Annotated in this window: 191 protein-coding genes, 6 pseudogenes and 1 CRISPR repeat array (1 of these 198 cut by a window edge); of the genes and pseudogenes, 89 read left to right on the top strand and 108 right to left on the bottom strand. The window is 72.6% G+C overall.

The genetic code is table 11. From position 1 onward, the window contains the following. Nucleotides 1-1,039, top strand: partial view of an aminopeptidase P family protein gene (locus ACIQGQ_RS17655; protein WP_402396500.1) — the 3' portion only. 440 nt of this gene lie to the left of the window's left edge; 1,039 of the gene's 1,479 nt are visible here — the last part of the coding sequence; the start codon falls outside the window, past its left edge; it ends in the stop codon at nt 1,037-1,039. Nucleotides 1,040-1,108: 69 nt separating this feature from the next. Here the strand turns inward: ACIQGQ_RS17655 and ACIQGQ_RS17650 are convergent, their stop codons facing one another. The 10 genes from ACIQGQ_RS17650 to ACIQGQ_RS17605 all read right to left on the bottom strand — a co-directional run bounded on the left by ACIQGQ_RS17650 (nt 1,109) and on the right by ACIQGQ_RS17605 (nt 14,970). Continuing rightward, nucleotides 1,109-1,816: a GntR family transcriptional regulator gene (locus tag ACIQGQ_RS17650; RefSeq protein WP_402396497.1), complete on the bottom strand. Its 708-nt coding sequence runs from the start codon at nt 1,814-1,816 to the stop codon at nt 1,109-1,111. 121 nt (nt 1,817-1,937) lie between these two features. Next, a complete protein-coding gene (locus tag ACIQGQ_RS17645) occupies nt 1,938-2,879 on the bottom strand; it encodes an ornithine cyclodeaminase family protein (RefSeq protein WP_402396494.1) in 942 nt (313 codons plus the stop codon). Then, nucleotides 2,876-3,877, bottom strand: a complete 1,002-nt coding sequence (locus tag ACIQGQ_RS17640; RefSeq protein ID WP_402396491.1) for a proline racemase family protein — start codon at nt 3,875-3,877, stop codon at nt 2,876-2,878. The genes ACIQGQ_RS17645 and ACIQGQ_RS17640 overlap by 4 nt, the downstream gene beginning before the upstream one ends. A 120-nt stretch (nt 3,878-3,997) precedes the next feature. Beyond that, entirely contained in the window at nt 3,998-4,906 is a 909-nt protein-coding gene (locus ACIQGQ_RS17635; protein ID WP_402396488.1) for a dihydrodipicolinate synthase family protein, read from the bottom strand. Nucleotides 4,907-4,981: 75 nt separating this feature from the next. Next, a complete protein-coding gene (locus tag ACIQGQ_RS17630) occupies nt 4,982-6,466 on the bottom strand; it encodes an NAD(P)/FAD-dependent oxidoreductase (RefSeq protein ID WP_402396485.1) in 1,485 nt (494 codons plus the stop codon). Next, nucleotides 6,447-6,707, bottom strand: coding sequence for a (2Fe-2S)-binding protein (locus ACIQGQ_RS17625; RefSeq protein ID WP_402396912.1), 261 nt, complete (start codon nt 6,705-6,707; stop codon nt 6,447-6,449). The genes ACIQGQ_RS17630 and ACIQGQ_RS17625 overlap by 20 nt, the downstream gene beginning before the upstream one ends. Before the next feature lie 147 nt (nt 6,708-6,854). Beyond that, the gene (locus ACIQGQ_RS17620) at nt 6,855-8,021 is read right to left on the bottom strand and encodes an NAD(P)/FAD-dependent oxidoreductase (RefSeq protein ID WP_402396483.1); all 1,167 of its coding nucleotides are present in this window, start codon (nt 8,019-8,021) and stop codon (nt 6,855-6,857) included. A 111-nt stretch (nt 8,022-8,132) separates the two neighbouring features. Continuing rightward, nucleotides 8,133-9,875 (bottom strand): pyruvate dehydrogenase, encoded by a 1,743-nt coding sequence (locus ACIQGQ_RS17615; RefSeq protein WP_402396480.1) that lies wholly within the window; start codon nt 9,873-9,875, stop codon nt 8,133-8,135. Nucleotides 9,876-9,941: 66 nt separating this feature from the next. Then, nucleotides 9,942-11,057, bottom strand: coding sequence for a protein phosphatase 2C domain-containing protein (locus ACIQGQ_RS17610; protein ID WP_402396478.1), 1,116 nt, complete (start codon nt 11,055-11,057; stop codon nt 9,942-9,944). Between the two features lie 127 nt (nt 11,058-11,184). Continuing rightward, nucleotides 11,185-14,970, bottom strand: coding sequence for a S8 family peptidase (locus ACIQGQ_RS17605; RefSeq protein ID WP_402396475.1), 3,786 nt, complete (start codon nt 14,968-14,970; stop codon nt 11,185-11,187). A gap of 209 nt (nt 14,971-15,179) precedes the next feature. On the opposite strand from ACIQGQ_RS17605, the gene ACIQGQ_RS17600 reads away from it, so the two are divergent. Continuing rightward, nucleotides 15,180-16,172 carry a helix-turn-helix domain-containing protein gene (locus tag ACIQGQ_RS17600; protein WP_402396472.1) on the top strand — a complete coding sequence of 331 codons (993 nt, stop codon included), beginning with the start codon at nt 15,180-15,182 and terminating at the stop codon, nt 16,170-16,172. A gap of 36 nt (nt 16,173-16,208) precedes the next feature. Continuing rightward, the gene (locus tag ACIQGQ_RS17595) at nt 16,209-16,691 is read left to right on the top strand and encodes a DUF456 domain-containing protein (protein WP_402396469.1); all 483 of its coding nucleotides are present in this window, start codon (nt 16,209-16,211) and stop codon (nt 16,689-16,691) included. On the opposite strand, the gene ACIQGQ_RS17590 is transcribed toward ACIQGQ_RS17595, so the two are convergent. Then, nucleotides 16,616-18,064 (bottom strand): DNA-3-methyladenine glycosylase 2 family protein, encoded by a 1,449-nt coding sequence (locus ACIQGQ_RS17590; RefSeq protein WP_402396467.1) that lies wholly within the window; start codon nt 18,062-18,064, stop codon nt 16,616-16,618. The two genes, ACIQGQ_RS17595 and ACIQGQ_RS17590, sit on opposite strands and share 76 nt — an antisense overlap. A 91-nt stretch (nt 18,065-18,155) precedes the next feature. Next, nucleotides 18,156-19,331 (bottom strand): ribosome small subunit-dependent GTPase A, encoded by a 1,176-nt coding sequence (gene rsgA, locus ACIQGQ_RS17585; RefSeq protein ID WP_402396464.1) that lies wholly within the window; start codon nt 19,329-19,331, stop codon nt 18,156-18,158. Nucleotides 19,332-19,695: 364 nt separating this feature from the next. Between rsgA and ACIQGQ_RS17580 the strand changes: the two genes are divergently transcribed. Then, nucleotides 19,696-20,196, top strand: coding sequence for a DUF5949 family protein (locus tag ACIQGQ_RS17580; protein WP_402396461.1), 501 nt, complete (start codon nt 19,696-19,698; stop codon nt 20,194-20,196). A 160-nt stretch (nt 20,197-20,356) separates the two neighbouring features. On the opposite strand, the gene ACIQGQ_RS17575 is transcribed toward ACIQGQ_RS17580, so the two are convergent. The 6 genes from ACIQGQ_RS17575 to ACIQGQ_RS17550 form a co-directional block, all read right to left on the bottom strand. Then, complete coding sequence (locus tag ACIQGQ_RS17575; RefSeq protein ID WP_402396458.1) at nt 20,357-20,767, bottom strand: rodlin; 411 nt, start codon at nt 20,765-20,767, stop codon at nt 20,357-20,359. Between the two features lie 119 nt (nt 20,768-20,886). Continuing rightward, nucleotides 20,887-21,081, bottom strand: coding sequence for a hypothetical protein (locus ACIQGQ_RS17570; RefSeq protein WP_402396456.1), 195 nt, complete (start codon nt 21,079-21,081; stop codon nt 20,887-20,889). Nucleotides 21,082-21,347: 266 nt separating this feature from the next. Then, nucleotides 21,348-21,758 (bottom strand): rodlin, encoded by a 411-nt coding sequence (locus ACIQGQ_RS17565; protein ID WP_366298986.1) that lies wholly within the window; start codon nt 21,756-21,758, stop codon nt 21,348-21,350. Between the two features lie 192 nt (nt 21,759-21,950). Further along, on the bottom strand, nt 21,951-22,241 hold the full coding sequence (locus ACIQGQ_RS17560) for a hypothetical protein (protein ID WP_352272950.1): 291 nt from the start codon (nt 22,239-22,241) through the stop codon (nt 21,951-21,953). 261 nt (nt 22,242-22,502) lie between these two features. Further along, a complete protein-coding gene (locus tag ACIQGQ_RS17555; protein WP_402396453.1) occupies nt 22,503-22,736 on the bottom strand; it encodes a chaplin in 234 nt (77 codons plus the stop codon). 298 nt (nt 22,737-23,034) lie between these two features. Further along, nucleotides 23,035-23,436 carry a rodlin gene (locus tag ACIQGQ_RS17550; protein ID WP_366298988.1) on the bottom strand — a complete coding sequence of 134 codons (402 nt, stop codon included), beginning with the start codon at nt 23,434-23,436 and terminating at the stop codon, nt 23,035-23,037. A gap of 421 nt (nt 23,437-23,857) precedes the next feature. Between ACIQGQ_RS17550 and ACIQGQ_RS17545 the strand changes: the two genes are divergently transcribed. Beyond that, a complete protein-coding gene (locus ACIQGQ_RS17545; protein WP_402396450.1) occupies nt 23,858-24,709 on the top strand; it encodes a chaplin in 852 nt (283 codons plus the stop codon). 123 nt (nt 24,710-24,832) lie between these two features. On the opposite strand, the gene ACIQGQ_RS17540 is transcribed toward ACIQGQ_RS17545, so the two are convergent. The 5 genes from ACIQGQ_RS17540 to ACIQGQ_RS17520 form a co-directional block, all read right to left on the bottom strand. Then, nucleotides 24,833-25,768: a dihydrodipicolinate synthase family protein gene (locus tag ACIQGQ_RS17540; RefSeq protein ID WP_402396447.1), complete on the bottom strand. Its 936-nt coding sequence runs from the start codon at nt 25,766-25,768 to the stop codon at nt 24,833-24,835. Beyond that, nucleotides 25,765-26,751, bottom strand: a complete 987-nt coding sequence (locus ACIQGQ_RS17535) for an ABC transporter ATP-binding protein (protein WP_402396444.1) — start codon at nt 26,749-26,751, stop codon at nt 25,765-25,767. The genes ACIQGQ_RS17540 and ACIQGQ_RS17535 overlap by 4 nt, the downstream gene beginning before the upstream one ends. Then, nucleotides 26,748-28,712 carry a dipeptide/oligopeptide/nickel ABC transporter permease/ATP-binding protein gene (locus tag ACIQGQ_RS17530; RefSeq protein ID WP_402396441.1) on the bottom strand — a complete coding sequence of 655 codons (1,965 nt, stop codon included), beginning with the start codon at nt 28,710-28,712 and terminating at the stop codon, nt 26,748-26,750. The genes ACIQGQ_RS17535 and ACIQGQ_RS17530 overlap by 4 nt, the downstream gene beginning before the upstream one ends. 1 nt (nt 28,713) lies before the next feature. Further along, a complete protein-coding gene (locus ACIQGQ_RS17525; protein WP_366298993.1) occupies nt 28,714-29,664 on the bottom strand; it encodes an ABC transporter permease in 951 nt (316 codons plus the stop codon). A gap of 274 nt (nt 29,665-29,938) precedes the next feature. After that, nucleotides 29,939-31,534 (bottom strand): ABC transporter substrate-binding protein, encoded by a 1,596-nt coding sequence (locus ACIQGQ_RS17520; protein WP_402396437.1) that lies wholly within the window; start codon nt 31,532-31,534, stop codon nt 29,939-29,941. Nucleotides 31,535-31,721: 187 nt separating this feature from the next. Here ACIQGQ_RS17520 and ACIQGQ_RS17515 point away from each other — a divergent pair, with 187 nt between their 5' ends. From ACIQGQ_RS17515 to ACIQGQ_RS17495, 5 genes are all read left to right on the top strand, one after another. Then, entirely contained in the window at nt 31,722-32,441 is a 720-nt protein-coding gene (locus ACIQGQ_RS17515) for an FCD domain-containing protein (protein ID WP_352272959.1), read from the top strand. Between the two features lie 207 nt (nt 32,442-32,648). Beyond that, nucleotides 32,649-33,656, top strand: coding sequence for an acetylxylan esterase (locus ACIQGQ_RS17510; RefSeq protein ID WP_402396434.1), 1,008 nt, complete (start codon nt 32,649-32,651; stop codon nt 33,654-33,656). Nucleotides 33,657-33,671: 15 nt separating this feature from the next. After that, the gene (locus tag ACIQGQ_RS17505; RefSeq protein ID WP_402396432.1) at nt 33,672-34,970 is read left to right on the top strand and encodes a GDSL-type esterase/lipase family protein; all 1,299 of its coding nucleotides are present in this window, start codon (nt 33,672-33,674) and stop codon (nt 34,968-34,970) included. Nucleotides 34,971-35,058: 88 nt separating this feature from the next. Next, nucleotides 35,059-36,501 carry an exo-alpha-sialidase gene (locus tag ACIQGQ_RS17500; RefSeq protein WP_402396429.1) on the top strand — a complete coding sequence of 481 codons (1,443 nt, stop codon included), beginning with the start codon at nt 35,059-35,061 and terminating at the stop codon, nt 36,499-36,501. 84 nt (nt 36,502-36,585) lie between these two features. Further along, nucleotides 36,586-37,758: an FAD-dependent monooxygenase gene (locus ACIQGQ_RS17495; RefSeq protein WP_402396426.1), complete on the top strand. Its 1,173-nt coding sequence runs from the start codon at nt 36,586-36,588 to the stop codon at nt 37,756-37,758. 100 nt (nt 37,759-37,858) lie between these two features. Here ACIQGQ_RS17495 and ACIQGQ_RS17490 read toward each other — a convergent pair whose 3' ends face one another. Beyond that, the gene (locus ACIQGQ_RS17490; protein WP_402396424.1) at nt 37,859-38,530 is read right to left on the bottom strand and encodes an ABC transporter ATP-binding protein; all 672 of its coding nucleotides are present in this window, start codon (nt 38,528-38,530) and stop codon (nt 37,859-37,861) included. Continuing rightward, entirely contained in the window at nt 38,527-39,651 is a 1,125-nt protein-coding gene (locus ACIQGQ_RS17485) for an ABC transporter permease (RefSeq protein ID WP_402396421.1), read from the bottom strand. Before ACIQGQ_RS17485 ends, ACIQGQ_RS17490 begins: the two co-directional genes overlap by 4 nt. A 115-nt stretch (nt 39,652-39,766) precedes the next feature. Here ACIQGQ_RS17485 and ACIQGQ_RS17480 point away from each other — a divergent pair, with 115 nt between their 5' ends. From ACIQGQ_RS17480 to ACIQGQ_RS17460, 5 genes are all read left to right on the top strand, one after another. After that, complete coding sequence (locus tag ACIQGQ_RS17480) at nt 39,767-40,357, top strand: TetR/AcrR family transcriptional regulator (RefSeq protein WP_402396418.1); 591 nt, start codon at nt 39,767-39,769, stop codon at nt 40,355-40,357. Between the two features lie 348 nt (nt 40,358-40,705). Then, on the top strand, nt 40,706-41,245 hold the full coding sequence (locus tag ACIQGQ_RS17475) for an ArsR/SmtB family transcription factor (RefSeq protein ID WP_402396416.1): 540 nt from the start codon (nt 40,706-40,708) through the stop codon (nt 41,243-41,245). Next, complete coding sequence (locus tag ACIQGQ_RS17470) at nt 41,242-42,510, top strand: MFS transporter (protein WP_402396414.1); 1,269 nt, start codon at nt 41,242-41,244, stop codon at nt 42,508-42,510. Before ACIQGQ_RS17475 ends, ACIQGQ_RS17470 begins: the two co-directional genes overlap by 4 nt. 298 nt (nt 42,511-42,808) lie before the next feature. Continuing rightward, on the top strand, nt 42,809-43,771 hold the full coding sequence (locus ACIQGQ_RS17465; protein ID WP_402396411.1) for an ROK family protein: 963 nt from the start codon (nt 42,809-42,811) through the stop codon (nt 43,769-43,771). A gap of 59 nt (nt 43,772-43,830) precedes the next feature. Beyond that, nucleotides 43,831-44,511, top strand: coding sequence for an N-acetylmannosamine-6-phosphate 2-epimerase (locus ACIQGQ_RS17460; RefSeq protein ID WP_402396909.1), 681 nt, complete (start codon nt 43,831-43,833; stop codon nt 44,509-44,511). Between the two features lie 35 nt (nt 44,512-44,546). Here the strand turns inward: ACIQGQ_RS17460 and ACIQGQ_RS17455 are convergent, their stop codons facing one another. Beyond that, entirely contained in the window at nt 44,547-45,776 is a 1,230-nt protein-coding gene (locus tag ACIQGQ_RS17455; RefSeq protein ID WP_402396408.1) for an acetyl-CoA C-acetyltransferase, read from the bottom strand. 244 nt (nt 45,777-46,020) lie between these two features. On the opposite strand from ACIQGQ_RS17455, the gene ACIQGQ_RS17450 reads away from it, so the two are divergent. Both ACIQGQ_RS17450 and ACIQGQ_RS17445 read left to right on the top strand, forming a co-directional pair. Then, on the top strand, nt 46,021-47,559 hold the full coding sequence (locus ACIQGQ_RS17450; RefSeq protein WP_402396406.1) for a 3-hydroxyacyl-CoA dehydrogenase: 1,539 nt from the start codon (nt 46,021-46,023) through the stop codon (nt 47,557-47,559). A 61-nt stretch (nt 47,560-47,620) separates the two neighbouring features. After that, nucleotides 47,621-48,013: a VOC family protein gene (locus tag ACIQGQ_RS17445; protein ID WP_402396403.1), complete on the top strand. Its 393-nt coding sequence runs from the start codon at nt 47,621-47,623 to the stop codon at nt 48,011-48,013. Nucleotides 48,014-48,078: 65 nt separating this feature from the next. Here ACIQGQ_RS17445 and ACIQGQ_RS17440 read toward each other — a convergent pair whose 3' ends face one another. Together ACIQGQ_RS17440 and ACIQGQ_RS17435 are read right to left on the bottom strand one after the other, a co-directional pair. Next, entirely contained in the window at nt 48,079-48,777 is a 699-nt protein-coding gene (locus ACIQGQ_RS17440) for a DUF6597 domain-containing transcriptional factor (RefSeq protein WP_402396401.1), read from the bottom strand. Between the two features lie 15 nt (nt 48,778-48,792). Next, complete coding sequence (locus tag ACIQGQ_RS17435; RefSeq protein WP_402396398.1) at nt 48,793-50,046, bottom strand: YihY/virulence factor BrkB family protein; 1,254 nt, start codon at nt 50,044-50,046, stop codon at nt 48,793-48,795. Nucleotides 50,047-50,064: 18 nt separating this feature from the next. Here ACIQGQ_RS17435 and ACIQGQ_RS17430 point away from each other — a divergent pair, with 18 nt between their 5' ends. From ACIQGQ_RS17430 to ACIQGQ_RS17365, 14 genes are all read left to right on the top strand, one after another. Further along, the gene (locus ACIQGQ_RS17430; RefSeq protein WP_402396395.1) at nt 50,065-51,693 is read left to right on the top strand and encodes an acyl-CoA dehydrogenase family protein; all 1,629 of its coding nucleotides are present in this window, start codon (nt 50,065-50,067) and stop codon (nt 51,691-51,693) included. Between the two features lie 271 nt (nt 51,694-51,964). Then, on the top strand, nt 51,965-53,221 hold the full coding sequence (locus ACIQGQ_RS17425; protein WP_402396906.1) for a GAF domain-containing protein: 1,257 nt from the start codon (nt 51,965-51,967) through the stop codon (nt 53,219-53,221). A 65-nt stretch (nt 53,222-53,286) separates the two neighbouring features. Next, a complete protein-coding gene (locus tag ACIQGQ_RS17420; protein WP_402396393.1) occupies nt 53,287-53,898 on the top strand; it encodes a GNAT family N-acetyltransferase in 612 nt (203 codons plus the stop codon). Nucleotides 53,899-54,135: 237 nt separating this feature from the next. Then, nucleotides 54,136-54,219, top strand: a complete 84-nt coding sequence (locus ACIQGQ_RS17415) for a putative leader peptide (RefSeq protein WP_317864749.1) — start codon at nt 54,136-54,138, stop codon at nt 54,217-54,219. Between the two features lie 116 nt (nt 54,220-54,335). Beyond that, the gene (locus tag ACIQGQ_RS17410; protein ID WP_402396391.1) at nt 54,336-56,033 is read left to right on the top strand and encodes a nitrite/sulfite reductase; all 1,698 of its coding nucleotides are present in this window, start codon (nt 54,336-54,338) and stop codon (nt 56,031-56,033) included. Beyond that, complete coding sequence (locus ACIQGQ_RS17405; protein ID WP_402396388.1) at nt 56,030-56,209, top strand: hypothetical protein; 180 nt, start codon at nt 56,030-56,032, stop codon at nt 56,207-56,209. The genes ACIQGQ_RS17410 and ACIQGQ_RS17405 overlap by 4 nt, the downstream gene beginning before the upstream one ends. Next, on the top strand, nt 56,206-56,907 hold the full coding sequence (locus tag ACIQGQ_RS17400; protein ID WP_402396385.1) for a phosphoadenylyl-sulfate reductase: 702 nt from the start codon (nt 56,206-56,208) through the stop codon (nt 56,905-56,907). Before ACIQGQ_RS17405 ends, ACIQGQ_RS17400 begins: the two co-directional genes overlap by 4 nt. Nucleotides 56,908-56,930: 23 nt before the next feature. Beyond that, nucleotides 56,931-57,476: an adenylyl-sulfate kinase gene (gene cysC / locus ACIQGQ_RS17395; RefSeq protein ID WP_402396383.1), complete on the top strand. Its 546-nt coding sequence runs from the start codon at nt 56,931-56,933 to the stop codon at nt 57,474-57,476. Next, on the top strand, nt 57,473-58,408 hold the full coding sequence (cysD, locus tag ACIQGQ_RS17390; protein WP_402396380.1) for a sulfate adenylyltransferase subunit CysD: 936 nt from the start codon (nt 57,473-57,475) through the stop codon (nt 58,406-58,408). Before cysC ends, cysD begins: the two co-directional genes overlap by 4 nt. Continuing rightward, nucleotides 58,409-59,746: a sulfate adenylyltransferase subunit 1 gene (locus tag ACIQGQ_RS17385; RefSeq protein ID WP_402396377.1), complete on the top strand. Its 1,338-nt coding sequence runs from the start codon at nt 58,409-58,411 to the stop codon at nt 59,744-59,746. Between the two features lie 252 nt (nt 59,747-59,998). Next, on the top strand, nt 59,999-61,111 hold the full coding sequence (locus ACIQGQ_RS17380) for an aliphatic sulfonate ABC transporter substrate-binding protein (RefSeq protein WP_402396375.1): 1,113 nt from the start codon (nt 59,999-60,001) through the stop codon (nt 61,109-61,111). A 41-nt stretch (nt 61,112-61,152) separates the two neighbouring features. Beyond that, nucleotides 61,153-61,944 carry an ABC transporter ATP-binding protein gene (locus ACIQGQ_RS17375; protein WP_402396372.1) on the top strand — a complete coding sequence of 264 codons (792 nt, stop codon included), beginning with the start codon at nt 61,153-61,155 and terminating at the stop codon, nt 61,942-61,944. Then, the gene (locus tag ACIQGQ_RS17370) at nt 61,931-62,821 is read left to right on the top strand and encodes an ABC transporter permease (RefSeq protein ID WP_402396369.1); all 891 of its coding nucleotides are present in this window, start codon (nt 61,931-61,933) and stop codon (nt 62,819-62,821) included. The genes ACIQGQ_RS17375 and ACIQGQ_RS17370 overlap by 14 nt, the downstream gene beginning before the upstream one ends. An 11-nt stretch (nt 62,822-62,832) precedes the next feature. Beyond that, a complete protein-coding gene (locus ACIQGQ_RS17365; protein ID WP_402396367.1) occupies nt 62,833-63,630 on the top strand; it encodes a sirohydrochlorin chelatase in 798 nt (265 codons plus the stop codon). 15 nt (nt 63,631-63,645) lie between these two features. On the opposite strand, the gene ACIQGQ_RS17360 is transcribed toward ACIQGQ_RS17365, so the two are convergent. After that, nucleotides 63,646-64,263 (bottom strand): DsbA family protein, encoded by a 618-nt coding sequence (locus tag ACIQGQ_RS17360; protein ID WP_402396364.1) that lies wholly within the window; start codon nt 64,261-64,263, stop codon nt 63,646-63,648. Between the two features lie 120 nt (nt 64,264-64,383). Here ACIQGQ_RS17360 and ACIQGQ_RS17355 point away from each other — a divergent pair, with 120 nt between their 5' ends. From ACIQGQ_RS17355 to ACIQGQ_RS17340, 4 genes are all read left to right on the top strand, one after another. Then, entirely contained in the window at nt 64,384-65,595 is a 1,212-nt protein-coding gene (locus ACIQGQ_RS17355; RefSeq protein WP_402396362.1) for a hypothetical protein, read from the top strand. A 177-nt stretch (nt 65,596-65,772) separates the two neighbouring features. Continuing rightward, nucleotides 65,773-66,531: a hypothetical protein gene (locus ACIQGQ_RS17350; RefSeq protein ID WP_402396360.1), complete on the top strand. Its 759-nt coding sequence runs from the start codon at nt 65,773-65,775 to the stop codon at nt 66,529-66,531. Further along, the gene (locus tag ACIQGQ_RS17345; protein ID WP_402396357.1) at nt 66,528-66,917 is read left to right on the top strand and encodes a GntR family transcriptional regulator; all 390 of its coding nucleotides are present in this window, start codon (nt 66,528-66,530) and stop codon (nt 66,915-66,917) included. Before ACIQGQ_RS17350 ends, ACIQGQ_RS17345 begins: the two co-directional genes overlap by 4 nt. Before the next feature lie 389 nt (nt 66,918-67,306). Further along, entirely contained in the window at nt 67,307-68,707 is a 1,401-nt protein-coding gene (locus tag ACIQGQ_RS17340; RefSeq protein WP_402396354.1) for an SMI1/KNR4 family protein, read from the top strand. A gap of 152 nt (nt 68,708-68,859) precedes the next feature. Here ACIQGQ_RS17340 and ACIQGQ_RS17335 read toward each other — a convergent pair whose 3' ends face one another. Next, the gene (locus ACIQGQ_RS17335) at nt 68,860-69,213 is read right to left on the bottom strand and encodes a hypothetical protein (RefSeq protein WP_402396351.1); all 354 of its coding nucleotides are present in this window, start codon (nt 69,211-69,213) and stop codon (nt 68,860-68,862) included. Nucleotides 69,214-69,552: 339 nt separating this feature from the next. On the opposite strand from ACIQGQ_RS17335, the gene ACIQGQ_RS17330 reads away from it, so the two are divergent. From ACIQGQ_RS17330 to ACIQGQ_RS17320, 3 genes and pseudogenes are all read left to right on the top strand, one after another. Further along, nucleotides 69,553-70,317, top strand: coding sequence for a transposase (locus ACIQGQ_RS17330; RefSeq protein ID WP_402396903.1), 765 nt, complete (start codon nt 69,553-69,555; stop codon nt 70,315-70,317). A gap of 57 nt (nt 70,318-70,374) precedes the next feature. Further along, complete coding sequence (locus ACIQGQ_RS17325) at nt 70,375-70,806, top strand: hypothetical protein (protein ID WP_402396348.1); 432 nt, start codon at nt 70,375-70,377, stop codon at nt 70,804-70,806. A 96-nt stretch (nt 70,807-70,902) separates the two neighbouring features. Continuing rightward, nucleotides 70,903-71,051 (top strand): annotated as a pseudogene (locus ACIQGQ_RS17320) (IS5/IS1182 family transposase); the annotation flags it as partial. A gap of 598 nt (nt 71,052-71,649) precedes the next feature. On the opposite strand, the pseudogene ACIQGQ_RS17315 reads toward ACIQGQ_RS17320, so the two are convergent. The 3 genes and pseudogenes from ACIQGQ_RS17315 to ACIQGQ_RS17305 form a co-directional block, all read right to left on the bottom strand. After that, nucleotides 71,650-72,462: pseudogene (locus ACIQGQ_RS17315) on the bottom strand (SDR family oxidoreductase); the annotation flags it as partial. 187 nt (nt 72,463-72,649) lie between these two features. Next, a complete protein-coding gene (locus ACIQGQ_RS17310) occupies nt 72,650-73,219 on the bottom strand; it encodes a TetR/AcrR family transcriptional regulator (protein WP_402396346.1) in 570 nt (189 codons plus the stop codon). Then, the gene (locus ACIQGQ_RS17305; RefSeq protein WP_402396343.1) at nt 73,216-73,605 is read right to left on the bottom strand and encodes a hypothetical protein; all 390 of its coding nucleotides are present in this window, start codon (nt 73,603-73,605) and stop codon (nt 73,216-73,218) included. Before ACIQGQ_RS17305 ends, ACIQGQ_RS17310 begins: the two co-directional genes overlap by 4 nt. A gap of 217 nt (nt 73,606-73,822) precedes the next feature. On the opposite strand from ACIQGQ_RS17305, the gene ACIQGQ_RS17300 reads away from it, so the two are divergent. Further along, complete coding sequence (locus ACIQGQ_RS17300) at nt 73,823-74,761, top strand: intradiol ring-cleavage dioxygenase (RefSeq protein WP_402396340.1); 939 nt, start codon at nt 73,823-73,825, stop codon at nt 74,759-74,761. A 102-nt stretch (nt 74,762-74,863) separates the two neighbouring features. Next, entirely contained in the window at nt 74,864-75,724 is an 861-nt protein-coding gene (locus ACIQGQ_RS17295; protein ID WP_402396338.1) for a triphosphoribosyl-dephospho-CoA synthase, read from the top strand. 18 nt (nt 75,725-75,742) lie between these two features. Here the strand turns inward: ACIQGQ_RS17295 and ACIQGQ_RS17290 are convergent, their stop codons facing one another. From ACIQGQ_RS17290 to ACIQGQ_RS17280, 3 genes are all read right to left on the bottom strand, one after another. Further along, on the bottom strand, nt 75,743-76,321 hold the full coding sequence (locus ACIQGQ_RS17290) for a TIGR03086 family metal-binding protein (RefSeq protein ID WP_402396335.1): 579 nt from the start codon (nt 76,319-76,321) through the stop codon (nt 75,743-75,745). A 70-nt stretch (nt 76,322-76,391) separates the two neighbouring features. Next, nucleotides 76,392-76,610 (bottom strand): hypothetical protein, encoded by a 219-nt coding sequence (locus tag ACIQGQ_RS17285; protein WP_352272997.1) that lies wholly within the window; start codon nt 76,608-76,610, stop codon nt 76,392-76,394. Between the two features lie 112 nt (nt 76,611-76,722). Next, nucleotides 76,723-77,904 carry a helix-turn-helix domain-containing protein gene (locus ACIQGQ_RS17280; protein ID WP_402396900.1) on the bottom strand — a complete coding sequence of 394 codons (1,182 nt, stop codon included), beginning with the start codon at nt 77,902-77,904 and terminating at the stop codon, nt 76,723-76,725. A 136-nt stretch (nt 77,905-78,040) separates the two neighbouring features. Between ACIQGQ_RS17280 and ACIQGQ_RS17275 the strand changes: the two genes are divergently transcribed. From ACIQGQ_RS17275 to ACIQGQ_RS17265, 3 genes are all read left to right on the top strand, one after another. Beyond that, nucleotides 78,041-78,574, top strand: coding sequence for a flavoprotein (locus ACIQGQ_RS17275; RefSeq protein WP_402396332.1), 534 nt, complete (start codon nt 78,041-78,043; stop codon nt 78,572-78,574). A 64-nt stretch (nt 78,575-78,638) separates the two neighbouring features. Next, the gene (locus tag ACIQGQ_RS17270) at nt 78,639-79,508 is read left to right on the top strand and encodes an aldo/keto reductase (RefSeq protein WP_402396329.1); all 870 of its coding nucleotides are present in this window, start codon (nt 78,639-78,641) and stop codon (nt 79,506-79,508) included. 100 nt (nt 79,509-79,608) lie between these two features. Next, nucleotides 79,609-80,400 (top strand): ABC transporter ATP-binding protein, encoded by a 792-nt coding sequence (locus ACIQGQ_RS17265; protein ID WP_402396897.1) that lies wholly within the window; start codon nt 79,609-79,611, stop codon nt 80,398-80,400. A 5-nt stretch (nt 80,401-80,405) separates the two neighbouring features. Here ACIQGQ_RS17265 and ACIQGQ_RS17260 read toward each other — a convergent pair whose 3' ends face one another. The 3 genes from ACIQGQ_RS17260 to ACIQGQ_RS17250 are packed head-to-tail and all read right to left on the bottom strand — an operon-like array spanning nt 80,406 to nt 82,669. Beyond that, nucleotides 80,406-80,807, bottom strand: coding sequence for a DUF4440 domain-containing protein (locus tag ACIQGQ_RS17260; RefSeq protein WP_402396327.1), 402 nt, complete (start codon nt 80,805-80,807; stop codon nt 80,406-80,408). Beyond that, entirely contained in the window at nt 80,804-81,379 is a 576-nt protein-coding gene (locus ACIQGQ_RS17255) for a DUF1697 domain-containing protein (protein WP_402396324.1), read from the bottom strand. The genes ACIQGQ_RS17260 and ACIQGQ_RS17255 overlap by 4 nt, the downstream gene beginning before the upstream one ends. A gap of 9 nt (nt 81,380-81,388) precedes the next feature. Continuing rightward, nucleotides 81,389-82,669 carry an MFS transporter gene (locus ACIQGQ_RS17250; protein WP_402396322.1) on the bottom strand — a complete coding sequence of 427 codons (1,281 nt, stop codon included), beginning with the start codon at nt 82,667-82,669 and terminating at the stop codon, nt 81,389-81,391. Nucleotides 82,670-82,934: 265 nt separating this feature from the next. On the opposite strand from ACIQGQ_RS17250, the gene ACIQGQ_RS17245 reads away from it, so the two are divergent. Further along, on the top strand, nt 82,935-83,753 hold the full coding sequence (locus tag ACIQGQ_RS17245; protein ID WP_402396319.1) for a hypothetical protein: 819 nt from the start codon (nt 82,935-82,937) through the stop codon (nt 83,751-83,753). A gap of 13 nt (nt 83,754-83,766) precedes the next feature. Here the strand turns inward: ACIQGQ_RS17245 and ACIQGQ_RS17240 are convergent, their stop codons facing one another. The 5 genes from ACIQGQ_RS17240 to ACIQGQ_RS17220 form a co-directional block, all read right to left on the bottom strand. Then, the gene (locus ACIQGQ_RS17240; protein WP_402396316.1) at nt 83,767-84,900 is read right to left on the bottom strand and encodes a DUF4185 domain-containing protein; all 1,134 of its coding nucleotides are present in this window, start codon (nt 84,898-84,900) and stop codon (nt 83,767-83,769) included. Nucleotides 84,901-85,233: 333 nt separating this feature from the next. Further along, nucleotides 85,234-86,436 (bottom strand): S8 family serine peptidase, encoded by a 1,203-nt coding sequence (locus ACIQGQ_RS17235; RefSeq protein ID WP_402396314.1) that lies wholly within the window; start codon nt 86,434-86,436, stop codon nt 85,234-85,236. A 382-nt stretch (nt 86,437-86,818) separates the two neighbouring features. After that, complete coding sequence (locus tag ACIQGQ_RS17230; protein ID WP_402396312.1) at nt 86,819-88,117, bottom strand: ABC transporter substrate-binding protein; 1,299 nt, start codon at nt 88,115-88,117, stop codon at nt 86,819-86,821. Beyond that, a complete protein-coding gene (locus ACIQGQ_RS17225) occupies nt 88,117-88,956 on the bottom strand; it encodes a carbohydrate ABC transporter permease (RefSeq protein WP_402396309.1) in 840 nt (279 codons plus the stop codon). Before ACIQGQ_RS17225 ends, ACIQGQ_RS17230 begins: the two co-directional genes overlap by 1 nt. Then, nucleotides 88,953-89,900 carry a carbohydrate ABC transporter permease gene (locus ACIQGQ_RS17220; RefSeq protein ID WP_402396306.1) on the bottom strand — a complete coding sequence of 316 codons (948 nt, stop codon included), beginning with the start codon at nt 89,898-89,900 and terminating at the stop codon, nt 88,953-88,955. Before ACIQGQ_RS17220 ends, ACIQGQ_RS17225 begins: the two co-directional genes overlap by 4 nt. Nucleotides 89,901-90,025: 125 nt before the next feature. Between ACIQGQ_RS17220 and ACIQGQ_RS17215 the strand changes: the two genes are divergently transcribed. Beyond that, nucleotides 90,026-90,892: a phosphotransferase enzyme family protein gene (locus ACIQGQ_RS17215; protein WP_402396303.1), complete on the top strand. Its 867-nt coding sequence runs from the start codon at nt 90,026-90,028 to the stop codon at nt 90,890-90,892. 25 nt (nt 90,893-90,917) lie between these two features. Here the strand turns inward: ACIQGQ_RS17215 and ACIQGQ_RS17210 are convergent, their stop codons facing one another. Continuing rightward, on the bottom strand, nt 90,918-91,649 hold the full coding sequence (locus tag ACIQGQ_RS17210) for a 3'-5' exonuclease (protein WP_402396301.1): 732 nt from the start codon (nt 91,647-91,649) through the stop codon (nt 90,918-90,920). Nucleotides 91,650-91,771: 122 nt separating this feature from the next. Next, nucleotides 91,772-93,004: an SAV2148 family HEPN domain-containing protein gene (locus tag ACIQGQ_RS17205; RefSeq protein ID WP_402396299.1), complete on the bottom strand. Its 1,233-nt coding sequence runs from the start codon at nt 93,002-93,004 to the stop codon at nt 91,772-91,774. A gap of 330 nt (nt 93,005-93,334) precedes the next feature. Here ACIQGQ_RS17205 and glgX point away from each other — a divergent pair, with 330 nt between their 5' ends. Continuing rightward, nucleotides 93,335-95,485, top strand: a complete 2,151-nt coding sequence (gene glgX / locus ACIQGQ_RS17200) for a glycogen debranching protein GlgX (RefSeq protein WP_402396296.1) — start codon at nt 93,335-93,337, stop codon at nt 95,483-95,485. Between the two features lie 78 nt (nt 95,486-95,563). Continuing rightward, nucleotides 95,564-97,981, top strand: coding sequence for a malto-oligosyltrehalose synthase (gene treY / locus ACIQGQ_RS17195; RefSeq protein WP_402396293.1), 2,418 nt, complete (start codon nt 95,564-95,566; stop codon nt 97,979-97,981). On the opposite strand, the gene ACIQGQ_RS17190 is transcribed toward treY, so the two are convergent. Both ACIQGQ_RS17190 and ACIQGQ_RS17185 read right to left on the bottom strand, forming a co-directional pair. Then, a complete protein-coding gene (locus tag ACIQGQ_RS17190) occupies nt 97,968-98,954 on the bottom strand; it encodes a cytochrome P450 (RefSeq protein WP_402396290.1) in 987 nt (328 codons plus the stop codon). The genes treY and ACIQGQ_RS17190 overlap by 14 nt on opposite strands. A gap of 217 nt (nt 98,955-99,171) precedes the next feature. Beyond that, the gene (locus ACIQGQ_RS17185; RefSeq protein WP_366289210.1) at nt 99,172-99,741 is read right to left on the bottom strand and encodes a DUF1707 and FHA domain-containing protein; all 570 of its coding nucleotides are present in this window, start codon (nt 99,739-99,741) and stop codon (nt 99,172-99,174) included. Nucleotides 99,742-99,938: 197 nt separating this feature from the next. On the opposite strand from ACIQGQ_RS17185, the gene ACIQGQ_RS17180 reads away from it, so the two are divergent. Further along, nucleotides 99,939-100,892, top strand: coding sequence for a GNAT family N-acetyltransferase (locus tag ACIQGQ_RS17180; protein WP_402396287.1), 954 nt, complete (start codon nt 99,939-99,941; stop codon nt 100,890-100,892). Between the two features lie 103 nt (nt 100,893-100,995). Here ACIQGQ_RS17180 and ACIQGQ_RS17175 read toward each other — a convergent pair whose 3' ends face one another. Together ACIQGQ_RS17175 and ACIQGQ_RS17170 are read right to left on the bottom strand one after the other, a co-directional pair. Then, complete coding sequence (locus tag ACIQGQ_RS17175; RefSeq protein ID WP_402396284.1) at nt 100,996-101,964, bottom strand: alpha-L-fucosidase; 969 nt, start codon at nt 101,962-101,964, stop codon at nt 100,996-100,998. Between the two features lie 2 nt (nt 101,965-101,966). Continuing rightward, the gene (locus tag ACIQGQ_RS17170; protein WP_402396281.1) at nt 101,967-102,098 is read right to left on the bottom strand and encodes a hypothetical protein; all 132 of its coding nucleotides are present in this window, start codon (nt 102,096-102,098) and stop codon (nt 101,967-101,969) included. Between the two features lie 186 nt (nt 102,099-102,284). Between ACIQGQ_RS17170 and treZ the strand changes: the two genes are divergently transcribed. After that, nucleotides 102,285-104,051: a malto-oligosyltrehalose trehalohydrolase gene (treZ, locus tag ACIQGQ_RS17165; RefSeq protein ID WP_402396279.1), complete on the top strand. Its 1,767-nt coding sequence runs from the start codon at nt 102,285-102,287 to the stop codon at nt 104,049-104,051. A 17-nt stretch (nt 104,052-104,068) separates the two neighbouring features. Here treZ and ACIQGQ_RS17160 read toward each other — a convergent pair whose 3' ends face one another. The 3 genes from ACIQGQ_RS17160 to ACIQGQ_RS17150 all read right to left on the bottom strand — a co-directional run bounded on the left by ACIQGQ_RS17160 (nt 104,069) and on the right by ACIQGQ_RS17150 (nt 107,227). After that, nucleotides 104,069-105,196: a M24 family metallopeptidase gene (locus ACIQGQ_RS17160; protein ID WP_402396277.1), complete on the bottom strand. Its 1,128-nt coding sequence runs from the start codon at nt 105,194-105,196 to the stop codon at nt 104,069-104,071. A 97-nt stretch (nt 105,197-105,293) separates the two neighbouring features. Continuing rightward, on the bottom strand, nt 105,294-105,950 hold the full coding sequence (locus ACIQGQ_RS17155; protein WP_402396274.1) for a LuxR C-terminal-related transcriptional regulator: 657 nt from the start codon (nt 105,948-105,950) through the stop codon (nt 105,294-105,296). Then, complete coding sequence (locus ACIQGQ_RS17150; protein WP_402396271.1) at nt 105,938-107,227, bottom strand: sensor domain-containing protein; 1,290 nt, start codon at nt 107,225-107,227, stop codon at nt 105,938-105,940. Before ACIQGQ_RS17150 ends, ACIQGQ_RS17155 begins: the two co-directional genes overlap by 13 nt. A gap of 191 nt (nt 107,228-107,418) precedes the next feature. Between ACIQGQ_RS17150 and ACIQGQ_RS17145 the strand changes: the two genes are divergently transcribed. From ACIQGQ_RS17145 to ACIQGQ_RS17135, 3 genes are all read left to right on the top strand, one after another. Continuing rightward, nucleotides 107,419-108,105, top strand: a complete 687-nt coding sequence (locus ACIQGQ_RS17145; protein WP_402396894.1) for an ABC transporter ATP-binding protein — start codon at nt 107,419-107,421, stop codon at nt 108,103-108,105. Further along, a complete protein-coding gene (locus ACIQGQ_RS17140) occupies nt 108,102-110,681 on the top strand; it encodes an ABC transporter permease (protein ID WP_402396268.1) in 2,580 nt (859 codons plus the stop codon). Before ACIQGQ_RS17145 ends, ACIQGQ_RS17140 begins: the two co-directional genes overlap by 4 nt. A 140-nt stretch (nt 110,682-110,821) precedes the next feature. After that, nucleotides 110,822-112,063 (top strand): Na/Pi symporter, encoded by a 1,242-nt coding sequence (locus ACIQGQ_RS17135; RefSeq protein WP_402396265.1) that lies wholly within the window; start codon nt 110,822-110,824, stop codon nt 112,061-112,063. Between the two features lie 33 nt (nt 112,064-112,096). Here the strand turns inward: ACIQGQ_RS17135 and ACIQGQ_RS17130 are convergent, their stop codons facing one another. From ACIQGQ_RS17130 to ACIQGQ_RS17090, 9 genes are all read right to left on the bottom strand, one after another. Next, entirely contained in the window at nt 112,097-113,029 is a 933-nt protein-coding gene (locus tag ACIQGQ_RS17130; protein ID WP_402396262.1) for a LysR family transcriptional regulator, read from the bottom strand. A 48-nt stretch (nt 113,030-113,077) separates the two neighbouring features. Further along, nucleotides 113,078-114,271 carry a glycine C-acetyltransferase gene (locus ACIQGQ_RS17125; RefSeq protein ID WP_402396260.1) on the bottom strand — a complete coding sequence of 398 codons (1,194 nt, stop codon included), beginning with the start codon at nt 114,269-114,271 and terminating at the stop codon, nt 113,078-113,080. Nucleotides 114,272-114,309: 38 nt separating this feature from the next. Then, nucleotides 114,310-115,338: an L-threonine 3-dehydrogenase gene (gene tdh, locus ACIQGQ_RS17120; RefSeq protein ID WP_402396258.1), complete on the bottom strand. Its 1,029-nt coding sequence runs from the start codon at nt 115,336-115,338 to the stop codon at nt 114,310-114,312. 287 nt (nt 115,339-115,625) lie between these two features. Then, nucleotides 115,626-117,758 (bottom strand): bifunctional serine/threonine-protein kinase/ABC transporter substrate-binding protein, encoded by a 2,133-nt coding sequence (locus tag ACIQGQ_RS17115; RefSeq protein WP_402396256.1) that lies wholly within the window; start codon nt 117,756-117,758, stop codon nt 115,626-115,628. Nucleotides 117,759-117,764: 6 nt separating this feature from the next. Beyond that, a complete protein-coding gene (locus tag ACIQGQ_RS17110) occupies nt 117,765-119,900 on the bottom strand; it encodes a bifunctional serine/threonine-protein kinase/ABC transporter substrate-binding protein (RefSeq protein WP_402396254.1) in 2,136 nt (711 codons plus the stop codon). Nucleotides 119,901-119,905: 5 nt separating this feature from the next. Further along, nucleotides 119,906-120,745 carry a hypothetical protein gene (locus ACIQGQ_RS17105; protein ID WP_402396251.1) on the bottom strand — a complete coding sequence of 280 codons (840 nt, stop codon included), beginning with the start codon at nt 120,743-120,745 and terminating at the stop codon, nt 119,906-119,908. 97 nt (nt 120,746-120,842) lie between these two features. Further along, nucleotides 120,843-121,481, bottom strand: coding sequence for a GNAT family N-acetyltransferase (locus ACIQGQ_RS17100; protein WP_402396248.1), 639 nt, complete (start codon nt 121,479-121,481; stop codon nt 120,843-120,845). Nucleotides 121,482-121,632: 151 nt separating this feature from the next. Continuing rightward, a complete protein-coding gene (locus ACIQGQ_RS17095; protein ID WP_402396246.1) occupies nt 121,633-122,526 on the bottom strand; it encodes a peptidase S1 in 894 nt (297 codons plus the stop codon). A gap of 193 nt (nt 122,527-122,719) precedes the next feature. Next, entirely contained in the window at nt 122,720-123,784 is a 1,065-nt protein-coding gene (locus ACIQGQ_RS17090) for a hypothetical protein (protein ID WP_402396244.1), read from the bottom strand. A 200-nt stretch (nt 123,785-123,984) separates the two neighbouring features. Between ACIQGQ_RS17090 and ACIQGQ_RS17085 the strand changes: the two genes are divergently transcribed. From ACIQGQ_RS17085 to ACIQGQ_RS17075, 3 genes are read left to right on the top strand one after another with little or no spacing between them, the layout of a single operon-like run. Beyond that, nucleotides 123,985-124,362 (top strand): ArsR/SmtB family transcription factor, encoded by a 378-nt coding sequence (locus ACIQGQ_RS17085; protein ID WP_402396242.1) that lies wholly within the window; start codon nt 123,985-123,987, stop codon nt 124,360-124,362. Next, nucleotides 124,359-124,889, top strand: coding sequence for an SRPBCC family protein (locus tag ACIQGQ_RS17080; protein ID WP_402396239.1), 531 nt, complete (start codon nt 124,359-124,361; stop codon nt 124,887-124,889). The genes ACIQGQ_RS17085 and ACIQGQ_RS17080 overlap by 4 nt, the downstream gene beginning before the upstream one ends. After that, nucleotides 124,886-125,239, top strand: a complete 354-nt coding sequence (locus tag ACIQGQ_RS17075; protein WP_402396238.1) for a VOC family protein — start codon at nt 124,886-124,888, stop codon at nt 125,237-125,239. Before ACIQGQ_RS17080 ends, ACIQGQ_RS17075 begins: the two co-directional genes overlap by 4 nt. 59 nt (nt 125,240-125,298) lie before the next feature. On the opposite strand, the gene ACIQGQ_RS17070 is transcribed toward ACIQGQ_RS17075, so the two are convergent. Both ACIQGQ_RS17070 and ACIQGQ_RS17065 read right to left on the bottom strand, forming a co-directional pair. Continuing rightward, complete coding sequence (locus ACIQGQ_RS17070; RefSeq protein WP_402396235.1) at nt 125,299-125,958, bottom strand: zinc ribbon domain-containing protein; 660 nt, start codon at nt 125,956-125,958, stop codon at nt 125,299-125,301. Nucleotides 125,959-126,144: 186 nt separating this feature from the next. Next, complete coding sequence (locus ACIQGQ_RS17065) at nt 126,145-126,654, bottom strand: winged helix-turn-helix transcriptional regulator (RefSeq protein ID WP_402396232.1); 510 nt, start codon at nt 126,652-126,654, stop codon at nt 126,145-126,147. 87 nt (nt 126,655-126,741) lie between these two features. On the opposite strand from ACIQGQ_RS17065, the gene ACIQGQ_RS17060 reads away from it, so the two are divergent. Then, nucleotides 126,742-127,920, top strand: a complete 1,179-nt coding sequence (locus ACIQGQ_RS17060) for an MFS transporter (RefSeq protein WP_402396229.1) — start codon at nt 126,742-126,744, stop codon at nt 127,918-127,920. A gap of 29 nt (nt 127,921-127,949) precedes the next feature. On the opposite strand, the gene ACIQGQ_RS17055 is transcribed toward ACIQGQ_RS17060, so the two are convergent. Then, complete coding sequence (locus ACIQGQ_RS17055) at nt 127,950-128,576, bottom strand: DJ-1/PfpI family protein (RefSeq protein ID WP_402396226.1); 627 nt, start codon at nt 128,574-128,576, stop codon at nt 127,950-127,952. 134 nt (nt 128,577-128,710) lie between these two features. Between ACIQGQ_RS17055 and ACIQGQ_RS17050 the strand changes: the two genes are divergently transcribed. Further along, a complete protein-coding gene (locus ACIQGQ_RS17050) occupies nt 128,711-130,057 on the top strand; it encodes a PLP-dependent aminotransferase family protein (protein WP_402396224.1) in 1,347 nt (448 codons plus the stop codon). A gap of 27 nt (nt 130,058-130,084) precedes the next feature. Here the strand turns inward: ACIQGQ_RS17050 and ACIQGQ_RS17045 are convergent, their stop codons facing one another. After that, nucleotides 130,085-130,546, bottom strand: coding sequence for an ATP-binding protein (locus tag ACIQGQ_RS17045; RefSeq protein ID WP_402396221.1), 462 nt, complete (start codon nt 130,544-130,546; stop codon nt 130,085-130,087). Between the two features lie 205 nt (nt 130,547-130,751). Here ACIQGQ_RS17045 and ACIQGQ_RS17040 point away from each other — a divergent pair, with 205 nt between their 5' ends. The 4 genes from ACIQGQ_RS17040 to ACIQGQ_RS17025 all read left to right on the top strand — a co-directional run bounded on the left by ACIQGQ_RS17040 (nt 130,752) and on the right by ACIQGQ_RS17025 (nt 136,264). Then, complete coding sequence (locus tag ACIQGQ_RS17040) at nt 130,752-131,597, top strand: Scr1 family TA system antitoxin-like transcriptional regulator (RefSeq protein WP_402396891.1); 846 nt, start codon at nt 130,752-130,754, stop codon at nt 131,595-131,597. Further along, the gene (locus ACIQGQ_RS17035) at nt 131,594-131,854 is read left to right on the top strand and encodes a DUF397 domain-containing protein (RefSeq protein ID WP_402396218.1); all 261 of its coding nucleotides are present in this window, start codon (nt 131,594-131,596) and stop codon (nt 131,852-131,854) included. The genes ACIQGQ_RS17040 and ACIQGQ_RS17035 overlap by 4 nt, the downstream gene beginning before the upstream one ends. Nucleotides 131,855-132,064: 210 nt before the next feature. Then, nucleotides 132,065-134,536, top strand: coding sequence for a GTPase-associated protein 1-related protein (locus tag ACIQGQ_RS17030; protein ID WP_402396215.1), 2,472 nt, complete (start codon nt 132,065-132,067; stop codon nt 134,534-134,536). Nucleotides 134,537-134,827: 291 nt separating this feature from the next. Continuing rightward, nucleotides 134,828-136,264, top strand: a complete 1,437-nt coding sequence (locus ACIQGQ_RS17025; protein WP_402396212.1) for a hypothetical protein — start codon at nt 134,828-134,830, stop codon at nt 136,262-136,264. A gap of 374 nt (nt 136,265-136,638) precedes the next feature. Next, nucleotides 136,639-138,133: direct repeats of the CRISPR family, unit length 29 nt; unit sequence GGGACCACCCCCGCATGCGCGGGGACCAC. A gap of 184 nt (nt 138,134-138,317) precedes the next feature. Here the strand turns inward: ACIQGQ_RS17025 and msrB are convergent. The 4 genes from msrB to ACIQGQ_RS17005 all read right to left on the bottom strand — a co-directional run bounded on the left by msrB (nt 138,318) and on the right by ACIQGQ_RS17005 (nt 141,610). Next, complete coding sequence (gene msrB / locus ACIQGQ_RS17020; RefSeq protein ID WP_402396210.1) at nt 138,318-138,722, bottom strand: peptide-methionine (R)-S-oxide reductase MsrB; 405 nt, start codon at nt 138,720-138,722, stop codon at nt 138,318-138,320. A 9-nt stretch (nt 138,723-138,731) separates the two neighbouring features. Continuing rightward, on the bottom strand, nt 138,732-140,126 hold the full coding sequence (murC, locus tag ACIQGQ_RS17015) for a UDP-N-acetylmuramate--L-alanine ligase (protein WP_402396207.1): 1,395 nt from the start codon (nt 140,124-140,126) through the stop codon (nt 138,732-138,734). Nucleotides 140,127-140,196: 70 nt separating this feature from the next. Beyond that, entirely contained in the window at nt 140,197-140,649 is a 453-nt protein-coding gene (locus ACIQGQ_RS17010; protein ID WP_352273263.1) for an indole-3-glycerol phosphate synthase, read from the bottom strand. 148 nt (nt 140,650-140,797) lie between these two features. Further along, entirely contained in the window at nt 140,798-141,610 is an 813-nt protein-coding gene (locus tag ACIQGQ_RS17005; protein WP_402396204.1) for a pyrimidine reductase family protein, read from the bottom strand. Nucleotides 141,611-141,815: 205 nt separating this feature from the next. Between ACIQGQ_RS17005 and zapE the strand changes: the two genes are divergently transcribed. The 4 genes from zapE (at nt 141,816) to ACIQGQ_RS16985 (ending at nt 146,066) form a co-directional block, all read left to right on the top strand. Next, a complete protein-coding gene (zapE, locus tag ACIQGQ_RS17000; RefSeq protein WP_402396202.1) occupies nt 141,816-142,907 on the top strand; it encodes a cell division protein ZapE in 1,092 nt (363 codons plus the stop codon). Nucleotides 142,908-142,989: 82 nt separating this feature from the next. Then, nucleotides 142,990-143,415, top strand: coding sequence for an OsmC family protein (locus ACIQGQ_RS16995; protein WP_402396200.1), 426 nt, complete (start codon nt 142,990-142,992; stop codon nt 143,413-143,415). 240 nt (nt 143,416-143,655) lie between these two features. Next, nucleotides 143,656-145,059: an alkaline phosphatase PhoX gene (locus ACIQGQ_RS16990; RefSeq protein ID WP_402396198.1), complete on the top strand. Its 1,404-nt coding sequence runs from the start codon at nt 143,656-143,658 to the stop codon at nt 145,057-145,059. 152 nt (nt 145,060-145,211) lie between these two features. Further along, entirely contained in the window at nt 145,212-146,066 is an 855-nt protein-coding gene (locus ACIQGQ_RS16985) for a polysaccharide deacetylase family protein (RefSeq protein ID WP_402396195.1), read from the top strand. 76 nt (nt 146,067-146,142) lie between these two features. On the opposite strand, the gene ACIQGQ_RS16980 is transcribed toward ACIQGQ_RS16985, so the two are convergent. Then, nucleotides 146,143-146,766: a TetR family transcriptional regulator gene (locus ACIQGQ_RS16980; RefSeq protein WP_402396193.1), complete on the bottom strand. Its 624-nt coding sequence runs from the start codon at nt 146,764-146,766 to the stop codon at nt 146,143-146,145. Nucleotides 146,767-146,893: 127 nt separating this feature from the next. Between ACIQGQ_RS16980 and ACIQGQ_RS16975 the strand changes: the two genes are divergently transcribed. Next, nucleotides 146,894-147,727 carry an SDR family NAD(P)-dependent oxidoreductase gene (locus ACIQGQ_RS16975; RefSeq protein ID WP_402396190.1) on the top strand — a complete coding sequence of 278 codons (834 nt, stop codon included), beginning with the start codon at nt 146,894-146,896 and terminating at the stop codon, nt 147,725-147,727. A 16-nt stretch (nt 147,728-147,743) separates the two neighbouring features. On the opposite strand, the gene ACIQGQ_RS16970 is transcribed toward ACIQGQ_RS16975, so the two are convergent. Genes ACIQGQ_RS16970 through ACIQGQ_RS16960 form a run of 3 tightly spaced genes read right to left on the bottom strand, consistent with a single transcriptional unit; the run spans nt 147,744 to nt 149,994 of the window. Next, nucleotides 147,744-148,406, bottom strand: coding sequence for an ABC transporter (locus ACIQGQ_RS16970; RefSeq protein ID WP_402396187.1), 663 nt, complete (start codon nt 148,404-148,406; stop codon nt 147,744-147,746). Then, nucleotides 148,403-149,320 carry an ATP-binding cassette domain-containing protein gene (locus ACIQGQ_RS16965; RefSeq protein ID WP_402396888.1) on the bottom strand — a complete coding sequence of 306 codons (918 nt, stop codon included), beginning with the start codon at nt 149,318-149,320 and terminating at the stop codon, nt 148,403-148,405. The genes ACIQGQ_RS16970 and ACIQGQ_RS16965 overlap by 4 nt, the downstream gene beginning before the upstream one ends. Next, nucleotides 149,317-149,994 carry an AIM24 family protein gene (locus tag ACIQGQ_RS16960; RefSeq protein WP_402396184.1) on the bottom strand — a complete coding sequence of 226 codons (678 nt, stop codon included), beginning with the start codon at nt 149,992-149,994 and terminating at the stop codon, nt 149,317-149,319. The genes ACIQGQ_RS16965 and ACIQGQ_RS16960 overlap by 4 nt, the downstream gene beginning before the upstream one ends. 72 nt (nt 149,995-150,066) lie before the next feature. Here ACIQGQ_RS16960 and ACIQGQ_RS16955 point away from each other — a divergent pair, with 72 nt between their 5' ends. The 6 genes from ACIQGQ_RS16955 to ACIQGQ_RS16930 all read left to right on the top strand — a co-directional run bounded on the left by ACIQGQ_RS16955 (nt 150,067) and on the right by ACIQGQ_RS16930 (nt 159,370). Further along, the gene (locus ACIQGQ_RS16955; protein WP_402396182.1) at nt 150,067-150,783 is read left to right on the top strand and encodes a peptidyl-tRNA hydrolase; all 717 of its coding nucleotides are present in this window, start codon (nt 150,067-150,069) and stop codon (nt 150,781-150,783) included. A 351-nt stretch (nt 150,784-151,134) separates the two neighbouring features. After that, nucleotides 151,135-151,878: a hypothetical protein gene (locus tag ACIQGQ_RS16950; RefSeq protein WP_402396180.1), complete on the top strand. Its 744-nt coding sequence runs from the start codon at nt 151,135-151,137 to the stop codon at nt 151,876-151,878. A 271-nt stretch (nt 151,879-152,149) separates the two neighbouring features. Then, complete coding sequence (locus ACIQGQ_RS16945) at nt 152,150-155,995, top strand: S8 family serine peptidase (RefSeq protein WP_402396178.1); 3,846 nt, start codon at nt 152,150-152,152, stop codon at nt 155,993-155,995. A 192-nt stretch (nt 155,996-156,187) separates the two neighbouring features. Then, on the top strand, nt 156,188-157,501 hold the full coding sequence (locus ACIQGQ_RS16940; protein WP_402396176.1) for a DUF692 domain-containing protein: 1,314 nt from the start codon (nt 156,188-156,190) through the stop codon (nt 157,499-157,501). 5 nt (nt 157,502-157,506) lie between these two features. Then, nucleotides 157,507-158,505, top strand: a complete 999-nt coding sequence (locus ACIQGQ_RS16935; RefSeq protein ID WP_402396173.1) for a TIGR04222 domain-containing membrane protein — start codon at nt 157,507-157,509, stop codon at nt 158,503-158,505. A gap of 76 nt (nt 158,506-158,581) precedes the next feature. Beyond that, complete coding sequence (locus ACIQGQ_RS16930; protein ID WP_402396171.1) at nt 158,582-159,370, top strand: TIGR04222 domain-containing membrane protein; 789 nt, start codon at nt 158,582-158,584, stop codon at nt 159,368-159,370. 147 nt (nt 159,371-159,517) lie between these two features. On the opposite strand, the gene hemQ is transcribed toward ACIQGQ_RS16930, so the two are convergent. Further along, complete coding sequence (gene hemQ / locus ACIQGQ_RS16925) at nt 159,518-160,231, bottom strand: hydrogen peroxide-dependent heme synthase (RefSeq protein WP_402396168.1); 714 nt, start codon at nt 160,229-160,231, stop codon at nt 159,518-159,520. Between the two features lie 4 nt (nt 160,232-160,235). Next, nucleotides 160,236-161,723 carry a protoporphyrinogen oxidase gene (hemG, locus tag ACIQGQ_RS16920; protein ID WP_402396165.1) on the bottom strand — a complete coding sequence of 496 codons (1,488 nt, stop codon included), beginning with the start codon at nt 161,721-161,723 and terminating at the stop codon, nt 160,236-160,238. 102 nt (nt 161,724-161,825) lie between these two features. Here hemG and ACIQGQ_RS16915 point away from each other — a divergent pair, with 102 nt between their 5' ends. Continuing rightward, nucleotides 161,826-163,211, top strand: a complete 1,386-nt coding sequence (locus ACIQGQ_RS16915; protein ID WP_402396162.1) for an FAD-dependent oxidoreductase — start codon at nt 161,826-161,828, stop codon at nt 163,209-163,211. A gap of 27 nt (nt 163,212-163,238) precedes the next feature. Here the strand turns inward: ACIQGQ_RS16915 and hemE are convergent, their stop codons facing one another. Further along, nucleotides 163,239-164,312, bottom strand: a complete 1,074-nt coding sequence (gene hemE / locus ACIQGQ_RS16910) for a uroporphyrinogen decarboxylase (RefSeq protein ID WP_402396160.1) — start codon at nt 164,310-164,312, stop codon at nt 163,239-163,241. A gap of 91 nt (nt 164,313-164,403) precedes the next feature. Between hemE and ACIQGQ_RS16905 the strand changes: the two genes are divergently transcribed. The 5 genes from ACIQGQ_RS16905 (at nt 164,404) to ACIQGQ_RS16885 (ending at nt 170,986) form a co-directional block, all read left to right on the top strand. Next, nucleotides 164,404-165,063, top strand: coding sequence for a DUF3000 domain-containing protein (locus ACIQGQ_RS16905; protein WP_366289365.1), 660 nt, complete (start codon nt 164,404-164,406; stop codon nt 165,061-165,063). A gap of 270 nt (nt 165,064-165,333) precedes the next feature. Beyond that, nucleotides 165,334-165,996: a response regulator transcription factor gene (locus ACIQGQ_RS16900; RefSeq protein ID WP_352273071.1), complete on the top strand. Its 663-nt coding sequence runs from the start codon at nt 165,334-165,336 to the stop codon at nt 165,994-165,996. Between the two features lie 113 nt (nt 165,997-166,109). Next, the gene (locus ACIQGQ_RS16895; RefSeq protein ID WP_402396157.1) at nt 166,110-167,384 is read left to right on the top strand and encodes an HRDC domain-containing protein; all 1,275 of its coding nucleotides are present in this window, start codon (nt 166,110-166,112) and stop codon (nt 167,382-167,384) included. 255 nt (nt 167,385-167,639) lie between these two features. After that, nucleotides 167,640-168,860, top strand: coding sequence for an acetyl-CoA C-acyltransferase (locus ACIQGQ_RS16890; RefSeq protein ID WP_366289371.1), 1,221 nt, complete (start codon nt 167,640-167,642; stop codon nt 168,858-168,860). Continuing rightward, nucleotides 168,857-170,986, top strand: a complete 2,130-nt coding sequence (locus ACIQGQ_RS16885; RefSeq protein WP_402396154.1) for a 3-hydroxyacyl-CoA dehydrogenase NAD-binding domain-containing protein — start codon at nt 168,857-168,859, stop codon at nt 170,984-170,986. Before ACIQGQ_RS16890 ends, ACIQGQ_RS16885 begins: the two co-directional genes overlap by 4 nt. Before the next feature lie 75 nt (nt 170,987-171,061). On the opposite strand, the gene ACIQGQ_RS16880 is transcribed toward ACIQGQ_RS16885, so the two are convergent. The 6 genes from ACIQGQ_RS16880 to ACIQGQ_RS16855 all read right to left on the bottom strand — a co-directional run bounded on the left by ACIQGQ_RS16880 (nt 171,062) and on the right by ACIQGQ_RS16855 (nt 181,704). Then, a complete protein-coding gene (locus ACIQGQ_RS16880; protein ID WP_402396151.1) occupies nt 171,062-172,450 on the bottom strand; it encodes a GDSL-type esterase/lipase family protein in 1,389 nt (462 codons plus the stop codon). 44 nt (nt 172,451-172,494) lie between these two features. Continuing rightward, a complete protein-coding gene (locus ACIQGQ_RS16875; RefSeq protein ID WP_402396149.1) occupies nt 172,495-174,498 on the bottom strand; it encodes a PIG-L family deacetylase in 2,004 nt (667 codons plus the stop codon). 58 nt (nt 174,499-174,556) lie between these two features. Continuing rightward, a complete protein-coding gene (locus ACIQGQ_RS16870; RefSeq protein ID WP_402396146.1) occupies nt 174,557-177,430 on the bottom strand; it encodes a stealth conserved region 3 domain-containing protein in 2,874 nt (957 codons plus the stop codon). A 9-nt stretch (nt 177,431-177,439) separates the two neighbouring features. Continuing rightward, complete coding sequence (locus ACIQGQ_RS16865) at nt 177,440-178,378, bottom strand: hypothetical protein (protein WP_402396143.1); 939 nt, start codon at nt 178,376-178,378, stop codon at nt 177,440-177,442. After that, entirely contained in the window at nt 178,375-180,231 is a 1,857-nt protein-coding gene (locus ACIQGQ_RS16860) for a stealth family protein (protein WP_402396141.1), read from the bottom strand. Before ACIQGQ_RS16860 ends, ACIQGQ_RS16865 begins: the two co-directional genes overlap by 4 nt. Nucleotides 180,232-180,594: 363 nt before the next feature. Next, nucleotides 180,595-181,704, bottom strand: coding sequence for a hypothetical protein (locus ACIQGQ_RS16855; protein WP_402396138.1), 1,110 nt, complete (start codon nt 181,702-181,704; stop codon nt 180,595-180,597). Between the two features lie 422 nt (nt 181,705-182,126). On the opposite strand from ACIQGQ_RS16855, the gene ACIQGQ_RS16850 reads away from it, so the two are divergent. Next, nucleotides 182,127-183,206, top strand: a complete 1,080-nt coding sequence (locus ACIQGQ_RS16850) for an LCP family protein (RefSeq protein WP_402396135.1) — start codon at nt 182,127-182,129, stop codon at nt 183,204-183,206. A 73-nt stretch (nt 183,207-183,279) separates the two neighbouring features. Here ACIQGQ_RS16850 and galE read toward each other — a convergent pair whose 3' ends face one another. From galE to ngcE, 10 genes are all read right to left on the bottom strand, one after another. Next, a complete protein-coding gene (gene galE, locus ACIQGQ_RS16845; protein ID WP_402396132.1) occupies nt 183,280-184,266 on the bottom strand; it encodes a UDP-glucose 4-epimerase GalE in 987 nt (328 codons plus the stop codon). A gap of 61 nt (nt 184,267-184,327) precedes the next feature. Beyond that, entirely contained in the window at nt 184,328-185,839 is a 1,512-nt protein-coding gene (locus ACIQGQ_RS16840) for an amino acid permease (RefSeq protein ID WP_402396129.1), read from the bottom strand. Nucleotides 185,840-186,015: 176 nt separating this feature from the next. Further along, complete coding sequence (gene dxs, locus ACIQGQ_RS16835) at nt 186,016-187,944, bottom strand: 1-deoxy-D-xylulose-5-phosphate synthase (RefSeq protein ID WP_402396126.1); 1,929 nt, start codon at nt 187,942-187,944, stop codon at nt 186,016-186,018. 181 nt (nt 187,945-188,125) lie between these two features. Further along, complete coding sequence (locus ACIQGQ_RS16830; RefSeq protein WP_402396123.1) at nt 188,126-189,502, bottom strand: sugar ABC transporter permease; 1,377 nt, start codon at nt 189,500-189,502, stop codon at nt 188,126-188,128. After that, nucleotides 189,499-190,293 (bottom strand): ATP-binding cassette domain-containing protein, encoded by a 795-nt coding sequence (locus tag ACIQGQ_RS16825; protein WP_402396120.1) that lies wholly within the window; start codon nt 190,291-190,293, stop codon nt 189,499-189,501. The genes ACIQGQ_RS16830 and ACIQGQ_RS16825 overlap by 4 nt, the downstream gene beginning before the upstream one ends. 190 nt (nt 190,294-190,483) lie before the next feature. Next, nucleotides 190,484-191,578, bottom strand: a complete 1,095-nt coding sequence (locus tag ACIQGQ_RS16820) for a sugar ABC transporter substrate-binding protein (RefSeq protein ID WP_402396117.1) — start codon at nt 191,576-191,578, stop codon at nt 190,484-190,486. 122 nt (nt 191,579-191,700) lie between these two features. Next, a complete protein-coding gene (locus ACIQGQ_RS16815; protein ID WP_402396115.1) occupies nt 191,701-192,900 on the bottom strand; it encodes an ROK family protein in 1,200 nt (399 codons plus the stop codon). Between the two features lie 184 nt (nt 192,901-193,084). Continuing rightward, a complete protein-coding gene (locus ACIQGQ_RS16810) occupies nt 193,085-194,002 on the bottom strand; it encodes a carbohydrate ABC transporter permease (protein WP_402396113.1) in 918 nt (305 codons plus the stop codon). A gap of 100 nt (nt 194,003-194,102) precedes the next feature. After that, nucleotides 194,103-195,026 carry a carbohydrate ABC transporter permease gene (locus ACIQGQ_RS16805; protein WP_402396110.1) on the bottom strand — a complete coding sequence of 308 codons (924 nt, stop codon included), beginning with the start codon at nt 195,024-195,026 and terminating at the stop codon, nt 194,103-194,105. A 50-nt stretch (nt 195,027-195,076) separates the two neighbouring features. Next, on the bottom strand, nt 195,077-196,525 hold the full coding sequence (ngcE, locus tag ACIQGQ_RS16800) for an N-acetylglucosamine/diacetylchitobiose ABC transporter substrate-binding protein (RefSeq protein ID WP_402396107.1): 1,449 nt from the start codon (nt 196,523-196,525) through the stop codon (nt 195,077-195,079). 505 nt (nt 196,526-197,030) lie between these two features. Between ngcE and ACIQGQ_RS16795 the strand changes: the two genes are divergently transcribed. After that, the gene (locus ACIQGQ_RS16795; protein ID WP_402396105.1) at nt 197,031-200,876 is read left to right on the top strand and encodes a GH92 family glycosyl hydrolase; all 3,846 of its coding nucleotides are present in this window, start codon (nt 197,031-197,033) and stop codon (nt 200,874-200,876) included. A 57-nt stretch (nt 200,877-200,933) separates the two neighbouring features. On the opposite strand, the gene ACIQGQ_RS16790 is transcribed toward ACIQGQ_RS16795, so the two are convergent. Together ACIQGQ_RS16790 and ACIQGQ_RS16785 are read right to left on the bottom strand one after the other, a co-directional pair. Then, the gene (locus tag ACIQGQ_RS16790) at nt 200,934-201,557 is read right to left on the bottom strand and encodes a histidine phosphatase family protein (RefSeq protein ID WP_402396885.1); all 624 of its coding nucleotides are present in this window, start codon (nt 201,555-201,557) and stop codon (nt 200,934-200,936) included. 245 nt (nt 201,558-201,802) lie between these two features. Further along, complete coding sequence (locus tag ACIQGQ_RS16785) at nt 201,803-202,660, bottom strand: helix-turn-helix domain-containing protein (protein WP_402396103.1); 858 nt, start codon at nt 202,658-202,660, stop codon at nt 201,803-201,805. A 117-nt stretch (nt 202,661-202,777) separates the two neighbouring features. On the opposite strand from ACIQGQ_RS16785, the gene ACIQGQ_RS16780 reads away from it, so the two are divergent. Beyond that, a complete protein-coding gene (locus tag ACIQGQ_RS16780; protein ID WP_402396100.1) occupies nt 202,778-203,842 on the top strand; it encodes an aldo/keto reductase in 1,065 nt (354 codons plus the stop codon). Nucleotides 203,843-204,004: 162 nt separating this feature from the next. Continuing rightward, complete coding sequence (locus ACIQGQ_RS16775) at nt 204,005-204,283, top strand: hypothetical protein (RefSeq protein WP_402396098.1); 279 nt, start codon at nt 204,005-204,007, stop codon at nt 204,281-204,283. Here the strand turns inward: ACIQGQ_RS16775 and ACIQGQ_RS16770 are convergent. The 5 genes and pseudogenes from ACIQGQ_RS16770 to ACIQGQ_RS16750 form a co-directional block, all read right to left on the bottom strand. Then, nucleotides 204,266-205,480, bottom strand: a complete 1,215-nt coding sequence (locus ACIQGQ_RS16770; RefSeq protein ID WP_402396095.1) for a glycosyltransferase — start codon at nt 205,478-205,480, stop codon at nt 204,266-204,268. The genes ACIQGQ_RS16775 and ACIQGQ_RS16770 overlap by 18 nt on opposite strands. A gap of 468 nt (nt 205,481-205,948) precedes the next feature. Continuing rightward, a complete protein-coding gene (locus ACIQGQ_RS16765; RefSeq protein ID WP_402396093.1) occupies nt 205,949-206,602 on the bottom strand; it encodes a class I SAM-dependent methyltransferase in 654 nt (217 codons plus the stop codon). Nucleotides 206,603-206,637: 35 nt separating this feature from the next. Further along, a complete protein-coding gene (locus ACIQGQ_RS16760; protein ID WP_402396091.1) occupies nt 206,638-207,576 on the bottom strand; it encodes a MerR family transcriptional regulator in 939 nt (312 codons plus the stop codon). Between the two features lie 645 nt (nt 207,577-208,221). Further along, nucleotides 208,222-208,638, bottom strand: a pseudogene (gene panD / locus ACIQGQ_RS16755) (aspartate 1-decarboxylase); the annotation flags it as partial. Nucleotides 208,639-208,682: 44 nt separating this feature from the next. Beyond that, a complete protein-coding gene (locus ACIQGQ_RS16750; RefSeq protein ID WP_402396088.1) occupies nt 208,683-209,936 on the bottom strand; it encodes an MFS transporter in 1,254 nt (417 codons plus the stop codon). Nucleotides 209,937-210,037: 101 nt separating this feature from the next. Here ACIQGQ_RS16750 and ACIQGQ_RS16745 point away from each other — a divergent pair, with 101 nt between their 5' ends. Next, nucleotides 210,038-211,030, top strand: coding sequence for a LysR family transcriptional regulator (locus tag ACIQGQ_RS16745; RefSeq protein WP_402396085.1), 993 nt, complete (start codon nt 210,038-210,040; stop codon nt 211,028-211,030). Here ACIQGQ_RS16745 and ACIQGQ_RS16740 read toward each other — a convergent pair. The 3 genes and pseudogenes from ACIQGQ_RS16740 to ACIQGQ_RS16730 form a co-directional block, all read right to left on the bottom strand. After that, nucleotides 210,969-211,360, bottom strand: a pseudogene (locus tag ACIQGQ_RS16740) (transposase); the annotation flags it as partial. The gene ACIQGQ_RS16745 and the pseudogene ACIQGQ_RS16740 sit on opposite strands and share 62 nt — an antisense overlap. A gap of 57 nt (nt 211,361-211,417) precedes the next feature. Further along, nucleotides 211,418-211,549, bottom strand: a pseudogene (locus tag ACIQGQ_RS16735) (hypothetical protein); the annotation flags it as partial. 190 nt (nt 211,550-211,739) lie between these two features. Further along, a complete protein-coding gene (locus tag ACIQGQ_RS16730) occupies nt 211,740-212,288 on the bottom strand; it encodes an RICIN domain-containing protein (RefSeq protein ID WP_402396083.1) in 549 nt (182 codons plus the stop codon). Between the two features lie 753 nt (nt 212,289-213,041). Between ACIQGQ_RS16730 and ACIQGQ_RS16725 the strand changes: the two genes are divergently transcribed. Next, nucleotides 213,042-213,383, top strand: coding sequence for a hypothetical protein (locus ACIQGQ_RS16725; RefSeq protein WP_402396882.1), 342 nt, complete (start codon nt 213,042-213,044; stop codon nt 213,381-213,383). Nucleotides 213,384-214,214: 831 nt separating this feature from the next. Here the strand turns inward: ACIQGQ_RS16725 and acnA are convergent. Continuing rightward, a complete protein-coding gene (gene acnA, locus ACIQGQ_RS16720) occupies nt 214,215-216,929 on the bottom strand; it encodes an aconitate hydratase AcnA (protein WP_402396080.1) in 2,715 nt (904 codons plus the stop codon). Between the two features lie 338 nt (nt 216,930-217,267). After that, nucleotides 217,268-218,023 (bottom strand): TetR/AcrR family transcriptional regulator, encoded by a 756-nt coding sequence (locus ACIQGQ_RS16715; RefSeq protein WP_402396077.1) that lies wholly within the window; start codon nt 218,021-218,023, stop codon nt 217,268-217,270. Between the two features lie 134 nt (nt 218,024-218,157). On the opposite strand from ACIQGQ_RS16715, the gene ACIQGQ_RS16710 reads away from it, so the two are divergent. Next, nucleotides 218,158-219,243, top strand: coding sequence for an alpha/beta fold hydrolase (locus ACIQGQ_RS16710; protein WP_402396075.1), 1,086 nt, complete (start codon nt 218,158-218,160; stop codon nt 219,241-219,243). 300 nt (nt 219,244-219,543) lie between these two features. Here the strand turns inward: ACIQGQ_RS16710 and ACIQGQ_RS16705 are convergent, their stop codons facing one another. Continuing rightward, a complete protein-coding gene (locus tag ACIQGQ_RS16705; RefSeq protein ID WP_402396938.1) occupies nt 219,544-220,149 on the bottom strand; it encodes a hypothetical protein in 606 nt (201 codons plus the stop codon). A gap of 255 nt (nt 220,150-220,404) precedes the next feature. After that, nucleotides 220,405-220,902: pseudogene (locus ACIQGQ_RS16700) on the bottom strand (DUF6801 domain-containing protein); the annotation flags it as partial. 716 nt (nt 220,903-221,618) lie between these two features. Here ACIQGQ_RS16700 and ACIQGQ_RS16695 point away from each other — a divergent pair. The 4 genes from ACIQGQ_RS16695 (at nt 221,619) to ACIQGQ_RS16680 (ending at nt 227,092) form a co-directional block, all read left to right on the top strand. After that, entirely contained in the window at nt 221,619-221,936 is a 318-nt protein-coding gene (locus ACIQGQ_RS16695; protein WP_402396072.1) for a trypco2 family protein, read from the top strand. After that, nucleotides 221,923-224,607, top strand: a complete 2,685-nt coding sequence (locus ACIQGQ_RS16690; protein ID WP_402396069.1) for an NACHT domain-containing protein — start codon at nt 221,923-221,925, stop codon at nt 224,605-224,607. Before ACIQGQ_RS16695 ends, ACIQGQ_RS16690 begins: the two co-directional genes overlap by 14 nt. Nucleotides 224,608-224,700: 93 nt before the next feature. Further along, nucleotides 224,701-225,324, top strand: a complete 624-nt coding sequence (locus ACIQGQ_RS16685) for an RraA family protein (RefSeq protein ID WP_402396067.1) — start codon at nt 224,701-224,703, stop codon at nt 225,322-225,324. A gap of 238 nt (nt 225,325-225,562) precedes the next feature. After that, nucleotides 225,563-227,092: a helix-turn-helix domain-containing protein gene (locus tag ACIQGQ_RS16680; protein WP_402396065.1), complete on the top strand. Its 1,530-nt coding sequence runs from the start codon at nt 225,563-225,565 to the stop codon at nt 227,090-227,092. Nucleotides 227,093-227,197: 105 nt separating this feature from the next. On the opposite strand, the gene ACIQGQ_RS16675 is transcribed toward ACIQGQ_RS16680, so the two are convergent. Continuing rightward, the gene (locus ACIQGQ_RS16675; protein WP_402396062.1) at nt 227,198-227,485 is read right to left on the bottom strand and encodes a hypothetical protein; all 288 of its coding nucleotides are present in this window, start codon (nt 227,483-227,485) and stop codon (nt 227,198-227,200) included. Nucleotides 227,486-227,596 lie beyond the last annotated feature (111 nt).

Raw genomic sequence — 227,596 nt, 5'->3', positions numbered from 1 at the left:
TCTGGCGGAGGCCGCCGAACTGACCGGGCTGCGCTGCGAGCCGCTGGAGGACTGGGAGAAGCTCTTCGCCGGGCCGCAGCCGCCGGTGCGGGCGCTGGGCGGGGTGGACCCGTCCGTCGACGAACTCCTGCGCTCCCGGCGCCCGTTCCCGCTCGGGCGCTCGGCACCGGCCGGGCTCGAAGCCGTGCTCAGCGAGCTCCGGCTCGTCAAGGACCCCTGGGAGACAGCGCAGTTGCAGCTGGCCGTGGACGCGACGACGGCGGGCTTCGAGGACGTCGTACGCAGCCTGCCGCGGGCGTTGCGCCATCCGCGCGGGGAGCGCTGGATCGAGGGCGTCTTCGATCTGCGGGCCCGGCTGGAGGGGAACGGGCCCGGGTACTCCACGATCGCCGCGGCCGGGGCGCACGCCTGCGTCCTGCACTGGATCCGCAACGACGGCCCGCTGGAGGACGGCCACCTGCTGTTGCTGGACGCCGGGGTGGAGACCGATTCGCTCTACACCGCCGACATCACCCGCACCCTGCCGCTCTCCGGCCGCTTCTCCCCCGTCCAGCGCGGTGTGTACGAGCTGGTGCTCGCCGCCCAGGAGGCGGGCATCGCGGCGCTACGGCCGGGGGCCCGCTTCCGGGACTTCCACCGGGCGGCCATGCGGGTCATCGCCGAAGGGCTGCACGAGTGGGGTGTGCTGCGGATGTCCGCGGACGAGGCGCTCGCCCCGGAGAACGGCTTCCACCGCCGGTACACGCTGTGCAGCAGCGGCCACATGCTCGGGATGGACCTGCACGACTGCGCCCAGGCACGGGCCGGCGCCTATCTCGACGGCCGACTGGAGCCGGGCCAGGTGCTGACCGTGGAGCCGGGACTCTACCTCCAGCCCGACGACGGGACGCTGCCGCCGGAACTGCGCGGCATCGGGGTGCGGATCGAGGACGATCTCGTGATCACCGAGGACGGGGCCCGGCTGATGTCGTCCGCGCTGCCGCGGACCGCCGACGGGGTCGAGGAGTGGATGGGCGCGCTGCTGGAGAGCCGGGCCTGAGACATCCGCCGCGCTTCCCGGCCCCGTCCCCGCGGGGTGGAGCCGGGAGGGCGGCGCCGGGCGGGGAGGTCAGGCCTTGGCGACCCGGGGGCTGTCGCCCTCCGCCCCGTCGGGGCTCTCCTCGGCCCAGAGGTTCCTGACGTGTGACATGTGGCCCAGCATGCACCGCTCGGCGCCCGCCGCGTCACCGGCGATCAGCAGGTCCAGCAACTGGGCGTGCTCCTCGGCCGACTGGACCAGCAGCCCGGACTCGTCGAGCCGGTTCAGCCCGAAGAGGCGGGAGCGCTTGCGCAGATTGCCGACCTCCTCCACCAGGCGGCGGTTGCCGACCAGGCCGAGCAGTTCGAGGTGGAAGCGGCGGTCGGCCTCCAGGTAGCCGAGTATGTCGTGCTCGGCGGCGGCCTCGACGATCGCCCGCGCGAGCGGCCGCAGCGCCTCCAGCTCCGCGGTCTTCCCCATCCGGGCGATCCGGCCGACGGTGGGGACCTCGATCATGACCCGGAGCTCGGTGAAGTCGTCCAGGTCCTGCTCGGTCAGCTCCGTCACGCGGAAGCCCTTGTTGCGCACGGCCTCCACCAGGCCCTCGCGGGCCAGGTCGAGCATGGCCTCGCGGACCGGGGTGGCGGAGACCCCGAAGTCGGCGGCGAGGGCGGGGGCGGAGTAGATCACGCCGGGACGGAGCTCCCCCGAGATGAGGGCCGCCCTGAGGGCGTTCGCCACCTGGTCGCGCAAGTGCTCCTGCGCGGAGATCGCGTTGAGCGTCGTCAGGCGGGCCATGTCTGCATCCTCCAGCACCGTGCGGAGCCTCAGGATACAATGTCACGTTTCCATGGACGCCCGGTGTCCCCGGTCGGTGCCCACCCGTCCACTGCGGCCGCCCTTCCCGCCGATGCCCCTGCTACGAGGCGGAGTTGCGGTGCACCGCCTCCGCGACGGCCAGGTCCTCCCACCCCATTCCGACGCTCTTGAAGAACCGGGGCCCCGCGGAAGCGGCCGGAACGCCGCCCGGAACCCGGCCGGTGACCAGGTCGGACAGCCCGGCGACGATGTCCTCGGCGGCGAACACCCCCTCCGCCATGGGGATCAGCAGATCGCCCGCGCCCGCCAGCACCGCCGTGCGGGCCTCGACGAAGACGGCGGACCGGGCCACCAGCGCGCTGTCGACCTCGCGGGCGTCCGGGGTGTGCGAGCCGACCGCGACGACCGTCGCCCCGTCCGGCACCAGGGCGCCGTCGAACAGCGGAGTGGCGGAGGCGGTGCAGCAGAGCACCAGATCGGCGGTGGCGACGTCGGAGCCGTCCGCCCGGCCCGTACCGGCGTCCGTGCCGGGCCGGCGGGCGTACGCGGCGAGCTCCTCGGCCCGCCCCGGGGTCCGGCCGGTCACGGTGACCCGCTCCACGCGGCGCTCCGCCAGTACCGCGTCGAGGTGCCCGTACGCCTGCGGTCCCGTGCCGAAGAGCACCAGGTGGCGGACGACGGGCCCGGTGAGGTGGCGGATCGCCAGCGCGGAGACGGCCGGTGTCCGCAGGGTGGTGAGCGCGGCCCCGTCCAGCAGGGCGAGCGGCAGCAGGGTGGCACCGTCGAGCAGGAGGTAGCTCCCGGTGATCCGGGGCAGGCCGCGCGCCGGGTTGTCCGGGGCGACCCCGGCGATCTTCACCCCGGTGACCCGCCGGGTGGTGGCGGGCATGATCAGCAGCTCTCCGCCGGGCACCGGGAGGTGGTGCCGGGGCGGAACCGTCTCCGGGTCCAGCCCCCCGCCCAGCGCCGCCTCCAGCGCGTCGGCCGCCGCTCTCGGTCCCAGGGCCGCGATGTCGTCGGCGCCGAGCAGGGGAAGGTTCACAGCAGAAATCCTTCGGGGAAGGGGTCGGACGGGTTCAGGAAGAATTGTGCGGTACCGGTGATCCAGGCGCGCCCGGTGACGGTGGGCACGACGGCCGGGAGCCCGCCCACGGTGGTCTCCTCGACGAGCCGCCCGGTGAACGAGGTGCCGATGAACGACTCGTTGACGAAGTCCGCGCCCAGGGGGAGTTCGCCGCGCGCGTGCAGTTGCGCCATCCGGGCCGAGGTGCCCGTGCCGCAGGGCGAGCGGTCGAACCAGCCGGGGTGGATGGCCATCGCGTGCCGGGAGTGGCGGGCGTCGGAGCCGGGTGCCAGGAACTGGACGTGCTTGAGGCCGTGGATGTCCGGGGCCTCCGGGTGGACGGGCCGGTCGGTGGCGTTGACCACGTCCATCAGGGCGAGTCCGGCGGCCAGGATGTCGTCCTTGCGCGCCCGGTCGAAGGGCAGCCCGAGGTCGGACAGCTCGACCATCGCGTAGAAGTTCCCGCCGTAGGCGAGGTCGTAGCGCACCGTCCCGTACCCGGGCACCTCGGCCGTCCGGTCCAGCGCGACGCTGAAGGCCGGGACGTTGGTGAGCGTCACCGCGGTGGCCTCGCCGTCCTTCACCCGTACGTCGACGGAGACGAGCCCGGCCGGGGTGTCCAGCCGTACGGTGGTGACGGGTTCGGTGACCTCCACCATGCCGGTCTCCACCAGCACGGTCGCCACCCCGATGGTGCCGTGACCGCACATCGGCAGGAAGCCGGAGACCTCGATGTAGAGGACGCCGAAGTCCGCGTCCGGCCGGGTGGGCGGCTGGAGGATGGCGCCGCTCATCGCGGCGTGGCCGCGCGGTTCGTACATGAGCAGGGTGCGCACGGCGTCGCGGTGCTGCTGGAAGTGGGTGCGCCGCTCGGCCATGGTGGCGCCGGGGATGGTGCCGATGCCACCGGTGATGACCCGGGTCGGCATGCCCTCGGTGTGTGAGTCGACGGCGTGGAAGATGTGACGGGTCTGCAAGGCTCCCCCTGGTTCGTCACGGCGGACACGAAGAAGAACACGAGATCACGGGAACACGGGATCGTGGGAGGACGGCGGTCCGGGCAGGCCGGTGCTGGGCCGGCCCGGACCGCACGCGGCTCAGCGCGCGCCGCCGGCCAGGACCTTCTCCGTCGCGGCGCGCACGGCGGCCAGGTCCTCCGCGGGCAGCGGGAAGCGCGGGGGCCGGGTGCGGCCGCCGTGCCGGCCGACGACGTCCATGGACGCCTTGATGGCCTGGACGAACTCCGGCTTGGAGTCCCAGCGCAGCAGCGGGTGCAGCTCCCGGTAGAGCGGCAGGGCGGTGGCGAGGTCACCGGCGACCGCGGCCCGGTACAGGTCGACGCAGGAGGACGGCAGCATGTTCGGGCAGCCCGCGATCCAGCCGACGGCACCGCCCAGCGCCAGCTCCAGCAGCACGTCGTCGGCGCCGATCAGCAGATCGAGGCCGGGCGCCGCCTCGGCGATCTCGTACGCCCTGCGGACGTCGCCGCTGAACTCCTTGACCGCCACGACGCTGCCGTCCTGGTGGAGCCGGGCGAGCAGCTGGGGGCTCAGGTCGACCTTGGTGTCGAAGGGGTTGTTGTACGCGACGACGGGGATGCCGACCTCGGCCACCTCGGCGTAGTGGGCGCGCACCGCCTCGTCGTCGCAGCGGTACCCGTTGGGCGGCAGCAGCAGGACGGAACCGGCGCCCGCCTCGGCGGCCCGTTCCGCCCAGCGCCGCGATTCGGCGCTGCCGTACGCGGAGACGCCCGGCATGACGCGGTTCCCGTCACCGGCGGCCTCGACCGCGACCCGGACCACCTGTTCGCGTTCGTCGTCGGTCAGGGTCTGGTACTCCCCGAGCGAGCCGTTGGGGACCACGCCGTCGCAGCCCTCCTCGATGAGCCAGCGCACATGGGCGGCGAAGGCGTCGTAGTCGATGGTGCGGTCCTCGCGCAGGGTGATCGGGGTGGCGACCATGACCCCGTGCCAGGGACGGGTGCGCTGATCGGTGTTCGTCTGCATCGTGACTCCTTGAGAGGTGTGACATGGCACAGTGCGGTGACATCAGGGACAGCGGTGGGAACGGACGTGGTGGGGCTATCCGGGGTCGGCCAGGCCGGCGAGCGTACCGAGCTTGACCGGGCAGGCCAGCGGGCGGCGGTCGGGGCCGCCGGGCGCGGTCCCGGAGCCGTGCGCGGCGGCCAGGGCGCGGACGGCGAATCCGCAGGTACGCCCCTGGCACCAGCCCATTCCGGCCCGGGTGAGCAGCTTGGCGGTACGGGTGTCACCGGCGCCCAGCTCCGTGCAGGCGGTGCGGATCCGGCCCGCGGTGACCTCCTCGCAGCGGCAGACCTCCGTGTCGTCGGCCAGCCACTCGCTCCAGCCGTCCCCCGGCCGGTGCGCGGCCCCCATCAGGGCGGCGAACTCCCGCATCCGGCGCCGGGCGCGCCCCAGGGCGACCGCCCGGCGGGCGTCCTTCGCGCGCACTCCGCCCCGCGTCTCGCGGACGACCGCGAGGGCCGCCAGCTCTCCTTCGCAGAGGGCCAGTTCGACGCCGCCGATGCCGCCCGACTCGCCGGCGGCCCAGATCCCGGTGACGGTGGTCGCGAGGAAGCGGTCGACGGTGACCGCGTGGCTGCCGTCGGGGCCGGTACGGGTGCCGCACCCGGCCGCCAGGGCCAGGTCCAGCTGCGGCACGAGTCCGTGGCCGACGGCGAGCGCGTCGCAGGCGATCCGGCGCCCGGTCCCGGCCACGGGGCGCCACCGGTGGTCCACCCGGCTGACGGTCACCGCCTCGACGCGCTCGTCCCCGTGCACCTCGGTGACGGCCCGGCGGGTCAGCATCCGCACCCCGGAGCGGGCCAGTTCGGCCCCGTACCGGGCCCCCTCCACCGCCTTGCCGGGGTTGCCGGCCAGCACCCGGGGCGCGCGGGCGTACGCCCCGTACCCGGCGGCCTCGACCAGGGCCGGGACGCTCGCCCCGGCCCGCGTCAGCGAGGCGGCGACGGCCTGGAGGAGCGGGCCGCTCCCGGCGACCACGATCCGGCGCCCCGGGAGCACCAGCCCGGACTTGAGCATCGCCTGGGCCCCGGCCGCGCTCACCACTCCGGGGAGGGTCCAGCCGGGGAACGGGAGCTGGCGCTCGTACGCGCCGGTCGCCAGGACGACGCGGCGGGCCCGGACGGCGGTGCGGGTCTCCCGGTCGTCGCCGGTGACCGCGTGCAGGATCCAGCCCTCGTCCCCGGCCCGTTCGACCGTCCACACCTGGTGGCGGGCGAGGTGGCGGACCGCGCCGGTGGAGCGGTGTGCGGCAAGCCGGGCGGAGAGGTCGGCGAAGGCGTTCCAGTGGTGGTGGAGCGCTTCGGGGCGGGCGGCGCCGAGTCCGGGGGCCGGGCTGCGGTAGTACTGCCCGCCGGGGGCGTCGGCCGCGTCCAGCAGGACCACGTCGACCCCCCGGTCGGCGGCGGTGACGGCCGCGGCCAGACCGGCCGGCCCCGCGCCCACCACGGCGAGCCCGGCGAACCCGGTGCGGTCGGCGCGGTCGGTGCCCCGGGGGCGGGGCTCATCCGTCGAGTGCGGCATGTCCGTCGCCCTCCTGGGTGGTGATGGTGTCGCCCGGACGTGCGGGCAGCAGGCAGGCCCGCTGGTTGGGGCGGCCGTTGACGGTGGCCAGGCATTCGTAGCAGGCGCCGATGCCGCAGAAGGCGCCTCTCGGGCGGCCCTCGACCCGGGTGGTGCGCCAGCTCAGGATGCCCGCCGACCAGAGTGCGGCGGCGACGGTCTGGCCCGGCAGCCCCACGACCGGGCGGCCGTCGAAGGTCATCCGGAACTCCGGTTCCGGTGCGGCGCCGACGAGTTCGGCGGGGGTTCGTGCTCGGCTGCGTCTCACTGGTGCCTCTCCTCGGTCCTCACTGGGGCTGTTCCCGGGGCTGTTCCCCGGCGGGGCGCCGGGTGGCGTACGCCCGTACCGTCATACGGCGCGGCGCTCGGGGTCGAACCGTTCGGGGGCGAACGGGGCGAGGCCGAGGGTGGGCCGCGCCCCCCGGACCGCCTCGGCGATCAGCAGCCCGGTCGCCGGGGCCAGCCCGATCCCCGCCCCCTCGTGCCCGCAGGCGTGGAAGAGCCCCGGCACCCGGGGGTCCGGCCCGATCGCCGGGAGGTGGTCGGGCAGGTACGGGCGGAAGCCGTGGTACGCGCGGATCACCCGCACGTCGGCGAGGGCGGGGAAGAGCGCGGTGGCGGCCGCCGCCAGCCGGGCGGCCACCGGCACGGAGAACGTCCGGTCGAAGCCGACCCGTTCGCGGCTCGCCCCGATGAGCACCGGTCCGGAGGGGGTCCCCTCCACCACGGGCGAGGTCTGGAGCGCGGCGGACCCGCTCGACACGTCGGCGACGTACTCCGCCGCGTACACCTTGTGCCGGATCAGCCGGGGCAGCGGTTCGGTGACGAGCACGAAGCCCCGGCGCGGCAGGACCGGGAGCTCCACCCCGGCCAGCGCGGCGAGTTCGCCGCCCCAGGTGCCCGCCGCGTTGACCACGGCGGGGGCCCGCAGCACCCCCCGTACGGTGCGGACCCCGCACACCGCGCCGGCCCGGTCGCGGAGGATCCCGACGACCTCCTCCCCGGGGCGCACGAGCGCACCGGAGCGGGCCGCCGACCGCAGCAGCTCCGCGGCCGCCAGGGCCGGCTGGACCTGGGCGTCCTGCGGGTAGTGGCAGCCGCCGGCCAGTCCGGGCGCGAGGTGGGGCTCGACGTCCCGGAGCCGGCCGGCGGAGACGGGGTGCGCCTCGACGCCCGCCGCGCGCTGGCCCTCGGCGGTGGCGGACAGGGCGGCCAGGGAGTCCTCGGACGCCGCGACGACCACGCCCCCCTTGGCCTCGTACTCGATGCCCGGGGGCAGCTCCTCGGCCAGCTCCTGCCACAACCTGGCGGAGAGCAGGGCGAGTTCGAGCTCCGGTCCGGGCACTTTGTCGGAGACCAGGAGGTTTCCCTCACCGGCTCCGGTGGTTCCGCCCGCCACCGGACCCCGGTCGACGACGGCTACGGAGAGTCCGGACCGGGAGGCGTAGTGGGCACAGGCCGCACCGACCACTCCGGCCCCGATGATGACGGCATCCAGGGGGCGTCTCGTGAGCACGTCAGTAATATGTCACATTGCTCAAGGGTCGCCAAGGGTGTCCGCGGGGGCAGTTGATCAGTCACCGCCCCCCGGGCGGACCGTCCGAACGGGCGGACCCCGCCCGCGCGTTCAGGGGCGGGGCATGTTGCGCAGGTTGGAGCGGGCCATCTGGACCATCCGGCCCACTCCCCCGTCCAGCACGATCTTGCTGGCGGAGAGCGCGAAGCCGGTCAGCATGTCGGCGCTGATCTTCGGCGGGATGGAGAGGGCGTTGGGGTCGGTGACGACGTCGACGAGGGCCGGGCCCCGGTGCTTGAACGCGTCCTTGAGGGCGCCTTCGAGCTGCTTCGGCTTCTCCACCCGCACCCCGTACGCCCCGCAGGCGCGGGCGACCGCGGCGAAGTCCGGGTTGTCGTTGGTCGTGCCGAACGACGGCAGGCCCGCGACCAGCATCTCCAGCTCGACCATGCCGAGGGAGGAGTTGTTGAAGACGACGACCTTCACCGGCAGATCGTGCTGGACCAGCGTCAGGAAGTCCCCCATCAGCATGGTGAATCCGCCGTCGCCCGACATCGAGACCACCTGCCGGTTCCGGTCGGTGAACTGGGCGCCGATCGCCTGCGGGAGCGCGTTGGCCATCGAGCCGTGGCTGAACGACCCGATGACCCGGCGCCTGCCGTTGGGCGAGAGGTAGCGGGCGGCCCACACATTGCACATGCCGGTGTCGACGGTGAACACGGCATCCTCGTCGGCCAGTTCGTCCAGAACCGCGGCGACGTACTCCGGGTGGATCGGAACGTGCTTGTCGACCTTGCGGGTGTACGCCTTGACCACGCCCTCCAGGGCGTCGGCGTGCTTCTTCAGCATCCGGTCGAGGAACCTGCGGTCGGTCCTGGTCCTCACCCGCGGGGTCAGACAGCGCAGCGTCTCCCGGACGTCGCCCCAGACCGCCAGGTCCAGCTGGGACCGGCGGCCCAGGTGCTCGGGGCGCACATCGACCTGGACGATCTTCACATCGGTCGGGAGGAAGGCGTTGTACGGGAAGTCGGTGCCGAGCAGGATCAGCAGATCGCACTCGTGGGTCGCCTCGTAGGCGGCGCCGTAGCCCAGCAGTCCGCTCATCCCGACGTCGTACGGGTTGTCGTACTGGATCCACTCCTTGCCGCGCAGCGCGTGCCCGACCGGTGCCTTCACCCGTTCGGCGAAGGCCATCACCTCCGCGTGGGCCCCGGCCGTGCCGCTGCCGCAGAACAGGGTCACCCGCTTCGCCGCGTCGACCATCCGGGCGAGCGCGTCGATCTCCGCGTCACCGGGCCGGACCGTCGGCCGCGAGGTGACCAGCGCGTGCTCGACCGACCGCTCCGGGGCGGGCTGGGCCGCGATGTCGCCCGGCATCGTGACGACGCTGACGCCGCCCTGGCCGACCGCGTGCTGGATGGCGGTCTGGAGCAGCCGCGGCATCTGCTGCGGATTGGAGATCATCTCGTTGTAGTGGCTGCACTCCTGGAAGAGCAGCTCCGGATGGGTCTCCTGGAAGTAGCCGAGTCCGATCTCGCTCGACGGGATGTGCGAGGCCAGGGCGAGCACCGGGGCCATGGATCGGTGGGCGTCGTAGAGGCCGTTGATGAGGTGGAGGTTGCCGGGGCCGCACGATCCGGCGCAGGCCGCCAGCGACCCGGTGATCTGCGCCTCGGCACCGGCGGCGAACGCGGCGGTCTCCTCGTGCCGGACCTGGATCCAGTCGATGGACCGGTTGCGCCGGATGGCGTCGACGACCGGGTTGAGGCTGTCGCCGACGACCCCGTACATCCGCTTCACGCCCGCCCGGGCGAGGATGTCGACGAACTGCTCCGACACGTTCTGCTTGGCCATGGGTGCGTGCCCTTTCCCCACTGCGGCTTCGGGACTTCCGCTCCCATCAACCCATGGCGCGCGCGGTTACGCCTCCCAGACGCCCGCCCCCGTACGGTCGTCGGAGTACCCCTGCACCCGGAGCCCGGTGTCGGTGAGGAAGGCCGCGAGGCCGGGCGGGGCCGGGGCGTCCCAGCGGGCGGCGAGCTCCTTCGCCAGGGCGGGTTCGCCGCGCAGCGGTGCGGCCAGCCCGGGGCTGCAGAGCAGCAGGACGTCGCCCGACCGGGCCACCGAGCCCCGGAACCGGAACGGCTCGGCGAACGGCTCCGCGCCGGGCGGCGCGTCCCCGGACGGCGGGGTCCGCGGGTCGAGGTCCTGCCAGACACCGTCGCGCAGCCGGAGGAGTCCGCCCGCACCGACACCGAAGAAGACCCGGGTGCGGCAGTCGGGGTCGGCCGGCAGCAGCAGGCAGCGCAGGCTCGCGGTGTACCGCTCCGGTTCCTCCCCCAGCTCGGCGGCGCGGGCGCGCAGCCGTCCGTAGGTGCGGTCGGTGAGGCGGTTCAGCCCGGACTTGAGGTCCTGGCGGCGGCCGGCCCGTATGTCGTCGGAGAGCCGGGCGTGGCTGCGGGCGACGGCCGTGCCGATCCAGCGGCAGGCGTCGGCCGCCGCCCGGTGCGCCGCCTTGGTGGACCGGGCCCCGGTGGCGACGGCGACCAGGACGAGCGCCTCCTCGTCGTCGCCGAAGCGGGCGGTGAGCAGCGCGTCCCGGCGGGGCTCGCCCCGGGACCGGGCGGCGTCCCCGCGCACGGAGGCGGCCCGCAGGGTGTACGTGCCGTAGCGGGCGCCGTCGAGAGCGGTGTCGGGGACGAGCCCGTCCAGCTCCTCCGGGCCGGTGGCGGGCAGCGCGGTGGGCTCGGGGTCGTAGCGGGACGGCCGGTCGCCCAACTGGCCGATCCCCCGGTGGGGCGGGGGTTCGGCGCGGGACGGTGCCACGGGTTCCGGCGGCCGGGGCGGCTCCGGTGGTGTCGCGGCGTCCCGGTCGGGCGGGACGGGCCCGTCCGGGCCCACCGCGCCGGACGCCGAGTCGAAGCGGTCGTCGAGGGTGTCGGCCGTGTCGCCCGGGCCGGTGTCCCGGGCCTTCTCGTCGTACAGCCTGCGCCACCACGCGTCCTCGGCGGCGGGGCTCTCCCCCTGCTGGCTCATGCCCTTATTGTCGGCCGCCGGGGCACCGGGAAAACGGCGCATCCGCAAAGACGGCCGGGAACAGGGGTCCGCCGGACGTCCCCACCCCCCACGGGAAGGACGCCCGGCGGACCCGGTCGGGGCGACGTCAGCGCACGGCGTACGCGTCGGTCACGGTCTGGACGACGGAGTTGCCGTTGGCGTCCGTCAGTTCGGTCCGCAGGGTGACCGGCTTGCCCGCCGCGCCCGCGTGGTCCACGGTCGCGGTCCACCGGCCGTCACGCTGCGCGGTGGTGGCCGCGGTCCAGGTCTCCCCGCCGTCGTAGGAGTACGAGACCTTGGCGGCGGTCAGCTTTCCGGGGGTGTAGCCCGCGTGGCCGGTGACGCTCAGACCGATCGTCCGACCGTCCTCGGCCGGCAGGGTCTTGAGCCCGTCGGTGTCCAGGTCGTAGCCCGGGAAGAGCAGCGGGATGCCCTGCGAGTAGGCGTTCTCGTCGCGCTTCGAGCGGAACTTCCAGGTGGTCTCGGTGCTGGTGGACCGCTTCCACACGGCCGCCGGCTGGCCGGTCCTCATGGTCCGCAGGGTCAGCTCGTACGGAGCGTCCCCGGCCGGGACGGTGAAGACCCCGGACGGCCAGCCGGTCTCGTCGATCAGCTTGCCGTCGCTGGTCAGGCGCATGGAGCCCAGGTCACCGAAGGAGCCCTGGAGACCGGCGTGCTCGCTGTCGCTCCAGAATCCCGGGGCTACGCCGATCAGGTTGTCCTGGCGCTCGGCGGCGAGCGCGAGCCCGCCGGCGGCGTCGCGCGGGGCGGCCGGGACGGGGATGCCCCGGTACCAGTTCTCCGCGCGGGTGGAGCCCGCCTTGTAGGTGCGCGGCTGGTCGGTCATCATCTCGCCCCAGGGGAAGCTGGAGGAGAGGTACCGGACCCAGGCGGTGTCGCCCGCCGAGTAGTACTCGGTGCGCTTGCTCGGGGCGGCGACGACGTCGTTCGCCGGGGAGAACGACGCGCCGTACGGCCGGTTGACGATCATCATGTCGATGTAGTCGGCGGCGACGCCCATCGCCTCGTAGTCCGCGGTGACCTTGCCGAGCTTGGCGTCGCGGACCGTGTAGGTGCGGTCCGAGGTGATCGGCCCGGTCTCGGGGAACGCGAGGTTGTAGACGTACGGGCTGACCGCGGTGGCCTTCCAGCGCAGCGTGACCGGGCCCTTGGCCAGGGCGGCCTTCAGCGCGGCGGCCTCGTCCGACTGGATGCCGAGCGCGGGCACGCCCGGCTGGCCGTAGCCGACGGACGGCTTCCAGGGGCCCGGCGCGGAGCGGTGGGCGATGACGGCCTTGGCGCCGGCCGCCTTCGCGTCGCGGCTCTGGGTGTAGACGTAGTCGTCGTCGCCCACGTCGATCAGGGCGATCTTCCCGGCGACGCCCGCGGCCTTCAGCTCGTCGGGGGTGCCGCTCCCGGCGTCGACGAGACCGGCCTCGCCCGTGCCGTCGAGGTTGACGGAGCCGGTGCTCGCCGTCGTCGGGTGCAGTTCGGCGCCGCCGGCGACCGAGAGCTTCTCGATCTGCGGGGCGTAGGCGCGCCAGAAGCTGGAGAACTCGAAGTCGCCGTCGGTCGCCCGGCCCTCCACGTCCGCCAGGTAGTTCTTGACGTCGGAGCCCGCGGAGAGGGAGCCCGCGTGCAGCCAGGCGCCGTCCCAGGTGCGGCCGAAGGCGAGCGTGGTGGAGTGGTTCTCGGTGGCGCGGTCGGCGGTCCTCACCTGGACGCGGTGGGCCTTGCGGGCGTCCAGGACGAGGGTGGTGTCCTTGGTCAGCTTGAGCTGCGGCCGGGCCAGGTAGGCGACCGATTCGTCGAGACGGCCGGTGGGGTCCGCCGGGTCCGGGGAGATGACGAAGCTGGACACGAAGTACGCGCCGGGGCGCAGCTGGTAGACCTGGTCGGCGGCGCCGTCGTTGAAGCGGCGCTCGCCGGTGGAGGTGTCGGTGCCGATGACGTCCAGCGAGGAGGAGCCGTCGGCGGGCTTGCCGGTGCGGTCGACGAGCTTGACCCGCAGGGTGACGGTCTCGGCGCCCACGTACAGCGAGAACGGGGTGGAGACCTTGGCGCCGCCGGGGCCGGTGGCGAGGACCCGTCCCGTGACGTCGCCGTACTGGGCGGCCGTCAGCTTCGCGGTCGGGTCGATGGCCAGCGGGACCTTGACGGTGGCTCCGGCCGGGACGGTGACGCTGTTGGCGCCGAGCCTGGCGACGGCGGAGCGGACGGTGGAGCCGTCGTTGCCGGTGACGCCCTGGACCTTCAGCGACAGCTTGACCGGCTTGCTGCCGGAGTTGGTGTACGGGACGTCGACGGTGGTGCGGTCGCTGCGGTCCTGCGGCCACGCGTAGGTGCCGCCCTGGAGGGCGGGGGCACCTACGACCGTGGTGTCGATGGCGGCCTTGACGTCGAGGCGTCCGGCACCGGTCTCGCGGACGTCGCCGGGGATGTCGCTCTTCGCCGACGAGACGAGCGCCGCCTTGATCTGCTGGGCGGTCCAGTCGGGGTGACGCTGCTTCACGATGGCGGCGGCGCCCGCGACATGCGGGGTGGCCATCGACGTGCCGGACATCGTCCGGTACGCGTAGACGCCCCGGCCTCCGGCGGAGGCGGCCGAGATGGCGACGCCGGGGGCGGCGATCTCGGGCTTGAGGGTGTGCGAGCCGATGACGGGGCCGCGGCTGGAGAACTGGGCGGTGGTGTCGTCGCGGTCGACGGCGCCGACGGTGAGCACGCCGGGGGCGCAGCCCGGCGAGGAGACGGTGTTCAGCGTCGGGCCGGAGTTGCCGGCCGCGATCACGAACAGGGTGTCCTCGCTCTTCGCCAGCTTCTCGGCGGCGAGGCTCATCGGGTCGGTGCAGTCGGTCGGTTCCGGGGAGCCGAGGCTCATCGAGACGACGTCGGCCTTCTGGTCGACGGCCCACTGCATGCCGGCGATGATCCAGGACTCGGCTCCGGAGCCGCTGTCGTTGAGGACCTTCCCGGCGAGCAGGTCGGCGCCGGGGGCGACGCCCTTCTTCTTGCCACCGCTGGCCGCGCCGGAGCCGCCGACGGTGGAGATGGTGTGGGTGCCGTGGCCCTGCCGGTCGTCGGTGCTGTCGGAGTCGGTGAAGTTCTCCGAGACGGTGACCCGGCCCTTGAGGTCGGGGTGTTCGGCGTCGACGCCGGTGTCGAGGACGGCGACCTTGGTGCCCTTGCCGTCGAATCCGGCGGCCCAGGCGAGGTCGGCGCCGACCTGCTTGGTCGACTTGTCGAGACTGGCCCGGACCTTGCGGTCGAGCCAGAGCTTCTTCAGCCCCGAGGAGGCGAGGCCGCGGGCGGCGGTGCCCGTTCCGGCCCCGGTGACGTCCGACCAGAAGTCGGCGGCCTTCGCCTTGTCGGCCTTGAGGGCGACCCCGTCGATGACGTCCAGGACCGGACCGCGCTCGGCACCGCGCGGGGTGGCGGCCAATGCGGTACGGGCCTTGCCCTTGCCGTACACCGCGATCAGCGGCAGCGCCTTGGTGTGCGCGTCGTCGTAGCCCTGCCGGACGAGGCCGGTGACGTTGAAGAGTTCCTCGTCGACCGTGCCGGCGGCCAGCGCGGCGGTGGCCGACTCGGGGTAGACGTACAGGTCCTTGCCCGACTGCCGGGTCTGGAGCAGGGGTACGGTCCCGTCCTCGCGCGGCAGCGCGGTGACCGAGGAGGCCCCCGAACCGTCCGTGCGCACCAGGACCTTGTCGCCGGTGACCAGGGTCACGGTGACCGGTTCGGCCTTCTCCGCCCGTGCGGCGGAGCTGCCGGTCAGTGGTCTCTTGCCTGTCGCACCGTCCCGCGGCGCTGCCGCTGACGGTGCGATCGCGGTGACGGCCAGGACCGCGGCGGTGGCCGCTCCCAGTGCCGTGCGCGATATCGGACGCATCGCTCTCCCCAAGTGATTAAGGAACCAACCGGCTCAAACCGCCGCCTAACGACGGTTGTTGGTACTGCGGTGGCGCCACATTGGCAGAGCGACGGACGTTAAAGGGATGATGTACACGGCGGGTTTACGCCGTGGCCGCTTTCCGCCACGACCGGGCGCCCGGCCACGGTGACAAGGTGCGGAACAAGCGCGTCCGGAAGGGTCTGGGGATGCTGGGAGCCATAGGTCTCGACGAGATACAGGAGTCGGCGTACCGCGCGCTCGTCGCGGTGGGCGCCGCCGAGGTCTCCGATCTCGCGCACCGGCTGGTGCTTCCCGAGCCGGACACCGAGCGCGCCCTGCGCAGGCTGGAGCAGCACGGACTGGCCGCCCAGTCCTCCGCGCGCCCCGGCCGCTGGGTCGCCGCGCCACCCGGAGTGGCGCTCGGGGCCCTGCTGACCCAGCAGCGCCACGAGCTGGAGCAGGCCGAGCTTGCGGCGGCACTCCTCGCCGAGGAGTACCGGGCGGAGGCCTCGGAGCCCGCCGTCCACGACCTCGTCGAGGTGGTCACGGGCGGGAGCGCCGTCTCGCACCGCTTCCACCAGTTGCAGCTGGGCGCGACGAGCGAGGTGTGCGCCCTGGTCACCGGGAAGCCGATCGCGGTCAGCGGCATGGAGAACGAGGCCGAGGAGCAGGCCGCCACCCGCGGGGTCTCCTACCGGGTGGTGGTCGAGCGGGAGCTGCTCTCGCTGCCGTACGGGATCCTGGAGCTGTCTGCGGCACTGAGCCGGAACGAGCAGTGCCGGGTGATCGACCGGGTGCCGACCAAGCTGGTCGTCGCCGACCGCGCCCTGGCCATGGTGCCGCTGACCGGGCGCGGCGCCGAGCCCGCCGCCCTGGTGGTCCACTCCTCCGGGCTGCTGGAGTCGCTGATGGGGCTCTTCGAGGCGGTGTGGCGCGAGGCGATGCCGCTCAGGATGAGCGAGAGCGGCGCCCTGGCGGAGGAGGACACCGGCCCGGACGCCACCGATCTGGAGATCCTCTCGCTGCTGCTGGCCGGGCTGACCGACGCGAGCGTGGCCAAGCAGCTGGAGCTGGGACTGCGGACGGTGCAGCGCCGGGTGAAGGGCCTGATGGAGCTGACGGGCGTCTCGACCCGGCTCCAGCTCGGCTGGCACGCGTACGAACGGGGCTGGGTGGCCCGTACCCCCAGGGAACGCTGACGGGCGGGACCGGCCGGACTCCGGCAGTCTGGGCAGATGGGTGTGTGGCAACTCGTCGCCGTCGGCCTGGTCATGCTCCTGGGCCTGCTCGGCGTGCTGGTTCCGGGGGTGCCGGGACAGGCGATCGTCTGGGCCGCCGTGCTGTGGTGGGCGCTGACCGACACGTCGCCGCTCGCCTGGGGCGTGCTCATCGGCGCGACGGCGGTGCTGCTGCTGGACCAGGCGCTGAAGCCGCTGCTGCCGCCGCGCCGCCCGCGTGAGACGGGGGCGCCGCGCAGGACGCCGATGCTGGGCGGCATCGCGGCGATCCTGGGCTTCTTCGTGGTGCCGGTGGTGGGCGCGGTCATCGGCTACGTGGGGGCCATCTACGGTGCGGAGCGGCTGCGGCTGGGCAGCCGGGGCGCGGGCTGGGCGTCGGTGCGCTCGGTGATGCGGGCCACCGGCTACTCGGTGCTGGTCGAGCTCTTCGCGTGCCTGCTGGTGGCGGGCGGCTGGCTGGGCGCGGTGATCTGGGGCTGAGCGTCGCGGCCGGCGGCCCGGTGCAGCAGCTCCAGGTGGCGTGCCCCGTACGAGCGCCAGGGCCGCCACCGCTCCGCCCCGGGCCGCCGCTCCGGGTCGACGTCCGGGTCGCCGAGCGCCCGCATCCGGACGAGCGCCGCCTTCGCCGGGCCGAACCCGGGCAGCCGCAGCAGCGCCCGTTCGGCCTCCTCCCGGTCGGCCCCTGCGTCGAGCCGCGCCTCCCCGTCGGCGAGGGCGGCGGCCAGCGCCCGCAGCTCCGGCGCCTCGGGGGCACCGGCCAGCACGCCCGGCTCGGGGAACACATGCGTCAGCCCGCCGCAGGGCACGTCCAGGACCTTCCCGTACGCCTCCACCAGCCGCCCGGCGGCCGCCTCGCCCACCAGCGTCCGTACCGCGAACTCCTCCGGGTCCGCGGTGCCCGGCGAGCGCAGTCCGGGGCGGGCGGCCACCCCCGGGGCGAGCAGCGGATCGGCCGCCAGCCGCTCGTCGACGGCGTACGGGTCGGCGTCCAGGTCGAAGAGGCGCCGCAGCCGCTGGACGGCGGTCGTCAGGTCCCGCAGGTCCGTGAGGTGGATCCGGGCGTCCAGCCAGGGCCCGGCGGACCGCTCGTCGACGGCCACGATGCCCGAGCCGTACGGCAGCCGCAGGGTGCGCCGGTAGGTGCGGGCGCCCGGCTCCCCGGCCATCTCCTCGACCCGGGCCACCACCGCGCCGGCCAGCAGGTCGAAGACCTCCCGGGCCGCGTACGGCCCCCGGTGGGCGAGCCGCAGCGGGACCCCGGTGGTCCGCGCCTCCCGGACCGCCGCGCCCAGCCCCGTGGCGGCCTCGGCCCGCAGCGCGCTCGGGGTGCGGGCGTAGATCTGCCGGACCGTGTCGTTGAACTGGCGCACGCTGGCGAAGCCGGACGCGAAGGCGATCTCGGTCACCGGCAGCCCGGTCGTCTGGAGCAGGACCCGGGCGGTGTGGGCCCGCTGGGCGCGGGCGAGCGCCACCGGGCCCGCCCCCAGCTCCGCGTTGAGCTGCCGCTGCACCTGCCGCGCGCTGTAGCCGAGCCGCCGGGCCAGACCGGGCACACCCTCCCGGTCGACCACACCGTCGCCGATCATCCGCACCGCCCGGCCCACCACGTCGGCCCGGACGTTCCAGTCGGCCGAGCCGGGCACGGCGTCCGGGCGGCAGCGGCGGCAGGCCCGGAAGCCGTGCCCCTGCGCGGCGGCCGCGGTCGGGAAGAAGCGGACGTTCTTCCGCTTGGGCGTCACGGCGGGGCAGCTCGGCCGGCAGTAGATGCCGGTCGTCTCGACGGCGAAGAAGAACGCGCCGTCGAACCGCGCGTCGCGGCTGCTCACCGCCTCGTACCTGGTCCGTTCGTCCATCACCCGATCCAGTGTGCGGCACCTCGCGGCACCGCACCGGCGGGATTCGGACACGGACCCCGGCCGCCCCCGGGACCGCCCGGCGGGCGGGCTACCGCATCCGGCCGCGCTTCGCGTCCATGGCGGCCCGGCCCTCGGCCCCCTGGCGCTTCCAGTTGCGCAGCATCTCCGAGCGCAGCCGTGCGTCGGTCTTGGCCGCGATGCGCCGGTTCTCCCGCATCAGCTTGCGGAAGCTGTCGAGGCGCCGCTCGTGCAGCGAACCGTCCTCGATCGCGGCGAGCACCGCGCAGCCGGGCTCGGTCTCATGGGCGCAGTCGTGGAACCGGCACTCCCCGGCCAGTTCCTCGATCTCGGAGAAGACCTGGCCGACCCCCGCCTCCGCGTCCCAGAGCCCGACCCCGCGCAGCCCGGGGGTGTCGATGAGCACCCCGCCGGAGGGCAGGAGGAGCAGGTTGCGGGTGGTGGTGGTGTGCCGCCCCTTGCCGTCGACGTCGCGCGCGGCCCGCACGTCCATCACGTCCTGGCCGAGCAACGTGTTGGCCAGCGTCGACTTGCCCGCCCCGGAGGCGCCGAGCAGCACGCTCGTACCGCCCGAGACGATGGCGGAGAAGACGTCGATGCCCTCCCCGGTGGCGGAGCTGACGGCCAGCACCTGCACACCGGGGGCGACGCCCTCGATGTCCTGGACGAGGTACGACAGCGTCGCCGCGTCCGGCACCAGGTCGGACTTGGTCAGCACCACGATCGGCTCGGCGGCGCCGTCCCCGGCCGAGCCGTCGTCCCGCAGCAGCGCGTCACCGCTGGAGCTGGACATAGCGAGCGCCAGGAACCGCTCCACCCGCCCGAGGTCGAAGTCGACGGCGAGCGAGAGGCAGATGACGATGTGGTCCACATTGGTGGCGAGCACCTGGCCCTCGGAGCGCTGCGAGGACGTCGAGCGGACGAAGGCGGTGCGCCGCGGCAGCAGCGTCCGTACGAACTGCGGGTCACCGTCGGGGTCGACGGCGACCCAGTCGCCCGTGCAGACGATCCGCATCGGGTCGCGCGGGACGACGAAGGCCGTGTCGGCGCGGAGCGTGCCGTGCGGGGTGACGACATCGCACTGGCCGCGGTCCACCCGCACCACCCGGCCGGGCAGCAGCCCCTGTTCGGCGTGCGGGGCGAAGGCGTCCGCCCATGCGTCGTCCCAGCCGTAGGGAGCCAGCGGGTGGGCGGCGGACGGGTCCTGCGAGGAGAGAAGAGAAGAAGAAGAGAACGGGAAAGACAAGGGAGACCCTTCGAAGGGTGGCCCCGGCAACGCGCACACGGGCGCGCAGAGTTACGGAGTAGGTCAGCCGGCGACCACAGGGGTGGGCATGATGCTCTTCGGATTGCGGGCAGCACCCGTCACAGCGACAGTCATCACGATCCTCACCTCCTGGTTCACGCACGGGACCGACGGCGGCGGTCGATCCCCGCCGTCCGGAACGTGGGAAACCATAGCCCGCGCCCCTCCACGGGCTCAACCCATTTATCGCGCGGCCCGAAACGGAGCCGATCGACGCCGTGTTCGCCGGGGATATCCGCCTATCTCCCTCGATCAGGTGATAGACGTACGCATCAGCCTGTTCATGGCGGTTAGGGTGCCGGACATGACCACACCCCAGACCTCCACCGGCACCTTCACCCCGGCCCAGTTGGGCACGATCACCCTGATCGGGTGGAGCGGCGAACACCCCGCCGACGGCGCCGATGTCGCCTTCCTGCTCGTCTACTCGCTGGGCGACGGATCGGAGGGCCCGGCCGGTACGGAGGCCGCCGTCCGTGTGTCGCTGGAGCGCGCCGGACTGCCGGTGGGCGCCTCCCCGGTGCACGCCGCGGAGCAGCCGGGCCTTCCGGTGAAGCTGCTCGTCCAGGCCGGACAGGCGGTCCTGACGCTCCCTCACTTCACCGCGCAGTACCCCGCACCGCCGGAGTGGCTGGCCGCGGCCGACGCCCGGGGCGAGGTGAACGTCATGTTCGCCACCCGCCCGTGGCCGCAGGGCGCGCCGGGCCGGCCGGTGAGCGAGGAGCAGTTGCGGTCCTTCGCGGCCGACCCCGAGGTCATCACGACCGCCGCGCACTGCGTGCTCCCGATCCGCACCCTGGGCTGACCCGCCCGGGTACGAGGATGCCCACCGCACCACGGGGTGCGGTGGGCATCCTCGTACCCGGAATCCCTGGGTCGACGGCCCCGGATCCGGCTGTTCCCGCCGTGTGCGACGGTGCGGGCGGCCGCGGGGAGAACCCCGGACCGCCCGCACCTGCGGCACGTCAGTTGTTGGCGACGCCGTTGCCCGAGAGCACCGGGATGTCGTCCACGAGGTGCGACAGCGGCTCGTCGCCCTTGGCCTGGGTGGAGTTCTCGGCGCACTGCTGGTTCTGCGGCGAGGACAGGACGTTGATGTCCTGGACCGCGACCGGCACCAGCAGGCCGACGAGCGAGCCGGCGTTCGCCTTCACCGGCAGGCCGACGCAGAGCTTGTTCAGGCTGCCCTGGACGAGCTGGGCCTGCGGGCTGCCGTCGCCGTGGGTCGCGGCGTTGCCGAACGCGTCGACGGCACCGTTGCCGCTGACCGACGTGGTGCCACCGTCGTTGCCGATCGCCATGGCCGCGGGGGCCGCGACGGCGGACAGGCCGACCAGGGACACGGCCACCGCTGCGCCGGTCATCATCTTCTTCATCACGCTTCACCTTTCGGAGCGTCCCGTTGTGGAACGTACTGATCAACCCGCTACGGAGGAGTCGGTTCCGCAGCACCACCCAAAAGTGTTCGATCCGGCATGAGTTCGATCACCGGTTCTCAGTCGTCGACCGCCTCGCCGGAGGCCCGGGCCGCGGGAATCCGGGCGCGGGGTCTGCCCGGGTCCGCCGGGGTCACCGGATCCGGACCGCCGTGGGCCGCCCGCCATTCGGCGAGCAGCCGGTCGTAGATGGGTGTGCCGTCCTGCGCGTGCCCCTGTCGGCCGCGGGGGTGCTGACTGTCGTTCTGGTCCATGACCGGGCCCTACCCGGTGCGGCGGCCGGTGTCCGCCCGTACTACGGCAACCGGCCCAGTCCGCCCGCCCGTTCGTGGGCCTTCGCACCCCGGACACACCGATGGGGCCGGCGCGCCCGCACGGCCGGGAGCGGCCGTACGGGGATGCGCCGACCCCAGGGTGGGTCGGGTACTGCGGTACTGCGAACGGACAGGCGGGAAGCTGCCCGGACACACTCCCGGCCGGATCAGGACGTGACCGGCGAGGAGCGCGGGGCGGTACGGCCTTAGTTGTTGGCGACGCCGTTGCCGGAGAGGACCGGGATGTCGTCCAGGATGTGCGACAGCGGCTCGTCGCCCTTGGCCTGGGTGGAGTTCTCGGTGCACTGCTGGTTCTGCGGCGAGGACAGGACGTTGAGGTCCTGGACCGAGACCGGGATCAGGCCGAGCACCGAGCCGATGTTGGCCTTGGCCGGCAGCGCGATGCAGGGCTTGTTGAGCGAGCCCTGGATGAGCGCGATCTGCGGGCTCATGTTGCCGTAGGTGGCGGAGTTGCCGTACGACTGCACGGCCTCGTTGCCGCTGAGCGAGGTGGTACCACCGTCGTTGCCGACGGCCATGGCCTGCGGGGCGATCGCGGCGGAGACGCCGACGAGCGAGGCAGCGACGGCTGCCGAGGCCATAATCTTCTTGATCATGAAATAGCCCTTCTGGAATTTCTCTGTTGCCCGCCTGTCCGGAGCGACCTGATCAACTCCCGGCAACGGGGATGGTTGTGCCGATTCACTCGAACGGTGCCGCCCCCTCCGGCCGTACGCCGGATTCGGGGCACCCGAGGAAAACGAGGGGCCGGAGACCGGCGGGAATGCGGGGTTGCGGCCTTCGGGCGCTCAGCCGCCGATCGGCAGGCCGCCGAGGAGCGGGGCCGCGCTCTTGGCCGCACCGGTGGCCTGCTCGGCCAGCTTGGTGACGGTGCCGTTCTTCTTCACCGCGTCCGCGGTCCGGCCGACCGTGTCGACGACCGGGTTCACGGCCTGCGGGGCGCTCTCCACCACCTGGTTGATGCCCCCGTTGAGGCTGAGGTTGGGGGCCGTGGTGTTGGTGACGGCGAGGGCGGGAGCAGCCGTGCCGAGAGCAACCACGGAACCGGCAACGAACGCAGCAGTCTTCGCGTACTTCATTTCTCGGGTTCCTTTCTGCAGCGGCTTCTGTTTCGGTCGCGCACCGCGCCGCACGGGCCTTCCGTGGCCGTGCCTTCCGCCGCTTTCGCCCTGGGTAACGAGGCGGTCGCGGCCCGGCAACTGGACGCGGCCGGGATTTCCGCGGGTCCATCCGTTCGAAGGGCCACGGCGGGGAGAGGGAAAGGGAAAGGCCCCGTACCGCGCCGGAACGCGGTACGGGGCCTTACTCGGCCGAGGACGTTCGACCGGTGCGACCAGAGGTCAGACGTTGGCGCAGGTGTTGCCGAAGGCGGGGTTCAGCACACCGATCACGTCGATGGAGTTCCCGCACAGGTTGATCGGAAGGTGGATCGGCACCTGGATGACGTTGCCCGAGACGACGCCCGGGGAGGCGGCGGCGCCGCCCTCGGCACCGGCGTCGGCGAACGCCGGCGCGGCGGCACCCATCGCCATCAGGGTTCCGGCGGCGATGGCGGCAACCTTGGTGTACTTCACTGTGTTCCCTTTCTTCGACGGAGTCCGGAACGGCCACGTCTTTCGTGCCGCACGAGCGCGGTACTCATCACTCGTAACTCCGCCGCTGTCATTCGTAACGATTTAGGACCGTAGGCGAAACTCGTAGAGCTGAAGATCCTCAAAAGATCGCCCGGATGACGCAATAGCGCTCGCCCGATGGGGCCGAAAAGGATTTCCGGCCGGAGCGCCATATCCGCCAGCAACAGCAACAGGCCCGGACCGCGCGGCGGAGGAACCGGCGGTTCGGGCCTGTCGTTACGGCTGGATCAGGTGCGGATCAGCTGTTGCCGGCACCGTTGCCGGAGAGCACCGGGATTCCGTCCAGGATGTGCGACAGGGGCTCGTCGCCCTTGGCCTGGGTGGAGTTCTCGGTGCACTGCTGGTTCTGCGGCGAGGACAGAACGTTGACGTCCTGGACCGCGATCGGGATCAGACCGATGAGCGAACCGGCGTTGACCTTGGCGGGCAGGCCGATGCAGGGCTTGTTCAGGCTGCCCTGGACGAGGCTGAACTGCGGGCTGCCGTCGCCCTGGGTCTCCTGGTTGCCGAAGACCTGCGAGGCTCCGTTGCCGGTGACCGAAGTCGTACCGCCGTCGTCGCCGATGGCCATGGCCTGCGTCGCGCCCAGACCGAGGATGGAGGCGGCAACGGCACCCGTCGCCAGAACCTTCTTGATCACGTTTAACCCTTCTCGTACTGGATGCCCCGTACCGGGGCTCCCTGCACAACTCGGGACCAGGAGTTTGGTTCTTTCGATTCACCCGAATGTCAGCGTCGCGCGCACAACAGTACGAAAAGCACTCCAGCCGCTCATCGCTACTCCATTCGAGTGGTCACAGAATTTCCACGGCTTTGCGAGTTTCCTGAACAAATTCTCCTCGTTATCTATGTACACAGCGTGTAGCTCGGGCGCGCGGTCGGCAGAGAACAGGACTCGTCACATGAAGAACATGTCCTCACGGTCTCCGCGTTTCCCGAAACCGCTGCTTTCCGAGTAGCACACGGCACCGCCGAGCGTCCCCTCGGCGGCATCCAGACCGGTCTGATGAACGAACTGCGAGCTCCGGCTCGCAACGGAATGTCCTAGGAAAGGGCAATCGATGCGCAAAGCCTTGAGTAAGAGCGTGCTCGTCGCGGCAGCAGCGTCAGGGCTGCTGGCCATGACCGGCGGGTACGCGTTCGCGGACGCCTCCGCCGACGGTGCGGCCGTCGGTTCGCCCGGCGTCGGCTCGGGCAACACCGTGCAGGTGCCGGTGCACGTGCCGGTGAACGTGTGCGGCAACACGGTCGACGTGGTCGGCCTGCTGAACCCCGCGTTCGGCAACGAGTGCGCGAACGTGGGCGGTCAGGGCGGCGGCGGGGGCCAGGGCGCGAGCGCGGAGGGTGCCGCGGTCGGCTCCCCCGGCGTGCTCTCCGGCAACGTGGTGCAGGTCCCGGTGGACGTGCCGGTCAACGCCTGCGGCAACAGCGTGGACGTGATCGGCGCGCTGAACCCGGCGGGTGGGAACCACTGCGCCAACGTGTCCGGTGGGGGCGAGCTCCCGCCGCCGGTGCCGGTGGTCCACCCGCCGCACCACCCGCCGGTCCACCCGCCGGTCCACCCCCCGCACCACCCGCCGGTCGAGCCTCCGCACCACCCCACCCCGCCGAAGCCGCACAAGCCCGACTGCCCGCCGGAGCACCACAAGCCGCCGGTCCACCACGAGCCGCCGGCCCCGGCGCACCACAAGCCGCCGAAGCCGCACAAGCCCGACTGCCCGCCGGAGCACCATGAGCCCCCGGCCCCCGCGCACCACGAGCCGCCGGCCCCGCCCGCTCCGACCCCGCCCACGCCGCCGGTGCTGGCGCACACCGGTGCCAACGGCAACCTGGGCATCGCCGGTGGCGCCGCCGCCGCCATGGTCCTCGGCGGAGGGCTGATGGTCCGCCGCGCCCGTACCGCGAAGGACTGACCGAACGGGTCGGCCGATGGCCGACCGGCATGACGGACGGCGGTCCGTCGCCGCAGCCGGGGCTGCGGCGACGGACCGCCGTTCCGCTGTGCGGACCCGTTCCGCTGTGCGGACCCGTTCCGCTCAGCTGCGGGAGAGCCCCGCACGGTCCAGGCAGGCCGCGATCTCGGCGGTCTCGGCCGCGTCCAGATCGCGCATCGGCGCGCTCATCCGGTTCGTGGCGATGATCCCGCGCAGCATCAGCGCGGTCTTGAAGGCGCCGAGCCCGGCGGCGGTGGCGGACGCCGTGCCGGGGCGGGCGGCGCGGATGATGTCGAAGAGCGCGACCAGCCGGTCCTGTTCGGCCCGGGCCGCCGCCCAGTCGCCGCGTACCGCCGCCTCGTGGAGGCGTACGTAACCGTGCGGGTCGACGTTGCCGAGTCCGGGGACGGAGCCGTCCGCGCCCCCCAGCATCATCGCGTCGACGACCAGTTCGTGCCCGGTGAGCACGGAGAACTCCGGGAGCCCGCGCGCGGCGATGGCCAGGCGGCGGAACGAGCCGTCGTCACCGCTGGAGTCCTTCACCCCGGCGATCACGCCCTCCTCGGCGAGCGGCAGCAGCAGTTCGGGGGTGAGCTTGCTGTGGACGCAGACCGGGACGTCGTAGGCCAGGACCGGCAGGTCGAGGGCGGCGGCGACGGTGCGGAAGTGGCGGTCGATCTCGGTGTCGTCGGTCCGGGTGTAGAAGGGGGCGGTGACGACGACGGCGTCGGCGCCGAGACCGCGGGCGGCGCGGGCCCGTTCGATGGCGCGGTCGGTGGTGGTCTCGATGGCGCCGACGAGCACCGGCACCTGGCCGGCGGCGGCGGACGTGATGATCCTGATGACCTCGTCCTGCCTGGCGGGCGTGAGGTAGGCGGTCTCGCCCGAGCTGCCGAGGGCGAAGAGGCCGCTGACGCCGCCGTCGAGGAGGTGGGCCACGACCCGCTCCAGGGAGGGGCGGTCGATCTCCCCGTCCGCGGTGAGCGGGGTGACGACGGGCGGGATCACGCCGGTGTAGCGGGGGGTGCGGGCGGTCATGCGGTGCTCCTTGCGGATGGTGCGGAGGGGGCGGGCTGGGGGTGGACGCAGTGCCAGCGGTGGTCGGCCGGGCCGGTGGCCGGGGCCGGGAACTCCGTGGCGCAGGCGTCGTCGGCCTTCCAGCAGCGGGTGCGGAACGGGCAGCCGGTGGGCGGGTTGGTGGCCGAGGGCACCGGGCCGGTGAGCACGATGCGTTCGGTGGTCTCCAGCAGGCTCGGGGTGGCCGAGAGCAGCGCCTCGGTGTACGGGTGCCGGGGCGCGCCGGCCACCTCGGCGGCCGGGCCCTCCTCGACGATCCGGCCGAGGTAGAGGACGGCGAGGCGGTCGGCGAGGTAGCGCACCGTCTGGATGTCGTGCGAGATGAACACCATGCCGAGGCCGAGGCGTTCGCGCAGGTCGACCAGGAGGTTGAGGACCTGGGCGCGGACGGAGACGTCGAGGGCGGAGGTGGGTTCGTCGGCGACGATCAGCTCCGGTTCCAGGGCCAGGGCGCGGGCGATGGCGACGCGCTGGCGCTGGCCGCCGGAGAGCTGCCCCGGCAGGGCGGCGAGGGTGTGGCCGGGCAGCCCGACCAGGTCGAGGAGTTCCTCGACGCGGGTCTCGCGTTCCCGGACGGTGCCGCGCCGGTGCACGTCGAGCGGGTCACGGAGGATCTGACGCACCGTGAGCCTCGGGTTGAGCGCGGTGGACGGGTCCTGGAAGACGACGCCGACGGCGGAGCCGAAGTCCTGGCGGCGCCTGGCCGCGGGCATCTCCCAGAGGTCGTCGCCGTGGAAGGAGACCCGGCCCTCGGTGGGCTTCTGGAGCCCGGTCAGCACCCGGGCCAGGGTGGATTTCCCGCAGCCGGACTCGCCGACCAGGCCGACGATCTCGCCGCGCTCGACCTCCAGGGTGGCGTCGGTGAGGGCGTGCACGGCGTCCCGGCGGAAGAGTCCGCCGCTGCGTGCCTTGTGGCGTACGTGGACGCCGTCGAGCCGGATCACCGGTGGCTCCCTTCGAGTCGTGCGGCCCGCGCGGGGTGGTGGCAGGCGAAGCCGTGGTCCTGCGCGCCGGTGTGCGCGGTGAGCTCGGGCGGGGTGGTGCGGCAGCGTTCGGTGGCGGCCGCGCAGCGCGAGGCGAAGCGGCAGCCGGTGCCGAAGCCCTGGGGCGCGGGGACGATGCCCCGGATCTGGTGGAGCCGGTCGGCGCCGGCCTCCAGGGAGACGACCGAGCCGAGCAGTCCGCGGGTGTAGTGGTGGGTGGGGCCGGTGAGGACGGAGCGGGTAGCGCCGATCTCGGCGAGCCGGCCCGCGTACATCACCGCGACCCGGTGCGAGAGGTCGCCGACGAGGGCGAGGTCGTGCGAGACCAGGACCATCGCGAAGCCGAGTTCGTCGCGGAGCTTCACCAGGAGTTCGACGACCTGGGCCTGGACGGTGACGTCGAGGGCGGTGGTGGGTTCGTCGGCGATGAGCAGGCGCGGGTCGCGGGAGAGCGCCATGGCGATGAGGACGCGCTGGCGCTGGCCTCCGGAGAGCTCGTGCGGGTAGCTGCGCAGGGTGCGTTCGGGGGCGAGGCCGACGAGTTCGAGGAGTTCGGCGGGGGTCTTCGTACCGCCGCGCGAGGTGAGCTGTTTGAGCTGGGTGCCGACGAGCACGGAGGGGTTGAGGGAGGAGAGCGCGTCCTGGTAGACCATCGCGATCTCCGGGCCCATCAGGGCGCGGCGCTCCTTGGGCCGCAGGTCCAGCAGGTTGCGGCCGCGGTAGAGGATCTCGCCGCCGACCTCGGCGTTGCGGGCGAGCAGGCCCATGACGGCGAGGCTGGTGATGGACTTGCCGCAGCCGGACTCGCCGACCAGGCCGAGGGTCTCGCCCTCGTGGACGGTGAAGTTCAGCGAGTCGACGACGGGGACGGGGCCGTAGCGGTCGGGGAAGCGGATCGACAGGTCGCGTACGACGAGCAGTTCGGCGGCGTCGTCCGGTACGGGGGCGACGGCCGGTGGGGTGGCCTCGATCCGGTCGGCGAGCCGGGCGAGGGCGGCGTCGACGTCCACGGTGGCGGCGGCCTCGACCGGGTCGGGGGCGGGGTCGCCCGCGGGGGCGGGCGCCTTGGTCCTCCCGGGCGCGGCGGAGGCGTCGGTGAGGCCCTCGGAGAGGACGTTGAGGGCGAGGACGGTGACCAGCAGGGCGAGGCCGGGGAAGAAGGTGGCCCACCAGCCGCCGGCGAGGAGGATCTGCCGGCCGTAGGCGAGGACGCTGCCCCAGCTGGGGTCGGGGTCCTGCACGCCCGCGCCGATGAAGGAGAGGCTGGCCTCGAAGATGATCGCTTCGGCGACCATGACGGTGGCGAACACCATGACCGGGGCCATGCAGTTGACGGCGACGTGGCGGAGCACGATGTGGCCGCGCCGGGCGCCGATGACCTTCTCGGCGGCGACGTAGTCCTCGCCGTACTGGGAGAGCACGTTGGCGCGGACCACGCGGGCCAGTGACGGGGTGTAGACGAAGGCGATGGTGGCGATGATCACCGGGACGCTGGTGCCGAAGACGGCGACGAGCACGGCGGCCAGGGCGATCGGCGGGAACGACATCACGATGTCGAGGGTGCGCATCACGGTCTCGTCGCCGAGCCTGCGCGAGGTGGCGGCGAGCGAGCCGAGCAGCGAGCCGGCGACCAGGGCGAGCGCGGTGGCGCCGAGGCCGATGACCAGCGAGTAGCGCGAGCCGTGCACGACCCGGGCGAAGACGTCGCGGCCGGCCCGGTCGGTGCCGAACCAGTGCTCGGCGCCCGGGGCCTGGACGGGGGTGCCGGTGGTGAGCGGGTCCTGGGTGACCAGCGGGGCGAACACGGCGCCGAGGACGACGACGATCAGGACGCCGAGGGCGATGCGGGAGGTGACCGGGAGGGCGCGGAACGCGATGCCGGGTCGGGAGAGCTTGGTGGCCAGACGGCCGGTGGCGAACATGTCACACCGTCCTGATGCGCGGGTTGACCAGCAGGTAGAGCAGGTCGACGATGACGTTGACCACCAGGAAGGCGATGGCGATGGTCAGTACGGTGCCCTGGACCAGGGCGACGTCGCCGCCGGTGACACCTTCGAGGATGAGTTTGCCCATGCCGGGCAGGTCGAAGATCGCTTCGATGACGACCGCGCCGCTGAGCATGTAGCCGACCTTGATGCCGAGCACGGTCAGCGGGGTGACGAGCGCGTTGCGCAGTACCGAGCGGATCACCAGCAGCGGCGGGAGTCCGTTGCCGCGGGCCGTGCGTACGTAGTCGCGGTCGAGTTCGGCGACCATCGAGGTGCGGACGAGCCGGGCGAGCGAGGCGGAGACCGGGAGCGCGAGCGAGATCGCGGGGAGGGTCATGGTGGTGAGCCAGCCGCTGAAGGAGTCGGCGGGGTTGGTGTAGCCGCCGGTCGGGAAGATCCGGCTGTTGAGCGCGAACTGCTGGATGAGCAGGACGCCGAGCCAGAAGGACGGGACGGCGACGCCGGCCATGGAGAGGACCCGGAACAGCTGGTCGGGCCAGCGGTCCCGGTACATGGCGCCGATCACGCCGAGGACCACGGCGAGCACGACCGCGAGGAGCAGGCCGAGCAGGGTGAGCTGGAGGGTGAGCGGGAAGGCGGCGGTGATCCGGTCGATCACGGGCTGGCTGGGCGGGACGGTCGTCCCGAGGTCGAGGTGGACGAGCTGGCCGAGGAAGTGGAAGTACCGGACCGGCAGCGGGTCGTTGAGGCCGTTGGCCTCGGCGAAGGCCGCTCGGGCCTCGGGGGTGGCGCTCTCCCCGAGCGCGTTGAAGGCCGGGTCGGCCGGCGAGAACTGGAGCACCACGAAGACGAGCAGCGCGATGCCGAGGATCATCACCGGCATCATCGCGACGCGGCGCAGCGCGAGCCGGAGAAAAGCAACCATCGTCGGGTTCCTTGCGGGTTGGGCGGGGGCTGGCGGCCCGGGGCACCTGGGGGTGTCCGATGCGTGAGCGCGGGAGAAGGAGCGGGGTCCGGTGCGTGCGACCGCAGGACGGAGGATCGTCCCCGTACCGGGCGTACGGGGACGGCTCCGACGACGCCGCGGGCAGCGGGGTGTCCCCTGCCCGGGCGAAGCCGAGAGCGTGGGATGTGCCGGACCCCGCGACGCCGCGGGCATGTGCCGGACGCCCCCGAGGGGGGCGGTGTCCCGGGGCGGGTCAGGCGCGGGCGACGTCCAGGAAGGAGAGGCCGGTGGTGGGCAGCGGCTTGAAGCCGGGCAGCGCCTTCTCGTTCCAGGCGGTGGGCAGCTTGCGGTGGAGGACCGGGTAGAGCGCGGCCTCGTCGGCGACCAGGTCGGTCACCTCGCCCCACAGCCGCTTGCGCTCGGTCTCGTCGGCGGCGCGGGCGGCCTTGTCGAGGGTCTGCCTGACCTTCTTGTACGCGGCGGAGCCGCCCCAGCCGTAGCGCTTCTCGGGCCAGAAGCCGTAGTAGAACCAGCGCAGCAGGAGGTCCGCGTCGTTGCCGAAGACGGACGGGTCGCCGGGGGCGGCGAGGACCTCGAAGTCCCCCTTGTCGATCTTGGCGTACTGGGCCGGGGACTGGGCGATGTCGAGGGTGACCTTGACGCCCGCCGCCTCCCAGCTCTCCTTCAGCAGCGGGGCGATGTCCTTGACCCAGCCGGTGTCGGTGGTGAGGACGGTGAAGGAGAGGTTCTTGACGCCCGCGTCGGCGAGCAGCTGCTTCGCCTTCGCCACGTCGTGGGTGTAGACGGTGGCGGCCTTGTGGTAGTCGGGGTGGGTGGCGGGGACGTAGCCGGTGGCGGCGGCCGCGTTGCCCACCATCGCGGTGGAGATGATCTTCTCGGTGTCCAGGGCGTAGTGCAGCGCCTGGCGCACCCGCTTGTCCGCGAAGCGCTTGTCCGCGGTGTTGAACATCAGGAAGAGCATGCCGAAGGACTGCACGGACTCGGTCTTCGCGGTGCCGCCGAGGCGCTTGACGTCGATGTACGGGACGTCCTCGATGGCCTGGACGCGGCCCGATTCCATGGCGCTGACGCGGGCCGACTGGTCCGACATGAGCCGCCAGACCATCTTCTTGGCCTTGGCGGGGTGCGGCCCGTTGTACTTGTCGTACGCCTCGAAGACGATCTTGTCCTCGCGGGTCGCCTCGACGAACCGGTACGGCCCGGAGCCGACCGGCTTGGCGTCGAACGCCTTGGGGTCGGGCTCGACGATCTTCTTCGGGACGATCCGGACGACGGCGATCCGGGACGGGAAGAGCGCGAAGGGGTACTTCAGCTTGAACTCGACGGTGCCCGCGTCGACGGCCTTCACCGTGTCGACGAAGGGCACGAACTGGGCCATCAGGGAGGCGTTCTTCGGGTCCAGGACGCGTTCGAAGCTGAAGACCACGTCCTCGGCGGTGACCGGCGATCCGTCGTGGAAGGTCGCCCCCTCGCGGAGGGTGGCCCGGTAGGTGGTGGCGTTGATCTTCTTCGGCGCCTCGGTGGCGAGCGCGGGGCGGGCCACGAGTGTTGCCGGATCGAGATCTACCAAGCCCTCGAATATGTGCATATTGGCGGCGTAGGGAGTCGCGCCCGAGGTGATCATCGGGTCGAATCCGGTCGACAGGGGGTACGAGAGACCGGCCTCGATCAGCTCGCCGGCACCACCCCCGCCCGTCGCGCCGTCAGCGGTCGAGGACGGTCCGCCACAGGCGGAGAGAGTGGCCGCGATGGCGGCTGCCGCGCCGACGGCGCCGGTGAATCGCAGGAAGGTGCGGCGCTCGACACCGGCTGTTATCAGCTCGGGCACGGGTCCTCCAGGGACATCGAAGGCGGAACGGAAGGAAAGGCGGAAAACGACTGATCAACGCATCGTGGCACCCGGGATCACGGGGACCGACGAGCCCTGAGCATCAGACGTCAGATGTCTGATGCCTTGATAACGTGGGAACGTAGCTGGGCAATCGAGAGGGGTCAAGAGGGTGGGGAGTTCACATATGTCCGGTGCGAAGCCCGGCCGACAGCTGCTCAGGCAGGAGGTCGTCGAGGGCATCAAGCGCTACATCCTTGAGGAACGGCTCCGCCCCGGGGACCCGCTGCCCGCCGAGCCGGCCCTCTGCGAGGCACTGGGCGCGAGCCGCTCCAGCGTCCGCGAGGCGGTGAAGATCCTCGCCGCGCTGGACATCGTGGAGGTGCGCCACGGGCACGGCACGTACGTCGGACGGCTGAGCCTCTCGGCCCTGGTGGAGAGCCTGACCTTCCGCGGGCTGCTCTCCCCCGACGACGACTTCCAGGTGATGGCCGACCTGGTCGACGTGCGCGAGCTCTTCGAACGCGGGATGGCCGACCGGATCGTCTCGCTGCTCAGCACGGAGCAGCTGGACCGGCTGGACGGCCTGGTCTCCACGATGCGCGAGACCGGCGTCCAGGACGGGCACGGCTTCGTCGAGGCCGACCGGGCCTTCCACGCACTCCTGGTCGCGCCGCTCGGCAACGAACTGATCGGCCAGCTCTCGATGGCCTTCTGGGACGTGTACTCGATCGTCGCGCCGCATCTCGACGGGTTCACGCACGCCGACGAGATGGAGACCATCGCGGCCCACCAGAACATCGTGGACGCCGCGCGGGCCGGGGACATCACCGGCTTCCTGAAGGCGCTGGGCGAGCACTACGCCCCGGTCAGGCGCCGGATCTCCGAGGCGCGCGCCCGGAACTGACCGGGGCGCCGAAGAGGAACCGGCCCCGCCCGACGGGGAACCGTACGGGCGGGGAACGGTACGGGCGGGGCTCTTGACGGTCACCGCGAACGCTGCCTAGGGTCCGTGTGCCACCAGGACATCTGACGTCTTCTGTCTCGTCTCCCGACGTTCACGCGTCCTGTGTCCCGGCGTTCACCCCCCGGTCCATCCCAGAAGGACACCCCCATGCCGTTGACGGACCTCTCGCTCGCGGAATGCCTCGACCACCGGCCCGAACTGCCCGTTCCGGACGACTTCGACGCCTTCTGGTCGGGCACCCTGGGCGAGGCGTCCGCCGCCGCCGGGGCGGCTCCCCCGCCCGTGTTCACGCCCGTCGACACGGGGCTCAGCCAGATCCGTACGTACGACGTGACCCTGCCCGGATTCGCCGGGCGGCCGGTGCGCGGCTGGCTGCACCTTCCGGCCGGGGCGACCGGGCGGCTCGGCTGCGTCGTCGAGTTCCTCGGGTACGGTCGGGGACGGGGGCTGGCGCACGAGAGCCTGGTCTGGGCCTCCGCCGGGTACGCGCACCTGATCATGGACACCCGCGGCCAGGGCTGGTCGGCCGCGGGCGGCTCCACCGCCGACACGGACGCGGGCGCCGCCGGCACCGTGCCCGGCTTCCTCACCCGGGGCGTGGAGAGCCCGGAGACGTACTACTACCGGCGGGTGTTCACGGACGCGGTGCGCTGCGTCGAGACGGTGCGGGCGCATCCCTCGGTCGACCCGGACCGGATCGTGGTGACCGGGGTCAGCCAGGGCGGCGGGATCGCCCTGGCCGTGGCGGGGCTGGTGCCGGGGCTGGCCGGGGTGATGCCGGACGTGCCGTTCCTCTGCGACATCCGGCGCGGCGCGGAGATCACCGGCCGCCCGCCGTACACCGAGATCGCCGAGTACCTGCGGCTCCACCGCGACCGCGCCGAAACGGTCTTCACCACCCTGTCGTACTTCGACGCCGCGCTGCACGCCACCCGCGCCACCGCTCCCGCACTGTTCTCCATCGCGATGATGGACGACATCTGCCCGCCCTCCACCTGCTTCGCCGCGTACCACAACTACGCGGGCGCCAAGGACGTACGCGTCTACGCGTTCAACGGGCACGAGGGCGGGGCCGCGTACCAGCAGCGGGAGCAACTGGCCTGGGTGCGTGCCCTGTTCGCCGCCCCGAAGCCGGGGCGGGCCGACCACTCCTGACCGGAAGGACCTTCCGTGCGCAGACGATCCATGCTTCTCGCCGCCGGATCCGCCGCCCTGGGCACCCGCCTCGGCGGCCGGGCCGTCGCCGCCGGGGCGGGTGGGGACCCGCTCCTGGACCACACCGTCCCCGTGGACCTGGACGGCACCCGGTACGTCGACCTGTCGGACCGGGTCGGGGCCATCGCCCCGCTCACCACCGGCACCGTCGTCGTCACCTTCCGCACCACCAGCCACAACACGGCGATGACCCTGCTCAGCGCCTCCGATCCGGCCGAGCCGTCCTCCAACATCACACTGAACCTGAGCGGCGGCGCCCTGCAGTTCTCGGTGCGCGAGAAGGGTGCGGTGCTCGTCAATGTCATGACCAGGACACGCTACGACGACGGTCTGCGGCACACCGTCGCCGTGACCTCCGGCCCCTTCGGCACCCGGCTCCACGCCGGCGGGCGCACGGTCCTCGAAACGGCGCGGAACCCCTTCTTCGGTTCCGTCCCCGCTCTGCGCGCGCTCACCCTCGGCGGCAATCTCGACAGCGACCACCCCGGCGGCGAGTGGTTCTGCACCGGCACCGTCGAGCGGGCCGCGATCTGGGGCAGGGTGCTCGGCGAGGCCGAACTGCTTGCCCAGTGCCCCCGCCCGGACCTCGCCGACCTGGGCCGGATCAGCACCATCCTGAACAGCGACACGCCCGCCACCTGGGTCGTCACCGGCGACAGCATCACCCACGGCGCCCTGCACACCAACGGCTGGCGCAGCTACCCGGAGCACTGGACGGAGCGGGTCCGCTGGGAGCTCGGCAAACCGAAGAACCGAGACTTCGTCATCGACTCCGGGGTGAGCGGGGCGACCAGCGCGGACCTGGTCGGCGCCTTCACCGAGCTGGTCGCCGCCTTCGCCCCGAAGGTGGTGTCGGTCATGATCGGTACGAACGACATCGCGACCTCCGGCCTCGGCCCCGAGGTCTACCGGTCCCATCTGGTCTCGCTGGTCCGCTCGGTCCGCGCGCTGCCCGGAGCGCCGGTACCGGTGCTCCAGTCGCCGAACCCGGTCGATCCGGCCAAGTGGCCCGGCCGGGTGGGGCTTTCGCGGTACGCGCAGGTGATGGGAGAGGTCGCGGCCGACCTGGGCGTCGTGTTCGTCGACCACTACAACGACTGGCTGAACGGCGGCTCCGGTCCGGTGCCGCTCACCCTGCTCAACGACGGGCTCCATCCCAACGAGCGGGGCCACCACCGCATCGCCGTAAAAATGATCAAGGAGCTGCGGGTCTTCGAGGCCGACAGCCGGGTCTGCTCACTGCGCGTCCCGTGACGCCCCCTCGGCCCCGGCCCGCAGCCGTGCCACCACGCCTTCCCCCTTCCCAGAAGCACCATCCCCCTTCCGAGAAGAGAGACCGTCCATGCAGCGAAAAGTCTCCGTCGCCCTGCTCAGCGCCGCCGCGCTCCTGGCCGTCACGGCCACCGGCACCTCGTACGCCGCCTCCCCCGCCCCCGGTGAACTGACCTCCCAGGACCTGACGGTCGACGGCGTGGGCTCGCCGCACTACCGCATCCCGGCCCTCACCACCTCGGTGAAGGGCACCGTGATCGCGGCCTACGACGCCCGCCCCACCCTCGGCGACCTGCCGGGCAACATCTCGATCGTGATCCGCCGCAGCATCGACAACGGGGTGACCTGGCAGCCCCAGCAGGTGGTCCGCCGGGATGCCGCGCCCAAGGGCTACGGCGACCCCAGCCTGCTGGTGGACCGCACCACCGGCCGGATCTTCCTGTTCTACGCGGCCTCGGTGAACCAGGGCTTCTTCGGTTCGGCCACCGGTAACGACGAGTCCGACCCGAACGTCCTCCAGGCCGACTACAGCTACTCCGACGACGACGGCGCGACCTGGAGCCACCGCCGGATCACCCGGCAGATCAAGGACCCCGCCTGGGCGGGCATGTTCGCGGCCTCCGGCGAGGGCATCCAGCTGCGGCACGGCGCGTACAAGGGGCGGCTGATCCAGCAGTACGCCGTACGCATCGACGGCGCCAACTACGCGGCGAGCGCCTACAGCGACGACCACGGCGAGACGTGGCGGATGGGCACCCCGGTCGGCCCCGGCGGCGACGAGAACAAGACGGTCGAGCTGTCCGACGGCCGGGTCATGCTCAACAACCGGTCCAAGCCGTACCGGACCGTGGCGTACTCCTCCGACGGCGGGGTCACCTACACCCCGTTCGTCCAGGACACCCACCTCACCGACCCGGCCAACAACGCCTCGGTGATGCGGTACAACCCCGACGCCGCACCGTCCGACCCGCAGTCCTCGTGGCTGCTGTTCAGCAACACCGAGGACGCCTCCGCACGGCGCAACCTCACGGTGAAGATGTCCTGCGACAACGGCCGGACCTGGCCGATCCGCAAGGTTGTCGACCCGGGCTCCGCCGCCTACTCGACGCTGACCCGGCTGTCCGGCGGACGGCTCGGGCTGCTCTACGAGCGGGCCGACTACACGCACATCACCTACTCCTCCTTCGATCTGAAGTGGCTCGGCGGCACCTGCGCCGACATCACGATCACCCCGCCCGCCGCCCTGAAGGCCGGCACCACCGCCGAGGTGACGGTCCGCGTGGTCAACCGGATGGACGTACGCCGCGCGGCCGGCACCGTCGACCTGACCGTTCCGGCGGGCTGGACGGCCCAGCAGCGCGCCATTCCGGCGCTCGCCCCCGGCCAGGGGGCCAACATCAAGGTCCCGGTCACCGTGGCGGCCGGGGCCTCGGGAAGCACCGCGCTCACCGCGACGTACCGGACGATGGGGCTCCAGGCCTCCGGCGGCGGCACGGTGACCGTCACCCCGTGACCCCGCTCCGGTCCCCCGTCCGCCCCGGCGGTGCGACGATGAGCCGGACGGAGCCTCGAAGACCTCGGGACGGACGGTGGACCGGTGACGGTGACGGGTTTACGCATCGGAGTGGTCGGCGGCAGCATCGCCGGCTGCGCCATGGCGATCGCGGCGGTGCGGGCCGGGGCGGAGGTCACCGTCCACGAACGCAGCGACGGCGCCCTCCAGGAGCGGGGATTCGGCATCGTCATGCCGCCCCCGCTCCACCGTGAGCTGGTGGCCGACGGCTATCTGGGCGCGGACATGGAGACGGTGCCGGTCGAATCCCGGGTCTGGCTCACCCGGGCCCCGGGCGGGCGGTCGGCGCGCGAGCTGGCACGCCAGACGGCGCCGGTGGCCGCGTGCAACTGGGGCCTGCTGTGGCGGGCGTTGCACGCGCGGGTCCGGGCGGGGGTGTACCGGCGGGGGCTGCCGGTGGAGTCGGTGGCGCGGGCGGCCTCGGGGCGCGGGCTGATCCGCACCCGGGACGGGGAGCGGGAGTACGACATCGTGGTGGGGGCGGACGGGTTCCGCTCCGTCACCCGTGAGCGGATGGCGCCGGACGTCCGGCCGGTGCCCGCCGGCTATCTGGCCTGGCGGGGCACGGTCCCGATGGATGTGCTCGGCGACCTCACGGGTCCGCTGGAGCTGCTGCGGAACGCGTGGGTGACGCTGGGGTTCCCCGGCGGGCACGCCGTCTTCTACGCGATCCCGGGCCCGGTCCCGGGGTCGCGGCTGCTGGCGCACGTCGTCTACGGAACCGCCCCGCGGGGGGCCGATCCGGGGGCGTACGTGGGTGAGCTGGCCGGGGAGCACTTCCCGGCGGAGTGGGCCGAGGTCGTGATGCGGGCCGCGCCCGGCGCCCGGACCCACCACCCGGTCGCCGACCTCATGGCCCCCCGGGTCGCCGAGCCGCCGTTCCTGCTGGCGGGCGACGCGGCGGGGGTGACCCGGCCGCACACCGCCAGCGGTGCGGTCAAGGCCCTGCAGGACGCGCTCTGCCTGGAACGGGCCCTGCGGGACGCCTCCTCGGTGGCCGGTGCGCTGGGCCGGTACGCCGACGAGCGCACCGCCGAGGGGGCCCGGCTGGTGGAGCTGGGGCGGCGGCTGGGGCGCGATCTGGTGGAGCACACCCCCGACTGGGCGGCGATGGGGCCGGCCGAGGTGGAGGCGTGGAGCCGGGCCGCGCTCGGCGGCGACCGGAGCTATCTCTACGGCGACGTGCACCGGCCCTGACGGACCGGCCGGTGCGACGCGGCCCTCGGGCGTGTCCGGCGGATCATGGCCGGAGCGCGGCACCTGCCCGCCCCTGAGCCACCGGACACGCCCAGGGCGCTCAGACCCTCGCGGCGGTCAGCGCGGCCATGTCCACGACCCGGTCGGCGGCCTCCGCCACGGCCGGGTCGTGGGTGGCCACGACCGTGACGCAGTCGTCCTGGTGGGTCCGTTCGGCCAGCAGTCCGGCCAGATCGCCGGCCTGGGAGCGGTCCACGGCCGCCGTCGGTTCGTCGATCAGCAGCAGCTTCGGCGAGAGGAAGAGCGCGCGGGCCAGGGCGACGCGCTGGCGCTCGCCGCCGGAGAGCTGTTCGGGGCGGTGGCGCAGCCGGTGGCCCAGCCCGACCCGGGTGAGGGCCTCCTCGGCGCGGGAGCGCTGGGCGCGCGGGCGGCCACCGCCGATGTACACGGCGGCGAGGAGCTGGTCGGTGGCGGTCAGCCCGGAGAGCAGGTTGCCGCTCTGGAACATGTAGCCGATCCGTTCCCGGCGCGCCGCGGCCCGGTGGGCGTCGGAGAGCGCGGCGAGGTCGTCGCCGTCCAGCAGGACCTGCCCGGCGGTGGGCCGCAGCAGGGCGCCCGCGACGGCGAGCAGGGTGGACTTGCCGGAGCCGGAGGGCCCGACGAGCGCCGTCATCCGGCCCGCCTCGAAGGTGACGTCGAGGCCGTCGAGGACGGTGGTGCGGGCGTCGGCGCGGCCGAAGGCGACGGTGACGCCGGACAGTTCGAGGCTCATCGGTTGGCTCCCAGCATGGTCAGCGGGTCGGCGTGGGTGACCCGGCGCAGGGTCAGTGCGGTGCCCGCGAGGCCGACGGCCGCGACGGTGCACATGGTGGCGACGAGGGTGCCGGCGGGCAGGCTGAAGGGCACCTGCTCGCCGACCAGCAGCCCGACGGCTCCGGCGAGCACCGCGCCCGCCACGGTGCCGAGGACGACGACCAGCGCGGCCTGGATCACCGTGTGGGCCAGCAGCCGTCGCCGGGAGGCGCCCATGGCGCGCAGCAGGGCGAGCTCGGGCTGGCGCTGGACCGTCCACACCGCGAAGAAGGCGCCGACGACGAGCGGGGCGATCAGGTAGAGGAAGACCTGGATCGAGGTCATGGTGACGCGCTCGCCGGTGTAGCCGGGAGCCGCCTCGTACGCCTTCTCCTTGGTGAGGGTGGTGGTGGAGTGGCGCTTGTCGAGGGTGGTGACCGTGGTGTCGGTGGGTGCGGTGCGCAGGGCGAGGGCGCTGAACTGGTCAGGGATCGCGGCGGCCGCGGCGGCGGGGGCGCCGGGGGTGCTGAAGCGGATGCGCTGCCAGGTCTTCAGCGGTACGTAGGCGACGGGCACATGGCCGTAGCTGGAGCGTTCGGTGAGTCCGACGACGCGCAGTTCGATGCCGAGCCGGTCGATGACCAGGGTGTCGCCGACGCGTACGCCCTCGTCGGCGAGTTTGGCGGACATCACGATGCTGTCCTGCGGCGCGTCCGCGAGGCCGTGCCCCTCGGTGACGGAGGGGGCGAGGAAGGAGCCGGGCTCGACGCCGAACGCGGCGAGGTCGACCTCGGCGCCCCGGTCCGTGGTGCCCCGGGTGATGGAGACGCCCAGCGGGGCCGTCCCGGTGCCCGCGTCCGCGCGCCAGGCGGCGGCGGTCTTCTCGTCGAGGAGGCTGCGGGCGAACTGGTCGGAGCGGGCGTCCGAGGAGAAGACCAGCTGCGCGGCCGGGAGGCGGCGCAGGGCGGAGATGGTGTCGTCGCCGAGGCCGGTGGTGAAGCCGGAGACGATCCCGACGAGTGCGGCGACGAGCACCACGACGGATCCCATGAGCAGAAAGCGCCCCCGGGCGGCGCGCAGCTCCAGCAGTGCGAGGAACACGGCGGTTCCCTTCGGTGGATCGATGTTAGGGACAGTGCGTCGCCAAGATAGATGATGGGGACGCGGCGTCCCCAAGTGGGGGTCGGAAGTGGGTCGGGGCTTCTAGACTGTGCCGATGCCCAGGATCCAGGCCGCCACGGTCGCCGAGCACCACGCCCAGCAGCGGCTGGCCCTGGTGCGGGCCGCGCGCGAGCTGCTGGAGGGCGGGGACGCGGCGGCCGTGACCTTCACCGCGGTCGCCCGGGCCACCGGCCTCGCCCGCAACAGCGTGTACAAGTACTTCCCCGGCCGGCCCGAGCTGCTCGCCGCCGTCGTCGAGGACGCGATGCCGCGCTGGACGGACGCCATCCGGGAGGGCATGTCGGCGGCCACCACCCCCGAGCAGAAGATCGCCGCGTACGTGTCGTGCCAGCTGGACCTGGTGCGCCGGGGCGAGCACCGGATCGCGGCGGCGCTGGCCGGGGTCCGGGACGCGACGGTGGTACGGGAGAGCGCGGCCCACGCCCACCGGGAGCTGCTGACCCCGCTGACCGAGGCCCTGACCGTGCTGGGCGAGCCGGACCCGAGGCGCACCGCACTGCTTCTCCAGGGCATCGTCAACGCCGCCACCACGGCGATCGAGGGCGGCGACGACCCCGAGGCGGTGACGGACCGCGCGGTCCGGATGGCCGTCACCTCGATCACCGGCTCCGCGCCGACCCCGTAGCGCGCACCGCCCCCGGGCCCGAGCGGACACGGCACGGAGAACGCCGGTGCCTCCGGTCCCGCCCGGGCGCGCCCGCCTCTCGGACACTCCGGACCGACGGCAACGGCACCGGCACGCCGTTCGCGCAGGCCGGGCGTACGACCGCGGGGACACCGGGGAGCTCGGCGGTCGGGGCGGGGGGAGCGACCGCGCCGGGCGGGAGGTCGCGGACGGTCTTCCCTGCGGAGAGGACAGGGCACCCCGATACCCGTGGATCGAGATGAAGTCGGCCCCGCACCAATGGAGTTGAGCGACCTCGCCGCGCGAAACCCCTTGCGCAATGGTCAAGAGTCGTTGACCATTACTCGCATGCCTACGGACGAACTTCCCGAGACGTTTCACGTCACCACGGACGAGCAGTTGCGCGCCGTCTCCAACCTCACGCGCCACCGGATCATGGCCGTGCTCCGCTTCGAGCCGGCGACGATCACCCAGATCGCCGAGCGGGTGGGCCTCGCGAAAGGGAGCTCCAGCTATCACGTCCGCCTGCTGGAGCGGGCCGGCCTGGTGAAGGTGGTGCGGACGCGCAAGGTGCGGGGCGTCACCGAGCGGTACTACGCGATGGCCGCGCGGTCGATCGTGCTGCCGGATCCCGGCGAGGGAGGCCCGGACGTGCTGATGCGGCACGCGGTGGCGGACCTGGAGGCGTCACCGGCGGACGGGGAGCGGCACGTTCGGCTGGCGCATCTCCGGCTCACCGACGAGCAGTTCGCACAGCTGGGGGCACGCCTGGAGGCCCTGGCCGACGAGTACCGGGAGCTGTCCGATCCATCACTGCCGGACACGTCACTCGTCTTCGCGCTGTTCCACCCGGCACCGCGTACGCAGACCGAGGGGAGCACCGAATGAACACGGACACGAGGAAGTTACCGACCGGCTTCGGACGGCTGTGGACCGCCCAGACGGTCTCCTCGCTCGGCGACGGGGTGACCCACGCCGCGCTGCCGCTGATCGCGTTGACGCTGACGCGGGACCCGATGGCGCTCGCCGTCGTCACGGCCGCGGGCACGCTGCCGTGGCTGCTCTTCGGGGTGCTCGGCGGTGCGCTGGTGGACCGCTGGGACCGACGGCGCACGATGTGGGTCGCGGACGCGGCGCGGGCGGCACTGCTCGCGATACCGGCATCGGCGGCGGCGCTCGACGTGCTGAGCATCCCACTGCTCGCGGCCGTCGCCTTCCTGCTCGGCCTCGGCGGACTCTTCTTCGACACGGCCGCCACGGCCTTCCTGCCGGATCTGCTCCGCCGCGACCCCGTACTCCTGGAGCGCGCCAACTCCCGCCTGCGCGGAGCCCAGACCGCCATGTCCGGCTTCGTGGGACCGCCCGCGGGCAGCACACTGCTCACGCTCGGGCGGGCGGTTCCACTGGTCGCCGACGCGGTGTCGTTCCTGGTCTCCGCGTTGCTCGTCCGTACGCTGCCCGCCATGCCCCGCCCTTCACCGGAGGCCCGTGAACCGCTGCTTCGGCAGGCACGGGCCGGGGCCTCGTACGTCTTCCAGGACCGGCTGCTGCTCGGGCTCGCACTCCGCCCGGCGGTCGGCAACATCGCCTTCCTCGCGGTGGAGACCGTACTCGCGCTCTTCGCGCACGACCGCCTCGGCATCGACACCTACGGCTTCGGCCTGCTCCTCACGGCGGAGGCCACCGGCGGTCTGCTCGGTGCGGCCATCGCCTCCGGGCTCGGCCGACGTCTCGGCACCGGCACCGCGCTGACCTGCACGGCCGCGGTCGAAGGGCTTGCCGTCCTGGGCCTGGCCTCCGCCCCGAACCCGTACGTGGCCGGGCTCGCGCTCGCGGTCTGCGGGGCCGGCATGGGCGCCACGATGGTGCTCGGGCCGTCCCTCCGGCAGGCGATCGTCCCGGCCCGCCTCATGGGCCGGGTCGCCTCCACCTCCCGCATGCTGGCCATGTGCGCCGCCCCCGTCGGGGCCTTCGCCGGCGGCTGGCTCGCCACCGCCTACGACGTCCGCACCCCGCTCTACGCCGCCGCCGGCCTCCTCCTGGCGATGACGGCCGTCACGGCGACCATGACCAGCAACCGCCGGGTCGAAGCGGCGCTGCGGGCCGCCACCCCGGACCACCCCGCCCGGGAGACCGCGCCCGACGCGCCGTGACATCCACCGCGGAGGCGCACCGACGAGTCGGAGCCGGGTCCGCGAGGCCCGGCGAGCGGCCGGGGCACCGGCCCCCTTGACCGGACTCGGGCACACCCGTCTAAGGTGTGCGAGACATAAGACATCTTACGTCTCATGTCTCGATCCGCTCAGTCGGCCCGGGCCACGGATCGGCGCACCGACCGGGCTGGAGCCTCACGATGTCCCTGACCGCACCGCCGCCCGGTGTCGTCCCGCCGGTCGGCACCCCGCCCGGCCGACGCGGTGCCGGGTCCGCCGTCTGCCCGCCGCCGGTCCGATGAGCGGACACTCCGCGCGGGGCACGGCCCCGGTGACCGGGCTCGACCTCGGCGGTACGAAGATCGCCGCCGCGCTCGTCGGGCCGGACGGCACGGTCCTGGCCCGGCACACCCGCCCCACCCCGGCCCGGGACGGCGCGCCCGCCGTGCTGGACGCGCTCGCCGGGGCGGCGGCGGCCGTCGACCCGGAGCGCCGGGCCACGGCGATCGGCGTCGCGGCTGCCGGGGTGGTCGACCCCCGTACCGGCCTGGTCACCAGCGCCACCGACTCCATCGGCGGCTGGGCCGGGACCGCTCTGGGCGCGGGCCTCGCCGACCGCACCGGGACCCCGGTGGCCTGCGACAACGACGTACGGGCCACAGCGGGTCCGGAGTTGGCGGCGCTGACCGCCGAGCCCGGGTACGCGCACGGCTCGCTGCTCTTCCTCGCGGTCGGCACCGGCGTCGGCGGCGCGGTCGCCGTCGACGGGCGGATGCTGCACGGGGCGGCCGGGCTGGCCGGTCATCTCGGCCATCTCCCCAGCCCCGAGGCGGCCGGGCTGCCCTGCACCTGCGGGGCCACCGGCCATCTGGAGGTCATCGCCTCCGGTCCCGGCATCGCCGCCCACTACGAGCGGCTGACCGGCGCGCCGGTGGACCGGCTGGAGACCGTCGCCGCCCGCGCCGGGCGGGGCGAGGCGGCCGCCGTCCGCGCCATCACCACAGGCGCCACCGCCACCGGCCGGCTGCTCGGCGGCCTCGCCAACGCGCTGGGGCCGGACCGGGTCGTCGTCGGCGGCGGCGTCCCCCGGATCGGCCCGCTCTACGGGGACGCGCTGGCCGCCGCGTTCACCGCGGAGCTGATGGGGCCGCTGCGCGGTCTGCTGCCCCGGGCGCCCCTCCTCGGCGCCGACGCGGCGGTGCTCGGCGCCGCCGCCCTCACCACCACCCTGCCCCTCCACCACCCGGGAGCCCCGCGATGACCGCCCAGGAACCGACCACGACCGTTCAGGAACCGACCATGACCACCCGGGAACCGACCCTGTCCGCCGGGGAGTTGGCCGACGCCCTCCGGGGCAGGCTGATCGTCTCCTGCCAGGCCCCGCCCGGCGACCCGATGCGGGACACCGCCACCCTGGTCCGGCTCGCCCGGTCGGCCGTCGCCGGGGGCGGCGCCGCGATCCGCGCCAACGAGCCGGAGGTGGTCGCCGCGATCACCGAGGCCGTCGACCTTCCGGTGATCGGGCTGTGGAAGGACGGCGACGTCGGCGTCTACATCACCCCGAGCGTCCGGCACGCCCTGGCCGTCGCCGGGGCCGGGGCGCGGATCGTCGCCGCCGACGCCACCGACCGGCCCCGCCCGGACGGCTCCACCTTCGCCGAGCTGGTCGCGGCGGTGCACGGGGCGGGCGCGCTGGTGATGGCCGACGTCGCCACGCTCGACGAGGGAATCGCGGCCGCCGAGCAGGGCGCCGACTACGTCTCCACCACGCTCTCCGGTTACGTGTCCGGCAGCCCCCGGCAGTCCGGCCCCGACCTCGACCTGGTCTCCGCGCTGGCCGCCGCAATCACCGTCCCGGTGGTGGCCGAGGGCCGGATCAACACCCCCGGGGAGGCCGCCGAGGCCCTGGCGCGCGGTGCCCACAGCGTGGTCGTCGGGACCGCCATCACCGCCCCCACCGCCCTGACCGCCCGCTTCGTCGCCGGGATCGCCCGGACCTGAGCCCACCGGTGCCGGCCGGGGCCCGGCCGCGGCTCTCAGCCGGCGATCCGCTCGAAGACCGCGGCGAGGCCCTGGCCGCCGCCGATGCACATGGTCTCCAGGCCGTACCGGGCCTCGCGGCGGTGCAGTTCGCGGGTGAGCGTGGCGAGGATCCGGGCACCGGTCGCGCCCACCGGGTGGCCGAGGGAGATCCCGGAGCCGTTGACGTTGATCCGCTGCTCGTGGTCCTTCTCGCCGAGGCCCAGCTCCCGGGTGCAGGCCAGGACCTGGGCGGCGAACGCCTCGTTCAGCTCGATCAGGTCGAGGTCGGCCAGGGTGAGCCCGGCCCGCTCCAGGGCGGTGCGGGTCGCCGGAACGGGGCCGAGCCCCATCGTCGCCGCGGGCACCCCGGCGCGGGCGAAGGAGACCAGCCGGACCAGCGGGGTCAGGCCGAGCCGCTCGGCGGTGGCCGCGCTGGTCACCAGGCAGGCGGCGGCCGCGTCGTTCTGCCCGCTGGCGTTGCCCGCGGTGACGGTCGCCTCCGGGTCGGTCCTCGCCATCACCGGGCGGAGCCCGGCCAGCTGCTCCGCGGTGGTGTCGGGGCGCGGATGCTCGTCGGTGGTGACGACCGTCCCGCCCTTGCGGCTCCGTACGGTGACCGGGACGATCTCCGCGTCGTACCGCCCCTCGGCGGCGGCGCGGGCGGCCCGCTGCTGGGAGCGCAGGGCGAGGGCGTCCTGCTCGGCCCGGCCGACGGCGTACGCCCGCCGCAGGTTCTCGGCGGTCTCGATCATGCCGCCGGGGACGGGGTGGTGGAGGCCGCCCGCGGTGACCCGGCCCCGGGCCAGCGCGTCGTGGAGCTGGAGGCCGGGGCCCTTGATGCCCCAGCGGCCGTCGTGGGTGTAGTACGGGGCGGCGCTCATCACGTCGACGCCGCCCGCGACGACGACCTCGCTGAAACCGGCCCGGATCTGCATCGCCGCGTCCAGGACCGCCTGGAGGCCGGAGCCGCAGCGGCGGTCGACCTGCGATCCGGTGACCGTCTCGGGCAGCCCGGCGTCCAGCGCGGCGACCCGGCCGATGGCGGGCGCCTCGGCGGACGGGTAGGAGTGCCCGAGGATCACCTCGTCGACGGCGTCGGGCGCGATCCCGGTGCGGGCCACCACCTCGGCGACGACCCGCGCGGCGAGGCCGGCCGGGGTCTGCCCGGCGAAGACCCCGCCGAACCGGCCGATGGGCGTACGCAGGGGTTCGCAGATGACGACGTCGGGCTGGCGGTCGGGCACGGTGTGGCCTTTCGGGACGGACGGGCGGATGCCGCCGGGCCCCGGGGCGCGGTCCGGAGGCCCCGTCCGCCCGGCGGACGGACGGCACCGCTTCCGGAGCACGCCCCTGCGCCCGGCGGCCGGACGGGCCCATGGATCCGGGCGGTGACCGAACTCCGGCCGCCGCCCGCAGACATGGGCCCGCTTCCCGTCTATCTTCGCTGAGACCGATCACATGTGACACCCCGAGAGGACCGCAACCGCCATGCGTATCAGGATCGTCGGCGCCGGGGCCATGGGCCGCGGCATCGCCCAGTGGGCGGCGACCGCCGGACACACCGTCGAGCTGGGCGACGTGCGCGCCGAGGCCGTGACGGCCGCCGTGGACTTCGTACGGTCCATGCTGGAGCGGGCCGTGGCGAAGGGCCGGATGTCGGGCGCGGACCGGGACGCCGCCCTGGGGCGGCTGGTTCCGCTCGGCGATCCGTGGGCCGCCGGGCCGGAGGTCGAGCTGGTCGTGGAGGCCGTGCGGGAGGACCTCGCCACCAAGGCCGAGGTCTTCGGCCGGCTGGAGCGGGCGCTCCCGGAGGCGGCCGTCTTCGCGACCAACACCTCCTCCCTGTCGGTCACCACGATCGCCTCGGCGCTGAAGGACCCGACGCGCCTGGCCGGGCTGCACTTCTTCAACCCGGTGCCGCTGATGAGGATCGTCGAGATCGTGCCCGGCGCGGCCACCCGCCCGGAGATCCCGCCCGTCCTGACCGCGTTCGTCGAGGGGTGCGGCCACCGCGCGGTCACCGTCGCCGACACACCCGGCTTCCTGGTCAACCACGCCGGGCGCGGGCTGGTGACCGAGGCCCTGGCGCTGCTGGAGGAGACCGTCGGCGAACCGGCGGACATCGACCGGATCGCCCGTGACGTGCTGGGGCTGCGGATGGGCCCCTTCGAGCTGATGGACCTCACCGGGCTGGACGTGACGGCCGCGGTGATCGACTCGATCTGGCAGGGCTTCCGCCACGCGGACCGGCTCCGCCCCTCCTACCTCACCCCGAACCGGGTGACGGCCGGTCTGCACGGCCGCAAGACCGGGCGCGGCTGGTACGCGTACGGCTCCGGGGCCCCCGCCCCCGCGCCGGAACCGCCCGTCACCGGCGACCCGGACCGCCCGGTGTTCGTGCACGCCCCCGAGGGCCAGGACCGGGACGCGGCGGCACTGCGGGCGGCGCTGGCCGCTTCGGGCGCCGCGGTGGAGTCCGGTGACGGACCGTCGGAGGCGGCCGTGGTGCTGGTCCCGGTGTGGGGGACGTCGGTGGCCTCGGCGGTGGCCGCCGACGGACTGCCCGCCGGACGCGCCTTCGGGGTCGACCCGCTGCCCGCGGCCGGGCGGCGCCGGGTGCTGGCGGTGACCCCGGCGGCGGATCCGGCCGCCGCGCGCGACGCCCGCGCGGTCCTGGCCCGGGCGGCGGCGGACGAGGAGCCCTGGGCGGTGTCGGTGGTGCGGGACACGGCGGGGTCGGTGGCACAGCGGCTGCTCGCCTCGGTGGTGTCGGTCGCGGCCGGGATCGCGGAGCGCTCCATCGCCGCCCCGGGCGACATCGATCTGGCGGTCACGGCGGGGCTCGGCTACCCGTACGGCCCGCTGGCCTGGGGCGAGCGGATCGGCGCGGACCGGATGCTGGCGCTGCACCGGGCGCTGCACCGGACGACGGGCGACCCGCGCCACCGCCCGAGCCGCTGGGTCACCGAGCGCGCCCAGCTCGGTCTCGCCCTGACGGACCCGGGCACCTCCCCCGCCGACTGCTGACCGGGCCGGACGTCCGTTTCGTACAAGACCCGGTGCCGGGGCCGGGCCTACGGTCGGGGGCATGACTCCACGCATGGACGCGATCGGCATCGTCACGGCGGATCTCGCCGCATCGCTCGCCTTCTACCGCCGGCTCGGCCTCGACATCCCCGCCGGAGCGGAATCCGCACCCCACGTCGAAGTGGCCCTCCCGGGCGGGCAGCGGCTGCTCTGGGACACCGAGGACGTGATCCGCTCGTTCGACCCCGGCTGGGCCCCGCCGGCCGGTTGCGACCGCCTCTCGCTGGCCTTCCGGTGCGACGGCCCGGCGGAGGTGGACGCGGTGTACGAGGAGCTGACCGGCGCCGGGTACCGGGGGCATCTGGCGCCGTGGGACGCGGTGTGGGGGCAGCGGTACGCGACGGTCCTCGACCCGGACGGCTGCGCGGTCTCGCTCTTCGCCGCCAACGGCTGAGAGCCTGTCGGGTCGCCTTCGGCCGGAAGGTGGCCACCCGGCATGTCAGCCCGGGTCCGGGGCGCTCAGCGGCCGAGGTGGGCGGTGAGGGTGGTCCCGGTCAGGGCCCGCATCTCCCGGGCGAGATGCGCCTGGTCGGTGCAGCCGGACCGGACCGCCGCCTCGGCGTACGGCACCCCCGACCGGGCCAGGGCCAGCGCCCGCCGCAGCCGCAGCACCCGGGCCAGCGTCTTGGGCCCGTAGCCGAAGGCGGCGAGCGAGCGGCGGTGCAGTTGGCGGGCGCCGATCCCGGCCCGCCGCGCGGTCTCGGCGACGGTCAGCCCCGCGCCGAGCCGCTCCGCGACGTACCGCATCAGCGGATCCGGGGCCGATGCGCGGGCGGCGGCCCCCAGCGCCAGGGCCTCCAGCGCGGCGGCCGCGTCCGGGGCCCCGGCGACCCGGTCGGCGAGCAGGCGTACCCGGTCCGGGGCCCACAGGTCGGCCAGCTCGACCCGGCGGTCGCGCAGTTCGTGCGCCGGTACGCCGAGGAGCGCGGGGGCGGTGCCGGGGGCGAATCGGAGCCCGGCGCACCGCCCGGTGGCCGGGACGGACGGGGTCATGGCCCGGGTGTCGGGGCCCGCGACGAGCAGCCGTCCGCCGATCCAGAGCAGATCCATGCAGCCGTCGGGCAGCACCGGACCGACCGGTCCCCCGGACAGGTCCAGCGTCCACGCGGTCGCGCCCTCGAACCGTGACGCCCGCTCCCGATACCGCTCCTCGCCCATGGTTCTGCCGGGGCGTCAGCCGCCGAGGGCGCCGCCGCGCCCGTCCCGCTCCGGGCCGCCGTCCTTCTCCGGGGCCGTGTCGCCGTCCTCGCCCGGCTCCTTGTCCGGCCCCTTCTCGCGGTGCGGGTGGATCCGGGACTTCACGTCGTCCGGCGGGAGGAACTTCGACCAGCGCTCGGGGAACTCGGACGGCATGTACGGGCTGTCGGCCAGCCCGTCGTCCTCGTCGTCGCCCTCGTCGTCCCAGTCGTATTCCGGCCTGCTCCCCTTCGGGCTCTCCGCCTGCGACCGGGCGACGAACTCGGCCGCCTGGGCGGCCCGCAGCCGGTCGTTCGCCTCACGGGCGGCGGCCGTCGCCATCGAGGGCCACACCCGGTCGATGGCCGCGTTGACCGCCGCGCCGACCAGCACGGCGAAGGCGGAGATGCCGATCCAGAGAAGCACGGCGATCGGGGCCGCCAGCGAGCCGTAGATCGTCGGCCCCTCGACCGTGCTGGTGAGGTAGATGCGCAGCAGGAAGCTGCCGAGCGCCCACATCGCGAGCGCGACCAGCGCCCCGGGCACGTCCTCGATCCACGGCGACCTCACCGGTACCGACACGTGGTAGAGCGTCGTCAGGAACACGATCGACAGCAGGATCACCAGCGGCCAGTACAGGACGCTCATGAGCTCGGTGCCCCACGGGACGAACTCGACGACCCGGTCCGGGCCGACGACGAGCAGCGGCAGCACCACGGACCCGAGCAGCAGCGCGACGACGTACAGGAGGAAGGAGAGCAGCCGGGTCTTGACGATGCCTCGCTGGCCGTCGAGTCCGTACATCACGGTGATCGTGTCGATGAAGACGTTGACCGCGCGGGAGCCCGACCAGAGCGCGATCGCGAAGCCGATCGAGATGACGTCGGGGCGGGCGCCGGTGGAGACGTCCGCGAGGAGCGGTTTGGCGAAGTCGTTGACGCCGCGCTCGCTGAGCACGGTCCCCGCGGCGTCGAGGATGTTGCGCTCGATGGAGGCGACGGTGGTGGTGTTGGTCCACTCGTCGACGTATCCGAGCAGACCGATCAGGGCGAGGAGCAGGGGCGGCAGGGACAGCAGGGTGAAGAACGCGGCCTCGGCGGCGAGCCCGAGAATCCGGTACTCCATGCACGAATTGACGGTGTCCTTGAGCAACTGCCAGGCCATCTGCCGCTTGGACACATTGCGGTAGAGGACTCTGGCCCGGTGGAGCCGGCCCCGTCGCCTCTCGGGTGTTTCATCTGCTGCCTGCACGTCTCTTACCGTATCGGCATGGCAGCCACCACCCACACCGTGTCCAACCAGCCCCCGCCGCTGACCGGCTACGACGTCTACAGCTCCGACCGGGCCCTCACCGAGGCCGTGGAGCGCCACCTCGCGCCCGGTCTGCTGGCCGGGGTCCGGGGCGAGCTCGGTGAGCTGGGCCGGGCGGCGGGCTCCGCCCAGGTGCAGGAGTGGGGGGCGCGCGCGAACGCGCTTCCGCCGGTGCTGCACACCCATGACCGGTACGGGCACCGCATCGACGAGGTCGGGTTCGACCCGGCCTGGCACCGGCTGCTCGGGCACGCGGTCGGCGCGGGCCTGACCGGCGCCTGGGGCAGGCCCGGCGGCCATGTGCGGCGCGCGGCCGGGTTCCTGGTGTGGACGCAGGCCGAGGCGGGGCACGGCTGCCCGCTGTCGATGACGCACGCGGCGGTGCCCGCGCTGCGCGCCGATCCCGCGCTGGCCGCCGTCTGGGAGCCGCTGCTCGCCTCGACGGTGTACGAACGGGAGCTGCGGCCCGTCGCCACGAAGGCCGGGGCGCTCCTCGGGATGGGGCTGACGGAGAAGCAGGGCGGCACGGACGTACGGGCGAACACGACGCGCGCCGAGCCGCTGGCGGCCGGGGGCGAGTACCTGCTCACCGGCCACAAGTGGTTCTGCTCGGCGCCGATGTCCGACGGCTTCCTGGTGCTGGCGCAGGCGCCCGGCGGGCCGACCTGCTTCCTGCTGCCCCGGGTGCTGCCGGACGGGACCCGCAACACCTTCCTGATCCAGCGGCTCAAGGACAAGCTGGGCAACCGGTCGAACGCCTCGGCCGAGGTCGAGTTCGACGGCACCTGGGCGCGCCGGGTCGGCGAGGAGGGGCGCGGGGTGCACACCCTCATGGGGATGGTGGCGGCGACCCGGCTGGACTGCGTGGTGGGTTCGGCGGCGCTGATGCGGCAGGCGGTGGCGCAGGCGGTCCACCACTGCGCGTACCGGGAGGTGTTCGGCGGGCCGCTGATCGACAAGCCGCTGATGCGCAATGTGCTGGCCGATCTGGCGGTGGAGTCGGAGGCCGCGACGGTGCTGGCGATGCGGCTGGCGGCGGCGTACGACGCGGACACCGAGGGCGAGCGGGCCCTGCTGCGGATCGCGGTGCCCGCGGCGAAGTACTGGGTGACCAAGCGGTGCGCCCCGCTGGTGGCCGAGGCGCTGGAGTGCCTCGGCGGCAACGGTTACGTCGAGGAGTCCGGGATGCCCCGGCTGCTGCGCGAGGCGCCGCTCAACTCGATCTGGGAGGGCTCGGGGAACGTGCAGGCGCTGGACGTGCTGCGGGCGCTGCGGCGCGAGCCGATGGCGCTGGACGCGTATCTGCGGGAGGTCGGGGCGGCGCGCGGGGCCGATCACCGGCTGGACCGGGCGATCGGGGGCGTACTGACGGAGCTGGCGGACCTGGACGGGGCCGAGGCGCGGGCCCGTCGGCTGGCCGGGCGGATGGCGCTGGTGCTCCAGGGCGCGCTGCTGGTGCGGTGGGCCCCGCCGGAGGTGGCCGACGCGTTCTGCGCCTCGCGGCTGGGCGGGGACGGGGGCGCCGGCTTCGGGACGCTGCCGCACAGCCTGGACCTGGCCTCGATCGTCGAGCGGGCCCGGCCGTAGGGGCCCGGCGCACAGCGACGGAGGGTGGTGCTGCGCCGACACGGCACCACCCTCCGTCCACACACCGGCGCCGGGACACGGGCCCCGTCAAACGGTGTTCCGCCACTCTCGTACGGCCCCGCCCGCTCTCGCCAGGGTTGCAAAGGGTTGCAACCAATGTGCGGAGTGTGCGGTGTGCGGCCCCCCGCGGCGACAAAATGGGGCCGTGGTGTGTCGAGCAGGCCCTGGCACGTGAGGGGAATTCGAAGTGGGGACTGACGCCTTCGGAGGGATGCGGACGCCCGCCTGGCAGTCCGGCCGGGCAGCCAGGGCGGTCCACCGGGCCAGGGAGGCGGTCGGCTCCGGCGACCGGCCGGCGACCGCGCCGAGGGCCGAGATCGAGGCGTCCTGGAACCGGGTGGTGCACCGCGGCCTCGATCCAGAGCAGTCGACCGAGAGCGTGCTGCTCGGGGTGGACGAGGTCGAGAAGCGGCGGCGCGGCTCCACGCTGAGCGAGGTGATGCCGCTGCTGAACGACCGGCTGGTGTCGCTGGCGGACGCCGCCCAGCAGATCGTGGTGGTCACGGACGTGGAGTGCCGGGTGCTGTGGCGCCGGGGCAACGCCGCGGTGCTGCGGCGGGCGGACGGCATCTGCCTGGCTGAGGGGGCGACCTGGGCGGAGGAGAGCACGGGGACGAACGCGATCGGCACGGCGCTGGCGGCCCGGGTCCCGGTCCAGGTCCACTCCTCGGAGCACTTCGTCCGCGCCCTGCACAACTGGACGTGCGCGGCGGCGCCGGTCCGCGATCCGCGCGACGGCCGGCTGATGGGCATCGTCGACATGAGCGGTCCGCTCTCGACGTTCCATCCGACGACGCTCGCCCTGGTCAGCTCGGTGGCCGGGCTGGCGGAGAGCGAGATCAGGGACCGGCATCTGCGGGCGCTCGACCGGCTGCGTTCGGTGGCGGCGCCGCTGGTGTGCCGGCTGGGCGGCCGGGCACTGGCGGTGGACGTCAACGGCTGGCTCGCCGCGGTGACGGGGATGGAGCCGGTGGACCGGCTGCCGCTGCCCAAGGCGTTACGGCCGGGCCGGGTGTGGCTGCCGTCGCTCGGCATGTGCCGGGTGGAGCCGCTGCCGGGCGGCTGGCTGATCCAGGTCGCGGACGCGCCGTCGGACGGGGCACCGCAGCGGGTGGTGCTGGATCTGAGCCGGCCGCACGGGCTGAGGATCAACGTGGTGGGCGAGGTGGGCACCTGGACGCAGCGGCTCTCGCCGCGCCACGCGGAGCTGCTGTACGCGCTGGCCCTGCGCCGCGAGGGGCGTACCGCCTCCGAGCTGGCCGAGGACCTGTTCGGCGACCCGAGCCGGACGGTGACGGTCCGGGCGGAGATCTCCCGGGTGCGCCGCCATCTCGCCCAGGTGCTCGCGCACCGCCCGTACCGCTTCGGCGACGGCGTGGAGGTGGAGGTGATCCATCCGGACGATCCGGCCGACCTGCTGCCCCGGTCGACGGCCCCGGTGGTGGTCGGAGCACGTCACCGCAGTTAGGACGGGGTGTCCGCGCTTCGGGACCGGCTTTGGCGGACGCGACGGGGCGTGGTTCCCTGGCAGTCATGAACAGCCCCGCACCGCGCACCGCCGCTCCCGCCCCCGCCCGCACCACCGAGGTGACCATCTGGTCCCTGGAGCAGACCTCCCCCGACGATCTGCGGCCGGCCCCGGCCCCGGAGGGGGATGTGCGGATCGTCCGTTCGCAGACGCCGCTGCCGGAGTTCAGCCGCTTCCTGTACACGGCGGTCGGCGGGGACATCCAGTGGACGGACCGGCTGGGGATGACGTACGCGCAGTGGCAGGAGGCCCTGGACCGGCCGGGCGCCGAGACCTGGGTCGCGTACGAGAACGGCACCCCGGCCGGGTACGTCGAGCTGGACCCGCAGGACGAGGGCGTCGTCGAGATCATGTACTTCGGACTGATCCCGGCCTTCCGGGGGCGCCGGATCGGCGGCCACCTGCTCTCGTACGGGGTGGCCCGCGCCTGGGACCTGGCGGAGCGGTGGCCGGAGCGGACGCCGACGAAGCGGGTCTGGCTGCACACCTGCTCCAAGGACGGCCCGCACGCCATGGACAACTACCTGCGGCGCGGCTTCCGGCTCTTCGACACCAAGGTGGAGCTGGAGCCCGAGGTGGCGACCCCGGGCCCCTGGCCGGGTGCCGCCCGCGGCTGAACCGCCCGGCCGGACCGCCCGGCGGAGCCGTTCAACAGGGCCTTCCGGCTGGGCCGTTCGGCGGAACGGCGGCGGTGCGACGGTGCTGCGGGCGCCCGGAGGATTAGCGTCATTACGGACAGACCGCTCCGGTGACCCCGAGTGACGGGCGCCACACCATCTCACCCATCGGGATATTCTCGTCCACATAACGGATAGTGGTGGACTGGCCCAAGATGCGCGTGCCACGCTTCCGACATGCCTGGAACTGGAATTGCCTTGGTGAGTCGACGCCACGTCGACCTCGGCCGCGTGTCCAGCGCCATCTGTCCGGCGAGCTGAGAGTCCCAGCACCGCCGCCTCTTCCTCTTTCTCCGCAATGCCCTGCGCACCGCCGCGATCCGACGCGAGTGTGCAGTTCAGAGCAGCCCTCCCGCAGTCCCGAAGGACGTACTGTCATGGCCGCCACCCCGGAACAGCCTGCGCCCGCAACGCCCCGCCGCAAGGCCGGCCGCCACCGCGGCGAGGGCCAGTGGGCCCTGGGGCACTACACCCCGTTGAACGGCAATGAGCAGTTCAAGAAGGACGACGACAGTCTCAATGTCCGGACACGCATTGAGACGATCTACGCCAAGCGGGGATTCGACTCCATCGACCCCAACGACCTCCGCGGCCGGATGCGCTGGTGGGGCCTGTACACCCAGCGCCGGGAGGGCATCGACGGCGGGAAGACCGCGATCCTGGAGCCCGAGGAGCTGGAGGACCGGTACTTCATGATGCGGGTCCGCATCGACGGCGGGCGGCTGACCACCGGGCAGCTCCGCGTCATCGGCGAGGTCTCGCAGCAGTACGCGCGCGGCACCGCGGACATCACCGACCGGCAGAACGTCCAGCTGCACTGGGTCCGGATCGAGGACGTCCCGGCCATCTGGGAGAAGCTGGAGGCCGTCGGGCTCTCCACCACCGAGGCGTGCGGCGACTGCCCGCGCGTGATCATCGGCTCCCCCGTGGCGGGTATCGCCGCCGACGAGATCATCGACGGGACGCCCGCCGTCGACGAGATCCACGAGCGGTACATCGGCAGCAAGGAGTTCTCCAACCTGCCGCGCAAGTTCAAGACCGCGATCTCCGGTTCGCCGGTGCAGGACGTGGTCCACGAGATCAACGACGTCGCCTTCGTCGGCGTCGAGCACCCCGAGCACGGTCCGGGCTTCGACCTCTGGGTCGGCGGCGGCCTCTCCACCAACCCCCGGCTGGCCGAACGGCTCGGCACCTGGGTGCCGTTGGACGAGGTCGCGGACGTCTGGGCCGGTGTCGTCGGGATCTTCCGCGACTACGGCTACCGGCGGCTGCGCAACCGCGCCCGGCTCAAGTTCCTGATGGCCGACTGGGGCCCGGCCAAATTCCGCCAGGTGCTGGAGGACGAGTACCTGAAGCGCCCGCTGCTGGACGGTCCGGCGCCTGCGGAGCCCAGCAGCCGCTGGCGCGACCACGTCGGCGTCCACCCGCAGCGCGACGGCCGGTTCTACGTCGGCTTCGCCCCCCGGGTCGGACGCGTCGACGGCGCCACCCTCGCCAAGATCGCCGATCTCGCCGAGGCGCACGGCTCCGGCCGGGTCCGGACCACCGTCGAGCAGAAGATGATCATCCTCGACGTGGCGGAGGACCAGGTCGAGGCGCTCACCGCCGGGCTGGAGGCGCTCGACTTCCAGGTGCGGCCCTCGCCGTTCCGGCGCGGCACGCTCGCCTGCACCGGCATCGAGTACTGCAAGCTGGCGATCGTCGAGACGAAGGCGCGCGGCGCCTCGCTCATCGACGAACTGGAGCGCCGCCTCCCCGACTTCGACGAACCGCTCACCATCAACATCAACGGCTGCCCCAACGCCTGCGCCCGCATCCAGACCGCGGACATCGGCCTCAAGGGCCAGCTCGTGCTGGACGCCGACGGCCGGCAGGTCGAGGGCTTCCAGGTGCACCTGGGCGGCGCCCTGGGCCTGGAGGCCGGATTCGGCCGCAAGGTCCGCGGTCTGAAGGTCACCGCGGCCGAACTGCCCGACTACGTCGAGCGGGTGCTGGGCCGCTTCCAGGAGGAGCGCGAGGACGGCGAACGGTTCGCGGCCTGGGCGGCGCGGGCCGGTGCGGAGTCGCTGTCATGAGCGAACGCGCCGCCCCGTTCCACTGCCCGTACTGCGGTGACGAGGACCTGCGGCCGCACGAGGCCGGGCACGGCTCCTGGGAATGCGCCACCTGCAACCGCGCGTTCCAGCTCAGATTCCTGGGCCTGCTGACCCGGGGCCTGGTCCACGACGACGGCGAGGGGAACGGGACATGACGGTCACCCGGCAGGACGAGGAGCTCGCGGAACTGGCCGTACGGGCCGGCCGGGAGCTGGAGGACGCCTCCGCCACGGAGATCCTCATCTGGGCCGTCGACACCTTCGGCAAGAAGTTCTGCGTCACCTCCTCCATGGAGGACGCGGTCGTCGCGCATCTCGCCTCCCGGGTCCGCCCCGGCGTCGACGTGGTGTTCCTGGACACCGGCTACCACTTCCCGGAGACCATCGGCACCCGGGACGCGGTGGCGGCCGTGATGGACGTCAACGTGATCACGCTGACGCCCCGGCGGACGGTGGCCGAGCAGGACGCCGAGCACGGGCCCCGGCTGCACGACCGCGACCCCGACCTCTGCTGCCGGCTGCGCAAGGTCGAGCCGCTGCGGGAGGGGCTGACCGGCTACACCGCCTGGGCGACCGGGCTGCGCCGCGACGAGTCGCCCACCCGGGCGAACACCCCCGTCGTCGGCTGGGACGCCAAGCGCCGCAAGGTGAAGGTGTCGCCGATCGCCCGCTGGACGCAGGACGACGTGGACGCCTACGTGGCGGAGCACGGTGTCCTCACCAACCCGCTGCTGATGGACGGCTACGCCTCCGTCGGCTGCGAGCCCTGCACGCGCAGGGTGCTGGCGGGCGAGGACGCCCGCGCCGGGCGCTGGGCCGGCCGGGGCAAGACCGAGTGCGGGCTGCACGACTGATGACGACCGATCAGGAGACTTCGATGAGCGTGACGGAGACGGGAGCCACCGTCTGGCTGACCGGTCTGCCGAGCGCGGGCAAGACGACCATCGCGTACGAGCTGGCCGGACGGCTGCGCGGCGAGGGCCACCGGGTGGAGGTCCTCGACGGGGACGAGATCCGCGAGTTCCTCTCCGCCGGGCTCGGCTTCTCCCGCGAGGACCGCCACACCAACGTCCAGCGGATCGGCTTCGTCGCCGAACTGCTGGCGGCCAACGGCGTGAAGGTGCTGGTCCCGGTCATCGCCCCGTACGCGGACAGCCGGGACGCGGTGCGGGGGCGCCACCAGACCGAGGGCACCCCGTACCTGGAGATCCATGTCGCGACCCCGGTCGAGGTGTGCTCCGCACGCGATGTGAAGGGCCTGTACGCCAGGCAGGCGGCGGGCGAGATCAGCGGGCTGACCGGCGTCGACGACCCGTACGAGGAGCCCGAGGCGCCCGATCTGCGGATCGAGTCGCACCGGCAGACCGTGCGGGAGTCCGCGGAACAGCTGTACGCGCTGCTGAGCGAGAGGGGTGCGGTGTGACCACCACGGCGACCGTGTCGGAAGGCACCGACAGTCCGTACGCGCTGAGCCATCTGGACTCCCTGGAGTCCGAGGCCGTGCACATCTTCCGCGAGGTGGCGGGCGAGTTCGAACGACCGGTGATCCTCTTCTCCGGCGGCAAGGACTCGATCGTGATGCTGCACCTGGCGCTCAAGGCGTTCGCGCCCGCGCCGGTGCCGTTCACCCTGCTGCACGTGGACACCGGGCACAACTTCCCCGAGGTGCTGGAGTACCGCGACCGCACGGTCGCCCGGCACGGGCTGCGGCTCCATGTCGCCTCCGTGCAGGAGTACATCGACGCCGGGAAGCTCCGGGAGCGGCCGGACGGCACCCGCAACCCGCTCCAGACCGTGCCGCTGACCGAGGCGATCCAGCGGCACCGGTTCGACGCGGTGTTCGGCGGCGGGCGGCGCGACGAGGAGAAGGCGCGCGCCAAGGAGCGGGTCTTCTCGCTGCGCGACGAGTTCTCCCAGTGGGACCCGCGCCGCCAGCGCCCCGAGCTGTGGCAGCTGTACAACGGCCGGCACGCCCCCGGTGAGCACGTCCGGGTCTTCCCGATCTCCAACTGGACCGAGCTGGACGTCTGGCAGTACATCGCCCGCGAGGCCATCGAGCTGCCGGAGATCTACTTCGCCCACGACCGCGAGGTCTTCAACCGCAGCGGCATGTGGCTGACCGCCGGGGAGTGGGGCGGCCCCGGGGACCACGAGCCCGTCGAGACCCGGCAGGTCCGCTACCGCACCGTCGGCGACATGTCGTGCACCGGCGCCGTGGACTCCGACGCCACGACGCTGGACGCCGTGATCGCCGAGATCGCCGCCTCCCGGCTCACCGAGCGCGGCGCGACCCGCGCCGACGACAAGCTCTCCGAGGCCGCGATGGAAGACCGCAAGCGCGAGGGGTATTTCTAGATGACCACCACGACCGAGCAGTTGTCGGCGACCACCCTGCTGCGCTTCGCCACCGCGGGCTCCGTCGACGACGGCAAGTCAACCCTGGTGGGGCGGCTGCTGCACGACTCCAAGTCGGTCCTCGCCGACCAGCTGGAGGCCGTCGAGCACGCCTCGCGCAACCGGGGCCAGGAGGCGCCCGACCTGGCGCTGCTCACCGACGGGCTGCGCGCCGAGCGCGAGCAGGGCATCACCATCGACGTCGCCTACCGCTACTTCGCGACCCCGCGCCGCCGGTTCATCCTGGCCGACACCCCCGGGCACGTGCAGTACACCCGGAACATGGTGACGGGCGCCTCGACGGCCGAGCTGGCCGTCGTCCTGGTCGACGCGCGCAACGGGGTCGTCGAGCAGACCCGCCGCCACGCAGCCGTCGCCGCCCTGCTGCGGGTGCCGCACGTGGTGCTGGCGGTCAACAAGATGGACCTGGTCGATTACGCGGAGCCGGTCTTCGCCGCCATCGCCGAGGAGTTCACCGCGTACGCCGCCTCGCTCGGCGTCCCGGAGATCACCGCGATCCCGATCTCCGCACTGGCCGGCGACAACGTGGTGGAGCCGTCCGCGCACATGGACTGGTACGGCGGCCCCACCGTCCTGGAGCACCTGGAGACGGTGCCGGTCAGCCACGACCTGACCGCCTGCCACGCCCGCTTCCCGGTCCAGTACGTGATCCGCCCGCAGACCGCCGAGCACCCCGACTACCGGGGCTACGCGGGCCAGATAGCCGCCGGGGCCTTCCGGGTCGGCGAGGCCGTCACCGTCCTGCCGTCCGGGCGTACGTCGACGATCTCGGCGATCGACGCGCTCGGTGAGAGCGTGGACATCGCCTGGGCCCCCCAGTCGGTGACGCTCCGGCTCGCCGACGACATCGACATCTCGCGCGGCGACCTGATCGCCCCCTCGGGCGACGCCCCCGCCACCACCCAGGACGTCGAGGCGACCGTCTGCCACGTCGCCGACCAGCCGCTCCGGGTCGGCCACCGGGTCCTGCTCAAGCACACCACCCGCACCGTCAAGGCGATCGTCAAGGACATCCCCTCGCGGCTCACCCTGGACGACCTCTCCCAGCACCCGGCGCCCGGACAGCTCGTCGCCAACGACATCGGCCGGGTCGTCGTCCGCACTGCGGAGCCGCTCGCGCTGGACGCCTACGCGGACTCCCGGCGCACCGGATCGTTCCTGCTGATCGACCCGGCGGACGGCACCACCCTGTCGGCGGGCATGGCGGGCGCCTCGTTCGCCGCCACGGCCACGAAGGACGCCGAAGCCGCGGACGACGACGCCGAGTGGGACTTCTGATGGCCGTCGACATCTACTCCACGTTCGCGAAGGAGGGCGGCCGCGTCGGCAGCGGCGCCCTCGGCAGCGGCCAGGGCGGGGTCGCGCGATGTGTGTGATGACGTACGCGCACCGCCTGCGCGCCCACTCGCACCAACCGCACCACCTGTGCGGCCCGTTCAGCACGTCCAGACGAAGACCTGCCGACCTCCCGGCCGCGTCCCCGTAACACCGCGGGACGCGAGCACCGGGCCGACGAGAGGAAAGCCTCCCGTGTCTGCCCCCCGTTCCACCGCGCGCCGCGCCCTCGCCGCCGTCGCCGCCCTGCCGCTGCTCGCCCTGGCCGTCACCGCCTGCGGCTACGGCTCCGCCGCGAAGGACGACGCCCCTAAGGCGGACGTCTCCAGCGGCGGCAAGAAACTCTCCGCGGACACCGTGAAGATCGGCTACTTCCCGAACCTCACCCACGCGACCGCCCTGGTCGGCATCGAGGAGGGCATCATCGCCAAGGAGCTGGGCTCCACCGCGGTCAAGCCCTCGACGTTCAACGCCGGGCCCTCCGAGATCGAGGCGCTCAACGCGGGCTCGATCGACATCGGCTTCATCGGCCCCTCCCCCGCCATCAACGGCTTCACCAAGTCCAAGGGCAAGAGCCTGCGCATCATCGGCGGTTCGGCGTCCGGCGGGGTGAAGCTGGTGGTGAACCCGGCGAAGATCAAGACCCTGGACGACCTCAAGGGCAAGAAGATCGCCACCCCGCAGCTCGGCAACACCCAGGACGTCGCCTTCCTCAACTGGATATCCGAGAAGGGCTGGAAGGTCGACGCCAACAGCGGCCGGGGCGACGTCTCGGTGGTCCGTACGGACAACAAGGTGACGCCGGACGCCTACAAGTCCGGTTCCATCGACGGCGCCTGGGCTCCGGAGCCGACCGCGTCCAAGCTGGTCGCGCAGGGCGCGAAGGTGCTGCTGGACGAGTCGACGCTGTGGCCGGACAACAAGTTCGTGATCACGAACATCATCGTGTCGCAGAAGTTCCTCACCGAGCACCCGGACGTCGTCGAGGCGGTGCTGCGCGGCACGGTCGCCACCAACGCGTGGATCAACGCCAACCCGGACAGGGCGAAGGCGTCGGCGAACGCCGCGCTCAAGAAGCTGTCCGGCAAGGAGCTCCCGGCCGAGGTCATCGACCCGGCGTGGAAGTCGGTCCAGTTCATCGACGACCCGCTGGCCGCCACGCTCGACACCGAGGCCGAGCACGCGGTGCAGGCGGGCCTCCTGGAGCGGACGGACCTCGGCGGCATCTACGACCTGAAGCCGCTGAACAAGATCCTGAAGGCCGCGGGCAGGCCCGAGGTCGCCGACGCCGGTCTCGGCGTCAAGTAGCGCGTCCGGTACCCGAAGAGGATTCCCAGGAGGTGACGACCATGGCGACCACCACACTCACCAAGGCCGAGGACCGCACGCGGTCCGGGCACGCCGCCCGCATCGACCACGTCTCGAAGTCCTTCGACGGACCGGAGGGGCGGCAGCTCGTCCTGGACGACATCACGCTCGATGTCGCCCCCGGCGAGTTCGTCACCCTCCTGGGCGCCTCGGGATGCGGCAAGTCGACCCTGCTCAATCTGGTGGCCGGGCTCGACCGCCCGACGTCGGGGGCGATCGAGACCCCCGGCGGGCGGCCGGCCCTGATGTTCCAGGAGCACGCCCTCTTCCCGTGGCTCACCGCGGGCAAGAACATCGAACTGGCGCTGCGGCTGCGCGGTGTGCCGCGCGCCGAGCGCCGCGCCGAGGCCGAGCGGCTGCTCGAACTCGTCCGGCTCGACGGCGCGCACGGCAAGCGGGTGCACGAACTCTCCGGCGGGATGCGGCAGCGGGTGGCGATGGCCCGCGCGCTCGCCCAGGACAGTCAACTGCTGCTGATGGACGAGCCGTTCGCCGCGCTCGACGCGATCACCCGGGACGTGCTGCACGACGAGCTGACCCGGATCTGGCGCGAGACGAACCTGTCGGTCCTCTTCGTCACGCACAACGTGCGCGAGGCGGTCCGGCTCGCCGAACGGGTCGTCCTGCTCTCCTCGCGGCCGGGCCGGGTGGCCCGGGAGTGGACGGTCGGCATCGACCACCCGCGCCGCATCGAGGACACCGCGGTGGCCGAGCTCTCCGTGGAGATCACCGAAGAACTGCGTGGGGAGATCCGCCGACATGGCCAGCACTGAGACCTCCGCCCAGGACGCCTCCCGGGACCTGGCGGGCCTGGAGGCGGGGCTCGACGCCCTCGACACCGTACGGGTGAGCCGTACCCCCGTCCGCCAGGTGCTGGTGCGCAAGGTGCTGCCCCCGGTGGTGGCGGTGGCCCTGGTGCTCGTGGTGTGGCAGCTGCTGATCTGGGCCCAGGTCACCGACGACTACAAGCTGCCGTCGCCGTCCCAGGTGTGGGGCGAGGTGTCCGACGCCTGGGCGCAGGGCACTCTGCTCGGCTACATCTGGACCAGCGTCTCGCGCGGTCTGCTCGGCTTCCTGCTGGCGCTGGCCATCGGCACCCCGCTGGGGCTGCTGGTGTCCCGGGTCCGGCTGGTCCGGGCGGCGATCGGGCCGGTGCTGTCCGGGCTCCAGTCGCTGCCCTCGGTCGCCTGGGTGCCGCCCGCGGTGATCTGGCTGGGGCTCGACGACCGGATGATGTACGCGGTGATCCTGCTGGGTGCCGTCCCGTCGATCGCCAACGGCCTGGTGGCGGGCGTCGACCAGATCCCGCCGCTGCATCTGCGGGCCGGGCAGACGCTCGGCGCGACCGGGCTGCGGGGCACCTGGCACATCGTGCTGCCCGCCGCGCTGCCCGGCTACCTGGCGGGGCTGAAGCAGGGCTGGGCGTTCTCCTGGCGCTCGCTGATGGCCGCCGAGATCATCGCCTCCTCGCCCGATCTGGGCGTGGGCCTGGGCCAGTTGCTGGAGCAGGGCCGGGAGACCAGCAGCATGTCGATGGTGTTCCTCGCCATCATCCTGATCCTCACCGTCGGCATCGCGATCGACCTGCTGATCTTCAGCCCGCTGGAGCGGTGGGTACTGCGCGGCCGCGGCCTCCTGGTGAAGAGCTAGGGGTGCCGCGCATGCCCGCCGCCCCGGTTCTCCTCGTCATCGCCCACGGCAGCCGCGATCCCCGGCACGCGGCGACCGTCCACGCGCTCACCGCGCGGGTACGGTCGCTGCGGCCGGGGCTGCGGGTGGCGACCGGCTTCCTGGACTTCAACGCGCCGTCGGTGCCGCGGGTCCTGGAGCGGCTGGCCGCCGAGGGCGCGGAGTCGGCCGTCGCCCTTCCGCTGCTGCTGACCCGGGCCTTCCACGCCAAGTCCGACATCCCCGCGGTGCTGGACGAGGCCCGGCGCGGACTGCCCCGGCTGCGGATCCGGCAGGCCGAGGTGCTCGGCCCGTCCCCGCTGCTCAACGCGGCGCTGCTTCGGCGCCTGCGTGAAGCGGGCGTCCACCCCGCCGACCGGGCGTCGACCGGTCTCGTCCTGGCCTCGGCGGGCTCCACAGACCCGGAGGCGATCGCAGTGATCGCTGAAATCGCGCGGGAGCTGCGGCACACCGGTTGGTGTTCCGTGCGGCCTGCGTTCGCCTCCGCCACCTCTCCCGGCGGCTTCCCCGGCACCGGGGAAGCGGTACGGGCCCTGCGGGCCGAAGGCGTGAGCCGGGTGGCGGTGGCACCGTACGTCATCGCGCCCGGCCGGCTGCCGGACCGGATCGCGGCAGGGGCGGCCGGTGCCGACGTCCTGGCCGATGTCCTCGGCCCGGCAACGGAGTTGGCCCGCCTGCTGCTGACCCGGTACGACGAGGCCCGGTACGGCGGGGCCCGGTACGACGGGACGGGCACCCCGGAGCTCCGGACCGCCGTGCTCGGCGCGTGATCCCGGCGGTCCGCCTCAGCCCACGTCCAGGCCGCCGGTCCGGGTCCGCTTGAGCTCGAAGAAGTCCGCGTGCCCGGCGAGGGCCCGGAAGCTGTCGAAGAACCGTCCGGCCTCCTCACCGCGCGGCGCGGCCCGCAGCACGGGCCCGAACCAGACCGTGCCGTCGACGTGGATGGTCGGCGTTCCGACGTAGCCGCCCGCCTCCGGGTCCTTCCCGGCGTCGTGGCTGTGGCGCAGCGCGTCGTCGTACTCCCCCGAGTGCGCGGCGTCGGCGAGCCCGGCGGGCAGCCCCAGCTCGGCGAGGGACTGGGCGACCACCTCGTCGAAGTCCTCGTTCTTCTCCCGGTGGATACGGGTTCCCATCGCGGTGTACAGGTCGCGCAGCACGCCGTCGCCGTGCGCGGCCGCCGCCGCGACGGCGACCCGGACGGGCCCGAGCGAACGGTCGACCAGATCCCGGTACCAGTCGGGCAGTTCGTTGCCGATGTTGTGGAGGTAGAGGCTCATGACACGGAAGCGGAGGTCGATGTCGCGGTGCTGTTCCACTTCCAGCATCCAGCGGGAGGTGATCCAGGCGAACGGGCAGGCCGGGTCGAAGTAGAAGTCGACAGTGGTGCGCGGTGTGGTGTCCATGGGGTGAGCGTAGGCAGGGATTGGCGGGTGGACCCGGGCCATTCGCCATCGATTCCACTGGTCCATTCGCAGAACCGCCTGCACGGCGGAAGCCCGGTGGCAGGGGCTACCATCCGCTGAATGGTCAGCATAGAGACTCTGGTGCCGGAGGCCGGGCGGTTCGACGCGGAGGGGCTGCGCGCGTTCGACGCGGACGCGCTGGCGGCGTACGTGGCCGACCCGGCGCACCCGTGGTGGCGCCGCAGACCCTGTGTGCACGCGCTGGCCGGGCGGGTGCCGGAGCACCGTGCCGCCGCGCTGATCGCCCGCGTCCACGACGTCCAGGACGTGGCCGAGGTGCGGATCGCGCTGCTGGACCTGCTCGCCGGCCGGGCGGAGCTGCTGGACTGGCTCAGGCATCCGGACCGGCGGCAGGACACGTCGTACGGCATGCCGGAGGCGATCCTGAAGGCGCGCGGTCTGCTCGGCGACCGTACGGCGGCCGGTGAGCTGGCGACGCTGGCGGCGGAGCCCTGGCGGCACATGCGGGCGACCGGCGAGGCCGGTCTGGACGCGCTGGTCGCCCGGTACGGAACGGAGGCGGTGCTCTCCGACGTGGGTGACGCGCGCCCGGAGGACCGGGTCTTCCGGGTCCGGATGCGCCACCGGGCCGGGCAGGACGTGACCGACGCCCTCGCGGACCCGGACCGGTCGGTCGCCCACCGCGCGCAGTTGCTCCTCACCGATCCGGAGCGGCTCCGCGGCTACCTCCCCGGGGCGCCGACGATCGAGGCGAAGCTGTGGGCGGCGTACGCCCTGCACCGGCTGACCGGCGACGCCGCCGAGACCCGCGCGATCCGCGCCTCACTGGGCAGCCCCCGGGTCGAGGTGGCGGGGCTGGACGAGGAGCTGCGCGCGGCGGTCGTCGAGGAGTACGGCCAGTACTGCGAGGAGCGGAGCGACCCGCGCTGGCGGGTGGAGGCGATCTGCGCCGAGCCGCCCGTCCCCCTGGACGAGGACGGGCAACTCGGCCGGGCGACGTCCGCGCTCACCGCCGCAGGCCTGGCACCGCACCCGCCGGTCTCCTGCGGCGAGTACCACCGGCAGGGCGGCGGCACGTACCACGTGATCGGCCTGGGCTCCGGGGACGGCGCCGTCTCCATCAGCACCCTGGGCCCCTTCGCGACCTCCCACACCCCCGAACCCGCCGCCCGCGCCGCGCTGGAGGCCGCCGGCTTCCGCTGGATCACCCCGCGGACCGGCGCGATCCGCGTGACCGGCCTCTGCGTCTACTACTTCGGCGGCCGCCGCCCGCTGGACGTCAGCACTCTGCTCTTCTACTGGCAGGACTGAGAGTTGCCCCGCGATGCCGACCGAGCCGGGGCAGGTATCCCGTCCCGGACGGGGTCCGGGAGCAGGAGCCTGGGGGCCGGTACCGGATGGAGAAGTGTATTACCCATTTGACACACTTCAATCCGTCGGGCAGTGTGTCATGCAGTTGATACACATCGTCAGGGAACGGGGTCTGCCATGTCCACTGCCGCGGAAACGGAAAGGTCATGGCGGACGAGGCTCGACACTCCTGTGCGATGGGTCGGTGCGGCGTCAGGTCTGGCCGTCAACGCCCTGGTCTCCTTCAGCCCCGAGCCTGATGTGGATCTGCTGTACGGGTTCCCCGTATTCGGCCTGTGCGTCATGGGCGGCGTGCTCGCGGCAGATGTCGTCGCGCGCCCGAGCCCTGGCCGGCTGCGAGCAGCCGAAGTGGCACCGCGCCGGATCCGGGACCACTTGCCCCGATTCCTGACTGCCGGACTGGCCACGCAGGCTGTCGTCCTGACGGCGCTCCTGATCGTCGCAGCCGCAACGGCATCGGAGGACGCCGACGGCCGTCCAGGACGTGCTGTGTCCGTCGCATGCCCGGAGGGCACCCAACTGCTCTCGCCCTGGCCCGGCCCCTACTACGCCTGGCCGACCCTCGGCGGCCTCACCCTCGGCACCGTCGCCTGCGCGCTGCTTCTGCGCCACGTCACCGCGCGGCGCGGGAGCGACGATCAACGCCGCACGAGTATCCGGGCGGCGGTCGGCGCTTGGGGAGTGCTGGTGGCCGCCCCTCTTTTCGCCGTCTCCTTGACGATGGGCGTTGTGGTGCTGAGCATGTCCTGCGCAGGCGGGATGAAGAACGTGGCCCTATGGGGACTGGCCGTCACGGCTCTCACCTCCGCACTGACCGCGTGTCACTGTCTGGGTGTCCTGCTGCTGCCGCGGGCGTATATCAAGGCTCGACCATGACAACAAACGGCATCAGCGTCATCATCAACCAGGCTTCGCCTGTCCCGCCCTACGAGCAACTCCGCGCACAACTGGCAGATCTGATCTCCGTCGGACGTCTGAATCACGGGGACAAGCTCCCGTCCGTGCGCCAGCTCGCCTCCGACCTCGGGCTGGCCAACAACACCGTTGTACGGGCATACCGTGAACTGGAGACCGCCGGCCTGGTCAAGAGCCGCCGCGGCTCCGGTACTCAGGTCGTCGCCCTCGCGGCCACTACCGACATCAAGGTGAGACTCGCGGAACACGCGAGCACCTACGCGGCCGCGGCCAGGCAGCTCAACGCTACTGACGAGGAAACCCTCGCGGCAATCCGGCAGGCCCTCGCCGCCCGCGATACGCCATGACCTCAGAGAGGTCCTGGCGTCCCGAGTCGGGAGTTCTGTACAGATTTGAGGCGAGCGTTCGATGTTCTCGTCCGCGGTCTCGGTCCAGCCGTAGGGCTTGGGGCGGCGTTCCAGGCGACAATCCAGGTACGGATGCCGTTCTCCAGGGATTGGACGGCCGGTTCGCACGGGGCGAGTCACTGGGCCAGTGCCTCGTGCACCGCGAGCGTCGGGTGGCACCCCGGATCCGACTCTCCTGTGCGGTCTGCGCAGAGGGCACTGCGCAGGGCTTCGAGGCAGGCGTCGAGCGCCGGTGAGGTCGGGGACTGTCGGCAAGCCGACGGCCCCCTTCCCGAGCAGCGCCGCCTCCTGCGATGCCGGGTGTCAGCCGCCCCGCGTACGGTCTGCGCATGGCTACTCAGAAACCCCCCGGGCAATCGATACGTGACTTCGCGACCTGGCAGCCCGTGCTGAGGCTCCTGCGGGCCGCAAAGGCGGACAAGGCCGGTACCGGGCCCATGCGCGTGGCGGGTCGCATCGGGCGAGGCGGTTGGAGTCTGGCCCTCCCGCACCCGGCGCCACCGCCCGGTAGAGCCTTTCAGACCGAGGACATACAGGACGAGCTCGACGCGGTGGAACGGGTGCGGACCGCGATGACGGAGGTCGGTGTCGACGACATCTCGTTCACGGCGGAGATCGAACCGACCGGGACGACCGTGCTTCGTCTGCTCGGCCCCAGCCCGGCGGTGGAACCCGGGATCGGAACCCCTCATCCCGGTGCACTCGTCCTGGTCGAAGGCTCTCTTCCCGAGCCGTGGCGCCGCCTCCCCGGTCCCACGCGCGAAGCGAGGCCGGCCTCCTCGGCGGACCCGGAGTTGCTGGAGCGGACACTGCGGGAACGACTGCCCGACGCCATCGGCGCGACGGAGGCGGAGATCGCCGCCGCCGAAGCACGCCTGGGCGTCCGCCTGCCCGAGGAACTCAAGGTGCTCTACCGGGTGACCCGGGCGCGATGGGAGGACTGGGGCGACGACTGCGAGGCGGCGAACGGTGTCTTCGAAGCGGCGCGCTGCGAACTCTCCTCCGTGGACGACCTGTACATGGCCGAAGCCTCGACCCGCCACTACCGCTGGGAGCACGCTGCCATGGAGGCGGTCGTCACGCCCCCCGACGCCGCGGTACAGGGAGTCGTCGGGTCACCCGGGTGGATCGTATTCGGCGAGAACGGCGGAGGGGACCAACTGGCGGTCGACCTGACGCCCGGCCCCCGTGGACACACCGGGCAGATCATCCTGCTCAGCCACGAGGAGAGCATTGGCGCCGATTTGCTGGCCGACTCGCTCACCGACTGGGTCCTGGACCGGGAGACACCCGAGCGCCGGCACCGCAGGGAGGAGCCACTGCTCGTGGCCCACGTCAACCACGCGAGCATCAAGAGCGTCCGGGAAGCCGCCCACCCCGACCTGGAAGTCCTCTCGATCGGGGTGTGGGACGGCGCGCCGTTCAGCCTCTCCCCGGTCGTCGGGCTGCCCCGCCTGCGCACCCTCGCCGCGTATGCCGGTACGCTCGCCGACCCGCTGGAAGTCGCCGAGCTCAGCGGCCTGGAATTCCTGGAACTCGGCCCTCAGGATTGGCGTGCCCTTCTGGATGCCGACGCCGTCCCCCGGAGCTTGCTGGCTGCGTCCATCACGGCGTACGCCGACCACGACCCCCTGCCCATCGTGGCCATCGCCAACGAAATTCTGGCTCTCTGGGACCGGCCCCAGATCATCCAGACTGTCCTGGAAGGAAACCTCGGACCCCTTGCATAGGCCCGCAGAGCCAGGCTTTTCACTCCTCCGGTCGAGGCGGTCGAGGTCGTCCATCACGCTGAGACGGCGGATCACGCGCCTGCGCCGGTACTACGTCTGCCCGACGCCCTCACCCCGGTCAGCGACGGCCGTGTCCGGGGTGGCGATCTGATTCAGGAGAAGACCACGGAGCGCGTCTGGAGACGGTCTCCGGCTCCCGCGCCGGGAGGCAGGGTGTAGTAGACGTCGCCCTCGCAGTCGGCGTCGAGGAAAACGGTGGCGGTGGCGTTGGTGTGGTTCTTCGGTGCCCGGCTGACGGAACCAGGTTCGGAGGCGGGGCCGTGCAGGTTGATGCATTCGCCGCTGGCGGGATTGGCCAGAAAGCCGACGGCGTCGTATCCCTCGGCGGTGGTGTAGGTGTAGCGGAACTGGCCGGTGGCCGCCGAGGCCGAACCCGGTACGGCCAGCAGCAGGACGAAGGCGCCGCAGGCGGCACCGACGGCCGCGGTGAGGGTGCGAACAGACACGGAGAACTCTCTTTCTTCCAGTGACGGACGACGACCGGTCGCGCGGTATCGGCCCTGGCGCCGACACGGGGTCCGGATCGGGGCAGGACGGCGTCTCCGCGGAACGCGGCACCTTCCGAGAACGGTGACGGGCGGCCCCGGAAAGGAGCCCTGGTCGCGATCGATAACGACCGCGGCGGGGCATCGGACACGGGCCCCGCGACCGGCACCGAGGGCACGTCCACGACCAGCACGGCGGATCACGCACATCAGCAGCCATCGTTACCGCAGTTGACAGACAGAACCCGGCAGCTTGGCCCGCGCAACCTCACATCCGGATCTCAGCTTCGAGGCCGATCTGTGGACCTTGGAACGCGTCGGCGTCGTCGTGGAGCGGGTGACCGGGGTGGCGGTTGCCGACCGGCCGGCCGGGGTGGAGTCTGCAGCGGCCCGAGCGGCGGGCGGCCGAGCGGGACGAGTCGGAGACCGCGCGTTGGACCGCACACGAGTGGCCTCGGATCAAGAAGGGGGGGTGAACACACGTGCCTGGATCGTGTTCCCCGACGAATCAGGTGTCACACTCCCCCTCGGATCCGCCGCACCTACGCGCCCCGAGGACGAACCCCGCTCCTGCGGCACCGGTTGAACTGGAAGCGGGCCTCGATGGCCGGGGCCCCGGGCTGCCGCTCCACCGACCCCGACCGCGGGGCTCGTCTCCGCTTCCACCTCAAGCCCGGCAGCTACGACACCGACGGGTTGATCGAGGTCCTGGAGCAGATGAAGGTGCGCTACCGCGGCGAGAGGGCGGTCCTTGTCCGGGACGACCTGTCCGCCCACTGGAGCCGGGCGATGCGGGCTTGGGTCGCCCAACAGGACTGGCTGCCCCCGGAACGCCTCCCGGCATACGCCCCCGAGCCGAATCCGGTGGAACTGCTGTGGTCCTCACTCAAGAAACCCGAACTCGCCAACCTCGCCGGCGACCACCTCGCCCATGTCGCCGACGCCACCGAACAAGGCATCCACCGCATCAACCACAACCCACAACTGCCCTGGTCCTTCCTCGCCCACACAGGCCTGACCATCCACCCACCACACCCACGGAACTTACGAAAAGATCAGCAGTAGGGTCTTTCGTAGGTGGATGGCCCGGGACAGGGCCTCGGATCTCTTGGGGGCTGGGCAGTGCAGTTCGTGTGCCGAAATTTCGGCCTGTCGGATCTGCCGCGGCGTGGCCTGACCCAGCAGGAAGTTCCGCTGGAGGCGCTTCTCCTTGACATTGAGGCAGAGCTGTCCATCTGGGAAAACGGCCGGCCGGTGTGGTCCGATGAGGCGTTCCCCGTGGCCGAGCTGGCGCACCACTTGGCGCTCTGGCTCCACAGTCCGAACGCCGGCCGACAGGACTTCCAGCTCGACTCGATGCAGGCAGATCCGGGGCTGATCCGCATCGTGCGTTCCGATGAAGGCTGGCGAGTCGGTTCGATCTTCACGCCGGATTTCTGGACCTCGCCTGTCGCCTGGGACGTTCTCGCGGCGGAGATCGAGCGGTTCGACCGTTCCGTGCGCGAAGGCACCGCGGCGATGGGTATCGATCCCGCCTTCATTCCGAAGCCTTGACGGGGCAGTTCTGACCCACTGGCTGTCGTTGGATGATCACGCAATGACTGCTGTGATCAGGGGACGGAACCATCCTGGACAGCGCCGTTCGCCGGGCTGAGCGCACTCCAGTCTCGCAACCTGGTGACCAGGTCACGGCGTCCGGGAGCAGACGCGGTGCGGCTGAACCGGCCGTGGGGTTTGCCGTGGGAGGACCGGGTGCTGCTGGTTGCGGCCTATGGGCGGACAACTTGACGCTGCGACAGCGTGGTTGCGTCAATCGTCGGCGGCGACGATGAGCGTGATCCGCCCGGCCGCGCGGTCGACGAGCACGAACTCGTGAAAGCAGTCGTGTACGCGTCCCCAGTCATGAACCGCCTCGTCACCGAGCTCGTTCAGGTAGTAGATGCCGTCGGCTTCGGCCACGCGGGCGAACACCTCCCGCCGCAGATCTGCCTCCAGCCCGGTGGGCAGGTCCCGGAGCGGAGCTGCCCACTCCCGCAGGATCTGGACGGCCTTCTCCTGGCCGATGGGCGCGTACAGATCGGGGGTGATCGATCCCACCCAGTACGGACCGTGCCGGGGCCCGTCCGGCAGCACCCCACCACCTGCGTAATCGTCCCGGAACTGCTCATGCCCGATCAGTGCGGCAAGCAGCCCTCCGTCGTCCACCGGCTCCGCGGAGAAGCGCAGCTGCTTGATGTCGACCCACCGGAACCCGTGCTCCTTCGGATCCCGCATGTAGCGCCGAAAGTTGATGAAGGCGCTTTCCTCGTGAGCGAGCCCGCTGTCCATGGCGCCGGCCGAGAGCGATGAGCGTGGGCGATCGCGTCGCCTCGGAAACGGAGCTCTCGTCCCCGGGGCGAGGAACTCGCGGGCGCCGCGGAGTCTGGTCCGGAGCCGTTCCTGGGTGGCACGGCTGTCGAGCCGGACGTCGAGTGCTCCGGGAAGTGGGCTGTCGGCCCGCAGGCCGGTAGGGAGCCGGGAGGCGTCGAGCCCGTCACGCCGGGCGATGAGCATGCCGAGTTCGTGGCGGCTCACGGGGTCGGTTCCTGCCAGGTGGTGGACGCCGGACCGGTCGCTGGACGCGAGTTCCAGGAGGGCGGCGGCCAGGTCGGCCACGTGTACGGGGCAGCGGATGTCGTCGGTGAACAGGACGCCGGTACGGGCGCCGGCCGCGAGCTCGTGCACCGCACGTACGTGGTCCGACCGCTGGTCGCCGATGATCAGGGAGGTCCGTGCGACGACGGCGCCCGGGTTCGCGAGGCGGACCCCGGTCTCCGCCGCGGCCTTCGCGGCGCCGTAGGGGGTGAGCGGGTCGGGGAGGCAGGACTCGTCGTAGTGGACGCGGACGCCGGAGAACACGGCGTCGCTGGATACGTGGACCAGGCGGCTGCCGTGCTTCGCCGCTGCCATCGCCAGACGGACCGGCCCCTCGGCCGTGACCGTCCAATCGGGTCCGCCACTCGTCGCGTCGACGACCACGCGAGGTTCCACGTCGGCCATGACCGCCTCGATGCGGTCGACGTCCCGCAGGTCGAGTGCGTGCCACGAGGCCTCGGGAGTGCTGCCGGGCCGGGTGGCGAAGGTCGCGGCCGTCGCATGGCCCGCTGCCGCTGCCTGGCGGACCAGCTCGGCGCCCAGGAACCCGCTGCCGCCGATGATCAGGATGGTCATGGTGCGACACGGTAGAGGAGGTTCCACTCACGCGCCGGTGAGACCGACCGGAATCAGCGGGCGGCCTTCTTGTATGCCGATACCGCCGATACTGCCGACGGCGACGTCCGCGGCCCGGCCGAGAGTAGCCGCGGCCGGTGTTCTGGGCCCGGGATTCGTCGGCAGCGGGCAATCCCGCGCACGGGCGCTACGCCGACTCGTGCTTCACCAGGGCCGCCAGGCCTTCGATGAGCGGGGTGGGGTCGAGGTCCGGGTCGAGCATGCGCTGGAGCAGGAAGCCGTCCAGCGCCGCGGTGATGGTCACCGCGGCGGGAAGCGGACGCGCCACCCCGCGCTCCGCGAACCAGTCGTGCAGCCACTGCCGGAGCCGGGACAGCGAAGCGGCGATCTCGGCGCGCAACTGATCGTCGCGGTTCGCCGCGACGAGCGACTCGTACAGCAGCAGCAGTTCCGGATCCCGCGAGTCGCTGGAGCACAGCCCTCGGAGCATCAGCTCGACCGCCGCTGACGGATCCTCCTGCGTCAGGGCGTCGCCGATCCGGTCGAGGAAGAACGTCTGGATCCTGCCCACCGCGGCGATGCGCCTGAGTTCGCCGATGCTTCCCACGTGGTAGTGGATCACGCCGGTATTCACACCCGCGCGTTCCGCCACCCGTCGGCTGGTCACGCCGCCCCAGCCCACTTCGGGGATGAGCGAGGCCGCGGCCTCGATGATCTTCTCCCGCGTGCCCGTCCGAGGAGAGGGGGCGTTGTTCACAGTCTCATTCCCTGGATCGCGATCACGGCACCCACGCCGGCCGAGGCCAGTGCGATGGCCTCGAGAACGAGCAACTGTACCGGCAGCGGATCGGGCACGACGGGGAAGACCGCACCGAGGTCGGCCGCGAAGACCAGGACGTACACCAGGCTCAGGATCAACGCCGCCACGAACACCCAGTGCTGATCAGCCATGGCGAACCCGGCCACCACGAAGCTGGCGAGTCCGAGCGAGGTGAGGCAGGCGTTGAACCCGTTGTACTGCCAGCGCGGGAGCGACGAGAAGTCCCTGGTGTCGACCAGCTTCCCCGGGACCATGGGGATCAGCAGAAGCGCCTCCCAGACCAGGAAGGCCCCGGTCAGGGTCGTCAGCAGGGAATGGTTCATCACACGCTCCAGGGCCGGGGCTTCATCCGTGTCATTGATTTGGACGATAGTCCTGGACGGTCGTCCAAATCAAGTCTCGTCCCCGTGGCCGGGAATCGTTCATGTCTCCGGGGCGGCGGCGGCTTCACAGCTCGTTCCTATGTGGGTGCGCGAGGGTGGGCCGTCCGCCGCCGGTCCCATGACCGGCCCAGCCCCAGGCCCGAGGAGTCGGTCACCCATGCCCCTTGATGAAGCCCAGGACAGCTCGCGGGACGGTTCGTCGTCCAGGGCGCGCACCTCGCGCCGGAAGGTGCTCGTCGCCGGCGGGGCGGCAGTGGCCGCGGTCGGTGCGGGCGGCGCCTTCGCCACCCGTGCCGTCGCCGGGCCGGCACCGGCGAAGGCGCGGGCCAAGGCATCCGGCACCGGCGCCACGGAAGCCTGCTACCGGCTGAGCACGGAGGCCATCGAAGGCCCGTACTACATCGACGCGGACAAGATCCGCAGGGATGTCACGGAGGACAGGGAGGGCATCCCGATGACCCTCGCCATCAAGGTCGTCGACTCCGAGACGTGCCGTCCGCTGCGGAACGCCGCGGTCGACATCTGGCACTGCGACGCGCTCGGCGTGTACTCGGGGTACGAGAGCATGAGCTCGGGCGGCTCCCCCTCCGGCCCGCCCACGGGAGAACCCCCCGCCGGCGGAGGCATGCACCAGGAACCCACCGACGACGAGCGCTACCTGCGCGGCACCTGGCGCACCGACCACAGCGGCACGGTCCGGTTCACCACCGTCTTCCCCGGCTGGTACCAGGGCCGGGCGGTGCACATCCACACCAAGGTCCACGTGGGCGGCGCCTGGACCAAGGAGGGCTACGAGGGCGGACACACCTGCCACACCGGCCAGTTCTACTTCGAGGAGGAGGCCGTCCTGGCCGCCGCCGAGGTCGAGCCGTACGCGGCCAGCACCGTCCGGCGTACGACCCTGACCGAGGACATGATCTACGACCGGAGCGGCACCACCGGCGGCCTGCTCACCCTCCGGTACAGGAAGCACCGGATCGCTGCGGGTGTCGCCGCCTCGATCACGGTGGGCGTGGATCCGCAGGCCACGCACGACGGCGACGACGCCCCCGGGCCCGGCGGCCCGGCCTCCCCGTCGGCGTCCCCCACGGGGTGACGGATCGTTGGAACCGGTGACCGTGCGGCCCGTCACCGACGGGCCGCACGGCGGTGGGACCGGGCAACGGGGCCGAGGGCCCGGAGGAGATCGCAGGCGACCATGACCGACCACCGCGACGAACTGCTGGCCGGGGCCGCCGTGCGCGCCCTGACCGGACAACTGGCCCTGGCCCCGAAACCCGGCCTGCCCGACCCGCGCGATCTTGCCGCCCGGGTCTCGCGCCGCGACCACGCCACCCTCCGGTGGTCGGCCGTCGCCCTGGCTCCCGGGCTCGCGGCGATGGCCGCGGCGGCCCGCCGCAACGACGGGCCCACACCCCGGCTGCGCGCGGAACTCGGTGCCATAGGGCGCGGCACCGAGCACACGGCCCGCCTGGCCGGTGGCGGCCACCGGGGAGCGCTGTTCGTCCTCGGCCTGCTCGTCGCCGGTGCCGTCCAGAGCCCCTCCGCCTCCGCCCGCGAGGTCACCGCGGCGGCCGGACGGATCGCCGCGCACCCCGACCGGAACGCACCGCGCCGCCCCTCGCCCGGCTCAGCGATGGCAGTGACCTACGGAGCCGCCGGCGCACGCGGCGAGGCCCGGGCCGGCTTTCCCCATGTACGCCGCGCCCTGACGGCCCTGACCGCCTCCCGCGACGCCGGGGCGACCGAGACGCAGGCGCGGCTGGACGCCCTGCTGACCGTGGTGTCGAGCCTCCGCGACACCGGGATCCTCCACGCGGCGGGCCCGGCCGGACTGCGCCACGTCCACGCGGGGGCGTGCGCCGTCCTGGAGGCGGGCTCCACCGCGACCGCCGCCGGTGCCGAGGCCCTGGCCGCGTTCGACGACGACCTCCGCACCCGCGGCTGGAGCCCCCGGGGAAGCGCGGGGCTGCTCGCCGGGGCCCTGTTCGTGGACGGCCTCGCCTCGTCCGCCCGCCCGGCCGCCGGTCCCGGCGCCGGGACGTTCACCGCCTGTTGAGCCTCCGCCTCGGGCGGATCACACCCACTGCGGGTCGCGTCCGCTGCGGGCCAGGGCCCGTTCGAAGTCCGGGGCGCCCTCGGGGACCTCCACCTCGTCGGCGAAGCCGTCGTACTGCCGGTACAGCGCGGCGGTCGTGTCGACGACCTCCCGCACATAGGCGGCCGCCGCGTCGGAGAGCCGGAACTCCTCGCCGACGGTCCGGGCCACGTCCCAGCCGTGCAGGGCGGTCTCCTCGATGAGCATCGCGGCGACGTCGCGGCCCGGGGACGTGGAGTTGCCCAGATCGATCTCGCCGTCCCAGACCGCCGGGTCCGCCCAGGCCGCGACCGCGCGCTCCAACTGCTCCGCGTACCGCTCCGCCCAGTCGGCGTCGGCGGTGAAGTCCCGCCCGACGAGCTCCTCCGGAAGCTGCTTGTCCAGGGCCCGGTGCTCCAGGCCGTGGGACGTGTACAGCACCCAGTGGTTGACGAGGCCCCGCAGGTCCCAGTCACCGCAGGGCGTTCGGGGCGCGCCGAGCTGATCGGCGCGGACGGTACGGGCGATACGAGCCGCCTCGGCGGCGACCTCGGTCATATGAGCGTGCTCGGTCTTCATGCCGGAACCCTACGAGCGGGACCCGGCCCGGCGATTGAAGAAACGCGACACGTCCCGCCGGGCCGTCCGGTCAGCAGGCGAGCCCGGCCTCGCGGGCGGCGCAGGCGGCGGCGTCCGAGCAGGCCCGGGGGAACCAGCTGTAAGCGGCACCCGCGGCCGGGCGGGTCCGCTGTTCCCCGAGATCGGTATCGGTGCCGATGGTCAGGGCGGCCCGGCACCAGACGCAGGACCATCCGCGCTGCTGCTGCTCCGTCAGTTCGCTGGCCGACGGAAGGTTCCTCACGTTCATGACGCCCCCGGCTCCTCGCTGGTCTGGTGGGGAAAGGATCCCCGGCCGCAGGGGCCGGAACGCTCACACTTCTGTGAGCGGACCCGCAGGTTTCCGGCGGACCGGACCGGCTTCAAAGACCGATCCAGGACGTCATGTTGACCAGATGGTCCGAGGTGCGGCGGCTGGTGTGGAGGAGCCCGGCCACGGTCTCCCGGGTGCGCGGGTGGTAGCGGGTCTGCTCCGGGGCGGCCCGGCGGGCCGCGACGAGATGGCGCAGGGAGGCGTCCAGGTGCCCGGTCTCCATCTCGACGACGGCCCGGTCCACCAGGAAGCGGGCCCGGCGCGAAGTCAGCGTCGAGGGAGGGAGTTTCACGGCGCGGGCCTGGCGCAGCGCGGCGTCGAAATCGCGCATGGTGATGGCCGCGCCGATCTCGTGCAGGTTCACGTTCATCCGGCCGAAGCTCAGCCAGTGGACCTCGCCCGCCTCGCCGCCGACCCGGTCGGCCAGCTCCCGGGCGGCCGCGATGTGCTGCGCCACGGCCCCTCCGTCCCCGGCGCGGGCCGCCATCTCCGAGGCACCGAGGTGCAGTTGGCCCGCCACGACGAGCCCTTCGCGCGAACTCTGGCCGACGACGAGCGCCTGCCCGGCCTCGACCAGGCGCCGCCCGAGATCCGGCTCGGCGTCGACGTGGCTCAGGGCCCGCCGGTACTGGCGGATCGCGGCGAGGCAGGGGTCGGAGGCGTGCGCGGCGGCCCAGCCCATGCGGTCGAGCGCGGTGATGGCGAGGTCCGCGAAGCCGAGTTTGGCGGCGATGTCGTGGGCGGTGCGGTACGCCGAGGCCAGGGCGCGCCAGACCTCGGTGCTCGGTACCGTGTGCGCGATGAGGGTGAGGTCGTCGATGACGCCGGGGAGCGCGAGGGCGGCCTTCCTGAGGTATGTCGCCCGGACCTCCTGGCAGAGCCGGTCGGTGTCGCGGACCAGCTCCCGCGCGGTGCGGGTGGGGTGGTGGCCGTCGGGTCCGAGGTCGTACAGGGCAAGGGACTCCCGGATCGGGCGGACCAGCGCGGAGAGCCTGCTCTGTTGTGTCTCGGTCGCCCTCGGGGGTCCGGTGAGGAGCGCGATGTCGATGCCGAGTCCGCGGGCGACGGCGGCGGTGAACTCGGCCGTCGCCACCCGGGCCCCGCACTCGACCTGGTTGAGCAGGCTGTAGGAGTAGGGAATGCGGGCGGCGAGCTGGCGCTGGCTGAGCCGGGCGAGCTTCCGCTGTTCCTTGATCCGTTCGCCCGTGCTGGAGTCGTCCGGTACGGGCATGCCGGCCCCCTCGCGTTCCTCGTTCATCGCCGGGAACCGTACCCGCGCGGTCCGTCGCGGGATTCGCAAAGCGGCCCGATGCCAACCGGATTGAGGAAAATTGGCCGGTCCCGCCCCGGCGCGATGGGATGGCGGTATGACGACTCTCTACCTGCTCGGTTCCGCCGCTCCGCCCGTGCTCGACATCGCTTCGGTCATCGAGAGGGCCCAGGCCCGCGGCTACGACGTGTGTCTGGGGCTCACCCCGTCCGCGGCCCGCTGGCTGGAGCCGGGGGCGGCCGGGCTGGAGCGGCTGACCGGGCACCCGGTGCGGTCCGGGTACAAGGCGCCGGGCGCCCGGGACGTCTGGCCCCCGGCGGACGTGGTGCTGTTCGCGCCCGCCACGTTCAACTCGGTCAACTCCTGGGCGCTGGGCCTCACTTCGAGCTTCGTGGTGGGCTTCGCGGCCGAGGCCATCGGCAAGGGGATCCCGCTCGTCGCGATGCCCTGCGTCAACTCCGCGTACGCCCGGCACCGGGCGTTCGGCCGGAGCGTCGCCGAGCTGAGGGAGATGGGGGTCACGGTGCTCTACGGCCCCGGTGGGTTCGAGCCGAACCTTCCGGGCGAGCGCCGCCCCGGCGGATTCCCCTGGGAGCTCGCGCTCGACGCGGTCGACGCGCTGGCTCCGTAGGCTCCGGGCGCAGGGCGTCGCGGGCTCTGCCCGGGGCGTGGATCCGGGAACATAGGATCGTGGGATGACTTCGTCCTCCTCTTCCCCCGGCGAGACCTTCCTGCTCGGCGGCGAGCTGCCCATGCGGCGGCTCGGTTACGGCACGGCCCAGCTGACCGGGCCCGGTTACTGGGGGCCGCGCGGCGACCGCGGCGCCGCCGTGGCGGTGCTGCGGGCCGCCGTGGAGCAGGGGGTCACCCTGATCGACACGGCGGACAACTACGGCCCCGGGCTGGCCGAGGAGCTGGTCGCCGAGGCCCTGCACCCGTACCGCGACGACCTGGTGATCGCGACCAAGGGCGGCGTGGTCCGCACCAGCGACAGCGCCTGGCACATCGAGGGCCGGCCGGAGCGGCTGCGGGCGATGTGCGAGGCCAGCCTCGGGCGGCTGCGGACGGACCGGATCGACCTCTACCAGCTGCACCGGCTGGACCCGCGGGTGCCGATGGCGGAGCAGTTGGGCGCCCTGGACGAGCTGCGGCACGAGGGTAAGATCCGGTACATCGGCCTGGACACCCTGACCGCCGAGCAGCTGGAGCAGGCGCTCTCCCTGACCGGGATCGCCTCGGTGCAGAACCGCTTCAACCTCCTGGACCGCTCGTCGGAGGCGGTACTGAAGGCGTGCGAAGCCCATGGTCTCGCCTTTCTGCCCTGGTTCCCGCTGGGCAACGGCGCGCTGACCGGTGACGCCGCCGCAGCGCTCTCCGGCATCGCCGACCGGCACGGCGCCACCCGCGGGCAGATCGCCCTCGCCTGGCTGCTGCACCGCTCCCCCGTGCTCTGCCCGACCCCGGGCACCGGCTCGACCGCCCATCTGGCGGAGAACCTGGGGGCACGGGAGATCCGGCTGTCGGACGAGGACCTGGGCGCCCTGGAGGCGCTCGTACCCGTATGAGAAGAAGGAGCACCCGGCTGTGACCACGCCCGGTACCACCACCCCACCGGCCACCGCTTCCGTACCCGCCCCCGTTCCGGCCGCCGAGGACGCCGGGGCGGTGCCGGTGATCAGGGCCGACGGCGTCCAGCTGGTCCGGGACGGCAAGGTGCTGCTCGACTCGGTCTCGCTGACGGTGCGCGGCGGCGAGCACTGGGCGCTGCTCGGCGCCAACGGGGCCGGGAAGAGCACCCTGCTGGGGCTGCTCGGCGCGGTGAAGCACCCCACCCGGGGTTCGGTGGAGGTGCTGGGGCGCCGGCTCGGCCGGGTCGACATGCGGGAGCTGCGTTCGCTGCTCGGCCATGTCGATCCGCGTCACCCGCTGCGCTCCCCGCTGTCGGTGCACGAGGTGGTGCTGACCGGGCTGACGAACTCGGTCGAGCCGGTGCCGCGCCGTTCGGTGGACCAGGAGCAGCGGGACCGGGCGGAGCGGCTGCTGGAGATGCTCGGGATGGGCGGCAAGTCCGGGTCGCGCTGGCCGGCGCTGTCGCAGGGCGAGCGGGGCCGTACGCTCATCGCCCGCGCGCTGATGCCCCGGCCGCGGCTGCTGCTGCTCGACGAGCCGGCCACCGGTCTCGACCTCGCCGCACGCGAGCAGTTGCTCGACAGCCTGGACATGCTGCGTCAGGAGCATCCGGAGCTGGCGACGGTGCTGGTCACCCACCATCTGGAGGAGCTGCCCGCCTCCACCACGCACGCGATGCTGCTGCGGGGCGGCCGGTGCGTGGCCTCGGGCCCGGTGGACGGGGTGCTGACCACGGAGCGGGTCAGCGACTGCTTCGGGCATCCGGTGCGGATCTCCCGTACGGACGGCCGGTGGGCGGCGCGGGCGCAGCGGGTGACGCGCCGCTGAGCCGGTCAGCCGTCGTCGGCGCCGCCGTCCGGTCCGGGGTCGGCGGCGGTGAACGGGGTGGCCTGGTTGTAGTAGAGCACCCAGCCCGTGCCGGTCAGCCGCCACACCGAGCTGCGGTGGTAGACCCGGCCCTTCGTCTCGGTGTCGTAGGTGAGGTGGACGATGTCCTCGGCGAGCTGGACGCCGTGCATCCGGGTGGCGGTGAGCGGGCCGGGGCGCGGGGCGTCGGCCGCGGTGAGCGAGGCGATCATGGAGTCGCGGTCCCAGATCCGGCCGGTGTGGTCGATCTCCCGGTAGTCGGGGTGCAGCAGCGTGGCGAGCACCTCGGCGGAGGCGCGTACGACCGGGTCCAGGAGGCGCAGCTCGCCCTCGACCGCCGCGGCCACGCCGGGGGACGGTTCGGTCATGCGGGGGCTCCGTCGTGCGCGGGCGTGCCGGGTGCGGTCATCCCGACCAGTGTGACCACGGTGTTCCAGTTGCGCGAGGTGGCGACGATGCCCTTGGTGACGGAGGTGCGGGAGAGCGCCTCGGCGAGTTTCGAGCGGCCCAGCCCGTCCGGGGCGTAGAGGTAGAGCGCCCGGTCGCCGAGGGCGAACGCCTCGGGCAGGTGGGCCGCCGGGTCGATCCCGGCGAAGCGGGCGGCGTCGACCGGCCGGTCGTAGTACGTGATGTGCAGCTGCTTCCCCTCCAGCTCGGCGGCCGGGAACGGGCAGGCCGCCGCGACCGCCGCCAGGTAGGCGCCGTCGCGGACCAGGCAGGGGACGTCGAAGCCGAAGCGCCGGGCGATGGCCCGCTCCAGCTCGGCGGCGAGGGCCTCCTCGTCGTCCGACGCGCTGCTGAAGACGGCGTTGCCGCTCTGCAGGTGGGTGCGGACGTCCGCGTGTCCCAGCTCGGTGAGCAGGGCCCGGAGGTCGGTCATCGGGATCCGTTTGTGGCCGCTGACATTGATCCCGCGCAACAGCGCCGCGTACGTCGTCATGGCCACACCCTAGGGTGTGGCGCCGTACGGGGCGGCGGGCCGTGTCACTCCGTGCCGCCGTACGGACGGGAGGGCCAGCACCACCGCGACCGCGGCCAGCTGCCAGAGGGCGCCGGCCGCGAGGAGCCGGTCGGCCCCCACCACTCCCGAGACCGGCCCGGCCAGTGCCAGCCCGAGCGGCCCCAGGGCGAAGGCGCCCAGGCTGTCGAACGCGCTGATGCGTCCGCGGACCTCGGCGGGGACGTCGCGCTGGATGACGGTGGTCGAGAGGGCGCTGCAGACCGCCGCCCCGGCCCCCGCCAGGAGCGCGGCCCCGGCCACCCAGCCCAGCGGCAGCCGTGCGGCCAGCGCCGCCGCCGGGAACGCCCAGCAGACGGATGCGGCCATCGACCAGGCGAGTGGCCTGCGGGGGCTCCGGCCGAGGAGCGCCAGACCGCTGATGATCGAGCCGGTGCCGTACAGGGCCAGCACCAGCCCCCAGGCCCTCGCGCCGCCCAGCCGCTGCTGGGCGAGGGCCGGTCCCAGCACCAGGAACGGGGCCCAGAGGACGAAGTTGAAGAGGCTGATGTGCAGGGTCGTCACCCACAGCCAGGTGCGGGAGGTGAACTCCTTCCAGCCGCGCCCCAGGTCGGCGAAGAGCCCGCGCCGGGGTTCGTCCGAGCGGGACAGGGGCAGCCCGGCCAGGGCCAGGGCGCTCACCCCGTAGCTGAGGGCGTCGACGGCGACCACCATGCCCGCGTCGAGGACCGCGATGAGCAGTCCGGCCAGCCCCGGCCCCATGACCGAGGCCACCGCCTGGGACATCTGGAGCACCGCGTTGGCGTCCGACAGCTCGTCCTCGGGGACGAGGCCCGGCACCAGGGCCGTGAGGCTCGGGCTGAACGCGCCCTCGCCGATCCCGAGGAGCACCGCCAGGGCGACCACTTCCCACATCCGCGCGCTCTGGGTCAGCAGGAGTACGGCCAGCACGCCCTGGGAGGCGAACCGGAGCAGGTCCGCCGTCAGCATGACCGTACGGGCCCCGATCCGGTCGGTCAGTACGCCGCCGAGCAGCAGCACGGCCAGCACGGCCAGGATCCGGACCGCCATCACCACGCCGACGGCGTCGACCCCGCCGCCGGGCAGCCGCAGTACGGCGAAGGTCATGGCGATGGTGTTCATCCCGGAGCCGAGCAGCGACGCGCCCTGGCCGATCAGGAACCGGCGGAATGGGGCGTGCCGCAGGGTGCGCAGGCGGCGGGGGGCCGCCCCCGTCCCGGTCGCGGCGGGAAGGCGGGTACGAAGCGTCATGGCTCCGCACTCTCCCCCCGCCGACGCACCCTCCGCAAGTATTTCCACGAAAGAAAATTGAGTCTTTCACCAGCAATTTTACTTTCCCTGGAATTCCCGCAGTAAATCGACTTCATTTACTGCAACACCGCTGGTGGTAGGGTCGGTTGAGGAGAACCGAGGGAGTATCGATGGAGTCCATTTACTGCGGATGGCGGGAATGAGAAACGCCCCGGAAGAGGACACTGGACCATCGCGTGCGACGCCGGTGGAATACGGTGCCGCCGTGGACCGCTACCTCGCGGCGGCCGGTCTCGGCGACGCCTCCCGCCGCGTCTACCGGGTCTCGCTGCGGGGGTGGGCCTGGCCGTTGGTCGACCGGCGGGCCCCGACCGGCCGGGAGCGCAGGGGCGCCCATCCGCCCGTCGTGCCGCTCGCCCTGCTGGACGATCCGCGGACCCCGGAACGGCTGCGCCGGGGGCTGGCCGACCGCGCCGCCTCGACCCTGCCCCGTACGGTGGTCCGCGAGCTGGCCTGTCTGCGCGCGGCGACGGCGTGGTGGCTGGCGCGGGGCTGGATCGTCACGGATCCGACGGCCGGGCTGGAGCCGCCCGGACCGTACCCCGGACCGGCCGCCGCCCCGGCCGCTCCCCCAGCGTCCACCGCCGGCGCCCCGGACCGGGCCCGCGCCGCTCTCGCCTCGCGGGCGCCGCTGAGGGAGCTGGCCCTGTGGCATCTCCTGCACGAGTCACGGGCCCCCGTCGAGCAGGTGCTCGCCCTCGACATCGACCACCTCGACCTGCCCGGCCGGCGGGCCCGGTCCCACGGGGCGGCCGCCCTCGCCTGGGGGCCGGGCACGGCCCGCCTGCTGCCGATGCTGCTCGCCGGGCGCACGGCGGGGCCGGTCTTCGTCACCGGCCGCCGGGCGCCCGCCGGAACACCGGCCGCGGACCGCTGCCCGGTCACCGGCCGGGGGCGGCTCTCCTACCGCCGGGCCGCGGAGCTCTTCACCGCCGCGACCCGGCCGCTGGACCCGGCGGGCCGGGGCTGGACCCTGCTCGTCCTGCGCGACCGGCCCGTCCGCACCGGCCCGGCCTCCGCGTGAGGCCGGGCGCCGCTCAGGACAGCATGTTGACCTTGTACTGCATGATCCGGTAGTTCCACTCGTCGTACCACTGGCTGACGACGATGTGGAAGTTGCCGAACGTCGAGCCGGGGACGACGAACCCGCCGTACGGGCTGGCCACGAGGTTGGCGACCTCCTGTCCCGGCGCGCAGGGCAGGATCATCGTCTGCTCCAGCGTCCTGGTCAGGTCCGAGGTCGGGAGCGGGAAGACCATCGCCCGGATCGACAGCGGTTCCATGTTCAGCCAGGTGAGGACGTACTTGCCGTCCATGGCGCGGAAACAGATCTCGCCCCACTCGCGGACGCCGAACACGGTCGTCGGCTCGGGGGCGTTCCACCGCCAGCCGCCGTCGACGTAGCCCCACGGCTCGTAGGCGCCCGGGTCGCCGAGGCTCTCCTTGCGCACCCGGTGGAGCAGCATCCCGGAGGCCACCTCGCGGTTGAAGACCGAGGAGAGCACATAGCAGTAGCCGTCGTCGGCGACGGCGTACGTCTTCTGCTGGAACTGGCCGCCGTACAGGTCGCCCGGCCACTGGCACAGGTACTCCCAGGACTCCCCGTTGTCGGTGGAGCGCCAGAAGTCCGTGTGGTGGGTGTCGTAGATGACACCGCGCATCAGATGCATGTACATGACGCCGTCGACGACGAACACGTCGGACGGGATCGCCGTCGTGGCCTTGTCCCCGACGGGGTTGTGCGGCTCGTCGACGAGGCTGTTGGCATGGCCGCCGCCGACGCTTCCGTCGATGCGCAGGTTGTTGACGTCCCCGTTGCTGGAGCGCAGGCCGACCGGGGCGCGCCAGTCGCTGGGTTCGCCGGGGCGTGGCACGTGGTCGCCGTCGAAGGTGTCACCGCCGACGAAGAGCATGGTGCCGTCCGGACAGCGCACGGGGATGCCGAGGTCGGTCCACTGCGCGGCGAACGGGCCGGTCTCGGCGGGGCCGCTGAGGTTCTTCACCTTGACCGCGAGGGTGGGGCTGGACGGGTCGCCCGGCCCACCGGCCACGGCCGTTCCGGCGGCCGGGCCGACCGTGCCGGCCCCCGCGACGACGCCGATACCGATCTTGAGGAGCCCGCGGCGGGAGTACCCGCCCGTCGCGTCTTTCCCGTTCGATGCTGCTGTCATCTGTCGGTGCCTTTCGGAGTCGGTTCTGAACGGACCGGAGGATGCCCCGGTGCCGCACCGACCCGGCCGGCGCGGCGGCATCACCGGCCCAACGCCCGCGCCCGGAGGCAGGATGCGGCCGGACCGGGAGTCGGGCCGAGGTCGGCCGAAAGGTGCGGCACATGGGGTGCCGGTGGCGGAATCAATCCGGTCGCCACCCACAACTGCCGTGCAGCACAGTGGAGTTCGCGCACGAAGCGGCCGCCGTGCCCCGTGGGGGAGGGCGCGGCGGCCGCGGTTCTGCGTTGCGCCGGGCGGTTCACCCGCCCGGTCGCCGGCCCGGGGGCCGGGCGGCTATTCGACGATCTTCAGCAGCTTGTTCGGGGTGCCCGCGGTGGCGTTGGAGATCGCGTCGGGGGTGGCCCCGTCGGTGAGGGCGGTGGCGACCTCCTCCGGGGTGGCGTCCGGGTGCCCGGCGAGGTAGACGGCGGCGGCGCCGACGACGTGCGGGGTCGCCATGGACGTACCGGAGATGGTGTTGGACGCGTCGTCGCTGTCGTTCCACGCCGAGGTGATGTCCGAGCCCGGGGCGTAGATGTCCACGATCGAGCCGTAGTTGGAGAAGTACGACTGCTCGTCGTCCACGGTGGACGAGGCGACCGTGATGGCCTCGGGGACGCGGGCCGGGGAGGTCTGGCTCGCGTCGGAGGAGTCGTTCCCGGCGGCGACCGCGAAGGTGACACCGGAGGCGATGGCCTTCTGGACCGCGGTGTCGAGCGCCTCGTCCGCGCCGCCGCCGAGGCTCATGTTGGCGACGGAGGGGCCCTCGTGGTTCTCGGTCACCCAGTCGATGCCGGCGACGACCTGCTCGGTGGTGCCCGAGCCCGAGTCGTCGAGGACCCGGACGGCGACGATCTTGGCCTTCTTGGCGACCCCGTAGGTCGCGCCGGCGATGGTGCCCGCCACATGGGTACCGTGGCCGTTGCCGTCGTCCGCGTCGTCGTCGTTGTCGACGGCGTCGTAGCCGGAGCTGGCCCGGCCCTCGAACTCCTCGTGCGTGGTGCGCACACCGGTGTCGATGACGTACGCGGTCACGCCCTCGCCCGCGCTGTCGGGGTAGGTGTACTCGTTGTCACCGGCGGTCTCGGTCTGGTCGATCCGGTCCAGACCCCAGGACGGCGGGTTGGTCTGGGTCCCGTCGATGTGGAACTTCTTGTTCTGGACCACCTTGGAGACGGCCGGGTCGGCCGCGAGCCGCTTGGCCTCGGTGAGCGTGAGGCCCGAGGCGGAGAAGCCGTTGATGGCGGAGGTGTAGTTCCGCTTGAGCTTGCCGCCGTACTCCTTGGCGAGCTCCGACTTGTCGGCCTTCTGGTTGAGCATGACGATGTAGCTGCCGGAGACGGCGTCCGCGGCGTTCGCGCCGTAGACGACGCCCATCGCGGGGGCGGGCTCGGCGCCCGCCAGCGAGCTGTTGAGCAGGGTGACTCCGGCCGCCGCGGCCACCGCGGTTATCGCCGCGGTGAGCTTGAACCGGCGGGCGCGCTTGTGAATAGCCATGAAGAGGGGTCTCCTCGTCATTCTTTGTGGGGGGATTCGCCCCCGGCCGGAAGATCTCCGGGGGCTGGCTCGAAACCCTCGCCGATTGACGCGCGCAGATCAAGACCTTCAAGCGGCTGTGACTTACTCAACAAACTTTCGTAATAAGAAACCGGCCAGAGACACTCAAGTCGACCGCGCCCACCAGGACTTATGCGGTCCACCCCGAGGTCACGGCGCGACCGGCGGTCTTCCCGGGTGGCACGGAGGACCCCGCCCGGCGGTGCGCGCGGGCGGGGTCGCGGCCTGTTTCCGCCCCTGCTTTCACCGACCTCTCACCTGGCGGTCACATTGCGGCGGTGCGGAACGTTCCGGTGCCCCGGGGGCTCCGCCGGAAGCCGGATCAGCGCTGGTAGCGGGCCAGGACCCGGTTCCCGTCGTCGACCAGACGCCGGGTCAGCTCGTCGGCCCCGATGGCCCCGCTGTAGTACTCCTGGAGGGCGGGGGTGGCGACCTTGTCCTTCCACTCCGGGTAGCCGCGCACCGACTGGGCGGGCGCCGGGCGGAGCGCCTTCGCGACGGCGACCCCGGTCGCCCAGCCGTTCTCGGCGGTGTGCAGGGAGGGGTCGGCGAGGGCCTCGGTGCCGGTCGGGAGCATCCAGTCGCCCTTGGCCAGCCGCACCATGTTCGGCGGCCGGAGCAGGAAGTCGATGAACCGCGCGGCCTCCTTCTTGTGCGGGCTGGCCTCCGAGACGGACAGGGTCTGCGGGCTGACCCCCTGGGCGAGCCCCTCGCCGCCCGCCGGCGGCGGGAGCACCGTCCACTCGAACCCCTCGGGGGCCTGCTCGACGACCTGCTGGCGGTAGGAGAAGCCGAGCGGCACCATCGCGTACTTGCCGCCGAAGAAGCCGGGGAGGGTGTCGGAGCCGCCCATGCCGAGGGTGGTGCGCGCGGCACTGTGGTCGGTGTTGACCTGGTCGCGGATGGTGCCGGGGACGATCCGGTCGCCCGCCTCCGCGCGGAGGGCGACCCTGCCGTCGGCGCCCCGGTGGAAGAGCCGGCCGCCGGCGGAGAGGCCGAGGTTGAGGGTGACGGAGACCGGCTCCCTGAGCGGCCAGGCGACCCCGTACCGTCCCTCGCCGGTCAGCTCCTTGGTGACGTGCCGGAACTCCTCCCAGCTCCAGGGGTTGTCGGGGGTCGGGATCCGGACCCCGGAGCGCTGGAGGATCCTGGTGTTGGCGATCAGGACGCGGGGTTCCTGGAGGAAGGGGACGCCGTAGACACCGTCGCCGAACGTGGTGGTGGACCAGCTCTGTCGCGGGATGTCGGCGGTCAGCCGGTCGGGGAGGAGTCCGCGCAGGTCGGCGAGGAAGCCGCCGTACGCGAAGTCGGCCAGGTCGTCGGAGGCGTCGTGGACGATGTCCGGGGCCTCGCCGCCCTCGAAGGAGGTGAGCAGCTGGTCGTGGACGGTGTCCCAGCTTCCGGGGACGTAGGTGACGTGGACGTCCGGATGGGTCTCGTTCCACTCCTTCACCAGCCGCTTGTTGGCGTCGACGGACTCCTTCTGCCAGGCCAGCGACTGGAACCTCAGCTCGATCCGGCCGTCGTGCCGCCCGCCGCCGCCCTCCCCCGCGCAGCCGGAGAGGACCAGGGCGAGCGCGGTGGCCGCGGCGGCCAGCGCCCTGCGCGTCGTCGTCCGCATCAGCTCTTCACCGCCCCGGCCAGCATGGAGCCGGTGATCCGCCGCTGGATGACCGCGAAGACCACCAGCGAGGGCAGGGTGGCGAGGAAGGCGGCGGCGGCGAGCGGGCCGAGGTCGGCCGCCCCCTCCGCTCCGATGAAGTGGGTGAGGACGACCGGCAAGGTCTGCTTCTCCGGGGTCTTGAGCAGGACGAGCGCGAAGAACAGCTCGTTCCAGGCGGTGATGAAGGCGAAGAGCGCGGTGGCGACGATGCCGGGGGCCAGCAGCGGGGCGGTCACCGACACGAGGGTCCGCAGCCGGCCCGCGCCGTCGACCGCGGCGGCCTCCTCCAGCTCGACGGGGACGGCCCGTACGTATCCGACCAGCATCCAGAGCGCGAAGGGCAGCGCCCAGACCGTGTACACCATGACCAGACCTGCCAGGGTGTTGATCAGATGGAGGCTCTTCAGGATCAGGAAGAGCGGGATGATCAGCAGGACCAGCGGGAACGCCTGGCTCACCACCCCCCACCCGGTGGCCGCCGTCGAGAGCCGGGAGCGGCGGCGGGCCATCACGTACGCCAGCGGGGTGGCGACGACGACCGCGAGGGCGGCGGCGCAGAGCGCGGCGGTCAGCGAGTTGGCGCCGGCCCGGAGCAGCGGCTGCTCGTCGAAGGCCTGGCGGAAGTTGTCGAGCGTCGGGTGCTCGGGGATCCAGGTGGGGTGGAGCGAGCCCAGTTCACGGGCCGGTTTGAAGGCGGTGGAGATCAGCCACAGGAACGGGAACGCCAGGAAGGCGAGGTAGCCGAGGAGCGCGGCGTACTGCCCGGTGCGGGCGAGCGGGCTGGTGCGGGTGTTCACCGGTCCTCGCCTCCCTTGAGGCGGGCGGCGAGGTGGACGGCGAGGATGACGGAGATCACCGCGACCATCACACAGCCCATCGCCGCCGCGTAGCCGAACTGCCCGTAGTGGAATGCCTCCTCGTACGCGAAGAGCATCGGCAGCCGGGTGCGGCCGCCGGGGCCGCCGTTGGTCAGGACGTAGACCAGGGCGAAGGAGTTGAAGTTCCAGATGAAGTTGAGTGCGGTGATGGCGAACGCGACCGGTCTGAGCACCGGCCAGGTGACGGTACGGAAGCGGCGCCAGGCTCCGGCGCCGTCCAGGGCCGCCGCCTCGTGGAGCTCCCGCGGGGCGTTCTGGACCCCGGCGAGAAGGGCGACGGTGGTCTGCGGCATGCCCGCCCACACCCCGACGACTATCACCGCGGGCAGCGCGGTGGCGAGGCCGGTGAGCCAGTCCCGTCCGTCGCCGAGGCCGAGGTCGCGGAGGGTCTCGTTGAGGACGCCCGCGTCCGGGTTGTAGACCAGCCGCCACATGATGCCCACGACCACCTCGGGCATCGCCCAGGGAATGATCGCCAGCGCACGGGCCAGCCAGCGCAGCCGGAGCCGCTGGTCGAGCAGGAGGGCGAGGCCCAGGGAGAGGACGAACTGCGGGACGGTGACGCCGAACGCCCAGACCAGGCCGATCCGGAAGGAGTCCCAGAAGAGGGTGTCGTGGAGCAGGTCCTGGAAGTTGAGCCCGCCGACCCACTGGGTGGCGCGGGTGCGGCCGGACTGGGCGTCGGTGAAGGCGAGCGCGATGCCGTAGAGCAGGGGGCCGACGCTGAGGACGAGGATCGGGATCAGCGCGGGCAGTACCAGGAACCAGGCCCCGGCGCTCCGGCCCGTCGGCCGGGACGGGGCGCTCCGGCCGGCGGGCGGGCCGTGTCTCTCGGAACGTACGGTCGCACTCGCTAATGCCATGGATGCTCCCCCTTGTGGCTTTTGACCTCATTCATACCGTTCTGGCCGGTCGCATGGCCCACGTCATCGTGCTGACGGGTCGTCGGTTCGTCAAGGACGCCTGCGCGGGTGCGAAAATCGCAGACATGAACGAAATGCTTGCGCGCGAGGTGCTCGCCGCAGCCGGCCTGTCCGGCGGCGCGGAACTGCTCGCGCTGGGGGAGAACGCGGTGTTCGCCGTCGGCGGCCTGGTGGTCAAGGTCGGCCGGGACGCCGCGCGCCACCCGGAACTGCGGGAACGGGCGGAGCGCGAGGTGGCCGTCGCCCACTGGCTGGCCGACGCGGGCGTCCCGGCCGTACGGGCGGCGGAGCCCGCGGCCCGGCTGGTCGAGGGGCACCCGGTGACCCTCTGGCACCGGCTGCCCGAGGCCGTACGCCCGGCCGAGCCGAAGGACCTGGCCCCACTGCTGGCCCAGGTGCACGCGCTGCCCGCCCCGGACGGCTTCACCCTGCCGCGCCGCGAACTGCTGGGCGGGGTCGAGCGGTGGCTGCGACTGGCGGGCGACGCGATCGACCCGGCCGACGCCGCCTATCTGCGCGAACGCCGGGACGGCTTCGCGGCGGCCGCCGCCGCGCTGGTCCCGCATCTGCCGCCGGGGCCGATCCACGGCGACGCGCTCACCCGCAACGTGCATGTGGGCCCGGACGGCCCGGTCCTGGTCGACCTGGAGACCTTCTCCGCGGATCTGCGCGAGCACGACCTGGTCGTCCTGGCGCTCTCCCGGGACCGGTACGGGCTGGCGCCCGAGGCGTACGACGCGTTCACCGCCGCGTACGGCTGGGACGTGCGCGCGTGGGAGGGGTGCCCGGTGCTGCGCGGGGCCAGGGAGACCGCCAGCTGCGCCTGGGTGTCCCAGCACGCGCCGGCCAACCCGAAGGCCCTCGTGGAGTTCCACCGCCGGGTGGCCTCGCTGCGCGACGACGACCCGACCGTGCGCTGGTATCCCTTCTGATCCGGGGGTCCGGACCGGGAGGGCGTCAGCCGGCCGGAACCACGGCCGGGCGGCGCAGCGGCCAGTCGCCGTCCACCACCGCGTCCGCCGTGCCCTTGCGGCGCAGGAAGCTCTGGAAGTCCGCCGCCCACCGGGCGTACCACTCCACCTGACGCTCGTGCAGCTCGGCGGCGGACATCCGGGCCACCGAGCCGTGCCGCCCGGCTATCGCGTGGGCCACCCGGACCGCGGCCAGCGCGTCCGCCCCCGCGTCGTGGGCGCCGCCGTGGACCACCCCGTACTCGACGCAGACCGCCTCCAGGGTGCGCTTGCCCTTCCGGTAGCGGTCCACGGCGCGGTCGATGGTGTACGGGTCGATGACGGGGCCGATCCCCGCCCCGCCCAGCCGGTCGCTCAGCGAGGGCAGTCCGTGGCGCCGCAGCTCGGCGGTGAGCAGCGTCAGGTCGAAGGCCGCGTTGTACGCGACGACCGGGACGCCCCGGCGCCAGTGGCCGGCCAGCGTCTCGGCGACCTCGTCGGCGACCTCGCGGACCGGGCGGCCCTCCGCCGCCGCGCGCTCACTGCTGATGCCGTGGATCGCCGAGGCCTGGGCGGGGATCAGGACCCCCGGATCGGCCAGCCAGGTGCGCTCCCGCGCGGGCTCCGCGCCGCTGCTGCCGACGCTCACGACGGCGGCCGTCACGATGCGCGCCTCCAGCGGCTCCGTGCCCGTCGTCTCCAGGTCGAAACCGACCAGCGGCTCCCGGTCCCAGCTCATCGGGTACCTCCTTCGTTGCTCCCCCATGTGGTGACCACCCTCGCACGCACCACTGACAGAGCTCCCGGGCCCCCTCGCCGACGGCGCCCGGGGCCACCCGGGGCGGCCCGGGGAACGGCCTGTCAGGAGACGGGCCGCGAGTCGGCCCAGACCGACTCGAACTCCTCGCGGTACGTCTCGAACAGCCCGTGCTCGTTCTCCTGCCCGGCGCGGAACACCGCCCGTCCGCCGCCGCGCAGCACCAGCACCGGTGCCTCCATGCCGCGTGCGCGCCGCAGATAGGTCTGGACGACCCCGACCGCGTCCGTGCCGTCGCCGTCCACCAGGTAGGCCGTGAAGCGCGGGGTCTCGTCGAAGACATGGATCTCGAAGGCGCCCGGGTCGCGGAGCTTGGAGCGGACCCGGCGCATGTGGAGGATGTTCATCTCCACCGACCGGCTCAGTTCGCCCTTCTTCAGCCCCAGCTCCCGCTCCCGGCGCTTGACCGCGCTGCTGGCCGGGTTGATGAAGAGCAGCCGGACGCGGCAGCCCGACTCGGCGAGCCGGACGAGCCGGCGGCCCGAGAAGCTCTGCACCAGCAGGTTGAGCCCTATGCCGATCGCGTCGAGCCGCCGGGCACCGCCGAAGAGGTCCTCGGCGGGCAGCTGGCGCTGGAGCCGCACCCGGTCGGAGTGGACGGAGACCACGTCCGCGTACCGGTCGCCGACCAGCTCCTCCACGGCGTCGACCGGCAGCCGGTCGGCCGACGGGACGGCGGCGCCGCTGCCGAGGATCTCCAGGAGCCGGGCGGAGGCGCGCTCGGCCTGGGCGAGGACCGGCTCGTTCAGGGCGCGGTTGCGGGAGACCACGTTGCGGGCGACCTCCAGCTCGTCGAGGGCCAGCTCGACCTCGCGCCGGTCGTCGAAGTACGCCTCGAAGCAGGGCCAGTGCTGGACCATCAGCTCGCGGAGCTGGGGCAGGGTAAGGAAGCTGAGGACGTTGTCGTCGGCGGGGTCCAGCAGATAACCCTTGCGGCGGGAGACCTCGCGCACGGCGACGGCGCGCTGCACCCATTCCTGTCCGGCGGGGCCGGCGGCGGCCACCACCCAGTCCTCGCCGTGCACCGGCTCGTAGATCGGCCGGAGCACCGCGGCGACCACGGCACGCAGCCGCTGCTCCACGAGATTCAGCCAGATGTAGGCCCGGCCGGCCCGCTGGGCGCGCATCCGGACCTCGCTCCAGGCGTCCGCGCCCCAGTCCAGCTCCGCGCCGATCTCCACGGGCTGCACAAGCGATACCGCCCCTGGGGGGACATCGGTGGATTCCCCCTCGTGACCTGGGTCACCTGGGGGCAGCTCGAAGCCTCCCGAGCTCACCCGCGCACCGCCTTCCACTCCCCCACCAACGATCAAGGAAGGGTACTCCGGGAGCGGGATCCGGTGCAGCAGGATGCGCATGCTGCTTCGTCAACTCACCAATGACGCAGGCTTGTTCCCAACGGCGGGATCGGCCGGAGTGAGGGGATTCATAGTGATTAAGCACCCCATCCCGCCCCGGGGGCCGGGCGGGGGCGCCGTCCCGGGGGCCGGATCACGGTTCCGGGCGACACGAAGAGGCCCGATGTTGACCGGACCGGGTGACGTCCTAGGTCGGCGCACTTCTTTCGGGAAGGATCTGCCCTGATCAGAGGTGGAGGAGTCGAGCCCATGCAGGTCTGGCCGGGACAGGCGTATCCCCTCGGCGCCACGTACGACGGCGCCGGGACCAATTTCGCGGTCTTCTCGGAGGCCGCCAGACGGATCGAGCTGTGTCTGCTCCACGAGGACGGTTCCGAGACGGCGGTGGAGCTCAGGGAGACCGACGCCTTCGTCCGCCACGCCTATCTGCCCGGGGTGATGCCCGGTCAGCGGTACGGGTTCCGGGTCCACGGGCCGTACGAGCCGGAGCGCGGGGTGCGGTGCAATTCGGCCAAGCTGCTGCTCGACCCGTACGCCCGCGCGGTGGCCGGTCAGGTCCGGTGGGGCGAGGCGGTGTACGGCTATCCGTTCGGCCGGCCCGACGCGCGCAACGACCTCGACTCGGCGCCGCACACCATGTCGTCGGTGGTGGTCAACCCGTACTTCGACTGGGGCGACGACCGCAGGCCCCGGACGGACTACCACCGCACGGTGATCTACGAGGCCCACGTCAAGGGGCTGACGATGCTTCACCCGGCGCTGCCGAAGGAGCTGCGCGGCACCTACGCGGGGCTGGCCCATCCGGAGGTGATCGCCCATCTGACGGAGCTGGGGGTCACGGCGATCGAACTGATGCCCGTCCACCAGTTCGTCCAGGACCACCGGCTGGTCGACGCGGGGCTCGCCAACTACTGGGGCTACAACACCATCGGCTTCTTCGCCCCGCACAACGCGTACGCGTCCTGGGGCGACCGGGGCGAGCAGGTGCTGGAGTTCAAGCAGGCCGTGCGGGCCCTCCACCAGGCGGGCATCGAGGTGATCCTCGACGTGGTCTACAACCACACCGCGGAGGGCAACCACCTGGGGCCGACGCTCTCCTTCCGGGGGCTGGACAACGCCTCGTACTACCGGCTCGCGGACGATCCCCGGTACTACATGGACACCACGGGGACCGGGAACTCGCTGCTGATGCGGTCGCCGCACGTACTCCAGCTGATCATGGACTCGCTGCGGTACTGGGTGACCGAGATGCATGTGGACGGCTTCCGCTTCGATCTGGCGGCCACCCTGGCCCGGCAGTTCCACGAGGTGGACCGGCTGTCGTCCTTCTTCGACCTGGTGCAGCAGGATCCGGTGGTCAGCCAGGTGAAGCTGATCGCGGAGCCGTGGGACGTCGGCGAGGGCGGCTACCAGGTGGGGAACTTCCCGCCGCTCTGGACCGAGTGGAACGGCAAGTACCGGGACACCGTGCGGGACCTGTGGCGGGGCGAGCCCCGGACCCTGGCGGAGTTCGCCGGCCGGCTGACCGGCTCGTCGGACCTGTACCAGGACGACGGACGCCGCCCGCTCGCCTCGATCAACTTCGCCACCTGCCACGACGGCTTCACCCTGCACGACCTGGTCGCGTACAACGACAAGCACAACGAGGCCAACGGCGAGGGCAACCGGGACGGCGAGAGCCACAACCGGTCCTGGAACTGCGGGGCCGAGGGCGAGACGGACCGGCCGGAGGTGCTGGAGCTGCGGGCCCGGCAGATGCGGAACTTCGTCGCCACGCTGATGCTCTCGCAGGGCGTGCCGATGCTGAGCCACGGCGACGAGTTCGCCCGTACCCAGCGGGGCAACAACAACGCGTACTGCCAGGACAGCGAGTTGTCCTGGGTGCACTGGCCGGATCCGGCCGACGGCGGGGGCGCCGGGGAGGACGACGGCCCGGCGGCTGGCGGCAGCCTGCTGGAGTTCACCCGGGCGATGGTCTGGCTCCGCCGCGACCATCCGGTCTTCCGCCGCCGCCGGTTCTTCCACGGGCGCCCGGTGCAGGGCACCCATGACGAGCTGTCGGACATCGCGTGGTTCACCCCGGAGGGCGGGGAGATGACGCAGCGGGACTGGGAGGCCGCCCATGCCAAGGCGCTCACGGTCTTCCTCAACGGGAACGCGATCTCCGAGCCGGGGCCGCGCGGCGAGCGGATCCACGACGACTCGTTCCTGCTGATGTTCAACGCGGGCGACGGGACGCTGGAGTTCCGGGTGCCGGTGGACCACGGGCGGCAGTGGCTGCTGGTGGTGGACACGGCGCGCCCGGTCGGGATCATGCCCGGTTCGGGGCCGAAGGTGGCGGCGGGCGAGCGGGTGACGCTGGTCGGGCGCAGCATGGCGGTGCTCCAGCGGCCCGCGTAGGGGACGGGGACACCGCCGGTCGGGCCCTTTGCGGCGTTCTCTGTCACAGATGCCGCCGGGCCGGGTACGGACGACCGCATGACGCCCACCGCCACCTACCGGCTCCAGCTCCAGCCCGACTTCCCGTTCGCGGCCGCCGCGCGCGCCGTGCCCTACCTCGCCGAGCTCGGCGTCTCGCACCTGCATCTGTCCCCCGTGCTGGAGGCCGTCCCCGGCTCCCGGCACGGCTACGACGTCGTCGACCCCGGCCGGGTGCGCGGGGAGCTCGGCGGCGAGGCGGGGCTGCGGGACCTGGCCCGCACGGCGCGGGCGCACGGGCTCGGGCTGGTCGTGGACATCGTGCCGAACCACATGGCGGCCGACCCGCGCCACAACCGCGCGCTGCGGGAGGTGCTGCGCGAGGGCCCCTCCTCGCCGTACGCCCGCTGGTTCGACATCGACTGGGCGGCGGGCGGCGGGAAGGTGCTGCTGCCGGTGCTCGGCCGCCGGATCGGCGAGGAGCTGGACCGGTTCCGGGTGGACGGGGAGGTACTGCGCCTGGACGGCCAGGAGTTCCCGCTGCGGGCGGGGACGGCCGGTCTGCCGCTGCCGGAGCTGCTGGACGCGCAGCACTACCGGCTCTGCTGGTGGCGGCTGGCCCGTACCGAGCTGAACTACCGGCGGTTCTTCACGGTCTCGGGGCTGATCGGGGTGCGGGTGGAGGACCCGGAGGTGTTCGCCGCGACCCACGCCACGATCCTGGGGCTGGTCCGGGACGGGGTCGTCGACGGGCTGCGCGTCGACCATCCGGACGGGCTGGCCGACCCGGCGGCCTATCTGGAGCGGCTGTCGGCGGCCACCGGGGGGCGGTGGACGGTGGTGGAGAAGATCCTCACCGGTGAGGAGCACCTGCCCGCCGGGTGGGCCGTCGCGGGCACCACCGGGTACGACGCGCTGCACCGCGTCGACGGCCTGTTCGTCGATCCGGCGGGCGCGGCCGAGCTGGTCGGCCGCTACCGGGAGTACGCGGGCCCGGCCGCCGACCGGGGCGGTGACTGGACGGCGACCGTCCGCCGGGCCGCGTACGAGGTGGTGACGGACGAGCTGGCCGCCGAGACCGCGCTGCTGACCCGGCTGGCGGTACGGATCTGCGCGGCCGATCCCGCGCTGCGCGACCACGCGCCGTGGGCGCTGCGCACGGCGGTCCGGGAACTGCTGGTCCGGGTGCCGGTCTACCGCCCGTACCCGGATTCCCCGTCGGCCCAGGAGGCGTTGCCGGAGGCCGCGGTGCGGGACGCGAGGGCGGTCTTCGCGGTCGCGGAGGAGGCGGCGGCGGTCGAGGTGGTCCGGGGGCTGGCGCTGGGGCGGCCGGGCGGGGGGCCGGAGCGGGCGGCGTTCCGTGCCCGGTTCGCGCAGACGGCCTCGGCGCTGCGGGCCAAGTCGGTCGAGGACACGGCGTACTACCGGTACACGCCGCTGGTGTCGGCGAACGAGGTGGGCGGCGATCCTGGGCGGCCCGCGGTGGCGCCGGAGGACTTCCACGCCTTCTGCGCCCGGCTGGCCCGCGACTGGCCGTCCACCGGCACGGTGCTGACCACCCACGACACCAAGCGGAGCGCCGACGTACGGGCCCGGATCGCGGTGCTGACCGAGTGTCCGCGGGCGTGGTCGGAGCTGCTGACCGAGCTGGAACGGGCCGTTCCGGCGGCCGCCCCCGACGCGCAGTTCGCCTGGTCGGCCTGGCAGACGGCGGTGGGCTGTACGGGGCTGCCGGACCATGAGCTGGCCGGGCGGATGGAGCCGACGCTGCTGAAGGCGGCCCGCGAGGCGGGGCTCTTCACCAGCTGGACCGGGTCGGACCGGGGCTACGAGCGGGCCGTGACGGACTTCGTCGCGGCCGGTCCGGCCGGGGCGGGCGGGCCGGTGCGGGAGGCGCTGGAGCGGTTCGGGCGCGCGCTCGCCCCGTACGTCCGGGCCAATGTGCTGGGCGCGGCACTGGTGCAGCTGACGATGCCGGGGGTGCCGGACGTGTACCAGGGCACCGAGCGGGAGTACCTGGCGCTGGTCGACCCGGACAACCGGCGGCCGTTCCGCGAGCCGGACGGGGAGGCCGGGGGCGGCGGTCTCGGGGACGAGAAGGCCCGGCTCACCTCGGTGGCGCTGCGGCTGCGGCGGGAGCGGCCGGAGGTGTTCGGCGCGTCCGGTGCGTACGCCCCGCTGGAGGTCCGGGGTCCGGCGGCCGCGCACTGTCTGGCGTTCTGCCGTTCCGGCGAGGTGGTCACGGCGGTGACCCGGCTGTCGTCGCGGCTGGCGGAGTCGGGCGGCTGGCGCGGTACGGAGCTGGTGCTGCCGGACGACGGTGTGTGGGCCGATCTGCTGGCCCCGGGCCGGAAGTTCTCCGGGGGTCCGGTCGCGGCGGCCGAGCTCTTCGCCGAGCGGCCGGTGGCGTTGCTGAGAGCGTGTCGGGTGACCTCCGACCGGGCGGAGGTCGCCCGACAGGCTCTCAGCCGCTGGTGACGAGCAGGGTCCGCGGGCCGCGGGTGAGCAGCCCGGTGCGGGCCGGGCGGAAGCCGTCGGCCCAGCGGAGCCGGGGCATCGCGTCGAGCAGGGCGCACAGTCCCAGCCGGGCCTCGGTCCGGCCGAGCCGGACGGCCGGGCAGGACTCGGGGCCGGTGAGGACGCGGTCCTGGTCGGTGCGGAGGGGGTCGAAGAGGTCGGGGGCGGCGAACCGGTCCGGGTCGCGCCCGGCCGAGCCGGTCAGGCAGGCGACGTGCGCCCCGGCGGGCAGGGTGCCGCCGCCGAGGGCGACCTCGGTGGCGGTGCGGCGGAGCACCACCTGGACCGGTGGGTCGCGGCGCAGCGACTCCGCCCAGGCCGGGTCGGCGAGGGCGGGTTCGGTGCGCAGGGCGGCGAGCAGGTCGGGGGCGTCCAGCACATCGGCGAGGAAGGAGGCGAGCGCGGTGCTGCGCAGTGCGGTGTGGCGGGTGCAGGGGCTGTGGCCGAGCCGGTCGGGGCTGCGGCGGGGGCCTGTTCCGGTGGCCGCGCCGAGGGGCAGCCAGCGGCAGAACTCCTCGACCAGGTCGGCGTGTCGGCGGGCGGCGATGCGGCGGGCCAGTACGTGGGCGGTGCGTTCGATCCGGGCGGCGGTGCGGGGGTCCGGGGTCGTGGTGAGGTCCGGGGCGGCGCCGGGCGGGCGGGGGTCGGCGCACTGCGGGCCGCCGTGGCAGAGGCCGAGGGGCGCGGGGCCGCCGCGGGGTGCGGCGTCGTGCGGGAGGCCGGTGAACCGGGGGTCGGTGAGGGCGGTGACCACGTCCGCGTACCGGCTGACCAGCCAGACGCCCAGGGGCTCGTCGTAGCTGAGCGGGTGTCTCTCGCGCAGGAGCCGGTAGAGGCGGTGCGGGTCGTGGGCGGTGCCGGGGGCGAGGAGGCTGGGGCCGGGGCGTGGTCGGGTGGCCGGTGCGGATATGCCTCCTGGCGCGTCGGCCTGCATCCGTGCTCCCTGGGCCGTCCCTGTTCGGACCGTGCCGGGGGCTCGCGGACCCCGGCACGCACCGGACCCCGCTCCCCGGTCCGGCCCGGTCCGCGAGACGGTCCGGGGCCGGGGCGCCGGGGTGCGGCGCGGTTCCCCCAGGGGACCACCGGCGGGGCCGTGGCGCAGTCGGCGTACGGCCGTCCGGGTGAGCGCGGCCCGGGGCCTGTCCGGTCGGTCAGCCGGGGGGTGTGGGGGCGGGGGCGGCGAGGCAGAAGCTCATCCGGCCGAAGCTCACCTGGTCACCGGCGCCGACCGGGACCGTTCCGGTGACCCGGCGGCCGTTGACGCAGGTGCCGTTGGTCGAGCCGAGGTCGCGCAGCAGCCAGCCGCCGCCGGGCGCCGCGATGAGCTGCGCGTGCATCCGGGAGACGGTCTCGTGGTTGAGGCGCAGCCCGTTCCCCGGATCGCGGCCGATCTGCAGGGGGTGCGGGCTCGGGACGGGGAGCAGGAGTTTGGGGAGCCGTTCGTTCCGCCAGACCCGGCGTATCCGGCCGGGGAAACCGGAGACCCCGCCGACGACCCGGAGTATCCGCTGCGAGAAGCCGCTCTCGCCCTCCAGGTCGGCGGTGAGCGCCGCCAGTTCCTCGGGGCGGCGGGCGGTGAGCGCCAGCTCCATGCGCCGCATGAAGGTGTCGTGGGACAGCTTGCCCTGCGCGGCGCCGTCTCTGAGCACGCCGAGCACGCGGTCGCGCTGGGCGTCGGACAGGCGCACGGCGTGCGTGTGGGGCTCGAAGGAGGACGTCACGCGGTCAATTGTCGGTCCGACCTCCCCGTAGTGTCCAGAAACGGTCCGGTCGTCCGGGCTCCGGCCGGCTCGCGCCCGGCCATGGGGCCCGCGCCCAATAAATCCCCGCGCACGGGCCGGGGCGTGTTGCTACTGTCTGCCCCCGCAGACCGCCCGGCGCACGCCGGGCGGCTTTCCGGCCCGCTCAAGGAGCATGCATGACACCTGCGCCGCAGGAACTGACCATCCGTCCGCTCACCGACCCGCAGGAACTCGCCCTGTTCCAGCAGTTGTCGTACGTCTTCGACCACGAGTTCGACGACGATCTCACCTCGGGGCGGCGGCGACCCGAGTGGATGTGGGTGGCGCTGCGCGGCGAGCGGCTGGTGGCCCGGCTCGCGTGGTGGACCAACAACGGCGAGACACCTCTCCTCCTGGACGTCTTCGACCTGGACGACACGGTGCCCGAGCCGGAGCGCGGGGAGGCGGGGCTGCGGCTGCTGGAGACGGCGACGGCGGCGGTCGTACCGGCCGGGGCGCCGAGGCCCGAGTACGGGCGCTTCGTCCCGGCCGACTGGCGCGAGGACCCGGCGGCCCGGGAGATCGTGGAGGCCCGGATCCGGGTCATGGAACGCTCCGGCGCACGGATGCTGGTCGAGCGGCTGCGGCTGGAGTGGCGGGCCGGGACGCCGGTCCCGGAGGACGGCGGGCGGCTCCGGTTCCGCCCGGTCGCCGACCGCGAGGACCTCCTCGCGCTGATGACCCCGGTGATGGAGGGCACCCTCGACGCGCACGGCCAGGCCGACCTGGCCTCCGGACTGACCGCCCGCGAGGCCGCCGAGAAGCACTACGACGAGGAGCTGGCGCACTACCGCACCCCGCGGGCGTGGTGGCGGATCGCCGAACTCCCCGACGGCCGGCCGGTCGGCTTCGTCATACCGGCCCGCAACAACTACAACCCGATCATCGCCTACATCGGGGTGCTCCCCGATCAGCGCGGTCACGGATACATCGACGACCTCCTCGCCGAGGGCACCCGCGTCCTCGCCGCCCAGGACGACGTGGTGCGCATCCGGGCCTCCACCGACCTCGGCAACGTCCCGATGGCCCGGTCCTTCGCCCGCCTCGGGTACGTGAACTTCGAGCGCTCCTTCGACATGGTCTGGGACTGACCCCGCGCGGAACGGACGCACGCGCGGCCGGCGTTCCGGCCGGGGCCAGGACCATCGGCGGCCGGCGGTGGCTGGGCCTGACCCCCGGTCGGCCCCGTCCGCCTCAACCGCCCGTAGGTCCCGGCCCGGCGTCCCGGGCCGCCCCCTCCAGCCGCCTCAGCTGCTGGTCGGGGATGGCCGCGTCCTCACCGCGCGGCCCCACGGCCAGCAGCCGCCCGCCGCCCCCGTCCGGCCCCACCCCGACCGGGTCCGGTCCGGACGGGGAGTCGCGGTGGTGGCAGGCGCCGCTGCCGTCGCCGGGGATGAGGCCGTACGGGGGCCTGGCGCCGGGGAGCCGCAGGGACCGGTACGGGGTGAGCGGCCGGTTCAGGACACCGCGCGGGACGACGAAGCGGTAGTACTCGGTGAGCCGCCGCACGTCGGTGTCCGTGCCGGGCCAGACGGTGTCGTTCCAGAGGAGATCGGGGCGGTAGCGGCGGATCAGCTCGCGCAGCTGGGCACCGGCGTACGCGGGGTAGTCGCCGCGCGGGACGGCCGCGCGGGCGTGCGCGGCGGTGCCTATGGGGCGGGCGTCGAAGGTCCAGTCGAGTCCGGCGGAGTAGCAGATCCCCAGCCGCATCCCCTCGGCGCGGACCGCCTCGGCGAACTCGCCGAGCACGTCGCGCCGGGTGTGCCAGCGGGCCCGGTGCGGGTTGGTGACCGTGGAGGGCCAGAGGCAGAAGCCGTCGTGGTGCTTGGCGACCAGGACGGCGTAGTCGGCGCCCGCCGCGCGGAAGGCACGGGCCCAGCCCGCCGGGTCCCAGCCGGTCAGGGCGTCCTGGAAGTCGCCCCCGAAGGAGGCGTACGGGCGGTTGCCGTAGGCCGCGCGGTGGTGGGCGGCCACGGGGCTGCCGGGGAACCGGAGCCCGTTCTCGTACCACTCGGCGTGCGGCGTCCAGGCCAGTGGCGCGCGGCGGGCCGCCGCCGGGAGCCGGTCGGCCGGGACGCGCGTCGGGGCCCAGCCCGGCACGGAGGCGGGCGTCCAGTGGACGAAGATCCCGAGTGCCGCCCGGGACCACCACGAGTCGGCCATGCTCAGCACCCCGCACCGTCCGTGGCACCGCTCTTCCGCGCGCGGCCCGTGGCGCGGCACCAGTCGTACGGGTCCTCGGGGGTGCGGGCGCGGTGGCCCGGGTGGGAGCCGGGCGGGAACGACGGCACGGTCATCTCGGCCTCCACAGCCGTACGAGGAAGTGCGGATGGATCAGAAAGTGCGTATTGATCAGAACCTGAGGGGGCAGTGATCAGAAGCAGACCCTAATCGCCGGTAACAGCGTGGATCCAGTGCCGTGGGCGGGTGATCGTCGCTGTGCGGTGGAGGGGTACGGGGGCGAGGAGAAGAGGAGCGTCGGCATGCTGTTCGAGGTATGGGCCCCCCGGGCCGGTTCGGTGGAGCTGCGGCTGCGGGGCGGGGCCCTGGCCATGGAGCGGGTCCCCGGGCGGGACGGCTGGTGGGAGGTGGCGGCCGACGCCTCGGACGGGGACCGGTACGGGTTCGTCCTCGACGGCGGAGCGGACGGTTCCGACGGCGTTCGGGTGCTGCCCGATCCGCGCTCGCGCCGCCAGCCGGACGGGCCGGACGGCGAGAGCGCCGTCGTGGACCACGGCCGCTTCGAGTGGCGCGCCGAGCGGCCGGGGCGGGGACTCCAGGACGCCGTCCTGTACGAGCTGCACATCGGCACGTTCACCCCGGAGGGCACCTTCGACGCCGCGGCGGCCCGGCTGGAGCACCTCGCCGCCCTGGGCGTCACCCATGTGTCGCTGATGCCGGTCTGCCCCTTCCCCGGCACCCACGGCTGGGGTTACGACGGGGTGTCGCCGTGGGCCGTGCACGAGCCGTACGGCGGGCCGGAGGGGCTGAAGCGCTTCGTCGACGCGGCGCACGGCCTCGGGCTGGCGGTCCTCCTGGACGTGGTCCACAACCACCTGGGCCCGTCCGGCAACTACCTCCCGGCCTTCGGCCCGTACTTCACCGACACGCACCACACGCCGTGGGGCGCGGCGGTCAACCTCGACGCCCCCGGTTCCGACGAGGTGCGGGCGTACCTGCTGGGCAGCGCGCTCGCCTGGCTGCGCGACTACCGGCTCGACGGGCTGCGGCTGGACGCGGTGCACGCCCTGGCCGACGGACGGGCGCTGACCTATCTGGAGGAGCTGTCGGCGGCCGTGGACTCGCTCGCCGCCGGGCTGGGCCACCCGCTCCCGCTGATCGCCGAGTCCGACCGCAACGACCCCAAAGACACCACCCCCCGCCCGCAGGGCGGCATCGGGCTGCACGCGCAGTGGAACGACGACTTCCACCACGCCCTGCACACCGCGCTGACCGGCGAGTCGCAGGGCTACTACGCGGACTTCGCGCGGGCCCCGCTGGCCGCCCTCACCAGGACCATGACCGGGGTGTTCTTCCACGACGGCACGTACTCCGCCTTCCGGGGCCGCACCCACGGGCGCCCCGTCGACACCGCCCGCACCCCCGCCCACCGCTTCGTCGGCTACGCCCAGACGCACGACCAGATCGGCAACCGGGCCCGGGGCGACCGGCTCGCCGCCGCCCTGTCCCCCGGGCTGCTGGCGTGCGCCGCGGCGCTCGTGCTGACCGGGCCGTTCACCCCGATGCTGTTCATGGGCGAGGAGTGGGGAGCGCGTACCCCCTGGCAGTTCTTCACCGACCACACCGACCCCCGGCTGGCCGAGGCGGTGCGCGAGGGCCGGCGGCGGGAGTTCGCGGCGCACGGCTGGACGGCGGAGCAGGTGCCCGACCCGCAGGACCCGGCCACCCGGGACCGCTCCTGCCTGGACTGGGACGAGGCGGCCCGCGAGCCGCACGCCCGGCTGCACGCCTGGTACCGCGGGCTGATCGCGCTCCGCCGCACCCTGCCCGACCTGCGCGACCCCGACCTGGCGTCGGTGCGCACCGCTCACGACGAACGGGCCCGCTGGCTGCTGTACCGCAGGGGCGAGCTGCGGATCGCGGTGAACCTCGGCGGGGAGCCGGCCGGCATCCCGCTGGGCGGCGGCCGGGGCCGGGTGGTCGCCGCCTGGGAGCCGGTGGAGGCCCCGGGCGGCGACGGGCTGCTGCGGCTGCCGCCGGAGTCGTGCGTCGTACTGGCCGACGGCTGACCGGGCGGTCCGCCCCCCTACTCGACGACCGCCAGCTCGCGGGCGGTGGTGTTGAGGCGCCGGCCGCCGTCCTCGGTGACGGTCACGATGTCCTCGATCCGTACCCCGAACCGGCCCGGCAGGTAGATGCCCGGCTCCACCGAGAAGCACATCCCGGGCACCAGCGGCAGCTCCTCGCCCTCGATCATGTAGGGCGGTTCGTGGGTGGTGACGCCGATGCCGTGGCCGGTGCGGTGGATGAAGCGTTCGCCGTAGCCGAACTCGGTGATGACGGCGCGGGCCGCGCGGTCGATCTCCTGGCAGGCGACGCCCGGCCGGACCGCTTCGCACCCCGCCCGCTGGGCCTCGCGCACGATGTCGTGGACCCGCTGCTCCTCGGCGGTGGGTTCGCCGACGTGGACGGTGCGGGAGGTGTCCGAGCCGTAGCCGTGCTTGAGGCCGCCGAAGTCGAGGACGACCATGTCGCCGCGCTCGATGGTGCGGTCGCCCGCCTCGTGGTGCGGGTTGGCACCGTTGGGGCCGGAGCCGACGACCGTGAAGTCGACCTGGGAGTGGCCGAACCTCCTCAGCAGGTCGGCCAGTTCGGCGGCGATGTCGGTCTCCTTGCGGCCGGAGAACCGCACCTTGAGGATCTCGCCGTACGTGGCGTCGGCGGCGGCCCCGGCTGCGGCGAGCCGCTCCAGCTCGTGGGCGTCCTTCACCGCGCGGAGCATCGGCAGGGCGTCGGTGAGCGAGACGTAGGAACTGTCCGGCAGGGTGCGCTGGAGGCCGAGCAGATGCATCGCCCAGGCGTTGTCGCTGACCGCGAACCGGCCCCGCCCGTCGAGCAGCGGGGCGGCGACGGCGTACGGGTCCTTGCCGTCGGTCCAGTCGCGCAGGGTGAGGGCGGGGGCGCCGACGGCCGCCCCGGCGTCCGGGGCCTCCAGCGTCGGTACGACGAGCACCGGGTCCTGCCCGGCCCGGAGGACCAGCAGGGTGAGGCGTTCGGTGTTCACGGGCTGGTAGCCGGTGAGGTGGACGAGGTCGGGGCCGGGCGCGACGAGCACCCCGGCGAGCCCGGCCCCGGCGGCGGCGTCGGCCGCGCGCTCCATTCGGGCCCGGTAGTCGTCGGCGGTGAACGGTACGGGCTGGCTCTGGCTGGACATGCGGGGACCTCCTGGCGACCTGCGGCACACGGCGTACAGCATCCTGCCCGTCCGGGCGGGCGGACGCGAGCGGACCTGCCCGCCGCCCGACGGGCTCTCAGGCGCCCCGGCCCTCCAGGTAGGCGAGCACCGCCAGGACCCGGCGGTGCACCGTGCCGTCGTCGGGCTCCAGGCCGAGCTTGGCGAAGATCGAGCCGATGTGCTTGCTCACCGCCCGTTCCGTCACGACGAGTTCGGCGGCGATGGTGCCGTTCGCCTTGCCCTGGGCCATCAGCTCCAGCACCTCGCGTTCGCGCGGGGTGAGGCTGCGCAGCGGGGTGGCGGTCGACTTGCGGGTGAGGAGCTGGGTCACCACTTCGGGGTCGAGCGCGGTGCCCCCGGCCGCCACCCGGTCCAGGGCCTGGAGGAACTGGTCGACCCGGCCGATGCGGTCCTTCAGGAGGTAGCCGATGCCCTGGGCGCCCTGGGCGAGCAGCTCGGCGGCGTAGGTCTCCTCGACGTACTGCGAGAGGACCAGGATCGGCAGCTCGGGCAGCTTCTCCCGGGCGGCGAGCGCGGCGCGCAGCCCCTCGTCGCGGAAGGTGGGCGGCAGCCGTACGTCGAGGACGGCGGCGTCCGGGCGGTGCTCCAGGAGGGCGGGCAGCACCTCGGGCCCGGTCGCGGCATCGGCCACCACCTCGTGGCCGGAACTCGTGAGGAGCAGGATCAGCCCCTCCCGCAGCAACGCGTTGTCCTCGGCGATCACGATCCGCACGGCAGCTCCACCTCGATCTCCGTCGGCCCCCCGACGGGGCTGCTGATGCGGGTGGTTCCGTCCAGGGCGGCGATCCGCCGCCGGATGCCGGCCAGCCCGCTGCCGGAACCGCCCAGGACGGCGCCCCCGGTGGCGGGCCGCTCCGGTGTCGTGCCGTACCGTTCCGCCGCGCCGCCGCGCCCATTGTCGCCGATGGTCACGCGCAGGGTGCCGGGGGTGCGCCGCAGGCTCACGGTGGCGGCGGTCGCTCCGCTGTGCTTGCCGATGTTGGTGAGCGCCTCGGCGATGACGTAGTACGCGGCGGCCTCGATGGCGGCCGGGAGTCTGCGCCCGTCCTCGACCCCGTCCAGTTCGGCGGCGACCGGTACGCCCGCGTCGGCTGCCAGGGCCCGGACCGCGCCGCCCAGCCCCCGGTCGGTGAGCACCGGGGGGTGGATGCCTCGCACCACGTGGCGCAGTTCGGCGAGGGCGGCCTCCGCCCCGTCCTGCGCCTCGTCCAGCCGGACCCGGGCGGCGGCCGGGTCGTGGTCCAGGAGCTGCCGGGCCAGGCCGATGCGGAGGGACAGGGCGACGATCCGGGCCTGGGCGCCGTCGTGGAGGTCGCGTTCGATGCGGCGCAGTTCGGCGCCGTGCGCCTCGACCGCGCCCGCCCGGCTCTCGGTCAGCTGGGCGATCCGTTCGGCGAGGGCGCGCGACGGCGAGGTGGTGAGCAGCGCCCGGGTCCAGCTCGCCGACAGGTCCGCGAGGACGCCGTGCCAGCGCAGCACCCAGCCGGTCCGCGGGGGCGGCGGGGTGCCGTACTCGTCGGCGGCCCGCCGGTCGATCAGGTGCAGCACCGTCAGCCCGGCCCCGTCCACCAGCAGCCCGACCGGCCACAGCACCATCGCGAGATAGCCGAGGGCGTTGCCCATGAGGGCCTGGACGGGCAGCCAGAGGGCGTCGCGCCAGACGGTCGGGTCGGTGAGCACCCGCCGTACCCGTTCGGAGAGTTCGCCGCTGTCCAGCGACGGATAGGGGGTGGGGACGAACGCGACGCCCAGCCGGGCCGTCGCCCGGCGCCGCTCCCACTCCGCGCACCGGCGCAGCACCTTGGCGGCCTCCGGCAGCGCGGGCAGCCCGATCAGCACGGCGGCGAAGAGCACCGCGGCCACCACCAGGGCCGTCCCCACATAGGCGAGCAGCGCGACGCCGATCCCGATGCCCAGATAGCGCGAGGCGTCCCAGGAGCGCCGGACGGCGGCGGCCAGCGGGGTGGCGGAGGGCGTGGTGCTGCTCATGACATGCCAGGTTACGGGGGCCCGCGGTACACCCGGAGGGGTACGTGCTCCCCGGCCGTGGTGGAGCGGGCTGTACCCCCGTTCCGGGTATGCGCTCCCTCGTCCCGCCCCGCCCCCGTTCCTAGCGTTGGTACAGGTCACAGGGTGTGCCGTTCGAAGGAGCTGGGGTAGTGGCGGAGACGATGACGGCGATGCGGGGGGCCGCGCTGCGCCTGGAGGCGGTGAGCCGGCGCCACGGCGGGCCGGGCCGGGGGACGGTGGCGCTGGACGCGGTCAGCTGTGTGGTCCCGGCGGGGAGCTTCACCGCGGTGGTGGGCCCCTCGGGTTCGGGGAAGAGCACGTTCCTCCGGTGCGCGGCGGGGCTGGACCGGCCGACGTCGGGGACGGTGCGGATCGGGTCGACCGATCTCGGCCCGTTGTCGGAGGCGGCGCTGACCCGGTTCCGGCGGGACCGGATCGGGTTCGTCTTCCCGTCGCACGCCCTCAATCTGGTGCCGTCGCTGAACGCCGAGGAGAACGTCGTGCTGCCGCTGGTGCTGGCGGGTGCCGGCCCGGCGGACGAGCGGGTGCTGGCCCGGGGACGGGAGCTGCTGGCCCGGGTCGGCCTGGCGGGGCGCGGCGGGCAGGACCCGGTGGCGTTCTCCGGCGGGGAGAAGCAACGGGTCGCGGTGGCGAGGGCGTTGGTGACCGGCCCCGAGGTGGTCTTCGCGGACGAGCCGACCGCCGCGCTGGACCCGGCGTCGGCGGATCTGGTGCTCGGGCTGCTGGAGGACGCGGTGCGGATCGACGGCCGTACGGTCGTGATGGTCACCCATGACCCGGTGGCGGCGGGCCGGGCGGAGACCGTGCTGACGATGGACGGCGGCCGGCTGCGATGAGATCGGGGAAGAGGGAGAAGACCGGGGCCGGGGCGCGGGCCGGGATGCGACGGGCCTCGGAGTTCCTCGCCCGGCGTTCGCTGGCGGCACGGCGCCGGTCCTGGGCGCCGGTGTTCGCGGCGACGGCGGCGGCCGCCGCGCTGGTCGGCGCGTTCGCGCTGGTCGTAGGCGTGCTGCTGGTGGCGGAGCCGCCGGTGGGGCGGTACGCGGGCACCGACGCGGTGGTGGTGGCCGAGCAGCGGGTGACGTACACCGCGAAGCCGTGGGGCAGCGAGCCGAGGACGGTGACGGCGTATCTGCCGGAACGGGTACGGCTGGAGCGTTCCGTGGTCGCGCGGGCCGCCGCCGCGCCCGGGGTGGCGCGGGCCGTCGCGGACGACACGGTCCCGGTCACGGCGGCCGGGGCGCGGGGCGCGGCCCCGGCTCTCGGCCGGTCGTGGGCGGCCGCCGCGCTCACCCCGTACCGGCTGACGGCCGGGCGCCCGCCCCGGTCGGACGCGGAGGTGGTCCTGGACGGGGCGCTGTCGGCGGCCACCGGGAGCCGCGCCGGGGACCGGGTGACCCTCCAGACGGACGGGGCGCCCCGGACGTACACCGTCAGCGGGATCGCCGACGGCGGCGGCCGGTCCGGTGGCTCCCCCGCCGCCTTCCTGACCGGACGCCGCCTCACCGCGCTGGCCGGGCACCCGGGAACGGTCGACGCGGTCGGGGTGCTGGCAAGGCCGGGAGTGTCGCCGGACGCGCTGCGGGCGTCGCTGGAACGGGCCTGGGCGGGCCGGGACTCCGGCGCCCCGGCGGTCCGGGTGCTGACCGGCGCGGAGCGCGGGCGGGCCGGGCAGCCGGACGCGCTCGCCGCCCGGGACGAGCTGCTGCCGCTGCTCGCCTCGGTCACCGGCACGGTCTTCATGGTGGCGCTCCTGGTGATCGCCACCACCATCGCCCAGGCGGTCCATCAGCGTTCCGGCGAGCTGGCACTGCTGCGGGCGGTCGGGGCGACGCCCCGTCAGCTCCGGTCGGCGGTGGGCCGCGAGGTGGGCCGGGTGGCCGTCGCGGCGGCGGTGGCGGGCGGGGCCGGGGCGGTGCCGCTGGGGCTGTGGATGCGGTCGCTGCTGGCCACGGACGCGCTGCCGTTGCCGGTGCCGTGGTGGCTGCCGCCGGTCGCGGCGGTGGTGGGCGGGGCGGTGGTCGCGCTCGCGGCCCGCCCGGTCGCGGTGCTCGCGGCCCGGTCCGGCACCTCGGCCCGGCCCGCCGCCGCGCCGGACGCGCCGGGGAAGGTCCGGACGGCCGCCGGGGCGGTGCTGGCGGTGTCGGGGCTGGGGGCGGCCGGGGCCGCCACGGCGCAGGGCGGCCAGGCGGCCGCCGTGGCCGCTTCGGGGGCGGCGACCTCGCTGGTCGTCGCGGTGGCGCTGCTCGGCCCGTGGATCGCGCGCGGGGCGGTGCGGGTGGGCGGGGCGCCGGTGCGGTGGCTGGGCGGGGTGTCCGGGTTCCTGGCCGCGCGGTCGGCCGCCGCGCACCACCGCCGGCTGGGGGCGGCGATCACCCCGATCGTGCTGGCCGTCGCGTTCGTCTGCGTACAGCTGGCGGCGGGCGCGACGCTGGAACGGGCCGCCGGCCGGCAGGCCGCCGCCGCGCTGCGGGCCGGTCTGGTGGTGACGGGCCCGGCCGCCGGGCTGCCGGACGGGGCGGTCCGGGCCGTACGTGAGACGCCGGGGGTGGCGTCGGCGACGGGGGTGCTGCGCTCCACCGTCGTCCTCGCCCACCAGGAGCTGGGCGACCCCAGGATCGACCGGTTCCCGGTGCTCGGGGTGGCGGCGGACGGACTGGCCGGCACCCTCGACCCCCGGGTCGTCTCGGGCGACCTGGCGGACCTCACCGGCCGGGACACCGTGGCCGTCGGCACCGACCGGGCCGGGGACCTCGGCGTCGGCCCCGGCGACACCGTACGGCTCCGGCTCGGCGACGGGGCCCCGGTCCGGCTCCGGGTGGTGGCGCTGTACGAACGGGCCCTGGGGATCGGCGAGTTCCTGCTGCCGCGCGAGGCGCTGGCCGGGCATGTCGACATCCCCCGCGACCGCTCGGTGCTGGTCCGCACGGCGGACGGCACCCCCTCTGCCGCCACCGCCGCCGCGCTCCGGCGGGCGCTCGCCCCGTACACCGGGGTGACGGTCGGGACCGCGACCGCCGACGACGTCCGGATCGCCCCGCCGGTACCGGCTGGGGACGACGCGGTCACCGTGGTGGGGGTCTGGGTGATCGGCGGGTTCGCGCTGTTCGCGGTGGTGAGCACGTTGTCCCTGATCACGGTGGGGCGCCGCGCCGAGCTCCGGCTGCTGCGGACCGCCGGGGCGGGACGGGGGCAACTGCTCCGGACGCTGGTGCTGGAGACGGGGCTGGTGACGGTGGCCGGGCTGGTGGTCGGCACGCTGGTCGCGGCGGTCCCGCTGACCGCGTTCGCGGTGTCGGCCGCCGGTTCGGCGCCGTACCTGCCACCGGTGGAGTACGGACTGCTCGCCCTGGCCGTGACGGTCGCGGCGGGGGCGGGGACGCTCGGGCCCCTGGTACGCCGACGGGGGTGAGGCGTTCCGTCCGGGGCGGGGCACGGCGGCAGGTGGGGGCGGGAACCCGCCGTACCGACGCGCCCCGGCCCCGGCCGCCCCTCGGACACGCACAGCGACTGGTCACGTACGCCCTGGTCAGGAACTCGTAGTCTGGGGTCATGGCGGAATCCGTGTCCGACAGCGGGCCGGACGGCAGAGATCCGGAGCGTGGCGCCTCCCGGCGGCCCCCTTCAACAGGCACGGACCCCGGGGCCGGGGACGGCGCCGTCCAGCTCCCCGTCTGGGCCAGGGCTCTCGGCTGGTGCGGAGTCGTCGGGCTGATCTACCTGCTGATCTGCGCCGTCAGCATCATCAGCCGGGGCTTCGCGGGGCTGGGCGGCGACGCGGCGCACTCCCTGTTCGCCTTCGCCGCGAATCCGTGGGTCGGGCTCAGCGTCGGCGTTCTCGGTACGGTCCTGATCCAGTCGTCGACCACGACGACGGCCATCGCCGTCACCGCCGTGGGCTCGGGCGCCCTGCCGATCCAGGGCGCGATCCCGATCATCCTGGGCGCGAACGTCGGCACCACCGTGACGACGAGCCTGGTCGCGCTGACCTTCATCGGCGACCGCGAGAAGTTCCGCCGCGCGCTGGGCGCCTCGACCGTCCACGACTTCTACAACTGGCTCTCGCTGCTGCTCTTCTTCCCGGTCGAGCTGGTCTGGCATCCGCTGGAGCGCATCAGCGGGGCGCTGACCCGGGCGCTGTACGGGGCCGACTGGCTGCCGAACCCGGCCCATTTCAACGTCGTCCGGGCGGTCACCGGGCCGGTCGAGCACGGGGTGGTCCGCGCGACCTCGCACCTCAGCAGCACCCTCGGCCCGTTCTTCACCATCCTGGTCGGCGCCGTGCTGATCCTGGTCGCCGTCCGCTACCTGGGAAAGCTGCTCAAACTGCTCATGGTCGGCAGGGCCCGCGACGTCCTGATCAGGGCTGTCGGCCGCAACCCCTACCTCGCCATGGCCTCGGGCATGGGGGTGACCGTCGTCACCCAGTCCTCGACCATCACCACCTCCGTGCTGGTCCCCTTCGCCGGAACGGGCATCCTGACACCGGCCCAGGTGTATCCCGTCGTCGTCGGCTCCAACCTCGGCACGACGTTCACGGTGGTCTTCGCGGCGTTCGCCGGCGTCGGCCCGGACGCGCGGATCGGCCTCCAGGCGGCCTTCGTGCACCTGGTCTACAACCTGTTCGCGATCGTCGTGATCTACGTGATCCCGCTGCTGCGCCCGCTGCCACTGTTCTGCGCCGAGGGCCTCGCCCGCCTCGCCGCCGAGCGGCGGTGGGTGCTCGCCGTCTACCTCGGCACCGTCTTCATCGCACTGCCCGCCCTGGTCATCGTGCTGGTCGGCGTGGTCTGAGCCCGGCGTCCGGCGACGCGGGCCGTGCCCGCGTCACGGCGACGCGGGCAGCGGCAGGGCCCCTTCCCGTACCGCGGCGGCCGCCAGGGCGTCGAGCACCGGGGCGATCAGCGGGTGCCCCTCGGCGCCCTGCCGTACCGCGGCGAAGACCCGGCGGGTCGGCGCGTTGCCCTCGACCGGGCGCACCACCACCCCGCCCAGCTCCATCCCGAGCAGCGCGGAGCGCGGCACCAGGGCAACCCCGGCGCCCGCCCCGGCGAGTGCGACCACGGCCCGGAAGTCGTCCGAGGAGTGCTCCATCCTGGGCTGGAACCCGGCGAACTCGCAGGACAGGACCACCACGTCGTGGCACGGGTTGCCGGGGTACGGGCCGATCCAGGCGTCCTTCTCCAGGTCGGCGATGGCCACCTGGGCCCGGCCCGCCAGCGCGTGGCCGACCGGCAGCACCGCGTCGAACGGCTCGGAGTAGAGCGGCACCCGGGTCAGCCGCCGGTCGTCGTCGCCGGGGGCGCCCCGGTACTCCACGGCCACCGCCACGTCGACCTGCCGGTCCAGGACCATCGGGACGCTCGCGTCGCCCTCCGCGTCCTGGACCCGGACCCGGATGCCGGGGGCGGTGCGGCCCAGCTCGGCGATGGCGGGGGCGAGGACGAGACCGATGCCGGTGGCGAACGCGGCGACGGTGACCGTACCGGCGTCCCCCGCGCTGTAGGCGGCCAGCTCGGCCTCGGCCCGCTCCAGCTGGGCGAGGACCGCGTTGGTGTGGCCGAGCAGGATCTCCCCGGCGGAGGTCAGCCGGGCTCCGCGCGCCCCCCGCTCGACCAGCCGGTGCCCGGTCTCCTGCTCCAGCGCGGCAAGCTGCTGGGAGACCGCGGAGGGGGTGAGGTAGAGCGCGGCGGCGGCCGCGGTCACCGTGCGGTGGTCGGCCACCGCACGGAGGACACGCAGCCGCCGCACATCGATCATGCACCCATTGTCCCAGGTCACGGCGGATGCCCCGACCTGGGCGCGGGCCTACTCCCCCAGCGCGGCCCGCGCGTCGACGAAGGCGTCGACGGCCCGGTTCACGTCCTCGGTGGAGTGCGCGGCGGAGAGCTGGACGCGGATACGGGCCGCGCCCTGCGGGACGACGGGGTACGAGAAGCCGATCACGTACACCCCGCGCTCCAGGAGCAGTTCCGCCATCCGGCCCGCCTTCGCCGCGTCCCCGATCATCACGGGGGCGATGGCGTGGTCGCCGGGCAGGATGTCGAAGCCCTCGGCGGTCATCCGGGTGCGGAACAGCTCGGTGTTGGCGTTCAGCCGCTCGCGCAGGTCCCCGGCGCTCTCCAGCAGGTCGATGACCTTCAGCGAGGCCGCCGCGATGACCGGGGCGAGAGAGTTGGAGAAGAGGTACGGGCGGGAGCGCTGGCGCAGCAGGGCGACGATCTCGGCGCGGGCCGCGACGTAGCCGCCGGACGCGCCGCCGAGCGCCTTGCCGAGGGTGCCGGTGATGATGTCGACCCGGTCCATCACGCCGTGCAGCTCGGGGGTGCCGCGGCCGCCGGGGCCGACGAAGCCGACGGCGTGCGAGTCGTCGACCATGACCATGGCGTCGTAGCGCTCGGCCAGGTCGCAGATCTCGCGCAGCGGTGCGACGTATCCGTCCATGGAGAAGACGCCGTCGGTGACGACGAGCCGTCGGCGGGCGCCGGACGCCTCCTTGAGCTGGGTCTCCAGGTCGGCCATGTCCCGGTTGGCGTAGCGGTACCGCTTGGCCTTGGAGAGGCGGATGCCGTCGATGATGGAGGCGTGGTTGAGGGCGTCGGAGATGACCGCGTCCTCCGGGCCGAGCAGGGTCTCGAAGACGCCGCCGTTGGCGTCGAAGCAGGAGGAGTAGAGGATCGTGTCCTCCTGGCCGAGGAACGAGGAGAGGCGCTGCTCCAGTTCCTTGTGGACCTCCTGGGTGCCGCAGATGAAGCGGACCGAGGCCATGCCGTAGCCCCAGCGGTCCAGCGCCTCGTGGGCGGCGGAGATCACCTCGGGGTGGTCGGCGAGGCCCAGGTAGTTGTTGGCGCAGAAGTTGAGCACCTCGCCGGGGCGCCCGCCCGCGGTGACGGCGACCGACGCGGACTGCGGGGTGCCGATGACGCGCTCGGGCTTGTGGAGGCCGGCGGCCCGGATCTCGTCGAGGGTGGTGCGCAGGTCGTCGCGGACGGAGTCGAACATGAGGGGTGTCTCCCGGCTCGTGGGCTGGATACGGGTGGTCAGGAGGTCCAGTCGAGGATGACCTTGCCGCCGCGGCCGCTCGCCGCGTCGTCGAAGGCCGCCTCGAAGTCGCGGTAGCCGTACCGGCCGGTGATCACGGGGGCGAGGTCGAGGCCGCCCTCCAGCATGACGGACATGGCGTACCAGGTCTCGTACATCTCGCGGCCGTAGATGCCCTTGATGGTGATCATCGAGGTGACGACGCGGGACCAGTCGACGGCGAACTCCTCGGACGGCAGTCCCAGCATGGCGATCTTCCCGCCGTGCGTCAGGTTCGCGATCATGTCGCGCATCGCCTCGGGGCGGCCGGACATCTCCAGGCCGACGTCGAAGCCCTCGCGCAGTCCGAGCCGCTTCTGGCCGTCGGCGATGGTCTCCTCGGCGACGTTCAGGGCGAGGCTCACGCCGAGCTTGCGGGCCAGTTCGAGGCGGGCCTCGCTGACGTCGGTGATGACGACGTGGCGGGCGCCGGCGTGCCGGGCGACGGCGGCGGCCATGATGCCGATCGGTCCGGCGCCGGTGATCAGGACGTCCTCGCCGACCAGCGGGAAGGACAGCGCGGTGTGCACGGCGTTGCCGAACGGGTCGAAGATCGCGGCGACGTCGAGGTCGACGGGGGTGCGGTGCACCCAGACGTTGGAGGCGGGCAGGGCGACGTACTCGGCGAACGCGCCGTCCCGGCCGACGCCGAGGCCGAGCGTGGAGCGGCACAGGTGGCGGCGGCCGGCCAGGCAGTTGCGGCACTTGCCGCAGACCAGGTGGCCCTCGCCGCTGACCAGGTCGCCGATGGCGATGTCGACGACGTCGGCGCCGGTCGCGGCGACCTCGCCGACGAATTCGTGGCCGAGGACGAGCGGGGTGCGGACGGCCTGCTGCGCCCAGCCGTCGTAGTTGCGGATGTGCAGGTCGGTTCCGCAGATGCCGGTGCGGAGCACCTTGATCAGTACGTCCGAGGGGCCGATCTCCGGCTCCGGCACGTCCATCAGCCAGAGTCCCGGCTCGGCCTTCTGCTTGACGAGTGCCTTCACGGCGGTGACTCCCTGTGCTGGTGCGGCGTTGAGCACCCCGGGCCGGGGGCATGCCTGAAGGAAGCCTGCGGCCCGGGGAAGACAATGGGGACGGGACACATGCGGCAGCGCGCGTCGATCGGCTGCCGCGCACCATCCTCGGCCGTCACGGAGAAATCTGCCGCACCCCGCGCCACAGGTCCATCGAGGTTTTCTTAAGCGCGCCCGAAGATCCGCTTCATGCCGCGCGACCTCCACCCGTCCGGCCCATCCGGGTCTCCCCGCCTTCGTCCGTCCGGCCGGGCCGCTCAGGTCACTAGGGGTGTACGGAAGTAGCGGGCGCGGCCCTTCTCGATCCGGTGGAGGAAGAGGCCCGTCGTGTAGTCCACCGACCGGGTCGGGGCGAACTCCAGGGTGCGGCTGATGCCCTTGTGGGTGGTGAGGAAGAGGCGCTGGGTGATGCCCTCGCGCGGGGCCCGGGTGGCGATGGTGGTGCGGGCGGCGTCGGCGATCAGCCCGACCGCGTCGTACGCCTCGGCGGCCCAGGGAGCGGGGTCGGTGCCGAAGCGCTCGCGGTGGGCGGCGGTGAACGCCTTGGCCGCGGGCATCGCCGAGGGGTCGCTGTACGCCTCGGCGAACACCCAGCCCTCGGCGGCCTTCCCGGCCCCGTCGAGGAAGGCGGGTGCGAGGACCGGGCCGGTGGACGCACGGGTGCCGGTGAATCCGGCGGCGGCCAGGGCCACGGCGCAGCGGGCGCCCCGGGTGGGCGAGGTCCCGGCGAGGACCACGGTGTCCGCGCCCGCGTCGAGGGCCGCGCGGGCCGCCGGGCCGAAGTCGTCGGCTCCCCTCTTGACCTGGTGCACGGTCAACGCCGTGCTCCTGGGCGCGGTCTCCGTGAGGGTGCTTCTGACGGCCCAGGCGCCCGTGGGGTCGGCACCGTCCTCCACGATCACCATCCGCTTCGCCCGGCGGGTCACGAACAGGTGGTACACGAGGCCGGTGGCCAGTTGGTCGTCCAGGGCCCGGAGCAGGCAGAGGTTCTGGGTGGAGGCCGTGTCGGCGGTGGTGGACCCGGCCGAGACGACGAGCTGGGCGAGGCCGGTGCGTTCGTAGCGCTGGACGACGGCCGCGTCGACGACGTCGTGGGTGGGGCCGACGACGGCGAGCACGTCCGGGTCGGCGGCGATCCGGTCGGCGACGCGCAGCGCCCGGGTGGCGTTCCCGGCATCGTCCTCGGTGCGCAGGGCGAGCCGGAAGGGGGCGTCGGGGCGGGCGTTGTGGTCGTCGACGGCGAGCCGCATGCCGCGCTGGTGGGCGAGGCCGAGTGCCCGGCCGGGTCCGGTGAGGTCGGCGTGCAGGGCGACGGTGTGGGTGGGGACGGTACGAGGCGCCTTCCCGGCCCCGGTGCCGCGCCGCCGGTCCACCGCCGTCCAGGCCGCGACCGCGCCGCCGGCCAGCAGGACGGCCCCGGCCCCTGCGGTCAGCACGGTGCGCCGGGACGGGCCGCGCGGGGCGGGTTCCCCGGCGGAGGTGGGCGGCTCGGGGGGCGGTTCCGGGGCGGGGATGTCGAGGGCTTCGGCCGAGCGGGTGGCCATCAGGGCGGCCAGGCCGGGCGGCGCCCAGGCGGCCGGGTCCTCGCCGGGCGGTGCGGCCAGCCGCCTGGCCGCTTCCCGGGCGGTGGGCCGGTCGGCCGGCTCCTTGGCGAGGCACGCCTCGACGAGCGGCAGCAGGGCGGGCGGCAGCCCGTCCAGGTCCGGTGGTTCGTGCACGGTGCGGAAGAGGACGGACGCGGCCCCGTCGCTCCCGAACGGGCGGCGCCCGGTCGCCGTGTACGCGAGGACGCAGCCCAGCGCGAAGACGTCGCAGGCGGGCCCGACCGGTCTCCCCGAGGCCTGTTCGGGGGCGAGGTAGCCGGGCGTGCCGATCAGCGCGTCCGGCTCGGTGAGGGCGGTGGCGCCCTCGTGCCGGGCGATGCCGAAGTCGATGAGCCGGGGCCCGTCGAGCGTGAGGAGCACATTGGCGGGTTTCACGTCGCGGTGGACGAGCCCGGCCGTGTGGACCGCGTCGAGCGCTTCGGCGAGCCGAGCCCCGAGCGCCCGTACGGTCGCGGGCGGCAGGCGGCCCTCGGCGGCGACGACCTCGGCAAGCGAGGGGCCGGGCACGAACACGGTGGTGAGCCAGGGCTCGTGGGCCTCCGTGTCGGCGTCCGTCACCGGCACCGCCCAGCGGCCGTCGACCCGGCGGGCGGCCTCGGCCTCGCGCCGGAACCGGGCCCGGAAGCCGGGATCGGCGGCGTGCTCGGCCCGGATCACCTTGACGGCGACGAGCTGCCCGCCGGGGGTGCGGGCCAGGTAGACGACGCCCATGCCGCCGGCACCGAGCCGGGCCAGGAGCCGGTTGCCGCCGATGCTCCGGGGGTCCTCCGCAAGGAGCGGTCGCACGCCGGATCAGCCCGTCTCCATGGGAGCCGCGCCCAGGTAGCGGAAGGCACCGTCGCGGACGCCGTGGAGGTGGCCGTCGAAGTTCTTCAGCCGGTAGCCGTCAGTGAAGGCGTAGGTGCGGGAGATCCCCCGGTACGTGGACGAGGAGATCTTCGCGACCAGCGCGGACCGGGCGGGTGGCCGGTTCTTCCGGGAGAGGGGGGTGAGCGCGGCGAGGACCAGTCCGGCCGCGTCGTACGCCTCGGCGGTCCAGGGGGCGGGGGCGGTGCCGTACTTCGCGCGGTGGGCGGCGGCGAACTCCTTCGCGGCGGGAGCGGTGGCGCCGATCCAGGGCGCGACGAACTCCCAGCCCTCGGCGGCGGCCCCGGCGTCCTTCAGGAAGCGGTCGCCGATGGCCGTGTGCATGGCCATGCGCGGCCCCTGGTAGGAGGTGGCGGCGAGCGCCCGGGCGGCGCGGGCGGCCCCGGCCTGGTCCCCGGCGTGGAAGAAGGCGTCGCTCCGGTGCGTGAGCATGTCGTCCACGACCGGGGCGAGGTCGCGCGTTCCGGCGGGCACCACGCGCGGGTAGGTGGTGCCGTCCGTGGTGTCGGCGATGGTCTGGTTGAGGTAGTAGCCCGCCAGGTAGGCGGACTGGCCCCCGGCCCGGTCGACGAGCACCCCGAGCCGTTGGACGTCGGGCCGGAGCACCAGCCGGTCGCGGATCGGGTGGACGAGCGCGACGTCGGACGGGACGGCCTGGAAGAACGACCGCATCGACCGCACGGCGAAGGCGATCTGCTGGGAGGAGACGGTGACGATCGGCAGCAGCGCCTCGTCGTAGGTGCTGAGCACGGCGGTGGTGACCGGGTCGTCGGTGGGGCCGACGACGGCGAGCACGTCGCGGTCCCGGACGAACCGCTCGGCGGCCCGCTTGCCCTCGGCGGTCCGGCCCCGGTCGTCGGCGGCCTCCACCCTCAGGGTGAACGGCTTGTCCGTACGGGCGTTGAACCGGTCGACGGCGAGCCGCACCCCGCGTTCCTGGGCGCGGCCGATCGCCGCCCGGGGCCCGGACAGGTCGGCCTGTACGCCGATGGTCCAGGTGCCGGGACCGCTCGCGCCGGAGGCCCCGGTGGCGTCGCCGCGCGGCCATTCGCGGACGGCGAGGACGCCGCCGCCCGCGACGGCCACCGCTCCGGCACCCGCCAGGAGGATCAGCCCGCGCCGGGACGGGGCGGGGGTGTCCGGGGTGTCGACGCGGGTCGCGTCGATGCCGGGCAGGGCGAGGATCTCGGCGGACCGTTCGGCGATCAGCCGTACGACGTCCTCGGGCAGCCAGTCGACCGAGCCGTCCGGGGCGTCCTCGGTGATCACCCCGTCGAGTGCGGCGGCGGTGGGGCGGGCGGCCGGGTCCTTGGCAAGCAGACCGGCCAGCAGGGAACGGAGTTCGGGGTCGTCGATCCCGTCGAGGTCGGGTTCCGAGTGGACCGTGCGGTAGAGCAGGGCGTCCACGGCACCGCTCCCGAACGGCGGCCGCCCGGTCGCGGCGTACGCGAGGAGGCAGCCCAGCGAGAAGACGTCACCGGCGGGCCCGACCGCCGAGGCGCCCCGGGCGGCCTGTTCGGGGGCGAGGAAGCCGGGCGTTCCCACCACCAGGTCGGCCGCGGTCAGCGCGGTGGCGTCGGTGACCCGGGCGACGCCGAAGTCGATGAGGCGGGGCCCGTCGGCGGCGAGGAGCACATTGCCGGGTTTGACGTCGCGGTGGACGAGTCCCGCCGCGTGCACCGACGCCAGGGCGCGGGCCAGCAGCCGGCCGAGGACCCGGACGCTGCGGGCGGGCAGCGGGCCGCAGCGGGTGACCGTCTCGGAGAGCGCGGGTCCGGGGACGAACTCGGTGGCCAGCCAGGGCCGTTCCTCCTCCGTGCCGGATCCGGTCACCTGGACCGCCCAGGGACTGGTGACGCGACGGGCGGCCCCGGCCTCGCGGCGGAACCGGAGCCGGAAGTCGGCGTCCCCGGCGTGTTCGGGAAGGATCACCTTGACGGCGGCCAGCGCCCCCTGGGTGTCGCGGCCGAGGTAGACGACACCCATGCCGCCGGCGCCGAGCCGCCCGAACAGCCGGTGTCCGCCGATCCAGGACGGGTCCGAGGCCCGTAGCTCGTCCATGCGCCTCAGCCCTTCTTCATGATGGCGTCGCCCAGTCGGCCGAGCATGGCGGCCTGGGCCTTGATGCTGAGGGAGTCGATCTCGCCGACCCGCCATCCCTTGGCACCCTTGGCGGTCACGGCGAAGGTGAACCGGAGGATCCGGTCCTGTTTCCAGAAGTACGGTTGGGGTCCGCCGAGTTCGGCGCTCCGGTACTGCCCGGACTCCATCAGCGAGTCGTCCGAGCTGGTCTGATTGCCCTCGCCCCGGTCCAGGGCGTTCGCGCCGAGTCCGCCGATGAACTCGCCCTGGCGCAGCTGCTGCGTGGGGCAGCGCATCGTCTCCTCCAGCGATTCGGCCATCTCCCACCGGGCGCCGTCGTCGGCTCGGTGGACGGTCATGATCGCGGCGAGCCGCAGCGGGCCCTTGTCCTTGGTCGCGGGTAACTCGAAGGAGCGGGTGAGGGTGGCGAGGATCCCGCGCCCCAACGGGCGCTGCTGCCACACGCAGCTCGTGTCGAGCACCGGCCAGGTGTCGGGGCCGGACTCGTACGGGGTGCGGGCGACGGTGCCGGGGCCGAAGTCCTCGGGCCCGGCGATGACTTTCCCGATGAGGGCGAGGGCCGCTTTCCGGGTGGTGGGCAGGCGCGCCGGGTCGGCGTCGACGGCCGGTCCGTCCGTGGCGTCGGGCGCCGCCTCCCCGGCGGCGGTCGCGGTGGCGCCGGCGGCGGACGAGGACTTCTTCGCCCCACCACCGCCACCGCCCCCTCCGCCTCCGCCGCACGCGGTCGCCAGCAGCAGCACCGCCGCCAGCACCCCGTACCGGCGCCGTCCGCCCCGTCCGCGTTCCGGACCGCCGCGCACCACGATCGACCACCCCCGTATCCCCGAAGTCGCGTCGATCCTATGAGTACGGAAGGGGCGCGGCCGGTTCCCGGGAGAGTGTGCCACTCCGTCAACTCCCCTACGGGCGGGGGTCCTTGGCGAGTCGGGCGTGCAGGTGCTCGTCGTGGTACTCGCCGTCGCCGAAGCGGTAGGACTCGCGCAGCACCCCTTCGGGAAGGTAGCCGCAGCGGTCGGCCACCCGGCAGGACGCCGCGTTCTCGACGGCGTGGGCGATCTCGACCCGGCGGACGTCGGCGGTGTCGAATCCCCAGTCCGTGATCGCGGCGACCGCCCGGGTGACGGCGCCCCGGCCCCGGGCGGCGGGCAGCAGCAGATAGCCGATCATCGCGAGCCCGTCCGCACGGTCGGTCCAGCGCAGGGTGGCGCTGCCGAGCACCGCGCCGTCCGCGGCGTCCCGGATGGCGAAGGAGGCGGCCGTGCCCTTCTCCCACCCGTCGTCGCGCGCCTCCACCCAGGTGCGGGCGGCGTCCCGGTCGGTCGCCCGGATGGGGTTCCAGAGGGCGACCACCGGGTCGGCGGCGGCGGTCACCAGCGCGTCCAGCACGGCCTCGGAGTCGGCGTCCGCCCGGGTCCAGGGGCGCAGCACCACGTCCCCGAGATCGAATGCGGTACGGACGAAGGTCTTGGGGTCGGCGGGGCTCCCGGCGGGAGCGGCGGCGTCGGGAAGCTCGGCGGGAGCGGCGGAGGAGGCAGTCATGCCCCTCTTCCTACCGAACCTTCACCCCTCTGACCAGCGATTTTCCGAGGCGTCCGCAGGCACGGCCACCAGTGGCGCCACGCCGCGCCGCACACCGAGGTCGGCACCGGTGTGCGGCGCGGCGGCGGTCCCGCCGTAAGGGGGGCGGGGCTCAGGAGAGCGCCAGCTCCGTCACGTTGTCCGCCTCCAGGACCCAGGTGGCGCTGAGCCCGCCCTCCTTCACCCGGGCGTCGCCGTCGCCCTTGAGGACGCCGATCCGCTTGCCGGAGAGCGCGATCTGGATGGCGTGGTCGTACACGTGCGTCCAGGTGGCGCTGAGCCCGCCCTCCTTCACGTGCGCCGTGCCGTCGTCCTTGAGGACGCCGATGCGGTTGCCGGACAGTTCGAGCTGGATGACGTCGTCGGCCTCCCGCACCCAGGAGGCGCTGAGCCCGCCCTCCTTGACCCAGGCGACGCCGTTGCCGACGAGGACGCCGATGCGGTTGCCGGCCAGGTCGATGCCGATGGCGTTCTCCGACTCGCGCACCCAGGAGGCACTGAGGCCGCCTTCCTTGACCCAGGCGACGCCGTCCCCGGTGATGACGCCGATCCGGTTGCCGGAGAGTTCGAGTTCCTTGACCTTGACGGACTCCTTGACCCAGGTGGCGGAGAGCCCGCCCTCCTTCACGTAAGCCTCGCCGTTGTCCTTGAGGACGCCGATCCGCTTGCCGGAGAGGGCGATCCGCTTGACGTCGGTGGCCTCCTTGACCCAGGTGGCGCTGAGGCCGCCCTCCTTGACCCAGGCGACCCCGTCGCCGGTGACGACGCCGATCCGGTCGCCGGAGAGGGTGAGCTGCTTGATGCTCCCCGACTCCTTGACCCAGGCGGCGCTCAGCCCGCCCTCCTTCACCTGGGCGTCACCGTCGACCTTCAGGACGCCGATGCGGTTGCCGCCGTCCCCGGAGACCGTTCCGGGCACCGCACCGGCGACCGTCGACGAACCGACGAGGCCGGTCGTCGCCAGGACGGCGGTGGCGGCCACGGCGGCGAGAGCATTGCGCTTCAATGGAGCAACTCCTCTGCTCGGATGGCCCCTTGGGACCGGCGAGCGGCGCCCTCGGGGAATGTGAACAATCCGAGACGATCAACGACCGCCGGACCCCGCCGGTACGTGCGCCATTGAGGTGAGCCGGGCGCACGGGCCCTGCGACGGCGCGCCGCCGGTCCCGCCGCACCGTCGCAGGGCCCGTGCCGAACGGTCAGCCGATGAGCCGTACGACCAGGAACAGCAGGGCGAGTGCGCCGCAGGCCACGGCGGCGATCTGCCAGGACCTCCGCCGCGAGGGCAGCAGGAGCACGTACGGGGCACGCGCGGTGGGGACGACGTAGTAGACGCGGTGCGGCTGCGCCGTGACGACGACGCGCGCGAGGGGCAGATAGCTGAGGTCGACGCGGCGCGCGATCTCCTGGTCGCGCTCCACGAGCTTCGTCCGCAGCTCCTGGCCGAGGAGCTTGGCCTGCCGGTCGGGCAGGGGTTTGTCGTCCGTCAGGTCCGTCCGGACCCAGGCGCCCTTCTCCCGCGCGCTCTGCCGGGCGAGGTAGGGGACTCCGAACTGGGGCAGCCTGACCCTGTCGGTGTCGGGACTCCGGGTGATGACACCCTCCGTCCAGGTCACCGTCCGACCCGTTCCCTTGCAGTGCTGGTGGGGTACCGTCCCGGCCCGGTCGCAGTCGGGGCAGGGGCGCAGCCCCGCGCCCCGGCAGGTCGGGCACTCCACCGCCCCGCGCCCGCGGCACACTCCGCACGCGGCGTCCAGGGCTCCGCAGAGCCTGCACGTGACGCGCTCCTCCTGTTCCCGGGCGGTCCGGTCCGCCGGCGCGCCGGAGCGTTTGCCGGTGCCGTCACAGCGCAGACAACTGTCGTTCCCCTTGCACCCGGTGCAGTGCGTACGCGGGTCGCAGCGCACGTCGCCCGCCCCCGAGCAGCGCTGACACGTGACGGACCCGTTGCCGCAGTCGCAGGACCGGTCGTCGACCGATCCACGGCGGACCAGCCTGAAGGTCTTCTCCTGGGACGGGTCCTGCGGCGGCGGTACGCGGTGCGCGTGGATGGTGGTCTCGAACACCGGCCTGCCCGAGAGATCCAGGGGCCCGGCGTGGAACCGCTCCTTCTCCGTGCGGCTCTCCACGCAGCGCACGATCTCGCCCTCCAGCAGGCAGTACCGGGTGATCTCGGCCGCGCCGGGCAGCGCGGCGGGGACGTCCTCGCCCCGCCCCTTGGCCAACTCCCGTACCGATCGCAGGACTTCTTCGTCACTCAGCACGTGCCTCTCCGATCCCTTCCACCAGGGCCGCACACCGCGGGCAGCACGGCTCCGCAAGACCGTACCCACGACCCCACCGGCCGGACACACCGAACGGGAAGGCCGCAAGGCCTTCCGTTCGGATCAGGCCAACACCCCCTCGTCGAAGGTTACTTAACCAACCTCTTGACTATCCGGGAATCCGCTCCATAGTTAAGAACATGCCTAACCAACAGGTCGATCTGGACCGGGTCTTCCAGGCGCTGGCGGACGCCACCCGCCGGGACATGGTCCGACGCCTGGTCGGGGCCCCGGCCTCGGTCAGTGCGCTGGCCCGGCCCTACGCCATGTCGCTGCCCGCGGTGATGCAGCATCTCCAGGTGCTGGAGGAGTGCGGCCTGGTGCGCTCGGAGAAGGTCGGCCGGGTCCGCACCTGCCGCGTCGAGCCGGCCGCGCTGCGCGCCGCGGAGGAGTGGCTCGCCGCCCGGCGCACCGACTGGGAGCAGCGCCTGGACCGGCTCGGCGACCAACTGGCCACCGAACCCGCCGACGACGACCGCACCGGTTCCACCGACTCCGGACAAGGGACAAGGACATGACCGACCCTCGGACCACCCACTCCACCTTCAGCCTCGAACGCCACTACCCGGCCCCGCCCGCCCGTGTGTTCTCCGCCTGGTCCGACCCCCGGTCCAAGGCAGGGTGGTTCTCCGGCGCCGACGCCGCGCACGAGCTGGACTTCCGGGTCGGCGGACGCGAGGTCAACCGGGCCCGCCGCGCCGACGGCCCGGAGCTGGTCTTCGAGTCGTACTACCGCGACATCGTCCCGGACCGGCGGCTCGTCTACACCTCCACCCTCAGCGTCGGCGACGAGCTCGCGACGGTGTCCCTGACCACGGTGGAGTTCCACCCCGAGGACACCGGCACCCTCCTGGTCCTGACCGAGCAGGGCGCCTTCCTGAGCGGCGACGAGGAGCCGGACTGGCGCGAACGGGGAACCGGCACATGGCTCGACGCGCTGGGCACCTTCCTCCGGACCCACGGGGCCGCCGGAACCGGGTCCGGGGCCGCGAGCCCCCACGGAACACCGGACACCCTCAACGGACCTGCGGAGGAAGCACCGTGACGATCCACCGACTGCTCGCCCAGATGACCGTCACCGACCTGGACGCGGCGACCGCCTGGTACACCGCACTGCTGGGGCGGGGGCCCGACACCCGGCCGATGCGCGGCCTGATCGAGTGGCACCTGTCCGACACCCACGGCATCCAGGTCTGGGCCGAGCCCGACCGCGCCGGACACTCGACCGTGGTCCTGTACGAGTCCGATCTGGACGGACGCCTCACCCGGCTCGCGCACGCGGGCATCCATCACGACGGCCCCCGGATCACCGACACCTCGCGCGTCCTGACCCTCACCGACCCGGACGGCAACCGAGCCGTCTTCGTCGCCCCCCTCGCCCCCGGCAACCACTGAACCCCGGTCGGCCGCACGCGGGTCCCGTACCTCACCCGCGCGCGGCCGCCCCGTCACCACTACTGCCGCGTACCGCACCCGGGGCAGAACGCGGAGCCCTGGGGCACGGGGGCGTGGCACGAGGCGCACTGCGGGGTCTGGGCGAGCCGGTGGCCGCACCCGGGGCAGAAGGCGCCGCCGTGGGTCTCCGCGCGGCACTGCGGGCAGACCAGTTGCCGGGCCGCGCTGGTGTCGTAGCCCTGCCCGGCGTTCTGGCCGACGGCGTAGGCGCTTTCCGAGACGGAGTCGTTGAGCCCCCGGCGGCGGGCGGCCTCCGCCTCGGCGGCGGTGTCGGGCGCGCACTGGAGGCAGAGCCCCAGCTCGGCGTTCCAGCACCGCCCGCAGTCGTACGAGGTGCAGCGGGGGCAGCGGTTGAAGTGCCCGTGCGCGTTGTCGATCGCCCGCTGGAACGCCGCGTCCCGCGAACTGCCCCAGGTCGCACCGGCCAGGCCGTCGGCGGCGTTGTTGATCGTGTTGGCCCCGCTGCCCAGCAGGCTGAAGGCGGCGCTGACGCCCTTGCCTATCCAGCCGGCCGCCTGGCCCGATCTGAACGGTTCGAACGGCGAGCGCCAGGTGTCCGAACACCGCTGGCACCGGAACTCGAACTGGAAGCCCGCGCCGGTGCCGTGCTGCTGCGACAGGTCGCTGTAGTTGTTGCTGAAGTAGATTTCGTCGGCCACGTCTGAACCTCTGAGCCCTCGCGTCGTTGGGTCGTTCTTTGAGGTCATGATGGCAACCGCCGATCGCGGTGGGACACCTGTCGGGTCATGGTTCGGTAAATGCAACCGGCCCGCGACCGCCGTCGGTTCCGCCTCGGCCAGGACCCTGGAGCCGACCGGGGACGGCGGCCACACCGGCCCCGTCCCCTACTGAACCTTCCGGACCCGCGTGGTCCCGGTGCCGAGAGGGGTGCCGTCGGCGCCGGTCGCCGTGACCTCCGGGACCGGGGTGCCGTGCTCGTCGACCAGGGTGGAACGGGGCTCGCCGGGGGCGAAGGCATGGCGTTCGCCCCACTGCCGCAGCGCGAGGACGACGAGGAAGAGGTCGCGCCCCGCATCGGTGAGCACGTACTCCTGACGGCGGCCCGACGCCGCCGTGCGCTGGGCGAGGACTCCGTGAGCGGTGAGCTTGCGGAGGCGGTCGGTGAGGATGTTGCGGGCCACGCCGGTGCGCCGGTGGAACTCGGTGAACGACCGGGCCCCGTCCATCGCGTCCCGGACGACGAGCAGGCTCCACCGGTCGCCGACGAGATCGAGCGCGCGGGCGACCGGACATTCGGGGTCGGTCCAGTCGGGATCGGCCCCCCGGTCCGGCCCGGCCCGCCCCTCCCCGGCGCGGTCCGGGTTCGCGGCAGGCGTACTGCTGGCGCGCGACATGACACCTCCCGTTTGGTTGCGAATCAAAACCATCATGCCGTACGGTCCAATCGGTTGCATTTCACTACTGATCGGGGTTGAGGTGTGATGGGCACAGGACGGCGCGTACTGCTGGCGCTGGTGTGCGGGGTCGCCGTGGCGAGCATCTACGCGGCGCAGCCGGTGCTGGAGCCGATGGGGCACGACCTGGGCGTCCCTGCGGAGCTGACCGGGTGGATCGTGGCGATCGGCCAGTTCGGCTATCTGGCCGGTCTGGTGCTGCTGGTGCCGCTCGGCGACATGGTCGACCGGCGGCGGCTGATCGCCGCGCATCTGGCGGTCACGGCGGCGGGGCTGCTCCTGACGGCCTCGGCGTGGGGGGCCTGGCCGGCCTTCGCCGGGCTGGCGGTGTCGGGGCTGTTCGCGGTGGTGGTGCAGACCACGGTCGCGTACGCCGCGTCGGTCTCGTCACCCGCCGAACGCGGGCGCACCATCGGGACGGTGACCTCGGGCGTCGTCATCGGCATCCTGGGCGCCCGGGTGGTCACCGGGGCGCTCGCCCAGATCTGGAGCTGGCGGTACGTGTACGTCGTGCTCGCGGCCCTGTCCCTCGGGCTCGCCGCGCTCGTCCTCGCCGTACTGCCCCCGGAGCGGCGCGGGCACCGGTCCACGGGGTACCGGCGGGCGGTCGGTTCGCTCGGCGGGCTGGTCCGGGAGCGCGTCTTCCTGACCCGGGGGCTCATCGCGTTCTTCCTGTTCGCCTCGTTCGGCACCCTGTGGAGCGGGCTCGCGCTGCCGTTGGCGGGCGCGCCCTGGCAGTTGGGCGAGAGCCGGATCGGGCTGTTCGGCCTGGTGGGGCTCGTCGGCGCGCTCGGCGCGGCCCGTGCGGGGCGGTGGGCGGACAGCGGGCGGGCGGGGCGGGTCACGGGGATCGCGCTCGCCCTGCTGATCCTCTCGTGGGCGGCGATCGGGCAGTTGTCGTGGACGCTGTGGCTGCCGGTCGTCGGGATCGTGCTCCTCGACTTCGCGGTCCAGGCCGTGCACGTGAGCAACCAGCATCTGCTCACCACCGCGCATCCGGACCGGATCAGCGGTGTCATCGGCAGCTACATGGTCTTCTACTCGCTCGGCTCCGCCCTCGGCGCCGCCACGACCACCGCCGTCTTCACCGCCCACGGCTGGGCGGCGTCCAGCCTCCTCGGCGCCGGGTTCGCGGCCTGCGCCCTGGCCGTCTGGGCGGCCGACCGGCGGCGCCCCCTCGGGGAGCCGTCACCCGCCTCGGCGTGACCGGAGCACACGAGTGGTACGCCGGGAGGTCACCGCCCGACGCCCACCACCCCGCCGGGCAGGTACGGGTCGATGTTGCGCCGGGCGCGCTCGACGTACTCCTCCTTCTCGCCGACCGGGGCGACGTAGTGCAGCGCGTCCCCTGCGGCCTCGTCGCCCTTGAGCCGGGCGATGATCCAGGCGGCGAGGTAGTGCGAGGCCAGGCAGCCGCCGGCGGTCGCGATGTTGCCCTCGGCGTAGAAGGGCTGGTCGAGCACTTCGACCCCGGCGGCGACGACCCAGGGCCGGGTGGTCAGGTCGGTGCAGGCCGGGATGGAGCCGAGCAGGCCGAGCCGGGCCAGCACGAGCGCGCCGGAGCACTGCGCCGCGACGAGTTGGCGCGAGGGGTCCAGGCCGCGCAGGACGCCCATGATCGCCGGGTCCTCGACGACCTCGCGGGTGGCAATGCCGCTGCCGACCACGACGGCGTCGGCGGTGCACGCCTCCTCAAGGGTGGACATCTGCTCGACGACCACGCCGTTCATCGACGTCACCTTCGGGCCCGGGGTGGCGAGGGTGACGCGCCAGTCGTCGCCCTTCACACGGTTGAGCACCCCGAGCGCGATCAGGGAGTCGAGTTCGTTGTAGCCCTCGAAGGTGAGGATGGCGATGTGCACGGCGGCTGCCCTTCCCGGTGGGTGGATCCCGGATCAGTCGGATGCCGGATCCCGGATCGGGTGGATCCCGAGCCCCGACCGTAGGACCCCGCGTGCAGGACAGTCGAAGAATTGTCCTGCATACAATCCGGCACATGACAGCTTCGCGGCACAAGCGGTACAAATCGCTGGTCGACGCGTTCGCCCGCGACATCCGGACCGGGCGGCTCGCCGCGGGCGCACGGCTGCCGACGCACCGCGCCCTCGCCGCCCGCGAGGGCATCGCCGTGGTGACCGCGACCCGGGTCTACGCGGAGCTGGAAGCGATGGGCCTGGTGAGCCGGGAGCAGGGCCGGGGCACGTTCGTCCGCGACATCGCGGTCCCCGCCGGTCACGGCATCGACCAGCAGGTGGTCGCCACGGACGCGGTCGACCTCAACTTCAACTACCCGTCTCTGCCCGGCCAGGCCGATCTCCTCCGGCAGGCACTGCGCGAGGTGGCCACCTCCGGCGATCTCGAATCACTGCTCCGCTACCAGCCGCACGCCGGGCGCCCCCAGGACAGGGCCTCGATCGCCCGGCATCTGGGGCGCCGGGGCATCACCACGGACGCGGACCGCGTCCTCCTCACCAACGGAGCGCAGCACGGCCTGGCCGTCACCGTCATGGCCGCGCTCGACGCGGGCGACGTCGTCGCGGTCGACGCACTCACCTACCCGGGGTTCAAGGTGCTAGCCCACGCCCTCCGCCTCGACCTGGCGCCCGTCCCCGTCACCGCCGACGGGCCCGATCTCGACGCCCTCGAAGAGCTGTGCGCGTCGCGCCCGGTCCGCGCGGTCTACACCATGCCCACCCTGCACAACCCGCTCGGCTGGGTCATGCCGTCGCCGGACCGGGCCCGCCTGGCCGGGATCGCCCGGCGGTACGGTCCGCTCCTGATCGAGGACGCCTCGTACGCCTACCTGGTGGCGGACCCGCCGCCGCCCCTGGCCGCGCTCGCCCCGGACGTCACCGTCCACGTCTCGGGGCTGTCCAAGAGCGTCGCCACCGGCCTCCGGGTCGGCTTCGTCGTGTCCCCGCCCTCCCTGGTGCCCGCGCTCGAACGCGCGATCCGGGCGACCACCTGGAACACCCCCGCCCTCACCACCGCGATCGTCGGCCGCTGGCTCGACGACGGCACGGTGGACCGCCTGGAGGCGCTGAAACGGGACGACGCCCGGACCCGCCAGGCCATCGCCCGGCAGGAGTTGGCCGGTCTCCCCCTCGTCGGCCACCCCTCGTCCTACTTCACCTGGCTCCCGCTGCCCGACGACGCGCGCGCCGACCGCCTCACCGCCGCCCTCGCCCGAAGGCACATCTCGGTCTCCACGGCCGAACCGTTCACCACTACGACGCACACACCCCAGGCGATCCGCCTCGCCCTGGGCTCGACCGATCCGGACAGCCTCCGGTCCACGCTGCGCACAGTGCGACGCATGGCCGTCGAGGACGCCTTCAGCTGACCCCCGGCCGACCCCGAAGGCTCCCCCTCAGTGCGAGACGTCCAGCTCCGCGCGGACCGTCTTGCCCGGGTTCCGGTCCAGGACGGTCCAGCGGTCGGCGAGGGCGTCGACGAGGACGAGCCCCCGCCCACTGTCCGCGTCGAGCGCCGGCGGGACCAACCGCACCGGGCCCGGCGGACGTTCCTCGCCCCGGGTGTCGCTGACCTCGATGCGCAGGACGCCCCGCGCGCCGCCGACCGCCGGGGAGTGGCGCAGCCTCAGTTCGAAGCCCCGCCCGGCCACCCGGCCATGCGTCGCCGCGTTGGCCGCGAGCTCGGCGACGATCAGTTCGGCCGTATCCGAAGCGTGACTGCGGTACGGGATGCCCCAGTCGTGCAGCACGTTCAGGGCGAGTCGGCGGGCGAGCCTTGCCCCGCGCGGAGTGGAGCTGAAATGCTGCACGAACACACGTACGGTGACAGGGTGTTCGGAATTGGCGATTGCTTCCATGCCTCCACCCTGGCGCCCGCGACCCCACCGGACCAGCGACGAAACTCGTACGCTCCGTCAGCGTACGAGTACATACGGTGGACAGTAGGGGTAACGGTCCGTGACCATGGGCGAGTTGTCTGCCGGTAGCGGCACGGGGTACGACGAGCACGGAGGTGGCCGGGGCATGACGGACGGCATCGAGATCACGGACGGATCGACGGGGATGGGCCCGGAACCCGAGCCCTCCACGAGGACGGGATCCGAGCCCGAGCCCTCGGAGAGCCTGAGGATCTTCGGCACGGTGGTCAAGGGCTTCCGCAAGAGGGCCGGGCTGACCCAGGAGCAGTACGCGCCGATGGTGCGCTACTCGGCGCCGACCGTCTCCTCCATCGAACAGGGCCGCAGGTTCCCGCCGTTGCCCTACGTCGAGCGCTCCGAGACCCTGCTGGACGCACGCGGCATCATCAGGTCGGCGGCGGCCCAATTGACCCGTCGGCCGGGCATCGCCAACTGGTTCCGTCAGTGGGCCCAGCTGGAGACGGAGGCGATCAACCTCTACACGTACGAATGCCGCCTGGTCCCGGGCCTGTTGCAGTCCGAGGCGTACGCGCGGACGCTGTTCCTCAACCAGCTCCCGATGCTCGGCGAGGAGCAGATCGAGCGGCAGTTGACGGCTCGGATGGAGCGACAGCAACTGCTGCGCGAGCGGATCGGAACCAACTACTGCTTCATCCTCGAAGAACACCTCTTTCTGCGCCGTCTGGGCGGCGCACAGGTGCTCCGGGAGGCGATCGACCATGTGCTCGACCTCGCCGAGCTGCGCAATGTGGAGATCCAGATCATCCCGCAGGTCCGCGAGAGCCACGCGGGAATGCACGGCCCGATCCGACTGCTCGAAGCACCGGACCACAAGTGGTTCGGCTACAGCGAGGGACAGGAGTCCGGGCAGCTCCACGTCGACCCGTCGGTGGTCAGCGTGCTCCAGATGCGGTATGCCAAGATGCGGTCACAGTCCCACACCCCCGAAGAATCCGTGGGTCTGCTGCGGCAGATGCGAGGAGCGCTATGAGCACCACCACCTCAGATCTTTCCTGGTTCAAGAGCAGCTACAGCAGCGGCGACGGCGACTCCTGCGTCGAAGTCGCTCTCGCCTGGCACAAGTCCAGCTACAGCAGCGGGTCCGGCGACGACTGCGTGGAGGTCGCCACCTGCCCCACCACCGTCCACGTCCGGGACTCCAAGGTCGAACAGGGCCCCGAGCTCACCCTCTCCCCCACCGCCTGGACCGGCTTCGTGACGTACGCGACCGAGTCCGCGGCCGCCTGACACACCATCGGCGCACCGCGCCGCGCACCGGACCGGATCCGGTGCGCGGCACAGCTGTTCCTCGGGCGCGCGGAGGGGGCGTACGCCTTGATAGCGTCGCCCCCACGACTGCGGTTCGTGCTTCCCGCCGGGGTCGGTCGCCGTGCGCCGTACGGTCCGCCCCTGGGGGCGCGGGGAAGTCTGCGGCAAGGACGAAAAAGGGCCCGACGCATGAGTCTCGCGCAGCTCCACTACACCTCTTCCCCCGCTGTTCCCTCCGCTGACGACGGGGGCGGCAGCGGCGCGCACTTCACCGCCGTCAGCGCCGGACTGCCCACGCCGGTACTGGCCGAGGCCGAGCAGCTCCTCGGCTACGAGCCGCCCGCCGACATCCCGCCCCGACCGAGCTCCGACCAACTCCGTTCCCTGCCCGAGGCGTTGAGTTTCAGCGCACTGGCGGACGGCGGGCACCTGCTGGCCCGTACGGTCGCGTACGCCGGTTCCGGGGCCGTAGGGTTCCACGCGCACGCGGTGCACCTCCCGGCCGGTACGCGGCTGCCGGGCGGCGCGCTGCCGATCACCGCATGGCGTTCGCCGGGCTGGGCATCCGTGCCGCCCCGGGGCGGGGTTCCCGAGCGAATATCCGCGCTGCCCGCCTCCGCCGCCTCCGGTCCTGAGGCGCTGAACGACTTCGCCGTCTCCCGGAGTCCCTGGCTCGCGGCGGCCTTCGCCGACCTGCGCCGGGTCTGCTCCGGCGGACCGGACGCCGGGCGGCTGGTGCTGGTGGAGCGGCACAGCGCGGACGTGGCCCGGTGGATCGCCCTCGCCTCGGCCGTACTGCCGCCGGACGACGCGCACCGGCTGACGTTCACGACGTACACCCGCCACCCGGCCCAGGCACCGCACCAGGTCGTCGGCGTCCTGCCCGAGGACGCGCCGGGGACCGGCGGTCCGTCCTCGTTGCGGGTGCACGACTGCGCCGGTGCCCGGCCCGCCGCGCCGGTGGACGACGCCTGGGCCGAGACCTGCGCCCGGATCTGGCGCAACCGCTCCCCCGAGCTGTTCCGGACGGCGGCCGAACTGCCCGGCGGGCCCTTCGCCGCCGGCCCGCTCGCCGTGACGGCGCTCTGCGCGGGCGTCCCCCTCGGATCGGCCGAGCGGGCGGCGGCGGCGACGTGGGCGGCGGAGCGGCCGTACGCGCTCGACGAGGAGCGCACCCACCGCCTGGCCGACGCTCTGACCGATCCCGACATCGACCGCACTCCCGCCGAACTGACCGCCGTGGCAAGCCTGTTGACCGCACTCGACGGACGCGCCCCGGCCGGGGTGACGGCCTCCCTGGGCGCCCTGCTGGTGACGGAGGCGGTCTACGGGAACGGGGTCACCGTCACACCTCCGGGGCGCTCGGTCTTCACCGGGCCGGGCGGGGAGCCCGTCGCGGCGGCCCTCGTCGAGGCCGTCGGCGACGACCTCCGCGCCGAACTGGCCACCGGTGCGGCGCTCACCGCCCCGGACGCCGCCCCCGGGCACGGCGTCGGCCGGACCGTACAACTCCTGCGCATCGCCCGACTGCTCGACGTGGACTGCGCCGACCTGCTCCCCGGCGCCGTACGCCGACTGGCGCGGGCGCTGCGGGACGGGGGCGCGGGCGACTGCGGGCAGGTGCTGCTGGACCTGCTGGACGAGCAGTTCGACATCCGCACCGCGCTCCTGGGCGAACTGGACCGGATAGCCCCGGAGCACCCGACCGCCACCGAACGGCTGCTCACCGAGGTCGCGCTGCCGTTCACCGGCGCGCAGGCCCTGCCGCACCTGCGGATGTGCGCGGCGGCCGCCGAGGCGCGGACGCGCGGCGGCGACGACCGGGTCAAGGCGCTGAACTCCGTACTCCGCGCCGGCGGCATGTCCCCGTTCACCGAACCGCTGGTACTGCGCACGGCGGTCGGGCTGATCTGGGACGGGGCCGCGCCCACGGCGGCCGAGGCCCGGCAGCTCCTGGTCGCGAGCACCTCCGACGCCCACCGCACGGCCGACACCTGGTCCGTACTCGTCGCGGCGGCCCTCGGCGCCCCCGCCGACGACCCGGAGGCCCCCGAGCTGGCCCCGGACCTGCTGCGCGGCTTCCCGCAGGAGATCGACGCCCGCACCCGCCACGCGCTGCAACTGCTGGAGTTCGCCCGGAACCTCAGATCGGACGCGGCGGAACCGGGCTGGACGGAGGAGGCGCTGCGCCTCTGCGCCGGAGCGGACCCGGTGGAACCCGGCGTACGCGACCAGGCGTACAGCGCCCTGGCCGAGCGCCTCCTCGCCCCGGACCGCCCCGAGGCCGAGCTGTACGCCTTCGTCCACAGCGCGGCCCCGGACCTCATCGCGGCCTACGGCCGGGCCGCCCGCCGGGACACGGTCTCCGCCCGCCTGCGCGCCGAACCGGCCTACACCGCCGACTGCTTCACCGTCTGGACCTCCCACCCCCACGCGGGCGAGGCCTGGACGACCACCAGAACGGCCCTCCTGGAGGAGGTCCTGCGCCCGGTGGTCCGTACCCTGCCCCCGGAAGAACTGGCGGCAGTGGAAGAGGCCGCGACCCACACAGGCAGCAGCCGCACGGCAGAAGCCTTCCGCTCCTGGAACAAGTCGACCGCCAGCCTCCGCAGGCGCCTCGGCAACCGCATCGCGGCCCGGGTGCGGCGGGCGTCGTCCTGACGGACACCGATCTGGGCCCCTTCGAGGCTCCGGGTACGGAAGCCGCCGGCCGCCGCGTCGTCCACGCCCGGAAGCACTGTGGTCCGGAGTTCGGGCGGCAGTGCTTCGTGGGACTGGGGCCGGGCACCGGCTGCGGCCGTCCCGGATTTCGACGCGCCGTTGCCACCAGGACGGGTGTGGGGAAGCGAAGGGGGCGTCGACCGTTCTCCGGAGGATGCGCCGTCCCGGTCCCCCGCCCAACGCACGTGAGAGACTCGGTGGCCGAATCGCCGAGGCAGGAGGGCATCCCCCGTGTCTGACGCCATACCCGTGCCGGTCCACCTCGACCAGGTGCTGGACGGCCTCGCGAAGAACCCTGCCCTGCCTTCGGCCCTCGTACGCCGTCTCCTCGGTCACCGCAAGGGCTTGGGCACGGTGGCCAAGCGGCCGGACCTGAGCGACACGGTGATCGCGGAGATCATCGCCACGGACGATCACTGGCTCACCCACTCCCTCGCCCTGAACCGCAGCATCCCGCAAGCCGTCCGGTCGAAGCTCGCCGGGCACCCGGATCCCTCGATACGCAGGGCCGTGGCCGCTACTGCGGACGGCGCACCGCGACAGCTGTTCGAGCGGCTGGTCGACGACAGCGACCCGCAGGTCCGTGAACACGTGGCGACGAGCGATCATTCACCGGGGGACCTGCGCGCCCGGCTGGTGACGGACCCGGACCCGAAAGTCCGGGCGGCGCTCGCCCAGTGGTGGACGACGGCCCCGGAACCGGTGCGCCGACTGCTGCTGACGGACACCGACGACTCGGTACGGGCAGCAGCCTGCGCGACCTACTACCGCCGGATTCCCCATCCCGTCCCGCCGACGGATCTCGTTGGGCAACTGCTGGCCGACCCCGTCACGCGCGCCGGTGCGGTCCGCCACTGCGCACTGGACACCGCCATGGCCCGGCAACTGGCCGACGACCCGGACGACGAGGTACGTGAGGAAGTCGCGAAACACCCCGGCCTTCCGTCTGCCCTGCGCGACGAGCTCGCCCAGGACGCCAACCCGAACGTCGCGCTTCGCGTCTTCGCCCGTCAGGACACCCCGGAGCCGGTTCGGGCCGCGATCCACGCACGGATCCTGCCCGACGTGCCCGCGCCGGGCTGGCTCGCGAACCACCAGGACCTGGACGACGCCGCGCTCGAGCGGGAAATCACCCGCGACATCGCCCGCGCAAGGCTCCGAGCGCTGCGCCTCGCGTGGGTGACGTCCGACCCTCTGCCGTACGTGGACTCGCCGTACGTCTGCTTCCGCGCCTCGGCAGCGATGTCCGACCACCTTCCGGCGCCGGTCGTTGCCCAACTGCTCGACGACGAGGAGAGCAGCGTTCGCACCACGATGGCTCTCCGCGCCCGGGACCGGGTCGATCCCCGCACCGCCGAGCGCATCGACCGAACCCACCGCCCGGACAAGAGGGTCCGATGGCGCCCGGCCGATGATCTCCCCCTCCCGGTGGACGTCCTTCGACGCCTGGCCACAGACCCCGACCTGCCCGTGGAATCCGCGCGCCACCTGGCAGCCGACCCCGACCCCACCGTGCGTCGCACCATCGCGACCCACACCCGGCTCCCGGCAGAGGAACTGACACGGCTGCTGGCCGATACGTCGGAGTCCGTCGCGACCACCGCAGCCGCGAACCCCGGCCTGCCCGTCCCGCAGATGCACCGGCTACTCGCCCTCGCCGGCTTGTGACGGGGCCGGGGCGTTTCGTCGGGCCGCCAGGTGGTCGCGTACGAACATGCCCTGGCCCGTAGCCACTCGCGGCGATCGGCAGCGAGGCAATGCCCCGGCGCGGCGGACGTACACGACACCCGCAGGAGACGTCCGGCACGGACGGGTACGGAACCGGCGGCCCCCAGCAGACAGACCGGAACGAACAGCACCACCTCCGGTGCCGCCGACTCCTCCCTCCATCCCCGTACCGCCCTCCAGCACAACCCAATTGACGGCGAGGAAGACGGGACACACACCGCTACCGGCCCACGGGCAAACCCGATCACGGCCGCCCTGTCAACCACACCTGAGCCCGAACGCCCCACCAGGTCGAAACCCGCCTGAACCTGACGTGGGACCACCCCGCGTGCGCGGGGAACACCGCGTAGACGGCGGTCACGTACCGGCCGCGCATGGGACCACCCCGTATGCGCGGGGAACACGACTCGGCGTCGGCGCGGTCCTTGTGCGGGTCGGGACCACCCCCGCATGCGCGGGGAACACAGGCGACCCGGCGCCTTGTCATTCACCGGAGGGGGACCACCCCCGCATGCGCGGGGACCACACGGGGCCCCGGTACGAGGTCGGCCACACCCGGGGACCACCCCCGCATGCGCGGGGACCACCCCCACGGGACGCTCGCCTTCACCTTCGCCACAGGACCACCCCCGCATGCGCGAGGACCACAGCCCACGACGCCAGTAGCAGGGCGCCGCGCTGGGACCACCCCCGCATGCGCGAGGACCACCACTCCGACCACGACAAGTCGCCGAAGTCCTCGGGACCACCCCCGCATGCGCGGGGACCACTGATGCGTCCGTGCAGGTCCGACCTGTCCGTCGGGACCACCCCCGCATGCGCGGGGACCACCTGCCGGCGGGACCAGTGCGCGAGGCGATCCTGGGACCACCCCCGCATGCGCGGGGACCACAGCCTCTTGAACCTTTGAAGTTTTGTAGTTAGGGGACCACCCCCGCATGCGCGGGGACCACCTCCCGAGGGTGGCGGCGTACACGTCGGCCTTGGGACCACCCCCGCATGCGCGGGGACCACCCTGCCTTCCGGCGCAGTGTGACGAGCGGGTCGGGACCACCCCCGCATGCGCGGGGACCACGCGTCGGCGACCTGCCGGTACTTCGGCTGCTTGGGACCACCCCCGCATGCGCGGGGACCACTATGTCACTGGCCCCGGGCACGACGGGGCCACCGGGACCACCCCCGCATGCGCGGGGACCACACATCTGGCCCCACATCGCCCATTCCCTTCGCGGGACCACCCCCGCATGCGCGGGGACCACAGCTCGGGGTCTTCGGCGTAGCGGATCTTGGCGGGACCACCCCCGCATGCGCGGGGACCACGCCCTGGTGGACGACCCCGGCCCCTCCCCGCAGGGACCACCCCCGCATGCGCGGGGACCACCAGAACTTGTCGCACGTCGAGGGCACGGACGAGGGACCACCCCCGCATGCGCGGGGACCACCCCGGGCCGGCTGCTCCGACGTTAGCCGTACCGGGACCACCCCCGCATGCGCGGGGACCACCGCACCCTCACCCCCCTCGACATGAACGCGAGGGGACCACCCCCGCATGCGCGGGGACCACGTCATGACGACGTCGATCTTGCCGGTGGCCCAGGGACCACCCCCGCATGCGCGGGGACCACGCCCGGCCCTTGAGGGGGCCGGAGTCCAGGGGGGGGACCACCCCCGCATGCGCGGGGACCACCCAAGCGGATCGGCGCTCCGTCGTCGCCGCACGGGACCACCCCCGCATGCGCGGGGACCACCTCGGGGCTCTGCGCCAGCCGCTGGCAGACCTGGGACCACCCCCGCATGCGCGGGGACCACTCTTCGTGACCTGCGGCTTTACCCGGGCCAGGTGCTGTTTTCATCCAACTTCATTGAGTCCGACATGCGCGACATACACCACACAACAGCATCAAACCCTTCGGTATCACCGCCTCCAAGCGCCCGCCCCGCCCCCACCGGAGCGGCCGGACGGGCACCCGAGGCGCGCGTCAGGCGTCCAGCATCACGCGTCCGGGGTCAGCCGCAGCGAGATGGAGTTGATGCAGTACCGCTGGTCGGTCGGGGTCGGGTAGCCCTCGCCCTCGAAGACGTGGCCGAGGTGCGATCCGCAGCTGGAGCAGCGGACCTCGGTGCGGATCATGCCGTGGCTGCGGTCCTGGATCAGTTCGACGGCGTCGGTGTCCTTCGGGTCGTAGAAGGACGGCCAGCCGCAGTGCGACTCGAACTTGGTGTCCGAGCGGAACAGCTCCGCGCCGCAGGCGCGGCAGGAGTAGACGCCCTCGGTCTTGGTGTCGGTGTACTCACCGACGAAGGCGGGTTCGGTACCGGCCTGGCGCAGCACGGCGTACTCGGCCGGGGACAGCTCGGCCCGCCACTGCTCGTCCGGCTTCTCGATCTCGTACGACACGTCGCTCCCTCAGCTCGTCAGGTGGTCCAGGATGCGCGGACCGAGGTCGGTGACGTCGCCCGCGCCCATGGTGAGAACGAGGTCGCCGGGCTTCGCCATTCCCGCGATCGTGGCGGGGACCGCGTCCTTGTCGTGGACGGCGGTGACGTCGGCGCCGGCGGTGCGGGCGGCGTCGATGATCAGCTCGCTGGTGATGCCGGGGATCGGGTCCTCGCGGGCCGGGTAGATGTCCAGGACCACGGAGGCGTCGGCGAGGGCGAGGGCCTGCCCCATCTCCGTACCGAGCTCCTGGGTGCGGGAGAAGAGGTGCGGCTGGAAGACCACCAGGATGCGGGCGTCGGCCGCGGCGCCGCGCATCGCCTCCAGGTCGGCGGTCATCTCGGTGGGGTGGTGCGCGTACGAGTCGATCACCTGGACGCCCGATGCCTCGCCCTTGAGCTGGAGGCGTCGCTTGACGCCGGTGTACGTGCCGAGCGCCGAGGCCAGGTTGTGGGCGGGGATGCCGAGGGCGACACCGGCGGCGAGGGCGGCGACGGCGTTGAGCGCGTAGTGGCGGCCGGGCACGGAGACCGTGAACGTGAGGAACTTCCCGTTCAGCAGGATCGTGACCTCGCTGGTCAGCCCGCGCGGGGTGATCCGGTGGACTCGTACGTCGGCGGATTCGGCCTCGCCGTAGGTGACGACGTTCAGTCCCTCGCGGCCGCGGACCCGCTCGGTCAGCTCGACGGCGCCGGGCTGGTCGGCGGAGATCACCAGCGTGCCGCCGGGGACGATCTTGGCGGTGAACGCCTCGAAGGACTCGTAGATCTCGTCCATCGAGGCGTAGTTCGCGTGGTGGTCCAGCTCGACGTTGAGGACGATCGCGACCTCGGGGTCGTACTTCTGGAAGCTGCGGTCGCTCTCGTCGGCCTCGGCGACGAAGATCGCGCCCTCGCCGTGGGTGGCGTTGGTGCCGGGTCCGGCGAGGTCGCCGCCGATGGCGTACGAGGGGTCGAGGTCCAGCCCGGTCAGGGCGACGGCCAGCATCGACGTGGTGGTCGTCTTGCCGTGCGTGCCGGCCACCGCGATGGCGCGCAGGCCGTCCATCAGCGAGGCGAGCGCGTCGGAGCGGTGGACGACCGGGATCGACAGCTCGGCGGCGCGCACCAGCTCCGGGTTGTCGGCGCGGATGGCGCTGGAGACGACCACGCACGAGGCGTCGTCCGCCAGATGTGCGGCGGAGTGCCCGATGTGGACGGTCGCCCCCAGCGCCCGCAGCGCCTCGGCGGTACCCGATTCCTTGGCGTCGCTGCCCGCGACCTTGGCGCCGCGCTGGGCGAGGATCTTCGCGATGCCCGACATTCCGGCGCCGCCGATGCCGATGAAGTGCGGGCGTTCCATGGCGGCGGGGATACCGGGTGTCATGTGCGTCCTCCGGGAGCTGAGCGGGTTCTTTCGGTCGCGGAGAGGTACCGGCCTCGACCGCCCGCCCAGCCTATTCGCTGTGCGCGAAGAGCTTGAGCACCGGGACGCCGACCTTGTGCCGGGCGCGGGAGGCCCAGTCCCGGTGGAAGAACTCCTCGACGTAGTGCGGCGCGGTCAGCACGATCACCTCGTCCGCCTCCGCGTCCTCGACCACGGACTTCAGCAGGTCGAGCGGGTGGTCCTCGACGACCTGGCCGACCGCCTCGGAGCCGGCCTGGCGCAGCGCCTCCAGCGATACTTCGAGTGCCAGTTCGGCGGACTGTCTGGCGTTCTCGCCCTCCGGCTCCTCGCTCTCCTGCGCGGCCGCCTTCAGTTCGCCCATCGCCAGGTCGTCGATGGCCCGCAGGAGCACGTCCGCCTGGTCACCGCGCGGCTGGAGAAGCACGACGAACGAGATCTGCTCCTCCCCGTGCAAAGTGGTGACGAAGTCGACGTCCTCCGAGGTGAGGGGCTTCTCGATCATCAAAACGCTGGTGAACACCACGGGCGCCCTTCTGCTTCAGTGACCGTCCCAGGTCACTGCTGAAACCATCCTTCCCCGTGCTCGCACGGGGGTTGCGGAGGTAATTGTGCCCACCGGAAGCCAACCGGAACGGCTAATTCCGCTCTTTTCAGCCCTGACGGTACCGGGTGAAGAGAAAACCGTCCTCTTCCAGCATCGATGCCAGGGTGAATCGTTTCGGCACGGCGACGCCCGGACCGCCCGCGATCCGCTGCGCGTCCCCGGCGGTCAGCAGCGGCGCGAGCGTCAGGCAGAGCTCGTCCAGGACCCCTGCGGCCACGAACTGGCCCAGCAGCCTCGGGCCGCCCTCGGTCAGCAACCGGGCGTGCCCCCGGTCCGCCAGCTCCGCCACGGCCCTGGCGGGGTCCACCCGGGTGCCCTCCCCGGCGAACACCACCTCGGCGCCCGCCGCGCGCGCCTGTTCGACGCGCTGGGCGGGGGCCCCGGTGCCGGTCAGCAGCAGGGTCGGCACCAGCGGCTCGGTGAAGAGCGGCATCGAGAAGTCCAGGTCCAGGCTGCCGCTGACCACGGCGATCGCGGGCGCGGGCCCCTGGCCGGCGGCGGCCCGGCGGGCGGCGAACGCCTCGCGCGCCCGGGCCGGGCGGTAGCCCTCCAGGCGGACCGTCTCCGCGCCCACCACGATCGCGTCGGCCAGGCCGCGCAGGGTTCCGAAGATCCGCATGTCGGCCGCGCAGGAGATCGGCTGCGAGCGGCCGTCGTGCTGGGCGGCCCCGTCGAGGGTGGACACCATGTTGGCGCGGAGCCAGGGGCCGTCCTGCCCGGGGTAGGCGTAGGCGTCCGCCAGGGCGTCCAGGCTCCACTCCCCCGAGGCGTCTTCCACGGCCTCCACCGGGGCCTCATGGGATGTCGCGGCGGAGGCGGCGGCGGGTGTCGGGTCGGTCACAGGGAACAGGCGTCGCATGCTCCGCAGTCTTCCACGCTGCCCGAACACTGGAGACCGACCGGCACATGGGGAACGGCGTCGCGGGCCCGGGCACACGCGTCTGCGGCGTTGTCGTCCATCACCATGGCTCCGCCATGCCTCAATCCTCCGCCTCGCAGCTGCACGCGCCCGGACCCGCTCCTCCTCCCACCCCCATGTGCCGGTCGGTCTAAAGTGGAGAGTTGTGTCGTCCTCCACAGCCCTTCCCGGGCAGAGCCCCATATCCGAAACAGCTCCGCTGTCCCTGTGCGCCCGCGAGCCCCGTGTGCCGGCCGACCGGCTGGTCGCCGAGATGGTGCCGCCGCCGCGCTTCGACTCCGTACGCTTCGATACCTACGTGCCCGACCCGAACCAGCCGAGCCAGACGGAGGCGGTCCGGGTCCTGAGCGGCTTCGCGGCCGGGCTGGGCGGCGCGCACGCCACCGGTGCGGGCCGGCGGAAGTGGTTCAGCCGGAAGCCCGCGGCCGCGGCCGCGCCGCTCGGGGTGTACCTCGACGGCGGCTACGGCGTCGGCAAGACCCACCTGCTCGCCTCGCTCTGGCACGCCACGCCCGCCGAGCCCGCGCTGAAGGCGTTCGGCACCTTCGTGGAGCTGACGAACCTGGTCGGCGCGCTGGGCTTCCAGCAGACCGTGCAGACGCTGAGCGGGCACCGGCTCCTGTGCATCGACGAGTTCGAACTGGACGACCCGGGCGACACGGTGCTGGTGTCCTCGCTGCTCAGCAGGCTGGTCGAGGCGGGGGTCGCGCTGGCCGCCACCTCCAACACGCTGCCCGGCAAGCTCGGCGAGGGCCGGTTCGCCGCCGCCGACTTCCTCCGGGAGATCCAGGGGCTGTCCGCCCACTTCCGCCCGCTGCGGATCGACGGCGAGGACTACCGCCACCGCGGCCTGCCCGAGGCCCCGCCCCCGTACTCCGAGGACCAGGTCACCCGGGCCGCGTACGCCACCGAGGGGGCCAGCCTGGACGACTTCCCCGGGCTGCTCGACCACCTCGCCCGGGTCCACCCGAGCCGCTACGGCGCGCTGACGGACGGGGTGCGGGCGGTCTGCCTCACCGAGGTCCAGCCGGTCCCCGACCAGTCGACCGCGCTGCGGCTCGTCGTCCTCGCCGACCGCCTGTACGACCGGGAGGTCCCGGTGCTCGCCTCCGGGGTGCCGTTCGACCGGCTGTTCAGCGAAGAGATGCTGAACGGCGGGTACCGGAAGAAGTACTTCCGGGCGATCTCCCGGCTGACGGCGCTGGCACGGGACGCGAAGGACCTGGTGGGGCAGTAGGTTCATGGGCGTACCACCGGGACGTCCACGGATGCCCCGGTGCTCCCGTACCGACCGCGCACATCGTTCGAAGGGACTCCGCATGGCTACTGTCCGACACGCCCACACGGTCTGGGAAGGCAACCTGGTCGAGGGCAAGGGGGTCGTCACCCTCGACTCCTCCGGCATCGGCTCGTACGACGTCTCCTGGCCGTCCCGCGCCGAGCAGGCCAACGGGAAGACCTCGCCCGAGGAGCTCATCGCGGCGGCCCACTCCAGCTGCTTCTCGATGGCGCTCTCCCACGGCCTGACCGGGGCCGGTACGCCGCCGACCCGGCTGGAGACCAAGGCCGACGTGACCTTCCAGCCCGGCACCGGCATCACCGGCATCCACCTCACCGTGGTGGGCGAGGTGCCCGGCCTCGACGAGTCGGCCTTCGTCGCGGCCGCCGAGGACGCCAAGGCGAACTGCCCGGTCAGCCAGGCGCTGTCCGGCACGACGATCACGCTCTCCGCCTCGCTGGGCTGACGGCCTCGCGGACGCCTCGGCCGTCGGCGTCTGCGTCTGCGTCTGCGTCTGCGTCTGCGTCTGCGTCTGCGATGTCAGGGGCGCGTCGGCGTTTTGGCGCCACAACCGTCACTGGCATCACAGAAGTCACAGGGGCCACTCCCGGACCGGGACACGGTGACCCGCATGGTTTCCGCGCGGCGATGCGCGTGCTACACACATGCGGGTCACTTTTCCTGTCCGCCAACAGGGAGTCACCTCATGTCATCAGAAACGTCACGCCCGGCCGACACCGCGACACCGCGCCCGGCGACCAGCCGCCGCCAGGTCCTGGCCGGTACGGGTGCGGCCCTCGCCTCCGTGGCCTTCACGGGGGCGTTCTCCGAGCTCTTCGCGGGGACCGCCGCCGCCCGGGGCCATGCCGGGTACGGGCCGCTCGTGCCCGACCCCGACGGGCTGCTCGACCTTCCGAAGGGCTTCCGCTACCGGGTGCTGTCCCGGGAGGGCGGCCCGCTCCGCTCCGGCCAGGGCCTCGTCCCCAGCAACCACGACGGGATGGCCGCCTTCGCGGGCCGCCACGGCCACGTCCACCTGGTCCGCAACCACGAGAACCGGGTCACCGCGCGCATCCCGGTCCCGGTCGTCGAGGGCCTCACCTACGACCCGATGGGCAAGGGCGGCTGTACGGCCCTGGAGCTGGACGGTCGCAACAACGTCCTGGGCGAGCGCGTCGCCATCGCCGGGACGGCGGTGAACTGCGCGGGCGGCCGGACCCCCTGGAACACCTGGCTGACCTGCGAGGAGACCGAGGACCGCGCGGGCACCAACGGCTACACCAAGGACCACGGCTTCATCTTCGAGGTGGACGGCGCCGACCCGCGCCGCACCGGGGCCGTCCCGCTCACCGCGATGGGCCGGTTCCAGCACGAGGCCATCGCGATCGACCCGGGGAACGGGATCGTCTACGAGACGGAGGACGCCTTCGACAAGCCCTTCGGGCTCTTCTACCGCTTCCTTCCGAACAAGCCGCTCGGCGGCACCGGCTCGCTGCGGGCCGGCGGGCGGCTGGAGGCCATGCGGGTGCCGGGCGTCCCGGACCTCTCCCTCGTCCAGGAAACGGGGACGGCCTTCGAGGGCATCGAATGGGTGCCCGTGCCCGACCCGCTGGCGGACGGCACCCCGATCCGCTTCCAGGACTTCGGGCCCCGGGGCATCACGCACGCCCAGAAGCTGGAGGGCTGCTACTGGGGCGGCTCCTCGGTGTACTTCGTGTCCAGCTTCGCCCGCAGCGGCGAGGGCTCGGCCGCCGACCACCACGGCCAGGTGTGGCGGTACGAGCCGAAGCGCCGCCGCCTCACGCTCGTGATCGTCTTCGGCGCCGGGAAGGACGTGGACCTGCCCGGCGAGTCCCCGGACAACATCTGCCTCGCCCCGGACGGCGGGCTGATGGTGTGCGAGGACGGCGACGGCGCGCAGCACGTGTTCGGCCTGACCCGGGGCGGCGAGGTCTACGCGATGGCGCGGGGGCGGCAGAACATCGGCACGCCGGAGAAGCCCGAGTGGGGCGAGTTCGCCGGGGTCACCTTCGCCCCGGACGGCTCGACGATGTACGTGAACTGCTACACCCCGGGGACGACGTTCGCGGTGACGGGGCCCTGGCGGTGAACGACCGGCCCGGCGGGCGGTGATCCGAGTCGACGGGCCGGTTCGACGGGCCGGGTGAATCCGGGGACGGTTCCGGGCGCCGGGCGGCGCCGTACGCACCGATAAGTCGGATAAGTGGATAGTTTCCGCTGGTGACTGGTTACCGACGGAAAATGACGGCTCTTGCCCTTCTCGGGATGCTGCTCGGCGGCCTCACCGGCTGCGGGGGCGGCGACGGCGCGTCCGTCATCGCCCCCGCGGCCACGGAGCGCTCCCCCGCGCCGGTCCGTTCACCGTCGCACGCGGCCCCGGCGGCACCACCGACCCTGGCCCCCGGGCCGGGCGGGCTGACGCCGGTCTTCAGCCACGGCCCCCGGACCGGCGGGAAGGTCGTGGCGCTCTCCTTCGACGCCGACATGACGGCCGCCGAGGGACCGCGCGCGGCGGCGGGCGAGCACTTCGACAACCCCGCGCTGATCGCGTTGCTGCGGGAGCGGAAGGTGCCCGCGACGGTCTTCATGACGGGGCGCTGGGCCGAGGAGTACCCGGACCAGGCCCGGTCCATCGGCGCCGATCCGCTCTTCGAGGTCGCCAACCACTCGTACAGCCACTACGCCTTCATGACCCCCTGCTACGGGCTGCCCACGGTGGCGCGGCAGGACATGCGCGCCGATGTCGGGCGCGCCACCGCCGCGTTCCGGAAGGCCGGGGTGCGCGGCACCGTGCCGTACTTCCGCTTCCCGGGCGGCTGCTACGACGACACCGTGCTGCGGGCGCTCGCGCCCGAGCGGATGACGGCGGTCCAGTGGGACGTGGTCAGCGGCGACGCCTTCGCGACGGACGCGGACGCGGTGGCCGCCCAGGTGCTGGCCGGGGTGCGACCGGGCTCCCTGGTCGTCATGCACTGCACCCGCAGCGCCGCGCCGGTCACGGCGGAGGCGGTGCGCCAGGTCGTCCCGGAACTGCGCAGACGCGGCTACCGCCTCGTGAAGGTCTCCGACCTGATCCGGGCGACGACGACGGCCTGAGCGGTCCCGGACCGCTCAGCCGCATTGGGCCGCCGCGCGCACGTCGAACAGTCGGTGCGGCTCGCCGGCCCTCGCCCTACGAGGAGACGGCCTCCATCGCCCGGCGGAGGAGTTCGAGGAGGTCGCTCCCGCCGTCGGACTCGGTCCAGCCCTCGAAGGCCACTTCCAGGCAGGCGAAGGCGGCGGCGGTCAGCGCGTTGGCCCTGGTGCCGTCGGCCTCGTCGCCCGCGAGGGCGAGACGGCGGGCGACCTCGGGGGCGAACAGGGGCCGCCAGGCACGCTGCTTCTCCAGGTTGCGGGCGTGGATCTGCGGGTTGCCGCAGACGACGGCGACGACCGGCAGGCCGTTCCGGGGGGTACCGGCGGCGGTCAGGGCGTCCTCGAAGGCGCGGGTGAACGCCTCCCAGACGCGTTCGGTGTCGGGACGGGCGCACAGGGAGTCGAGGACCTGCGGGCCGAACCGCTCGTTCTGGAACAGCACGACGTCTTCCTTGGTCGGGAAGTACCGGAAGAACGTCGTCCGCGACAGGCCGGACTCGGCGGCGATCCGCTCGACCGGCACCTGGTCGAACCCCTGCTCCAGGAACAGGCGCATCGCCACCGCGCTGATCTCCTCCCGGACCATCTGCCGCTTGCGGTCGGCGATGGTCGGGTGGGCGGCCGGGGGCCGGGACGGCACGGCCGCTGACGTAGTGCGCATATCCCGCAGCGTACTCCATCCCCACTTTGGTACTCAGTACCATCTAAGTGTTAGCGTCCCGCCCACGGGACTGCGACACGCGTCCTGCGGGTGCCTGCCCGGCGAGACAACGAGACGAGAGCACGACATGAGCAAGATCTGGTTCATCACCGGTTCCTCGCGGGGCCTCGGCCGCGCGTTCACGACCGCCGCGCTGGAGCGCGGTGACAAGGTGGCGGCGACCGCGCGGGACACCGAAGCCCTTCGCGACCTGCGGGACACGTACGGCGACGCGGTGCTGCCCCTGGCCCTGGACGTCACCGACAGAGCGACGGTGGACGCCGCCGTGAACCGCGCCCACGAGCACTTCGGGCGCCTGGACGTGGTCGTGAACAACGCCGGCGCCGCGCTGTTCGGCGTCGCGGTCGAGGAGCTGGCCGAGGAGGACCTGCGCGCCGTGATGGAGACCAACCTGTACGGGCCGCTCCGGGTGACCCAGGCGGTCCTGCCCCGCCTGCGCGCCCAGGGAAGCGGCCACATCGTTCAGATCTCCAGCGTGTCCGGGCTGGTCGCGCACCCCACACTGGGCGGCTACAACGCGACCAAGTGGGCGCTGGAAGGAATGAGCGAGGCCCTGGCGGCGGAGGTCGCGCCGTACGGGGTGAAGGTCACGATCGTCGAGCCGGCGCAGTACCGCACGGACATCGGCACCACGCCGCCCGCGCACTCCGTCCCGAACCCCGCCTACGACGGCCTGCGCGCGGCGTTCGCGGGCGCGGCGGCCCAGGCGACGGTCCCGGACCCGCTGCCCGGGGCCGCGGCCCCCGCGCTGCTCAAGCTGGTCGACGCCGAACACCCGCCGCTGCGCGTGGTGTTCCGGTCCCAGGCGCTGCCGATGATCCGCCAGGCGTACGCGGAGCGGCTCGCCACCTGGGCCGAGGGGGAGCACCTGTCGCAGGAGTCCGAGGGCGTTCCCGCCTGAGCCGGGCGGGGACGCCTCAGGCCGCCGCCCTCCGGCAGGCGAGCACCGCGACCGCGACGGCGAGGACGGCGGCGACGGCGAAGGCCCCCACCTGCGGATGCACCACGCCCGTGCGGGATCCGGTGACCAGCCCCCGCACGGCGGCGTTCGCGGGCGAACCGCCGGCCACCAGGGCCGCCAGCGCAAGGAGCGCCGTGCCCGTCAGCGACCAGCCACGCCGGTGCAGCAGCGGCCGCGTGCACAGCGCACCGATCGCCGCGCCCGTCAGCACGCAGCAGGCGGTGGCGAGCAGCCCGGCCGCCCCGGCGGGCGGCAGGGCCACCCGCACCGTGCCGTCCGCACCGGTCGGCCGGCTGATCAGCAGCACGACCGGGGTGACCAGCACGCCCAGCAGCCCCGCGCAGCCGGCCCCGGCCAGCAGCGCCGCCAGATGGGCCTTCGGCGAGCCGACCGCGGCGGCGGTGACGGTCCGGGCGGCGGGCGGTTCCTGGGTGACGCAGAGCTGGACGAGCCAGGCGGTGACGGGGAGCAGCCCTGCGGCGGCGTAGCCGAGCGAGTCGAGGACGGGCTGCCCCCACGCGACTCCGGTGACGACGAAGGCCGCGTAGAGCAGGACCGGGGCGAGCCAGCGCTGGGAGCGGGCCAGCAGGGCGGCCTGGTAGCGGACGAGAGCGGTCATGGCGCCTCGGGGGTCGGAGCCGGGCGCGGGGGCCCGTCGGCCGGCACGGATCCATCGGTGGTCGGTGGCTGCCCGGCAGGGCCGGGGGCGGTGGTCAGGGCGCGGATGTGCCAGGGCGGGTGCGCGGTGAGCAGGGCGTGCAGCAGGGCGTCGGAGCGGTCCGCCGCGACGGTGAGCACGATGTGTCCGCCGGGCGCGGGGGCGGGCTCCGGGGCGCCCGGGAGTCCGGTGGGGAGCGGGGCGCCGGGCGGGCCGGACACCTCGACCCGTACCCGGGGCGCGGCCTGGGCGGCCGGGGGCGCGGGGGCGGTGCTCAGGGTGCCGTTCCCGATCCGGAGCACGGTGTCGGCCGATCCGGCGAGCCGGCCCGGGTCGTGGTCGACGTAGACGACGGTGCCACCGGCCGCGACGCGTTCGGCGACGGCCAGGTCCAGCTCGGCGCGGGCCGCCGCGTCCAGCCCGGTCCACGCCTCGTCCAGGATCAGCAGCTCCGGTTCGGCGAGGAGCGCCTGGGCCACGGCCACCTTCTGGCTGGTGCCCTTGGAGAGCTCCGCGAGCGGCGTACGGGCGTGGGCGGCGGCCCCGAACCGGTCGAGCCAGTACCGCGCGCGGTCCGCCGCCCCGGCGGTCGGCAGCCCGTGGATCCGGCCGAGGTGGACGAGGTAGCCGGTCGCGGTGAACGGCAGCGCGGCCGGGAAGCGTTCGGGGACGTACGCCGTGCGCGGGCGGCGCCCGGTGATCCGGCCCTCCGTCGGGGAGTCGATCCCGGCGAGCAGCCTCAGCAGGGTCGACTTGCCGGTGCCGTTGGTGCCCTCGACCCGGATCAGGGTGTGCGCGGGCAGATCGAGATCGACGCCGCGCAGCACCCACGGTCCCCGGAGGCCGTAGCGCCGGCCCACACCGGACAGCCTCAGTTGGCCGTCGCCTTCTCGGGCTTGGCCTCGCTGGGCCGTACGATCACGAAGCCCTCGCCGTCCAGGCGCAGCTGCACGGCCTCGCCGGAGCCGCCCCGGATCATCGAGCCGAAGCTCTGCGAACGGTGCAGCGAGGTGGTCAGGTTGGCGCTCCAGCCGACCACCGCGTCGGTGTCGACGAAGACCGGCTGCTGGGGGCTGACGGGGATCACGATGGGGTGGCCCTCACACATCAGGCCGAGCTTTCCGTAGCCGGTGAAGACGCTGTTGAAGAGCCCGCCGCCGACCATTCCGGCGCCCTTCACCGTCTTGATCTCGTAGGCGAGCGTGGGGTCGAAGCAGAGCACGTTGCGGCCGTTGATGGTGAGGGCGTCGCCGTGCTCCATGTCCACGATGAAGCAGTTGGCGGCCTCGTGCGCGAACCACGCCTCGCCCTGACCCCGGACCACCATCAGCGGCAGCCCCTCGCCGGTGACGGCGCGCTTGAGCAGGCCGCCTATGCCCTGGCTCTTGTGCTCGAACTGGAGATTGCCCCGGAAAGCGATCATCGCGCCCTGGCGGGCGTGCATCTCGCCGTTGACGGCGTACTTGATGGACTTGGCGTTCTGCAGGGTCATCCCCGGGGCCGTCGCCGGCTGTGCCATGTGCTCGGTGGAAAAGAGATCGCTCTTCATGCGGTGCATCCTCACCCGGAGCCTCCGATTCCGCCAAGAGTCTTCTTCTCGGGGGCTGGCAGACTGGTACGGATGAGCAGCGAAGAATCCCCCGTATCCCCGTTCGTGTCCGAAACCACCCCTCGTGACGAGGCGCCGCAGTTCGTGCTGCCGCTGGTCGTGCACATCGAGAAGACGGCTCCCCCGACCCGGACCGACGCGCTGCGGACGGCCGCCCGCGCGGTGCTCGTGATGCTCTCCGACGAGCGCTCGGAGGGCGAGGGCGAGTGGGCGCGGGCGATGCGTGACTGGCAGGACGCCCGGATCCGCAAGGTGGTGCGGCGGGCGCGCGGCGCGGAGTGGCGCAAGGCGTCCGCGCTGCCCGGCATCACGGTCACCGGCGAGAGCGCCGAGGTGCGGGTCTTCCCGCCGGTGCCGCTGGACGGCTGGCCGAAGGAGCTGGCCAAGCTCCAGGTGTCGGGAACGGACCTGGACGACCCCGAGCCGCCCGCCGCCCCCGGCCCCGGGAGCCCGGTGCTCTGGCTCAACCCGGAGCTGGACATGTCGGCGGGCAAGGCCATGGCGCAGGCCGGGCACGGGGCGCAGCTCGCCTGGTGGGAGCTTTCGGACACGGAGCGCAAGGCATGGCGCGAGGCGGGCTTCCCGCTCTCGGTCGCGACCGCCGCGCCGGAGCGGTGGCGGGAACTGACGACCAGTGGGCTGCCGGTGGTCCAGGATGCCGGGTTCACCGAGATCGCCCCGGGTTCGTGCACGGTGGTCTCCGACCATCCGGCGTTGCGCCGGGGCTGAGCGGCCGGAGCCGGTGTGCGTCCCCGGGCGGCGGGCACCTGCCCGCCGCCCGACCGATCAAACGTGACATCAATCTGATTCCGGGCACCGCATAGCCTTACCGTGGAACGAATACCCTCTCAGGATCATGGAGGCAGCGGCCCGTCCGCGCGGCCACGCCGTGCCGGGTGAGCCCTGATGAGAGGGGTCGTGATGCCCGGGAGACCCAGGGCGCTCCGTTCGGACCGGGCCGTATCGTCAGGGAGCGGGTCCGATGCGGCGGATCGCACGGCGAACGACGACGACGCGGCGGGGCGCGATGCCGGGGCACATGGGCCCGGCACGATCCGGACGAAAGGTCCTGGCCGTCCATTGCCGTACCAGGTCCTCGGAGCGGTACGGGCCATCGGCACCGGCACGGGAGGCGGCCCCGCACCGGGAATGTCGCGTCCGACCGCGCCGGTGCACGCGGCGCGCATACAGCAGCGTGCCCGGCGCGAAGTGCTGTACTTCGACGCGCCGCCCTACTGGTCCGTGGACAACACGGTCCAGTTGGACCGGTTGTCGGACGGGGTCTCGTACCGCACGGTCTACGGCGAGCAGGCGATCGAGTACCCGGGGGCGATGACCCGCATCGACCAGTGCCTGGCGGCCGGGGAGCAGGCGCGGGTGACGGCCCGGCTCCCGATGAAGATGATGATCATCGACCGGGAGACCGCCTTCACCTGCGCCTTCGGGGAGAACGATCCCGCCGGGAGCCCCGGCGGTCTGGTGATCGTGGACTCCGGGCCGTTGCTCGACGGCCTGGTCGAGCTGTTCGAGCGGGTCTGGGCCGACAGCGCCCCCTTCGACCACGGCACCCCGGCGCCCCGCGCCGAGCACGACGAACTGGGCGCCGCGGAGAAGCGGTTGCTGACCCTGCTCCTCGGCGGGCTGACCGACGACGCCATCGCCCGGCACCTGGGCGTCGGCCGCCGCACCGTGCTGCGCCGCGCCCGCGGCCTGATGGACCGGGCCGGGGTCGCGACCCGGATGCAGCTCGGCTGGTACGCGGCCCGCCGGGGCTGGGTGGACGTGTCGTGCGGCACGCCGGACCCCGGGGCGGCGCGGGGATAGCGGCGGGCGCACCGGGTCCAGGAGCAGCGCCGGAGGGACGCCGGCGCGACGGTGCGTCCCCCGTTCCCCGGAGGCCCCGGCCTTCACAACTGGCGCACATGCGCCACGCATTTGCCTTCAGCGCATGCTCCGACGGGCTATAGCCTCCGGGTGCGCCGCTCGTCCGGGCCCGCTTCCCTCCCGTTCCCCTCCCCTTGCTCCGCCCTGCCCTGCCCGGATTCCGGCGTGCACTCCTTGCCCCGTTCCGTTCCTTTCACCCAAGGAGAAGTACGTGCCGACACCCTCCAGCGGCATACGCGGAAGACGGCTGATCGCCGTCACGGCGGTGCTCGCCACCGGCATGCTGATACCCGGGTTCAGTCCCGGAACAGCCGTCGGAGCACCCGCCGGCGGCAACCCCGCGGGCGGTCTCTCACCCAAGGCCGCCCAGCAGGCGAAGCCCTCCCTGGTCACCCTCATCACCGGGGACACCGTCTCCGTCACGAAGTCCGGCGGCCGCACCTCCGTGACCGTCACCCCCGCGCCCGGCAACGCGGCGACGTTCCAGACCGTCACCGACCCCGACGGCGACCTGTACGTGTACCCGACCGAGGCACTGGCCCCGCTCGCCGCCCGCACCCTGGACCGGCGGCTGTTCAACGTCACCCGGCTGATCAAGGACGGGCACGGGGACGCCAAGGACAACACGCTGCCCGTGATCGTCTCGTACGACGACAAGCCCTCCGGCACCGAGCTGGGCAAACGCGCCCGGAAGCTCCCCTCCGGCAGGCCGGGCGCACTGCTGCGCCGCATGGGCATGGCCGCCGTCCACGTCGAGAAGACCGGGGCGGCCTCCTTCTGGAAGGCGGCCCGCCCCGACGGGGCCACCGGGAAGCAGCGGACCGCCGCCGGTTCCCAGGTCGCCAAGATCTGGTACGACGCCCCGGCCAAGGTGGCGCTGGACCAGAGCGTTCCCCAGATCCACGCCCCCGAGGCCTGGGCCAAGGGGTACGACGGGACCGGCGTGAAGGTCGCGGTCCTGGACACCGGGGTCGACCTCGGCCACCCCGACGTCAAGGACCGGGTCGTCACGTCGAAGAGCTTCGTCGCCGGCGCCGCCACCGTGCAGGACGGCCACGGCCACGGCACCCATGTCGCGTCCACCGTCGCGGGCAGCGGCGCCGCCTCGGGCGGCCGGTACAAGGGGGTGGCCCCCGGGGCGGACCTGCTGATCGGCAAGGTCCTCGGCGACGACGGCTCGGGCCCGGAATCCGGCGTGATGGCGGGCATGGAATGGGCGGTCGACCAGGGCGCCGACATCATCAGCATGAGCCTGGGGTCCGCCGGTGACGCCCAGGACGACCCGTCCACGGAGGCGGTCGACCGGCTGAGCGCGTCCAGCGACTCCCTGTTCGTGATCGCCGCCGGGAACGACGGCCCGGGAGAGTCGACCCTCGGCAGCCCCGGCGCCGCGGACGCGGCCCTGACCGTCGGCGCCGTCGACAAGTCCGACCGGATGGCGGAGTTCTCCAGCCGGGGCCCGCGCACCTGGGACCACGGCATCAAGCCCGACGTCACGGCACCCGGCGTCGGCATCGTCGCCGCCCGCGCGGCCGGTACCGCCATGGGCAGTGTCGTCGACGGCGACTACACGGCGGCGAACGGTACGTCGATGGCCACCCCGCACGTCTCGGGAGCCGCCGCCATCCTGGCGCAGCGGCACCCGGACTGGCCGGGCGAGCGGCTGAAGGCCGCGCTGACCTCGCACACCGACCGGTCCGCCGACGCCACCGTCTTCGAGCAGGGCAGCGGCCGGGTGAACGTCGCCGCCTCCCTCGACGCCCGGCTCGACCTCTCCGGCCCGGTGGACTTCGGAATGACCTGGTACGAGGGCAAGGACGCCACGTACGAGAAGCGCACCCGCACCCTCACCGTCAGCAACCCCTCCGGCGCGGCCCAGACGGTGAAGCTCGCCGCCCACCTCTCGCAGGGCTCCCCCGCCGACGGCTCGCTGGCCTTCGGCCGGGACGAGGTGACCGTTCCCGCGGGCGGCAGCGTCGACGTCCCCGTCGTCCTCGACCCGAACCTCCTCGACGACGGCTCGTACACGGGCGAGATCACCGCGACCGCCGCGGACGGGGCCACCGCCCACGCCGCCCTCGGCTTCGCCAAGGAGCCCCCGAGCTACGGCATGAACATCGGCCTCAAGGGCCGTGACGGCAAGACCCCGGACCGGGGCCTGGTCATCGTCATGGGACTCGACAGCGCCTACTACGAGACGTTCCCCGTGAACAAGCTCGCCACCCTCCGGCTGCGCGTCCCCACCGGGCGGTACGCGGTCTTCGGCGGGATCACCACCGGGGACCTCGGCTACCGGGGCGGATACGCCGACGCCCTCGACCTGTTCAGCCTCCCGGAGGTGACGGTCGCCGACGCACCGGTCACCACGACCGTCGACGCCACCCGGGCCGAGGACTTCCGGCTGGACGTCACCGGGGAGCGGCGGCCCCTCGAAGCCTCCACCTTCACCTACCAGTTGCGGCGCACCGCCCCGGACGGACGCTCCTCCGGCGTCAGCGTGACCGGCGACGCCTCCCCCACCACCGGGCACTTCGGCGCGATCCCCGCGGCGAAGCCCCGTACGGGCACCCTGTCCTCGACCTTCTACCAGCGTGAACGGCAGCCGCTGTTCACCGCCGAGGCGACCGGCCCCAAGGGCTTCGCGCTGACCCTGCGGTCCCCCAGCAACCTCGCCCGCTTCGACGGCACCAGGAAGCTCCCGCTCGTCGACGTCGGCGGCGGCAGCGCCGAGGAGCTGGCCGGGAAGGACATCCGCGGCAAGGCCGTGCTCGTGCACAACGACTTCCCCGTTCTCGCCGGTCCGCTGGCGGGTGAGCTGGAGGAGGCCGGTGCCGCCGCGGTGCTCGTCGCCCGGGTCACCGACCGCAGCGTCTTCACCGCGATCGGCGACGGGCTGAACATCCCGTTCGCCGGAATCACCCAGCGGGACGGGAAGGAGCTGGCCGCCCGGGTCGCGGCGGGCGGGAAGAAGGCCGTCACCGTCACCCTGCACGGACGGAAGGAGTCGGCCTACGCCTACTCCGGGCAGTGGACCTACGACGGAATCCCCGCCGACCTCCGCGCCACGGCCCGGCGCGGCGACTTCGCCTCCGTCACCAACGTCTTCCACGGGTACGGGAAGGAGCAGCCCACCGAGTACCTGCAGGACGTATGGGGCCCGAAGGCGACGAACACCGTCTCGGTGCGGACACCGGAGACCGTCTACCGGGGCCAGCGGCGCGAGGACCTCGTCTACGCGAAGGGCGGGCTGACGTACCAGCAGCACGTCGCCGTGGAGCGGTTCAGCGCCCCGATGCACGGCAGGGTCGAGACCCCGAGGCCCGGAACCTCCGTCGTGGAGGACTGGTTCGGTCCCGCCCTCCACGCGGCGCCGCTGGGCAGCTGGCTGTCGTGCAACTTCTGCAGCACCGACGCCGGTGTCCTGCCGGCGCCGGGCGCCGCGGGCGACTCCGATCCCGCGCACTACATGGAGTGGAGCACCCTTCCCGACCTGGCGTTCTACCGGAACGGTCAGCGCGTCGAGGATTCGACCCAGTGGACCGTCAAGGGCAGGGCCGACTACCGGCTGGACATCGGCTTCGCCTACGGCGACGACGAGGAGGGACGGTTCGGCACCTCGGGGACCGCGCGCGCCCAGTACTCGTTCACGGCGGACACCCCGAGCGGATTCTCCGAGGAGGCGTGCGGGGACTTCGTCGGCCAGGTCGCGGCCTGCGAGCCCCTGCCGGTCATCACCACCCACTACGGCATGACGGCCGACCTGCTCAACCGGGTCCGGGCGAACTCCGCCTACTCCTTCACCCTGGACGGCTACCGGGCCACGGGCTGGAAGGGCTCGACGAAGGTGGCCGGGGCGAAGGTCTCCGTCAGCTACGACGGCGGCAGGACCTGGAAGGCGGCCACGGTCACGCGCAAGGACGCGGACTCCTTCCGGGTCTCCTACCGGCACCCGAAGCTCGCCGCGACGGACGGGTACGTGGCCGTCCGGGCCGAGCTGTGGGACGGAGCGGGCAGCCGCACGGTCGAGACCATCGAACGGGCGTACAGCCTCAAGTAGCACATGCAGGACAGAAGCGGGCGTCGCACCGGAATCCCCCTCCGGTGCGGCGCCCGCCGCCGTCCGGGCCGGAAACCGGAACCTCAGATGAAGCTCTGAACGTCCCTCTGTTCGGATTCGCCACCTCCCTGCGGGGCCATGAGCCCGGTACGAAATGCTGGGCACGGTGGCGGAGCCGGACAGGGGGCGGGCATGAAGCTGGGGATCGGGATCGGCTGGCGGCCGGAGATCGCGGACGCCGTGGAGGCGCTGCCCGGGATCGACTGGGTGGAGGTCGTGGCGGAGAACCTCTGCCCCGGCCATCTGCCGGATTCGCTGGTACGGCTCGGGGAGCGCGGGGTCACGGTCGTGCCGCACGGGGTCTCGCTCGGGCTCGGCGGGGCCGAGCGGCCCGACCCGGGGCGCCTCGCCGACCTCGCCGCCCGCGCCGAGCTGCTGGGCGCGCCGCTGGTGACCGAGCACATCGCCTTCGTACGGGCCGGGGGGCCGCGCGTCGGGGCGCCGGGGCTGGAGGCGGGCCATCTGCTGCCCGTGCCCCGGACCCGGGACGCGCTGGACGTGCTGTGCGAGAACGTGCGCATCGCGCAGGACGCGCTGCCGGTGCCGCTGGCCCTGGAGAACATCGCGGCGCTGGTCTCCTGGCCCGGCGAGGAGCTCACCGAGGGCCGGTTCCTCGCGGAGCTGGTCGAGCGCACCGGGGTCCGGCTCCTGATCGACGTCGCCAATCTGCACACCAACCGCGTCAACCGGGGCGAGGACCCGGCCACCGCGCTCGACGAACTGCCGGTGGAGGCCATCGCGTACGTCCATGTGGCGGGCGGTGTCGAGAAGGACGGTGTCTGGCACGACACCCACGCGCACCCGGTGACCGCGCCGGTCCTGGACGTACTCGCCGAGCTGCGCTCCCGGGTCGACCCGCCGGGCGTCCTGCTGGAGCGCGACGACGACTTCCCCCCGGCCGGGGAGCTGGCGGGCGAACTGGACCTGATCCGGGCCACCCTGGACCGGGCGGCCGGCACCCCGCGCCGCGTCCCGGCGGCCCGTACGCCCGCACGGGCCGTCCCGGACGAGCCCGCAGGGAGGACCGCCGGGGAGAACGCGGCCCGTGACCGGCTCGCCGCCGGCCAGCACGGGCTGCTCTCCGCGCTGGTCGCCGGCGGCCCCGTCCCGGCGGGCTTCGACCGGGAGCGGCTGGAGGTCCAGGGCCGCGCCCTGGCCGCCAAGCGGGCCGGGGTCGTGGCCAAGGTGGCGCCCGAACTGCCGGAGATCCTGGGCACCGGCTACCGGAGCGCCTTCCTGGCGTACGCCGCGGCCCGCCCGATGTCCGCCGGATACCGCCGCGACGCACTGGACTTCGCCGAGTCCCTGCTGCTCGCGGACCTCCCCGCCGATGCCGCGGCCCGGCGGCGGCTGACCCACTGGTGGCAGGACCGGGCGGGTGCCCGTCCGCCCCGTCGTACCACTCTGCTGCTCCGCGCGGCCCGCGCGGCCCTGACCGGAAGGTGACCGGCGTGAACGCCCTGGCCCTGGCGATACAGATCGCCGTCCTGCTCTCCTCCGTCCTGCTCGTCACCGGGCTGGTCCGCGCCCGCCGCGGCGCCGCGCACCCCGGCGGCCCCGTGCACGACCGCTACGAGGCGGCGTTCCTCGGCGGCGGTCCGGGCAGGGTGGTGGACACCGCGCTCACCGCGATGGCGACGGACGGACGGCTCGCCGTCGGCGGCCCCGGGATCGTCGCCGTCCAGCGGAACGAGGCCCACGACCTGGTGGAGCGCGCGGTCCTCCAGGAGCTGGCGCAGGCGCCCAACGGGTCGCTGCACGGCCTGCGTACGGCGGTGATGCGGCATCCGGCGGTGCAGGAGATCGGCGACGGGCTCGCGGCCCGGGGGCTGCTGGTCGTGCCCGGCACGGGGCGGGGATGGCGCCGCTGGGGCCTCGCGCAGGGGCTGGTCTGCCTGCTGGCCGTGCCGTTCACCGTCGTACTGACCGCCCAGGACGCCCTGAGCGACGAGCTGGCCCCGGACGGGGTCGTGCCGTTCCCCGTCCGGGTGATCCCGTCCCTGCTCGTGGGCGTCGTCGTCGGCTTCGTCTGCGCCTCCCGCGCCCGGGGGCGCGTCACCCGGGCCGGGCGGCGGGCCGCCCGGGAGTACCGCACCGCGCACGCCCTCGTCCCCGACGCGGCCCTCCTGGTCGCCGCGCAGGGGCCGCGGGCCCTGCCCGACCCGGAGCTCCGGGCCCAGCTGACCACGGCGGCCCGGACGGACCCGCAGGGCCGGGCGCACGCGGCGGCCGTCGCGACCGGCGCCTCCGCGCTGCTGCTCGCCCCCGTCGTGTGGTGCGCCGGTGACTCCGGTTCCGGCGGCGGCTGCGGCAGCTCCGGCGACGGGGGCGGGGACGGCGGCGGCTCCGGCTGCGGCGGAGGCGGCGGGGACAGCGGCGGGGACAGCGGTTCCGGCTGCGGCGGCGGATCGAGCTGCGGGGGCGGCTGCGGCGGAGGCGGCGGGGACTGACCGGTCGGGCGGTGCCGCTCGTCCGCATCATGGAAAAGGGCTTGGCATCCGCGCCCCCACCACGTAGAAAGCGCCCATGGTCTGGGTTGTCTTCCTGCTGGTCTCGTGGGGCGCGGCGGTCGTCTCGTGCGTCCGGCTCTGTCTGGTATCGGCCCGCGCGGGACTGCTGTGGAGCACGTCCGAGGGGGCCGACGACACCGTCCCGGACCCCGGCACCGGCCGTGAACTGTCCTTGTACGAGACCGCGTTCCTGGCCGGGGGCCCGCACCGGGTGGTCGAGCTGACCCTGGTCGCGATGCATCTGCGGCGCCGTCTGCTGCTGGCCCACACCGGCTGGGCGACGGTCGTCGACCCGGAGGGCCGGGACGAGATGGAGCGCTCGGTGATACGGGCGATCGGGCCGCAGGGCCAGTCGCCGATACCGCCCCTGCGGAGCGCGGCGGCCGCCGCCGAGGCGGTGCGCGCCCTGGCCGACCGGCTGGTCGCCTCGGGGCTGGCACTGCCCGGAGGGGCCGGAGGGAAGGTCGCCGCGGCGGTGCGGGGGGTGCGCGGGGCGGCGCTGCTGGTGGCCGCGATGGGCGCGGTGACGGTGCTGGTGCCCGGTCAGGAGCACGGGCCGGGCGGGCCGGTGGTATCGCTGCTCGTGTGGTTCGGGCTGCCGCTGGTGCTGACGGTGGGGTGCCTGGCCATAGCGCGGATGGAGATCCATCCGTACGACTCGTGGGCCTCACCGGCCGGTTGGCGGCTGCTGACCGCGAACGGAACGGCACGGGGCGGGGTCCTGGCGGCGCTCGCGGTGGACGGCGTGCGGGCCGTGGACGATCCGGCGCTGCGGGCCGCGCTCGGCGGCGGGGTGTCCCGGTAGCCGGGACGGGGTGGAAGGACGCCGGTGCGGCGCGCTGTCCGCGCGCCGCACCCGGAGCCGAACCCGGTGTCGCTGGAACGACGGGCGGCGCCGGAGCGCCGGTGCCCGCCTTCTGACCTTCCGGGTTGGGGTGGTCGTGCCCGCTCGCTACGCGAGCCCGGCCACCAGGTCTGCGACCGCCTTGCGGCGGCCGGTGAAGAACGGGACCTCCTCGCGGACGTGCATCCGCGCCTCGGAGCCCCGCAGATGGCGCATCAGGTCGACGATCCGGTGCAGCTCGTCCGCCTCGAAGGCGAGGACCCACTCGTAGTCGCCGAGCGAGAAGGAGGCGACGGTGTTGGCCCGGACGTCCGGGTAGCCGCGGGCCATCTTGCCGTGGTCGGCGAGCATCCGGCGGCGGTCCTCGTCGGGCAGCAGGTACCAGTCGTAGGAGCGGACGAAGGGGTAGACGCTGATGTAGTCGCGCGGCGTCTCGTCGGCGAGGAACGCCGGGATGTGCGACTTGTTGAACTCGGCGGGGCGGTGCAGCGCCATGTTCGACCAGACCGGCTCCAGCGCCCGGCCCAGCTTGGTGCGCCGGAAGAGGTTGTACGCGTCCTGGAGCTCGTCGGCGGTCTCGGCGTGCCACCAGATCATGACGTCGGCGTCGGCGCGCAGGCCGGAGAGGTCGTAGGTGCCGCGGACGGTGACGTCCTTGGCCGCGAGCTGGTCGAACAGCTCCTGGACCTCGTCGGCGTAGCCGGCACGGTCCTCGGGCAGGGCGTCGCGCAGCTTGAAGACGGACCACAGCGTGTAGCGGATGACCTCGTTGAGGTCCTTGGCCTTCTTGCCGGCGTTGGCAATCTTCTCGGTCGCACTCATAGGGCTATTGTCCCGCCTCGCTCCCTGTGCCCTGAACCGGGGTCGGCGTGGCGATGATCTCTTCCGCGGTCCCTTCCGCCAGCTCGGTGACGATCTCGTCGGCGGCCCGGTGGGCGCTGGCGACGCAGGCCGGGATGCCGACCCCGTCGTAGACGGCTCCGCAGACCCGCAGGGCGGGCAGCTCGGCGACCTGCTCGCGGATCCGGGCGACCCGGGCGAGGTGGCCCACGGGGTACTGGGGCAGTCCTCCGATCCAGCGGGTGACCTCGGTGTCCACGGGCCTGGCGGCCAGTCCGGTGGCCTCGGCGAGGTCGCGCAGCGACACGTCGACGAGTTCGTGGTCCTCGCGGTGGAGGTGGTCCTCCTCGCCGTACCGGCCGACGGAGGTGCGCAGGACGAAGAGGTCGGGGGCGGCGTCGGCGACCCAGTTCCACTTGTGGGTGGAGAAGGTGGAGGCCTTGATCGTGCGGCCGTCGACCGGGGGGACGAGGAAGCCGGAGCGGCCCGCCAGGGCCTCGGTGGCGGCGACGTCGGAGCGGCGGAAGGCCATGGTGACCAGTGCCATCGAGGCGTACTCGACCCCGGCCAGCTCGGCGGAGGCCGCCGGGGACTCGGCGGCGAGCAGGGTGGAGGCGGACCAGGCGGGGGCGGCGAGGACGACGCCGTCGGCGGTGATCGTGCGGTCCTCGGTGCGGACGGCCCAGCCGTCGGTGCCGCGGGTCAGGCCGAGGACCCGGGTGCGGGTGAGGATCTCCCCGCCGGCCGCGCGGACGGCGTCGGCGACCGCGCCGGGCAGGGTGCCGATGCCGCCCTCGATGCCCTGGAAGACCGGGCCGGTCTGCTGCCGGGCGGCGGCGCGTTCCTGGGCGCGGCGGACGCCGTCGAGCAGCGAGCCGCCCTCCCGGGCCACCTCGAAGAGCTGCGGTACGGCGGCGCGCATCGAGATCCGGTACGCGTCGCCCGCGTACACCCCGCCGAGCAGCGGTTCCACGAGCCGGTCGACGACCTCGCGACCGAGCCGGTCGGCGACGTACGCGCCGACCGCGACGTCCTCGCCGACCGGGGTCGGGGCGAGGTCGCGCTCCCCGCCGATCCGGGCGAGTCCCTCGGGCGTGAGGAGTCCGGCGAGCGCCGACGGGTCTCCGGGGACGCCCATCAGGTGGCCCTTGGGCATGGGGCGCAGGGCCTCGCGCGTCCAGACCGAGGCGGTGGCCGTGGCGGGCGGCTGGAGGCGGTCGCCGAGCCCGACCTCGCGGGCCAGGCCGACCGCCTCGGGGCGGCGGGCGAGCATCGACTCGGCGCCCAGGTCGACCCGGGCCCCGGCGACCTCACCGGTCATCAGCTTCCCGCCGAGCCGCTCGGCGGCCTCCAGCAGGGTGACCCGCAGTCCGGCCCCCAGGAGGCGGTGGGCGGCGGCGAGACCGGCGATGCCTCCGCCGATGACGACGACGTGTCCGGTGCCCGGGTCCGCGCGGTGTGGTGAACGCTGCATGCCCCCACTCTCTCAAACGCGGCCCGGCGCCCGGCCGGGTCCCCCACGTCGTAGCGTGGGCCCGCGGGCACGGCCCGCGTCACGGCGGAGGGAGAACCGGGTATGGCGGCGGAGCGACTGGTGGTCATCGGCGGCGACGCGGCGGGCATGTCCGCCGCCTCGCAGGCCCGCAGGCTGAAGGGGCCCGGGGAGCTGGAGATCGTCGCTTTCGAGCGGGGCGGCTTCACCTCGTACTCCGCCTGCGGCATCCCGTACTGGGTGGGCGGCGACGTCGCGGGGCCGGACGCGCTGATCGCGCGCACCCCCGAGGAGCACCGGGCCCGCTCCATCGATCTGCGGATGCGCACCGAGGTCACCGAGGTCGATGTCGCCGGGCGGCGGGTGCGGGCGGTGGACCGGGGCAGCGGCGAGGCGTACTGGACGGGGTACGACCGGCTGGTGATCGCGACCGGGGCCCGTCCGGTGCGCCCGGCGCTGCCCGGGATGGACGCGCCGGGGGTGCACGGGGTGCAGACCCTGGACGACGGGCAGGCGCTGCTGGAGACGCTGGACCGGGCGCCGGGCAGCCGGCGGGCGGTCGTCGTCGGGGCGGGCTACATCGGTGTGGAGATGGCGGAGGCGCTGCTGAACCACGGTTTCGCGGTGACCGTGCTCAACCGGGGCGAGCAGCCGATGGCGACGCTCGACCCGGACATGGGGCGGCTGGTGCACGAGGCGATGGACGGCCTCGGCATCACCACGGTGAACGGGGCCGGGGTCACCGCGATCCGCACCGGCCCGGACGGGCGGGTCCGCGCGGTCGTGGCGGGCGGGACGGAGTACCCGGCGGACGTGGTGGTGCTCGGCATCGGGGTGGAGCCGGAGACGGCGCTGGCGCGGGCGGCGGGCCTCCCGCTGGGCCCGCACGGCGGGCTGCTGACGGACCTGTCGATGCGGGTCGTCGGCCAGGAGGACATCTGGGCGGGCGGCGACTGCGTCGAGGTGCTCGACCTGGTGGCGGGCCGCACCCGGCACATCGCGCTGGGCACCCACGCCAACAAGCACGGCCAGGTCATCGGGTCCAACGTCGCGGGCGGCTACGGGACGTTCCCTGGGGTGGTCGGGACGGCGGTGAGCAAGGTGTGCGATCTGGAGATCGCCCGCACCGGTCTGCGGGAGAAGGACGCCCGCGCGGTGGGGCTGCGGTTCGTGACGGCGACGATCGAGTCGACGGGCCGGGCGGGCTACTACCCGGGGGCGCGGCCGATGACGGTGAAGATGCTCGCGGAGTACCGCACGGGGCGGCTGCTCGGGGTGCAGATCGTGGGCCGGGACGGGGCTGCCAAGCGGGTGGACGTCGCGGCCGTGGCGCTCACGGCGGGGATGACGGTGGAGCAGATGACCGCCCTGGACCTGGGGTACGCGCCGCCGTTCTCCCCGGTGTGGGACCCGGTGCTGGTGGCGGCCCGCAAGGCGGTGACGGCGGTGCGCCGGGCGGGCACCGCCTGAACGGCGGCGCCCGCGTCCGGCGGCGGGTCAGCGCTCGGTGCTGGTGTGGACGAAGTCGACGAGCCGGGTCAGCGCGTCCGGGTCCATCGACGGCATCACGCCGTGGCCCAGGTTGAAGATGTGGCCCTCCAGACCGGCGGCGGCGTCCAGCACCTCGCGGGTCTTGGCCTCCACGGCCTCGGTCGGCGCGAACAGCACGGCGGGGTCGAGGTTGCCCTGGAGCGCCTTGCCGGGGCCGACCCGGCGCGCGGCCTCGTCCAGCGAAACGCGCCAGTCGACGCCGACGACGTCCGCACCGGCCTCGCCGAGCAGGCCGAGGAGCTCGCCGGTGCCGACGCCGAAGTGGATGCGGGGGACGCCGTACCCGGCGACCGCGTCGAAGACCTTCGCGGAGGCGGGGAGCACCGAGCGCCGGTAGTCGGCGGGGGACAGCGCGCCCACCCAGGAGTCGAAGAGCTGGACGGCCGAGGCGCCCGCCTCGATCTGCACCTTGAGGAAGGCACCGGTGATCTCGGCGAGCCGGTCCAGCAGGTCGGCCCAGAGCTCCGGGTCGCCGTACATCAGGGCCTTGGTGTGCTCGTGGTTGCGGGACGGGCCGCCCTCAACGAGGTAGCTGGCCAGGGTGAAGGGCGCCCCGGCGAAGCCGATGAGGGGCGTGGCGCCCAGCTCGGCGGTGAGCAGGCCGACGGCCTCGGTGACGTACGAGACGTCCTCGGGCGTCAGGTCGCGCAGCCGGGCCAGGTCGGCCCGGGTGCGGATCGGGTCGGCGATGACCGGGCCGACGCCGGGCTTGATGTCGAGGTCGATGCCGATGGCCTTCAGCGGTACGACGATGTCGCTGTAGTAGATCGCGGCGTCGACCTTGTGGCGGCGGACGGGCTGCATCGTGATCTCGGCGACCAGCTCCGGCATCGTGCAGGAGTCGAGCATCGGGATGCCCTCGCGGACCTTCAGGTACTCCGGGAGCGACCGGCCCGCCTGACGCATGAACCAGACCGGCGTGTGCGGAACCGGCTCGCGGCGGCACGCCTTCAGGAACGCCGACTCATGGGTGGCGGGGGTCTTCGGCTGCTGGCCCATGGGGCGATCGTTGGCACTCACACCGGGAATCTTCGCACGGCGGCACCGGCGACCGGGCACGCGTATGTGTCCCTCCCTGCGCGAAGCGCCTCTTCCGCCTACTCTTCCCCGCATGGCTCCGGCGCAGGGACACTTCTCCGATCGAACCGACGACGCTGACGGCAAGGACAGCGAGGAGGGCGGTTTCGTCCCGCCCGCGTTCCGGTCGGCGGTGGACGCCTTGCACGCGGCGCGGCTCCGCCCCGAGCTGGAGGTGGAACCGACCCGGCCGCCCCGGCGGCTGGCCCCGTTCGCGTACGCGCTGGAGGCCGCGGTCGTCGACGGCGAGGACGATCTGGCCGACGGCCGTCTGGTGCTGCTCCACGACCCGGCCGGGCAGGACGCCTGGCAGGGCGCCTTCCGGCTGGTCACGCTGGTGCGGGCCGAGCTGGAGCCGGAGATGGCCGCCGATCCGCTGCTGCCCGAGGTGTGCTGGTCCTGGCTGACCGGTGCGCTGGAGGCGCGCGGCCTGTCGTACGGGGAGGCCGGGGGGACGGTGACCCGGGCGGGTTCGCACTACTTCGGCGCGCTGGGGGCGCGGCGCCCGGCGACCCAGATCGAGATCCGGGCGTCCTGGACGCCGCGGGAGGGCCGGGGCGGGGTCCCGGACGCCGCCGCGCACCTGATGGCCTGGGGCGATCTGCTCTGCCAGATCGCCGGCCTGCCGCCCTCGGGGCCGGTGGACGCGGCGGTGGTGACGCTCCCCCAGCGGCGCGGCCCCCAGGTCTCCTGAGCGGCCCGCACCCCTCCGAACCGCACAATCTTCCGAATGGCCGAAAACGGGCCGTGCCGGTCACTGCGCGTCACCCATGTCGCCCAGTCACCGGCACTTTTTTCGTACAATCGATCGTGCGCCCGATTTGCCCGAATTGTTACGCATCAAATCGCGATCATCCCCTAAAGGAGCAGGGTCCTGCTGCCGAAGAGGTCAATGACCCTTCAAGCACGGTTCGCCCCGGCCCACCACCGAGCCGGCCCGTCCCGCCACTCCCCAGGAGGCCTGGTGTCCGTTCTCCTAGAGCAGCCCGCAAGCCTGGTCGCCTACCGCCCGAACAAGCCGACGGCCATGGTCGTCGTGGCCGACCCGCGCGTCCGTTCCACCGTCACCCGCCATCTGTGGGCACTCGGAGTACGTGACGTCATCGAGGCGTCGTCCATCGCGGAGGCCCGCCCCCGCGTCGGCAACCCGCGCGACATCTGCGTAGCCGACGTCCACCTGCCCGACGGTTCCGGGCTGACCCTGCTGTCCGAGACCCGGGCGGCCGGCTGGCCGAACGGCCTCGCCCTGTCCGCCGCCGACGACATCGGCGCCGTCCGCAACGCCCTCGCGGGCGGTGTGAAGGGCTACGTCGTCACAGGAACACGAACCAATATCGGCCACCCCGCCCGCCCCGGCGTCGCGCCCATCGGCGCCAACGCCGCCCGTATGCACCGACGCCCGCCGGGCGCCCCCGGCCACCCCGGCGGCTACCGCGAACTGTCCGGCCGCGAGGTCGAGGTCCTCCGGCTGGTCGCCGAGGGCCAGTCCAACAAGGCCATCGGCGTCTCGATGGGCCTGTCCGCACTGACCGTCAAGAGCCACCTCGCCCGGATCGCCCGCAAGCTCGGCACCGGGGACCGCGCGGGCATGGTCGCCGTCGCGCTGCGTACCGGGATCATCCACTGACACCCGTACCCGGCCGCCCGCACGGGCACGGCCCGGCTGGTTTGTGCTCATCGGTGCCCGTCGGCGGAACGTTCCGTCGACGGGCGCCGTACATACACAGATACCCTTGACACGTGACCGACGCCCAAGAGACCGCAGCAGACAGTTCACTGCGAACCACCGGGGGCGCTCCCCCGGACGACGTCGCCCCGGCGCCGATCCCCTTGCTCGAACCTCGCGAGGGCATTCCCCCGGTGGTGGCGTCCGAGGACGCGCTGGCCCGGGTGGTCGCCGCCTTCGCCGCCGGGTCCGGGCCGGTGGCCGTCGACGCCGAACGGGCCTCGGGTTACCGCTACGGCCAGCGCGCCTACCTGGTGCAGCTGCGCCGCGAGGGCGCGGGCAGCGCGCTGATCGACCCGGTCGGCTGCCCCGACCTGTCCGGGCTCGGCGAGGCCCTGACCGGCAGCGAGTGGATCCTGCACGCCGCCACCCAGGACCTGCCCTGTCTGCGCGAGATAGGGATGACCCCCACCGGGCTCTTCGACACCGAGCTGGCCGGCCGACTGGCCGGCTTCCCGCGCGTCGGCCTCGGCGCCATGGTGGAGAACGTGCTCGGTTTCTCCCTGGAGAAGGGGCACTCCGCCGTCGACTGGTCCACCCGTCCGCTGCCCGACCCCTGGCTGCGCTACGCGGCGCTCGACGTCGAGCTGCTGATCGACCTGCGCGACGCCCTGGAGGACGAGCTCGACCGGCAGGGCAAGCTGGAGTGGGCGCGCGAGGAGTTCGACGCGATCGCCGCCGCCCCGCCCGCTCCCCCGCGCAAGGACCCCTGGCGCCGCACCTCCGGCATGCACAAGGTCCGCCGCCGCCGCCAGATGGCGGCGGTCCGGGAGCTGTGGACCGCGCGCGACCAGGTCGCCCGGCGCCGCGACGTCTCCCCGGGCAAGGTGCTGGGCGACGCCGCGATCGTCGAAGCGGCGCTCGCGCTCCCGCCGAACGTCCAGGCCCTGACCGCGCTCCCCGGCTTCGGCCACCGCATGGGGCGGCGCCAGCTGGAGCAGTGGCAGGCGGCCGTCGACCGGGCCAAGGCGCTGCCGGAGGCCGAGCTGCCGCAGCCCGGCCAGGCACTCACCGGTCCGCCGCCGCCCCGCGCCTGGGCGGAGAAGGACCCCGCGGCGGCGGCCCGGCTCTCGGCCGCCCGCACCGCGGTGTCGGAGCTCGCCGAGCGACTGCACATGCCGCAGGAGAACCTGATCACCCCGGACACGGTGCGCCGGCTCTGCTGGGAGCCGCCCAAGCACCCGACGCCGGACGCCGTGGAGACCGCGCTCGCCGGGTACGGGGCGCGCCACTGGCAGATCGAGCAGGTGGCCCCGCTGCTGCTGCGCGCGCTGTCGTCGACCGCCTGAGCCGGTCGCACCGGGGGGGGGCGTAATCGCGCCAGGTTCCCGAGCCGTACGCGCCCGAACGCCGGACGGACCGATTCCGGTCCGTCCGGCGTTCGGCGTTCCCCGGGCCAGGACCGGGGCCGGGAACGTGTGACCTTCGCCGCTCCCGGCGCAGGGGGTGGGCAGTCTGGTTACCCGCAAGTAGCATGTGGGGAGCAGCACGCTTCCGGGCGTGCCGCGCAGCAGTGCCATCCCGCACCCTGGAGGAGAGCCACCGTGCCTCGTACCATCCGGGACGTCGTCTTCGTCGACGGCGTCCGTACCCCGTTCGGCAAAGCGGGCCCGAAGGGCATCTACCACGAGACCCGCGCCGACGATCTCGTCGTGAAGGCCATCCGGGAGCTGCTGCGCCGCAACCCGGACCTGGACCCCGCGCGGATCGACGAGGTCGCCATCGCCGCGACCACCCAGATCGGTGACCAGGGCCTGACCCTGGGCCGCACGGCGGGCATCCTGGCGGGTCTGCCGCAGTCCGTGCCCGGCTACTCGATCGACCGCATGTGCGCGGGCGCCCTGACCGCCGTCACCACGACGGCCGGTTCGATCGCCTTCGGCGCGTACGACGTCGTCGTCGCCGGCGGTGTCGAGCACATGGGCCGCCACCCGATGGGCGAGGGCGTGGACCCGAACCCGCGCTTCGTCTCGGAGAAGCTGGTCGACGAGTCCGCCCTCTTCATGGGGATGACCGCGGAGAACCTGCACGACCGCTACCCGCAGATCACCAAGGCCCGCGCCGACGAGTACGCGGTGCGCTCGCAGGAGAAGGCCGCCAAGGCGTACGCCGACGGCAAGATCCAGCAGGACCTGGTGCCGATCTCGGTCCGTCGCACCAACGCCGAGGCCGGGGAGACCGGCTGGGGCCTGGTCACCGCCGACGAGCCGATGCGCCCGGGGACGACCCTGGAGTCGCTCGCCGGTCTGAAGACCCCGTTCCGTCCGCACGGCCGGGTCACCGCCGGTAACGCCGCCGGGCTCAACGACGGCGCCACCGCCTCGCTGCTCGCCGCCGAGGACGTCGCCCGCGAGCTGGGCCTCCCGGTCAAGATGCGTCTGGTCAGCTACGCATTCGCCGGCGTCGAGCCGGAGGTCATGGGCTACGGCCCGATCCCCGCGACCGAGAAGGCCCTGGCCCAGGCCGGTCTGACGATCGACGACATCGGCCTGTTCGAGATCAACGAGGCCTTCGCCGTCCAGGTGATCGCCTTCCTCGACCACTACGGCATCGCCGACGACGACCCGCGGGTCAACCAGTACGGCGGCGCCATCGCCTACGGTCACCCGCTGGCCTCCTCGGGCGTGCGTCTGATGACGCAGCTGGCCCGGCAGTTCGAGGAGCAGCCCGAGGTCCGCTACGGCATCACCACCATGTGCGTCGGCTTCGGCATGGGCGCCACGGTCGTCTGGGAGAACCCGAACTTCAACGGAGGCAACAAGTGAGCTCCACCGCTGAGCTTCTGAAGGGTGCGGCCGAGCTGTTCCCCGACGAGGTCGTCACCCAGGCGCACGTACGCCACCTGGACCTCCCGGCCGGTGCGGGCCGCTTCGCCCTCATCACGCTGGACAACGGCCTGGACCACACCAAGCCGACCACCTTCGGACCGCAGTCGCTGGCGAACCTGAACGCCGCGATCGACCAGGTCGAGAAGGAGGCCGCCGAGGGCGCCGTCACCGGTGTCGGCATCACCGGCAAGCCGTTCATCTTCGCGGTCGGCGCCGACCTCAAGGGCGTCGAGCTGCTGAAGAACCACGACGACGCGCTGGCCATCGGCAAGGGCGGCCACGACGTGTTCCGCCGGCTCTCCGGTCTCGCGGTCCCCACGTTCGCGTACTACAACGGCGCGGCGATGGGCGGCGGTGTCGAGGTCGGGCTGCACTGCTCGTACCGGACCGTCTCCAAGGCGCTGCCCGCCTTCTCGCTGCCCGAGGTCTTCCTCGGTCTGGTCCCGGGCTGGGGCGGCTGCGCGCTGCTTCCCAACCTGATCGGCGCCGACCGCGCGGTCTCGGTCATCATCGAGAACTCGCTGAACCAGAACCGTCAACTCAAGGGCAAGCAGGTCTTCGAGCTCGGCATCGCCGACGCGCTCTTCGAGGGCGCGGACTTCCTGGAGCGCTCGCTGGTCTGGACGGCGGACGTGCTGAACGGCACGGTCACCGTGGAGCGTCCGGAGATCGACCGCGGCGAGGCCTGGGACCAGGCCGTCGCGCGCGGCCGGGCCATCGCCGACTCCAAGGTGCACGGTGCGGCCCCGGCCGCGTACCGCGCGCTGGAGATCATCGAGGCGGCCAAGGACGGCGACCTGGGCGCCGGCTTCGACGCCGAGGACCGGGCCCTCGCGGACCTGATCATGGGCGGCGAGCTGCGCTCGGGGATCTACTCCTTCAACCTGGTCCAGAAGCGTGCCAAGCGCCCGGCCGGTGCCCCGGACAAGAACCTGGCCCGCCCGGTCACCAAGGTCGGTGTCGTCGGTGCCGGTCTGATGGCCTCGCAGCTGGCGCTGCTCTTCCTGCGCCGCCTGGAGGTGCCGGTCGTGCTGACCGACATCGACCAGGAGCGGGTCGACAAGGGCGTGGGCTACGTCCACGCCGAGATCGAGAAGCTGCTCGGCAAGGGCCGGATCAACCAGGACAAGGCCAACCGGCTGAAGGCCCTGGTCACGGGTGTGCTGGACAAGGCGGACGGTTTCGCCGACGCGGACTTCATCATCGAGGCCGTCTTCGAGGAGATCGGCGTCAAGCAGCAGGTGTTCGCGGAGGTCGAGGCGGTCGCCCCGGCGCACGCGATCCTCGCCACCAACACCTCCTCGCTCTCGGTCACCGAGATGGCGTCGAAGCTGAAGCACCCCGAGCGGGTCGTCGGCTTCCACTTCTTCAACCCGGTCGCGATCCTGCCGCTGCTGGAGATCGTCCGCGGCGAGCGGACCGACGACGCCTCGCTGGCCACGGCCTTCGGTGTGGCGCGGAAGCTGAAGAAGACCGCGGTGCTGGTGAAGGACGCCCCGGCGTTCGTCGTCAACCGCATCCTCACCCGCTTCATGGGCGAGATCCAGAACGTCATCGACGAGGGCACCCCGGTCGCCGTCGCCGAGCGGGCGGTCGAACCGCTGGGTCTGCCGATGTCGCCGCTGGTGCTGCTGGAGCTGGTCGGCCCGGCCATCGGCCTGCATGTCTCGGAGACCCTGAACCGCGCCTTCCCGGACCGGTTCACCGTCTCGGAGAACCTCGCGGCCGTCGTCAAGGCCGGCAAGCGCGGCTTCTACGTCTACGACTCCGGGAAGCCGGAGCTGGACCCGGAGGTCGCCGCCCTCCTCGAGCAGGGCGACGTCGTCCTGTCCGAGGAGCAGGTGCGCGACCGGGTGCTGGACGCGGTGGCGCAGGAGATCGGTCTGATGCTGGACGAGGGCGTCGTCGCCGAGGCCCAGGACATCGACCTCTGCCTGATCACCGGCGCCGGCTGGCCCTTCCACCTGGGCGGCATCACGCCGTACCTGGACCGTGAGGGCGTCTCGGAGCGGGTGAACGGGAAGAAGTTCCTCGCGCAGGGCGTGGCCAGCGTTCCCGCGTAACCACCCTTCGCCGACGCGACGGCGGGCCGCACGGAGACCCTTCCGTGCGGCCCGTTCCGCTGTCCGGGGGCCGTCTCACCAGGCGGGGAGTGCCGGATAGTGCTCGCAGTCCGGGCCGCAGGAGGCGCGCGCGGACATCGAGGTGTGCAGCCAGCTGTCCTCGGGGATGCCGTGCACCTTCAGCTCCAGCCGCGCCGGGGGCGAGTGGATGGCGCTGAACACGGCGACGAACTCCACCTCGTAGGTGCCCGGCCGCCAGTCGTGGGGGTGGGTGACCCGCCAGCTGCCGTCGTCCCGGACCGGGGCCTCGGCGATCAGCCGCCCCTGCTCCAGCACCATGACCTTCTCGGTGCCGCGCGCGGCCGTGCCCGAGAACCGGGGGCGGGGACCGCTCCAGGCGCCCTTGCGCGGGCCGATCACCTCGGGCGCCGCCAGCCGGTCGACGACCTCGAACTCGGTCTCCGCCGCGGTGGACACCCCCGCGCCGACGAGGGCGACCGCGGTCACCTTGTGCCGCCCGGCGGGCCATCGCACGGCGCGCCGCCACTGCCACGCCCCGTCCGCGTCGGTGCGGGTGCCGCCGAGGTACTCCCCCTCCTCGAAGAGGAGTACGTAGTCGGCGCCCTGGGGAGCCGTGCCGGTCAGCTTGCGCGCGGCACCGACCGGTTCCCCGAAGGACGGTGACGTCACGGCCGGGGCGGCGGGTGTCGCGGGCGGGGAGGTCAGCGCGAGCTGCGGCTGCTGCACGGTGAACTCGGGCTGTACGGGCGGCAGTTGTCCGGGCGCCAGGCTCTGGACGTCCACCAGGCCGGGCGGCAGCCCCGGCACGGCGGCCAGGCCGCCCGCCACCAGACGTGCCGCCTCCCGGGCCCCCTCGTGATTGAAGTGCGAGGCGTCGATGATGCCCTTCGGGTGCGCCGGGTGCTCCCCCGGGTCCAGCCACCGGAACAGGCCCCGGGCCCGCGTGGGGCCCAGTTCGGCGAGGAGGCGGGTGGTGGCGGCGTTCATGTCGACGACCGGGCAGCCGGTCTCCGCCGCGGCCTCCAGCGTCAGCCGGGCGTATCCGTCGTGGCTGTCCACCACGGCGCCCTGGGCGTCGAAGACGCAGCGGGCCGCCGGGGTCACCAGGACCGGGACGGCTCCCTCGGCCCTCAGCGCCTCGACGTACAGCCGCAGGTACTCCTTGTACTCCCGCGGGCCGTGGTACCGGTTGAGCTGGTTGATCCGCTGCTCGACGTGGCCGAAGGCGATGAGGACGAGGTCACCGGGGCCGACGAGGGTGAGCAGCGCGGCGAACCGGCCCGTGGCGTAGTCCCGCAGCGTCATGGCGTCGCGCGCGTAGTTGCGGAGGTCGCAGTCGGGGCCCAGGAACTCCCCGAGGTACTGGCCCCAGCCCGCGAGCGGGGACTCCTCCTCGGTGCGGGAGGCGGCCACCGAGTTGCCGATGACGCAGATCTTTCGCATGGTCTCTTCTTCTCGTGTCCGTGGTCGGGTGGTCCGGGCCGGGGTCAGGAGGCGTGCCAGGGGCCGAACCCGGGGTCCGGCCGGGACGTGTCCTGCCTCGTCCAGTGCAGCCGTCCGTCCGTGCCGAACACGGCGACGACCGCCCGGCCGTGCGCGTCGGCGGCGACCGCCGGTGCCCCGGTCATGACGATCTCGTGGCGTTCCCACTCGGGCGGCGCGGTGGTCCGCCCGTCCGTGGGGAGCACGGTCACCGCGGGCCTGTTCCGCTCGTCCCGGCGGGCGACGACCAGGAGGTCCCGCTCCGGGGCGAGCAGCCGGGCGGCGGCGACCGCCCCGGTGCCGCCGTCGTCGCTGAGCCGGTCCACCCGCTGCTCCCACGTCCCGTTGGGGCGCTGCTGGTGGCGCATCACCGCTCCGGAGTCCTCCTCCCGGTAGAACAGCGCGACGCGGTTGCGGCCGACCTGTACGGGGGTGAGGCCGGAGGCCGGGCGCCAGCTCTCCGGCACCCCGGTGACCAGCTGGTCCTCCAGCTTGAACGGTCCGTACACGACCTCCTGACGCCATCGCACCCCGCCGGTGCGGTTGGTGGCGTACATGTCGATGCGGCCGGTGGAGCGTGCCACCGCGGTCAGGGAGTCCTGCATCCAGCGCCCGCCGAGCACCTCCCAGGCGGTGAGCCCCTCCGGCGTCTCGCGGCGCATGCTGACGCCCACCGCGAAGTTCCGTACGAAGACATGGAGGTGGCCGGCCGGGTCGACCACGGCGGCGGGGACCCCGGCCTCGCGGCACCGGCGCCAGTCCCCGGTCGCCTCGTCGGGGTTGCCGAGGGACTCCCAGGGCAGCACGGAACCGGTGTGTCCCTGGCGCCACATGCGGACCACGTCGACATCGGCCCGGCCCTCGGGGCCCTGGACGCGCCGCAGTCCGACGAGGTGGACTCCCCCGGTGCGGTCGGGGGCGACGGCGAGGCACGGCAGGAGGTCACCGCCCGGCAGCAGCAGCGGTCCCTCGAAGTGTCCGCCGCCCGCCTCGGTCTCCGTCCACACGGCGGCCTGGTCGCCGAGGACGGTGTACGCGGCGAGCCGGCCGTCGCTCTGCCGGTGCAGCCACTGGGTGCCCTGGGGGTAGCGGCTGCGGGTGCTCCAGCCGTAGCGGCGGATGTCCGCCCCGTCACCGAGCTGGAGGTCGCCGCAGTGGCGGTGCGCGCAGGGGTGGCCGTCGGCGCCCGCGTACACGTCGATCAGGGACTTCTTGAGCGCGTGGGAGCGTTCGCTCAGGTTGCTCGGCCAGCTCTTGTTGCCGTAGCCGGTGAAGTGCTCGGTCAGCGGCGGGTGTCCGCCGGCGCGCAGGTGGCGGCGGAGCGCCTCGCGGGCGAACTGGGCGGTGGCGGTGTGGTCGGCGTGGTCGCTGGAGGTGATGCCGCGGCCCTCGTCGTACGACTCGTGCAGCGGGTCCGGGTCCATGGTCCACAGCAGCGTGGGCCGGGCGTAGGAGAGCAGCTGGGCGAGCGCGGCGACGACGTCCTCGCGGCCGAGGTCCTGCGGCTGGTGCAGCGCGGATCCGGCGGCGAGGAGGGTGGGCTGGCGGGCGGCGCGCCCGTCCCACAGGCTGGTCAGCCGGGCCTGCGGCCGGTCCGCGGGGAAGCCGTGCGCGGTGTCCGCCATCCGCAGCCCCAGGAAGAAGAGCTGCACGTGCGGCGCCCGCTCCAGGTAGAACCGCTCCGCGGCCACGCCCGGAACGAGCTCGACCGGCTCCCGGGCCCAGGGGGCCTCCCGGTCGCCGAGGACCATGGTGGCGTAGGCGGCGCACAGGCCGTTCTGGCGGGCCTCCATGTAACCGGCGAAGTCGACCGGGGCCTGGTCGCGCAGCGGGTCGCGGGTGTCCACGTTGCGCCCGTCGGCCTCACCGGCCGTGAGGTAGACGCTGGTGACGCGGTGGCCCGCGGTCAGCACCCGGTACAGGTCGGGGTTGACGAAGTAGAGGTCGTCGTCGGCGTGGGCGAACACCTGGAACAGGGAGGTGGAGCTCGCCTCGGGGGGCTGGGTCATGGTCGGTCGGTGCTCCGATCGGGCGCGGCGGGCGGACGGCGGGCGGCGTGGGGCGCGCTCACAGCGGCCACTGCGGCAGTTGTCCGGCGTGGAAGCGCTGGTTGCGCGGGGAGCCGGCCTCGAACTGGCTGGCCACCGGGAAGTACGAGGGAAGGAACGCCGCCAGGACCGCGTCCTGCTCGTCCTCGGTGACATCGCCGTCGTGGTAGTCGTTCAGGCAGAAGACGTCGTGCGGGCGGTTGAGCTGGAGGCGGGAGAGCCGCTGCTTGTGCTCGCTCAGCCCCACGTTGACGAAGCCGCAGTTGATGCTGCCCGGGGCCGAACGCTGGGTGTGGAAGCCGAAGTAGTGGTGCAGCGAGGAGGCGATCGCCAGGTCGGAGTGGCTGCGGAACCGGCCGGCGGCGGTCGCCGCGACGGCCTGCGGGTAGGAGCGCTCGATGTCGGCGAGGACGCTGCGGCGCAGCGGATGCGGCGCGTGCAGGAAGGAGTGCGCGAGGAACTGCCCGAAGGTGTCGGCTATCAGGGCGCGGTTGTTCTTGGCGGCGCTCATGTTGAACTCGTCGGTGCCCTCGGTCGGCCCCATGGGCACGGTCGTCGGGGACATGAAGTGCTTGGCGACGCCGTTGCTGTGGAAGAACATGCCCGGCTGGAGCACCCGGCCGATGAACACGTCGTCGTTGAAGTAGAGGAAGTGCTCGGACAGCCCGTCGATGCGGTGCAGCTGGCTCTCGATGGCGTGCGAGTTGTACGTGGGGAGCACCGACGGGTCGGCGAAGATCTCCCGGTGGTCGACGACCCGGACCCTCGGGTGGTCCGGGTCGAGCCATTCCGGGACCTGCTGATCGGTGACCAGGTGGATGGTGCGGATCCACGGGGCGTACATGTCGATGGAGCGCAGCGAGTAGCGCAGTTCGTCGCGGTCGCGGAAGCGGGCGGCGCTGCTGGCGGAGTCCTCGGTCTCCATGCCGAGGGCGCGCATCACCGCGTTCTTCCGCTCCAGCCAGGCGACGTCTCCGCCGTTGACCCAGGTGTACACGGCGTCGACGGGGAAGTCGACGTCCCCGTGGACGGTGCGGGCGTACGGCTCGATGGTGGGGTAGGTACGCCCGCCGAGCACGGTCCGGGTCTGGTGCATGGTCCGGGTGGGCACCTTGTCGCCGACCACGGTGCGGACCGGGGAGACCATCATCTGCGGGTCCTCGGGGTCCTCCTCCCAGAAGTTGATCGTGCAGCCGTAGACCCCGGCGAGGCGGAGGGTGCGGGCGGGGCTGACGGTGTTCTGGTAGACGCGGACGGCCGGGCAGGCGGTCTGGGCGTGGCGTTCGGCGAAGGCGGCGAGGACCGTGGCGGTCGGGCTCTGGCGTTCGTTGAGCAGCGCCACGTAGACGGCGCTGCCGCCGTGGGTCGCGGTGAGCGCCTTGAGGACGAGCTCCCGGTTGGAGGTGTGGACGGCGACGGCGTGCCGGACGTTGGTGTCCCGGGTGACGAAGTACGGGATCCGGGCCTGTTCCAGGGCCGTGGCGACCAGCGCCAGGTTGTGCTGGACGACGTCCCAGGGCGATTCGGCGGTCATCCGACGGCACAGCTGTCCGCCGTCGCGCACGAGGCCGCGGTCGGACCGGAGCAGCCGGTCCTCCAGGGCGCGCTGCTCCTTGGTGTCGACCGTGGTGGCGGGGGCCGGGGCGGCCGGGCGGAGGATTCCCTCCTGGCCGCTCATCAGGGCGTGCAGGGCCTGCCGCTCCGCCTTGCGGGCCTCGCGCTGTCCGGAGGACCGTTCGCTCTCCAGTGCGGCGAAGATGTCCTCCCACATCGCGGTCACCACGGGCGGGGCCAGCCGGGCGACGGATTCGGCGGCCGCGTGCCCCATGCCGTGCCGCAGCGGGGCGTCCTCGATGAGCCGGATGAGCGCCCCGGCGGCGGCGTCGGTGTCGTTGGCCGGGACGAGGATGCCGGTCCGTCCGTCGAGGACGACCTCGCGGGGGCCGTTGGGGCAGTCGTAGGAGACGACGGGGACGCCGGCGGCCTGGGCCTCGGTCAGCACCAGGGGGAACGCCTCGTTGCGGGAGGTCATCAGGGCGATGCTGGCCTTGGCCCATTCCTCGGCCAGGTGCGGGGAGTTGCCGTTGAGCTGGACGCTGTCGTGCAGGCCGAGCACGTCGATCTGGCGCCGCAGGGCGCCGCTGAGCGGGCCGTCGCCGAAGATGCGCAGGGTCCAGGTGGGGTGGTGGCGGGCCACGGTGTGCCAGATGGTGATGGCGTGGTCGATCTGCTTCTCGCCGACCAGCCGGCCCGCGATGACGACGGTCCGGGTCTCCAGGGTGGAGCGTGGCCGGAAGCCGCGCGGCAGGGCGTTGGGGACGACGTCGATGCGCGGTGCGCTGTGGCCGAGGGTCTCGGCGAACCAGTCGCGGGTGCGGTTGCTGAGTACGGCGAGGGCGTCCAGGCGGGAGGCGTAGCGCAGCAGCGGTTCGGCGCTGGGGCCGCGCAGTTCGGAGACCCGGTGCTCCTGGTGGAGCGTCATCACGTGCGGGGGCGCGAGCTGCACCGCGAGCGCCATGAGCGCCGGTGTGGTGGTGATGAGGAGATCGGTGTCGGTGTGCTGGAGCGCGTACTCCAGTTCCAGGTCGGTCAGCCGGTTGAAGGCCGCTTCCCAGGTGGGGTCCACCAGGGTGCTCGGCCGGTCGGCCACCTGCGCCCACGCCTCGTCGGCCAGGCCGGTGGGGCGGACCGGGACGGGGGTGGGTCCGGTCCGGTCGATGAGGTAGTCGACGCGGACGCGCTCGTCGATCGGGAAGAACAGCTCCGGCCGGGTCCTGAGGATGCTCAGGACCCGGACGTCGTGGTTGCCGGCGAGTTCGGCCGCCTGGTTGAAGACGGCCCGTTCGGTGCCGCCGACGGCGTCCGCGGTGAGCAGGAGAAAGGTGATCTTCATGGGGTGCGGTTACGCGGCTTCCGTCATCGGGCTGCACTGGATGCGGAAGTTACCCGCGGGTGTGTAGCGGGGCAGTACGAGCATGGGGGGCCGGCCGGCCGGTGTGACCGCGGTCTGCCGGTAGGCGAAGACCCGTCCGGGGTTGCGTACGTCGTGCAGACGCCGTCCCAGGCGCATGTCGCGCAGGTTGTCCGAGCACAGGACCAGGTCCCACTGCTCGGCGCGGTCACGGCGGGGCGCCATGAGGTGCAGCGGTGCGGTCACCTGCCACAGCCCTTCCGGGGACCGGTCGACATCGGCCTCCAGCCGGCGCCCGGAGGCGACGAACTCGGCCCAGGGGGCTTCGGGCTCCCCTCCGACCACGCGGAAGGCGACCTCGACGTGGCTGTGGCTCACCTGGACGCGCACCACCTCCGCCGAGGGCTGGGAGGGGCTGAACGTCACCCGGGCGTTCCCGGTGACGCTCCGGCCGAGCCGGTAGCGGGCCCCGGTCGCCGCGGACGCCTCCATGGGCCGGGTCGGGCCGCCGTACGGCACGGGGAGGTCGACGAGGAGCAGGGGCAGCGTGCGGCGCAGCCCCTGGGAGAGGCGGAGCCGGATCTTCCAGCGGCCGGGGGTCAGGGGCAGGCCGTTCACGTCCTGTCCGAGCAGGACCGCGGCGTCCATGGCGACGCCTCCGTCGTGGTCGGTGTAGACCCGGGCGTCGGTGGTGAACTTGCGGCCCCGGCGCCTCAGTTCGATCCGGGCGCCCTCGTCCGGGCGCACCCGGCGCGGCAGCCCGGCGTGCAGGTTGACGGTCTGTCCGTCGAGCACGGCGGCATAGCGGAGCACGGCCGCCCGGCCCTCGCGTCGCGGCAGGAAGACCCGGCGCAGCAGCACCGACCGGACGCGGGTGATCTGCCGGCCCGTCCGGCGGCGCAGGGCGCGAAGAGGTCGTCGGCGCTTCATCGGGCGGCTCCGTCGGCGAGGCCGTGGTGGGAGGGGCCCGCGTCCAGGCTCGGCCGGAGGACGCGGCGGTCGGTGAGCCGGGTGGGTGCGGTGGTCCCGGCGGGCAGCTCGTACCGGCTGGGTACGGGGAAGTAGTGCGCGAGGAACGAGCGGACCATGCGGTCCTGGGCCTCGGGGTCGGGGTGGACGACGGTGTCGTTGAGGCAGAAGGTGTCGAAGTCGCGTCGGGCGAGCAGCGAGTTGAGCCGGCGGGGTGCCTGGTCGGCGGCGAGGTCGACGTAGACGTAGCGCAGGTTGCCGACGGTCGCCCGGCCGGTGTGGAAGCCGTAGTAGTGGTGCAGGGACGAGGTGATCGGGACGTCCTGGGGCGAGCGGAAGCGGGAGTGCTGGGTGCGGCGGTGCTCCTCGCCGTAGACCCGCTCGATGTCGGAGAGGACGCTGCGGCGCAGGGCGTGCGGGGTGTGCTTCATCTTCTGCGCGATCCGGGTGCCGAAGGACCGCTCGATGAGGTCCCTGCTGTTCTTGCCCGCGGCGTTCACCGGCAGGTCGCCGGGGCCCGCGGAGCCGGTCGGCACGAGCGCCTTGGACTGGAAGAACTTGCTGAGTCCGTTGGCGTGGAAGAAGTGTCCGGGGGTGAGCGGCCGGCCGAGGAACACGTCGTCGTTGAGGTACAGGAAGTGCTCGGACAGCCCGTCGATCCGGTGCAGCTGGCTCTCGATGGCGTGCGAGTTGAAGGTCGGCAGCGCGGCGGGGTCGGAGAAGATCTCCCGGTGGTCGACGACCTCCAGGCCCGGTACGTCGGTGTCGAGCCAGGCGGGCACCTGACCTGCGGTGACCAGGTAGACGTTGCGCACCCAGGGCGCGTACTGGTGCAGCGACCGCAGCGAGTAGCGCAGTTCGTCGCGGCTGGTGAACCGGGCGTCGTTGGCGGCCTGGTCGTGCAGGGCCGGGACGGGGGCGCCGGGGCGTCCCGAGCGGGCGGAGTCCCGTTCCGCGGCCCACACCGGGTCGGAGTCGTCGACCCAGGTGTAGACGACGTCGATGGGGAAGAGGTGGTCGTCCGGCAGGGGCTGGGTGAACTCCGGCAGGGTGCGCGTGACCCCGGTGGTGTAGGCGCCGGGCACCAGGGCGAACAGCGCCTGCGGTGCGGCCGGCCTCGGGGTGTCCGCCGGGACCTGGTCGACCACGCGGTTGGGGCGGGGGGCCTCGTAGTGGCCGTCGCGTTCCGTCCAGAACTCCAGGTCGCAGCCCTGGTCGATGCCGAAGACGAGGTGCTGCGTGGGGTCGGTGACGTACCAGGCGACCCGGAGGGCGTCGTGCTTGCGCAGCTGCCGCCAGGACCTGACGTCGTCGCCGGGGCGTACGCCCGACTCCGACGCGGTGGCCGTGCCGATGTAGCCCGGGGCTTCCTCGAAGGCGAGCCGGAGCAGTTCCTCGACCGTTCCTCGGAGCGCGACGGGCACCGCGACCGTCGGGACGTCCTTCGCGGTGCCGCGGATGCAGAAGTACTCGATGCCCTCGGCCTCCAGCACGGAGGTGAGGATGTGCAGATTGCGCGCCCGGGCCGCCCATGCCGTGGCGCCCTCCACGAGGAGGGCGCGCATGTGCCGTCCCCCGAGGCGCACCACCCGCTGCGCGTAGGCCGCGCTGTGCCGGGGTGTCCTGCGCCGGCCGCCCATCGCCCAGACGACCGTCGCCGACCGGACGGCGTCGACGGAGGTGAACGAGGACTTGACGGCGGAGCGCAGCGGGGCTGGCACTTTGCGGACGATGCCCCTGCGCGCCCCCACGGGCACGACGGACCGGTAGGTCGAGACCAACGATCCCGCCTCCGGATTGCCGGAACCGGCCACGAGGCATCCACCATCCACGCCACTGCGGCCCAGCGCCTGCCGCGGCCGGACACCACCTCGTGCCCGGACGACGAACGGAATGAGACCGAAAGCTGTTGTTCACCATGCCGACCGCCCCACTGGACGATCAACCCTGCTCACCCGCGAGCAAGTCACAGAACCTTCACATAAGGAAGCGATCAATGTCCAACCAAAAAAGCGGACATGTACGACAAAAGGGCGTGAGGAATCCCACCGGGAAACTTGTACAACCTTTTACGACTCCACGGGAACGCCACATGGACACGGTGCGGCGGACAGGTGTCGCCGGATGCCGCCAGGTGTCGTCCGGCGCTCCCGGGGCCCGGCGGGGAGGGTGTCGGATCAGATCCGGTGCCAGTGCGGCGGGAGCGTGAGCCCCGGCCCGTCCTCCTGCCGGGCGAGGGAGACTCCCCCGTCCGGTTCGCACACGGCCACGACGACCCGGCCGTGCCCGTCGAGCGCGAGGGCGGGATCGCCGGAGCACTCCTTGGTGGTGTCCGACCACCAGACACCGCTCTGCTCCGCCTCGGTGCCGCAGACCCCGATCAGCAGGGTGCCGCCCGCCCCGCGCTGCGCGAGAACCGTGCAGTCGTAGCCGTCGAGCGGGGTGCGCAGCGCCACGACGGCACCGTCCCCCGGCTGCCCGCCCGCCGCCAGCGGCCAGGCGCCCGCCCGGTGGGCGACGACCCCGGCCGTGTTCGCGTCGGTCCAGTAGTAGGTGAGGCGGTCGGGCGCCGTCTCCAGCGCGGTCGCGGAACCCGCCAACGCGTAGAACTGCGCGGGCCGGGCGGCCGTCAGCGGGCCGTCCGGGGCCTCCTGACGCCACTGCTGCACCCCGCTGTCGCTGGGCGCGAAGACCTCCACGAGCCCGCCCGACGTCGCCGAGGCCACCATCTCCGCGGCGAGCCCGACCCCCTTGAGGTCCTGCCAGGCCCCCCACTTCCCGGTCTTCCCCTCGCGGCGCATCTGCAGTCCGCGCCCCGCGTTGCGCGCGAAGACGAAGAGCGTTCCCTTCGCGTCGACGGCCCCGGCCGGCGCACCGGCCCTCCGGCCCTCCTCCCGGTCGCGGTGGAAGTTGCCCAGGGAGCGCCACGCAGTGACGGGACGGCCGGTCTGGTACTGGACGGCGTGGACGAAGTCCACCTTCGGGCCGTCGGCACCGGCGCGCTCGCGCCGGCCGAGAAAGTGCACATAGGAGTCGGCGCCCTGAACGACGGTCACATCCGTCAGCCCCGCGACCGGCACGAACTCCGGCCCGTCCCACCGGTCCCCGCCCGGGTTCCGCTGCGTCCAGCGCAGCAGACCGCCCTCGGTGCGGGCGTAGAGCGTGAGCCTGCCGTCCTTGCCGAGCGGCATCCAGCGGCCGCGCGGCGCCCCGAGGGCCCGGCGGTGGCCGGACGACGGGTCGAGCGGGCGGGGGCCGCTCGCGGAGTCCGACGCTCTTCTCCGCATGGCCCGCAACACCTTCTCCGCTTCACCGGTTCTTCAACCCGCCCGTACGTGGCCGACACATCATATGCTCAGCCTCCGACCGGGCTTCGGGGCGCGTCCCCGGCGGGCACGAGGGGTGTGACGCTTCCCACCCCGCCGTCGCGGGGCCGGGTCCCTCGCGGCCTCCCGGAGGGCGGGCGCCCTCCCGCCCGCTCGGAAAATCTGCCTATAGTGCTCCAGCGTCCGATCCGTCGGCGCCTGCGCGGTCGGCGACGCCCGCCGTGACCCTGCCCAGCGCGCGCCCCATGAGCCGCGGGCGGGTGCTTCGTACGATCCCCCCTTCCGTTCCCCGGTTCCTCGCGGCCGGGCCGCGACGGGAGGTCCCGCCTCGCCTCAGTGGTCCCCCATCGGCCCAGGGGCCCAGACGATGACGAGCTGCATGTATGTCTGACGAATCCGATCTGTCCTCCCGCCGCAGGCCCAGGGGCCGCAAGGTCCGTACCCGCGGTCAGCGCATCAGGCGCGCCGTGCTCGTCACGCTGCTGGTGCTCGTGGTGGCCGGCGGCGCCACCACGTACTGGCTGTACAGCAGGCTCGACGGGAACATCACCGGCGTCGACATCGACAAGGCGCTCGGCGAGGACCGCCCCGAGAAGCTCCCGACCAGCGGGCAGAACCTGCTCGTTCTCGGCTCCGACTCACGGGACGGCGCCGAGAACAAGGAGCTGGGCGGTGGCGGCGCCGTCAGCGGCGCGCGCTCCGACACCGCGATGGTGGTGCACATACCCGAGGGCCGGAGCAGGGCCGTCGCGGTCTCCATACCGCGCGACACGCTGGTGACCCGGCCCGAGTGCACCAAGGCCGACGGCACGGCGGTGCCGACGGCGAACCGTGTGATGTTCAACTCGGTGTACTCCCAGGTCGGCCCGGCCTGTGTGGTCAAGACCGTCGAGAAGATGTCCGGGGTGCGCATCGACCACTACCTGGAGATCAACTTCGCCGGGTTCAAGGATCTCGTCGACGCCATCGGCGGAGTCACCGTCGACGTCGAGAAGCCCATCCACGACAAGTCCTCCGGGCTCGACCTGACCGCCGGAACGCACCGGCTCGACGGCACCCAGTCCCTCGCCTACGTCCGGACCCGGCACGGCATCGGTGACGGCAGCGACCTCGGCCGCATCGGCCTCCAGCAGCAGTTCCTGCTGGCCCTGCTGAGCGAGGTCAAGTCGCAGGACCTGCTGGGCAGTCCGGCGAAGTCCTACAAGGTGGCCAACTCAGCGACCAAGTCGCTGACCACCGACTCCGGGCTGGCCTCGCTGACCTCCCTGGCGGAGTTCGCCCGGTCGATGAACGGCGTCGACCCGGGCTCGATGGAGACCATCATGCTGCCGGTCGCGTACGACAAGGTGGACCCGAACCGGGTCGTGGCGGCCCAGCCCCAGGCCGGCACGCTCTGGAAGGCGATCCGCGAGGACTCCACCATCCCCGAGTCCGCGAAGAAGTCGCCGGCGACCGGCGGCTGACCGGGCCGGACCAGCTGTACGGCGATGCCCCGGGACCGCGTGGTCCCGGGGCATCGCCGTATGCCGGAGCGCGTCAGCGCCGCGCCTCGGGGTGGTACAGGCACCAGCCCTCCCAGGCCGACTCGACCATCGCGCGCACCCCGTGCCGCGCGGTCCACTCCAGCTCGGAGCGCATCAGCTCGGAGGCGGCCACCACCCGGGCGGGGTCGCCGGGGCGGCGGGGCCGCACCGCCGGCTCGGCCGCCGGTCCGTAGCCGGTGACCTCGCCGATCAGGGCGATCATCTCCCGCACCGAGACGCCCTCGCCCCGGCCGATGTTGACCGTGAGGTCGGTGCCGCCGCCACGGGCCGCGAGCGCCCCGGCCACGGCGACATGCGCCGAGGCGAGGTCGGCGACATGGATGAAGTCACGGATACAGGTGCCGTCCGGGGTGGCGTAGTCGTCGCCGAAGATCAGCGGGGCCTCGCCCGCCGTGAGCCGCTCGAAGACCATCGGGACCAGGTTGTGGACCCCCGTGTCGGCGAGGTCCGCCGAGGCCGCGCCCGCCACGTTGAAGTAACGGAGCGAGGCCGTCGCCATGCCGTGCGCCGCGCCCGCCGCGCGGACCATCCACTCCCCCGCCAGCTTCGTCTCGCCGTAGGGGTTCATGGGGGCGCAGGGCGTGGCCTCGGTGACCAGGTCCACGTCCGGCAGACCGTAGACGGCGGCCGACGAGGAGAACAGGAAGCGGCGGGCGCCCGCCGAGGTGACGGCCTCCAGCAGGGTCTGGAGCCCGTACACGTTCTCCCGGTAGTAGTGCAGCGGACGGGCCACGGACTCGGCCACCTGCTTCTTGGCCGCCAGATGGACGACGCCGTCGACGCCGTGCCCGGCGATCGCCCCGTCCAGCGCCTCCCGGTCGAGCGTGGAGCCCTTGACGAAGGGCACCCCGTCGGGGATCCGGGCCGGGTCACCGGTCGACAGGTCGTCGTACACGACCACCCGCTCGCCCGCGTCGAGCATCGCCCGTACGACATGCGCTCCGATGAAACCCGCGCCACCCGTGATCAACCAAGTCATATGGGCATCCTATGACCCCGGCCCGGGGCGCCCCCTCCGCCCGGGGCCGGACCGGCCGCCGTCACCCGCCGGTCCGCCGCCCGTGCAGCCGGCTGTGCGAACGCCCGTAGGTGAAGTAGATGACCACGCCGATGGCCATCCAGATACCGAACCGCAGCCAGGTCTCCGCCGGGAGGTTGAGCATCAGCCACACCGAGGCGGCCACCGACGCGACGGGGACGAACGGCACCCACGGGGTACGGAACGCACGGTGCAGGTCGGGGCGGGTGCGGCGCAGCACCAGCACCCCGAGGGCGACCACGACGAAGGCGAAGAGCGTACCGATGTTCACCAGCGCCGCCAGCTCGTTGATGCTGGTGAACCCGGCGACGACGGCGATGACCACGCCGAGCAGGATGGTCGGGCGGTACGGGGTGCCGAACTTCGGGTGGGTCTTGGAGAAGAACCTGGGGAGCAGCCCGTCGCGGCTCATCGCGAAGAAGACCCGGGTCTGTCCCAGCAGCAGGATGAGGCAGACGGTGGTGAGGCCAATCGCGGCCCCGAAGCTGATCAGTCCGGCGTAGACGGGGTGGCCGACGGCCTTGAAGGCGTCGGCGAGCGGGGCCTCCACCGACAGGTCGGAGTAGTGCTCCATCCCGGTCACCACCAGCGAGACGGCCACGTAGAGCACGGTGCAGACGAAGAGCGAGGCGAGGATGCCGCGCGGCATGTCGCGCTGGGGGAGCTTGGTCTCCTCGGCGGCGGTGGCCACCACGTCGAAGCCGATGAAGGCGAAGAAGACGATGGAGGCGGCTGTGAAGATGCCCATGACGCCGAAGTTGGTCGGCGCGTAGCCGAACATCAGCTGGACCAGTGGTTCGGTCAGGCCGGAGCCGCCGGTCTGCGGCTGCGCCTCGGGGATGAACGGCGAGTAGTTGGCCGCCTTCACGAAGAAGCTCCCGGCGATGATCACGACCAGGACCACCGCGACCTTGATGGCGACGACCACGGTCGTGACCCGGGCCGAGAGCTTCATCCCGAGCACCAGCACCACGGTCAGCACGAGCACCAGGAAGAACGCCAGGATGTCGAAGCCGAAACCTTTTGCCGCGTCCGTTCCGGAGAGCACGTCGGGGATGTGCCAGCCGAAGTTCTCCAGCAGCGAGCGGACGTACCCGGACCAGCCGACCGCCACCACCGCCGTGCCCAGCGCGAACTCCAGCACCAGGTCCCAGCCGATGATCCAGGCGACCAGCTCGCCCAGCGAGGCGTACGCGAAGGTGTACGCCGAACCGGCGACCGGGACGGTCGAGGCGAACTCGGCGTAGCAGAGCGCGGCCAGCGCGCAGACGATGCCGGCGACGACGAAGGCGAGCGCGGTGGCGGGCCCCGCCGTCTCCCTGGCCACCTTGCCGGTGAGGACGAAGATGCCGGTGCCGATGATGACGCCCACGCCGAAGACCGTGAGGTCCAGGGCGGAGAGGGACTTCCGTAGCGCGCGCTCCGGCTCCTCGGTGTCGCGGATGGACTCCTCGACCGTCTTGGTCCGGAACAGTCCGTCACCGCTGGGTGGTGTGTCCTGCTGGGCAGTCACCTGCGTACCTCCGCGCATTCGTCGTGTACGCCATGATTCGGGCCCGGCACGACGAACCAGGGTGACAAATCGGGCGATTTCACACGAATGGGCCGGTCGGACCACCCGTACAGGGTGACCCGACCGGCCCATCGGCCGTGCGTCGGCGGTACGGCCCGCTCGGGGCCGCGGCGGCGTCAGTCGCGGGCGGGCTCGATCACCGCACCGGCCTCGGTTCCGCTCCCGAAACGGCCGTCCAACTTGGCGACCAGGCCGGTGACCTGGCGGGCGATGTCCGGTGCGGTCAGCCCGATCTCGGCCATGACCTCCTTGCGGGAGGCGTGGTCGAGGAAGCGCGGCGGGATGCCGAAGTCGCGCAGCGGTACGTCGACCCCGGCGTCGCGCAGGGCCTGGGAGACGGCGGAGCCGACACCGCCGGCCCGGCTGTTGTCCTCGACGGTGACGACGACCCGGTGCCGCTCGGCGAGCGGGGCCATCGCCTCGTCGACCGGCTTGACCCAGCGCGGGTCGACGACGGTCGTCGAGATGCCCTGGGCCTCCAGCAGGTCGGCGATCTCCAGGCACATCGGGGCGAGCGCGCCGACCGAGACCAGCAGTACGTCCGGCCGGGTGGCGCCGGGCTCGCGGAGCACGTCCATCCCGCCGACCCGGCCGACGGCCTTGACCGCCGGGCCGACCGCGCCCTTGGAGAAGCGGACCACGGTCGGCGCGTCGTCGACCTCGACGGCCTCGCGGAGCTGGGCACGGACCTGGTCGGCGTCGCGCGGGGCGGCGATCCGGAGGGAGGGCACGCACTGCAGGATCGACATGTCCCACATGCCGTTGTGCGAGGCGCCGTCGGTGCCGGTGATCCCGGCCCGGTCCAGGACGAAGGTCACACCGCACTTGTGCAGGGCGACATCCATCAGGACCTGGTCGAAGGCGCGGTTGAGGAAGGTGGCGTACACCGCGAAGACCGGGTGCAGACCGCCGGTGGCGAGGCCGGCCGCGGAGACCGCGCCGTGCTGCTCGGCGATGCCGACGTCGTAGATCCGGTCCGGGAACTCCTTCTCGAACCTGGTCAGCCCGACCGGCTGGAGCATGGCCGCGGTGATCGCGACGATGTCCTCGCGCTCGCGGCCGAGCTTGACCATCTCCTCGCCGAAGACGGAGGTCCAGTCGAGGCCGGAGGAGGCGATGGGCAGCCCGGTGTCCGGGTGGATCTTGCCGACCGCGTGGAAGCGGTCCGCCTCGTCCTGGAGGGCCGGGGTGTAGCCGCGGCCCTTCTCGGTGATGCAGTGCACGATGACCGGGCCGCCGAAGCGCTTGGCCCGCTGGAGCGCGGACTCCAGGGCCTCGATGTCGTGGCCGTCGATCGGGCCGACGTACTTCAGGCCGAGGTCCTCGAACATGCCCTGCGGGGCGATGAAGTCCTTGAGGCCCTTCTTCGCGCCGTGCAGCGTCTCGTACAGCGGCCGGCCGACGACGGGGGTGCGCTCCAGGATGTCCTTGCCCCGGGCCAGGAAGCGCTCGTAGCCGTCGGTGGTGCGCAGGGTGGCGAGGTGGTTGGCGAGACCGCCGATGGTCGGCGCGTAGGAGCGCTCGTTGTCGTTGACGACGATGACCAGCGGGCGGTCCTTGGCGGCGGCGATGTTGTTCAGCGCCTCCCAGGCCATACCGCCGGTGAGCGCGCCGTCACCGATGACCGCGACGACGTGGTCGTCCTTGTGGAGCACCTCGTTGGCCTTGGCGAGGCCGTCGGCCCAGCCGAGGACGGTCGAGGCGTGCGAGTTCTCGATCACGTCGTGCTCGGACTCGGCACGGGAGGGGTAGCCGGAGAGGCCGCCCTTGCTCTTGAGCTTCGAGAAGTCCTGGCGGCCGGTGAGGAGCTTGTGCACATAGCTCTGGTGCCCGGTGTCGAACAGCACCTTGTCCCTCGGCGAGTCGAAGACCCGGTGCAGGGCGATGGTCAGCTCGACGACGCCCAGGTTGGGGCCGAGGTGGCCGCCGGTCTTGGACACCGCGTCGACGAGGAAGGTCCGGATCTCCTCGGCGAGCTGCTCCAGCTGCTCGGGCGTGAGCCGGTCCAGGTCACGCGGTCCACCGATGCGGGTCAGCAGGGCCACCCGTGCCTCCTTGCGTCTTGAGCTGGTCGAGCATGCCGGTCCGATGAGTCTAATGTTCCGGTCGCGCCGGGGGTCATCGGGCGGTCCGTTCGGTACGTACTCCGTACATATGGTCCGGAAAATACGGCCGCGTCCGCACTCCGGGGGCACCCGGGGGTACGGACGCGGCGGCGCATACGGGCTACGCGCGGCCCGCGGTCTTCTGCGTGCGGCGGGAGACCGAGTCGATGACCACGGCGGCCAGCAGCACCGCGCCGGTGATCATGTACTGGATGGCGTTGGCCATCCCGATCATGTTCAGGCCCTGCTGGATCGACTGGATCACGACCATGCCGAGCAGCGCGGACCAGACCTTGCCCCGGCCGCCGAAGAGGCTGGTGCCGCCGATCACGGCCGCCGCGATGACCAGCATCAGGGTGTTGCCGCCGCCGACGCTCTTGGTGGCGCCGCCGGAGAGGCTGGCGATGAAGAGACCGCCGAAGGCGCCGAGCATGCCGGAGAGCGCGAAGACGGTGATCCGGATGCGGTCGACGCTGATACCGGCGCGGCGCGCGGCCTCCGGGTTGCCGCCCACCGCGAAGACCTGGCGGCCGAAGCTGGTGCGCCGGGCGACGAAGTCCGCGACGACCAGCACCGCGAGGAAGAGCACCAGGGCCAGCGGCAGGCCGCGGGCGCCGGAGGGCTCGTTCAGCACGAACGCGGCGGCGAAGCACAGCACGGCGACGACGCCGGTACGGAGCAGGACCTCGCTGACCGGGCGGGCGGGCAGGGCGGCGGCCCGGCGGCGGCCGCGGTCCATGAGGAGCGAGGCCGCGTACGCGAGGACGGCGACCAGGGCGAGCCCGTAGCCGACCGCCTTGTCCTCGAAGAAGTAGTTGGTGAGGTTCTCCACGAAGCTGCCGGACGGAGTGTTGATCGAGCCCTCACCGCCCATCATCCACTCCTGGAGGCCGCTCCAGCCGAGGAAGCCGGCCAGGGTGACGACGAAGGCGGGCACCCCGATCTTGGCGAAGAAGAAGCCGTGCAGCGCGCCGAGCACCAGCCCGCCGCCCACCGCCACCAGCACCGCGGCCCATTCGGGCCAGCCGTGGTTGACGTTGAGCACGGCCCAGGTGGCCGCGCCGACCCCGGCGACCGAGCCGACCGACAGGTCGATCTCGCCGAGCAGCAGGACGAAGACGATGCCGACCGCCATGATGCCGAGGCCGGAGCTGTAGACGGCGATGTTGGCGATGGAGCTGGCGGAGAGGAAGTTCTCGTTCTGGATCTGGAAGACGACCGCGATGACGATCAGTCCGACCAGGACCGGGAGCGAGCCGAGCTCACCGCCGCGCACCTTGCGGGTGAACTCCGACCAGTAGCCCTTGAAGCCCTCCTCGCGCACGAGCAGGCGCGGGTCGACGGCGGGGGCGGCCGCCCCGGGGGCCGCTTCGACGGCGGCTCCTCCGGCGGCGGCTCCCTCGGAGGTCCCGGGTGCCTCGGAGGTCCCGGGTGCCTCGGCGGTCCCGGTGGCCTCGGGTGCCTCTGTGGGCTCGGGGGTCTTGGCGAGGTCGCTCACTTGGCGTCCTCCTTCGTCGCTGTGCGGGCCTGGCGGCGCGTGACGGCGTTGTCCGTGGCACCGGTGATCGCGGAGATGATCTGCTCGTGGGAGGTGGTGGCCACGTCGAAGACCCCGTTGTTGCGGCCCAGCCGCAGCACCGCCACCCGGTCGGCGACGGCGCGTACGTCGGCCATGTTGTGGCTGATCAGGATGACGCCGTGGCCGCGCTCGCGCAGCCGTTCGACCAGGTCGAGGACCTGCGCGGTCTGCTCGACGCCCAGGGCGGCGGTCGGCTCGTCCAGGATGACGATCTTGGGGTCGCCGATCAGCGCGCGGGCGATGGCCACCACCTGGCGCTGCCCGCCGGAGAGCGAGGCGACCGGGATGCGGACGCTGGGGATCCGGATGGACAGGGTGTCCAGCAGCTCCTTGGCGCGCTTCTCCATGGCGATCTCGTCGAGGACGGACGCCCGGCGCAGTTCGCTGCCGAGGAAGAGGTTGGCGACCACGTCGAGGTTGTCGCAGAGCGCCAGGTCCTGGTAGACGGTGGCGACGCCGAGGTCCTGGGCGTCGTTGGGCCGGTTGATCCGGACCGTCGCGCCCTCCCACTCGATGGCGCCTTCGTCGATCGGGTGGACGCCCGAGATGGTCTTGACGAGGGTCGACTTGCCGGCGCCGTTGTCGCCGACCAGGGCGACCACCTCGCCGGAGTGGATCTCCAGGTCCACATCGGTGAGCGCCTGGACGGCGCCGAACCGCTTGGAGATCCCGCGCAACGCCAGCACGGGCGTAGCGGACACGTGAATCATCTCCTTCGCCGCCTGACCGGCGGTGGGGGGTGGTGCCGAGCACCGGGGGGAGGTCGGTGCCCGGGCCGGCGAAACAGTCCGGCGCCCGCCCCCTGCTGCGGGGCATGGACGGGGCGGGTGCCGGACCGGACCGGGGAGCTCCGGGGGCCCGCCGTCCGGTCGCGGACGCGGAACTCCCGTGCGGTGGTGGCTACTTGATCCCTGCGGCGGCGCAGGCCGCCTTGTACTGGGCGGCGCAGATCTGCTCGACCGTGTAGACCTTGTCGGCGACGATGGTGGAGGCGACGTTCTCCTTGGTCACGATCGAGGCGTCGTACAGCTTCGACGGGGTGGCCTTGAACTCGCCGGAGAGGCTGTCGACCTTGACCGGGGCCAGGTCGTCGATCTTGTCGCCCTTGAGCAGGCGGACGGCGATCTCGGCGGTGGTCTCGGCCTCCGGCTTGATCTGCTTGTAGATCGAGAAGGCCTGTTCGCCCGTCAGGATGCGCTGGATACCGGCGAGTTCGGAGTCCTGGCCGCCGACCGGGACCTTGATGTCCTGCTTCTTCAGGGCCGTGATGATGCCGCCCGCCATGCCGTCGTTGGCGGAGTAGACGCCCTGGAAGCCCGTCTTGCCCAGCGAGTCGATGGCGGCGCCCATCTTCTTGTTGGCCTCGTCCGGCGACCAGTCCGGGATGTCCTGCTCGTACACGACCTTCTTGACCTGCTGGTCGAGGACGCTGTGCGCACCCTTCTTGAAGAAGGGGGCGTTGGGGTCGGTCGGCGAGCCGTTGATCATGACAACGTTGCTCTCCTTGGCCTTGGCGCCCAGCGCCTTGACCAGCGCCTCGCCCTGGAGCTGGCCGATCTTCTCGTTGTCGTACGACACGTAGGCGGAGATCGGGCCCTCGGCGAGACGGTCGTACGCGACGACCTTGACGTCCTTCTTCGCGGCCTGCTGGACCCAGGACTTGGCGGCCTTGTAGTCGACGGTGTCCAGGATGATGACCTTCACACCCTGCGTGACCAGCGCGTCGAACTGCTTCTTCTGGGTCTCGCTGTCACCGGCGGCGTTGTTGTACTTGACCTTGCAGTCGCCGCAGAGCGCCTCGACCTTCGCCTCGATGATCGGGCGGTCGAACGTCTCGTAACGCGTGGTCTTGTTCTCCGGCAGCAGCAGGCCGATCGTCTTGCCGTCGCCGCCGCCGGAGTCCTTGTCGTCACCGGCCTTGCCACAGGCGGCGAGGGAGAGGGCCATGGAGACCGCGGCCGTTCCTATGACAATGCGTCGCGTCGTTGCGTTCATTACGGGTTGCCTCCCTGACGAGGCCGCGACGTCGCGGCCGAGGTGGCTGGCAGTCAACTCGGCTACGACGGCAGCGTCAAGGAGTAAATCCTTAACGAGATGACAACGGTGCCATCCGTTATCTAAGTGAAGGCAGGAGTGGCTTTCGGCAAGGTGCTTTCCAAAAGGGTCGAATCCCCCATCTCACTGAGCACCAGGGCCAGGGCGCCCAGCACTTCGGCCCGCCCGCCCAGCGCTCCGGGGAGTACCGAGAGCTGCCGGGCGGCGCTCGGAATGGCGTAGCGGGAGACCGAGTCGCGGATCGGCCCGAGCACCAACTCGCCCGCCTCCGCGAGCGATCCGCCGAGCACCACCCGGCTGGGGTTGAGCAGATTGCAGAGGTTGGCGACACCGCTGCCGATGTGCCGTCCCACGTCGGCGATGACCCGGCGGCATCCCGGATCGCCCTCGCGGGCCAGCTGGACCACCCGTTCCATCGTCAGATCCGGTCCGTGGCTCGGCTGGAGGAGCGGCAGCACGTAGCGGGCGGCCGTGAAGGTCTCCAGGCAGCCGCGGTTGCCGCAGCGGCAGACCGGGCCGGACTCGTCGAGCGTGATGTGGCCGATCTCGCCGGCCGTGCCGCCCGGGCCCCGGTAGATCCGCCCGTCGATGACCAGTCCGGCGCCGACCCCGCTGGCCACCTTGATGTAGGCGAGGTCCTTCACCCCCCGGCCGCTCCCCCAGACCAGTTCGCCGAGCGCGCCGAGGTTGGCGTCGTTGTCGACGTAGACCGGCACACCGAGCCGGCCGGACAGCTCCTTGCTGGGGTTGATGCCCGTCCAGCCCGGCAGGATCGACGTGGAGCCCAGCGTGCCGGACTCCACGTCGATCGGGCCGGGAACACCGAGCCCCACGCCGATCACCTTGTCCGGGCCGACACCGGTCGCCTCGATCAGCCGCCGGACCAGTGTCTCCGCCCGCCCGAAGCCCTCCGCCGAGGAGGCGTCGACGTCCAGCGGCTCGGACTCCTCGGCGAGGACCTGGTGGGCGAGGTTGCCGACCGCCACCCGCAGATGGGTGTGGCCGAAATCGACCCCTATCACGATGCCCGCGTCACCGCTGAGCGAGACGCTGCGGGCCCGGCGGCCGCCCGCCGAGGTGGGAGTGACCTCGACCGTGCCGCTCTCCTTCAGTTCACGAACGATATTGGAGACGGTGGCCGCTGACAGGCCGGTGCTCCGTGCGATCTCCGCCTGAGTGAGCGAGCCCGCCATACGTACCGCGCGCACGACCCGCTCAAGGTTGGCGCGATGCAGAGATGTCTGCGACCCCGGAGTCTCCATCGACTCTCTCACTCCTACCGTTTTCTCCAACATGTGAACCCCAAGCTGACCGTTTTGCGGCACTCCCCGTCAAGACCTTGAGCAATCGAAGCCTCCGATGAGCGGCGTGTATCAGCCGTTCACGCACGCGAACCGCCCGCCGGCACGGGCCGGCGGGCGGTTCGGGGAGAGGCTCTGCGGGCGGCTACTTCACCGCGCCCGCGGTGAGCCCGGCGACCACCTGGCGCTGGAAGACGATGTAGGCCCCGAGGACCGGCAGCATCGCCATCACCAGACCGGCGAAGAGGCCGGACCAGTCACCCTTGTAGCCCTGGCTGTTGGCGAGCTCCACCAGGCCCTGGGAGAGCACCCGGTGATCCGGATCGGTGTTGAGCACGGTCGGCAGCATGTACTGGTTCCACTGGCCGAGGAAGTTGAAGATACCGACGCTGATCAGACCCGGCTTCGCCATCGGCAGCATCACCTGGAAGAACGTCCGGGTGTGCGAGGCCCCGTCGAGCATCGCCGCCTCCGCCACCGAGGTCGGCAGCGTCCGGAAGAAGGAGGTGAGGAAGAAGACGGTGAACGGCAGCGAGTACGCGATGTACACCATGATCAGCCCGTGCCGGGTGTTCAGCAGGGCCATGTTGTTCATCACGAAGAAGAGCGGGACCAGCGCCAGGATGATCGGGAAGCTCATCCCGCCGATGAACAGGAAGTAGATGAAGCGGTTGCCCGGGAAGTCGAACCGCGCCAGTACGTAGGCCGCCATCGAGCCGAGCAGCAGGGTGCCGACGAGCGAGCAGCCGACCACCACGATGGTGTTGAAGAAGTAGTCGCTCATGTGCGCCTGGCTCCAGGCGCGCGACCAGTTCTCGAAGTGCAGCTTGTCGGGGAGCGAGAGCGGCGTCGACAGGATCGCGTCGTCCGTCTTGAAGGACGACATCACCGCCCAGAGCAGCGGCAGGACCACCAGGATCGCCCAGATGATCAGCACACCGTGCGAGAACACGTTGAGGACGTGGCCCTCGCTGCTCTTCTCCTTGGGCGCGGCGGCGGGCCGCGCGGCCTCCGGGGCCGGGTCCGCGGCCGGTGCCGCGGGAGGGGTGTCAGTCGTCTTCACGCGTACTCACCTCGTACTGTCGAGCCGGACACGGAGGCCGACCTGTGGTGCTTGTGGTGCCTGCCGGATATCCGGGCACCGTCTCCTGTCGGTCGCGGCATCAGAACTCCAGCCGCTCGCGCCGGCCCAGCCGCATCACGATGGCGGCGAAGGCCATGGTGACGACGAGCAGTCCGACACCGATCGTCGTCGCGTAGCCGGCCTGTCCGTCGCGGAAGGCCGTCTGGTACACGTACAGCGGCAGGACCGTGGTCGAGTAGTCGGGGCCGCCAGGGCCCACGGTCATGACCTGTACGGCGGTGAAGGCTTCCACGCCGAGCGCCAGGATGCCCATGTAGACCCAGCCCGACTGCACCGTGTCCCAGAGCAGCGGAAGGGTGATCTTGAAGAAGGTGGTGAAACGGTTCGCCCCGTCGAGCAGCGCCGCCTCGTAGAAATCCTTCGGGATGGACGCCATTCCGGCGGAGAAGAGGACGACGAAGAATCCGACCGTCGACCAGATCAGCACCGTCATCACACAGATCAGCGCGAGGTTCGGATCACCCAGCCAGTCCGGATGGACGGAGCCCAGACCGATCGCCTTGAGCGCCGAATTGAACACCCCGCCGGCCGGGTTGTACGCGAACTGGAACAGCAGGGCCACGATGACGATCGAGAGCACCTGCGGGAAGAAATAGGCGATCTTGTAGAAACCCGACCCGCGCACGCCGGAGACCGTGGCGTTCTTCCGCCGCCGGCCTCCGACATTGAGCATGAAGGCGAAGAAGAGTGCCAGGCCGAGCGTCACCAGCGGCAGCAGCAGCACGAGCAACACGCTGTGCTGCAAGGACTTCCAGAAGATGTCGTCCTTGAGCATCCTCGTGTAGTTGTCGAACCCGACCATCTTGAAGTCCGGGCTCAGGCCGGTCCAGTCCGTGAACGAGTAGTAGATGGACTGGATGAACGGCCAGATGACGAAGACCGCGTACAACGCCAAGGGGACTGTCAAGAACCCCACGATGAAACGGTACTTGCCGTGCTGCATCGTTTACCGACCCCGATCTTTCCGCGGGTGCCGCCGCTGGTGACGGTTGCTCACTGGTGCTTGTAGTGCTTGATGGACTGGTCCTTGGCCGCCGCGTCCGCGAAGGCCTGGATCTTCTTGATGGCCTCGGCCGGGGTCGCACGGCCGGCCATCATCTCGCCGATGCCGGCGACGCCGATCTGCTCCTTCTGGAGCTTCACGTACCAGTCCTGCATGCGCGGGTTCACCACGTTGTCGCCGGCCTTCTTCAGGGCGTCGACACCGGACTGCATGGCGGTGGACAGGGTCAGGCCGTCGGTGCCGCCGTTGAACGCGCTGAGCGACTTGACCTGCTTGGTGAAGTTCTTCGAGGACTCCTCGGAGAGCATGATGCGCAGCTGCTCCATGCCGCCCTCGGGGTTCTTCGCGTTGGCCGGGACGATGAAGGGCTCGCCGCCGGACGCCCAGATGGTGCCGAACGGCATCTTGTCGGACGAGTCCAGGCTGGACGGCGCCGAGACCATCATCTTGAAGTCCTTGGGCGTGGTCGGCGCCGCCTCGTTCTCCACCCACGAACCGTTGGGGAGGAAGAGCGCCTTGCCCTTGGTCCACTCGGTCTGCGACTGGATGTGGGTCAGGCCGGGGGTGCCCTGAAGGATGTAGCCCTTCTTGTACAGCTCGTAGTACGCCTCGAAGGCCGCCTTGACGGCGGGGTCCTTCCACGCGTTCGGCTCCAGGTTGTCGATCTTGTCGAGAACCTCCCGGCCACCGATCTTGCCGATGAACGGGTAGAGCGAGAACGGCAGGTAGTACGGGTACTTGCCGGCGTACGTCCAGCCCGCGATGCCCTGCTTCTTCGCCTTCGCGCAGAGCGCGAGCATGGCGTCCCAGTCCTCGGGGTACTCCGCGTCCAGCTTCTCCAGCGCGGTCTGCGAGTACCAGACGCCGTACACGGTGTACGCGTAGTACATGATCCAGACGGGGTCGCCGTCGAACTGGCCCATCTCCAGCACACCGGGGCGCAGCGTGTCGCGGACCTTCTTGTTCGGGTCGTCGATGGACGGGGCGTCCATCAGCGGCGTCAGGTCGAGCAGCTGCTTCTTGCCGACCAGGACACCCATGTCCATCTGCTCGGCACCGGAGTTGTCGATCAGGTCCGGCGGGGTGCCGCCGTTGAAGCGGGGCTGGAGCTGCGACTGGATCTTCTGGGTCGCGACGTGCTTGACCTTCGGGGCCTTCGGGAACGCCTCGCTGTACTTCTTCTCCGCGTCGATCGCGTACTGCTGACCGAAGCCGCCGTCGAAGATGACCACCTCGAGCGGGGCCGTCTCGTTGACGCCGAGGGGGTTGGTCTTGGAGACCTTGCCCTTCTCGACCTTCTTGTCGCCGCCGCTGTCGCCGCTCGCGCAGGACGACAGGAAGCCCATCGCGGGAACGCTGATCAGGCCGAGTGCGGCCGATCGCTTGATCACATCGCGACGGCCAAGGCCCTCGTTGTTGTGGGCGGAGGTGGATCCCATGCTCAAGTCCTCGCCTTCTCCAGGACTCAGGCGGTGTGTACCGGTCGCCCGTCGAAATTCGCCTCAGGCGAAGGGCCCCGCCACCGCGGTCAATTGCGCTTGGGTGATGCTGATTTAAGGCTATCCATGTGCGGTGGGGGTACCGGAGAGCCCGGTTGTCGGAGGCACCCGTCGTGCCGCCCTCGACCTCTTCCCCTCGTCCCCCAGGCCCGCGTCACCGGAGCGGTGGTGCGGACGTGCGACAGGTATAGTCCACTCACGGCCGACTGAGCAAGATCGAATGCGAGTTTGAACAGCAGTCTTTCCCGAGTTGAGACCTCGCGGATACATGGCCCCCGCACGCTCCCGGCTCCGGCTCGACGATTTCCGCATTCCGGCCGAAGCGGCCCGGCATTCGCATCCAACGCCCTTGACACATCCCGACACTTGGCTACCTACTGGACTCCGTACAGCTCTTTGACAACGTTGTCCATGTGTGTACTTTCTCCGGGAGGATCGGCTCGGCATGAAGCCCCGACATGGTTCCCGCACAAGGCACAGCCGCGCCGCCGCACTGATCGCGGCCTCGCTCGCCCTCGTCCTGACCGCCCCGGCGGCCGCCGCCGCGGAGTCGGCCGGACCGGCCCGGCAGTCCCAAAGCACTGCGGGGGAAAGGACGTTCCGCTCCTCCTTCGAGGCGGACGAAAGGCAGCCGGACTGGCACAACACGGTGGAAGAAGGCCCGGACGGAAAGAAGCGGGCATCGGGTGTCGACGGCGCCTTCTCCACCGGAATACCGGGCAATGTCACCGACAAGGTGACAGAAGTACGGGCCAGTGGGGAGAACCTCGGCGGCGGAGAGGTCAAGGAGAACCTGGTCGACGGGGAGCCGGGCACCAAATGGCTCGCCTTCGCGCCGTCCGCCTGGATCGAGTTCGATCTCGACGAACCCGTCGAAGTCGTTACGTATGCGCTGACTTCGGCCAATGACCACGCCGAACGCGATCCGAGGGACTGGACCCTCCAGGGCTCCGCCGACGGCAGGGACTGGCAGGATCTCGACTCCCGGACCGGCGAGACCTTCACCGAGCGGTTCCAGACGAAGTCGTACGATTTCACATCCGGCACCGCATACCAGCACTTCCGCCTGCGGATCACGAGGAACAACGGCGCCGACGACGCCACCCAGCTCGCCGACGTCCAGTTCTCCGACGGCGACACCTCGCACCCGGCTCCGGCACAGATGCGGACGCTGCCCGACCGCGGCCCCGCCGGCTCCCCCACCGCGAAGGCCGGGGCGGGCTTCACCGGGAAGCGGGCGCTGCGCTACGCCGGTAGGCACACGGCGGACGGCCGGGCGTACTCGTACAACAAGGTCTTCGACGTGAACACGACGGTCACCCGGGACACCGCACTGTCCTATCGGGTCTATCCGCAGATGATCGGGAACGATCTCGCCTACCCGTCGACGCACGTGGCGGTCGACCTGGCGTTCACGGACGGCACGTACCTGAGCGATCTGGGCGCCGTCGACGGCAACGGCGGCGCGCTGACCCCGCGGGGCCAGGCGGACGCCAAGCGGCTCTACGTCAACCAGTGGAACGAGGTGGAGTCGTCGATCGGCGCGGTCGCGGCGGGCAGGACCGTGGACCGCGTCCTGGTGGCGTACGACTCGCCCCGGGGCACGGCGAAGTTCCAGGGCTGGATCGACGACATCGTGATCACGCCGAAGGCGCCCGCGAAGCGCCGGGCGCACCTGTCCGACTACGCCTCGACGGTGCGGGGCACCAACTCCAGCGGCTCCTTCTCCCGGGGCAACACCTTCCCCGCCACCGCCGTGCCCAATGGCTTCAACTTCTGGACGCCGGTCACCAACGCCGCCTCCACGAGCTGGCTCTACGACTACGCGCGCGGCAACAACGACGACAACCTGCCGACGCTCCAGGCCTTCGCCGCCAGTCATGAGCCGAGCCCCTGGATGGGCGACCGGCAGACCTTCCAGCTGATGCCCTCGGCTGCCGGGGGCACCCCGGACGCCTCCCGCACCGCACGGGCCCTCCCCTTCCACCACGAGAACGAGACCGCGCGACCGCACTACTACGGGGTGACCTTCGACAACGGGCTCACGGCGGAGATGGCCCCGGCCGACCACGCGGCCCGGATGCGCTTCACCTACCCCGGCGACGACGCGAGCATCGTCTTCGACAACGTCACCGACGACGGCGGACTGACCCTCGACCCCGCCACCCGTTCCTTCACCGGCTTCTCCGACGTGAAGAGCGGCGGCTCCACCGGCGCCACCCGGCTCTTCGTCCACGGGGTCTTCGACGCCCCGGTCACCGCGAGCGGAAAGCTGCCCGGCGGTGGCGGCGACAACGTGACGGGCTACTTCCGCTTCGACGCGGGCAGGGACCGCACGGTGAACCTGCGCCTGGCGACCTCGCTGATCGGCACCGAGCAGGCGAAGCGGAACCTGGCCGCCGAGATCCCCGCCGACCGTACCTTCGCCCGGGTCGTGGACCGGGCGCAGCGGGCCTGGGACGGCATCCTCGGCAAGGTGGAGGTCGAGGGGGCGAGCGAGGACCAGCTGACCACCCTCTACTCCAGCCTGTACCGGCTGTACCTGTACCCGAACTCGGGCCACGAGCGGGTGGACGGCAGGGACAGGTACGCGAGCCCGTTCTCCCCGAGGACCGGCCCCGACACCCCGACCCGCACCGGCGCCAAGATCGTCGACGGCGCGGTCTACGTCAACAACGGCTTCTGGGACACCTATCGGACGACCTGGCCGGCGTACTCCCTGCTCACCCCGGGCAGGGCGGGCAGGATGGTGGACGGCTTCGTGCAGCAGTACAAGGACGGCGGCTGGATCTCCCGCTGGTCCTCCCCCGGCTACGCGGACCTGATGACCGGCACCTCCTCGGACGTCGCGTTCGCCGACGCCTACGTCAAGGGCGTGGAGTTCGACGCGGAGGCCGCCTACCGGGCGGCGCTGAAGAACGCCACGGTGGTCCCGCCCTCCTCGGGCGTCGGCCGCAAGGGCATGGCGACCTCCCCGTTCACCGGCTACGCGGTCACCTCGACGCACGAGGGACTCTCCTGGTCGCTGGAGGGCTATCTCAACGACTACGGCATTGCGCGGATGGGCGAGGCCCTGTACGCGAGGACCGGGAAGGAGCGGTACAAGGAGGAGTCCGCGTACTTCCTCGACCGCGCCCGCGACTACGTCGAACTCTTCGACGACAGGGTGGGATTCTTCCAGGGCCGGTCCCCCGGGGGAGAGTGGCGGCTCCCCGCGGCGGAGTACGACCCCCGGGTCTGGGGCTACGACTACACGGAGACCAACGGCTGGGGCTACGCCTTCACCGCCCCGCAGGACAGCAGGGGCCTGGCGAACCTGTACGGCGGCCGGGCGGGCCTCGCGAAGAAGCTCGACACGTACTTCGCCACCCCGGAGACGGCCGGCCCGGAGTTCGTCGGCTCGTACGGCGGGGTCATCCACGAGATGACCGAGGCCCGCGACGTACGGATGGGCCAGTACGGCCACAGCAACCAGGTCGCCCACCACGTCACCTACATGTACGACGCGGCCGGGCAGCCGTGGAAGACGCAGGAGAAGGTCCGCGAGGTCCTCGGCAGGCTCTACACGGGCAGCGCGATCGGGCAGGGCTACCACGGCGACGAGGACAACGGCGAGCAGTCGGCCTGGTACCTCTTCTCCGCGCTCGGCTTCTATCCGCTGGTGATGGGCGGCGGCGAGTACGCGGTCGGCTCGCCGCTCTTCACGAAGGCCACGGTCCATCTGGAGAACGGCCGGGACCTGGTCGTCCGGGCCCCGGCGAACAGCGCGGAGAACATCTACGTACAGGGCCTGAGGGTCAACGGGAAGAAGTGGGGCGCCACTTCGCTGCCGCACGATCTGCTGGCCAAGGGCGGTGTGCTGGACTTCGCGATGGGTCCGCGCCCCTCGTCCTGGGGCACCGGGAAGGACGCGGCGCCGACGTCGATCACCACGGACGACCGGGTGCCGTCGCCCCCGAAGGACGTGCTGAAGGGTGCGGGTGCGCTCTTCGACGACACCTCGGCCACCGCGGCCCGGGTCGCCACGGTGGAGCTGCCGGTCCCGTCGGCGGTGGACGCCGTGCGCTACACCCTGACCTCGGAGAAGGCGGCCGGGGCCCCGGCCGGCTGGGTGCTCCAGGGCTCGGCGGACGGGACGGAGTGGACGGACCTGGACCGTCGGTCGGACGAGTCCTTCGACTGGGACCGGCAGACCCGGGTGTTCTCGGTGCGCACACCGGGCGCGTACGCGCACTACCGCCTGGTGTTCGCGGGTGAAGGGCGGCTCTCCGAGGTGGAGTTGATCGCCTGACGGCCGCTCCCGCCCGCCCCTGCCCGGTGCCGGTCAGGGGCGGGCGGCGTTCTCCGGTCACGCCCCGGGGAGCAGGTTCTCCGGCAGGGCCACGTTCCACGCGGTGATCACCGGGTTGCCGTGCTCGGTGCCGAGCCGGGAGACCGCCCCCGTGGCGAGCTGGAAGAGGGTGCCCTCCGCCGGGGTCAGACCGAGGTAGCGGGCGGTGAGGACGCGCAGGAAGTGGGAGTGCGCGACGAGCGCGATGTCCTCGCCCCCGGAGCGCCCGGCGGCCGCCGCCGCGACCGTGGCGAGCACCCGGTCGGCGCGGGCGCCCACCTCGGCGGGCGTCTCCCCGGGGTGGTCCGCGGCGCCGGCGGCCACCCCGTCGGTCCAGAGGTTCCAGTCGGGGCGGGTGCGGCGGATCTCGTCGGTGGTCACCCCTTCGTAGCCGCCGTAGTCCCACTCGACCAGGTCGGGGGTGACGACCGGATCGGGCAGCCCGGCGAGTTCTGCGGTGCGCCGGGCGCGGAGGGCGGGGCTGACCAGGGTGAGGGCGATGTTCCGCCCGGCGAGCAGCGGTGCCAGCGCGCGGGCCTGCCGTTCCCCGTGCGGGGTCAGCGGCAGGTCGGTGTGGCTCGTGTGCTGCCCGGACCGCGACCATTCCGTCTCGCCGTGCCGGACCAGGATCAGCTCGCCCATGATGATTCCGCTCTCTCCGTACGCCGCCGTGTGCGCCGTCACCGGGTGAACCCGCCGGTACACGATCGCATTCCGCCGGGGGCGCCCCGGTTCAGGACACCGGCGCGGATGCCGGGTACGGAAAAAAGGGGCCGCCCTCTCCGCGGTGCTCGGGCCGGTGGGGGTCGGCGTGCTGGGGGTTCTGGTCCGTGGGACACGATTGCCGGCACCGCGTGGTCACGCTTCTTGCGACCAACCGTGAGTTGTCAGTCCTCCCGGCGCCTGTCACCGCCGCCGCACAGCCGGTGCAGGGACACGCGGCTTTCCTCGTCCGCGGCGCGGTAGACCAGCAGGCGCAGTTCCGGGTCCTGGAGCGGCAGCAGGACTTCGAAGTCGACGGTGATCGCACCTGCGACCGGATGCCGCAGCACCTTGCGGCCGCGTCCGTTGACGCTGACCTCCCGCTCGGCCCACAAGCGGGCGAAGTCCTCGTCCTGCGTGGCGAACTCGGTGATGAGGCCGGACAGTTCCCGGTCGTGCGGGTGCGCGGCCCATGCCGCGCGCAGGTGGGCGATCCCGTCCCGCAGCACCTGCTCCCGGTCGGCGTAGAGGCCGCGCATCTCCGGGTGCAGCAGGCACAGCCGCATCGCGTTGCGCCGTGCCGGCGGCACGGCCTCGAAGCCCGGTAGCAGCCGGGCCATTTCCGGGTTCCAGGCGAGGATGTCGTAGCGGTGGTCCAGCAGCATGGCCGGCAGCGGTGACAGGTCACCGACCAGGCGGGCCAGCGACGGCGCCGCACCGGCGGCCACTCCGCCGGTGATGCCGGGGCGGCGGTGTCCGGCCAGGTCGAAGAGGTAGTCGCGTTCGCCGGGTGCCAGCCGCAGGGCCCGGGCCAGCGCCGCCAGCACCTCCGCGGAGGGGCGGAGCCCCCGGCCCTGCTCCAGCCGGACCACGTAGTCGGTGCTGACCCCGGCCAGCTCGGCGACCTCCTCGCGGCGCAGTCCGGGCGTCCGCCGGGCCCGCCGGTGCGCGGGCAGGCCCAGCCGCTCCGGGTCCAGTCGTTCGCGCCTGCTCCGCAGGAAGGCGGCCAGTTCCCGGGTGGTGTCCACGGTTCGTGTCGTCATGACCGGTCCAACCGCCAGGGTGGGACCGGCCTTCCCAGGAAAGTCCTTCCCTTATCCGGGGCCCGCAGCCGCCGCAGACTCGGTCCCGGCAACGGAACACGAGCACAGGAGAACCCGATGGCACTGGCCCTCGACGACTACCGGCTGCTGGGCCGCTCGGGACTGCGGGTCTCACCGCTGGCCCTGGGCACCGCGACCTTCGGCACCGAATGGGGGTGGGGCGCGGAACGGGCCGAGGCCCGCAAGCTGTTCGACCGCTACGTCGGGCTCGGCGGCAACCTCCTCGACACCGCCGACACCTACACCAACGGCAGCTCCGAGCGCCTGCTGGGCGAGTTCGCCCACGAGGAGCGCGAACGCCTGGTGCTGGCGACCAAGTACTCGACCCTGCGGCGCCCCGGCGACCCGAACTCCGGAGGCGGGCACCGCAAGGCGCTGTTCGGCTCGGTGGAGGGCAGCCTGCGGCGGCTCGGCACCGACTACCTCGACCTGCTGTACCTGCACGTCTGGGACTTCCGTACCTCGGTGGAGGAGGTGCTGCGCGGCCTGGACGACCTGGTCCAGCAGGGCAAGGTGCTGTACGTGGCGATCTCCAACACCCCGGCCTGGCAGGTGTCCCGGATGCAGGCGATCGCCGACCTGCGCGGTTGGTCGCCGCTGGTCGCGCTGCAGGTCGAGTACAGCCTGATCGAACGCACCGCGGAGCGCGACCTGATCCCGATGGCCCGGGAGCTGGGCCTGGGCGTGGTGCCGTACTCGCCGCTGGGCGGCGGGGTGCTCAGCGGCAAGTACGGCCGGGACGACATGCGCGCGACGGGCGCCGGCCCCGACGGGAGCACCCGCCGGAGCCACAACCTCGCCCTGGGCACCCTCACCGAACGCAACCTCGGCGTGGCCGGGGTGGTCCGGGAGGTGGCCGGCGAGCTGGGGCACACCCCGGCCCAGGTGGCGCTGGCCTGGACGCTGCGGAAGCCGGGCGTGACGAGCACGCTGCTCGGCGCCCGCACCCCCGCCCAGCTGGAGGACAACCTGGGCGCCCTGGCGGTCGAGCTGACGGACCCCCAGCTGGCCCGGCTCGACGCGGCGGGCGCGATCGCCCTCGGCCAGCCGCACGAGCTGCTGACGAGCGAGCCCATCCGCCGGGTGACCACCGGCAACCTGCGGATCGAGACCCGTCGCTGACTCGACCGCCAGCGGCGGGAGCCGGGGTGTGGAGCCGCGGTGTGGAGCCGCGGTCGGTTCACCGTCCGGGCGGGCCGCGTCCGGATCACTTCCGCCGTCGGACCCCGTCGAACCCGGCGCGGACCCCGTCGAACCCGGCGAGGGCCCCGCTCGGACACGGCGGTGGGCCTGGTCGGCGCCGGTCGGACTGGCCTGCGCCCGGGCGCGGAGCATGAGGCCATCGAGGCCGAGGGCATCGCGGTGACCCTCGCGGTGTGCGGCGCGCAGGCCTCCACCGGCACCTGGGAACGCCTTCACCTCCGCCGGCTCGGCGACCACGACGACACCCTGCGCCGGGTCGTACGCCACGCGGTACGCGCGGCCGAACCCGAAGCACTCCGGCCTCGGGCGGGCGGGCCGGCACAGCAGCACGGCGATGCGGCTTCACCGGGCGCGCTGTGAGCCGATGTGGGCGAGCAGCGAAGCGGTGCCGTCTTCCGCGGCGATCCCGCGGGCGAGTTCGGCCGCGCGGCGGCGGTGGGCCGGCTCGGAGAGGCAGGCCGTGATCGCGTCGCCGAGGGCTTCGGCGGTGAGGTCCTGGAACGGTACGGGCCGGGGGGCGACTCCCAGCTCGTACAGCCGGGACGCCCAGAACGGCTGGTCGACCATGACGGGAACGGGCACGGCGGGCACTCCGGCCCGTAGCCCGGCTGCGGTGGTGCCCGCCCCGGCGTGATGGACGACTGCGGCGGTGCGCGGGAACAGCCAGTCGTGCGGGACGTCGCCGATGGCCAGGACGTCGGCGCCGCAGCCGTCCAGACCGGCCCATCCCGCCTGCACCACCGCGCGCACGCCTGCCCGCTTCACCGCCGCGGCCACCAGCTTGCTGAGCCGTTCCCCCTGTCCGACCGCCATACTGCCGAACCCGATGAACACCGGGGGCGGACCGGCCTGGAGGAAGTCGACCAGTTCGGCCGGGGGACGCCAGCCGTCCGGCCGCGCGGGCCACCAGTAGCCGGCCACTTCGGCCCAGGCCGGCCAGTCCTCGGGACGCGGCACCACCAGCGGGCTGAAGCCGTGGAGGACCGGCCGGATGTCCACCGGCGCCGAGGGCGCGCCGGCGGGCAGCCCGAGGCGGTCGCGCAGCCGGGCCACGGAGCCTGCGAAGACCCCTTCCGCACGCCTCAGCACATCCCGGCCCGCAGCGAGGTTGTCCTCCCTCCCCAGGCCGTCGGTGCTCCGTGCGTTGGGCAGCGGGAACTGTCCGGTGGCGATCGCCGGTACGAGGTAGGTGCCGATGACGGGGACGCCGAGCGCTTCGCCGGCCGTCCGGCTGAGCGGTGCCGGGCCGAAGGCCGTGAGCAGCAGGTCGGCTCCGCCCGCGACGGCCTCCGCCACCCCATCGGCAAGCCCGTCCGCGTACGCCCTCGTCAGCGCCCGGCTCTCTTCCCGCGACGTCGCCCGGGCCCAGTCCCGGATCAGCCCCTGCGGGTCTCCCGGCACCGGCCGGTATGCGAGACCGCACCCGCCGACGAGTGCCTCGAAGGATGGGTGAGCAGCCACGGTGACCTGGTGGCCCACGTCCAGCAGGCGGCGTCCCAGGCCCGTGTAGGGCGCGACGTCTCCCCGTGAACCGGCGGTGATGATCAGAATGCGCATGGAGCGATTCTCCTCGGCGGTCGTTCTGCCACCGGAGTGGACAGCGCGGACCATCTCTGTGTGCGGTCGGCGGCTGCGGCCTGACCCGTCGGCCGCGGGGAGCAGGCGACCTTCCGGTCATGCCATCAGGCGGGATGCCCGGCCCGCGGACACGGGAACGGCTGATCAGCTGGTCCGGAGGGCCGGGCTGTCGCGGTAAGCCTTACCCTCCTCGAACAAGGCAACCGCGATGGGATCGGTTCGGCACAGCCACGGCGCGGGGCGCGCGGCAGTGCGGCGCGGCTCGGAGGGCGTGGCTCCTGCGGCCTGCCTCGCCGAACACGCACCGTCTGCGTCGGTACTTCGCCCGCCAACGGCGCTCGTCCTCGGCGCACGTCTGGCCGCCGCCCCGGCGACGTAGGAAGAGACGCCGCCGGCTGCGGATCCGGGCAGGTTCCGCTCACGCATCCCGACCCGCGAGCCGCGGTTCTACCTGCCGGCCCCGCCCTGGGCGCGGCTCAGGATCCAGACACCGTAGGCCTCGTTCGCGGGGTGCAGCTGGTAGGTGCCTGCCCGCAGGTCGACGCGGAGTCCGGCGGCCGCGAGATCCGCCTCGAACTCGGCCGCGGTGTAGGCGTGGGCGTGCGACGGCCGGTCCTGGAGGTGGAAGCCGACCAGGATCCGGCCGTTCTCGCCGAGGACGGCGCGCATCGCGCGCAGGGCGGCACGTTCGGTGCCCTCGGCCAGGTAGACCATGACGTTGCCGACGCAGACGACCAGGTCGAACGGGCCGTCGTCGGGGCCGAGGTCGAGGATGTCCCGCTCCTCGATCGGCAGCCCGGGGTAGGTCTCCCGGGCCTGCCGGACCAGTGTCTCGTCGGGCTCGATCGCGACCACGTCGTGCCCGCACCGCAGAAGCGCCGAGGTGACCCGGCCCATACCCGCGCCGGCGTCGAGCACCCGGGCGCCGCGCGGCAGGAGCGTGTCGGCGAGCCGGGCTTCACCGTCGACGTCCTCGCCGGCGGCGACGAGACCGGCGAACCGCTTGCCGAAGTCCTCGCTGCTGCCCGCCTCCTGCCAGCGGGTCCGCCGGGGCGTCGTCATCGGCGTGGGGCCTCCGTGTGCCGGCGTGGTCCTGTTCATGCTCCGCATCCTAGGCCGACAACGACGGCGTCCCGTCATCTCCGTGCCCGGGCCTGCAGAGCGTGCACGGCCCAGTCGAGCACCGGCCGCAGGCTCTCCGGACCCGGCCAGCCGTTGATCACCGCAAGCAGCGAGGAGTACCGCTCCCTCCGGGGGTCATTCATCCGTTCCAGCCGGACCAAGAGCTGCCCCCGCGACGCGGCATCGTCACCGCGGTCGAGGAGATGTGCGCAGCGGGTCATGAGAATCGCGACGACCGGATCGGCCTGGGGCGAGGCCGGTTCGACACCCGCTGCCACGGCCGGCGCGACCTGGTCGCGGACGATCGCGGCCAAGTCGTTGTGCAGCGCGGGTGGACGGCCCGGGAAGTACCCGGCCGTCTGCTCCTGGACCAGGTCTCGTACAAGGGTGCGGAAGTCCGGGTCCTGCGACAGCTCGGCCAGTTCCACCCATGCCTGGACCTGCTCCATATCGGGGTTGTCCGGCAGTTCCGGAGTCATCGAGCGCATGATTCCCGCGAACATGGGGCTGGTACCCACGCCACCGAACGCGGCATCGAGGAAGTCGCCGACCAGTTGCCGGCGTTCGGCTTCGGAGAGCTTGGCCAGTCTGTGCATCAGATGTGTCTCCTCAGGGGTGGCCCCGCGGTTCGCCACCGCGGTCAGCACCGCGCGCCGCAGCTGCAGGATTCGGATCTGCACGTCCAACGCGTCGGCATGTACCGCGGCGGCCTCCGACAGCGCGAGTTCCCGGTTCACGACCTTCCGGACGGCCGCGAGGTCCAGTCCCAGGTCGCGCAGGGTTCGCACAAGATCCAGGCGTGCGACGGCGTCGTGGTCGTAGAGGCGGTAGCCGGCCGGGCTGCGGTCGGCGGGCGGCAGGAGTCCGGAGTCGGAGTAGAACCGGATGGTCTTGACCGTGCTACCGGCCCGTCGGGCCAGTTCGCCGATCGAGTAGAGCGTGCGGCCGTTCATGTCCCCACCCTCTGGTCTCCCCCTGCTGGAGACTCAAGCCCGTGAACTCGCGACGGTCGAATTCTCACAAACGATGGCGAGCTCAAGCGGTCAGCGCATCACCGCTGTTCAGGAGGCCGGCCTCGACCGGGCCGTCGGTCTCCCGCTCGGTGCGTTGCTACCCGGGGGACCCGCGTGAGCCGCCGCCGCGCTCCTCGCCCCGGCCGTCCAGCCCGGTGCCACGCGTGCGTGTGCGCGCCACACCCCCGGGGAGTGCAGGGCCGGCAGCATGCATCCGGCAGGAACGACCGCCCGGTGCAAGGACGGCACCTACAACTCGGCAAGCATTTCCGCGGCACCTGCGGCAGCCACAGAGGCGTCCGCCACCGACGCGCGTAGCTGTCCCGGCGACACCGAGGGGCTCCTCGCCATTCGGGCCCGTGCAGATCTGCCGTCCGTACGGGCCCGCGTGCTGCCGGCCTGCGGCTACTCCCTCTCGCCCCCGTTCTTCCCGTCGGGCTGTCCACCGGGCCCGCCGTCGGGTTCGGGCGACGGTTCCGGCCCGTCGGTCTCACTGGTCGGCGTGTCGCCGGGGGTGACGCGGTCGTCGAGGGCGGTGGTGACCGGCCGGCCGGCGGCGAAGAGTTCGTTCGGGCCTGCGGCCGGGGCGGCCACCGCGTGCGGGCTCCGCACGGCGGCGCCCCCGGGCGCGGGCTCGGAGGCATCGGCGCCGAGCTCGACGACGCGGTTCGCGGCGTCGACGTGGACGATGCGCGGCTTCAGCGCACGGGCCCCGGCGTCGTCGATCTGGGCATAGCTGATCAGGATGACCAGGTCACCGGGGTGGACCAGATGGGCGGCGGCGCCGTTGACGCCGATGACACCGGAGCCGCGTTCGCCCTCGATGACGTAGGTCTCCAGCCGGGCGCCGTTGTCGATGTCGACGATGTGCACGAGCTCGCCGGGCAGCAGGTCCGCCGCCTCCATCAGCTCGGCGTCGACGGTGACGGAGCCGACGTAGTACAGGTCGGCGTGGGTCACAGTGGCCCGGTGGATCTTGGACTTGAGCATGGTGCGCAGCATGGACGTACTCCTGGGGGTGGGCTCCCTGCCTGCGTTCGTACAGGTCAAGGGCGTTCACCCACCTTACGACGGGTCGCACGTCCGCCCGGTGTGCCGCCGGTTTCCCGGGACCGGCGCCGGACTCGTGCCGCTTGCGCGGGTATGCGGCGTCGCGCCGTCCGTCGGGCCTGGCACACGCCGATCCCGGCGTGGGCGAGGGCGAGCAGTGCGACGGCGGCCAGCAGTACGGGCGTCGTCGTGACGTGGCCGAGGAGGGTGAGGACGTACGGGGTGAACATGCCGAGGTACGCCGCGGTCCAGAACCGGGCCGTCCAGCGGGCGAGCCGGTGGGGCGGGGCGAGGGCCGCGGTCCGGGTGAGGCCGTGGGCGAGGGTCAGTCCGTAGGCCGCGCCGAGAACGATCGCGGCGAGGAGCGCGAGGGGCTCGTTCTCCGTCGCCGCCGCGACGGCGGCGGTCGCCGTGCCGGCCGCGACGGCCAGGAGGCCCGAGGTGGGTGTGGACGGAGCCCGCCGTGCGGTGAGCAGACCGGTTCCGGGGACGACGGCCGTGGCGACGCCCGTGAGGACCAGACCGGTGTGAAGGGTGCTCGGCAGCGTGACGAAGCCGATGGTGGGGGCCGTGAAGACCCACGGCGCCAGGGGCAGGACCGTACGCCGGAAGCGGTGGACCGCGTGTGCGTGGGCGGCCTCGGAGCCGTGGGCCGGGGCCGGTCCGGCGGTCTCCGGTGCGGCCAGTGCGAGCCATCCCGCAGCCACCCCGAGGACGACGTGCGGAACGTACGCCGTCACCATCGGCCAGGGAGCCCACTTCGCGATGAGTGCCGCCGCGATGCCGCCCGTCGCGAAGCCCGCGGACACGAACAGGCCGGGGCGGCGGGGCGAGCCGGAGAGTTCCTTGATCCAGGCACTGCCCGCGGCCAGCAGCGCGCCCGCGCCGACACCGGTCAGGAAGCGGCCGGACAGCAGCGGCCAGGCGCCTCCCCACACTCCGCCCACCATGAGGAGAAGGGTGGACAGGATGTTGAGGGCCAGGGCGGTGAGCGCCACCGGGCGCCGTCCCCTGCGGTCGGCGAGAGGGCCCGCGACCAGGAGCGCCGGGATCAGGCCGACGACATACACCGCGAACAGTCCGGTCACCGTGGACTCGGTGAGGCCGAGGTGACCGCGGTAGGCGCCGAGCAGGGCCGAGAACTGGTTGGCGCTCCAGCCGGAGGCCAGCATGATCCATGCGGCGCGGGCGCCCCGGGTTCCGGCCGCGGGGAGTGAGTCGGCAGGGGCGGTGACAGGGGGTGAGGTCATGTCCCCATTCGTATGTGCCCGACCGTTCGGCCCGCACCGTACGTTCACGATTCGTGAAGGGCCCGCGCCGCCTGGCCGGGACCTCGTCTACTCTCGGATGCATGGTGCTTGACCTGCGGCTTCTGTCGTCGTTCCTGGCGGTTGTCGAGGAGGGGCACTTCGGGCGGGCCGCGGCGCGGCTCTTCCTGTCGCCCCCCGCCGTCACCCAGCACGTACGCCGTCTGGAGAGCCAGGTCGGCGTGCGGCTCCTCGACCGGTCCGCCTCGCCCGTCGTGCCGACGGCCGCGGGGGTGCGGCTCGCCGGGCACGCGCGCACCCTGCTCGACGCCGCGCATGCCGCGCTCGACGACCTGTCGGACGTCACACGGGAGGCCGGCGGCGGGCGGCCTCTGCGGGTGGGAATCATGGGGCACGGTTCGGCGGAACTGACACCCGCGGCCATCAACGCCTACCGGCGGGCCCGGCCCGAGGTGCGGGTGGAGATCCGGCAGCTGGACTTCACGGAGCATGTGTCCGCCCTGGTGGAGGACCGGGTGGACGTGGCCTTCGTGCGGCCCGGCCCGGACGACGAGCGGATCGTCGCGGACGTCCTCACCACCGAGCAGCGGATCGTCGTCGTGCACGAACGGTCGCCGCTGGCCGACGCCCGGGCGACCGGGGTCGGCATGGCGGACCTCACCGAGCTGCCGCTGTTCCGTGTCCCGGGCCACACCCCGCACTCGTTCACCGAGTACCTGTACTTCGACGACCGCGCCCAGCGCCGCAGCTCCGAGCTGGCCGTCACCCCGCAGGAGGTACTGACCGGCGTCGTCACCGGGCGGGCCGCGGGCTCCGGCCTGCGTTCCTTCGCGCGGTACTACGCGTGGCCGGGTGCCGTCTTCGTACCCGTCCTCGACGCACCGTGGGAGAGCAGCTACCTCGCGGTGCGGGCCGGTGACGACAACCCGGAGGTGCGGATCTTCCGGGCGCTCGCGGTGGCCCTCGCGAAGGACCTGGGCCCCGGAATCGGCTCTCCGGGCCGACCCGCCGACGTCACCGGTGTCGGCCGGCTCGGATCTTCGCGCGAGCAGCCCAAAGGGCTGTCGCGTAAATGATCTTGGGGTCGCCTCGGGCGATGCCGAGCATGGCGTAGTGGACACCGTCCCCTTCTTCATGCGGGCGAAGACGTGCTCGACACGGGCGCGGACCTGCTTGTGGGACTTGTTGCGCTCTTCCTTCCAGTCCGGGAGTTCGCTCTGGCCGCGCTGCCGGCGGTGCGGGATGACGAGTCCGGTGCCCGGGTAGCCGCCGTCGGCGATCGTGAGGGTCCTGCCGACGGCTGCCTTCGCGCAGGACTCCTGCCATGCCTCTCAGTCGTTGCGGTTCCCGGCGAGTGGCCGCCCGACCACGACGACCAGGCAGGTGTCGGCGTCGATGACGACCTGGAGGCTGTCGTTGATCTCGCGGCGGAGATCACCGCCGGCGAGGTAGTCGCAGACGAACGCCGCGCGCACCGCGCGGCCCGGTTCCTCGATCGCGCGATAGGTGGGGTGCTTGGGCCCACCGTGGGTCGAGCGGCGCAGAACCTGGTCGGCCTCGGCGGTGCCCAGGCGCAGGACGGTGGTGTACTTCATGATCTGGTCGTACTGCTGGCGGATCAGGTCCCAGTCGATCGTCTTGGTCGACAGCCCGACGCCAGAGAACCGCCGTCCACGAGCACCGCGAAGACGCCCTTCGGGTCTGGCCCGGACGTGCGAGGGACGACAGCGGCGGGAACTGGAATGCGGAGCATCAGCCACCGCGCCAGTCCCCGCCCCTTCTCGGTTACAACCAAATGCGGTCGCTTGCGGACGCGCAGCTGGTCTGGATGATGGGAGCGGTGTTGGCGCTACTGCCGCCCAGCGGTGCCATACACAAGCCGCTGTTCCAGTTGATCAGAGCTTCACCACTGATCAACTGGCCGTTCTCCCTAAATTCCCAGCCGGAGATCTTCCAGTACTGATCGGGGTGTCCCCCGCAGGGATACTGAGTAACCGGGGCATTGCTCTCTGTCCGTGCCGCGTCGACAGACAGGCACATGTCGCTGTTTTTGTTCTTGATGTAGTACCAGCGGTCCAAGTTGCTGTCTTTGAATTTGTACTCCACATTCCAGAAGTGGTCGGCCCACGCTCCGCACGTGAACTGGTTGAGTTGCTCGGCAGGGGCCTGACTGCCTCCTGGGACGGCTAGACATAGGCCAGAGCGGCGGTTGACTATGTGGTGATAGCCGCCTTCACCGTCCGGGGCGTCGACGGCATTGGCCGGCGCGGAGTTGAGCACGGCCAGAAGGACGGCTGCGATTATGGGGAAGAGACCCTTGAAGTATCTGCGCATGTCACCTCCAAAAGGCGACCACTTAGAGTGGTCGAATAATTACTGAAATCCGGTTTTGCGTCGTTTCCACGAAAGGGCACAACCCTTCGCCTGAGTACCGAGGTTCCCACTACACGCTCCCCGCTCCGCGCATCGAACCTCCACCAACGGGCGTCAGATAACTGATATTCCCGGTCTGCGTACCCATCCCGACTGCTACCCAGCCTGAGGCGCAGGCGGAGCGAAAAATCGGCAACGCGCGCACAAGTCATGCGCATTCAGTGCGGATAATTCACCCGAACAGACTCGTTCCAGAATTCTTTAGGGGTTGTTCGTACGCTCTTCAAAACACCCGCTGAAGTCCGACAGAAACGAGCTGAGGGCGCCCGACGCGCCTCGACCGCTGTCGATAGTCGTCCCGTGCGGTGGTCGACAGCGTTGCACGCTCCGGGCCTACGGGACGCGATGCCGTCGTCGAACGGGACCACTTGGATGACTGCCAGATCAGCGCAATACCTCGAGAGGCCTGTCCACGTGATGCGCGATCCTTACAAGGAGTCGAGTCCAGGCGTGATGAAGAACTCCCAGGATCATGAGGTCATCCCTCACGAGGTGGCCATGGCCAACGCCCGTCAAGCCCTCGACAGAGCCCGCGCCCGCGCCCGCGCCCGCAGAGACCACGACCGGGCCATGGGCCGGTTATCACACCAGGTCGAGTTCATGTTCCGCCGCCTCGAACGTACAGTTCGGCAGCCCGGCGCTGACCACCCGGCCGTGGACGCCCTCCTCCTCCACTGTGCACACAGGTGGGCACATTCCGGCGGGGCCACCCACACCTCCCTGCGAAAGCTGGAGCGGGCCACCGACTGCGACGCAGCCGACCTTCGCGACACCCTGCGCCGCCTGGACACCGCAGGCGAGATTCAGTTGTACTGCGGCAGACCGCAGACGCTGGCCGGAGCAGCGGACCTGGCCACACACGCCAACTTCGTAATCGTCGCGGATTGGCCACGCATCAACATCAACCGCCCACGGTCTGGGCGGCGTCGTAATGGAACACCGCTGGGAACCGCCTCGCCACCGCCGGAGTCCCGCCCCTCATCGAGAAGCCGCTGACCGGCGACTCCGCATCAGCACTCCGGCTTGCCGCAGCGTTTCAGACCGATGGAGTTCCGGCCGCCGTCGGCTACGTCGAACGGTTCAACCCCACCCTCATCGCCCTCCGGCAGCGACTTGAGAACGGCTACCTCGGAGACGTCTTCTCCGTCGCCACCCGCCGCATCGGTGCATACCCGGTACGGATCACCGATGTCGGCGTGATCCGCGACCTCGACCTCATCACATGCATCACCGGCACCCGCTCCACCTCGCTCGCCACCCGAACCGCCCACCGCAGCGGCCGTCTCTACGAAAACCTCTTCGCCGCTCTCGGGACGATTCCGGCTCGTCGGTCTCGCTGGCCGGCGCGCTGTCGCCGGGAACGATGAGGCCGTCGAGGGTGATGGTGACCGGTCGGCCCGCGGTGGAGAGTCCGGTCAGGCTTTCCTTGACGCGGTCGTGGAGCACGGTGGTCAGCTCCCGGTCGTACGGGTCGCGGTCGGGCGCCGCTTCGCTCTCGTGTGTCAATTCGTTCCTACTTGACCGAGGACTCCTGGACATGCGCCTGAAAGTCAGGTGCACGGCTTCCGCGTATGGCGGCGGCCATCGGCACTCCGACCGACTCGAGCCACCTCCCGTTCAGGCCGGGCTCGTTCGTCACACGCTCGCGGGAACAGAAGAACCCCGCACCTGGCACAGGTGCGGGGTTCTTCGTCGTAGGGTGCTCAGCTCCACCCCGGGAGCAGATCGCGTGCGTCCATGGTCGCCCGCGCACCTTCCGCCCCGTCGAGCGCGAGCGCCCCGCCCTCAGCGCGGGGCGCAGGGGCGGAGCCGCTCGTTCACATCAGCTCAGCTACCGACAAGGTCGCGCAGCACGTACTGCATGATGCCGCCGTTGCGGTAGTAGTCCGCCTCGCCGGGGGTGTCGATGCGGACGACCGCGTCGAACTCCACACCGGTGTCGGTGGACACCTTGACCGTGCGCGGCGTGGTGCCGTCGTTCAGCTCGGTCACGCCGGTGATGGAGAAGGTCTCCTCGCCGGTCAGGCCGAGGGACTCGGCGTTCGCGCCCTCGGGGAACTGGAGCGGGAGGACGCCCATGCCGATGAGGTTCGAGCGGTGGATGCGCTCGTAGGACTCGGCGACGACGGCCTTGACGCCGAGGAGCGCGGTGCCCTTGGCGGCCCAGTCACGGGACGAGCCGGAGCCGTACTCCTTGCCCGCCAGGATCACCAGCGGCGTGCCGGCGGCCTGGTAGTTCTGCGAGGCGTCGTAGATGAACGAGACCGGCGCGCCGTCCCGGGTGAAGTCGCGGGTGAAGCCACCCTCGGTGCCCGGGGCGATCTGGTTGCGCAGGCGGATGTTGGCGAACGTGCCTCGGATCATGACCTCGTGGTTGCCTCGGCGCGAGCCGTAGGAGTTGAAGTCACGGCGCTCGACGCCGTGCTCCGTGAGGTACTGGCCGGCCGGGGTGTCGGCCTTGATCGCACCGGCCGGGGAGATGTGGTCGGTGGTGACCGAGTCGCCCAGCTTGGCGAGGACGCGGGCGCCCGTGATGTCGGCGACCGGGGTCGTCTCCATCGTCATGCCCTCGAAGTACGGGGGCTTGCGCACGTAGGTGGACTCGGCGTCCCACTCGAAGGTGTTGCCGGTCGGGATCGACAGCGCCTGCCACTGGGCGTCGCCCGCGAAGACGTCCTGGTAGGACTTGTTGAACATGTCCTCGCCGATGGAGTTGGCGACGACGTCGTTGACCTCGGCCTCGGACGGCCAGATGTCCGCCAGGTAGACCGGCTTGCCGTCCTGGTCGATGCCCAGGGCGTCCTTGGTGATGTCCACCTTCATCGAACCGGCGATGGCGTACGCGACGACCAGCGGCGGGGACGCCAGGTAGTTCATCTTGACGTCGGGGTTGATCCGGCCCTCGAAGTTGCGGTTGCCGGAGAGCACCGAGGTCACGGCCAGGTCGTGGTCGTTGACCGCCTTGGAGACCTCCTCCGGCAGCGGGCCGGAGTTGCCGATGCAGGTGGTGCAGCCGTAGCCGACGAGGTTGAAGCCGACCTTGTCGAGGTACGGGGTCAGACCCGCCTTGTCGAAGTAGTCGGTGACGACCTTCGAGCCCGGGGCGAGGGTGGTCTTGACCCACGGCTTGCGGGACAGGCCCTTCTCGACCGCCTTCTTCGCCACGAGCGCCGCGGCGACCATGACGTACGGGTTCGAGGTGTTGGTGCAGGAGGTGATCGCGGCGACGGTGACGGCGCCGTGGTCGATCTCGTACGTCGAGCCGTCGGGGGCGGTCACGGTGACCGGGTTCGACGGGGTGCCGTTGGTGGCGGCCGGGGCGTCGGAGGCCGGGAAGGACTCCTCGCCCGCCTCGTCGGCGGTGGCGACGTAGTTGAGGACGTCGCTCTTGAACTGCTCGGCGGCGTTGGCGAGGACGATGCGGTCCTGCGGGCGCTTCGGGCCGGCGATCGACGGGACGACCGTCGAGAGGTCCAGCTCCAGCTTCTCGGAGAAGTCCGGCTCGGCGGCCGGGTCGAGCCAGAGGCCCTGCTCCTTGGCGTACGCCTCGACGAGCGCGACCTGCTGCTCGTCACGGCCGGTCAGGCGCAGGTACTTCAGCGTCTCGTCGTCGATCGGGAAGATCGCGGCGGTGGAGCCGAACTCCGGCGACATGTTGCCGATGGTGGCGCGGTTGGCGAGCGAGGTGGCGGCGACGCCCTCACCGTAGAACTCGACGAACTTGCCGACGACGCCGTGCTTGCGGAGCATCTCGGTGATGGTCAGCACCAGGTCGGTGGCGGTGGTGCCGGCCGGGAGCTCGCCGGTCAGCTTGAAGCCGACGACGCGCGGGATGAGCATGGAGACCGGCTGGCCCAGCATCGCGGCCTCGGCCTCGATGCCGCCGACGCCCCAGCCCAGCACACCGAGGCCGTTGACCATGGTGGTGTGCGAGTCGGTGCCGACCAGGGTGTCGGGGTAGGCCTGGCCGTTGCGGACCATGACCGTACGGGCCAGCTTCTCGATGTTGACCTGGTGGACGATGCCGGTGCCCGGGGGGACGACCTTGAACTCGTCGAAGGCGGTCTGGCCCCAGCGCAGGAACTGGTAGCGCTCCTTGTTGCGGCCGTACTCCAGCTCGACGTTCTGCGCGAACGCGTCGTTGGTGCCGAACTTGTCCGCGATGACGGAGTGGTCGATGACCAGCTCGGCCGGGGCGAGCGGGTTGATCTTGGCCGGGTCGCCGCCCAGCTCCTTGACGGCCTCACGCATGGTGGCGAGGTCCACGACACACGGCACACCGGTGAAGTCCTGCATGATCACGCGGGCCGGCGTGAACTGGATCTCCTGGCTGGGCTGCGCCTGCGAGTCCCAGCCACCGAGCGCCCGGATGTGGTCGGCGGTGATGTTCGCGCCGTCCTCGGTGCGGAGCAGGTTCTCCAGCAGCACCTTCAGGCTGTAGGGGAGGCGCGCGGAGCCCTCGACCTTGTCCAGCCTGAAGATCTCGTACGACTCGTCGCCCACGCGCAGCGTGCTGCGGGCGTCGAAGCTGTTCGCCGACACGACAGTCTCCTTCATCAATGTGCGCGTACTCCGCGCCGCGCCTCGTCACGCCAGGCGCCGCGTGGTGCCGCCTACGGCCCCTCGACCGTCCGCTAGAGTGAGGATTGGTTAGGTAACCCTTACTTCCCGCGGACCGCGCTGCGCCTTCGGCATATATCTCGATGTCGAGATAACTCTAGTACATCACCCCGGCGCGGTCATGCGCGGGCACCGTCGGCCCGCCGCGGCGGAGTCCGGACGCGACCGGCGGACCCGGCCGCCCCGACGGAACGACCCGGACAGAACCAGGATGACCGCGACCCCGCGCCCCGGCACCCCGCCGGCCCCGGACCCGGGACTCAGGACCCGGGACGGTCGACGAGGGCCTGGACGCCGTCGAGGATGCGCGAGAGCCCGAACTCGAACGGGTCCTCGTCCGCCCCGGTAGCGGCATCCGGCGCGAAGGCACCGGCGTCGATGGCGCGCGTGAGCGCCGGGAAGCGGTCGGCGTGACGCGTGAGCAGCTCGCCGGTCAGGTCGAGCCACTGCCGCTCGTGCTCCGCGTCGAAGTCGGCGGCCTGCTGGGCGAGGCTGCGCACGTGGCCCATGACGAGCAGGAAGACCTGGTGCCGCTGGGGCGCGGTCAGGCCGGTGGGCTCCAGGATCCCGAGGGCGGCGTCGAGCCAGGCGAGCTGGTGGGGGCCCATGAGCTGGCGGCGCATCATCGTGGCGGCCAGCAGCCACGGGTGGGCACGGTACACCTCCCGGCAGGAGCGGGCCCAGGCGGTCAGGCGCGACCGCCAGTCCGGCGCCTCGGCCGCGAGGTCGGGGGCATCCCTCACCACGGCCTCCACCATCAGCTCCACGAGCTCGGTCTTGCCGGGGACGTAGCGGTACAGGGCCATCGCGGAGACGCCGAAGGCGGCGGCGACCTTGTTCATCGAGACGGCGTCCAGACCCTCGGCATCCGCGAGCCCGACGGCCGCCTCGGCGATCCGGTGCGGGGTGAGGCTGGGCTTGGGGCCGCGCGTGGGCCGCCCCTGTTCACCCCACAGCAGCGCGACCCCGGCCCGCAGATCGCGCGCCTTCTTCTCCCCGGCTCCGGTTCCGGCCATGGCTCCCGCTCCTCTCCGATCCCCCTCCGGGCCCCGATCGGCACGGGGCTCCCGGCGGGGCGTTGACACCCGACGACAACTGTATATACCTTAAAGCTCACCGCTTACCCCATAAACAGTTTATGGAGTCAACCATGATCGGTACCATCATCACCGCGACCGCCGCCACCGCCCTCGCTGCTCCGGCAGCAGGTCTGCTGGGATACCGGCAGTTCAAGCGCGCCGCCCACGCGAAGCGGCTCCGCATCACGGCCCCCGAGGGCATCGACGAGTCGGGGTTCGTCCGGATCGGCGGCATCGACCAGTGGATCTCGGTGCGCGGCGACAACCGCCGCAATCCGGTGATCCTGGAGCTCCACGGCGGCCCCGGCGCCGCCAACCACGTCTTCCTGCCCCGCACCCGCGCCTGGGAGCGGCACTTCACGATCGTGCGGTGGGACATGAGGGGCGCCGGCCGGACCTTCGTACGCAACGGAGCCGAGGGGCAGGGCGACTTCACGCTGGACCGGCTCCACCGCGACGCCGTGGAAGTCACCGGACACGTCCGCACCCGGCTCGGCGTCCCCAAGGTGCTCCTGGTCGCCAACTCCTTCGGCACGGTGCTGGGGCTGCGCCTCGCCCGCAGCCACCCCGAGCTGTACTCCGCGTACGTCGGCACCGACCAGAACATCGCCGGGGGCGGCCGCGACACCTCCGCCTACGAGGCCCTGCTGGAACGCCTGCGGCGGACCGGCAAGCGCAAGGAACTGGCCCGGGCCACGGAGATGGGGGCCGACCGCGCCGCGTGGACCACCCCGCAGTGGTCCATGTACAACAAGCTGGTCATCACCAGCGACCCACTGTCCTACGACACCATGAAGACCGTGGTGGTCCGCTCGCTGTGGTTCTCACCGCAGCACACGCTCCGGGGGCTCGGCGCCTACATGAAGGGGATGACCTTCTCCGAACGGCTCGCGCCGGAGGCGGTGACCATCGACGAGTGGCACGAGGGCACCTCCTTCGCCCTCCCCTTCTTCGTCTTCCAGGGCGCGCGGGACGTCCTCACCCCGCCCGGGCCCGCCCGGCGGTTCTTCGACGACGTCGACGCGCCGGTGAAGGACTTCGCCCTGATCCCCGACGCCAGTCACTTCGCCTCCTTCCGGCACCCCGGGGCGTTCCTCGACCTGATGCTCACCAAGGTCCGCCCGGTCCTCGACCACTCGTCGGCACCCCGCCCGTGAACCGGACCGGTGGATCACGGTGTTCTGGAAGCACCTGCACCTACACCGCGTCGGTGCCCCATTACCCCCGTGAGCAGGTTCCAGCCGGGCTGGAGAAGCAGATCGCCGATGCGCGACGACCGCCGCACGGTCCCGGACCTCGGGCTCACGGAGCACGAGCCGCGCGGCCCTGATCGGGGCCGGTGGCCGGGCGACGGATACACCGGGCACGACGAAGGGCCGCCCCGCCCACGAACCGGGGGACGACCCTCGTGCCGGCACCTCCCGAAGGTGGCCGGTGCCGGACTTCCAGCCGATCGGTCAGCGAACGACCATGTCATCGGCGTCATCGACACCGAGTGGTTCCGGGAGCCGACCGTTGACATCGGCGCCCGCGCACGACCGCACCCCCGCGCCCTGTCGGCCGACCCGGTGCAGCGCATGACGCGATGCCGGACGAACCTGGCCGCCCATGGCCTTCCCGCCCGCACCACCGCGCACCACCGGCTTGGCGTCGCGCCCCTGATGCCCGGGGACGACAACGTCCAAGCCGTTCCCGTGCCCCGTGGCATCGGGCCTTCCGCTCCCGGCGGCCCCGGTGAGCGGCCCACGCTCCGGGACGACGCGCCGCCCGTCCCCTCCACCGTCACCGTCACGGCGGGCCTTCAGCCGCATGCCGAGGAAGAAGGTGCCGACGCAGGCGACGAGCACGCCCACGGCAAGCAGCACGAACTCCTTGACGCCGAGACCTCCGGCCGGGGCTCCACGGGTAATCACGGGCTCGGTCGAGCCCTGGGCCACGGGGGTGGGGCTGATCGCGGCCGCAGGGCCGGAAGCCTCCGGATCCAGCGTGCCGGACGTGGGCGCGCCGCCCGCCACGGGCCCGGTGGCCGCCGGCGTGGCCGGTTTCGGAACGTCAGCGGTCACGGGTCCGGTCGTCCGCCCGGGCCCGGTAGCCGGTCCCGCACCCGACGTCCGCCTCGGAGGAGCGGATGCCACCGATCCGGCCGCCGGGTGCGAAGCGGGCGGCTTCGCACCGGTCGTCGGCCGTGGAGCGGTGGAGGACCCGGAACCCGGCTCCGTGATGGTGAAGGACTTCACGAAGTTGCTGCTGTTGGCGTTCAGGGTGCACGCCCCGTCGCCCCAGGCATACATTGTCCCGTTCCTGGCGACGAGACGGAGGGCGAGGTCTCCGGCGGTGACCCTGCCCTTGCCCGACCGGCTGAAGGTGGGCGTGGTCACGCTGGCGGTCGCGGTGACCCTGAACGAACCGGACGCCGGAACCTTCCTCCTGGCCATGCTGAACGGAACCTTCATGTCGAAGTCGCCCTGCGGCCCGGCCACATGGGCCGTCGCGGTCACCGTGCCCTCAACGGTCTGCGCACCGATCCCGGTGAGCCAGTCGGTGATCCCCGCGCTCACCGTCGCCACCGCGTCGACGGAGATGGTCCTGCCTGGCTCGCCGACCTTGATCGAATCCGGAATGTTCGAATCGATCGTCACCCTGGTCGACTGAGTGCCGGTCACAGTGGACGAGCATGTGTAGTCGAATGTGCGGGCGAATGGTTGCGCGGCAGCCGTCCCGGCACCGACGATGCCCACGACTCCGTTCACCGCCGCCAAAGTTGTCGCGGCCCCAAGGATTACCCCTGCCCTTGACCTGCCGCATTTATTGATCATGAATTGACCCCCGTCTGTTGCTCAGGGTGCTCGATTGCGGAATGGCTCTCATTCCTGGCGTTGCTCCAGGCCGCACACCCGTACCGGATTCGCGAATCCCGGACGATCTCGACCAGCAGGATCCGCGGCGTCACTGGAAAGACACCGCCCGGGCGACTCCGGTTCCGAGAGGCACGTGGCGCACTTCCAGGAAGGCGGTCGGCCTTTGAGTGATACCTCTGTCGGCACACACACCGCCCGCACAGCAGAACATCACGACGCCGGGCACAAGGGGCGGCCGCGGCGACAGCGCCTTTCGAGCGAGTGTGCACTCTCCTTCGAAATGACTGTACATCAGGAGTTCCACACCCCTCGCCCGGCTCTCACCCCATCCGAAAGCTGTTCCGCGAGTGATCTTTCACAAAGCCGGCGCAAGAGCAACGTCCGGTACGGTACAGCGAGGGCAACCGACTCGCGGCACGCCGCTCGGGGTCGTGAACTCGCCTACGGGAGGCCCCCATCGCCAGGCAGAACCTCGCACTCATCCCCAACGAGATCCAGATCGGCTTCCGTTCACCGGCCACCCCGGCCACCGCCCTATCGGCACGATCGAATATGTCCAGGAAAGGGGAAAACCGGCCAGATTCCCTGACTGGTTCGCCCATAGAACCGGAATCTACATAACCACTTTCCACCGCTCAATCCCCTCACCCACCTCACGTCGACGAGGAGCAGCCATGACGACGATCGGGTTGGCCGCAGCCATCGAGGAACTGCGGCAGGAGCTCTACCAGGCCCAGGCCCAGGGAGCCCAGCAGCAGTTCGCCTTCGAGATCGAAGAAGCCCAGCTCGAACTGCTGCTGGAGCTGCGCGACGACGTCAGGGGTGAGGGGAAGTTGCAGTTCGGGGTGGCGACCGCGGGTGGGTCCGGTTCGCATTCCTCGTCCCGTTCCCACAAGTTGACACTGAAACTTCAGGTGAAGGACCGGGCCGCAGGAGGAAGAAGCCCCGAGATCCGTCTCCAGCAGTCCGGTTCCTGGGATGACGAGGGCTGAGTTGCAAAAGGAGAGACTGGCTCTGATCAGAGGCGGCGACGACGATCGGTTCCGCAGCGTCGGCACCGGCTACCTGATCGCCCCTCGCCTCGTACTGACAGCTCACCACGTCGTACAGAAGAGCGACGGCTCGAAGTGGGAGAGGATCGAGGTACGCGTGGGGCACCCCCAGGACGGCGGCACGTACCGCTCGGTCCTCCGGGGAAGTGTGTGCTGGACCGCCCCCGACAACCGCGATGCCGCCCTGCTGCTGCTGGACAACGAGGTCGACGCACCCGGAATAGTGCTCTGGGGGCGGCCCGCCGGCAGAACCCCACTGCCCTACGAAGGTCTCGGGTACCCCTACGCGGCCTACAAGGGCGGGCAGCACAGGGTGGAGCACCTGAGAGGGGAGCTCCCTCCCCTGGCCGGCGGCACCGGCGCGCAGGACCTCTGCGTCCTGGACCAAGGGCCGACACCGGTCTCACCCACGGACGGAGAGCGGCCGTGGGTCGGGGCTTCCGGCACTGCGGTCTTCTGCCAGAACCGTCTCGTCGGTGTCGTCATCCACGACGACAAGATGTTCGCGAACAGCCGCCTGCACGCCTGCCCTGCCCGCACCTTCGTCGACGACCCCGAGTTCATTGAGCATCTGCGACATTTCGGCGGCGGTCCGCCAGCGCTCGTCGACGTCCGAGGTGTCGGCCACGGCACCACGGACGACCACCGGCCGAGCCGCCGCCCGAGAACGCGGGCCGAAGCCCTCCACGCCCTCGGGCGAGCCGTTCGTACCGGGCTGGAGAATGACCCGATTCAGAAAGAAGTAGAGTCCGGAGAGCCGTTGCCCCTGCATTGCAGGGCCGCGTCCAGAAAAATCACTGGCCAGCGGGATGGCGCCCGAGAGACGTCGGTGGCACTGGCGCGCACTTCCCCGCTGGACCTGACAGGACAGCTGAGTGGCCTCGTCGCTGTCTACCTGTGGGAAAAGCGCGGCAAACTGCTGATCCTGGGCAAGGGCGGTTCAGGGAAGTCCGTACTGGTTCGGCGCTTCGCCCAGAATCTACTGGAGAAAGCCAACCCGGCCGGTCAGGGACCGGTGCCGGTGATCTTCAGTCTGGGATCATGGAACCCCACCCATATGTACCTCAAAGATTGGTTGATCGACCGCTTGGAGCGGGATTATCCATTTCTGGCCAGACGAACGGGCGAGGAGCAAACGACGTGGGCCGCTGAACTCATGACCGAGGGCGATGTACTCGCGGTCCTGGACGGGTTCGACGAGATGGCACCGAACCTCTACGAGCCCGCGTTGCAGGAGATCAAAACTTCGAACCTGCCGATACTGCTGACCAGCCGCCCCGAACCCCTCAAAGGCATCGAGCCGGACGGAGGCCTCTTCCCAGGGATCGAGCTGACGGGCCTCACTCTCGCCGACTGTTCCGCCCGGCTTGGCGATTTGAAGGGTTGGCCAGTTGTTCTGAAGGAGTTGCGCAACCATCCCGATGCCCCGGCGGTGAAGCAGCTCACCACCGCGCTGGCTACGCCACTGATGTTCACCATGGTCACGGACTTCTGCAAGTCTGGCGGCACGCCTGCGTCCCTGCTGGAACTCGCAAGGTCCGACACCTCGGACACCTCTGACACATTGGAATGGCAACTTCTGAACGCCTTCTTCCGAAGGGCGTACAACGACAAACGCAACCCGTCCGTTCCGCTACACCAACGCTGGAGTGCCGAGAAAGCAGGTGACTGGCTCCGCTACCTCGCCGAGCACCTGGAAAAACAGGGCTCGGGCTCAGAGGACATCGAGTGGTGGCGACTGGGCACGACCATGAGCCTGCCTCTGCGCATGGCCGTCTCGGGATCGCTGTGCGGGCTCGTATCGGGAACGGCGAGTGCCGCCGTCGCCATGTCGGCAGGCTCCCTCGCGTTGGCTTCTTTGACCATGCTGGTGAACGTGCTCGGCATCGGGGCGGCCTTCGGGATCCTGCACGGATTCACATCAACGGTCAAGGTCAACGCCCTGTTCACACCGTCCCGCATGCAGATCGCCACCAGCAGCGAGCCGCGCGGCAAGCGGTGGGGGAGAGTACGGGAGAGCTTCCTCCTCAGAACCGGCGGCGGGCTGGTCGGCGGACTCATTTTCGGGACCGTCTACGGTGGTGCACTCGCGGTCTACGTGAGTCTTCAGTCGTTCTCCTTGCTCTCGGTCGCCCTGATCTTCGGGAACTGGCTCGTAGCCGGGCTCATGCTCGGAGTGGGGCTGGGGATCGTCCTCACCCTGGTCGCCTGGTTCGAGACAGAGGCCACGCCGAACGAATCAGTCGGTGCCACGGACCTCTTGCGCAAGAACCGCACCATCGTGCTCGTTCAGGCAGCCACGGCGGGGCTGGTCCTCGGACTGGGGTACGGAGCCGCTGTCACTCATTTCAATGGCTTCGCACTTGGTCTCCAGAGCGGGATCACCGGCGGGCTCGCCGCAGCCTTCGGAATCCTCACGCTGACCGCATGGGGCAGGTGGATGGCCCTTGTCCGCCTCTGGCTCCCTCTGCGAGGAACCCTTCCCTGGAGGATGAGCACCTTCCTGGAAGACGCCCGCGCCCGAGGCGTACTGCGCCAGGTCGGCGCGGTCTACCAGTTCCGCCACACCCGGCTGAAGGAGCACCTCACCGACTCCGGCCGGCCGTCGTGACCGCACCCCGCGAGCCCCGGCCAACACACCCTCTGAGACGGTCTGTTACGACATCTGGCCGACCGACCGGGCAGAACCGGACGACGGAGGAACATGAACGACGCGAACGAGTTCACGGACATCTCTCCGACCACCCTCGCCGACCTCCTGGGGCGCGGGCAGGTCATGGACATCGGCATCCGGCCCCTGTGGACGCCGTCCCCCCGGGTCGCCGGACCGGCGTTCACGGTCCGGTGCCCGCCCGGCGACAACCTCATGCTGCACGCGGCCATCCACCGCGCGGAGCCCGGCTCCGTCATCGTCGTCGAGTCGGGTGACGTCGACTTCGCGCTCGCCGGCGGCAACGTCTGCGCCGTGGCCCAACGCCGGGGCATAGCCGCCTTCGTGGCCGACGGGGTGATCCGCGACCTCGCCGAGGTCCGCGCGATGGGCTTCCCGGTCTTCGCCAGGGGTGTCATCCCCATCCCCGGAACGAAGAAGGCGGTGGAGCCGCTCAACCGCCCCGTGCGGTGCGGCGGGGTCGACGTGGCCGCCGGGGACATCGTGGTGGCCGACGAGGAGGGTGTCGTGGTCGTCCCGCGCTCCGGCGCCGGGCAGGTGCTCCTGGACGCGCGGGCGAAGGCGGCCAAGGAGGCCGCGGAGAGCCTGGACGACTGGGAGGCGGCCCACCGCACCCGTATCGACGCGATCCTGCACGGCGCGGGCTTCGAGGGCTGACTCCCTCACGAGTGCGGGGCCCGGGCCCCGCGCCCGGCCCCTCGCTCCGCCTCCTGCCCCGTACGGACGCGCAACACGGGCGGCCACGGCGGCCCGGGCGGAACATGGAAGGCGACAACGCCCCGGACAGCGCTCGCCCGCGCCCCGGGCCGCAACTGCCGCGCCGACACGCCCATGCGTCACCCGAATGCCGCACCCCACCGTTCGGCTCATCTCATATCTGAGATAACCTTTCGCCATGTCAGACGATTACCTCGTACGCATCGGCAAGCTCATACGCGACGCCCGCCAGCACCGGGGCTGGACGCAGAGCCAGCTCGCCGAGGCGCTCGGCACCAGCCAGAGCGCGGTCAACCGCATCGAGCGCGGCAATCAGAACATCAGCCTTGAGATGATCGCGCGCATCGGCGAGGCTCTCGACAGTGAGATCGTGTCCCTCGGGTACGCCGGACCGATGCACCTGCGCGTGGTCGGCGGCCGCCGGCTCTCCGGCGCCATCGACGTCAAGACGAGCAAGAACGCGTGCGTGGCACTGCTCTGCGCCTCGCTCCTCAACAAGGGCCGCACGGTGCTCCGCCGGGTCGCCCGCATCGAGGAGGTCTACCGCCTCCTGGAGGTGCTGAACTCCATCGGCGTGCGGACCCGCTGGATCAACGACGGGACCGACCTGGAGATCGTCCCGCCCGCCAGCCTCGACATGGACGCGATCGACGCGGACGCCGCCCGCCGGACCCGTTCCATCATCATGTTCCTCGGCCCGCTGCTGCACCGCATGGACCGCTTCAAGCTCCCGTACGCGGGCGGCTGCGACCTCGGCACCCGCACCATCGAGCCGCACATGATCGCGCTGCGCCGCTTCGGCCTGGAGATAGCCGCGACCGAGGGCATCTACCACGCCCAGGTCGACCACACGGTCACCCCCGGCCGCCCCATCGTGCTGACCGAGCGCGGCGACACCGTGACCGAGAACGCCCTGCTGGCCGCCGCCCGGCACGACGGCACGACCGTCATCCGCAACGCCTCCTCCAACTACATGGTCCAGGACCTCTGCTTCTTCCTGGAGGCCCTGGGCGTACGCGTCGACGGCATCGGCACGACGACCCTGACCGTGCACGGCGTCCCGCACATCGACGTGGACGTCGACTACTCCCCCTCCGAGGACCCGGTCGAGGCGATGAGCCTCCTCGCCGCCGCCGTGGTGACGGAGTCCGAGCTGACGATCCGCCGGGTACCGATCGAGTTCCTGGAGATCGAGCTCGCGGTCCTGGAGGAGATGGGCGTCGACTGCGACCGCACGGCGGAGTACGTGGCCGACAACGGCCGCACCCGCCTCGTCGACCTGACGGTCCGCCCCTCCAAGCTGGAGGCGCCGATCGACAAGATCCACCCCATGCCCTTCCCCGGGCTGAACATCGACAACGTGCCGTTCTTCGCGGCGATCGCCGCCTCGGCCCACGGCCAGACCCTGATCCACGACTGGGTCTACGACAACCGCGCCATCTACCTCACCGACCTGAACCGCCTCGGCGGCAGGCTCCAACTCCTCGACCCGCACCGGGTGTTGGTCGACGGCCCGACCCGCTGGCGCGCCGCCGAGATGATGTGCCCGCCGGCCCTGCGCCCGGCGGTGGTGGTCCTGCTCGCCATGATGGCGGCCGAGGGCACGTCCGTCCTGCGCAACGTGTACGTCATCAACCGGGGGTACGAGGAGCTGGCGGAACGCCTCAACTCCGTGGGCGCCCAGATCGAGATCTTCCGGGACATCTGATACGAGGATGCCGCCACACCCCGTCCGGCCTGCCATTTCGCGGGACAGGGAGGGGTGCGGCGGCATGTCTGGGACTTCTCTGGGACTTTGGGCCTGTGCGGCGAGCTACGCTCCACAGGCTCTACCGACCGGCCACGGCTGTGCGGAGATCGCGTCGATGGCAGCGCTGCCTCGTGCGCCGGCCCGGGGCAGGAAGTGGGAGTACTTCCGCAGCGTGAACCCTGGGTCGGAGTGCCCCAGCCAGCGCGCCAGGGAGACGACCGATTCGCCGGCCTCCAGTTTCTCGGAGGCGAAGAAGTGGGGCAGGGCGTGGAAGCCGTGCTCCCGGGACGGCTTCCACACGCAGGAGTTGAAGTAGTTCCGGTTGATGGCCTTCCGCTCGCGTCCCGTCACCAGAAGGCGGTAGGTCCTAGGCACTGTCCGGCGGATCATGCGACTTTCTGACCGGTGGCTCGTTGGTTGGGTCATGGGCCGGGGGGATCTGACGAATCGCGAGTGGTCGTT

The organism is Streptomyces sp. NPDC092952, from assembly GCF_044754785.1.
GTDB lineage: Bacteria > Actinomycetota > Actinomycetes > Streptomycetales > Streptomycetaceae > Streptomyces.
The sequence above is the reverse complement of the archived record's forward strand: the minus strand, read 5'-3'. Positions and strand labels throughout refer to the sequence as shown.

Excerpts from the sequence above, each read along its gene's own strand:
- ACIQGQ_RS17650 (WP_402396497.1), bottom strand. The coding sequence starts at position 1,816 with ATGGCCCGCCTGACGACGCTCAACGCGATCTCCGCGCAGGAGCACTTG.
- ACIQGQ_RS17635 (WP_402396488.1), bottom strand. The coding sequence starts at position 4,906 with ATGCAGACGAACACCGATCAGCGCACCCGTCCCTGGCACGGGGTCATG.
- ACIQGQ_RS17630 (WP_402396485.1), bottom strand. The coding sequence starts at position 6,466 with ATGCCGCACTCGACGGATGAGCCCCGCCCCCGGGGCACCGACCGCGCC.
- ACIQGQ_RS17625 (WP_402396912.1), bottom strand. The coding sequence starts at position 6,707 with ATGACCTTCGACGGCCGCCCGGTCGTGGGGCTGCCGGGCCAGACCGTC.
- ACIQGQ_RS17615 (WP_402396480.1), bottom strand. The coding sequence starts at position 9,875 with ATGGCCAAGCAGAACGTGTCGGAGCAGTTCGTCGACATCCTCGCCCGG.
- ACIQGQ_RS17610 (WP_402396478.1), bottom strand. The coding sequence starts at position 11,057 with ATGAGCCAGCAGGGGGAGAGCCCCGCCGCCGAGGACGCGTGGTGGCGC.
- ACIQGQ_RS17605 (WP_402396475.1), bottom strand. The coding sequence starts at position 14,970 with ATGCGTCCGATATCGCGCACGGCACTGGGAGCGGCCACCGCCGCGGTC.
- ACIQGQ_RS17600 (WP_402396472.1), top strand. The coding sequence starts at position 15,180 with ATGCTGGGAGCCATAGGTCTCGACGAGATACAGGAGTCGGCGTACCGC.
- ACIQGQ_RS17595 (WP_402396469.1), top strand. The coding sequence starts at position 16,209 with ATGGGTGTGTGGCAACTCGTCGCCGTCGGCCTGGTCATGCTCCTGGGC.
- ACIQGQ_RS17590 (WP_402396467.1), bottom strand. The coding sequence starts at position 18,064 with ATGGACGAACGGACCAGGTACGAGGCGGTGAGCAGCCGCGACGCGCGG.
- ACIQGQ_RS17580 (WP_402396461.1), top strand. The coding sequence starts at position 19,696 with ATGACCACACCCCAGACCTCCACCGGCACCTTCACCCCGGCCCAGTTG.
- ACIQGQ_RS17575 (WP_402396458.1), bottom strand. The coding sequence starts at position 20,767 with ATGAAGAAGATGATGACCGGCGCAGCGGTGGCCGTGTCCCTGGTCGGC.
- ACIQGQ_RS17570 (WP_402396456.1), bottom strand. The coding sequence starts at position 21,081 with ATGGACCAGAACGACAGTCAGCACCCCCGCGGCCGACAGGGGCACGCG.
- ACIQGQ_RS17565 (WP_366298986.1), bottom strand. The coding sequence starts at position 21,758 with ATGATCAAGAAGATTATGGCCTCGGCAGCCGTCGCTGCCTCGCTCGTC.
- ACIQGQ_RS17560 (WP_352272950.1), bottom strand. The coding sequence starts at position 22,241 with ATGAAGTACGCGAAGACTGCTGCGTTCGTTGCCGGTTCCGTGGTTGCT.
- ACIQGQ_RS17545 (WP_402396450.1), top strand. The coding sequence starts at position 23,858 with ATGCGCAAAGCCTTGAGTAAGAGCGTGCTCGTCGCGGCAGCAGCGTCA.
- ACIQGQ_RS17540 (WP_402396447.1), bottom strand. The coding sequence starts at position 25,768 with ATGACCGCCCGCACCCCCCGCTACACCGGCGTGATCCCGCCCGTCGTC.
- ACIQGQ_RS17530 (WP_402396441.1), bottom strand. The coding sequence starts at position 28,712 with ATGTTCGCCACCGGCCGTCTGGCCACCAAGCTCTCCCGACCCGGCATC.
- ACIQGQ_RS17525 (WP_366298993.1), bottom strand. The coding sequence starts at position 29,664 with ATGGTTGCTTTTCTCCGGCTCGCGCTGCGCCGCGTCGCGATGATGCCG.
- ACIQGQ_RS17515 (WP_352272959.1), top strand. The coding sequence starts at position 31,722 with ATGTCCGGTGCGAAGCCCGGCCGACAGCTGCTCAGGCAGGAGGTCGTC.
- ACIQGQ_RS17510 (WP_402396434.1), top strand. The coding sequence starts at position 32,649 with ATGCCGTTGACGGACCTCTCGCTCGCGGAATGCCTCGACCACCGGCCC.
- ACIQGQ_RS17500 (WP_402396429.1), top strand. The coding sequence starts at position 35,059 with ATGCAGCGAAAAGTCTCCGTCGCCCTGCTCAGCGCCGCCGCGCTCCTG.
- ACIQGQ_RS17490 (WP_402396424.1), bottom strand. The coding sequence starts at position 38,530 with ATGAGCCTCGAACTGTCCGGCGTCACCGTCGCCTTCGGCCGCGCCGAC.
- ACIQGQ_RS17480 (WP_402396418.1), top strand. The coding sequence starts at position 39,767 with ATGCCCAGGATCCAGGCCGCCACGGTCGCCGAGCACCACGCCCAGCAG.
- ACIQGQ_RS17475 (WP_402396416.1), top strand. The coding sequence starts at position 40,706 with ATGCCTACGGACGAACTTCCCGAGACGTTTCACGTCACCACGGACGAG.
- ACIQGQ_RS17470 (WP_402396414.1), top strand. The coding sequence starts at position 41,242 with ATGAACACGGACACGAGGAAGTTACCGACCGGCTTCGGACGGCTGTGG.
- ACIQGQ_RS17465 (WP_402396411.1), top strand. The coding sequence starts at position 42,809 with ATGAGCGGACACTCCGCGCGGGGCACGGCCCCGGTGACCGGGCTCGAC.
- ACIQGQ_RS17450 (WP_402396406.1), top strand. The coding sequence starts at position 46,021 with ATGCGTATCAGGATCGTCGGCGCCGGGGCCATGGGCCGCGGCATCGCC.
- ACIQGQ_RS17445 (WP_402396403.1), top strand. The coding sequence starts at position 47,621 with ATGACTCCACGCATGGACGCGATCGGCATCGTCACGGCGGATCTCGCC.
- ACIQGQ_RS17440 (WP_402396401.1), bottom strand. The coding sequence starts at position 48,777 with ATGGGCGAGGAGCGGTATCGGGAGCGGGCGTCACGGTTCGAGGGCGCG.
- ACIQGQ_RS17430 (WP_402396395.1), top strand. The coding sequence starts at position 50,065 with ATGGCAGCCACCACCCACACCGTGTCCAACCAGCCCCCGCCGCTGACC.
- ACIQGQ_RS17425 (WP_402396906.1), top strand. The coding sequence starts at position 51,965 with ATGCGGACGCCCGCCTGGCAGTCCGGCCGGGCAGCCAGGGCGGTCCAC.
- ACIQGQ_RS17420 (WP_402396393.1), top strand. The coding sequence starts at position 53,287 with ATGAACAGCCCCGCACCGCGCACCGCCGCTCCCGCCCCCGCCCGCACC.
- ACIQGQ_RS17415 (WP_317864749.1), top strand. The coding sequence starts at position 54,136 with ATGCCTGGAACTGGAATTGCCTTGGTGAGTCGACGCCACGTCGACCTC.
- ACIQGQ_RS17410 (WP_402396391.1), top strand. The coding sequence starts at position 54,336 with ATGGCCGCCACCCCGGAACAGCCTGCGCCCGCAACGCCCCGCCGCAAG.
- ACIQGQ_RS17405 (WP_402396388.1), top strand. The coding sequence starts at position 56,030 with ATGAGCGAACGCGCCGCCCCGTTCCACTGCCCGTACTGCGGTGACGAG.
- ACIQGQ_RS17400 (WP_402396385.1), top strand. The coding sequence starts at position 56,206 with ATGACGGTCACCCGGCAGGACGAGGAGCTCGCGGAACTGGCCGTACGG.
- cysC (WP_402396383.1), top strand. The coding sequence starts at position 56,931 with ATGAGCGTGACGGAGACGGGAGCCACCGTCTGGCTGACCGGTCTGCCG.
- ACIQGQ_RS17385 (WP_402396377.1), top strand. The coding sequence starts at position 58,409 with ATGACCACCACGACCGAGCAGTTGTCGGCGACCACCCTGCTGCGCTTC.
- ACIQGQ_RS17375 (WP_402396372.1), top strand. The coding sequence starts at position 61,153 with ATGGCGACCACCACACTCACCAAGGCCGAGGACCGCACGCGGTCCGGG.
- ACIQGQ_RS17370 (WP_402396369.1), top strand. The coding sequence starts at position 61,931 with ATGGCCAGCACTGAGACCTCCGCCCAGGACGCCTCCCGGGACCTGGCG.
- ACIQGQ_RS17365 (WP_402396367.1), top strand. The coding sequence starts at position 62,833 with ATGCCCGCCGCCCCGGTTCTCCTCGTCATCGCCCACGGCAGCCGCGAT.
- ACIQGQ_RS17360 (WP_402396364.1), bottom strand. The coding sequence starts at position 64,263 with ATGGACACCACACCGCGCACCACTGTCGACTTCTACTTCGACCCGGCC.
- ACIQGQ_RS17355 (WP_402396362.1), top strand. The coding sequence starts at position 64,384 with ATGGTCAGCATAGAGACTCTGGTGCCGGAGGCCGGGCGGTTCGACGCG.
- ACIQGQ_RS17350 (WP_402396360.1), top strand. The coding sequence starts at position 65,773 with ATGTCCACTGCCGCGGAAACGGAAAGGTCATGGCGGACGAGGCTCGAC.
- ACIQGQ_RS17345 (WP_402396357.1), top strand. The coding sequence starts at position 66,528 with ATGACAACAAACGGCATCAGCGTCATCATCAACCAGGCTTCGCCTGTC.
- ACIQGQ_RS17340 (WP_402396354.1), top strand. The coding sequence starts at position 67,307 with ATGGCTACTCAGAAACCCCCCGGGCAATCGATACGTGACTTCGCGACC.
- ACIQGQ_RS17305 (WP_402396343.1), bottom strand. The coding sequence starts at position 73,605 with ATGAACCATTCCCTGCTGACGACCCTGACCGGGGCCTTCCTGGTCTGG.
- ACIQGQ_RS17300 (WP_402396340.1), top strand. The coding sequence starts at position 73,823 with ATGCCCCTTGATGAAGCCCAGGACAGCTCGCGGGACGGTTCGTCGTCC.
- ACIQGQ_RS17295 (WP_402396338.1), top strand. The coding sequence starts at position 74,864 with ATGACCGACCACCGCGACGAACTGCTGGCCGGGGCCGCCGTGCGCGCC.
- ACIQGQ_RS17290 (WP_402396335.1), bottom strand. The coding sequence starts at position 76,321 with ATGAAGACCGAGCACGCTCATATGACCGAGGTCGCCGCCGAGGCGGCT.
- ACIQGQ_RS17285 (WP_352272997.1), bottom strand. The coding sequence starts at position 76,610 with ATGAACGTGAGGAACCTTCCGTCGGCCAGCGAACTGACGGAGCAGCAG.
- ACIQGQ_RS17280 (WP_402396900.1), bottom strand. The coding sequence starts at position 77,904 with ATGCCCGTACCGGACGACTCCAGCACGGGCGAACGGATCAAGGAACAG.
- ACIQGQ_RS17275 (WP_402396332.1), top strand. The coding sequence starts at position 78,041 with ATGACGACTCTCTACCTGCTCGGTTCCGCCGCTCCGCCCGTGCTCGAC.
- ACIQGQ_RS17270 (WP_402396329.1), top strand. The coding sequence starts at position 78,639 with ATGACTTCGTCCTCCTCTTCCCCCGGCGAGACCTTCCTGCTCGGCGGC.
- ACIQGQ_RS17260 (WP_402396327.1), bottom strand. The coding sequence starts at position 80,807 with ATGACCGAACCGTCCCCCGGCGTGGCCGCGGCGGTCGAGGGCGAGCTG.
- ACIQGQ_RS17255 (WP_402396324.1), bottom strand. The coding sequence starts at position 81,379 with ATGACGACGTACGCGGCGCTGTTGCGCGGGATCAATGTCAGCGGCCAC.
- ACIQGQ_RS17250 (WP_402396322.1), bottom strand. The coding sequence starts at position 82,669 with ATGACGCTTCGTACCCGCCTTCCCGCCGCGACCGGGACGGGGGCGGCC.
- ACIQGQ_RS17240 (WP_402396316.1), bottom strand. The coding sequence starts at position 84,900 with ATGACAGCAGCATCGAACGGGAAAGACGCGACGGGCGGGTACTCCCGC.
- ACIQGQ_RS17235 (WP_402396314.1), bottom strand. The coding sequence starts at position 86,436 with ATGGCTATTCACAAGCGCGCCCGCCGGTTCAAGCTCACCGCGGCGATA.
- ACIQGQ_RS17230 (WP_402396312.1), bottom strand. The coding sequence starts at position 88,117 with ATGCGGACGACGACGCGCAGGGCGCTGGCCGCCGCGGCCACCGCGCTC.
- ACIQGQ_RS17220 (WP_402396306.1), bottom strand. The coding sequence starts at position 89,900 with ATGGCATTAGCGAGTGCGACCGTACGTTCCGAGAGACACGGCCCGCCC.
- ACIQGQ_RS17215 (WP_402396303.1), top strand. The coding sequence starts at position 90,026 with ATGAACGAAATGCTTGCGCGCGAGGTGCTCGCCGCAGCCGGCCTGTCC.
- ACIQGQ_RS17210 (WP_402396301.1), bottom strand. The coding sequence starts at position 91,649 with ATGAGCTGGGACCGGGAGCCGCTGGTCGGTTTCGACCTGGAGACGACG.
- glgX (WP_402396296.1), top strand. The coding sequence starts at position 93,335 with ATGCAGGTCTGGCCGGGACAGGCGTATCCCCTCGGCGCCACGTACGAC.
- treY (WP_402396293.1), top strand. The coding sequence starts at position 95,564 with ATGACGCCCACCGCCACCTACCGGCTCCAGCTCCAGCCCGACTTCCCG.
- ACIQGQ_RS17190 (WP_402396290.1), bottom strand. The coding sequence starts at position 98,954 with ATGCAGGCCGACGCGCCAGGAGGCATATCCGCACCGGCCACCCGACCA.
- ACIQGQ_RS17180 (WP_402396287.1), top strand. The coding sequence starts at position 99,939 with ATGACACCTGCGCCGCAGGAACTGACCATCCGTCCGCTCACCGACCCG.
- ACIQGQ_RS17175 (WP_402396284.1), bottom strand. The coding sequence starts at position 101,964 with ATGGCCGACTCGTGGTGGTCCCGGGCGGCACTCGGGATCTTCGTCCAC.
- ACIQGQ_RS17170 (WP_402396281.1), bottom strand. The coding sequence starts at position 102,098 with ATGACCGTGCCGTCGTTCCCGCCCGGCTCCCACCCGGGCCACCGCGCC.
- treZ (WP_402396279.1), top strand. The coding sequence starts at position 102,285 with ATGCTGTTCGAGGTATGGGCCCCCCGGGCCGGTTCGGTGGAGCTGCGG.
- ACIQGQ_RS17160 (WP_402396277.1), bottom strand. The coding sequence starts at position 105,196 with ATGTCCAGCCAGAGCCAGCCCGTACCGTTCACCGCCGACGACTACCGG.
- ACIQGQ_RS17150 (WP_402396271.1), bottom strand. The coding sequence starts at position 107,227 with ATGAGCAGCACCACGCCCTCCGCCACCCCGCTGGCCGCCGCCGTCCGG.
- ACIQGQ_RS17145 (WP_402396894.1), top strand. The coding sequence starts at position 107,419 with ATGCGGGGGGCCGCGCTGCGCCTGGAGGCGGTGAGCCGGCGCCACGGC.
- ACIQGQ_RS17140 (WP_402396268.1), top strand. The coding sequence starts at position 108,102 with ATGAGATCGGGGAAGAGGGAGAAGACCGGGGCCGGGGCGCGGGCCGGG.
- ACIQGQ_RS17135 (WP_402396265.1), top strand. The coding sequence starts at position 110,822 with ATGGCGGAATCCGTGTCCGACAGCGGGCCGGACGGCAGAGATCCGGAG.
- ACIQGQ_RS17130 (WP_402396262.1), bottom strand. The coding sequence starts at position 113,029 with ATGATCGATGTGCGGCGGCTGCGTGTCCTCCGTGCGGTGGCCGACCAC.
- ACIQGQ_RS17125 (WP_402396260.1), bottom strand. The coding sequence starts at position 114,271 with ATGTTCGACTCCGTCCGCGACGACCTGCGCACCACCCTCGACGAGATC.
- ACIQGQ_RS17110 (WP_402396254.1), bottom strand. The coding sequence starts at position 119,900 with ATGGACGAGCTACGGGCCTCGGACCCGTCCTGGATCGGCGGACACCGG.
- ACIQGQ_RS17100 (WP_402396248.1), bottom strand. The coding sequence starts at position 121,481 with ATGACTGCCTCCTCCGCCGCTCCCGCCGAGCTTCCCGACGCCGCCGCT.
- ACIQGQ_RS17085 (WP_402396242.1), top strand. The coding sequence starts at position 123,985 with ATGCCTAACCAACAGGTCGATCTGGACCGGGTCTTCCAGGCGCTGGCG.
- ACIQGQ_RS17080 (WP_402396239.1), top strand. The coding sequence starts at position 124,359 with ATGACCGACCCTCGGACCACCCACTCCACCTTCAGCCTCGAACGCCAC.
- ACIQGQ_RS17065 (WP_402396232.1), bottom strand. The coding sequence starts at position 126,654 with ATGTCGCGCGCCAGCAGTACGCCTGCCGCGAACCCGGACCGCGCCGGG.
- ACIQGQ_RS17060 (WP_402396229.1), top strand. The coding sequence starts at position 126,742 with ATGGGCACAGGACGGCGCGTACTGCTGGCGCTGGTGTGCGGGGTCGCC.
- ACIQGQ_RS17050 (WP_402396224.1), top strand. The coding sequence starts at position 128,711 with ATGACAGCTTCGCGGCACAAGCGGTACAAATCGCTGGTCGACGCGTTC.
- ACIQGQ_RS17045 (WP_402396221.1), bottom strand. The coding sequence starts at position 130,546 with ATGGAAGCAATCGCCAATTCCGAACACCCTGTCACCGTACGTGTGTTC.
- ACIQGQ_RS17040 (WP_402396891.1), top strand. The coding sequence starts at position 130,752 with ATGGGCCCGGAACCCGAGCCCTCCACGAGGACGGGATCCGAGCCCGAG.
- ACIQGQ_RS17035 (WP_402396218.1), top strand. The coding sequence starts at position 131,594 with ATGAGCACCACCACCTCAGATCTTTCCTGGTTCAAGAGCAGCTACAGC.
- ACIQGQ_RS17030 (WP_402396215.1), top strand. The coding sequence starts at position 132,065 with ATGAGTCTCGCGCAGCTCCACTACACCTCTTCCCCCGCTGTTCCCTCC.
- murC (WP_402396207.1), bottom strand. The coding sequence starts at position 140,126 with ATGACACCCGGTATCCCCGCCGCCATGGAACGCCCGCACTTCATCGGC.
- ACIQGQ_RS17010 (WP_352273263.1), bottom strand. The coding sequence starts at position 140,649 with ATGATCGAGAAGCCCCTCACCTCGGAGGACGTCGACTTCGTCACCACT.
- ACIQGQ_RS17005 (WP_402396204.1), bottom strand. The coding sequence starts at position 141,610 with ATGCGACGCCTGTTCCCTGTGACCGACCCGACACCCGCCGCCGCCTCC.
- ACIQGQ_RS16995 (WP_402396200.1), top strand. The coding sequence starts at position 142,990 with ATGGCTACTGTCCGACACGCCCACACGGTCTGGGAAGGCAACCTGGTC.
- ACIQGQ_RS16990 (WP_402396198.1), top strand. The coding sequence starts at position 143,656 with ATGTCATCAGAAACGTCACGCCCGGCCGACACCGCGACACCGCGCCCG.
- ACIQGQ_RS16985 (WP_402396195.1), top strand. The coding sequence starts at position 145,212 with ATGACGGCTCTTGCCCTTCTCGGGATGCTGCTCGGCGGCCTCACCGGC.
- ACIQGQ_RS16980 (WP_402396193.1), bottom strand. The coding sequence starts at position 146,766 with ATGCGCACTACGTCAGCGGCCGTGCCGTCCCGGCCCCCGGCCGCCCAC.
- ACIQGQ_RS16975 (WP_402396190.1), top strand. The coding sequence starts at position 146,894 with ATGAGCAAGATCTGGTTCATCACCGGTTCCTCGCGGGGCCTCGGCCGC.
- ACIQGQ_RS16970 (WP_402396187.1), bottom strand. The coding sequence starts at position 148,406 with ATGACCGCTCTCGTCCGCTACCAGGCCGCCCTGCTGGCCCGCTCCCAG.
- ACIQGQ_RS16960 (WP_402396184.1), bottom strand. The coding sequence starts at position 149,994 with ATGAAGAGCGATCTCTTTTCCACCGAGCACATGGCACAGCCGGCGACG.
- ACIQGQ_RS16955 (WP_402396182.1), top strand. The coding sequence starts at position 150,067 with ATGAGCAGCGAAGAATCCCCCGTATCCCCGTTCGTGTCCGAAACCACC.
- ACIQGQ_RS16940 (WP_402396176.1), top strand. The coding sequence starts at position 156,188 with ATGAAGCTGGGGATCGGGATCGGCTGGCGGCCGGAGATCGCGGACGCC.
- ACIQGQ_RS16930 (WP_402396171.1), top strand. The coding sequence starts at position 158,582 with ATGGTCTGGGTTGTCTTCCTGCTGGTCTCGTGGGGCGCGGCGGTCGTC.
- hemQ (WP_402396168.1), bottom strand. The coding sequence starts at position 160,231 with ATGAGTGCGACCGAGAAGATTGCCAACGCCGGCAAGAAGGCCAAGGAC.
- hemG (WP_402396165.1), bottom strand. The coding sequence starts at position 161,723 with ATGCAGCGTTCACCACACCGCGCGGACCCGGGCACCGGACACGTCGTC.
- ACIQGQ_RS16915 (WP_402396162.1), top strand. The coding sequence starts at position 161,826 with ATGGCGGCGGAGCGACTGGTGGTCATCGGCGGCGACGCGGCGGGCATG.
- ACIQGQ_RS16905 (WP_366289365.1), top strand. The coding sequence starts at position 164,404 with ATGGCTCCGGCGCAGGGACACTTCTCCGATCGAACCGACGACGCTGAC.
- ACIQGQ_RS16880 (WP_402396151.1), bottom strand. The coding sequence starts at position 172,450 with ATGCGAAAGATCTGCGTCATCGGCAACTCGGTGGCCGCCTCCCGCACC.
- ACIQGQ_RS16875 (WP_402396149.1), bottom strand. The coding sequence starts at position 174,498 with ATGACCCAGCCCCCCGAGGCGAGCTCCACCTCCCTGTTCCAGGTGTTC.
- ACIQGQ_RS16870 (WP_402396146.1), bottom strand. The coding sequence starts at position 177,430 with ATGAAGATCACCTTTCTCCTGCTCACCGCGGACGCCGTCGGCGGCACC.
- ACIQGQ_RS16865 (WP_402396143.1), bottom strand. The coding sequence starts at position 178,378 with ATGAAGCGCCGACGACCTCTTCGCGCCCTGCGCCGCCGGACGGGCCGG.
- ACIQGQ_RS16855 (WP_402396138.1), bottom strand. The coding sequence starts at position 181,704 with ATGCGGAGAAGAGCGTCGGACTCCGCGAGCGGCCCCCGCCCGCTCGAC.
- ACIQGQ_RS16850 (WP_402396135.1), top strand. The coding sequence starts at position 182,127 with ATGTCTGACGAATCCGATCTGTCCTCCCGCCGCAGGCCCAGGGGCCGC.
- galE (WP_402396132.1), bottom strand. The coding sequence starts at position 184,266 with ATGACTTGGTTGATCACGGGTGGCGCGGGTTTCATCGGAGCGCATGTC.
- ACIQGQ_RS16825 (WP_402396120.1), bottom strand. The coding sequence starts at position 190,293 with ATGATTCACGTGTCCGCTACGCCCGTGCTGGCGTTGCGCGGGATCTCC.
- ACIQGQ_RS16820 (WP_402396117.1), bottom strand. The coding sequence starts at position 191,578 with ATGAACGCAACGACGCGACGCATTGTCATAGGAACGGCCGCGGTCTCC.
- ACIQGQ_RS16815 (WP_402396115.1), bottom strand. The coding sequence starts at position 192,900 with ATGGAGACTCCGGGGTCGCAGACATCTCTGCATCGCGCCAACCTTGAG.
- ACIQGQ_RS16805 (WP_402396110.1), bottom strand. The coding sequence starts at position 195,026 with ATGCAGCACGGCAAGTACCGTTTCATCGTGGGGTTCTTGACAGTCCCC.
- ngcE (WP_402396107.1), bottom strand. The coding sequence starts at position 196,525 with ATGGGATCCACCTCCGCCCACAACAACGAGGGCCTTGGCCGTCGCGAT.
- ACIQGQ_RS16795 (WP_402396105.1), top strand. The coding sequence starts at position 197,031 with ATGAAGCCCCGACATGGTTCCCGCACAAGGCACAGCCGCGCCGCCGCA.
- ACIQGQ_RS16790 (WP_402396885.1), bottom strand. The coding sequence starts at position 201,557 with ATGGGCGAGCTGATCCTGGTCCGGCACGGCGAGACGGAATGGTCGCGG.
- ACIQGQ_RS16785 (WP_402396103.1), bottom strand. The coding sequence starts at position 202,660 with ATGACGACACGAACCGTGGACACCACCCGGGAACTGGCCGCCTTCCTG.
- ACIQGQ_RS16780 (WP_402396100.1), top strand. The coding sequence starts at position 202,778 with ATGGCACTGGCCCTCGACGACTACCGGCTGCTGGGCCGCTCGGGACTG.
- ACIQGQ_RS16770 (WP_402396095.1), bottom strand. The coding sequence starts at position 205,480 with ATGCGCATTCTGATCATCACCGCCGGTTCACGGGGAGACGTCGCGCCC.
- ACIQGQ_RS16765 (WP_402396093.1), bottom strand. The coding sequence starts at position 206,602 with ATGAACAGGACCACGCCGGCACACGGAGGCCCCACGCCGATGACGACG.
- ACIQGQ_RS16760 (WP_402396091.1), bottom strand. The coding sequence starts at position 207,576 with ATGAACGGCCGCACGCTCTACTCGATCGGCGAACTGGCCCGACGGGCC.
- ACIQGQ_RS16750 (WP_402396088.1), bottom strand. The coding sequence starts at position 209,936 with ATGACCTCACCCCCTGTCACCGCCCCTGCCGACTCACTCCCCGCGGCC.
- ACIQGQ_RS16745 (WP_402396085.1), top strand. The coding sequence starts at position 210,038 with ATGGTGCTTGACCTGCGGCTTCTGTCGTCGTTCCTGGCGGTTGTCGAG.
- ACIQGQ_RS16730 (WP_402396083.1), bottom strand. The coding sequence starts at position 212,288 with ATGCGCAGATACTTCAAGGGTCTCTTCCCCATAATCGCAGCCGTCCTT.
- ACIQGQ_RS16715 (WP_402396077.1), bottom strand. The coding sequence starts at position 218,023 with ATGGCCGGAACCGGAGCCGGGGAGAAGAAGGCGCGCGATCTGCGGGCC.
- ACIQGQ_RS16710 (WP_402396075.1), top strand. The coding sequence starts at position 218,158 with ATGATCGGTACCATCATCACCGCGACCGCCGCCACCGCCCTCGCTGCT.
- ACIQGQ_RS16695 (WP_402396072.1), top strand. The coding sequence starts at position 221,619 with ATGACGACGATCGGGTTGGCCGCAGCCATCGAGGAACTGCGGCAGGAG.
- ACIQGQ_RS16690 (WP_402396069.1), top strand. The coding sequence starts at position 221,923 with ATGACGAGGGCTGAGTTGCAAAAGGAGAGACTGGCTCTGATCAGAGGC.
- ACIQGQ_RS16685 (WP_402396067.1), top strand. The coding sequence starts at position 224,701 with ATGAACGACGCGAACGAGTTCACGGACATCTCTCCGACCACCCTCGCC.
- ACIQGQ_RS16680 (WP_402396065.1), top strand. The coding sequence starts at position 225,563 with ATGTCAGACGATTACCTCGTACGCATCGGCAAGCTCATACGCGACGCC.